We start from the raw sequence: 222,672 nt of genomic DNA on the forward strand, positions 1-222,672 counted from the left end.
AGTACAGCCTGGCGACGTCGAAGTTCTGCAGTGCGGACAACAGCAGCAACTTCAACGGCGTGAAGTTCAGCATCGACCTCGACGACAGCACGTTCCAGCCCTGCCGGTGACCTATCCGGCCGTGCCGGCCTCGCCGGACGTGGCGGTGAGCAGCCGGCGCAGCTGGGCGAGGAGGCCGGCGCCGTCGGGTGAGCCGAACCACTCGGTGTGGCCCACCAGGTACTGGTAGGCGAGTTCGCTGTTCTCCGGGGACCGGACGATGCCGTGGAAGTAGCCCAGCTCGGAGAGCGCGAACTCGGCGTGGACCAGCGGCAGCAGTTCCGGCAGCGCCGCCGCCTCCGCCTCGCTCAGCGGGCGGACGGCGGTGTAGCCGCGCAGCAGGGCCTCCAGGTGGTCGAACCGGACCGGGAAGGACGGCTCCAGCCACTGCACGGTATTGCGCTCGATCGCGGTGGCCAGGTCGTGGATCGCGGTGGTGCGGTCGCTCAGGCCGAAGTCCAGCACGGTGGAGACGACTGCCCTGGGGCCGGAGGTGTCCCACAGTAGGTTGGAGGCATGCCAGTCGTTGTGGGTCCACAACGGCGGCAGCCGGTCCAGCAGCGGGGCCAGCCGGCGGTGGAACGGCAGGTGGACCCGGGTGACGTCCTCGCGCCAGGGCCGGTCGGCCAGCGCCTCGGCGAGCGCGGGACGCCGGGCCACATAGCGGTCCAGCGCCGCCATCGGGTCCGCCGCGGCGAAGACGGTGAAGGAGGAGACCAGGGGCTGCGGACGGCGCGGCGGTGCGGCGTAGTCCTCGGCGGCCAGGTGCAGCCGGGCCAGGGCGGCGCCGGCCGCCCTGGCGTGCTCGGCGGAGGTGAAGGGCGACCAGGACAGGGCGTCCTGGTAGAGGTCGGTGCCCGCGCCCACGGTATGGACCTCGTAGACCCAGGCGCCCAGCTGGACCGCCGAGTTGCCGTCGGCGGCGTTCAGCACGTCCACCACGGGGATGCCGCGCCGCTTCAGGTGCCGCAGGAAGCCGTGCTCCTCGGCCAGGCCCTCCACGGTGCGGACCCGGATGTGGTGGCGCTTCACGAACAGCGACTGTTGCCCGTGCTGAACCAATGCGGCTGCCGACAGCGGTCGCGGACTGCGCCAGCGGACTTCAACAGCCACGTCGCCGGCGCCGTAGCGGGCCAGCACCTCGGTGATCTCGGCCTCGGTCAGCGGGGGCCAGTCCGGATCCACCGGTTCCTTGCCCATGCCGTGGGCCAGCAGCCGGCTCACCGCGCCACCGCCGTCTGCTCCAGCGCGTCCAGGACGCGCCGCTCGGTCGCGGCGAACTCCGGGTCGGTCAGCAGATCCCGGTTCCTCGGCCGGGGCAGCGGAACCTCGATCCGTTCGACCACCCGGGCCGGGCGCGGCGAGAGCACATGCACCGTGTCGGCGAGCAGCACCGCCTCGCGGATGTCATGGGTGACCAGCACCACGGTCCAGCCGTACTGCTGCCACATCGTGGCCAGCCACAGCTGCATCTCGGTGCGGGTGAGCGAGTCCAGCGCGCCGAACGGCTCGTCCAGCAGCAGCACGGGCCGTTCCAGCACGACCGTGCGCAGCAGGGCCGCGCGCTGCCGCATGCCGCCGGACAGCTGGAACGGGTAGGAGGACTGGAAGCCGTCCAGACCGAAGGCCTCGAAGAGTCGCCCCGCACGGCTGCGCGCCTCGCGCCGGCGCACCCCCTGTGCCTCCAGGCCCAGGGCGGTGTTGTCCAGCACGGTCCGCCAGGGGAAGAGCAGGTCCTTCTGCGGCATATAGGCGACCTGGCCCGAGCGCAGGTCGGCCGGGCGGCCGTCGATCAGCACCTCGCCCGCGTCGGGTGCGTCCAGACCGGACACCAGGTTGAACAGGGTGCTCTTGCCGCTGCCGCTCGGACCGATCACGGCGGCGAACTCGCCCGGCCGCACCGACAGGTCCAGGCCGCGCAGGACGTCCAGCGCGCCGAAGGACCTGCTGACCCCGCGTACGTCGAGACGGAACTCGCCGCTCATGACCTGACCTCCCGTTTCATGGCCTGCTCCCACGGCAGCACCAGGCGCTGCAGCAGGTAGGTGGCTCCGAACAGTGCGACGCTCAGCAGCGCCGTCACCGCGACCGCCGCGAACACCAGGTCCGTGCGGAACGCGCTCTTCTGCTCCTGCATATAGATTCCCAGACCGCTCTCCGCACCCGCGTACTCCGCGAAGACCGCGCCGACCACGGCGTAGGTGATGCTCACCCGCAGCCCGGCGAAGAAGTACGGCATCGCGCTGGGCACCCGGACCAGCCGGAAGGAGCGCAGCCGTCCGGCGCCGAGCGAGCGCAGCAGCCGCATCGCCTCCCGGTCGGTGGAGGCGAAACCCGCCGCCAGGTTGGCGGCCAGCGGGAAGAAGGTGGTCAGGGTGACCACCAGCATCTTCGGCAGCAGGCCGAAGCCGAACCAGATGATGAGCAGCGGCGCCACCGCGACGATCGGAATCGTCTGCGAGGCGACCAGCAGCGGGTACAGGCCCCGCCGCGCGACCGGTGAGAAGTCCAGCAGTACCGCCACCAGCCAGGCCGCGACGAAGGAGCAGGCGAAACCGAGCAGGGTCTCCTGCAGGGTGGGCAGGGTGTTGGCCCAGAGGTCGGCCCGGTTGCCCCAGCCCTGGTTGAGCACCCGGCCGGGGCTGGGCAGGGTGGTCGGGTCCACGTGCGCGAGGGTGGTGTACAGCTGCCAGCCGACGAGGACGGCCAGCGCCACCGCCGCCGGCGGCCACAGCGCGGTCAGCGCGCGGCGCGCCTGTCGTGGTTGCTCCTGCCGCGCGGTCATGACGAGGTCGCCGGGAGGTAGGCCGTGGTGAAGAACTGGGACACGTCCGGCTCGGCGGTCAGCTTCTTGCCGTTGGCGTCGATCAGCAGCCCGTTCTTGAACTGGAAGTCCGTGTAGTTCTGCCAGACGGCACTGGTCTGGGTGCCGATGCTGCCGTCCGCCGCCCGGTAGTACTGCTGGGCCAGCAGCTTCTCGCTCTGCTCGACCAGCGCGGGGTTGGTCAGCACGCTCTTGTTGGCCTTGACCAGGAGCCCGGCGGCCTCCACCGGGTGCTCGGCCGCATAGGTGTAGCCCCGGGCCAGGACGGCGAGGAACTTCCTGGCCGCGGCCGGGTTCTTCCGCAGGTAGGTGTCGGAGGACGCGACCAGGGCCGAGTAGGTCGCCGGAGCGCCGTAGTCGGACAGCAGGAAGTCCTTCAGCGGCTTGCCGACGAGCTTGGCCTGCAGGCCCTCCCAGGTCGGTTCCGGCATCGCGAAGTCGGCCCGGCCCGCGTAGAGCGCCACATAGGCGTCGGTCTCCAGGGTCACCGTCCGGAACTCGCCGGTGCCGCCCGCGTTGCGGATCACCAGTTGCAGCAGCGGCTTCTCGTAGGGGGCGCCGAAGCCCGCGTAGGTCTTGCCGTCCAGGTCCTTGGGCGTCCTGATGTCGGCGCGGTTGGCGCGCACCGAGATGGTGACATCGGTCTTCTGGGTGATGGCGAAGACGGAGACGATGTCCTGGCCCGCGGCACGGGCGGTGCTGACCCCGTCCTGGTAGGAGATGCCGAAGTCCGCCTTGTGGTTGGCGATCAGCGTCTCCGGCGCGGTCGAACCGAACGGCAGGATCTTCAGGTCGATTCCGGCGTCGGCGAACCAGCCCTGCTGCTGGGCGACGTAGATGCCGGTGTGGTTGGTGTTGGGGGTCCAGTCCAGCGCGAGGCTGATCGGGGTGGCCCCGGCGGCGGCCTTACCGCTGCCCGAACCGCTGCCGGAACTGCCGCGGCGGTGCCGGTGCTGCCGCGCGAGGCGCAGCCCGCGGCGGCGAGCAGGGTGGTGGCGGCTATCGGGGGAACGGCGAGCAGGAAGTTGCGACGTCTCATGGTTCAGGGGTCCTGGTTCACTCTGCACGTGCGTGCGGCGGCGGGGGTCGGCTGGGGTCGTTCACCCGCGCCGACAGAGCGCACTGCTCACCCGCATCAGGTCGACCTGCATCCGCCGGGTCAGGTCCTTGGCCTGGCAGATCACCCGTTCCACCCCCACAGCGAGAACCGCTCGCCGCGCCGGATCGCCGACAGCGCCTGCAGCGCGGGCGCCGCGGTGTTCGCCGGCACGCCGTCCAGCGGCCACCAGCGCACCTCGGCGCAGCGGTGCGGCTCGGCGTTGACCGGCTGCCCGGACCACGCCCGCAGCCCGAAGTAGACGTCGATCCAGGCGTACGAGGTGCCCGGCGTGCGGCAGTGCATGGTGTGCAGCAGCTCCAGGTCGGCGCTGTCGGCGCCGATCGCCAGTTCCTCGCCCAGCTCGCGGACCAGGGCGGCCACGACCGACTCCCCGGCGTCCACATGCCCGGCGGGGAGGTGCCAACTGCCGTCGTACCAGCCGGTCCCGGCCCTGAGTTCGAGCAGCACAGCGTCGCCCGACCCGGTGTCGTCGGACCCCGCATGCTCACTGAGCAGCAGTCCGTAGACGCCGATCATCTCGTGGTGCCGTGACACGCCGTTGACCACCACGGCGCTGCTGCCCGGCTGGTCACTGGGCATGCTGCACCCGCGGTTCGACGCCGAGCAGGCCGTTGCTGAAGGACTGCTCCCAGCCCTCGGCGCGGGCGATCGCCCCGTGCTCCGCGAGCCAGTGGGCGTACGGGCCCATCCGGGTGTCGTCGATCACGCCCCAGCGCCCGTGCCCGTCGGTCCAGGTCGGCGCGATCAGGGCCAGCGAGCGGGCGATCAGCGGGCGGGGGAAGTAGGGAATCACGCCTTCCAGCAGCGCCAGGGCGCGTTCCTGGTCGGCCGCCGCCGCGGCGAACCCACGGGCGGTGGCCTGCAGGAACGCCTGGACCAGGGCGGGGTCGCGGTCGACGGTCTCCTCCCGGGTGCCGAGCAGATAGCTGTGGTAGCGGGGTGCGCCGATCTCGTCCACCGGCCAGGTCAGCCGCTGCTCCTGCGGCAGCTCGCCGCGCAGCGCGTCCCAGGCCCAGTAGTTGCCGAAGGTGGCGTCCGCAGCGCCGGCGGCGACGTCGTCCACGGTCAGTTCGCGGGTGCCCGCGTCCACCGTCACCACCGCGTCGGGGTCGCCGCCGTCGGCGGCCACCAGATGCCGCACCATGGCCCGGCCGCGCGGCGTGGGGTTGTACGCGAGCCGCCGTCCGGCCAGGTCGCGCGGGCGGGTGATGCCGGTCCGCAGCACGGTCTGGACCGCTTCCAGCGCCCGGTGGTTGACGGCGGCGACGGCCACCAGCGGCTGGCCCTGGGCGCGGCGTGCGAGCAGCCGGTTGGGCGGGAAGACCCCCAGCTCGACCTCACCCCGGGCCAGGTATTCCAGAGTGTCCCCACGTCCCGGGTCCTGGACCACGAGCTCCACGTCGAGACCGGCCTCGCGGTACCAGCCGCGCTCACGGGCCAGGTAGAAACCGGCCGAATTCGGCCAGGGGTGGAAGTAGTCGAGCATGACTCGGACATGCGACATGGCAGTACTCCGCAGGCGACACACAGGCAGCAGACCTGGTGGGACGGAAAGAAGGGGGACGAGCGGGAGGGGATCGATCAGGTCAGCAACAGGAGCGGGTCGCACCGAACGGGGTCGGGGGACGCATCTGCTCGAAAACTGCTACTGCCATCGGTGACTCCTACGCGGGTCCGGACCATGCCGGATCGAGTGTTGCGGTCGGCGTTCCCATGGGGACCGATCCGAGGATCCGGTCCCAAACGCCCTCTCAGCCCAATCGGGTAGGGGCTCCCGCGTAGATGTCCGAAACCATAGCCTCCGTATCCGGTGACCGCGCAAATCCCGTCCGGAGAATGAGACGTTTATCTGCTGATATATGAGACGACCAGTGAGACACCGCAGCTCGGACGGCTAGCATCCAAGCCATGAACGACTTGCTCCCCGGGCCGCTGGTCGACCACGCATGGCTCGATGTCCACCTCGGCGATCCCCGGCTGGTGGTCCTCGACGCCACCGCGCTGCTTCCCTCACCGCGCCATGACGGCGACTACCGGGTCGGCAGCGGCCGGGCGGACTGGATCCAGTGCCACATCCCCGGGTCCCGGCATGCGGACCTCACCGCGGACCTGTCGGACCACGCCGCGCCGTTCCACTTCGCGGCCCCCGCGCCGCAGGAGCTGGCAGCCGCGCTCCAGGGCCTGGGGGTCGGCGACGGCAGCTCGGTGGTGGTCTACGACCGCGGCGGCGGCATCTGGGCCTCCCGGCTGTGGTGGATGCTGAAGGCTCTGTCCGTCCCGGCCGCGGTGCTGGACGGCGGCTGGGACGCCTGGCAGGCGGCCGGGCTCCGCACCGAGTCGGGCGAGGCGGGCGAGGTGCGGGCGGTGGAGGCGCTCCTCCGCCCAGAGCCCCCCGAGCGATGGGCCGAGCTGTGGGCCGACGTCGACACCGTCGACGCCATCAGCCGGGGCGACCGCCCCGGCACCCTGGTGTGCGCGCTGCCGACCTCGGCCTTCGACGGCTCCGCCCCCACCCGCTACAGCCGCCGCGGCCACATCCCCGGCAGCCGCAGCCTGCCGGGCCGCGGCCTGCTCGACGACACGGGCAGGTTCCTCCCGCCTGCGGCCCTGGCCGCCCAGGTCGGCGCGGTGCTCAGCACCGAGGACTCACCCGTGGTCCTCTACTGCGGCGGCGGCATCTCCGCCACCGCCGTCGCGCTGGCCCTCACCCTGCTCGGCCGCGAGGACATCGTCGTCTACGACGGCTCGCTGGAGGAATGGTCGGCCGACCCCAGCCGCCCCCTGGAGTAGACCCACCGGATGTGATGGGTCGTCAGGACGGCCACTCCGGTTCGGAGACGGTCGCGTTGAGCGCGTCGAGCAGCACCTGGGCGGGTTGGGACGCGGGCGGCTTGCCGTACACCGCGGCCACCACCTGTCGGCGCATGCCGGCGACCTGGTCCAGCCTGACGCCCGGGTGCCGGTTGGCGAGGAGGGTGAGCCCGGGCAGCAGGCTCACGCCGAGACCGACCGCGACCAGTGCCTGGACGGCCACATAGTCGTCGGTCTCGAACTCGACGATCGGCGCGAACCCGGCCTGCCCGCAGGCCGCGACCAGATGCTCGCGGCAGCGTTCGCAGCCGGCTATCCAGCGGGTCTCGGCGTAGGTGGCCAACTCGGCCCGGGGGCCGTCCCAGGCCCGGTCCGCGGGGCTGACCACATACATCGGTTCGTCGAGCAGCGGGGTCATGGTGACGTCGCGGCGGTCGCGCTGGGGCGGATCGCCGTGCTCGAAGATCAGCGCCACGTCGACGTCGTTGTTGCGCAGGGCGCTGAGCGCGTCCGGCGGTTCGGCCTCGACCAGGGTGAGCTCGATCCCGGGGTACTGGGCGGAGACCCGGGCGGCCGCGAGCGGCACCAGGGTCGCCAGCGCCGAGGGAAAGGCGGCCAGCCGGACCCGGCCGGTGCGCAGCCCGGCCAGCTCGTCCAGTTCCGCGTGCACCGACTCGACCTGGGCCAGGATCGACTCGGCCCGGTCCACCAGCAGCCGACCCGCCTCGGTGAGCCGGATGCCGCGTCCCATCCGCTGCAGCAGCGGCACGCCGACCTCGGCCTCGAGCTTGGCGAGCTGATGGCTCACCGACGGCTGGGCGTAGCGCAGCGCCTCAGCGGCCGCCGTGACCGAACCTTCACGGGCGACGGCCACCAGCACACGCAGCCGACTCAAGTCGATCATTTTCGAATCATAGCCCGCGTCGATGACAGGCTCGAAAACACGCATTGGACCGCTAACGGGGTTATTGGGAGGGTGGGTGCGAAAGTTGGTTCGAGAGGGTTCGACCGCTTAAGGAGACGTTGCATGCCCACAGCTGCGAAACCGCCGTCACGCTCCATGTCGGTGAGCGACAGCGCGGCACGGACTCTGGCGAATGCCACCAAGACCGTTCCGCAGATGTCCTCCATCACGCCTCGCTGGCTGGTGCACCTGATGTCCTGGGTCCCGGTCGAGGCCGGTATCTACCGGGTGAACCAGGTCGTTCATCCCGAGTCGGTGCGCATCCAGTGCGACAACTATGACGAGGCGCCGCTGCCCGACACCTTTGTCGACTACGAGCAGGAGCCCCGGGAGTACCGGCTCAAGGCCGTGCAGACGGTCCTGGACCTGCACACCAGGATCGCCGACCTGTACTCCAGCCCTCACAACCAGACCGCGCAGCAACTGCGGCTGACCATCGAGGCGGTGAAGGAGCATCAGGAGGGCGAGCTGATCAACAGCCCGGAGTACGGGATGCTGAGCAGCGTGGCGGACACCCAGCGGATCTCCACGCTGGCCGGGCCGCCGACGCCGGACGACCTGGACGCCCTGATCACCAAGGTCTGGAAGCAGCCGGCCTTCTTCCTCACCCACCCGGAGGGATCGCCGCGTTCGGCCGAGAGTGCACCCGGCGCGGCGTGCCGCCGGCGACGGTGAGCATGTTCGGCTCGCAGTTCCTGACCTGGCGCGGTCTTCCGATCATCCCCTCGGACAAGGTCCCGCTGGAGAACGGCAGGACCAAGTTCCTGCTGCTGCGCACCGGCGAGTCGCGCCAGGGCGTGGTCGGACTGTTCCAGCCCGGGCTCTCGGGCGAGCAGGGGATGGGGTTGTCGGTGCGCTTCATGCAGATCGACCGCAGTGCCATCGCCTCCTACCTGATCTCCCTGTACTGCTCGCTGGCGGTGCTCACCGAGGACGCGCTCGCCGTGCTCGACGACGTCGAGGTGGACAAATTCCATGACTACTCCCCCACCTACCGGTAACAACACCGCGCCGGAGTGGCTGCCGGACGAGGCGACGCTGAGCCGGATGGCCGGGGAGTTCTTCCGAGCCCTCCCCGGGCAGCCGACGGCCGCCGAGACCGGCCCGGTCCTCGACGGTCCGGTACTCGACGGCCCGGTACTCGACGGCCCGGTCCCGGCACCGGCACCGGCTTTCGACGGCCGGCCGGAAGGGTCGGCCTGGCCGACACCGACCGGCCTGCCGGCCGCGGACCCGCCCGCTCCGGCGCCGACCGCCGGGATGAGCCCGCCGTCCGGGCCGCCGCCGACCAGCGCGGCGGCCGGCTATGCGGCCAGCGCGCCCACCATCGCCGGCCACGCCCCGGAGCTGCCGGCCCTGCCGGTGACCCCGGCGGCCCCGGCCGTCCCCTCGCTGCCCGCGCCCTCGTCCGCGCCGGTGTCCGCGCCGGCCCAGCCCTCGGGCTCGGGCTCGGGCTCGGGGCTGTACTACTTCCTCAACGAGGCCCCGGCTACCCCGCGAAGGCCCCGGAGCTCCCCGGTTTCGGGCACCTGGGGCTGCCGCCCCACTTCCAGGCCGAGCCACCGTCGGCCACCACCGCGCCGTTCTACTTCGCCCAGGAACCTGGAAGGCCCACCGCACCCGACCCCCTGGCCGGGCTGCCGCTCGACCCGCACCCCGGGTTCGACGTGCAGGCCGTCCGCCGGGACTTCCCGATCCTGTCCGAGTTGGTCAACGGCCGTCCGCTGATCTGGCTGGACAACGCGGCGACCACGCAGAAGCCGCGCGCGGTGATCGACCGGCTGGTCGAGTTCTACTCCCGGGAGAACTCCAACATCCACCGGGCGGCGCACGAGTTGGCGGCCAGGGCGACGGATGCCTACGAGGGCGCCAGGAAGACCGTCGCCCGGTTCATCGGGGCGGGCTCCGCCGAGGAGATCGTGTTCGTCCGGGGCACCACCGAGGCCATCAACCTGGTGGCCAAGGCGTGGGGACCCAAGAACATCCACGCGGGCGACGAGATCATCCTCTCCCACCTGGAGCACCACGCCAACATCGTGCCCTGGCAGATGCTGGCGAAGCAGACCGGTGCGGTGATCAAGGTGATCCCGGTCGACGACGACGGACAGTTGCTGCTGGACGAGTACAGCGACCTGCTGTCCGACCGCACCAAGCTGGTCGCGGTCACCCAGATGTCCAACGCGCTCGGCACCGTCGTGCCGATCGAGCAGGTCATCGAGCTCGGGCACCGGGCCGGGGCACGCGTGCTGGTCGACGCGGCGCAGTCGGTCCCGCACCTGCCGATCGACGTCACGGCGCTGGACGCGGACTTCCTGGTGTTCTCCGGGCACAAGCTGTTCGGACCGACCGGGATCGGGGTGCTCTACGCCAAGCGGGAGGTCCTGGAGGACATGCCTCCGTGGGAGGGTGGCGGCAATATGATCACCGACGTCACCTTCGAGCGGTCCAGCTACCAGCCGCCGCCGGGGCGCTTCGAGGCCGGCACCGGCAACATCGCCGACGCGGTGGGGCTCGGCGCGGCCATCGAGTACGTCGAACGCATCGGCCTGCCGAACATCGCCGCCTATGAGCACGGCCTGCTCGAACACGCCACCCAGGGCCTGCGCGGCGTGCCCGGACTCCGGCTGGTCGGCACGGCCGCGAACAAGGCCAGCATCGCCTCGTTCGTCCTGGACGGCTACGAGCCGGCCGAGGTCGGCACCGCGCTCAACGAGGAAGGCATCGCTGTGCGTTCGGGCCACCACTGCGCGCAGCCGATCCTGCGCCGCTACGGCCTGGAGGCCACCGTCCGCCCGTCGTTCGCCTTCTACAACACCCATGACGAGGTGGACACCCTGATCACGGCGGTCCACCGACTCGCCGACCGCCGCGGCAGCCGCCGCTAGCCTGATCCTGCACGGTCGCTCGGGCCGGGAATCGCCAAAGGTGCTGGTCGCAACCACTCGTTGAGGGCTGCGACCAGCACCTTTGCTGCGTAACGGGCTACTTCGCGGTGTGGGCCACCGGGCAGCCGCCGGTCATCGTGCCGAGGAAGGCATTCGGGTCGTAGAAGTGCTCGACCTCCAGCAGTCGCAGGTCGTCGCTGACCTTGGCGATGCTGACGCCGAACATCTCGATCGTCTCCCCGGTGGGCTGGAAGCCCTTGTACTCACCGGAGAAGGTGCCCCAGTGCCGCCAGCGGAAGGTCACGGTGGGCGGCGGGGACAGGACGTCCAGCACCTCCCAGAAGAAACCTTCGGGGAAGGCGGTGTGGAACACATGGTGCGAGGACTCGAAGCTCTCCGACCCGGCCGGGTAGAAGATGCTGTCCCCGATCAGGATGTTGTAACTGCCGATGTCGACGATGTCCTGGGCGTTGGCCCACTCGCCCCCGTTGATCCGGGTGCGGAACTTTTCCGTGACCATGGAGACCCAGGTGGCCGGGTCCCTCTTGTGCGACACCTCCATCTCGAAGACCTGGACGATGCTCTCGGCGATGGCCTCGAGCGTCCCGGCCTCGAAGTGGTGCGTCCGCTGCGTCGGCATCACGGTGGCGGACAGGTGGTAGTCGGGCGTCTCGTCGCGCCAGTCCTCGGGTGCGGCAGCGGCCACAACGGCGTCGCGGCCCTGGAGCCAGAGCGGGGTCTCAGCTTGTACCTCGGACATGATGGGTAGGGCCTCTCCAAGGGGTCATGAACGCGGCAAGCATACAGATGATACCAATGTTGCCAAGTCGCCCAAGAGAGTTGATAGTTGAACGACCGAAAGATCCCTTATGCCTTCCGGCGATGCGCTGCGTCGTGGGGTCCGCCGACGAACACCAATCCTTGGGCGCCGACGGGGTAGGGGCTGCCGTATGACGCGGCGGCCCCTGGCGGGCCTTGGCTTGGAAGGTCGGGAGGGCACATGGGCGAGGAAGCCATGACCGGTGCAGGAACACCCGGTCTGTTGCGGGAGTCGGCCCCGTCGGCGGCCCCGGGCGCGGACCTGGACGCGGACCTGGACGCGGACCTGGAGCGCTTCGCGCGCCTGACCGCACGCATCGTCGGCGTCCCGGTGGCCCTGATAGCGCTGCTGGAGGGAGAGGATCTGGTCTTCCCCGCCGTGGTCGAACCCGCCGCCGGGTTCAGCGCCGCCGGCCGGCATGCCGCCGCAGCCCAGGCGCTGAGCCGACGAGTGGTGGCCTCGGCCGCCCCGCTCCTCGTGGACGACTCCCGCACGAGTGGCCTTGCCCGGCACGGCACCGGTGACGCGGTGGTCGCCTACGCCGGTCTGCCGCTGACCGACGCCCGGGGCGGCGTCCTGGGGGTGCTGTGCGCGATCGACACCACCGCACGGCACTGGACCCCCGGGCAGCAGGAGGACCTGACCGATCTGGCGGCGGCGTGCTCGGCCGAGCTGCGGCTGCGGATCGCCTCCCAGCGCGCCGCCGGCGCCCAGTACCGCGCCCAGTCGCTGACCCACCAGGCGCGCCAGGACCTGACCAGCGCGGAACTGCTGCTGCGCGCCGCGGAGGAGCTCACCGGCAGCGCGAGTGTGGACGAGGTCCGGACCCGAGTGGGCCATCTGATCAGCAGTCACCTCAAGCCCTCCTACATCGGCCTGCTGCTCCTGGCCTCGGTGATTCACGAGCCCTTGGCGTGTGGTGACTGAGCGTCACCTGGATGCAGAGACGGTGCCCCTACCTGCAATGATGCGAGTTATCTAGAAACGTATCGTCGCGAGGTGGGGCACCGAATCCGTGGGGAAGAATACTGGACGTCTGACCGATCTGGCCATGTCGGCTGACAGGAGGCGGCAGGTCGGGCATGCGGGTGGGGTGCATCTGCAGGTGCTGGCCGAGCGGGCGGGGCTGGCAGGGGCGCTGACGCAGGCGATGCGGCGCCCGGGTTTCCGGCCGGGGCACGAGCGGGGGCGGGTGCTGGTGGACCTGGCCTGCGCGATCGTGCTGGGGGCGGTGGCGATCGGCGACATCGCGGTGCTGGAGCATCAGCGCGAGGTGATGGCGGGCGGCCCGGCGGTGGCGTCGCCGCCCACGGTGTGGCGGGTCCTGGACGAGGTTGGCGAGCTGCAGGTGCGCCGGGTCGCCCGGGCCCGGGCGACGGTGCGCCGGCAGGTGTGGTCCTGGCTGGAGAACCGGCCGCAGGGGTTCCCGTGGATCGTGGTGGACGGTGCGGCGCTGACCGGTTGGACGGTGATCGACTCCGATGCCACGCCGGTGGCCTGCGCCTCGGAGAAGGAGGGCGCGGCCGGGACGTACAAGAAGGGCGTCTACGGCCTGTGCCCCATGATCGCTTTCTGTGACAACACCGGGGAGATGCTCGCGCAGGAGCTGCGTCCCGGCGACGCGGGCTGCAACAGCGCCGAGGACAACATCGCCTGCTTCGCCGCCGCGGTCGAGCAGCTGCCCGCCGCCTACCGCCGCAAGATCTTGTTCCGGATCGACGGGGCCGGGTTCTCCCACGGGCTCCTGACGTGGATCGCGAAGGCCGGTGGCCGTCGCCACCCCTCCTTCACCTGGCAGTACTCGACCGGCTGGGCGTTCACCGACCGTGAGATGACGGCCGTGACGGCGCTGGACGAACTGGAGAAGCAGGAGCGCAAGCAGGGCCGTTCGGTGTGGCAGGCCGCCCTCGACGCCGACGGTGCCGCGCGTGAGGACGCGCAGGTCGCCGACATCACCGGACTGCTCGGCGACCTCTCGCTCTGGCCGCCCGGGCACCGGGTGATCGTGCGCCGCGAACCGCTGCACCCGCGCTACGTCAAGGACGCCTCACCCTACGAGCTCGAACACGGCATGCGGCTGCAGACGTTCGCGACCAACACTCCCGACCGTCAGGCCTCATGGCTCGATGCCCGCCACAGGACTCACGCCCGGGTCGAGGCGAAGATCCGCGACAGCAAGGACGCGGGCCTGAACCGGTTCCCCTCGCGCCACATGAAGGTCAACCAGGCGTGGCTGCTGGCCACCGCGCTGGCCTGCGACCTCCGCAACTGGCTCCAACTCCTCGGCTGTGAGGGCGAGATGGCCAAAGCCACCCCAAAGACCCTGCGCTTCCGCTTCCTGCACGTGCCCGCCGTGATCGTGCGCGGCCAGCGCAAACGCACCCTCAAGATCCCCAGAACCTGGCCCTGGGCGAACGCGGTCGTCCAGGCCTTCCGCCGCCTCATGGCCCTGCCCTACCCAACCTGACCTGGGCAAACCGCCCAGCAGAGCATCGAGAGGAGGCCGACCCGCAGTCCCCGGGCCCGTGGAACCCGGCGCCACCGACGCGACAGTCGACGCGCAGCCCTACCCGGCGAAGCCCGCCAGGCAGAGCAAAAGCGACAACCCGGGCACACGATCAACGGGCCGCTGCGGTGAAAGATTCAGGCTGGAGGGCGATGAGCTGTACCGCCTCCCCGACCCGGACACCGTGGACCCCGCGGAGTCGGTCGACCGCCTGGCCCGGGGCGCCGGCTTCGCCGCCGCGCAGGCACTGCGCGAGCGCCGCATGGTCACCGTCCCCGACCGGGTCCACCTCGAACAGCACTACGAGCCTGCGGCGGTGGCGGCGTTCGACGCCGTCGGGATCGGGTCCGCGGTCTGCCTGCCGCTGATCGCGGCGCGCGGCCCGGTCGGGGTCCTGGTCCTGGGCTGGGAGACCGCCCACGTGGTGGGCCTGGACGAGGCGGCCGTCCTGACCACCATCGCCGGCTACACCGCCCAGGCGGTGGAACGCGCGGTCTTCCTCGACGCCCGCGTCCACGTCGCGCACCAGCTGCAGCAGGCCATGCTCACCGATCTGCCCACCCTGCCCGGCATGGACATCGCCGCCCTCTACCGCCCCGCCTCGGTCGACGACATGGTCGGCGGCGACTGGTACGACGCCTTCCCGCTGCCCCATCCGCACGCCGACCGCGACCCCGGGGTGGCCATCACCGTCGGCGACATCACCGGACACGACATCCACGCCGCCACCCTGATGGGACAGGTGCGCAGCATGCTGCGCCAGTCCGTCCTGATCAAGAACGGCGAGGGCCCCGCCTCGGCGCTGGCCGCCCTGGAGTACGCCTGCCGGGTGCTGCCGCTGCCCGCCTCCGGCACTCTGGTCCACGCCCACATCCACCACGAGAACGACCAGTGGACCATGACCTGGACCAATGCCGGACACCCCCCGCCGCTGCTGCTGCACCCCGACGGCCGGGTCACCCGGCTGACCGACCACGGCCCGCTGCTGCACCACGCCCTGCCCGCGACCGAACGCCATGACCACGAGGTCGTGCTGGAGCCCGGGGCGACCCTGCTGCTCTACACCGACGGGCTGATCGAACGCGTCGGCCACGACCTGGACGGCGCCATCGACCACACCGCCGCCCTGCTCGCGGCCGGCGCGTCCATGCCGCTGCCGGCCCTGCTGGAGCACCTGGCCGACGAGGTCGCCGACGAGCGGGCCGGTGACGACACCGTGCTGCTCGCCCTGCGGATCCCCACCGCGGAATGACCGACCAGGGCCCAACCGCGGTGGACGCCCCAGACCCGGGTAGGTGGACGTCCTGGGGTGGGCCGGTGGTCCACCCGACGGGAAGGCACCATGTGAGCAGCCCTGCCACGCCGCGCGTCCCGAGCACCGCGCCCCCCGGGGCCGACGCCGCCCGCTGGCCCCTGGACACCAGCACCGTGCTCGTGTTCCGCGGAGTGCTCGACCGCCGGGTCGAGGCCTGCCTGAGCGCCGTCACCCGGCGGGCCCGCCACGCACGACGGCCGCTGGTGGTGGACCTGTCCGCGGTCACCCGGATCAGCGTCGACATCCTGGCCCTGTTGCTGGACGCCCACGCCGATCCCGGTCTGAGCTTCGTTCCGCCGCTGCCGCCCTCGTTCCTGGCCCTGACGGAGATGACCGGGACCAGCGACGTCTTCGCCCTGCTGCCCGCCGACGCCGCAGCCGCCGCCCCGGCGCCACCGCCGCGGTGAGTGCCGCCCGGGAGGGCTGACCCTCGGCGTTCAGTCTTCGGCCGCGGCCGCGGGCGGCGGATTCTGCGGGGGCGGCAGCTGGTCGAACTCGACCCGGACCTCCTCGAAGGCCTTGTAGGACTCGGTGGTGGCGTAGGAGGTGTAGGCCCGCTTGTCCGCGCCGGTCAGGGTGATGTCGTCGGTGAAGGGCGCCAGCAGATTGCGGGGCCACAGGCGGCGGGCGCGGACCGTGGCGCTCTGCGCGCACAGGACGAAGGTCAGCGCGCCCAGGTAGAGCCAGGTGAGCAGGCCGAGCACGATGGCGAACATGCCGTAGGTGGGGGTCGAGCCGCGCAGGGTGTGGCTGACGCTGTAGGTGCTGGCCGCCAGCAGCAGCTGCCAGACCACCGCCCCGGCCAGGGCCTCCGGCCACAGCTGTGCCACCTTCAGGGCACGAGCCGTCAGCACCCGGTAGGTCAGCAGCAGCAGAGCCGCGTTCACGGCCACCGAGAGCGCCACGGCGCCGATCCGGGCCGCCCAGCTGATGTCGACGCCGAAGACGTGCGAGGTCGCGGACAGCGCCGCCAGGGCGCTGGTGAGCACCACCCCGACCGCGAGCAGGCCCAGCAGGATCAGGCTGCGCAGCCGCCCCTTGAGCGGATTGGGACGGCGGAAGTGGGGCACCGCCCAGATCCGGTTCAGCGCGTTCTGCGCCGCCTGGGCGATGCCCAGCGCGCCGTAGAGGCTGCCGACGATGCCCACCACCAGGGCGAAGGTGTTGCCGTGGAAGGAGTGGATGTTGGCGCCTATCTGGTCCCCGATGACCGGGAACTGGCCCAGCGCCGAGTCCAGCACCTCCTGCTGCAGGTGGGGGTTGCCGTGCAGGGCGAAGCCGAGCCCGGTGGTCAGCAGCAGGAGCAGCGGGAACAGGGACACGAACCCGTAGTACGTCAGCAGGGCCGCCTGGTAGGTGCCCTGGTCCTCGACGAACTTGTAGACGACCGCCAGCGGCAGGCCGAGCCAGTGGTGCCGCCGCTGGTAGCCGTCGAGGCGGCTGATGATCGTACTCAAGGGCCCGGTCCTGTCCGTTGGGATCGCGTGCCGTGCGGCAGTGCTGCGCGGCAGTGCCGTGCAGCACTGCCGTGCAGCAGGACGCGTACCCCGGGAGCGGGACCCTAGGCGGCGACCCGCGGACGGCGCGGGCCCTGGCCGCGGGAGCCGCCCTGGGCACCCTGCGCGCCGCGGGCGCCCGCGCCGGCCGGGCGGTTGCGCTGGTTGCTGCGGCCGTAGCCGCTGCCGCTGCGGCGGGGGCGCTCGACCACCGGGTTGCTGATCACGACGGGCACCCCGGTCGGCACGCAGGCACCGGTGATGCGGGCGAGCTCGGCGTCCGTGGAGTGGACCTGGGTGGTCTGCGGGGTGATGCCGGCGGTGTGCATCAGCCGGGTCATCTCGCGGCGCTGGTTCGGCAGCACCAGGGTGACCACGGTGCCCGACTCCCCGGCGCGGGCGGTGCGTCCGCCGCGGTGCAGGTAGTCCTTGTGGTCGGTCGGCGGGTCGATGTTGACGACCAGGTCAAGACCGTCGACATGGATGCCGCGGGCCGCGACGTTGGTCGCGATCAGCGCGGTGACCTGGCCGTTGCGGAACTGCTCCAGGGTGCGGGTGCGCTGCGGCTGGGACTTGCCGCCGTGCAGGGCCGCGGCCTTGACCCCCTTGGCCAGCAGCTCCAGCACCAGCCGGTCGGCGCCGTGCCGGGTGTCGGTGAACATGATGACCCCGCCGTCGCGGGAGGCGATGTGGGCGATGGCCGCGTTCTTGTCGTGGCCCTGCACATGGAGCAGGTGGTGCTCCATGGTGCTGATGGTCGCGGCGGAGGGGTCGACCGAGTGGGTGACCGGGTCCTTGAGGAACCGGCGGACCAGGCGGTCGACGTTGCGGTCCAGGGTGGCGGAGAAGAGCATGGTCTGCCCGCCGGGGGCGACCTGGTCCAGGAGTTCGGTGACCTGGGGCAGGAAGCCCATGTCGGCCATCTGGTCGGCCTCGTCCAGGACGGTGACGGTGACCTGGTCGAGCCGGCAGTCGCCGCGCTCGATCAGGTCCTTGAGCCGGCCCGGGGTGGCCACGACCAGCTCGGCTCCGCGCTGCAGCGCCTGGGCCTGACGGCTGATCGACATCCCGCCGACCACGGTGGCAAGACGGAGCCGGACCGCGTGGGCGTAGGGGGTCAGCGCGTCGGTGACCTGCTGGGCCAGCTCGCGGGTGGGCACCAGGACCAGGGCCAGCGGCTGGCGCGGCTCGGCCTTGCGTCCGGCGGTGCGGGCCAGGACGGCGAGGCCGAAGGCGATGGTCTTGCCCGAGCCGGTCCGGCCGCGGCCGAGGACGTCCCGCCCGGCCAGGGAGTTCGGCAGGGTCGCCGCCTGGATCGGGAACGGCGCGGTCACACCCTGCAGGGCGAGGGTCTGCAGAAGGGCGTTCGGCATGTCCAGCTCGCTGAACGCCTCCACTGCGGGAAGCGCCGGGGTGGTGCTGACCGGGAGCGCGAACTCACCCTGCGGAGAGGATCCCTGACGCCCCCTCGGCGACGAGGAGCGCGAGCCGCCACCGCTCCGCTGCCCGTAGGAGGAGCCGGAGCCGCTGCGCTGCCCGTAGGAGGAGCCGGAGCCCTCGGCACGCGAAGCCGAGCGGGCACGGGGGTTGGAACTGCGGTCGGACGAATGGCTGGAACGGATCATGGGATGACCTTCCTCGAATGTGGCGCGCGTCGAGGACGGCTCCGAGCCGCGCCGACGAGGGCGCGGGGAGATCGCACGAACGAGCCAGAAAAGTATGAATGCGGGGCGTGGACGGTAGAACCGTGCGGCACGTCACCTACGGTCGGCGCACACCCACAAGGGGCGGCAGAAACCTCGAACCGTACTTCGGTCGCCGGTGGCGGAGCCAGAGAGGCCCAGGCAAAGGGCCGGAATGGTGCATCAGATGGTGCCACCCGCCCGCACCACGGTTGGTCCGTGGTGCGGGCAGGAGCTTCGCAGCCTCAGCGGCCGCGGAGATGGAACTCAGAGCGGACGAATGTTCTCGGCCTGCGGGCCCTTCTGGCCCTGCGTGACGTCGAACTCGACCTTCTGGCCCTCGAGCAGCTCGCGGAAGCCCTGGGCGTTGATGTTCGAGTAGTGGGCGAACACGTCAGCGCCGCCACCGTCCTGCTCGATGAAGCCAAAGCCCTTTTCCGCGTTGAACCACTTCACAGTGCCAGTAGCCATATATGTAACTCCTTGATGGGGGCCTGATACCGGGATCCGTACGTCACGGATCCCGCGCCGCCGTGATGATGACCAGCCCGGACGATGTCCGGGAAAACAAAAATGCGCCCGTTGGCTACAACCAGCAGGCGCACACATAAGTTCATGGGAACCACAACTGCAACAGACACCACTGTAGCAGGAGAAGGCACGCCGCGGTCATCGCTGAACACCGGCCACCAGTTCCGGTGACAGTCTGTGCTCTGTCGGAGGCAGCCCGTACGGTGGGAGGCGTAGCCCCGGACCCCGGCCGCGCCTGCCCGGCACACTGCACGCGCATGGCGAATCCCAGGAGCCCGCATGGCTGCCACCGCCCCGTCCGCCGATCTTCCCTGCAGGACCGTCAGCCTGCGCGGAGAGCTCGATCTCCGCGTCGGCGCCGCGCTCAGGAGCAGACTCGCCGGCACGCCGGGCGAACGCCACCTGTACCGCGTGATCGTCGACCTCACCCAGGTCACCTTTATGGACAGCTCTCCCCTGCACGTGCTGGAACACGCCCAGGACCGCTGCGCGGACCACGGCGGCTGGCTGCGGCTGGTCTACACCCACCGCACCATCGCCCTGCTGCTGCGCGCCGCCGACGCCGCCGGCCGATTCCCCCGCTATGCGACCATCGCCGACGCCCGCTCCGGGCGGACGGCGCCTCGGACCGCCCTCAACCCGCAGTCTTTGGCCGCAGCCCTCAGTCGGAGAACACCCGGCTCTCCGCGTCCGTGACGATCTCCTCGGGCGTCGGGGGCGAGGTCAGCAGGGTCACGATGGTCTCCGCGGACGGGTCGCCCGAGGCCCGGGTCCGCGCCACCGCCTCGTCCGCGTCGTAGCGGCTGCTGCGGAGCCGCACATCGTCGGGGCCCAGCAGGGCCCAGTAGGCGGTTCCGGGCACGCCCCGGTGGAAGGGCAGCCCGACGCTCCCGGGGCCCACGCTGCGTCGACCCGCGACGGTGCGGTCGAACTGGAGGTGGGTGTGTCCGGTGACCAGAGTGCGCGCCCGGACGCCGGCGGTCAGCGCGGCGAAGCGTTCGTCCGACGTGCCGGGGGTCACCAACTCATGGTCGCTGCGCGGGGATCCGTGGCAGAACAGCACCGGTCCCAGTGAGCCGACCTGCACCACCACCGAGAAGGGGAGCGCCTGCAGAAAGGCCATCGCCTCGGCGGAGTGCCGGGCCGGGATCCAGGCCTCGCGCGGGCGTCCGGCGTCCCGGATCCCGGCGCCGATCTCCGCGGCGTACCGGTCCGCGTTGCCGCGCACGCACAGCGCGCGGGCGCCGAGCGCGGCGATCAGTTCATAGGTCTGCTGCGGTTCGGGGCCCCAGGTCAGATCACCGCAGATGACGACCAGGTCGGCCGACCCCACGTCCGGCTCGGCCAGCACGGCCGCCAGCGCCGGGACGTTGCCGTGCACATCGGACAGCACGGCCACCACGCCGACCGGCCCGTACCACCGGGTCGGCCCTTCGCCGTCCCTGGGCCCATGGAGCACCGGTTCCACCATCCGGCCATTCTGCCCCGGGCCAGAGCCGGTTGGGGAGAGGAACACCGGCAGCACCCTTGACACCCCAGTTGGTCCCTACCAATATCCAGTATCCATTGGTCCGTACCAAGATGGAACGACGTAGTCGACGCAGACAACTCCGATCCCGGAAGGCCCAGTCGATGACCTCCAGCAGGCCCGCGCAGACCGACCCTGAGCTTCGACGTCTCGCCCTCTCGGTCCTGCAACCAGGATTCGTCGGCACGGAGGCGCCGGACTGGCTGCTGAGGGCCATCGGGGACGGCCTGTCGTCCGTCGTGCTGTTCTCCCGCAACATCGCCTCTCCGGAGCAGGTGGCCCGTCTCTCCTTGCAACTGCGCTCCGAGAACCCGGAGTTGATTATTGCGATCGACGAGGAGGCAGGCGACGTCACCCGCCTGGAGGCCTGGACCGGCTCCACCCGTCCCGGCAACTTCGCCCTCGGCGCGATCGACGACGTCGAACTCACCGAGTCGGTCGCCCGCGACATCGGCCGCGAACTGCACGCCGCCGGGGTCAGCCTCGACTACGCGCCCAGCGCCGACGTCAACTCCAACCCGCGTAACCCCGTCATCGGCCTCCGCTCCTTCGGCGCCACCACCGAGTTGGTCGCCCGCCACACCGCCGCGTGGATCCGCGGCCTGCAGGCAGCGGGCGTGGCCGCCTGCGCCAAGCACTTCCCGGGCCACGGCGACACCGCGGTCGACTCCCACCACGGCCTGCCCAGCTACGACGCCAGCGCCGAGGAGATCGCCGCCGTCTCCCTCCCGCCGTTCCGCGCGGCACTGGACGCGGGAGTTCGGGTGGTGATGACCGGGCACCTCCTGGTGCCCGCCCACGACCGGGAGCACCCGGCGACGCTGAGCCCCACCCTCATCAACGACCTCCTGCGCAAGGAACTCGGCTTCGACGGCCTGGTGGTGACCGATGGGATCGAGATGGGCGCGGTCGCCGACCGCTACGGCGTCGACGGCGCCACCGTCGGCGCGGTCGTCGCGGGTGCCGACGCCGTCTGCGTCGGCGGCGAGCGCGCCGACGAGGCGACGGTCGACCTGCTGTCGGGCGCCCTGCTCGCCGCCCTCGGCTCGGGCGAGCTGACGGAGGGTCGGCTGCGTGAAGCCGCCGACCGGGTACGGGACTTCGCCGTGTGGTCCGCCGGACTCGGGCGGAGCGTGCCGATCAGTGCGATCCGCGGCGACATCGGCTTCGCGGCCGCCCGCCGCGCGATCCGGCTGAGCGGGCCCGCCGAGGAGCTGCTGCCCATCGCCTCCGCCCCGCACGTCGTCGAGCTGGTGCCCAGGACCAACCTCGCCATCGGCAACGAGACCCCGTGGGGCGTGGCCGCGCCGCTGCGTGAGCGGCTGCCCGGAACGACCTCCGTCCGGGTGCATCCCGAGCAACTCGGTCTATTGGCAGGCGTCCTGGACCAGCTGGCGCTGAAGCCGGCCACCGGCCGTCCGCTGGTCGTGGTCGTCCGCGACGCCTCCCGGCACGACTGGATGAGCGCGGCCCTGACCGAGCTGGTCCGGGCCCGCCCCGACGCGATCGTCGTGGAGATGGGCCTCCCGGGGCACGTGGCGCCGGGGGCCCTGCACATCGTCACCCACGGCGCCACGACCGCCTCCGGCGTGGCAGCCGCCGAAGCGCTGATCGGCAACCGCCGCCGGGCAGGCTGAGCGGGCCCTGGATACTGGCGGCTCCACACAAGGGGGCGCCATGAGTCATGCGGTCGGGGCAACGCTGATCGGCCTGTGGATGATCGTGCTGGTCATGGCCGTGCTCGGGGTCAGGCGCGCTTGGCGGCTGCCGTCCAAGCCGCCCCGGCCGGCGGGACCGCCGGGCGGTCAACTGCTTCAGCATGCCCGGGCGAATCGTCGCGCCATCCTGCCGCTGGCGGTCAGCTACTGGTCGATGACCTCGGTGGTCCTCTGTGACACCTACCGGACCCGGACCAGCGGCTGGCTCCGGGCGCTCTGCGACGTGGGGTACGTCCTCTCCGGCGGCCTGCTGCTGGTGTCGCTCGTCCTCACCGGTACTGTCGTCCGCCTCAACCGTCCTGGCTTCCTCGTTCCCCCCGCACTGCGGGACCAGGACGGCCTCCCCTGGGAGGGCTTCGGCTACTGGTTCCAGCCCTGGCGTTGGTTCGACCGAGGCTGAGCTGCCGCGCGCTCAGTCGTCCTGTTCCCCGGACCGGGGCCAGTGCTGCAGCAGGGTGTGCAGGGCGTCGAGGCCCCGGACCCAGGAACGCTGCGGCGGACGCCGGTCCGCGAACCCGCCCGCGGCCTCCAGGGCCACGAATCCGTGGAAGGTGCTGCGCAGCAACCGGACCGCGTCGGTCAGGTCGGGCTCGGCCAGCCCGTAGCCACGCAGCATGCCGTAGGTCAACTCGACCGCGCGCCGCGGTCCCGGCGCCTTCGCGGCCAGTTCGGGGTCGATCCGGATCGGGGTCTGCGTGGCGGTGTAGCGGCCTGGATGCTGGTGGGCGTACTCCCGCCAGGCGTTCGCGAACGCGACCAGCGCGTCCTTGCCGGCCCGTCCTGCGGTCGCCTCCGCGATGCGGATGGTCTTCTCGTCCGCCGCCAGCAGGGCGATCCGTCCGCGCAGATCCTCCAGGTTGCGGACGTGCGTGTAGAGGCTCGCGTCCTTCACGCCGAGCCGCCGCGCCACCTGGGACATGGTCACCTGGTCGAGCCCGACCTGGTCCGCGAGTTCGGCGGCGGCGATGGTCACCCGCTCCGCCGTCAGCCCTGCCCGAGCCATGCGTCCCCCTCATTTTCCTAGAGATCCTCGATATAAACGAGGAATCCTAGGAATGGCAAACCGGGGTCGTGCGGAGTTCCGAGTGAAACCCTGAGGAAACCCGAGCGGAACATACTGGGGTCGAGGCGGAAGCAGGGGGCGGCTGGTGCGGGTGCTCATCGTGGAGGACGACGAGGAGATGGCGCGGATGGCCGTGGACGTGGCGTTCGACGGGTTGAGCGGGCTCGAACGCGCGCTGTGCAACGACTACGACGTGATCGTCCTCGACCGGGACCTGCCCGGGATGCACGGTGACACCGTCTGCGCCGACGACTACCTCCCCAAGCCGTTCGACTTCTCCGCGCTGGTCGCCAGGATCGGCGCGCCGGCCCGCCGGGCCCACCCGGCCGCGCCACGGGTGGTCCGCCACGGCGACCTCGTGGTCGACACCGCGCGGCGGAGGGCCAGCCGCGGGGACCGGCGGCTGGAGCTGGTGCCCAAGGAGTTCGGCGTGCTGGAGCTGCTGCTCGCCTCCGGCGGCCGGGCCGTCTCGGCCGAGGAACTGCTCGAACGGGTCTGGGACGAGGCCGCGGACCCGTTCACCCATGCTGTGAAGATCACGATCAGCCGGCTGCGGTCCAAGCTCGGGGATCCACCGGTCATCGAGACCGGCCTAGGGCTCGGCCTGTCCATCGTGCAGGCCATCGCCACCGCCCATGACGCCGACCTCACCGCCACCGCGGAACCGGGCGGCGGACTGACCGTCACGGTCGGATTCCCTCCCCCGGTCACTGGGAGGTGAGTTGGCAGGTGGTCAGCAGGCAGACCGCTGCGGCGGGTTAGGCTGAGCGCTGTCGATCACGACACCGCCGCGAGAGGAAGGTCGGCCCATCCGTGTCAGAGAACTGGATGACCGAAGCAGCCAAGGGTGTCGGGGAGCCGACCAATCTGCACCCCGAGATACCCCATCCCGCCCGCGTGTACGACTTCCTGCTCGGCGGTAAGGATCATTTCCCGTCCGACCGCGAAGCCGGTGAGGCGATCCTGGCCATGGGCGAAGGCGGCCGCACCGCGGTGCGCGCCAACCGGGCCTTTCTGCAACGTGCCGTGTCCACCCTCGCCGAGCTGGGCATCGACCAGTTCCTCGACATCGGCACCGGCATCCCCACGGCGGGCAACACCCACCAGACCGCACAGAAGTCCAACCCCGAGGCCCGGGTCGTCTATGTCGACAACGACCCGATCGTGCTGACGCACGCACGCGCGCTCATGTCCGGGGCCGGGCACGGGGTCACCCGGGTCCTGCAGGCCGACCTGCGCGAGCCCGAGAAGATCCTGGCCGCGCCGGAGGTGACCGAGACCCTCGACCTCACCCGCCCGGTCGCGCTGCTGCTGGTCGCGGTCCTGCACTTCCTCAAGGACAGCGAACAGCCGGGTGAGATCGTGGCCAAGCTCATCGACGCCCTGCCGTCCGGCAGTTATGTCGTGGTCAGCCATGTCACCGGCGAGGCGCTGACGGACCAGGAGGTGGCCGGCGTCGGCGTGGCCTACAGCAAGGTCCCGGCCGGGATGAACCTGCGCACCCGCGAGGAGGTGTCCCAGTTCTTGACCGGGGTGGAGCTGCTGGAACCCGGCCTCGTCCTCTGCCCGTTCTGGCGCCCCGAGGGCGAGCCCGCACCGGACGGCGACCGGGTCAGCATCCTGGCCGCCGTCGGCAGGAAGCCCTGAACGGAAGTCCTGACCGTCCCGCCCGCCGTCCCCCCGATGCCCGGCCCCCCGTATCGTCCCGGCCAAGCCGAGCGACCTGCTGTCACTGGGCGTCGATCGGGGCGGCGGGGGCCTTCGTGGCCCGGTCGGCGTGGAGCAGTTCCTCCAGGTGGCGGCCTTCGATCGCTCACTCGCGCGCACACTCGCCGGATTCGAATGGCGCCGCCGGGGCCGCAACGATCAGAAGCCGGTACCGCTTGAGCTCCTCCTCCTGGACGGGGTCACTGCTGAGGCGCGGCAGATGGTGGTTGAGGAGGTGATCCGGGAGGTCGCCCCGAGTGCGGATTCGGTCGACATCGATCTGATCTCGGACCTCCCCTGGCCATTGGACGCCCAGGCCGCCCTCGCCGCGATCACCGACGCGACGGGGGCCCGGGAGGGAGAGACCGCCGTCGTCCTGGATCTCACGGACGAACGGCAGCGCGAATGGTTCATCACCCTGGTGCCGCACACCATCTCCTCAGAGGTCTGGGGCCCGTCCGGGTCGGGACTCTCCTTCTGCGCGAGTGACACCGGATCGGTGATCGGGTGGCACCTTCCCGCTGATCGGTGGGAGCGTGTCCGCGCCCGGCTACGGAGCCGGGGCGTTGATCCCGACTCGGCCGCACACTGACCTCGGTGCTTCGCCAGGGCAGCCGGGCTTGTTGACGGAGTGTGCGACGAAAAGAAGAGGCGCCCAAGGAGCCCCTGCACCCACGCCACACCAAGGACGCCTCGCCCTACGAACTCGCCAAGGGCATGCGCTACCAGGCCTTCGCCACCAACACCCGGCGCGGGCAGGCCCAGTTCCTGGACGCCCAGCACCGCAACAAGATTGCCCACCAGGCCGCACTCATCGAGTCCGCACACGGGAGCGACCCGGCGGACGTCCCGAGCAGGGCCCCCGCGCGCGCCACCGGCCGCCGCATCCTGCTGATAGCGTCCGGAGGCGCCGCCGACCTGCGCCGAGCCGACCCGGCTCTCCTGCACCCCGCCGCGCCGCCGCGCCGCCGGAACCGTCGCCGGACTGGACATCACCGCCGATGCCACTGGCCTGACGCTGTTCGCGACGGTGCGGCGCGCTGACGAGCCGGGGTGCTCCCCGCAGCCGGCTTCGTTTTCGTCGCCGACGCAGCCTCGATCGTCAGTCGAGGCCTTCGATGATGCGGAAGTCGCGCTCGACGCCGTCGGCAAGGACGGCCAGCGCCTCCTGGTAGGCCGCACTCGCGCGTGCGGCGACCGCCTGTTCGAAGCTGTCGAACTCGATCAGGATGGTGCGCTCGGCGATTCCGGCGTCGTGTACGGCGACCCGGCTGCCGCGGCTGAGCACCCGCCCGCCCCCGGCCCTGACGGCTGGACCGGCCAGCTTGTCGTAGGCAGCCAGCTTCTCGGGGTCCGCGATGCTGCGGTAGACGCTGACCCAGTAGCCCTTGGCCACGGTAACCTCCTGTGTTCGGAATGGATGCTCAGAAGCATGCTCGGATCCACGGCCGGCGCGCTGTGGCTCATCGAGCAGACGGAGACGGCGTCGAAGTCGGACGGCTTCGATCCTCAGCTTCCGGTTCGACTCGACCGGCCCGGGCCCGGCACACCGGCTGGGGCTGTGATCGGTGCGGTCTCGGGTGAGCGTCGGCGGGCGAGGGCGAGGCCGGCCATCGTCGTGATCGCCATCGCGCCGACGCCGACCAGCGCCGCGGTCGTGTAGGCGCCGTCGTTCGGGAAGAGGCGGCCCGTGGCGGTGCCGGCGGCCAGGACCAGACCGCCGATGGCGCTGCCCAGGGAGTACCCGACGCTGCGGACGACGTAGTTGAAGCTCATGGCGCTCGAGGTCTCGCTCGTGGGGGTGACGGCCAGGATGACGCCGGGCATGGCGGCCGAGAAGCTGCCGACGCCGAAGCCCAGCACGCCCATGGCCGTGAGCAGTTCGGCCAGGTCGGACCGGGCGGTGGCGAACAGGACGAACCCGCCGCCGACGATGGCGGCGCTGCCGGCCAGGAGCAGGGGGCCCTCGATCCGCGTCCGGACCCGCGGCGTGAGCTTGCCGGCGACGAACCCCAGCACGGAGAACGGGATGAGGACCAGCCCCGCCACGAAGGTGGTCAGTCCGAAGCCGTAGCCGGCGCTGTGCGGCGTCTGCGCGTAGCGGGTGATCAGCGTGAGCAGGAGGTACATGCCGATCCCGCCGACGAACATGGCGATGTTCGCCCCGGCGACCGCCGGGTGCCGTACCGCCCGGACGTCGACCAGGGGCGTCTTGGTTCGCAGTTCGGAAACGGTCCAGACGCAGAGCAGGAGTACGGCGGCGACGGCAAGGGTCACCGCTACGGCGAGGTGTCGGCTCCACAGGCTGCTCTCCCCGGCCAGGAACAGGACGAGGCCCAGTCCACCCGCCAGGACGAGCGCACTGGCCACGTTCACGTGAGCGGAGCGGCCTTCGGGAGCTGCGGGCATGGAGCGCCACGCGGTCACGAAGGCGAGGGCGGTGACGAGCAGGCCGAGGCCGTAGGCGGCCCGCAGTCCGCCGAACTCGGCGAGCAGCGCGGCCAGCGGGTAGCCGACGCCGGCTCCGATGATGGAGACCACTGAGATCAGGGCGATCGTGGCCGCGCTGCGCTCCTCGGGAAGATGGTCGCGGGCCACGCCCATCATCAGCGCCGTGAGAGCGAGTCCGACGCCTTGGGCCGCTCTGCCCACGAGCAGCCAGGCGAACGGCAGCGGCAGCACGGTGAGCGCGCTGCCGGCGACGACGACCGCCAGCGTGGCGAGAATCGTGGTCCGCCGGTGCGGACCGGCTCCGAGCCTGCCGAGGACGGGTGTGGCGACGGCGCCGCTGAGCAGGGCGATGGTCAGGGTCCACTGCGCGCTGTCGAGGGAGACGTGGAACGTGGTCGCCACGCTGGTGATGAGCGGGGTCCCCAGGCTGGCGACCGCCGCCACGACCAGGGCGATGAACATCAGGGCGGGGACCAGCAGAGGTGCCTCGGAACGTATCAGGGCCGTGCTCGTGGGCTGGTCATGGGCCTGGGCCGCGGTCACCGGTCCGAGTCCTCTCGGGCGTGGCTTTCGAGCTCCGCCAGATGCAGCAGCGCCGGAAGGGCTGCTGCCAAGGCCTGGACCTCGTCACCGGTGAGTTCGTCGATCAACCGCGCGTACGCGTCGACGCCCGCCTGGCGTCGCGTCCGGACGTAGGACGCGCCGGCCTCGGTCAGGCACACCAGCGTGACCCGCTTGTCGGCCGGATCGCCCCTCCGCTCGACCAGCCCGGCTTCCTCCATCACCCGGACCAGGACAGTGATCGCGGGCTGGGTGACGCCCTCGGCCACCGCCAGATCGGTGATCCGTCGCGGACCGGTCTTGTCCAGGGTCGCCAAGGTGGCGGCGGACGTCAGGCTCATGTCGCGGGGAAGACGTCTCACCGCCCTGGTGGCCAGACCGTAGAGAGCGGACCCGATGGCATCGGAAGCGCCGTGCGCGGCGTCTCGGTGACTCATGCCAGAAGCATAACAGATTTATATGAATCCCTTATGCATCTCTCGGTCAGGGTTCGGCGACACTTGACTTACAACGCGTTCGCGTTAGAGCTCGCGCATATAGGCGCTGTGGGGGCCTCGGCGAGAAGGCGGGCATGGGTGCCAGTGATCATGGAGTTGCGACACTCTGTGACCATGGGGGAGACCTGTGCCCGTCCTTCCAACATCGCTGACCGACCCGTTGTGGGACCAATTCGCGGCGCTGCTGCCCGAGCGGCGGAGGGTCGATCCGGCCCATCCACTGGGAAGTTCCGTGGGGCTATCGGCCGATCTTGGCCAGCTCGACGAGATCCTCGTCGGAGAGCGAGAGTCCTGCGCCCGCGATGTTCTCGCGCAGGTGCGCCACCGACGAGGTGCCGGGGATCAGCAGGATGTTCGGCGACCGCTGCAGCAGCCAGGCCAGGGCGACCGACATCGGTGTCGCGTCCAGTCGGTCGGCCACGGCCGTGAGCGCCGAGGACTGCAGCGGGCTGAAGCCACCGAGGGGGAAGAAGGGCACGTAGGCGATGCCCTGCTCGGCGAGCTCGTCGATCAGCTGGTCGTCGTGGCGGTGGGCGAGGTTGTACATGTTCTGCACGCACGCGATCGGCGCGATCGCCTGCGCCTCGGCTACCTGTTCCACCGTCGCGTTGCTCACGCCGAGGTGCCGGATCAGACCCTGCTGCTGGAGTTCGACGAGCGCCTCGAACGCCTCGGCGAGCGAACCGGCCACGGGGCCCTGGGCGTCGCCGAATCGCAGGTTGACCACATCCAGCGCGTTGAGGCCGAGGTTCTCCAGGTTCTCCTGGACGGCCCGGCGCAGCTCTTCGGGCCGTCGGGCCGGGGGCCAGCCTCCCTCTTCGTCCCTGGTCGCACCGACCTTGGTCACGATGTGCAGCGCGTCACGGTACGGGTGCAGCGCTTCGCGGATCAGCTGGTTGGTGACGTGCGGCCCGTAGGCGTCGGCGGTGTCGATGTGGGTGATGCCGAGGTCAACGGCCTCGCGCAGGACGGCGAGTGCGCCGTCGCGGTCGGCCGGCGGCCCCATGACCCAGGGGCCGGCGAGCTGCATGGCGCCGTAGCCGAACCGGGTGACGGTCAGGTCGCCCAGGGGCCAGGTGCCGCCGGGAAGGGAGACGGAGGGGGTGCTCATGGTGTGCCTTTCGTGTTGAGACAGGGGGTGGTTCCTAACGGCGTCTTGCCCCATCATTGACATGTAGCTTCCTGCTGGGAAGTAGGTACTTCGGAGTGCGTAAGGCACCCGCAGGTGACAGGAGCGGCCCATGGCAACGATGACGGCGGTCCAGCAGAGGGCACAGGCCAAGGTGGAGTACGACGCCTTCCTGGCGGTCTGCCCCAGCCGCAAGCTGCTCGACCGGCTCTCCGACAAGTGGGTCACGCTGATCCTGGCCGCGCTCGGCAGCGGCGGCGGCTCGCATCAGCCAGGCGCCGACTGCTCCGGCGAGCCCCGGTCGATGCGCTACTCGGAGCTGTTGCGCCTGCTGGTCGGCGTCAGCCCGAAGATGCTCACCCAGACGCTGCGCTCCCTGGAGCGCGACGGTTTGATCACCCGCACCGCGACGCCGACCGTGCCGGTCACGGTCGCCTACGAGCTGACGGATCTCGGCCTGTCGCTGCACGAAATGATGCGCGGCCTCAAGACCTGGGCCGAAGAGAACATGGACGATGTGCTCGCCAACCGCGAGACCCACGACACCCGTGTCGCCTGAACCACAGGGGCAAGACGTCGCCGTCGTCATTTTAGGTTTGCCTGATCCGGGTTGCCGGTCGCCAGGAGCAGTCTCCGCGTAGCAGGCCGCACCGACAGGCGGGGTTCATGGGCGGCGCCTCGGGCGGTCGTCCCAGCGATGGGTGGTCCAGGCCCGGCGGATCAGGCTGCGGACGGTGATGATCGCGTCTGCGAGGTCAAAGAATGCGTCGATCACGATGGCCCGACGTTCGTAGCAGCGGGCGAGCCGGTGGAAGGCGTTCTGCCAGGCGTGCGTGCGCTCGACGTGCCAGCGCTGACTTGCCTGGATGGGTGCTTTTACACCCTTGCGGGCGATCTGGCCGTGCAGGCCGCGTTCGGCGAGGGAGGTGCGCGTCGTGGCTGAGTCGTAGCCGGCGTCCAGATGCACCGTGATGTCATCGGGCAGCGGGCCCAGGTCGTCCAAGAGGTCGAGTGTCGGGGCGAGCAGTGGGGAGTCGTGGCAGTTGGCTCCGGCCAGGACGCGTCCCAGCGGGATTCCGTAACCATCCGTCATACCGGATCGTTTCAGGCCCTGTTTGCCTCGATCGACCGGGGAGCGCCCGGCTGCCTGGCCGCCGCCGGGTGCCTTGGTGATCGATCCGTCGATAGCGATCTGGTCCAGCACGAGGCCCACGATCCGGTCGTAGGCTTCCAGGACGATGTGCTTGAGGCGGGCGAAGACACCGAGTCGGATCCACTCGTTGCGGCGATTGCGGATTGTGGTGGCCGAGCAGGTCGTGTCGGCTATGGCTTCGTAGGAGCAACCGAACCGCAGGAGTTGGAGCAGCTTGTCGAACACGATCCGGTCGCTGATCCGAGGGCGGTGGCAGCCCAGCGGGTGGTCCGGATCGTAAAGCGGCCGCTTCGGCAGGAGCGCAGAGAATTGGTCCCAGAGTGGGTCTGTCAGCCATGATGGCAGTGCAGGCACAGGTCTCCCCGATGGTCACAGAGCGTCGCAACTCCATGATCGCGAAATCCTGTGCCTGTTCTGCCACCGGGGCGCTCTACTCCGCCTATCTGCGCGAGCTCTAAATATGAACGGCGTCTGTGGCCAGCTGCGCGACGTGGAACCGGTCGACCACCAGCGTCGCGCGCGGCCCGCACCACCGGCCGTCCGCGGTCGGCGACCGCTTCCCCGACCGAGGTACGCAGCCGCGACGTCAACCGCGACCGCGGTGGGATCGACGGCAGCGCCTCAGTGAACGTCCTGCGCCGGCACTGCTACCCGTCCTCCCCGGACACGGTGGGGAGGTCATCGAGCAGCGCGGCGGTGGCGACGTCGGTCAATCGGTAGCCGTCGGCGGTCTCGGTGATGCGGCCCGAGGTGGTTCGGGAGTTCCACCAGTCTTCGAGGAAGGCGGGGGCGTATCCGCCGGTGCGGAAGCCGTACTGCTCGGACTCGAGGCCGAAGGAGATCATGAGCTCGTAGTCCGGCCGTGCGTAGGAACGCTGATGCTGCGAGGGCGTCCTGACATACCGTTCGAAGGCATTGACCTGGTTGTAGCTGGTGAACAGCCAGAACAGGTAGTCGTACATCAGCACCGAACGCGCGCGTCGGCATGCAGGGCGAAGTAGCCCTTGTCGCGCACGACGGCCTCCGCGAGCGCCCGCATGCGGCGGTCCGCGTCCGGCAGGACGTCCGCGACCTCGCTGAAGGCCCGCAGCAGGACCGGGGAGAAGCTGCCGTCGCGCACCGTGGCCAGGGCGGCGAGCCGGTCCTGCTCCGAGGTGTCGTAGACGGACTCGTCGACCAGGCCCGTGACGAACGCCTCGAAGTTCTCCGCGACCAAGGTGATCGCGAAGTCACGCTCCTGGTCGACGTGCACCACGGTCGGTTCACCGCGTCTGCCGCACGCGCGGTAGTCGAGGGCGAGCAGGTCGTGGCCGGCTGAGGGGGTGTCGGCGAAGTAGACGCCAATGTCGGGGTACTCCCACCTGTCGATCCAGAACAGGCTGCCGAACTCGCCGCCGAGCGATTGCGGCCGGGTACGCCCGACGCCCCGGATGCCGTTGATCTCGATGTAGTCCTCGGCCCAGGGGGTCGCCTCCGTCATAGGGAAGCAGACCCGGGACGGAACGCCGCCGTTGTGCGCGGTCATCAGCGCGATGTAGGAGTCGGGCAGACGGTATCCGCCGAGTTCCTCCTCCAACGACGCGATCAGCTCCGGCGAGGGCGGCGCCTCCTCAACGAACTGCTCCGACGCGTAGGCGGAGTCGTCCCAGAACCCGGCCATGTCGAAGCCCTCGAAGTACCCCACTGCGCCCTCCCCCACCTACTCGTCCGGCGATTGTAGGTTCCGCCGGCCGCCGCGGTCGGCTGCGGGATGGGTGCGTGAGCGGAGGCGCTCGCCCTGCGGTCCGAACATGATCAGGTATTCGACCGGTCCACCGGGGCCGGCGTTCGCGACTCCGTGGGCGGTGCGGGTGTCGAACTCGGCGACGTCCCCGGCGGTCAGGACGAGATCCTGCTCGCCGAGTGCCAGCCACAGCCGCCCGTACAGGACGCACAGCCATTCGTACCCGTCGTGGGAGACCTGCCGCGGCCGCGCCGGCGGTTCGTCGACGGCGGGCAGGACGTGCTTGTGGGCGTGCAGGCCCCCGACGTACCGGGTCAGCGGCAGCACCGCCTTGTCGTCACCGGAACGCCGCGGCGCGGAGGGACGCGGACCGGCCGCCGCGGCGAAAGCGGCGTCCGTGCCGGTGCCGGTGCCGACATCGGTGCCGGTGCCGGTCAGCTCGGCCAGCGGGGCGTCGTAGGCCTGCGCCAGCCGCAGCAGCACCTCCAGGGTCGGCTTGCGTCGACCGGTCTCGATCCGCGACAGCGTGCTCAGCGAGATGCCGGTGGTGCGGCTGACGCCGGTGAGCGTGATGCCCCGCTGCTCGCGCGCGGCCCGCAGCCGGGGGCCCATCGCCGCCATTGTGTCGGCCACGGCGTCGTCCGTCATCGTCACCGCCATCCTCGCCCCGCTCCCTGCGGCCGTGCCGCCTCCATCATCCTGTCCTGCAAGTTTGCCAGAATGGCAAGAAGGATCGCGTCGGGCGGCCGCCGCGTCGCATGATCGGTGGGTAACCGCGGCCACCCGTGAACCCAGGAGAAGCCCATGCGCCAGCCCGATCCGTCCGTGTCCGCCGCCGACCTGCGCCACCGCACCGTCGAGGCACCCGCCGGACGCCTGCACCTGGTCGAGCAGGGCACCGGACCACTGGTCCTGCTCGTCCACGGCTTCCCCGAGTCCTGGTACTCCTGGCGCCACCAACTCCCGGCCCTCGCGGCGGCGGGGTACCGGGCCGTCGCCCTCGACGTGCGCGGCTACGGCCGCTCCTCCAAGCCGGCCGCGACGGACGCCTACCGGATGCTCGACCTGGTGCAGGACAACGTCGCACTCGTGCGCGCCCTGGGCGAGGAGACAGCGGTGATCGTCGGACACGACTGGGGCTCCCCCATCGCAGCGACCTCCGCCCTGCTCCACCCGGAGGTCTTCCGCGCCGTCGCACTGCTCAGCGTCCCCTACACGCCGCCCGGCGGCCCCCGCCCCACCGACGTTCTCAGTCGGATCGGCGGCCCCGAGCAGGAGTTCTACGTCTCCTACTTCCAGCAGCCCGGCCGCGCCGAGGCCGAGATCGAGCCCGACGTCCGGGGCTGGCTCGCGGGCATCTACGCGGCCCTGTCCGCCGACACCATGCCGGCCCCGGGCGCGCCCGACCCGCACTTCGTGAGCCGGGACGACGGGAGGCTGCGCGACCGCTTCCCCAGCGGCAGGCTGCCCGGCTGGCTGACCGAGGAGGACCTCGACGTCTACGCCGGGGAGTTCGAGCGCACCGGCCTGACCGGCGCCCTCAACCGCTACCGCAGCATGGACCGCGACTGGGAGGACCTCGCCCCGTACAACGGCGCCCCGATCAAGCAGCCGTCCCTGTTCATCGGCGGCGCCCTGGACGCCTCCACCACCTGGCTGGCCGACGCGATCGACGCCTACCCGGCCACCCTCCCCGGCCTGGTCTCCTCCCATCTCCTGGACGGCTGCGGCCACTGGGTCCAGCAGGAGCGCCCCGAGGAGGTCAACCGTCTCCTGACCGCCTGGCTCGCCTCCCTGCAGGGCTGACCACGGGGCATGAGCCTCACCTGGCGGTGCACGCCACTTCTACCAGGCCATCGGGACGTGACGGCCGGTCACTCACGGGGCAGCGAACGCGGGGCAGCGAAGGTCTCCACCCAGCGCAGATGGCCCTCCACCACGGCGAGCGTGCGCTCCTGCCCGTCCGGCGCGCGCAGGTGCAGCGCCGCGCCGATGCGCACGGGGGCCTGCCTGGGGTCGGGATCGGGGGCGTCCTCGACGGAGAGCCACCACAACGGCCCGGACTCGCCGAGCAGGGCGATCGCGGCGTCGAAGGCGGCCAGCCGATCGGCGGGGACGTGCATCCGGGTGGCCGAGTGGAACACCACCCGCGGCTCGCCCGCCGGCAGGCTGTCGGCGAGGCGGGGCAGGACGTCGATCGCGTCCCCGGGCAGGATCCGGGGCGGGTCGGCGGCGGTCAGCTCGAGCGCGGCCGCCAGCAGGGCCCGCTGGTCGTGGTTCTCCGGCCAGATGAGGGCCTGCAGCCAACGCCGCGCCTCGGGGTCGAGCACGTCGATCGGGTTGAGATCCACCCCCAGCACGCTCGCCAGGCCGGGCAGCACGTCCAGATCGGGCAGCCGACCGGTGCCGTGGTGCTCGGCGACGAGCTGGACCGGTGAGGCCGGATCGCCGAAGCGCCGACCTCCCACGGTGTAGCCGTAGCGGTCGAAGCGCAGGTTCAGCCCCGCACTGGCCCCCACCTCGATCAGATGCACCGGGCCGGCGACCTGCTGCGCGATCGTGCTCAGCCCGATGCGCAGGCCCAGGGCGCGCTGCACCTGGTTGGTCTGCACGAGCCGGGTGCCGATCACCGCGGCCAGTTCGCTCTCGTACTGCGCGCAGAAGGCGAGCAGCGCAGGACCGGCCTCGTCGGAGGGCCGCGCCTCGTCGGAGGGCCGCGCCTCCTCGGAGGGCCGCGCCTCCTCGGCCGCTGCCACGTCGCGGCCGGGCCCGGCGACGGAGGGGAAGAACGCCGCCAGCGGATGCTCCACCCCCGACAGCAGCAGGTAGTGGACCGCGCCGAAGAACAGGAACGTCGGGTACTGCCCGGGACGGCCCAGCGCGGCTAGTGCGGTGACCGGGTGACTTCGCCGGGTCGGTGGGCTATGCGACGGCGAGGAGGGGGCGTCCGCCCCAGCGGATGCCCTTCTCGCTGCGGATGCGGGCGCGTTCGCGGCGTTGGGCGGCCAGGACGTCGGGATGGCGGGCGTGGGTGTTGCGCCAGCGCAGGTAGGCGTGCAGGGCCCGGGTCTGGACGGTGTGGTTCGGGTGGTGGGAGTTGGCCAGGGTGAACTGACGCAGGGGCCCGAAGTGGGCCTCGATCGGGTCGGCCCAGGAGGCGTTGGTCGGGGTGAAGCACAGTTCGACCTGGTACTTCTTCGCCCAGGTGCGGATCTTGGTGCCCTTGTGGGCGGACAGATTGTCCATGATCACGTGTATCGGTGCGCCGTCGGGTCGCGCGGCCCGGATTGACTTGAGCGCGGCCAGGGAGTTCACGCCGCTCTTGTGGCGGCGGTTGACGCCCCACAGGGTGTCGGTGCCCACCGAGTAGCAGCCGTGGAAGTAGGTCACGCCGTGGGTGCGGTGGTAGGTGGCCGGCAGCCGGTTCGGGCGGCCGGACGGTGCCCAGCCGGACCCGGCGGTGGGGCGGATGCCGAGCGGTCCGAACTCGTCGAACGCGAAGACGCGCCCGGGTGCGTGCTCCAGCAGGTACTCGATGCGGTCGAGCTTGGTGTCGTAGTGGGGATCGGTGGACTCCTTCCAGGTGCTGGTGCGCTGGAAGGTGACGCCGCGTCGGGCGAGCAGGCATCGCAGGGCCTCGCGTCGCAGGCCGATGGCCCGTCCCGGGACGGTGGGCAGGTAGTCGGCGAGTTTGCGCAAGGACCAGTGGGTGAAGGGCTGGCCCAGGCGGGTGGGTCGGGTGGTGGCCGTCTTGACGACGAAGTCCTCGTCGTCAGGGCTGAGCTGGCGGGGACGGCCTCCCGCCCACTGAGGGTCCAGTGCGGCCAGGCCGATCTCGTTGAACCGGTGGATGACGTCGCGCACGGTGTCCTCGTCGGCCGCCACCAGCTGGGCGATGACCGGGACCCGGTTGCCTCCGGCCGAGGCCAGCAGCATCATCGCGCGCCGGTAGCGCACCGTGTTCATGGTGCCGCGCCGCACGATCTGCTGCAGCTTCTGGCCCTCCTGGTCGGATAACCGACGGACCCTGACTGGCTCTGCCACCACGCCTCCGCGAAGCCGGAAAAGTTGAAGCCCAACAGTCCACCGTCCCACACCCCACCAACCCGGCGAAGTCACCCGGTCACCGCACTAGGTCCAGCAGCCGGTCCTCGGCGGCCACGGTCCGGCTCAGCGCGCGATACAGCGGGGAGGAGGTGAACTCACGGGGGTCCGTGAAGGCCTGCCGCAGGCCCTCCCGCTGCGCCTCCCGGTCCACTCCGGTGATCTTGTCTGACATGCCCCGACCGTAACGGCACCGCGCCCGGCCCGGTGCCGCTCCGGGCGACTGAGAGACGGATCACAAGGCTCCGCCACACCTGGTCAGCCCCGACTGGGGCCGGCAGCAGGGAACGCACCATCCCTCCCGTCCGACTACTGCGCCTTGACCGCGGAGGCGAACGACTCCGGGGTGCCGGAGAACTTCACCCCTTCCTGGTTGATCGGGCTGAGCGTCCCGTTCTTGACCGTGAAGCGCCCGGTCGGTCCACCGATGACGCGGTAGTAGCCGGGCTTGTACTCGGTCAGGAACAGCACGCTGTGCTCGCCGACCTGGAACAGCGGGTCGTCGTCGATCTGGTGCAGCACCTTGTCCACCAGGCCGCCGGTCTGGTGCACGTCCACGGTCGAACCGGGTCCCGCGACGCGGTGGCCCTGATCCCGGATCACCTTGTCGACCGCGAAGGTGAAGTCGGTGAAGGGCACTCCCTTCGCGTCCTGCGTCTGCTGGAGCACACCGGCGAAGTGCCCCTCGACCACGAGGTCCGCGTGGCCTTTCAGGTCGGCCAGGGAGTGGTACTCCACCGCCCAGCTCGCGTCCATGTTCACCACCTTCGGGGCCGGGGCACTCGTATGCGCCGGCGAGGGTGCGGAGCAGCCGGTGAGGGCTGCTGCTGGCCGATGTCCCGTGCCAGCCCCCGCCTTCTTGCTGGAGGCAGAGCCGCGGCCGACGGCGAGGGACGTCAGCAGCCCCAGCACGCCGACCATGACGATCAGCCTCCGCCCTGCGGACTGTAATCGCCGCGTCCCTCCTGTGACGTAGCTCGGGCGCAGTGGGTTCCCGGCCGGCCACGAGCCACCTGCCAGGATGTCAGATCCGTCAATCTGCTTCCTCGGAATGCAAATTGACGCATCGTCTGGCCTGGGTTCGCAGGTGAAGCCAGACTCCGTTTGTCAGTCGGTTCTTGTCCGCCGCCAATGAAGTTGGCCCGACTGGGAAGAGCTGACCTGTGCGGGCTTGATTGAGTCATTGCCCGTGGATCAGCGGTTTTCAGCGTCGCATGGGTCCGAGCCGGGTAAGACCGGCGACGGCTGATAGGTCGGCCTCGTGGGACGGCGCGCAGTTCGGTGCGGTGACCAGGGGGAGGACGGACACGTCGGGGTGCTCGTCCAGGTAGAGGTCGTCTTCGCCGCCGTCGCCTGGGATCGCGTTCGGCTGGCCCTCTATCTGTAGCGGCTGCCGTCGATTCCTTTGGCGATGGCGATCAGCCGTCAGGTGTTGAAGCCGTCCCAGTAGGTGTCAGCGCTTTCACTGAAGCGATCGGGGTGCCGGCGGCGAAGCCGGGTATGTCGCTCGTTGAGCAGGTCTATGGCCAGGCGCAGGCTCGTTCCGAACTCGACGCGGATGGCCTGAAGCGCGTGGATCTTGCGGCTTTCCATGATCAGGTCGTCGATACCTGTCCATCGCCGGTCATCGGCCTCCTCAGTGGTCTTGAGTCTCGCCAACTCGTCCCGCAGGCGTTGGACTTCCTCAACTATCTCGGGGTCGGTGGCAACGTTGAGGGCGGTGAACCCGTGCCGAGAAGGCTCTTCCCGAACGATGCCGAGTTTTATGCACAGCCAGAGCCTCAAGTCGTCGAGTTCCCGTCGCAGTGCGTCGCGTTCTGCGCGAGCCTCTGTGAGCTCTCGGTGCACAGTCTTGAGATTGTCCTCTGGCATGGCGACAGTCTGTCAGGGGACAGCTGGGTATGGTCCGGGCGCGGGTCGTTGTCTTGGGTCGCCGAACGGCTGCAGGCTGAGGCACCCGGGTCGACCACGGTCACCGGCTGCCCCGCCCACGCCAACGCCCTGACGGCTTCCAGGCCGGACGGCCTCTCATCCCTCCGCCTGCCGCATGAGTACCTCATGCACCGCGCCGACCAGCTGTGCGTTGTCCGCGCCGAGGGTCCGGGCAGCCTCGATGTACTGCTGGGCGAGCCGTTCCAGCGGGTCGTCCCTGCGCGGGCCGGCCTCCGGCGCGGAGACCCGTGTGCCGGCGCCACGCCGGGTCCGCACCAGGTGGGCGGCCTCCAGCTCGCGGTACGCGCGGGCGACGGTACCGGCCGCCAGGCCGAGATCGGCGGCGAGTTGACGGACCGGCGGGAGTCGTTGGGCGTCAGGAAGCCGCCCGGTCTCAATGAGCCATGCGAGCTGGGCCCGGATCTGCTCGAAGGGCGGCACCGGGCTCGCCGTGTCGACCCGGATGCCGACAGGGTTCACCGGCGACGCCCGTCGACGGAGCACAGCACGACCAGGCAGTAGAGCCCGGTACCCGCGGCGCCGACCAGCGTCGGCGGCAACACCCAGGAGGCCGTCCGCAGGACCGCGCCCGTGCACGAGAGGTTGTGGATCGCGCCCTCCACCACGAGGCCGGTCCCGGTCAGCGAGCCGGTCATCAGGAGTCCCCAGGCAGCCACGACGGCTTTCATACCGGCCCGGCGGCGCTCGTCGTCCAGGACCCGGGCGCCGGGTTCGTCCGGGGCCGCGCGGCGCGCCGTCCGATGGAGGGCGAGACCGCACAACGCCGTCGCGACACCGAGCGCGGCGAGCAGCGGAAGGCTGTAGTAGGAGCCGGGCCATGGTCCGCGGGTCTCCGTCAGCGCACCGCAGACCCGCACGAACGAGCGACCGGCCCGGCCAGCGTCGTCCGCGCTGCCGGTCGCGGTTGTGGCCGCCAGCAGTGCCACCAGGACGACGGTGAACCCGGCGACCACGGCGGTGAAGCGAACCGGCAGATAGTCGCGGATCCGACGGGGCGTCAGTCCGGCCGTACGAACGGTTCCCTGCTGCCTCCGGGTCAGGGCGTCGGCGCCCAACGCCCGAGCACCGCGCCGACCCCGAGTGACGTCGGCGCGAGCAGCAGACCGCTGCCGAGCGATCCGCTCCGTGCCGCCCACCCGGCGACGACGACGCCCAACCCGAGCCCGATCCAGCGAGCCGGCCCTTCCGGCCGGGCCTGGGGGCGGGTGCCAAGCTCGGTGACCAGTCCGCGCCCCGGGACCAGAGCGAGCAGCACTCCCCCTATGAGCAGCAGGAGAACTGGCAGAGCGACAGGCAGAGCAGACACGTGCACCCCCAAGCATTTGTATCAAGTAGTCGACACAAGATACCGCAGTGGCCCCGGCCAGCCGCCGTGAGGAGGGGCCCACTGTCCCGGGTGTCCGCTGGTGGCGGTAGGGTCAGCCGGCGTTGATCATGAGGGGGATGGCATGAGTGAGCTGATCGCGGACTTGCTGTGGGAGATCATCAGAGAGTTCCTCTGGGAACTGATCCTGAAGCCGGTCCTGATGTTCCTGCTGGTGCGACCCTTCCGCTGGGCCATCGTCCGCCCCGTGCGCCGACTCCTCGCCCGGCGCAGGTACCGGCGGGAGCTTGCGGCCGGGGCCGCGAAGGTTCAGTACTGACGCCAGGTCAGGTGGCGCTGAACGGCCCGGCAAGTGCTGCGCGGAAAATCGGTTGCGGTGCGTCGGTCCACGGTGTCTGATCCGGGCTATGACCATTGCACTGGGCACGCCGGGAGTCGACGAGCTCGGCGAAGCAGTCGGAGCGGTGCGGGAGTGGCAGCACGAGGCGGCGCCGATGCAGCTGCATTCGGGCGACCTGGGCTGGAACTACCGATTCGGTACAGCGGAAACGGCCGCGGCGATCCGGACCTGGAGCCGCGACGGACGGATCCTCGCCGTCGGCATGCTGGACAGCCCCACAGTGCTGCGGATGACGGTCGCGCCGGACGCCTTCAGGGACGAGGAGCTGGCGCGGCGGCTGCTGGAGGACGTGATCCTCCCGGAGCGCGGCGTGCTTCCGGCGGGCCCTGTGGGCATCGAAGCACCCGTGGGCCTGCTGCTCCACGATCTGCTGACCGAGGAGGGCTGGGGGGTCGACGAACCGTGGACGCCCCTGATTCGCGACCTCACGGAGCCGGTGCAGGTCCCCGGCGTCCGCATCGAGGTCATCGGACCGGAGCACGCCCACCTGTTCGTCGAAGTCGTTCGATCGGCGTTCAACAACAAGCGCTTCACGCTTGAGCGCTGGCATGCGATGGCGACGGGGTCGCCGTACGCCGATGCCCGGTGCCTGGGCGCGTACGACGACCAGGGCAACCTGGCGGCGGTGGTGACGGTCTGGTCGGCCGGACCGGGCAAGCCGGGGCTGATCGAGCCGATGGGCGCGCACCAGGACCATCGCGGTCGCGGCTTCGGCACGGCGGTGACCATCGCTGCGGCGGCCGCGCTGCGGGAGATGGGCTCGTCGAGCGCACGCGTCTGCACGCTGAGCTCCAACGTCGGCGGCGTCGCCACCTACAAGGCGGCCGGGTACCGGGCGATGCCGGAGATCAGGGACCGGATCCGGCCGGGCCAGGACGTGCTGTAGCAGTCGGCCGACGATCGGCGTGGTCCTGGGTCGCCACCGGCCAGGGACGCTCGCCGACCTCGCAGTGGTAGCACCGCGCGATGACACCGTCCTGGTTGTACCACTCGTGCGCACCACAGTCGCCGGCGCCTTTCGCGGCGATCCCACGGTCGACCAGGAACCACGGCAGGCGCCGCCGCAGCCGGGTCCGCCACCGATACCCACCCCTGCGCGTCATGCCGCAAGGCTACTGAGCCCGGCAACGCGGTTACCCGGCCGACATTGCGTGAGAAGCCGCTAGCCGCTGCGGGCCGGGGTGGAGGTGGCTGCGTCGAAAAGGGCCTGGGCTGCCGCTCTGGCGTGGTCCGTGCAGCGGGCGTCGTTGAGGACCATCGCCCTGCTCGACGCGCCGTCGGAGAGGATCGCGAGCTGTTCGCCCAGGACGTCGGCATCGGTGGCGCCGGCCTCACTCGCCAACTCGGCCAGCCGCTGGGCGAAGCGGACTTTCCGCTGCCGTGCGTACGCGTGGACGGGGCTGCGCGGGTCGGGGAACTCGGCGGCGGCGTCGATGAAGGGGCAGCCGCGGATCGGCCCGGGGGCGGGGGCGGTGGCGGGGTCGGCGGCGGTCGCGGGGGCCGGGGTCGCGAAAAGGGCGAGCAGCCGGTCCCGTGGTGGGAGGTCCTGGCGGTCGAGAACGCCTTCGAGAGTCAGTCCGGCTTCTTCGAGGTGCCCCAGGTAACCCACGACCAGGTCGTCCTTGGTGGGGAAGTGCGCGTAGAGGGTGCGCTTGGACACGGGCGCCGCTGCTGCGACCTGCTCCATGCCGGTGGAGTTGATTCCCTGCGTCTCGAACAGCGTCGTCGCCGCAGTGAGGATGCGCTCGCGCGCGCCCCGGCCTCGGCGGCGGATGGTCGGCTCCTGGCTCATTGCTTAAGTATACGCGAGTGTTCACTTAAGCCCTCGCAGCGTGCTACCTTTCCATAGGTAAACGTTACCGTATACATAAGGGCCCCCTGTCCTACCGGGCGACCCGCGTGAATGGAGAAGCCATGCCTGACAGCCACCCGCCCGCCCACACCCTCGTGGATCTGCCACCGGGGCAGAAGCAGCAAGCAGCTGCGGACGAGGCGGTGCAGGTCCGCCGCCCCGACTCCCCTCCCGGGCTGGCTGGTCGGGGGCGTCGGGATCGGCCTCGCGCTGCCCACCATGTGCTCGTCCAGCCTGACACCACACGGAACACCACACACTGAAGACCGAACACCACACACAGGACACCACGATGAAGACTCTCGGCTTCCTCTCCTTCGGCCACTACCAAGCGGTACCCGGCTCGCACACACCCACCGCCCGCGAAGCGCTGACGCAGACGATCGAGCTCGCGATCGCCGCGGAACAGATCGGCATCGGCATGGCAGCCGTACGCGTGCACCATTTCGCCCGTCAAGGGTCCACGCCCTTTCCCCTGTTGGCCGCGATCGCCGCACGAACCCAGCGGATCGAGATCGGCACCGCCGTCATCGACATGCGCTACGAGAACCCCGTCGCCATGGCCGAGCAGGCCGCCGCCGCGGACCTCATCAGCGGGGGCCGGCTCCAACTGGGCCTCAGCCGGGGGTCCCAGGAGCCCGCGCTGCGCGGCTACGAGGCATTCGGGCACATCCCCACCGACGGGACGAGCGACGCCGACCTGGCACGCCGTCACACCGACCGGTTCCGGTTCGCCATCGCCGGCGGTCCCGTCGCCCCGTCCGACCCGGCCAACGGACCCTCCATCGGGCTGCCGGTCGAGCCCCGTTCACCCGGCCTCACCGAGCGGATCTGGTGGGGCTCCGCGACCCGGGCCAGCGCCGCCTGGACCGCCGAGCAGGGGATGAACCTGATGAGCAGCACGCTGCTGTCCGAGGACACCGGAACGCCCTTCGACCAACTCCAGCGCGAGCAGATCGACCTCTACCGCGAGACCTGGCGCTCCGTCGGCCACACCCGCGCGCCACGCGTCTCGGTCAGCCGCAGTGTCCTGCCGATCACCAGCGACGAGGACCGCCGCTACTTCGGCGACGGCAGCGGAGTCAACAGCCGCGACCAGGTCGGCATCCTGGACGGGGCGGTCTCCCGGTTCGGCCGCAGCTACATCGGAGAGCCGGACGCCATCGCCAAGGACCTCGCCGCCGACGCGGCAGTGGCCGCCGCGGACACCCTGCTGCTGACGATCCCGAACCAACTCGGTGTCGACTACAACGCGCGCCTCCTGCAGACCGTCGTCGATCACATCGCCCCGCACCTCCGATAGCGCCGGAGCAGGCGGCTCCGGAAACTCCCCGAAAACTCTTCGGTCCCCGCTGTCACATCTCCCCGGGCCCGCGGGTCAAGGCTGCAGAACGAAGCGAACGGCCCAGCCAAGGGCCGGGGGAACGTCCCCCGGCCCGGACCGAACAGGGAGATCCTCATGACGACGTCACCGATTCTGGTCACCGGCGGCACCGGCACCCTCGGCCGCCACGTGCTGCCGCTGCTGCGCGCGGCGGGCCAGGACGTCCGGGTCCTCAGCCGGCACAGCCACCAGCCCGCCGCCGGCGTCGAGTATGTGAGCTGCGACCTGCTCACCGGCGACGCCAAGGAACTGGACGCCGCCCTCGCCGGAGTCAGCACCGTCCTGCACCTGGCCTGCGGCCCCAAGGGCGACGACCGGGCCACCGCCCGCCTGGTCGAGGCCGCCGCCCGGGCCGGGGTCACGCATCTGGTCTACATCTCCGTCATCGGCGCCGACACCGTCCCGGTCGCCTGGGTCGCCGCCAAGCACGCCGCCGAACAGGCCGTCGTCAACTCCGGCATCCCCTACACCGTGCTGCGCGCCGCCCAGTTCCACGACCTCACCCTCACCATGGTGGAGAAGATGGCCAAGCTGCCCGTCGTCCCCAACCCGGGCGGCCTGCGCATGCAACCCGTCGACGCCCGGGAGGTCGCCACCCGCCTCGTGGAACTCACCCTCGCCGACCCCACCGGCTTCGTCGCCGAACTCGCCGGACCCACCGTCTACGCCATGGACCAGCTCACCCGCGGCTACCTCAAGGCCGCGGGCAAGCACCGCCCGCTGCTGCCCGTCCGCATCCCCGGCAAGGCCGGCCGCTCCTACCGGGCCGGGCAGAACCTCAATCTCGCCGACGCCGACCTGGGCACCCGCACCTGGGAGGACTTCCTCGCCGAGCGGGTCAGCTGACGGCAGCGCCCAGACGCACAAGGGAGGCCAGGCGGCCGGTGATGATCTCCTCGGCCTCGCCGGTGATCCGCGCCACCAGGTCGGCGCAGCTGGGGATGTCGTCGATCAGCCCCTGTGTCTGCCCGGCCCACCACACACCGCCCTCCATATCGCCCCGGCCCAGTACCTCGCTCCGGCCGCGCTTGCCGGAGACCAGGTCGGCGATGTCGGCGAAGGTGCTGTCCTGGCGCTGCTCGATGGCGCGGACCTCCTCGGAGACCCCGTTCCTGGCCACCCGCGCCGTGTTCTGGAACTTGCGGAAGAGCACGCTGGTGGAGCGCTCGTCGTTGGCGACGATCTGGCGCTTCACGTTCTCGTGCACCGGGGCCTCGCGGGTCGCCACGAACCGGGTGCCCATGTTCACCGCGTCGGCGCCCAGGGCGAGTGCGGCGACCAGGCCGCGGGCGTCGGCGATGCCGCCGCTGGCGATGACCGGGATGGTCAACCGCGCCGCCGCCGCGGGGATCAGGACCAGCCCGCCGATGTCGTCCTCGCCGGGGTGGCCCGCGCACTCGAAGCCGTCGATGCTGACCGCGTCGACGCCCAGCTTCTCGGCCTTGACCGCGTGCCGGACCGCCACGCACTTGTGGATCACCTTGACACCGGCCGCGCGCAGCGCGGGCAGATGCTCCTCCGGGCTGCGTCCGGCCGTCTCCACGATCTTCACCCCGCCCGCGATGATCGCGTCCCGGTACTCGCCGTAGGGGACGGGGTTGATGCTCGGCAGGATGGTCAGGTTGACGCCGAAGGGCCGGTCGGTCAGGTTCCGGCAGCGGGTGATCTCCTGCTCCAGGGCCTCCGGGGTCGGCTGGGTCAGGGCCGTCAGGAAGCCCAGTGCGCCGGCGTTGGCGACGGCGGCGATCAGGTCGGCGGTGCCCACGGCCGTCATCCCGCCGCAGATGATCGGGTGCTCGATGCCGAAGGCCTCGGTGAATCGGGTGGTCAGTGCCATGGGTCTGCCCCTTGATGAGCGACTTGTTGAGTGACGGGTGGTCAGGCGGTACGGAGCGCGGGACGGTGTCAGCGCGGCCGCGCAGCGGCGGGCGGTCCGGCGGTGAAGGCGTCGATCAGCACGGTCGCGCTCTCACTCGTCACCGCGCGCGCGATCGTGTCCGACTCGTCCCTGAGGCTGTCCGGGCGGGACACCTCCCAGGAGGACCGGATCAGCCGCTTGGTCTGGGCCAGGGCGAAGGTCGGGCCCGCCGCCAACCGCACCGCCAGGTCCTGGGCGCTCTGCTGCGCCGTCCCGTCGTCGACGACCTGGGCGACCAGGCCCCATTCGTGTGCCTCCGCGGCGGACAACACCCGTGGGGTCAGCGCGAGTTCGAGCGCCCGCTGCTGGCCGACCGCGCGGGGCAGCAGATAGGAGACCCCGCAGTCCGGGGTCAGCCCGACGCCTGCGTAGGCCATCAGGAATCTGGTCGACCGGTCGGCGACGACCAGGTCCGAGCTGAGCAGCACGGCCAGTCCCGCACCGGCCACCGCGCCGTGGACCGCGGCGACCACCGGCTTCTCCAGCTCCGTCAGGCTCTGCAGCGCCTCACCCAACTCGGTTGCCAGGGCGTGTATATGGCCGCCCCGGTCCTGCGCCCCGGCGATGGAGGCGACGTCCCCGCCGCCGCAGAAGCGCTTGCCCTGAGCGGTGATCAGGACCGCGCCGACCGGGTCGTCCGCGGCCCGACGGACGGCGGCGGCGAGGGCCCGGGCCGCCGGGAGATCGAACGCATTGGAGGCCTGCGGCCGGGCCAGGGTGATCCGAGCGATCGGTCCTTCGACCGCGTAGGTGACGCCGGCTTCCTCGGTCATGGGGTCCTCTCGGTGGCTGCGGAAGTGGGGGGCTTTTTGGATCAGACGTTGCGGCGGTACTCGCCGCCGACTTCGAAGAACGCCTCGGTGATCTGCTGCAGCGAGCAGACCCTGGCGGCGTCCATCAGCACGGCGAAGACATTGCGACCGCTGGTGGCCGCGTCCTTGAGGTCTGCCAGCGCCTGTTGAGCCTGGTCGTGGTGCTGGGTGGTGAAGGCCTCGACCCGGCTGAGCTGGGACTGCTTCTCGTGTTCGGTGGCGCGGGCGAGTTCCACGGCCGCGGGCTGCGCGGTGTCGGCGTGCGGGTTGAGGAAGGTGTTGACGCCGATGATGGGCAGCGTGCCGTCGTGCTTGCGCTGTTCGTAGAGCATCGACTCGTCCTGGATCCGGCCGCGCTGGTAGCCGGTCTCCATCGCGCCCAGCACGCCGCCGCGTTCGCTGATCCGCTCGAACTCGAGCAGCACGGCCTCTTCGAGCAGGTCGGTGAGTTCGTCGACGACGAAGGAGCCCTGCAGCGGGTTCTCGTTCATCGCCAGGCCCCACTCCCGGTTGATGATCAGCTGGATGGCCAGCGCGCGGCGCACCGACTCCTCGCCGGGGGTGGTGACGGCCTCGTCGTAGGCGTTGGTGTGCAGCGAGTTGCAGTTGTCGTAGATCGCGGTCAGCGCCTGCAGGCTGGTCCGGATGTCGTTGAAGTCCATCTCCTGCGCGTGCAGCGAACGGCCCGAGGTCTGCACGTGGTACTTCAGCTTCTGGCTGCGCTCCCCCGCGCCGTAGCGCTCGCGCATGGCGATCGCCCAGATCCGGCGGGCGACCCGGCCCAGCACGGTGTATTCGGGGTCCATGCCGTTGGAGAAGAAGAAGGACAGATTGGGGGCGAAGTCGTCGATGTCCATCCCGCGCGCCAGGTAGGCCTCGACATACGTGAGGCCGTTGGCGAGGGTGAAGGCGAGCTGGCTGATCGGGTTCGCCCCGGCCTCGGCGATGTGGTAGCCGGAGATGGAGACCGAGTAGAAGTTGCGGACCTGCTGCTCGATGAACCACTCCTGGATGTCGGCCATCATCCGCAGGCTGAACTCGGTGGAGAACAGGCAGGTGTTCTGGCCCTGGTCCTCCTTGAGGATGTCGGCCTGCACGGTGCCGCGCACCGAGGCCAGCGCCCGGGCCCGGACCGCCAGGGCCTCGTCCTCGGACGGTTCGCGGTCGTGCTCGGCGCGGAAGGCGTCCAGTTGCTGGTCGATCGCGGTGTTGAGGAAGAACGCCAGAATGGTCGGCGCAGGCCCGTTGATGGTCATCGACACCGAGGTGGTCGGCGAGACCAGGTCGAAACCGTCGTAGAGCGCCTTCATGTCCTCCAAGGTCGCCACCGACACCCCCGAGGTGCCGACCTTGCCGTAGATGTCCGGGCGCAGGTGCGGGTCGCGCCCGTACAGCGTCACCGAGTCGAAGGCCGTGGACAGCCGGGTGGCCTCGCTGTCCTTGGAGAGGTAGTGGAAGCGCTTGTTGGTGCGCTGCGGGTCGCCCTCGCCGGCGAACATCCGGGCCGGGTCCTCGCCCTCGCGCTTGAACGGGAAGACCCCGGCGGTGAAAGGGAAGTTCCCGGGCAGGTTCTCCGCGCGCAGGAACCGCAGCAGCGCGCCGTGGTCGTTGTGGCGCGGCAGGGCGACGCGCGGGATCCGGCTGCCGGACAGCGACTGCCGGGCGAGTTCGGTGCGCAGCTCCCGATCGCGCACCGGCACGACCATCACGTCGCCGCGGTAGGTGTCGGCGATGCCGGGCCAGTCGGCCAGTTGCTTGCGGGCCTCCGGGCTCAGCCGCCCCTGGGCGTCGGTGAGCAGCTCGCCGACCGCGTAGCCGTCCGCACCGGCGGCCGTCAGCTCCTCCTGAACAGCCGTCAGCCGCTGGACCCGGACCGCCTGTTCAGCCTGGGTGACGGTCTCGGCGTGGTAGCGGCGGACCGTGTCGGCGATGTCGGCGAGGTAGCGCACCCGCGCCGGGGGAATGATCTGCGCCGCGCCGGTGGAGTGGCGTACCGTGACGGCCGCCAAAGCCCCCTGACTGACCGTCAGCCCCTTGGCGGCCAGCAGCTCGCGCAGATGCTGGTAGAGCGCGGTGACGCCGTCGTCGTTGAAGGTGGCGGCGCTGGTGCCGAAGACCGGCATGTCCTCGGGACGGGAGCTGAAGGCCTCCCGGTTGCGGATCAGCTGCCGCGCGACATCGCGCAACGCGTCCGCGGCGCCCCGGCGTTCGAACTTGTTGATGGCCACCACGTCGGCGAAGTCGAGCATGTCGATCTTCTCCAGCTGCGAGGCCGCGCCGAACTCGGGCGTCATCACATACAGCGAGACGTCCGCGTAGGGCACGATCGCCGCGTCGCCCTGGCCGATGCCCGGGGTCTCGATGATCACCAGGTCGTAGCCGGCCGCCTTGCAGGCCTCGATGGACTCCTCCAGGCCCTCCGGGAGTTCGCTGCTGCCCCGGGTCGCCATGGAGCGGAAGTAGACGCCCTCCCCGTCCAGGGAGTTCATCCGGATCCGGTCCCCCAGCAGCGCCCCGCCGCCGCGCCGCCGGGTGGGGTCCACCGCCAGGACCGCGATCCGCAGCGCGCCGCGCTGGTCGGTGCGCAGCCGGCGCACCAGTTCGTCGGTCAGCGAGGACTTGCCGGAACCCCCGGTCCCGGTGATGCCCAGCACCGGCACCGTGCGCTCGGAGGCCGCCTTCTGTATCGTGCGCAGGTCGGCGGCCGGCACCGAGCCGGCCTCCAGGCCGCTGATCAGCCGGGCCAGCGCGCCCCGGCCCCCGGCCAGGACCGCGGGGACCCGGGCCGGGTCCAGCTCCCAGGGGGCGGTGTCACAGGCCTGGATCACCGAACTGATCATCCCGGCCAGGCCCAGCCGCTGGCCGTCCTCCGGGGAGAAGATCCGCACCCCGGCCCGGGCCAGCCGCTCGCGCTCCTCGGCGACGATGACCCCGCCGCCGCCGCCGAAGACCTTGACATGGCCGGCGCCGCGCTCGCGCAGCAGCTCCACCAGGTACTCGAAGTACTCGATGTGGCCGCCCTGGTAGGAGCTGACCGCCACGCCCTGGACGTCCTCCTCCAGGGCGGCGTCCACCACCTCCTGCACCGAGCGGTTGTGGCCCAGGTGGATCACCTCGGCGCCCTGGGACTGCAGGATCCGGCGCATGATGTTGATCGCTGCGTCATGGCCGTCGAAGAGGCTGGACGCGGTGACGAATCTGACCGGGTGCTCGGGCCGGTAGGGCCGCACCGCGGGGATATCAGCTGACACTGTGTCTCCAAGTCGATGATCTCCTGCGGCAGCCGCAGGTAGTAGGACGTCCGACTATATGGTCGCAGGCCTTCTGGCCAGCCCTGCGGGCGGGTATCGGATCTTGCTGGGTCAGATCCTGCGGAAGAGCGCGGCCAGGGCTTGGCCGCCGCCGATGCACATGGTGACGATGCCCAGTTCCAGATCCCGGCGGACCATGTCCTTGGCCACCCGCAGCGTCAGAATGGCCCCGGTGGCGCCCACCGGGTGCCCCAGCGCGATCGCCCCGCCGTAGGGGTTGGTCGTGGCCGGGTCCAGCCCGGCGTCCCGGATGACCGCCACCGCCTGCGCGGCGAAGGCCTCGTTGAGCTCCACGATGCCGATGTCACTCGGCGAGGTGCCGGTCTGCTTGAAGAGCTTGTCCAGCGCCAGCACCGGTGCGTAGCCCATCAGCCCCGGCTCCATCGCCGCGGTGGCGACCGCCTCCAGGGCGACCAGTCCGGACAGGCCGCGGGCGGCCGCCGCCCGCTCGGTGGCCAGTACCAGGGCGGCGGCGCCGTCGTTGATGCCGGAGGAGTTGCCCGCGGTGACCGACCCGCCGGCCTCGAAGGCCGGGGGCAGCTTGGCCAGGGCCTCCATGGTGGTGCCGGGCTTGGGGTGCTCGTCCTCGGTGACGGTGACCGAGCGTCGGCCGCCGGTCTCCACCGGGGTGATCTCCTCCGCGAACACCGCACGGGCCCGGTCCGAGGCGGCACGGCGCTGGCTCTCGACCGCGAACTCGTCCTGCTCGGTCCGGCTGACCCGGTAGCGGCGGGCCACCGCCTCGGCGGTGCGCCCCATGTGCTCCTTGCTGAACGGGTCGGTCAGGATGCCGACGGTGCCGTCCACCAGGGTCCGGTCCCCGAGCCGGTAGCCGCTGCGGGCCCCGAAGTCCAGGAACGGCATCCGCGACATGCTCTCGTCCCCGCCGGCCACCGTCACCTCGGCGCCGCCCCAGTTCATCTGCATCGCCGCCGACCACACCGCTTGCAGTCCGCTGCCGCAGAGCCGGTTCACGGTGTAGGCCGGGGTGCTCTCGGGCAGCCCGGCGGCCAGCGCCACCCGGCGGGCGTTGTAGGCGTCGGGGCCGACCTGGCCGATGCAGCCCATGACGACCTCCTCGACCTCGGCCGCGTCAACACCGCTGCGCCGCAGCGCCTCCCGGACCGCGACCGCACCCAGCTGATGGGCCGGCACATCCTTGAACGCCTTGCCGAAACTGCCGATCGGCGTCCTGGCGCCGTCGACGACGACGATCTTCTGAGTACGCATCACAGACTCCCGACGAAGGTGGCCCAGGCCTGGACGGCGACCCCGCCGGACTGGCGGGCGCAGGCGAGCTCGACGTCGAGCAGCGGCTCACCGTCGGCCTCGTACTGGCGCACGACCTCGCCGGTGCAGGTGAGGGTGTCGCCGGGCCAGACCTGCTCCTTGAAGCGCACCCGGTAGCGGCGCACATTGCCGGCGCCGAGCCACTGCGCGGCATAGGTGGCGAGCAGCCCGGCCTGGAACATCCCCACCGAGAACGGCGTGGGGAACCCCGCGGCCCGGGCGAACTCCTCGTCGTGGTGGATCGGGTTCATGTCGCCGGACGCGCCCTGGTAGCGGACGAAGTCCGTCCGGGTCACCGGGCCGTAGACAGAAGGCTCGTGGACCAAAGGTCCGCTCGGCGGTGCGGCAAGGTCAGCGGTCCCGCTCATGGTTCCTGCACCCCTCGTGTTCTGTCGGCTGGTCACTGCGGCTCCTGCGCGGGCGGCTTCCCGGTCTCCACCACGGTCATCCGGTCCTCCGCCACCAGTCGTCCGCTCTCGTCGTGGAACTCGGTGACCAGGACCGCGAAGGACATCGCCCCGCCGCGCCGGCCCTCCTTCTGGTAGACCTCGGCGATCCTGGTCCGGCCGGTGAGCCGGGTGCCGGCCTGCGGCGGCGGGCCGTGGAAGACGTACTCCTGCTCGGCGTGCAGGCCCCGCTTCCAGTTGAAGTCGAGCGCGTCCCACACCTGGGCGTCGCCCTCGGCCCAGAAGAACCGGGTGGTCAGAAAGGTGGGCGGGATGACCGGCGCCTCGCCCTCCCAGGGGTGCGGGCGGCGGGCCCCGGTGGCCCGGGCGAATTCGCGGATCTTTCCCCGCTCCACGTCGTGGGTGAAGGGCGCCCCGGTGGTTCCGGCAGCATCAGGATTCACAACGGGTCTCCTCCATAGGTGGGTCCGACACAGCTAGGTCCGGCACAGGCAGGTCCGACACCGGCAGGTCCGACGCCCGCAGGTCCGACGCCCACAGCGGGACGCGGGGCTGGACGAACTGTCCGACCGCCTCGACCAGCACCGTCCCCGGGTCCGCCACCGTGGCGATCGTCCCGACCAGGGTGGTGCGACGGCCCTCCACCTGCGTGACACGGGCGCGCAGCACCAGCGGGGTCCGCAGCGGGACCGGGCGCCGGTAGGACATGGTCAGCTGCGCGGTCAGGCCGTACCGGGCCGCCGCGACCGCGGCCCGGCCCAGCATCTCGTCCATCAGCACCGCGCTGATGCCGCCATGGACGAAGCCGGGCGGCCCCTCGTAGGCGCGGCCCAGTTCCACCACCGACGCCATCCCCTCTTCGGTGCGGTAGGCGAGGACGGGCGGTGCGAGCGGGTTGCCCTCGCCCGCGGCGGGGCTGTGGATCCGGGGTCCGTAGACGGTCCGGTCCAGCGAGGCGAGCTGGTTCGGGGGCCTGCGATGCCCCTGGAGCCGAGCCAGCAGCTCACGCGCCGATTCGACGGCGGCGGCCAGCGCGGGGGCGGGCGCCTCCGTGCACACGATCTCGTCGATCGCCTGGCGCAGCGCCTCGCCCAGCTTCACCGCGAGCGCACGCCGCTCGGCCTGGGCCTCAGCCACGGAGTCGGCCTCGGCCTGAGCATCCGTCACGGTCACAGCCCGGCCAGCTCGGCGACGGCCTCGCGGTGCCGGCGGGCGCCGCCGGCCAGCTGCTGGGCGGACCAGGCCCGCCGGTAGTACAGATGGGCGTCGTGCTCCCAGGTGAACCCGGTGCCGCCGAAGAGGTGGATGGTCGCCTCGGTGACGGTGCGGTACGCCTCCCCCGAGCGGAGCGCGGCCACGTTCGCGGCCAACGCGGCCTCCGGGTCGTGCTGGGCGGTGGCGACAGCGGCGTAGCGGGCTGTCGCTCTGGCCGTCTCCAGATGGCCGAGGATGTCCACGCAGATGTGGGCCACCGCCTGGAAGGAGCCGATCGGACGGCCGAACTGCTGGCGGTCCTTGGCGTGCTCGACCCCGGCCCGCAGGCACCAGTCGATGCCCCCGGCGGCCTCGGCGGCCGTCGCCAGCAGCAGGGTGTGCCGCACCGCGCGCAGCACCGGTTCGGCCCCGCCCTCGGCTCCGACCAGGACCGCCGGGGTGCCCGCGAAGCTGACCGCGGCGAGCTTCCGGGTCAGGTCGAGACCGGGGACGGCGTGCGCAGACAGGCCCGCGGCGCCGGCCTGCACCAGGAAGAGCGAGGGCCCCTGCTCGGTCCTGGCCGGCACCAGCAGGAGGTCCGCGACATGGCCGGCCGGCACGAACGCACGGGCGCCGTCCAGCTGCCACTCGCCGTCGGCCCGACCCGCCCGCACCGCCGTAGGTCCGGTGTCCCAGTTCCCGCGGGCGTCGGAGCCGGCGAAGGTCCCGATGCACTCCCCCGAGGCGATCCGCGGCAGCCACTGCTTCTGGGCGGCCGGGTCCTCGGACGCGGTCAGGGCCGCGGTGGCAAGGCTGGTGGCCAGGAAGGGGCCCGGGTAGAGGAAGCGGCCCAGCTCCTCGTGGACGATCGCGGCCTCCGCCGGGCCGAGCCCCAGACCGCCGTGCTCCTCGGGGACGACCAGGGCGGCGAGGCCCAGGTCGCGGGCGAGCTGCTGCCACAGCTCGCGGTCGAAGCCGGGGTCGGTGTTGCCGGGGTCGGTGTCGCCGTTGCCGTTGCCGTTGCCGTTGCCGCCCAGCTGGGCGCGCAGGGCCTGCGAGCTGAGCTTGTCCTCGAGGATGTCGCGCAGCGTCTGCTGCAGGTCGCGCTGGTCGTCGCTCAGCGCGAGGTCGTCGTTGATGGCCATGGTTCGTTGCTCCTCAGGTCGCGCGGGGCAGGCCGAGGACCCGCTGCGCGATGGTGTTCTTGAGGACCTCGTCGGTGCCGCCGCCCAGCCGGTATCCCGGCGCGCCCAGTACCACCGAGGTCCAGGCGTAGGTGCCCCAGGCGCCGGTGTCCGCGACCAGGGCCGGGCCGAGGACGTCGGCGACGAACTCCCCCAGGCGCTTCATGTTGTCCGACAGTGCGATCTTGTTCAGGGCGATCTCGGGCCCGGGGGCCTGACCGGCCTTGGCCCGTGCCGCCATCACCGCCTGGGTGTAGCGGGCGGCCCGCAGCTGCGAGATCAGTTCGGCGAACTCCTGGCGCACCACCGGGTCCTGGTCCAGTTCCACGGACCGCACCAGGGCGATCAGCCGCTCGGTGGAGAGGATCCCGGCGCCGCCGAAGGCGCTGTGCCCCATCGCGTTGCGCTCATGGCCGAGCGTGGTCAGCCCGACCTTCCAGCCGTTGCCCTCGGCGTCCAGCCGGCGCGAGTCATGGACCACCACGTCGTCCAGGAAGACCTCGTTGAAGGCCGCGCCGCCGGTCATCTGCCGCAGCGGACGGACCTCGACGCCGGGGGCGTGCATGTCGACCAGGAACGCGGTCAGGTTCTTGTGCCGCGGCTCGTCCGCCGTACGGCAGATGATCTCGCCGACGTCAGCGAGATGCGCGCCGGAGGTCCACACCTTCTGGCCGGTGATCCGCCAGCTGTCCCCGTCCCGCACCGCCCGGGTGCTCAGCGAGGCCAGGTCGGAGCCCGCGCCGGGCTCGCTGAACAGCTGGCAGGCGATCTGCTCGCCGCTGTAAAGCCGCGGCAGCCAGTGCTGCCGCTGCTCCTCGTCGCCGTGGCGCAGGATGGTGGGAGCGATCATGCCCAGACTGATCGTCAGCGAGGAGTCCCCCGGCACCTGGTAACGCCGGGTCAGCTGCTCGAACGCGCGCTGATAGGCACTCGGGAGGCCCGCGCCGCCGTACTCGGTGGGCCCGGAGATCCAGCCGTAGCCGCTCTGCCACAGGTCGCTGCGCCACTGCCGGATCGCAGGGAGCGCGTCGGCCTCCTCGACCGGGTCCGGCTCCTGGAAGACCCGCACCTCGTCGCTGCCCTCGCCCCAGGCGAAGCGGCCGCGGCCGGTGTCGGCGGCCTTGGGGTAGCGCTCGGCGAGCCACTGGTCGGCCTCGGCGAGGAAGGCGTCGAGCGTGGGGCGCGCCGTCACTGCGTCTCCCTGGCCCGGCGCCCGGCCGGCGATCCGTCCGTACCCAGGCTGGGCAGGGCGATGACGGCGGTGCCCGGCATGACCACCTCGCCGCGCTGGTTCACCGCCTCGGTCCTGATGTCGACCACGTGCTCGCCGTCGGCGTCCACGCGCTTGCCGGTGACCGTGCCGCGCAGCTCGACCACGTCGGAGAGGTAGACGAAGCGGCGGTACTCGGCGGTGGCCTCCTTGATCCAGGCGTGGTCGCCGGCCCAGTGGGTCAGCTGGTGGATCTGCCAGCACTGGCGCTGGAAGCCCACGTCGTACTGGAAGGCCACGCTCATCGCGCGGGCGGCCTGCAGGTTGTAGTGCACCGAGTAGATCGGTTCCTGGGCGCCGGTGACCGGGTCGCGGAAGGACCAGGCCGGGTGGTCCTGGTAGTCGTGCAGGGCGGCCGCGTGCGCCTTGAGGCGCGGGATCGGGGTGCCGCCGCCGGCCACGAACGCTATCTCGTCGGTCAGCCCGATCGGGCCCTTGGTGACCACGTCGAGCAGGGCGCCCTCCTTGACGTCCTCCCAGTACCTGGGCTCGGCCCCGCGCGGGGTCTCGGCCAGGATCCCGGCCTCGATCTCCTTCAGTTCCGGCTCGGTCCAGGGGTGCGGCAGCACCAGTTCGGCCTTGGCAGCCCCGCTCTTCTTGCGGGCGGCGGCGTTGCCGCGCTCGAAGTTGATCACCTTCCAGGCGATGCTGGCGATCCGCTCACCGTGCTGGTTGGTGTAGGTGTTCAGGAACCGGTCGGTCACCGTCCGCCCGGCGAAACTGCTCGGGGAGGGGCCGTCGAAACCCTCGTAGACACAGCCCGAGTCCACGGTGTCACCCCAGTAGATCGGGCGTTCGAAGGTCAGGTGCGACTGCGAGTGGAACGAGCCGAGGCCGGGCCAGCCGAACTGGATGCCGGAGAAGCAGCCGATGACGAACGAGGGCGGCGCGACCGGGGCCCGGTAGGGCGAGCGGCGTGCGTGCTCCTGGTCGGTCCACAGCGGGTTGATGTCGCCGATGCCGCCGGCGAACTTGGTCACCGCGATGCGTGACGCGAGTTCGTTGTTCACCGAATGGTCGATGCGCAGCTGCGCACCTGCTTTCGCCTGCATCGCGGCGACCATGTCGTCGTCGATCACCGACTGCGGCATCACCGCTTCACGTTCCTGGGTCGTCATGCCAGATACCCTAGACACAAATGGTCGTGCTGTCGAGTATTGATGTCTAGACTATTTTTGGGCTTCGCGAGAGGATGGCGCACATGGCTTTCGAATGGGGAAACACCGTTGAGCGGCGCACCTCGGGCGTTCCGTTCCTGCTCTACACGCCCCGGCGCACCCGCGTCGCCCAGCTGCTGGAGGACGCTGAGCGCTGGGGGGCCCGCACCCACCTGGTCCAGGGCGACCGGCGGCTGACTTTCGCCGAGATGTTCACCGAGGTCGACCGGGTGGCGGGGCTCCTGCACGCACGGGGCCTGCGCCCGGGCGACCGACTGCTGCTGCTGTCGCCCAACTCGATCGAGTGGGTGGTGACCATGTGGGCGGGCTTCCGGCTCGGCGCCGTGGTCGCCCTGGGCAACAGCTGGTGGAGCGCCCCCGACGTGGAGTTCGCGGTCGGCGTGATCCAGCCCACCCTGGTGGTCGCGGACGAGGTCCGGCTGCGGCTGGTGCCCGCCGACGCGGACGGCCTCGACGTGGCCACGCTGGCTCCGGGCGGGGCAGACCCGGCGGGCAGTGCGGACGTGCCGCCCCCGGCACCGGACGGGGACGAGGACGACCCCGCGGCGATCATCTTCACCGCCGGCACCACCGGACACCCCAAGGCCGTGGTACTGGCCCACCGCTCCATCCTGGCGAACCTGCACAACCTGCTGGTCGTCTCCCGGCGGCTGCCGCACCAGATCGACCCGGCCCGCTCCCCCGCCGTCAGCCTGCAGAGCGGCCCGCTGTTCCACATCGGCGGGATCCAGTCGCTGATGCTCACCCTGCTGGGCGGCAACACCGTGGTCTTCCTCAAGGGGCGCTACGACCCCGGCGAGGTGCTGGACCTGATCGAGCGCGAGGGCATCACCGTCTGGGGCGCCGTGCCCACCATGGCCGCCCGGGTGCTGGAGCACCCCTCGGTGGGGCAGCGCGACCTGTCCAGCGTCCGGTCCATCTCCATGGGCGGCACGCCGGTTCAGCCCCGGCTGCTGGAACGGCTGCGGCAGTACTTCCCCAACGCCAAGAAGGGCCTGTCCACCGTCTACGGGATGACCGAGACCGGCGGCACCGTCGCCTCCGCCTCCGGCAGCGTGATGGCGGAGCACCCCGCCACCGCCGGTCGCCCGCTGCCCGTGGTCGAGCTGCGCATCGACGCACCGGACCCGGACGGGCAGGGCGAGATCGTGGTGCGCACCCCCGGCCAGCTGCTCGGCTACTGGGGTGCCGACCAGCCCGACCTGCTCGACGAGGAGGGCTTTGTGCACACCGGCGACCTGGGCCGGGTGGAGGACGGGCTGCTCTATGTCACCGGCCGGATCAAGGATCTGATCATCCGCGGCGGCGAGAACATCTCCCCCGCCCGGATCGAGGGGGCGCTGCTCACGCACCCGGCCGTGGTCAACGCCGCCGTGATCGGCCGCCCCGACCAGGACCTCGGCGAGCGCGTGGCCGCCCTGGTCCAGCTGGCGCCGGACGCCTCCGTCACCGCCGAGGAACTGGCCGCGCACATCGCACCGGCCCTGGCCAAGTTCGAAGTACCGGCCGAATGGTGCCTGGGCCACGAGCCGCTGCCGATGTCCGACGCCGGCAAGACCGACAAGCGCGCCATCGCCGCCGCCTGGCCCACCGCCTGAGAGCCCACCGCCCGAGACCCCACCGTCTGAGATCCCACCGTCTGAGACCCCCGCCACCCCCTCCCACGGAGCCGCCCACCATGAACGACACCCCCACCCCCGTCAGCCACGAGCAGCGCGGCCGGATCTTCCTGGTCACCCTGAACCGGCCCCCCGCCAACGCACTCGGCGTCCCGCTGCTGGACGCCCTGCACACCGCGCTGGACGCGTTCGAGGGCAGCGACGAAGCCCGGGTGCTGGTGCTGCGCTCGACCCTGCCCGGCTTCTTCGCCGCCGGGGCTGACATCAAGCACATGCGCGACCTGGACACCGCGGGCTTCGAGGCCTACGGAACCGCCCTGCGCGGCGGGATCGAGCGGCTGGCGTCCCAGCCGCGGCCGTCGATCGCGGCCGTCGAGGGCCTCGCCCTGGGCGGCGGGCTGGAACTCGCCCTCGCCGCCACCCTGCGGGTCGGCTCCCGCACGGCCCGGTTCGGGCTGCCGGAGCCCAAGCTCGGCCTGATCGCGGCAGCCGGCGGCACCCAGCGGCTGCCGCGCCTGGTCGGCCGCGGCCGGGCCCTGGACATCATGCTGACCGCCCGCGAGGTCGACGCCGACGAAGCCCTGTCGATCGGCCTGATCGACCGGCTCACCGAGCCGGGCCAGGCGGAATCGGAAGCCCTGGGCCTCGCCGAGGTCATCGCCGGCCGGTCGCCCGCCGCGCTGTCGGCGATCCTGCGCTGCGTCGGGGAGTCCGAGGACCTGCCGCTCAGCGTGGGCCTGGCCCGCGAGGCGGTCCGGGAGACGGAACTGTTCGACAAGCACGACGGCCAGGAGGGAATCAGGGCCTTCATCGAGAAGCGAACCCCGAATTTCGCATAGCACGACAGCTAGACAGTCGAGCACTAGAGCTTCCCGAAGCTAGTGAACGGTGATTGACTAATCGCCATCCACCACCCAACTCCCGCGAGACGGAGACACACCCGTGTTCACCTACAACAGCAGTGACGGCACCGTACTCCACGTCCATGAGTGGCTCCCGGAGGGCGAGCCGCGGGGCATCGTCCAGATCGCCCACGGCATGGGCGACCACGCCGCCCGCTACTCCCACCTCGCCGAGACCCCCGCCGCCGGTTTCGCGGTCTACGCGGACGACCACCGCGGCCATGGCACCAGCATCACCGGCACCCCCGGCGACCTCGGCGCCAACGGCTGGAACCTCCTGGTGGAGGACCTGGTCGCACTGTCGGAGCTGCTCAAGGCCCGGCACCCGGGGCTGCCGCTGGTCCTGGTCGGGCACAGCCTGGGCTCCTTCGCCTCCCAGCAGTACATCCTCGACCACGGTGACCTGCTGGCGGGCGTGGCGATCGCCGGCACCACCGCCATCGACGCGCTGCTGCCGTACATGAGCGCCGAACCCGACGCCAACGGCGATGTGATGGCGCAGTTCAACGCGCCGTTCGAGCCCGCACGCACCCCCTTCGACTGGCTCACCCGCGACAACGCCCAGGTCGACGCCTACCTCGCCGACCCCTGGACCGGTTTCAGCCTGGCTCCGCGCTCGCTCGGCGAGCTGTTCGAGGCCAGCGCGCGCTGGGCGGACCCCAAGTCGGTCCCGTCGACCCTGCCGATCTATGTGTTCGTCGGTGACAAGGACCCGCTGAACGCCGATCTCGCGCTCACCGACCTGCTGGTCCAGCGCTACCGGGACGCCGGGGTGGCCGACGTGACCTACAAGCCCTACCCCGGCGGCCGGCACGAGATCCTCAACGAGACCAACCGCGCCGAGGTCGAGGCGGACCTGCTCGCCTGGATCGACCGCGTCACGGCCTGACGGTCCGAAGGCCACCAACGGCTGCTGCCGCAGGGACTCAAGTCCCTGCGGCAGCAGCCGTTCTGACGTTGCGTTCGTTGAGGTGTTACGCGCCGCCCTCGACGATCGAGCGGGCCTGGGCCCGGAGCAGGAACTTCTGGATCTTCCCGGTGGTGGTCATCGGGAGCTCGTCCACGATCTGCAGCATCTCCGGCAGCTTCTGCATCGCAATGCGGCGCTCGTCGCGCAGATAGGCGGTGAGTTCCGCCAGGGTCGGCGGCTCGCCGTGCGGGACGACGAAGGCGCAGGCCTTCTCGCCGAGCCGGGCGTCGGGGACGGCCACCACCGCCACCGCGGCCACCCTGGGGTGGGTGAACAGGTGGTTCTCCACCTCGGCAGCGGAGATATTGGTCCCGCCGCGGATGATCAGATCCTTGATCCGCCCGGTGACCCGCAGATAGCCGTCGGCGTCGACCCGGCCCAGGTCGCCGGAGGCGGAGACGCCGTGCTCGTCGATCGAGGCCGCGGTGCGCTCCGGGTCGTTCCAGTAGCCGAGCATCAGGCCGGGGCCGCCGTGGCAGATCTCGCCCTCCTCGCCCGCGGCGACGGGGACGCCCTCCGGGTCGCGGATCTCCAGCACCACGCCGGGGAAGGCCCGGCCGTCCGAGGAGAGGATCTCGGCCGGGGAGTCGTCCACCGAGCAGGCGGTCACCAGCAGCCCCTCCGAGCGGCCGTAGACCGGCAGCAACGTGCAGCCGGGGACGTGCTCGGACCAGTTGCGGAGCATCGCCTCGGGGATCGGCGCCCCCGCGCAGATCCAGCGGCGCATGGTGCCGATCAGGCCGGCCGAGGCCGGGGAGTCCAGGATCACGTCATGGGCCATCTGCACGAACGGGGTGGCCGTCATGCTCGCGGTGCACTGGTACTCGGCGATCCGGTCCAGCGCGCTCTTGGGCTCCCAGACGTCCATCAGGTGGATGGCGCTGCCCAGCAGCAGCGGCGCGGTCACCCCCATGGCCAGGCCGGTGGCGTGGGTGACCGGGGACGGCATGAACATCACGTCCTCGGCGCCCAGGCCGAGCACCCCCTCGCCGAGGGCGTGCACGGTGAAGGTGAGGGTGTTGAAGGTGTGCAGGCAGCCCTTGGGGCGGGACTCGGTGCCCGAGGTGTAGATGATGCAGTGCGGCGCGTCGGCGGACGGCGTGGCGCCCAGTTCCTCGGCCGTCGGGACCGGTCCGGCGACCAGGTCCTCGAACCGCAGCGCCCCCTCCCGCGCCTCGGCCCGCACGGTGACGACCTGGCCCAGGCCGGGACAGCCGGGGCGGATCTCGTCGAGCATGGCGGCGTAGTCGAAGCCGCGGAACACCCCGGGGACGATGGAGACCTTGGCCCCGGAGTGGTCCAGCACGTGGCGGACCTCGTCGTGCCGGTAGATCGGCATGGTGGGGACCAGCACCGCCCCGATCCTGGCGATCGCCACATAGGCGACCACGAACTCGTTCCAGTTGGGCAGCTGCACCTGGACCCGGTCCCCCGGGCCGACCCCGAGGCCGCGCAGCGCCCCGGCGAAGCGGTAGGCGTCCGCCTGGAGCTGCGACGCCGTCAGCGAGCCGTAGCCGTCGGTGAGGAGGACGGCGTCAGGACGTTCGGCCGCCCAGCGGTCGATGGACCCGCTCAGGACATCGTCGCGCCAGTAGCCCTGGGCGCGGAAGGCGGAGATCGTCTCCGCGCTGTACCGGTCCTGGGGGCGCAGGGGTTGATCGAGGACGCTCACGTGGATACCTCACAAGGCAGACCCCAGACCTATGGATGGGGTGGGATACCTCTGTTATACGGCGGAAACACGCAAGAAGTCTAGTGCTCGAATATAGTTTAATAGATCATTGTTAGTTAGAGCTCTGGGCATGACAGTGGCCCATTCCCCGCGCGGGGAGTGGGGCCACAGCAGTGCCTGAACGGGCGCGAACGGGCGCCTCAGCCGAAGTCGCCAAGGCCCTCGCGGACCGAGCGCAGGTCGAGGACCAGCTGGTCCGCGGCCTCGTCGTCGATCCCGCCGAGACCGAAACCGACCTCGGCCAGGGCCGCGCTGGCCTGCCTGACCTTGTCCTGCCCCTGGTCGGTCAGCGTGGCCAGGATGGTGCGGCGGTCCGAGGGGTGCGGCGAGCGGGCGACCATGCCGAGCTTCTCCAGCTGGTCGATCACCATGGTCACCGTGGTGGGGTGCACCAGCAGCGCCTTGCTCAGCTGCCCCAGCGGCCGGGAGGCGTCGCGCGACATCTGCAGGGTCACCATGACCAGGTAGGCGGTCCTGGTCAGCTTCTGCAGCTTGAGCACCCGGTCGATCTCGGCGGTGACCACGACCGAGGTGCGCAGGACCGACGCCATGGCGGCGAACTGCGCGGCGGCCGGCTCACCGTGGCCCGACCACTGCTGTCGCATCCACTCGACGGAGTCCGTCTGGGTCTTGGGAGACAAGGCGTTCTCCTGCTTTCCTTGGATCGGGGCCGAACAGACTGCCGAACAGACTGCCGAACGAACAACTGTATCCGCAGCTGTCCTCACCCGGCGAGCAGGTGCCGACGCACCTCGGCGACGTGGTCGATGCCCGCCTCGGGTGAGGAGGCTGCCGGAATCAGTGTGAGGTGCTCGGCGTCGGCAGTGAAGGGGGCGAGCCACTCCGCCACCTGCGCCGGGGTGCCCGACGGGGCGACATGCTGGAACTTCTCGTACGGCAGCCGGTACAGCGACTCCAGCTCGCGGGCGAGCAGGCTCCTGGCACGGGCCTCGTCCTGGTCAAGACCGCACCAGACGTTGAGCCCGTACCAGCCTGGGACCGGGCGCCCACGGGCCTCGGCCGCCTCGGCGATCCGCTGCCGGGTCTCGGCGAAGCGCCGGGCGGAGCAGAAGATGCCGAGCCAACCGTCCCCGTGCTCGGCGGTTCGGCGCACCGCTGCCTCCCCCCGGCCGCCGACCACCAGCGGCACCGGCGGGACCGGTGCGGGCAGCACGGCGGCTGCCTCCAGCTGGAAGAACTCCCCGTCGTGGTCCACCGGCGCACCGTCCGCCAGCCGCCGCATCAGCGCCAGCGACTCGTCCAGCCGGCGGCCCCGGGTGGCCGGGTCCACCCCGCTGTTGCTGATCTCGCTGCGGTCCTCCCCGCCCACGCCCACGCCGAGGACCAGCCGGCCCGGGGCGATCTGGCTGATCGAGGCCAGCTGCCGGGCCGCGAGCAGCGGGTGCCGCAGGCCCAGCAGATAGACGCCGACCACGACCCGCAGCGCGTCATGGCTGGACAGCACCGAGGTCGCCGCGACCAGGCCGTCGAAGCCGGTGCCGCCGTGGAAGCTGACATGGTCGCCGACCCCGACGTGGTCAAGACCCGCCTCGCCGACCCGGTCCAGGATCCGGCGGCGCAGCACCGGGTCCGAGACCATCAGGCTGTCGTGCACCGAGACGCCGACCGTGGTCACAGCGTCGCCACCGGTCCGAACATCCGCGACGCGATGATCCGCTTCTGGATCGCCGCGGTGCCGTCCGCGACCAGGTAGCTCGCCACGTCGCGATAGCGCTGCTGCAGCGGCAGTTCGGTGGAGTAGCCGAGGTTGCCGTGGGTCACCCAGGACGTCTCGATGGCCTCCTTGGCGACCTGCGGCGGCCACCACTTGCACATCGCGGCGAGGTCGGTGTGGGCCTCCCCCGCGTCCCGCGCCCACAGGGCGCGGTAGCAGAGCCAGCGCGCCGCCTCCATCTTGGTGGCGTGCTCCGCCAGCGGGAAGGAGACGCCCTGGAACGCCGCGATGGGACGGCCGAAGGCTTCCCGCTGCTGGGCCCAGAGCACCGCCTCGTCCACGCTCGCCTGCGCCGCCCCGAGGCACAGCAGGCCCAGGGCGGGCCGGCTGAAGTCGAAGTGGTGCATGGCTCCGGCGAAGCCGCGCCCCTCCTCGCCCACCAGGTGGTCGGCCGGGACGAAGACGTCCTCGAAGGAGAGCGTGCCCCAGCCCAGCGGCAGCGCCCCCATGCCCGGCATCGCCCCGCGGGTCACGCCGGGGGCGTCCAGGTCCACCAGGAAGCAGCTGATGCCGCGGTGGCCCTCGCTGCCCGGATGCCGGGCGTAGACCAGCCCGATCGCGGCGGTCACCGCATGGGTGATCGCGATCTTCTCCCCGGACAGCTTCCAGCCGCCCGGCACCGGCCGGGCCACCGACCGGAGCTGGGACGCGTCCGACCCGGCGGAGGGCTCGGTGACCGCGATGGCGGCCACGATCTCGCCCGCGATCAGCCGCGGGACATAGCGCTCGACCACCGACTCCTGCCCCTGGAAGGCCAGTTGGGCGGCGACCAGGCCCACCTGGACCGGTGCGGCGGCGACGTTGAGGTCGCCGTAGGCCAGGGCCTCGGTGGCGATGCCGAGGCTGATCGGGTCGGGATCGCCGGTGCCGCCGTAGGCCTCCGGCAGCCCGATCCCCAGCACGCCCAGCTCGGCCAGCTGCTTGTGCGCGTCCCAGGGGAACTCCGCGACGGCGGCCCGCTGGACGTACTTGGGTGCCAGCTCCGTGTGGGCGAACCGACGGAGCTCCTTGCGGAAGTCCTCCTGCTCGCGCGTGAACGCGAAGGAGATCATGCGTGGACCTTCTCCAGGGCCGCCACCAGCTCCTTCAGCTCCTCGCCGAGGTGGGTCGGGGTGAACGCCCCCTCGGTGTCGAAGATCTCGCCCAGCCGGTCGCGCACCGACTCGGCGGTGAGCCCGCTCTCGGTGATGCCCCGGGTCTCGGTGATCTGGACCGCCGCGACATGCCCGCCGCCGACCGACAGGATCTGCCCGTTGAGGTCGCAGTCCCGGCTGGCCAGGAACGCCACCACCGGGGCGATCGACTCCGGCGAGAGCAGGTCGCCCTTGGCTCCGAGCAGTTCCTCGGTCATCCGGGTGAAGGCGGCCGGCGCGATCACATTGGCCCGGATCCCGACCTTGCGGCCCTCCACGGCCAGCACCCGGGTCAGACCGACCAGTCCGGCCTTGGCCGCGCCGTAGTTGGCCTGGCCGAAGTTGCCGAAGAGGCCGGAGCCGCTGCTGGTGTTCACGATCCGGCCGTAGCCCTGCTCCTTCATGTGCTGCCAGGCGGGGATCAGCACATGGAAGGCGCCGCGCAGGTGCACGTCGATGACCGGGTCGACCAAGGCCGCAGTGAGTTTGCCGAAGCTCTTGTCGCGCAGGATGCCGGCGTTGTTGACCACGATGTCGATCCGGCCGAAGGCCTCGACGGTCTGCGCGACCATGGCCGCGCCGCCCTCGGGGGTGGCGACGGAGTCGTGGTTGGCCACGGCCTGCCCCCCGGCAGCCGTGATCTCAGCCACGACCGCGCCCGCCGGGTCGTCGGCCCCGGCGGCCCCGTCCAGGCCGCCGCCGACGTCATTGACGACCACCCGCGCGCCGCGCCGGGCGAGTTCGAGCGCGTGCGCCCGGCCGATGCCGCGGCCGGCGCCGGTGACCAGGGCGACGTCGCCCGCGAAGTTCAGTTCAGTCATGTCGGTCACACCATCGTGAAGCCGCCGCTGACCGACAGGACCTGGCCTGTGATCCACGACGAGAGCGGGGAGAGCAGGAAGAGGGCGGCGTTGGCGATGTCCTGGGGCTCGCCGATCCGGCCGAGCGGGTAGGCCTTGGCCAGCTTCTCGGCCCCGCCCGCCTGCTCGATGAACCCGGCGCCGCCGGGGGTGTTGGTGGTGCCGGGGGCGATCGCGTTGACGTTGACGCCCTTGCGGCCGACCTCGCGGGCGAGGCTCTTGGTGAAGCCCAACAGCCCGGCCTTGGCCGCGGCGTAGACGCTCATGTAGCGCTCGCCGATCCGCGCGCCGTCGGAGCTGATGACCACGATGCTGCCGTGCTGCTCGACGATGTCGGCCAGGGCGGCCCGGGTGAACGCCATGGTGCCGTTGAGGGTGACCCCGACGACCAGGTCGATGTCCTGGTCGGTGTGGTCGGCGAACGGCTTGACCGCCCACGCGGCCGCGTTGTTCACCAGGTGCGAGATCGGGCCGAGGGCGGCGCGGATCGCGGCCAGGCCGGTCTCGATGGACTGCGGGTCGGCGATGTCGACGGCCACGCCGACCGCGCGTCCGCCGGCCGCCTCGATCTCCTTGGCCACCCGCTCGGCCGAGGGCGCGGACAGGTCGGCGATGCCGACGGCCGCCCCCGCCTGGGCCAGGGTCTTGGCGATGGCCTCCCCGATCCCGCTGCCGCCGCCGCTGACGACGGCCACCTGTCCGGAAAGGTCGATGGAAATACTCACGGTCTCAGCTCCTGTGGAGGGTCAGATCCTGGGGACGGGTCAGATCTGGTGCTTGGTGAAGTCGGGGGTGCGCTTCTCGGCGAAGGCGTTGGCGCCCTCCTTGGCCTCGTCGGTCAGCGCGAAGACGTCAAGACCGGCCTGGGCCAGCTGGGACAGCCCGCCCTGGTGGTCGGTGTCGGCGTTGAACGAGTGCTTGAGGAAGCGGATCGCGGTCGGGCTGTACTGCGCGATCTCCTCCACCCAGGCCTTGGCCGCGGGCAGCAGTTCCTCGGCCGGGACGACCTTGTTGACCAGGCCCAGCGCTCGGCCTCCTCCGCGGTGTACTGGCGCAGCAGGAACCAGATCTCGCGGGCCCGCTTCTCGCCGACCACCCGGGACAGGTAGGCCGAGCCGAAGCCGCCGTCGAAGGAGCCGACCCGCGGTCCGGCCTGCCCGAACTTGGCGTGCTCGGCCGCGATCGACAGGTCGCAGATGACGTGCAGCACATGGCCGCCGCCGATGGCGAGGCCGTTCACCGCGGCGATCACCGGCTTGGGCACGTCGCGGATCAGCCGGTGCAGGTAGGTGGCCTCGAACAGGCCGTTCTCGGAGGGGCCGTAGTCGCCGGTCTCGGTGCGCTGCTTGACGTCGCCGCCCACGCAGAAGGCCCGGCTGCCGGCGCCGGTGAGGATGATGCCGCGCACGTCCTTGTCGGCCCAGGCGCGCTTGAAGGCGTGGATGAGCTCCTCGATCGTCTTCGCCCGAAAGGCGTTGAGGCGCTCGGCCCGGTCGATGGTGATGACGGCCGAGGGTCCGTCGACCTCGTAGGCGATGTCTTCGTAGGTCATGGTTACAGCCCTTTCGCAGTCACGTTCACAGTCGTTCGAGTCAGAGTCGTTCGAGGAGCGTCGCGGTGCCGAGGCCGCCGCCGCAGCACATGGTGGTGAGTGCGTACCGGTGGCCGGTGCGCCGCAGTTCGTGCACCGCCTTGGCCACCAGTACGCCGCCGGTCGCGCCCAGCGGGTGGCCGAGCGCGATCGCTCCTCCGTTCGGATTGATCCGGTCCGGATCGGCTCCGGTCTCGTCCTGGAAGGACAGGACGATCGAGGCGAAGGCTTCGTTGATCTCGATCAGGTCGAGATCGGCCATGGTCAGCCGATTGCGTTCGAGCAGTTTCGGGGCGGCCGCGTGCGGGCCGAGCAGCATCATCACCGGGTCGACGCCCACGGTCAGGGTGTCGACCACCCGGGCCAGCGGGGTCAGGCCCAGCTCCAGGGCCCGGCGCTCGGTCATCACCAGCACGGCGCTGGCCCCGTCGGAGATCTGCGAGGCGGTGCCGGCCGTGTGGATGCCGCCGGGGACGGCCGGCTTGAGCGTCGCCAGCTTGTCCAGGGTGGTCACGCGCAGGCCCTCGTCCCGGGTCAGGGTGACGGTCTGGCCGTCCTCCGTCTCCACCGACAGGTCCACGACCTGGCTGTCGAAACGCCCCTCGGCCCAGGCCCGGGCCGCGCGCTGCTGCGAGGTGACCCCGAGCTCGTCGGCGCGTTCGCGGGTGATGCCGTACTTCTCGGCGATCCGCTCGGCGGCCTGGAACTGGTTCAGGAACTCGTAGTGGGTCTGGTAGGCCTTGGGAACCGGCCGGCCCAGGTTGAAGTCCTTGCGGAAGTTGGAGCCGATCGGGATCCGTGACATCGACTCGACGCCGCAGGCCAGGGCCACATCGGTGATCCCGGAGCCGACCAGCGCGACGGCCAGCGTGAGCGCCTGCTGCGAGGAGCCGCACTGGGCGTCCACGGTGCTGGCCGCGACCTCCTGCGGCAGCCCTTCCGCCAGCCAGGCCGTGCGCGTCGCGTTGAAGGACTGCTCACCGACCTGGGCCACCACCCCTCCGATGACCTGGCCGACCAGCGCCGGGTCGATGCCCGCCTGCTCGACGGCCGCGCGCTGGACCTTTCCCAGCAGGCGGAGCGGATGTACGTTCGCGAGACCGCGGTCCCGGCGGCCCAGAGCGGTACGCACGGCCGAGACAACGACGATAGATTCGTCCATAGCCAGATAATAGGACACTAGACCATCTGCTTGTCAACGACCTGGCCGAGCCAGCGGTCGAGCACCTCGACGGTGTGCTCGCCGGTCAGGGGGGCGCCGCCGCGCGGGCCGCTGTCGGCGGCGGAGAAGCGGTAGGGGGTGCGGACCACCCGCCTGGCGCCGCCGACCCCGTCGTCCACCTCGACCGCGATCTGCCGGGCCACGGCGGTCGGCGAGTCCAGGACGGTGCCGGAGTCGCGGACGTCGGCCCAGGCCACCCCGCGGTCTCCAGGTCGCGCTTCAGCGCCTCCCGGTCGGTGTGGCCTACCATCCACTGCCCGATCAGCCGGGCCCGGGCGGCCAGCCGCTGCGGCAGCTCCGCGTCCGGTTCCGGATCCGCCAGACCGAAGTGGGCGGCCAGCTGCCGCCAGGCGTGGCGGCGGTCCGAGGAGATCAGCAGCGGACCGCCCGGGGCGTCCCAGACCTCGCCGCGGGCCGACATGACCGGCTGGTCGTCCAGGCTGTAGTGGGTGTAGTCGTCGGTGGCGAGCATGGCTTCGAGCATGCTGAGGTCGATGTGCTGGCCCAGACCCGTCTGCTCGCGCAGCCGCAGCGCCGCCAGCACCGCGATGGAGCCGTGCAGGCCGCCCAGGGAGTCGGCGAGGGCGAAGGCGATGTCCGACGGCGGGTTCCCGCTGAGCGCGGCCTGACGGCCGATCAGACCGGCCTCGGCGTGGATCACCGGCGCGTAGGCCTGGCGCTGGGCCTCCGGGCCCCACTGCCCGAAGCCGGAGATGGAGAGCATCACCAGCGAAGGGTTGACGGCGGACAGCTCGTCCCAGCCGACGCCGAGCCGGGTCAGCACCCCGGGGCGGAAGTTCTCCACCACCACGTCGCAGACCTGCGCCAACCGGGTCAGGGTCTGCGCGCCCTCGGCGGTACGCAGGTCCAGGGCGACCGACTGCTTGCCGGCGTTGAGCTGGGTGTAGAGGCCGGAGCGGCCGTGGACGACCTGGCCGAAGGCCTGGGTGATGTCGGCGCCGGGCAGCTCGATCTTGACGACTTCCGCGCCCAGATCGCTCAGAATACGTCCGGCCAGGGGCCCGGACAGGGCCCGGGACAGGTCCAGCACCTTGACGCCGGCCAGCGGGAAGGGGCGCTGCTGCGCCCCGGAAGGGCTCGTGGTCATGGGGTCTTCTCCCTGGATCAGTAGAGGCGCGGTTCAGTAGGAGCGCGGCAGGGAGAGCACGTGCTCGGCGAGGTAGTTGAGCACCATCTCCTGCGGGATGGGCGCGATCCGCAGCAGCCGGGCCTCACGCCAGTAGCGCTCGACGTGGTACTCGGTGGCGTAGCCGAAGCCGCCGTGGGTCTGCACCGCCGCGTCGGCGGCCTGGAAGCCCGCGTCCGCGGCGAGGAACTTGGCCGTGTTGGCCTGCTCGCCGCAGGGCAGCCCCTGGTCGATCCGCCAGGAGGCCTGACGGATCGCCAGTTCGGCTGCTCCCAGCCGGGCATGGGCCTCGGCGAGCGGGAAGGAGATGCCCTGGTTCATCCCGATCGGACGGCCGAACACGATGCGCTCCTTGGCGTAGGCCACCGCCCGGCGCAGCGCGGCCCGGCCGGTGCCCAGCGCCTCGGAGGCGACCAGGACGCGTTCGGCGTTGAGCCCGTCGAGCAGATAGCTGAAGCCCCTGCCCTCCTCCCCCACCCGGTCGCTCTCGTGCACGAACAGCTTCGTCATAGCTGACCTCGCAGGAGGCGACCGCATTGCGGCCGAGCTTGGGGATAGCCCGGATGCCGACTGCCGGGTCCTTGAGGTCGGCCACGAACAGGCTCATCCCGTCGGTGCGCCGGGCGCACTCCTCCAGCGGGGTGGTGCGGACCAGCAGCAGCACCCGCTCCGACTCCAGCGCCTTGGACGTCCAGACCTTGCGCCCGGTGATCCGGTAGCCGTCGCCGTCGCGGACGGCCCGGGTGCGGATGGCCGTGGTGTCGATGCCGGCGTCGGGCTCGGTCACCCCGAAGGCGACATGCAGGTCGCCGCTGGCGACACGGGGCAGATAGCGCTGCTTCAGCTCCTCCGAACCGTGCTTGACCACCGGGTGCATCCCGAAGATGGACAGGTGGATGGCGCTGGCGCCGTTCATGCAGGCCCCGGACGCGGCGACCTCCTCCAGGATGATGGAGGCCTCGGTGATGCCCTGGCCGCCGCCGCCGAGTTCGGTGGGGATGGCGATGCCGATCCAGCCGCCCTTGGCCAGGGCGTCGTAGAACTCCCAGGGGAAGACATGCCGTGCTTCCAGGTCGGCCCAGTAGTCGTCGGGGAACCGGGCGCAGATGTCGCGGACGGCCTCGCGAATCAGCCGGTGGTCCTCGTTCTCGGTGAAATCCACGTGTGTTCTCCCGGGCGGTGAGGGGCGCGGCCGGTCCGGCGCGCAGAAAAAGCTCTAGGCACCTATACTCTATCGCTAGAGTATAGGTGCCCGGAGGATGACTGTTCGGCCGTCCTGGGTTACAGCGGGAAGCCCGAGGTGCAGGGGACCGGCTGCGGGTGCGCCGGGTCGAGGCTGTTCTCGACCAGGGCGAGCGCGGTGCTGTCGTAGGGCAGGCCGAGGTGGCCGACCCCGTCGTCGGGGCACAGGGACTGGAGGGTGATGTTGGTGACGTTGGCGGCGGCCGGCAGGAAGGCCAGCGTGTACGGGGTGACCGCCTCGTCGTGGGTGCTGGCGATGTCGGTGTAGGTGATGCCGGGCACGGTGGCGGACGGGGAGTTGAGCGCGGTGAACCAGCTCTGGCTGGTGAGTTGGCCGATGGCCGGGGCCACCACGCCGATCAGCGGCAGCGCTCCGGGGATCTCCCCCGCGAGCGTGACCAGGCCGCTGAGCGACGGCGGCCCCATGTTCACCGGAGCGAGCGCGACGTAGTCGTCGACCTTGGACGCGCCGCCGTCCTTGATGTAGAGGCGGGAGAGGTTCCCGCCCTCGGAGTGCGCCACCAGGTCCACCTTGGCCGCGCCGGTGGACGCCAGGACCTTGGACACGAAGGAGGCCAACTGCTTCTCGGAGGTGTTGAGGTCGTCGATCCCGCCCAGATTCCCGGTGTACCAGGTCTGGCCGTAGGTGAGCGAGTAGACGCAGTAGCCCTGGTTCGCCAGCGAGGGGGCGATCGCCTGCCAGGCGATGTTCTGGTTGGCGACGAAGCCGTGCACCAGCACGACCGGGTCCGGGTGCGCCGCGCTCGGCCGGCAGTTCCACTGGTTGGCGCCGGGCGGGGCGACGTTGAAGGTGACGCCGGAGGCGACCGCGCCCAGCGTGCTCCAGTTGACGGGGTAGTTGGGGGTGGACGCCGAGGCGATCCCGGGCGAGACGGCGAAAGCAGCAGCCAGGGCCATGGTGGTGACGACGGCCGAGCGGCGCAGGGTGGTGCGCATGGATGCCCTCCTTGGAGGCCTTGCACAGGGGACTGGTGGGGGTTCGGGGGCACGGTGCGGGCTGCGAAGCCGCACCGCACCGTGCCCCCGTCCGTCCGGCCGGAAGTCCCATTTCCGGCTGGACGAAGGCTGGTTGTCACTCCGGGTTGTTACTCCGCCGGGATCGACTCCGCCGCGGATTCCGGTGTCGGCTCCGGGGTCGCGGTGCGGCGGGGGCGCCTCGCGACCAGGACCGCCGCGAGCGCGAGCAGCAGCGCCAGCACGGCCAGGCCGATCGGCGCCACCACCCCCAGCAGGTTCAGCGCGGAGGCGTCACCGGCGGCGGTGTGGGCGTTGTCGGCCACCGAGCCGTCGGTGGAGTGGATGTCGAGCGAGAGCACCGGGACCAACGGCACCGCGCCGCTCGGGCCGGCCACGTCCGCGCGTACCGTCTGCTTCTGGGTGAGGTCCAGCAGATAGCCGGTGGCGGTGTCGACGACGGTGGTGATGTCCGTGGTGGCGTCGTAGCTCAGCGGCGCCAGTGCGGGCAGTCCCGGCAGCGCCGGGGCCAGCGCCTGCTGAGCCGCGGCCGGCTGGGTGGCGGCCAACGCGCCCACGGTCGCCTTGGGCAGTGCCTTGGGCAGACCGGCCAACGTCCCCGGATCCTTGACCGGACCGGCGGCGTGGATGGTGTAGACGTAGGAGTCGCGGCCGTTGAGCTTCTCGGTCCTGGTGTACTTCGCGGTGGTCGTGGTCTGGGTGCTGGTGTCCCAGAACGGGTAGTCGACGGCCTTGGGCTGCAGCGGGAAGCCCACGACCAGACCGGTGTGGGCGTCGGCCTTGACGCCGGCCGGCGGCGTGGCCGCGGTCAGGTCGACCCGGTTCACGGCCCAGTTGTAGGCGGAGCCGAACAACGCCTTGCCGTCGGCGCCGGCCACGGTGGTCCTGTCGCTCATCACGGCGGTGGAGCCGTGGGTCGAGGTGACCTTCACCAACTGGGTGCCGGTGACCGGCACATTGGTCAGGAAGATGTGCGCCTGGTCGCCGCTGGCCAGGGCGGCCGAGTTGAGCAGGTCCGCGGTGCCGCTGTAGTGCTCGGTGAGGTTCAGGTCGGAGGGAACCTGACGCAGTGCCGGCAGTACCGCGAAACGGGTGACCGGGGAGGCCACCGCCAGCAGCACGGCGCCGGAGGTCAGAAGGATGACGGATCTTCGCATGGGAGGGTCCTGCTCTCGGTTCGAGGGGTGAGCAGAGGTGCTCGGGGCGTGCGCCATCGCCACACCGGGTCACGGCGTGCTGACGAGGGAGCGGGGTGCGGGCAGTGCCCGGCTGATGGCCGGTCAGTTTTGACGGTGAGTCAGATGGTCAGTCGGTGTCGAGGAAACGCGCTGCTTCGTTGCCGCAGGTCTCCAGCGCGTCCAGCCACGGAGCGTGGCCGCCGGGGACCTGGATCACGGTCGCCTGCTCGGGCAGCGCGTCCAGCGAGGGACGGGCAGTCGCCGGGGTCAGGAAGAGGTCCTGGTCGCCCCACAGCAGCAGTGTCGGCCGGCTGAGCGTGGCCAGTTCGGCGTGGCTCACCGGCACGGCGGCCCGTACCCCCCAGGGGGTGATGAAGGCGCGGAAGAAGCTGGCGACGCTGCGGGCGAAGCCGGGTCGCCGCGCGGCCAGGTAGCCGATCCGGCCGATCTCGTCCGGGTAGGCCTCCAGCGCTCCGGCGCCGATCAACGCCTCGTTGTTCTTGACGTAGACAGCCTCTGGCAGCGGCACCCGCAGCATGGCCCGACCCAGGCCGGGGACGGCCGCCACCCGCATCACCGGCGCGGGCCTGACCTCGGCCAGACCGGCGCCGGGGGCGCCGAGCAGGACCAGGCGGCGAACCCGCTCGGGTGCGTCCAGGGTGAAGTAGAGGCTGAACTGGCCGCCCATGGAATGCCCGACCAGGTCGACCGTCTCCAGCTCCAGCGCGTCCAGCAGGCCGGTCAGCACCGCGGTCGCATGGTTGCGCACCACGGCGTCGCGGCGCAGCTTCAGCGGACCGGACAGTCCGTGGCCGGGCCAGTCGACGGCGATCACGCGCCGGTTGCCGGTCAGGTACGGCAGCAGCGGCGCGGCCAGCGCGGTGACCGAGGCGATGCCGTGCAGCAGCAGCACCGGGGGCCGGCTGGTGTCGGTGCCGAACTCCAGCAGCCGCACCTGCACGGCGGGATCCTTGAGGACGACCTGCCGTTCGGTGTGCTTGAGTTCGTAGCGGTCGAACAGGGCCTGTTCGCCGGCCCGCAGTTGCGCGTCCAGGTCGGCGGAGGCACGGGGAGTGGTGCTCATGGGGATCCTCCTCGGGGTGGGTGGGGTTACGCCTGGGCGGCGAGTTTGGCGGCGAGCTGCCGCAGTTGGAACTTCTGGATCTTGCCGGTGGCGGTCAGCGGCAGTTCGTCGACCACGGCGAAGCCCTCGGGCAGTTTGTGGGTGGCGATCTGCTTGTCGTGGCGCAGGAAGTCCACCAGTTCGGCCAGCGTCGGCACACCCTCGGCGGAGGCGACCACGAACAGGAACATCCGCTCGCCCAGGCGTTCGTCGGGAATGGCGACGGCCGAGGCGGCCCGCACCTTGGGGTGGGTGATCAGCAGGTCCTCGATCTCGCGGGCGCTGATGTTGGTGCCGCCGCGGATGATGATGTCCTTGGTGCGGCCGCTGATGCGGACATAGCCGCCCTCGCTCATCCGGGCCAGGTCGGAGGTGTGGTACCAGCCGTCGTCGTCGATGGCGGCGGCCGTGCGCTGCGGATTTTCCCAGTAGCCGCGCATCAGCCCCGGGCCGCGGTAGAGCAGTTCGCCCTCCTCGCCGAGCGGGGCCTCGGTTCCGCCGAAGGCGGCGATCCTGACCTCGATGCCGTCGATGGCTGCTCTGCCGTCGGAGCTGACGGTGGTGCTCAGCGGATCCTCAAGACGGCAGGTGGTGCCGGCCATCACCTCGGAGCAGCCCCACAGCGGCAGCAGTCGGCAGGCGGGCAGGCGGCTGGCGGCCTCGGTCACCATGGCCGGGGGTATCGGTGCACCGGCGCACAGCCACGCCCGCATGGACGACACATCGTGCTGCTCGGGGTCGAAGGCGTCCAGCAGCATGCGCACGAAGGGGGTGGCGGTGGCGGTGACCGTGCACCCGTACTCCTTGATCCGGCGCAGCCCCTCCCCCGGCTCCCACACGTCGAGCAGGTGCACCGACGCGCCCGCGATCAGCGGCACGCCGACCCCGATCACCAGCCCGGTGCTGTGGGTGACCGGCGAGGGCATGAACATCACGTCGTCTGGCGTCAGCTTCAGCACGTCGCCGGCCAGGCCACGGGCGGAGTAGCCGATGGTGTACCAGGTGTGGCAACAGCCCTTGGGCCGGGACTCGGTCCCGGAGGTGTAGACGATCACATGCGGGGCGTCCGGCGCGGCCGGGCTGCCCAGTTCGGAGGGGTCCGGCATTTGGTCGCTCCCCGGACGGGCCAGCTCCGCATAGGCCAGCACGCCTTCGGCTGTTTTGTCCGCGCGAACCACGACCACCTGGCGCAGCGCGGGGCACACCTCGCGCAGTTCGGCGTACATCGCCTGGTGGTCGAACCCGCGGAACACCCCGCTGGTGATCGCCAGCACCGCGCCGCTGTTGTCGAGGACGAACTGCACTTCGTTGCGCCGGTAGATCGGCATGATCGGGACCAGCACCGCGCCGATCCGGGCCAGGGCCAAGTAGGCCACGGCGAACTCGGCCCAGTTGGGCAGTTGCACCGCGACCCGGTCCCCGGGGCGGACGCCGAGTCGGCGCAGGCCCGCGGCCAGCCGGTAGGCCTCGCCGCGGAACTCGGCGTAGGTCAGGCTGCGCACCCCGTCGGTCACGTACAGCCGCTCCGGTGTGGTCTGCGCGGCCTCGTCGAGGTAGGCGGTGAGCGGCTTGTCCTGCCAGTGGCCCGCAGCGAGATAGTCGGCTGCGCGCGCCCGGTCGGGATCGCCCACAGCGGGGGTGTCGTGCATGGTGTAGGTCGGCATTCGAGTCTCCTTGGAGACATGTCCGCTGGCGATGGCCGTGACGGGATGGCGGTCGCTCGTCGGCGCACGGAATTCCGGTGGCGTGACGACCGCGTGAACATTTAGTCCAGCGCCAGATACTAGAGCACTAGATTAACCTCCTGTCCATCCCTCCGGCACACGTACGTACTCGCGCACGCCTCCCGACTCGCCCGCGCGGGCGCCGCCCTGGGCCACCAGCAGATCCAGGTGCAGCACCGTTTCGCATACGGCCAACATCTGGTTGAACGGGTCCAGTTCGGCCAGTCGGCGGCCCCGCGAGGTCCAGCCGAGCCGCGAGGCGACCTCGAACGCGGTGCGTGGGGTCGGGCGCAACTGTGCGGCGATCTCGCCCAGCCGTTGGGCGTGGTGGGCCAGCAGCGCGTCGACCCTGGCGTGCACCCGGTCGCCGGCCGGGCCGTGCGCGGGGAGCAGCGTCATGTCCGGCATTCTGCGCACCAGCACCAGCGAGTCCAGATAGTCGCGCAACGCCATGACCGGCGGATCGGCCTCGAAGGCGATCGAGGGAGTGATGTGCGGCAGCACATGGTCGCCGGCGAAGAGCAGGCCCGCGGCACGGTCGGCGAAGACCACATGCCCACGGGTGTGGCCCGGCGTGGGGACCGCCTCCAGTTCACGCCCGCCGACCGTGAACACCTGGCCGCCCGCGATCCACGCGTCCGGGGCCTCGTAGCCGCTGTCGGCCGCCTCCGCGGCCAGCCCCACCCCGCGCAGCGCGCCCAGGACGGGTTGGGCGCCGTGCTCGGCGAGCACGGCGAACTGCGCCGCGAGACCGGGATGGGTGGGCCTGGTGACCAGGTCGATGGTGCGCTGCTCGCCCTCGCCGAGGTGGATCCGGGTCCCGAACTGGCGCCGCAGCGCCACGGCGGCGGTGTAGTGGTCGCGGTGCACATGGGTGACCAGCACCCGGCCTATGTCGGCCAGCCCCGCCCCGATCTGCCGCAGGGCGGCCGCCAGCGCGGTACGCGCCTCGGTCAGCGCCCACCCCGCGTCGATCAGCGTGAGCCGGGTTCCGTCGAGCAGGGCGTAGACATTGACCGCCTTCAGCCCGTCGTCGGGCAGCGGCAGCGGGATCCTCCAGACGCCGGGGGCCACGGATTCGACGCCGTGCAGCGTCCACCCGGGCCCGGCGGAGGGGGCGGGCCCGGCGGAGGGGGCGGAGGGGGCGACGGGGTGGACGGTCACCTGGTGTCCTTTCGACGGGTCACTCCACTGAAACACAATTACTCTAGTACTCTAGTATCGAACCGTGGAGCACATCCTGGGCTGCGCTGCTACGCTCACCCGGGCCCGACTCCTACGCGAAGGACACCGACACGCATGAGTGCCGAGAACGACCCCGTCGACTGGTCCCGGCAGCAGTGGATCGCCCATGACCAGCCCGAACCGGACAAGTTCACCGCCATGGTCGCCCTGCTGCGCACCCATCAGGCCATGTGCGCGGCACTGGACTCGACCCTGCGCGCCCACGGCCTCACCCGTACCGGGTACCTGCTGATGACCACGCTCATGCTGTCCCGCGAGGGCACCCGGCCGCTGGGCCAGCTCAGTCGGCATCTGATGATCCATCCGACCACGGTGACCCTCGCCCTGGACCAGTTGGAGAAGCGCGGCCTGCTGCGCCGCCAGCCGCACCCCACCGATCGGCGCACCATCCTGGCCACGCTGACCCCGGCCGGGCAGGAACTGCTCGACCAGGCCACCGCGTCGCTGGCCGGCTCCGGCTACGGCCTGGCCGGCGTCAGCGACGCGCTGTCGCTGCAGGTGACCGACGTGCTGCGGGATGTCCGCGGGCACCTCGGCGACATCGGCAGCATCGGCTAGGACTTCTCACCCGTCACGACCAGGAGCCGGCCATGACCGAACTCGTCCACTGCGCGGTGACCGACCAGGTCGCCACGATCACGCTCGACTCCCCACACAACCGCAACGCCCTGTCCCGGCAGCTGATGCAGGAGCTGGCCCAGCACCTGGACGCCGCCGGCAAGGACCCGGCCGTGCGGGCGGTGGTGCTCACCCACACCGGCAAGGTGTTCTGCGCCGGCGCCGACCTGTCCGAGGCCGGCAGCGGATCCATGGCGCAGGACACCGCCCGGGTCACGGATCTGCTGCGAGCCGTGGTCGAGCTGCCCAAACCAGTACTGGCACGCGTCAACGGACATGTCCGGGCCGGCGGCATGGGCATCGTCGGCGCCTGCGACATCGCCATCGCCTCGGACGCCGCGACCTTCGCATTCACCGAGGCACGGGTCGGGGTGGCCCCGGCCATCATCTCGCTGACCACACTGGACCGGATGCAGTCGCGGGCGGCCTCCCGCTACTACCTGACCGGCGAGACCTTCGACAGCGCCGCCGCCGCGGCCTGCGGCCTGATCACCCTGGCTGCTTCGGCCGATGAACTGGACGCGGCGGTGGCCGCCGTCCTGGACCAGGTCCGGCAGACCTCACCGCAGGGCTCCGCGGAGACCAAGCTGCTGCTCACCGCGGCCACCCGACGCCAACTGGCCGCCCACGGAGCCGAGATGACGGCACTGTCGGCGCGGCTGTTCGCCACGGCCGAGGCCCAGGAGGGCATCCACGCGTTCCTCGAACGCAGGGTGCCCTCCTGGCGGGAGTGAGTATTCACTCACCCCCGGCCGGGCAGGCCGGCCCCACCGCCCGCGGTCAGGACTGCGCGCCGGCCACCAGCGCGGCCGGGGCCGACACGGTGCGCGATCTCAGGTATTCGCCCAGGCCCTTGGCCTGGGCGTCCGGACGGGCGGTGCCTGCCACACCGGGTGCGAGCAGGCCGACGACCACGAAGTTCAACGCCCGCAGATTGGGCAGCTCATAGCGCCGCACCTGCAGCTCCCGGGCCTCCGGAAGCAGTTGGCGCAGCCGGTCGACGGTGAGTTCCTGGCGCAGCCAGGCGTACTCCTGCTCGGTGCGGGTCCACAGGCCGACGTTGGCATTGCCGCCCTTGTCCCCCGAGCGCGCCCCGCACAGCCGACCCAGCGGCACCAAGACCGTCGGGACCGGGCCGGCCTGGCCTGCCGGGCCGGGCCACGACGGCGCGGGCGCCGTCCGGTGGGTCGCGGTCGCATCGACGCCCGGGGTGTGCGGGACGGTGACGCTGGAGCCGTCCCACAGGTGGACCCGCTGGGTGACCGTCTCGGCCGGGACCAGGGTGGGCCAGTAGACCCCGAACGCGCTGGCGGGCGTCGGCGGGGTGGTGGTGTGGAAGCCGGCGTAGCCGCCCAGGGCGAGTTCCCAGGTGACGCCGGAGAAGGCGCGGCCCACCGTGCGCTCGTCCTGGTCCTTGACGGTGATCCGCAGATGCGCGGTGGCCTGTTCGTTGGTCTCGGCGTCGGGCCGGTCGAAGCGCAGCAGCCGCACGTCCACCTCGTCGAACTGCTCGGCGCCGCCGAGCTGGCCGAAGAGCAGCGCCTGGGCGTGGGCGGCCTTCTCCTCGATGTCCAGGCCGGTCAGCACCATGGTCATGGTGTTGCGGTAGCCGCCGAGCATATTGAGCGCGACCTTCAGGGTGGTCGGCGGCGGGCTGCCCTTCGTCCCGCTGAGCGACACCCGCGCGGGGCCGACCTGCTCCAGTCGCACGGTGTCGAAGTGCGTGGTGACGTCCGGATTGAGGTAGGCGGGTTCGCCGATCTCGTACAGCAGCTGGGCGGTGACCGTGCCGGTGGAGACCAGGCCCCCGGTTCCGTCCTGCTTGGTGATCACCGAGCTGCCGTCGGCGGCGACCTCGGCGAGCGGGAAGCCGGGGTAGCGGCGGTCGGTGATCTCCTCCAGGAAGGAGTAGTTGCCTCCGGTCGCCTGCGGGCCGCACTCGATGACGTGCCCTGCCGCCACCGCACCGGCCAGCTGGTCCCAGTCGTCCCGGCGCCAGCCGTGCCACCAGGCGGCCGGGCCGACCACCAGGCTGGCGTCGGTGACCCGCGGGCAGACCACGATGTCGGCGCCCGCGGCCAGCGCGTCGGCGATGCCCCAGCCGCCCAGGTAGGCGTTCGCGGTGACCACCGGCAGGCCGGCTTTCGCCAGCGGCAGCCCGGTGTCCAGGTTCTCCAACTGGTTTCCCGCCGCCTGGAGTTCGGGTACGCGGTCAAGCAGGTCGTCACCGCTGACATGGGCGATGCGGGCGCTCAGCCCGAGCGTGCGGGCCAGCTCCTCCAGTTCGGCGGCGAGCCCGGCCGGGTTCAGCCCTCCGGCGTTGGCGACCACTTTGACTCCGCGCTCCAGGCAGGTGCCCAGCACATCCTCCATCTGCCGGAGGAAGGTGGTCGCATAACCCGCCCTCGGGTCCTTGCGGCGTGCCTTCCACAGGATCAGCATCGTCAGCTCAGCGAGGTAGTCGCCCGTGAGCACGTCGAGCGGACCCTGGAGCATCTCGCGTGCCGCCGCGAGGCGGTCGCCGTAGAAGCCCGAGCAGTTTCCGATCCTTACCGGCCGCCTCAGCGGCGCGTTCTCTGACACGTGCTGCCCTCTCCCGCCATTAACTCTAGGACTCGATATTAATCCACTAGATGACTGCTCTCCAACTTAGTGACCATGGAATCACTAGCGACACGAAAGGCGCAGGTCATCGCCATACATCTTGGCATCTCAGCGAATGATAGTGAATGAGTATTAACTAACGTGTTGACGGTGACGACCGCCTCCGCCATGCTGGCGCCTGCCGCCACCCCGAAGCACCATCCGTGTGCGGTCCCCGCAGGAGAGTCGCGTAGGAGGATCCGTGTATCCCGGGACGTACGCCGCGAAGACCCCGACAAGCCAGCAGTGATCATGTCCGATACCGGGGAGAGCCTCAGCTACGCGCAGTTGGAGGAACGCTCGGTCCGCTTGGCCCGGCTGCTGCACCAGCGCGGGCTGCGCCCGGGCGACTCGGTCACCCTGCTGTCCGAGAACAGTCCGCGCTACCACGAGGCGCACTGGGCCGCGCTGCGCAGCGGCCTCTACCTGACCGCGATCAACCACCATCTCTCCGCCGACGAGATCCTCTACATCGTGGGCGACTGCGGAGCCAGGGTCCTGATCGCCTCCGCCGCCCATGCCGCGGTGGCGCGGGAGATCGCCGAGCGGGCCCCCGGCCTGGAGGTCCGGCTCGCCTTCGGCGGCGCGATCGAGGGGTTCGAGGACTACGAGCAGGCGCTGGCCGCCTCGTCCCCCGTGCCGTTCGAGGACCAGCCCTGCGGCGCGGACATGCAGTACTCCTCGGGCACCACCGGGCTCCCCAAGGGCGTCCGCGCGCCGCTGCCGCCGCGCCAGGTGAACGAGCCGGGCGACACCCTGGTCGCGGTCTTCGGAAAGCTCTACGGCTTCACCGACGAGACCGTCTACCTCTCCCCCGCCCCGCTCTACCACGCCGCTCCGCTGCGGTTCGGGGCGATCGTGCACGCCACCGGCGGCACCGTGGTGGTGATGCCGCGCTTCGACGCCCGCACCGTGCTCGAACTGATCGAGCGGTACCGGGTCACCCACAGCCAGTGGGTGCCGACCATGTTCGTGCGCATGCTCAAGCTCCCCCAGGCGGACCGCGAGCGCTTCGACCTGTCCAGCCTCGGGGTGGCGATCCACGCCGCCGCCCCGTGCCCGGTGGAGGTGAAACAGGCGATGCTCGACTGGTGGGGGCCGATCCTCCACGAGTACTACGCCGCCACCGAGGCGGCCGGGATCACCCTGGTCGGACCGGGCGAGTGGGCGGACCGGCCGGGCACGGTGGGACGGGCGGGCCTGGGCGTGCTGCACATCTGCGACGACGACACCGAGGACGGCCGCGAACTGCCCACCGGCGAGGTCGGGTTGGTCTACTTCGAGCGCGAGTCGATGCCCTTCGCCTACCACAACGACCCGGACCGGACCCGCGCCGCGCAGCATCCCCGCCACCCCAACTGGGCCACCACCGGCGACGTGGGCCGGTTGGACGCCGACGGCTACCTCTACCTGACCGACCGCAGAGCCTTCATGATCATCTCCGGTGGGGTGAACATCTACCCCAGGAGGTCGAGAACGTGCTCACCCTGCACCCGAAGGTGCTGGACGTCGCGGTGATCGGCGTCCCCGACCCGGAGATGGGCGAGCAGGTCAGAGCCGTGGTCCAGGCCGCCCCCGGCGCCGAACCGGGTCCGGAGCTGGAACAGGAGCTGCTGGACTTCGTCCGGGCCAGGATCGCCCACTTCAAGGCCCCCAAGCGGGTCGACTTCGTCGAGGAGCTGCCGCGGACGCCCACCGGCAAACTGCTCAAGCGCATCGTCCGCGGCTGGTACACCGACAGCACTGGCAGCACCAACAGCACCGAAAGCGGGGAGCGGTCATGAGGATCGACGGGGATCTCGGCGGCGGGATGGACGGCACCGATGTCGCCGACTTCGCCGGCATCGCGGGCCAGGTCGCGGCCGCAGAAGGCCTGGGCTACGACGGGGTGTGGACCTCCGAGCTGGGACGCGACCCGTTCCTGCCGCTGCTGCTGGCCGCCGAGCACTCGGAGCGGCTGCAGATCGGGACCGGGATCGCGGTGGCCTTCGCCCGCAATCCGATGACGGTCGCCACCATGGCCAACGACCTGCACGCCTTCAGCGGCGGGCGGTTCATGCTCGGTCTCGGCTCGCAGATCAAACCGCACATCGAGCGACGGTTCAGCATGCCCTGGTCCGCGCCGGCCGCCAGGATGCGGGAGTTCGTGCTGGCGCTGCGCGCGATCTGGGCCTGCTGGAACGACGGGGAACCGCTGGACTTCCGCGGCGAGTTCTACCAGCACACGCTGATGACGCCGATGTTCCAGCCCGCGCCCAACCCCTTCGGCGCCCCGCCGGTCCTGATCGCGGCGGTCGGCCGGCAGATGACCGAGGTAGCGGCCGAGGTGGCGGACGGCATGCTGGTGCACCCGCTGACCACCGGGCGCTATCTGCGCGAGGTGACCGTCCCCCGGGTCGGCTCCGTGCTGCAGCGGAACGGGCGCGGTCGGGAGCAGTTCACCCTCTCGCTGCCGGGACTGGTCGCCACCGGGCGCACGGACGGAGAGATCGCCGCCGCGGTCGCCGCGGTCCGCAAGCGACTGGCCTTCTACGCCGCGACCCCGGCCTACCGGGCGGTGCTGGACCTGCACGGCTGGGGCGAGCTGCACACCGAGCTGCACCGGCTGTCCCGGCTCGGCGAGTGGGAGGTGATGGCAGGCCTGGTCGACGACGAGATGCTGCACGAGTTCGCCGTGGTGGGAACCCCCGAGGACTGCGCCAAGGAGGTCCGCCGCCGCTTCGCCGACATCATCGACCGCTTCACTCTCTACGCCCCCTACGCACTGGACGACGAGTCACGCAGGACGGTGGTGGCCCTGCTCCAGCAGGACTGACCCCGTCCTCTCTTTGCCGAACTGGGCACTGCGGGAGGCGATCAGCGCAGCCCCAGACGTGTGCGGCCGTCGAGGAGCTCTCGGACGATCTCCAGATGTCCGGAGTGCGCCGCCGTTTCCTCGATCATGTGCAGAACCACCCAGCGCACAGTGGTCACCTGGTCATCGAGCTCCGGGTCGCCGTGCTTGCCCTTCGGCCGGTCGGACAGCGACACGCCCGCAAGGACGTCGTCGGAGCGCCGACACTGCTCCTCGTAGTAGGCGCGCACCTCCGCCGACGGCCGATCGCAGACGTAGGGAGCCTCCGGGTCGTACGGAGGCAGGCCCTCGTCCCAGGGCAGATCCACCTCATGGCCGCTGACGACCCTCTGGAACCAGTGCCGTTCGGCGCCGCCCAGGTGTTCGACCATGCCGGCGATCGTCCAGCCGGACGGCACAACGGCAGTCTGCCAGTGCTCCTCGGCGAGACCGTCCACGATCGACAGGACCGAGTCCCGCTGATACGTGAGGAAGGAGAGCAACTGGTCGCGTTCTTGGTCCCGCTCTTCAGTCATGCGCCGATGATGGCACCGCCCTCTGACACACGCCCTCTCGGAGTTCCCAAGACAATGATCCTCAACGTGCGTGGCGATGTGCGGAAGGTGGCGGTCGCGGTCGCGGCGTTGAGTGATCACGGCGGAGATTCCGCGCGCCGTCCCACGCTCAGGCAATCGGTTTTGGGGGCGGCTCATCTGCGGGGAGCGGGGGGGCATCCCGACCTGCTGCGGCCCTCGCCAGAGTGCCATGATCAGTCGCTGGCGGGCGCTGCCCGGTTCGATGGTTCGTCAATTCGAGGAGCTGCCGTGAAGCTCATGTACTGCGCGCACTGCCAGGACATCGTCCGCCTCTTTCCGGAGAAGCGATCATGCAGGTGCGGCAAGTCCTGGGGGCACTACCTGGAGGACAAGTCCACGACCGTTCAGACCTGGCCAAGCCTTTCGATAGGCATAGCCAACCCCGACTTCGTACAGGCCGAGCGGGCGTTCGCCTCCGCGCCGAAGACCTTCTCACCGGAAATCACCATGCGCTGCTGGATCAACCCCGTCTCCGAACCGGACGTGACCTTCGTCCAGGGCGTGCCGGCCGAAGAATCTCCGACCGCGGCGGAGCAAGCCGATCCGCCCCAGTGAGCCACAGTCGCCCCACCCGACGAGTCCCGCTGCCAAGCCCACGACGTCGTGGGGCGGGTCTTCGCTCACGGCCTGGTCAGCCGCCGGCAGCCGGCGTCGCGCAGCCTGCCGGCCAAGCCTCTACCCTGACCAGTTGGTTGCCGCGAGGGCATCGCGTGCGATGGCAGTGACGGAGCGTCCGTCGGTGGATACCCGGGTAACCCATGGAGGCGCAACGGCCTGCAGGTGCCGGGCCATGGCAGTGCTTCGGGTGATGTGGGCGTCGAGTTGGCTGCCGACCTCCCGGCCGTGGAGGCGTTGCTGGGCGGTTGCGTCGTCGGCGGTCAGGAGGACCCCGGTGATGCGGGGTGTGCCGCCCATGGCGCGGGCGATCAGGTCGGGCTCCAGAACGGAGACGGTGTTGGTATAGATCAGCCGGCCTGCAGTTGCGCGGAGATCTCCCAGCCGACGGTGGTCTTGCCGACACCGGAGCGGCCTCCGATGAGCAGTGTCTCGTATACGGCGGCCGGCACAGGTGGTCTCCTTGCGTTCGGTGGGCCGGATCCGCCTCCCGGCCGCACGAGGCGGCGACAGGCGGATCCGACCCGCTTCCATGCGTCCAACCGCCCTACCGGAAGGTCTCGCCGCGGTCGGCCCGGTCGAGCAGCGACTGCGGTGCGCTGAACCGCTCGCCGTAGCGCTCGGCGAGTTCGCCGGCCCTCGCGGCGAAGCCCTTCAGGCCGCCCGGGTACTGGTTGACGTACTGGATGACGCCGCCGGTCCAGGTCGGGAAGCCGATGCCGAGGATGGAGCCGACGTTGGCGTCGGCCACCGAGGTGAGCACCCCCTCCTCGAAGCACTTCACCGCCTCGATCGCCTCGATGAACAGCATCCGCTCCTTCAAATCCGCCAGCGGCAGCTGCGCGCTGCCGGCCTTGAAGGTGTCGCGCAGGCCGGGCCACAGCCCCACCCGCTTGCCGTCCTCGTCATAGTCGTAGAACCCCGCCCCGGTGGACCTTCCCCTGCGGTCGAACTGATCGATCATCAGGTCGATCACCGCGTCGGCTCCGTTCGCGGTCCAGACACCCCCGGCCGACTCGATCGCCGCCCGCCGTTCCTCACGGATCCGCCGCGGCAGTGTGAGCGTCAGTTCGTCCATCAGCTGCAGCGGGGACGCCGGGTAGCCGGCCTGGGCGCCGGCCTGTTCGACGGTGGACGGTTCCACCCCCTCGCCGATCATCGCCACCGCCTCGTTGAGGAAGGTGCTGATGACCCGGCTGGTGAAGAAGCCGCGGCTGTCGTTGACGACGATCGGGGTCTTCCTGATCTGCAGGGTGTAGTCGAACGCCTTGGCCAGGGTGGCGTCCGAGGTCTCCGCGCCCCTGATGATCTCCACCAGCGGCATCCGGTCGACCGGCGAGAAGAAGTGGATGCCGATGAAGTCCTCGGGGTGGGACACGCCCTCGGCCAGGCCGGTGATCGGCAGAGTGGAGGTGTTGGAGCCCAGCACCGCGTCCGGGGCCAGCACGTCCTGGATCTCGGCGAACACCGCGTGCTTGAGGTCCTGGCTCTCGAAGACCGCCTCGACCACGAAGTCCACCCCGGCGAAGTCCGCCGGGTCCGCGGTCGGGGTGATCCGGGCCAGCAACGCCTCGGACTTCTGCTCGGTGGTGGCGCCGCGCGCCAGCGCCTTCTGCTCCAGCTTGGCCGCGTAGCCCTTGCCGCGCTCGGCGGCCTCCCGGGTGACGTCCTTGAGGACGACCTCGATCCCGGCCTTGGCCGAGACATAGGCGATGGCGGCGCCCATCATCCCCGCCCCCAGCACCCCGACCTTGCTGGCGGCGTACGCCGGGAAGCCCTGGGGCCGGCTGCCGCCCGAGTTGATGTGCTGGAGGTCGAAGAAGAGCGCCTGGATCATGTTCTTGGAGATCTGCCCGGTCGCCAGGCTCACCAGATAGCGGGTCTCGATCGCCAGCGCCGTGTCGAAGTCGACCTGGGCCCCCTCCACCGCCGCCGCCAGGATCGCGCGCGGCGCGGGCGCCGGTGCGCCCCTGAGCTGGCGCCGCAGCTGAGCGGGCAGCGCGGGCAGGACGGCGGCGAACTTCGGATCGGCGGGCGTACCGCCGGGGATCCGATGGCCGGGCACGTCCCAGGGCTGCACCGGGACGCCGGGATTCGCCCTGATCCACTCCTTGGCCCGGGGCAGCAGCTCCTCGACCGTGTCCACCACCTCGTGCACCAGGCCGAGCTCCAGTGCCTTGCGCGGGGTGTTGCGCTGGCCCTGCAGCAGCACCTTGAGCAGCGCCTCCTGGACGCCCAGCAGCCGCACCGTGCGGGTGACGCCCCCGCCGCCCGGCAGCAGTCCCAGCGTGACCTCGGGCAGGCCGATCTGGCTGCCCCGGGCGTCGGCGGCGATGCGGTGGGTGCAGGCGAGCGCGATCTCCAGGCCGCCGCCCAGCGCGGCGCCGTTGATGGCCGCGACCACCGGTCGGCCGAGCCGCTCCAGCCGGCGCAGCTGCGCCTTGACGGTGGTGATGTAGGCGGTGAGCTCCGCGGCCTGTTCCGGCTGGGCCGCGATCAGGTCGTTCAGGTCGCCGCCGGCGAAGAAGGTCTTCTTGGCCGAGGTGATCACCACGCCGGTGATGCTGTCCCGTTCCGCCTCCAGCCGGTCGACGACCAGGCCCATCGACTCGGTGTGGTCGTGGTTCATGGTGTTCGCCGACTGCGCGGGGTCGTCGAGGGTCAGCACGACGATGCCGTCCTCGTCCTGCTGCCAGCGAATGGTCTTGGTGTCAGTCGTCATCGCCGTTCCCGCTCCTCAGACTCGCTCGATGATGGTGGCCAGGCCCATGCCGCCGCCGATGCACAGGGTCACCAGGGCCCGTCGGGCGCCTCGGCGCTCCAACTCGTCGACGACGGTGCCGACCAGCATCGCGCCGGTGGCGCCGAGCGGGTGGCCCATGGCGATGGCGCCGCCGTTGACGTTGACCTTCTCCTCGGGGATGCCCAGGTCCCTGATCCATTTCAGGACCACCGCGGCGAACGCCTCATTGAGCTCGAACAGGTCGATGTCGTCGATGGTCAGTCCGGCCAGGGCGAGCACCTTGCGGGTGGCCGGGGTGGGGCCGGTGAGCATGATGGTCGGATCGGCGCCGCTGACCGCGGTGGCGACCACACGGGCCCGCGGGGCCAGGCCGAGATCCCGGCCGGCCTGTTCGCTGCCCACCAGCACCAGGGCCGCGCCGTCGACCACTCCGGAGGAGTTGGCGGCCGTGTGCACATGGTCGATCCGCTCCACCGCGTGGTACTTCTGCAGCGCCACCGCGTCGAAGCCGCCCAGGTCGCCGATCGCGGCGAAGGAGGGGGTGAGCTTGCCCAGCGACTCCACCGTGGACTGCGCCCGTCGGTGCTCGTCGTGGTCGAGCACGGTCACCCCGTTGAGGTCGGTGACCGGGACCACCGACTTGGCGAAGTAGCCCCCGGACCAGGCCGCCTCCGCCCTGAGCTGGGAGGAGACGGCGTAGCGGTCCACGTCCTCGCGGCTGAAGCCCTCGATGGTGGCGATCAGGTCGGCGCCAACGCCCTGCGGCACGAAGTAGGCGTCGTAGTTGGTGGCCGGGTCCAGGAACATCGCCCCGCCGTCCGAGCCCATCGGCACCCGGGACATCGACTCGACCCCGCCGGCCACGATCAGCTGGTCCCAACCGGACCTGATCCGCTGCGCGGCCTGGTTGACCGCCTCGAGGCCCGAGGCGCAGAACCGGTTGACCTGCACCCCGGCCACCGTGTCCGGCAGGCCGGCCGCGATGGCGGCGGCCCTGGGGATGACGCCGCCCTGCTCGCCGATCGGGGAGACCACGCCGAGCACGATGTCGTCGATGGCGGCCGGGTCCAGGCCGGGGTGGCGTCGCCGCAGCTCCCCGATCAGGCCGACCACCAGGTCCAGGGGCTTGGTCCCGTGCAGCGACCCGCCCTTGCCCTTGCCCCGGGGCGTGCGGATCGCCTCGTAGATGAACGCCTCACCAGTCACACCAGTGATCCTTCCTGTAGTGAATGAGATATCACTAGTCAATGCCCATGGACTGCGGCATCAGTGTATGTGCTGGGACTGCGGCTCGGGGTTCCCAAGTTAGTGAATCTCAATTAACATTTGCCGAGCTGGGTCCGGAGCTGGCCCCGAGCTGGACCCAAGGCCCGACCCGCGCAGTTCGAGAGGAAGAGTGGACCGTTGCCCGTGCTGAGATCGGCCGTGGACCGCACCGGCGAGGCCTACCGCGCCAACCACGAGGCGCAGTCCGCCGCGGTGCGGGAGTTGGAGCAGCAGCTCGACCTGGTGCGCGCCGGCGGCGGCGCCAGGTACGCCGAGCGGCACCACCAGCGCGGCAAGCTGCTGGTGCGCGAGCGGCTGGAACTGCTGCTGGACCGCGACGCCCCGTTCCTGGAACTGTCCGCGCTCGCGGCGTGGGGCACCGACTTCACCGTCGGCGCGAGCATCCTCACCGGCATCGGAGTGGTGTCCGGGGTCGAGTGCGTGATCATCGCCCATGACCCGACGGTACGCGGCGGCGCGATGAACCCCTACACCCTGCGCAAGAACCTGCGCGCCCTGGAGATCGCCAGGATCAACCGGCTGCCGGTGATCTGCCTGGTCGAGTCCGGCGGCGCCGACCTGCCCACCCAGTCGGACCTGTTCGTCCAGGCCGGGCAGATCTTCCACGACCTCACCCAGCTCTCGCAGCTGGGCATCGCCACCATCTCGCTGGTCTTCGGCAACGCCACCGCCGGCGGGGCGTACGTCCCCGGGATGTGCGACTACGCGGTGCTGGTCGACGGCCAGGCCAAGGTGTTCCTCGGCGGTCCCCCGCTGGTCAAGATGGCCACCGGCGAGGACGCCGACGACGAGGCGCTCGGCGGGGCCGACATGCACACCCGGGTGTCGGGCCTCGGCGACTACTTCGCCGCCGACGAGGGCGACTGCATCCGGATCGGCCGCCAGATCGTCGCCGAGCTCAACTGGCACAAGCTCGGCCCAGGCCCCAGCAAGCCCGCCGACCCGCCGTTGTACGACCCGGAGGAGCTGCTCGGGATCGCCCCGGCCGACTTCCGGGTGCCGGTGGATCCGCGCGAGATCCTGGCCCGGGTGGTCGACGGCTCCCGGTTCGGCGAGTACAAGGCGCTGTACGGCACCAGCCTGGTCACCGGCTGGGCCTCGATCCACGGCTTCCCGGTCGGCGTGCTGGCCAACGCCCGCGGCGTGCTGTTCAGCGAGGAGGCCAAGAAGGCCAGCGAGTTCATCATGCTCGCCAACCAGAGCAGCACTCCCCTGGTCTTCCTGCAGAACACCACCGGCTACATGGTCGGCACCAGCTACGAGCAGGGCGGGATCATCAAGGACGGCGCGAAGATGATCAACGCGGTCACCAACAGCACCGTCCCGCACATCACCGTCAACATCGGCGCCTCCTTCGGCGCGGGCAACTACGGGATGTCCGGGCGGGCCTTCGGGCCGCGGCTGATGTTCGCCTGGGCGAACGCCAAGCTCGCGGTGATGGGCGCCCAGCAGCTGGCCGGGGTGCTCTCCATCGTGGGCAAGCAGGCGGCTGCGTCCGCCGGGCGGGAGTTCGACCAGGACGCCGACGACCGGCGCAGGCTGTCGGTCGAGGAGCAGATCGAACGCGAGTCCCACGCCTTCTTCATCACTTCGCGGCTGTACGACGACGGTGTCATCGACCCGCGCGACACCAGGGCGGTCCTCGGCATGGCGCTGTCCGCGGCGCACTCCCAACTGGTCGAAGGACGCCGCGGCTACGGCGTCTTCCGGATGTAGGGGGAAGAAAACCGATGACCATTCGCAAGCTGCTGGTCGCCAACCGCGGCGAGATCGCCACCCGGGTGATGCGCACCGCGCGCGAACTCGACATCGCCACCGTGGCCGTGTTCTCCGACCCGGACGCCGACGCCCCGTTCGTGGCCGCCGCTGACGAGGCCGTACGGCTGCCAGGGTCCGCCCCCGCCGACACCTATCTGCGCGGCGACCTGGTGATCGCGGCCGCGCACCGCACCGGAGCCGACGCGGTCCACCCCGGCTACGGCTTCCTGTCCGAGAACGCCGGCTTCGCCCGGGCCTGCGCCGACGCCGGGCTGGTCTTCGTCGGGCCGCCGCCCAAGGCGATCGACGCCATGGGCTCGAAGATCGCCGCCAAGGAGCTGATGGCCGCCGCCGGCGTCCCGGTGCTGCCCGGCCTGACTCTCCCTCAGGACCACGAGCTGGAACAGGAGCTGGACGGCGCGGCGCTCATCCGTCGGGCGGCCACCGAGATCGGCTTCCCGGTCCTGGTCAAGGCCGCCTTCGGCGGCGGCGGCCGGGGCATGCGGATCGTGCGCGAGGAGGCGCAGCTGCTGGACGCGGTCGCCTCCGCCCGCCGCGAGGCGGCCTCGGCCTTCGGCGACGCCACCGTGTTCCTGGAACGCTATGTGGACTCCCCCCGGCATATCGAGGTGCAGATCTTCGGCGACACCCATGGCAATCTGGTCCACCTCTTCGAACGTGAGTGCTCGATCCAGCGCCGCTTCCAGAAGATCATCGAAGAGGCGCCCTCCCCCGGCGTCGACCCGGACCTGCGCGAGCGGCTGGGCCAAGCGGCGGTCGCGGCCGGGCGGGCGATCGGCTACGAGGGCGCCGGCACGGTCGAGTTCGTCCTCGGCGCGGACGGCCGCTTCTCCTTCCTGGAGGTCAACACCCGGCTGCAGGTAGAACACCCGGTGACCGAGCTGATCACCGGCCTCGACCTGGTCCGGCTGCAACTGCTGGTCGCCGAGGGCAAACCGCTGCCGGACCAGGCGCTGAACGCGCGCATCGAGGGCCATGCGATCGAGGCACGGCTGTACGCGGAGGACGTCGACGCGGGCTTCCTGCCCGCCACCGGCCGGGTGCACCGGTTCTCCGTCCCGGAGCTGCCCGGCGTGCGGGTGGACAGCGGCATCGCCACCGGCGGGGAGGTCGGCGTCCACTACGACCCGATGCTCGCCAAGGTGATCGCCCACGCGCCCACCCGTGACGAGGCCTGCCGGCTGCTGGCCCGGGCACTCGCGGAGACCGAACTGCACGGTGTGGTGTCCAACCGCGCCCTGCTGGTCGGGATCCTGCGCGAGTCCGAGTTCCGGGCCGGGCGCATCGACACCGGCTATCTGGACCGGCACTCCCCCCGGCAACTCGCTGCCTCGTCCACCGCCTTCGACGCGGTCCGCGTCCACGCCCTCGCCGCCGCTCTGGCCGGGCAGGCCGAGCGACGCGCTGACGCGACCGTGCTGGGGACGCTGCCCTCGGGCTGGCGCAATGTGGCCAACGGCCCGCAGTTCGCCGCCTTCGAAGCCGACGGCACACCCGTGACCGTGCGCTATCGGCTGCTGCGCGGCGGGGCTGTGGAGGCCGAGGTGGACGGGGCCACGGTGGCGGACGTGGTGCTGCGGGGCGCGTCCGCGCAGCGGGTCGACCTGGAGGTGGCGGGGGTCCGACGGCTGGTCAGGATCCACCGGGTCGGGGCACTCTGTTTCGCCGACAGTGCGCTGGGCTCCAGCACCCTGGCCGAGACACCCCGCTTCCCCGAACCGGGCTCGCGCTCGGCCCCGGGATCGCTGCTGGCCCAGATGCCGGGAACGGTGGTGCGGGTCGCCGCCGAGGCCGGCGCCGAGGTCGGCGCGGGACAGGTGATCGTGGTCCTGGAGGCGATGAAGATGGAGCACAGCGTGTGCGCGCCGCATGACGGCATCCTGGCCGAACTCGGCGTCGTGGTGGGGCAACAGGTCGACGTCGGCGCGGTCCTCGCGGTCATTGAAACCACCGTTGTCGGTGTCAGCGGGGAGCAGCCGTGAGCGTCGATCTGGGCGAGTTGCTGACCGACCTCGCCGCGGAGACACAGGTGCTGGACGACCTGGTCGCCGACCTCCCCCCGGCGGCCTGGCGCCGCCCCACCCCGGCCGCCGGCTGGTCGATCCACGACCAGGTCAGCCATCTGGCCGCGTTCGACCAGGCCGCGACCTCGGCGATGACCGACCCGGAGCGCTTCCGCGCCGACGCGGCCGCGCTGATGGCGCTGGGGCCCGACTTCCCCGACCAGGTGGCCCTGCGCCACCGCTCGCTGCCGCCGCCCCGACTGCTCCAGTGGTTCCGCCAGGCCAGGGCCGAATTCCTGGATCAGGCAAGCCAGTTGGACGCCAGGGCACGCACCCCGTGGTTCGGCCCCGAGATGAGTGTGGGCAGCCAGGTCACCGCACGGCTGATGGAGACCTGGGCGCACGGCCAGGACGTCGCCGACACCCTGGGCGTCGTCCGCGAGCCCACCGCCCGGCTGCGCCACATCGCGCACCTGGGGGTGCGTACCCTCGGCTTCTCCTACCGGCTGCGCGGCAGCGAACCGCCCCCGGCGCAGGTACGGGTCGAACTCGCCGCGCCCGACGGCAGCACCTGGGCCTGGGGGCCGGACGACGCCGAGCAGCGGGTGGCCGGTCCGGCCCTGGACTTCTGCCTGGTGGTCACCCAGCGGCGGCACCCGGCCGACACGCTGCTCCGCACCACCGGGGACGTCGCCGCCGAGTGGATGTCCATCGCCCAGGTGTTCGCCGGGGCGCCCAGCACCGGCCCCGCCCCCAGACGCTGAAGCTGAAGAAGCTGAATCAGGAGAGCACGATGGACTTTTCCCCCAACGAGGACCACGCCGCACTGAGATCCGCCCTCGCCGCGATCACCGCCCCCTTCGGCGGCGCCTACTACACCCGCAAGGCCGAGGCCAGGGAGTTCACCACCGAGCTGTGGCAGGCCCTGGGCAAGCACGGCTACCTCGGCATCAACATCCCCGAGTCCCACGGCGGTGGCGGCGCGGGGCTGGTCGAACTGGCCATCGTCTGCGAGGAGACCGCCGCCCAGGGCTGCCCGCTGCTGCTGCTCCTGGTCTCCAGCGCGATCTGCGGCGAGGTCATCGCCACCTACGGCACCGACGCACAGCGCGACACCTGGCTGCCCGGGCTGGCCAGCGGGGAGGGCAAGGTGGTCTTCGCGATCACCGAGCCCGACGCCGGGTCCAACACCCACCGGCTGTCCACCACCGCCACCCGCGCCGGCGAGGACTGGGTCCTGCGCGGCCAGAAGTACTACATCTCGGGCGTGGACGAAGCCGACGCGATCCTGGTGGTGGCCAGGACCGGCACCAATGCGCAAACCGGCGACGCCGAACTGTCGCTGTTCCTCGTCGACACCGACGCCCCCGGACTGGTCGCGCAGCCGCTGCCGGTGTCGGTCAACCTCCCCGAGCGCCAGTTCACCCTGTTCTTCGACGATGTCCGCGTCGGGGCGGACCGGCTGGTGGGCACCGAGGGCGACGGGTTCCGCCAGGTCTTCCACGGACTGAACCCCGAACGGGTGACCGGCGCCGCGCTGTGCGTCGGCATCGGCCGCTACGCCCTGGCCAAGGCCAGCGGTTACGCCAACGACCGGGTGGTCTGGGACCGTCCGATCGGCGCCCACCAGGGCGTCTCCCACCCCCTGGCCAAGGCGAAGATCGAGGTCGAGCTAGCCGCCCTGATGACCGCCAAGGCCGCCTGGCTGCACGACCAGGGCCTGCCCGCCGGCGAGGCGGCCAATATGGCCAAGTACGCGGCGGCCGAAGCCGCGCTGGCCGCGGTCGACGCCGCGATCCAGTGCCACGGCGGCAACGGGGTGGCCACCGAGCACGGTCTGATCCCGCTGTGGGGGCTGGCCCGGCTGCTGCGGATCGCTCCGGTGAACCGGGAAATGATCCTCAACTACGTGGCCCAGCACTCGCTCGGGCTGCCCAGGTCCTACTGAACCGGCCCCACTCAACCGGTGCCACCGAACCGCAAGGAGCAGACCGTGCCCCCGTCCCCGCAGCCCCAGGCCAACCTGATCCAGCGCGTCAACGTGGGCGACAGCCTGACCAGGGCCGCCGCCCGCTACCCGAACCGCACCGCCCTGGTCGAGGGAGCACGTCGGCTGACGTACACGGAGTTCAACGCCTGGGTGAACCGGACCGCCAACGCGCTGAGCCGCCGCGGCTACCAACGCGGCGACGCGCTCGCCCTGGCCTGCGGCAACAGCGCCGAATTCCTGGTCACCTACTACGCCTGCGCCAAACTCGGCGTGGTCTGCGTGCCGATCAACCTCGGCTGGCGCGCCAACGAGGTCGCCTACGTCCTCGGCCACTCCCGGGCCCGTGGGATCGTCGCGGACAGCACGCTGCTGCCCGGCCTGGCCGCGACCCTCGCCCAACTGCCGACCCTGACCGATGTGTTCGCCGTGACCGAGGACGGCGGGACTCCACAGGACTCGGAATTGATCACCTTCGCTGACCTGACGGTCACTCAGGACGACTCCGAGCCACAGTACTTCGTCGACGACCGCGACCCGATCAGCTACCTCTACACCAGCGGCACGACCTCCGCGCCCAAGGGTGTCGTCGGCAACCACACCGCCATCTACCTGGAATCCCTGGCCATGGCCCTGGAGGCCCGGTTCACCGAGCAGGACCGGTTCGTCGCGATGCTGCCGATGTTCCACACCGCCCAGCTCAACTGCCACTGCACCGCCGCCGTGATGGTCGGCGCCGCGCTGTACATCGAGCGCGGCTTCGACGCCGCCCGGCTGCTGCAACTGATCGAGACCGAACGCATCACCCAGATCTTCGGCCTGCCGATGATGTACCGGCAACTGCTCGACCACCCCGACATCGCCCGCCGGGACCTCTCCAGCCTGCGTCGCGCCCTGTACGCGATGGCGCCGATGCCCGAGGCGCAGCTGCGGCGCTGTCTGGAGGTGTTCGGCTGCGACTTCTACCTCCTGTTCGGGCAGACCGAGATGAGCCCGACCGCGACCCTGTTCCGCCCCGAGCACCAGCTCACGCACCCGGGCGCGGTCGGCACCCCGGTCGCCAACGTCCAGGTCGCGATCATGGACGGCAGCGGGGCGCTGCTCGCGCCGGGGAACTCCGGCGAGATCGTCTACCGTGGGCCGCACACCATGACCGGCTACCTGGACGACCCGAAGGCCACCGACGCCGCTTTCGCCCACGGCTGGTTCCACTCCGGCGACATCGGCCACTTCGACCAGGACGGCGTGCTGTGGTTCAGCGACCGGCGCAAGGACGTGATCAAGACCGGCGGTGAGAACGTCGCCTCCCTGGAAGTCGAGAAGGCCCTCTACGCGGCCGACGACGACGTCGCCGAGGTCGCGGTGGTCGGCCTGCCGCACGAGCGCTGGGGCGAGGCCGTCACCGCCGTGGTCGTCCCCCGCGCCGGAGCCGGGCTCGACGGTCGGGCCCTGATCGCCAAGGTCAAGACGCTCATCGACCCCTACAAGGCGCCCAAAGCCGTCATCGTGACGGACGCACTGCCGAAGACCTCGACCGGCAAGATCCAGAAGAATGTGGTGAGGGAACAGTACGCCCGGCACTACCAGGTGCACTGACCATGCCCAGGGCACGGCAGGATAGAACCATGGAGACCGACGACGTGACAGTCGACGCAGCCGCGTCCACCCGCACCAGGGATCCCGCGCGCAAGGAACGCATCCTTGCCGCGGCAGCCGACCTGGTCGCCCGCAACGGCTTCCACTCGGTGTCGATGGCGGACATCGGCGCGGCGGCCGGCATCACCGGGTCCGGGATCTACCGGCACTTCGGCAGCAAGTCCGCGGTCCTGGTCGCCCTGTTCGACCGGGTGATCGACGGCCTGCTCCGCGAGGAGCAGCAGGTCGTGCAGCAGGTGCCCGATCTGGGCCAGGCGCTGACCCGGCTGATCGCCGGCCAGGTCGAGTTCGTCGTCGCCGACCGTGAGCTGGCCCAGGTCTACCACCACGAGATCCACAACCTGCCCGAGGAGGACCGCCGCAGGCTGCGCCGCAAGCAGCGCCTCTACCTGGAGGAGTGGGTGCACCTGATGGCGGAGCTGCGCGCCGGGCTGACCGACACCGAGGCCCGGACCCTGGTCCACGCCGCGATCGCCGCGATCCAGTCCACCCTGTTCCACAGCGCGGGCCTCCCCGAGGACCGGCTCCGCGAACTGCTCAGCGACTCGGCGAGGGCGGTGCTGGGCATCGCATCGCCCGACCTGGCGGAACCGGCGGAGTAGCGACCGGCGTCTCCTTAACGATCAAGCTAAGGAGTACCAGCGGTGCGGATCTACATCAGTGCGGACATGGAAGGCATCACCGGGCTGGTGGACGCCGAGGACGTCCAGCCCGGCGGGCGGGACTACGAGCGTGGACGGCTGATGATGGCGGAGGACGTCAACGCGGCCGTCCGGGGCGCCCTCGCGGCCGGCGCCACCGACATCACCGTCAACGACGCGCACGGCCCCATGCGCAATATCCGGCCCGAGGCCCTGCACCCGGCGGCCCGTCTCATCCGCGGCAGGCCCAAACAGATGGGCATGCTCGAAGACCTCACCCCGAGCACGACGCCGTGGTCTGCGTCGGCTACCACTCCCGGGCCGGTGTGCTCGGCGTGCTGAGCCACAGTTTCATGGGCCATGAGATCGAAGACATCTGGCTGGACGGCCGACCCGTGGGCGAGATCGGCCTGGCCCAGGCCACCGCCGCGGCCCTCGGCGTTCCGGTGGCGGTCCTCACCGGTGACGACCGCGCCTGCGCCGAGATGGACGCCTGGGACGCCGCCGTCAGCACCGTGGCCGTGAAGTACGCGCGGGACCGCTTCACGGCGGAGCTGCGTCCGGTGGCCGAGGCCCGCGCGGCCATCGAGGAAGCAGTCGCCGCCGGCCTCTCCGCACCGCTGCCGACCCCGTCGGCGCCCATGGGCCCGTCCACCCTCGCCGTCCGCTGGCAGTCGGCCTCGGTGGCCGCCACCCTGCTGGGAATCCCAGGGGTCACCTCGACGGACAGCCGAACCGTCCAGGCCCAGGGAGAACTGCCCGACCTGTACCGGCTCTTCGGCGTGTGGATGCGCGTGGCGGCGTCCCTGACCAACCAGCCGCCGTACTGCTGACGCCCCCGGACGCCCCGGCGGGCGCCCGCCGGGCCCGACCGGCTCAGCCCCACCCCCACACCCAGCCGTGCCGTCCTGCCTGCCTGCCTGCCTGCCTGCGCTCAGCCGAGCCCCGCACTGGGGGGCTGCGGCAGGGTCAGCGTGGCCCGGAGTCCGCTGGTGGGGGCCTGGTCGAGGTGGAGGGTGCCGCCGTGGAGTTGGGTCTGTTGTTCGACCAGGGCGAGCCCGAGGCCTGACCCGTCGCTGCGGGGGTGCGGGCCCCGGGCGAAGCGCGCCTTCATGGCCTCTCTGAGGTCCTCGGGGATGCCGGGCCCGTCGTCGGTGACGCTCACCTGGACGGCGGCGGTGTCCGCCTGCAGCTCGACCTGGACCCGCCCATGGGCCTTCCCGTGCAGCGCGGCATTGTCGAGGAGGTTGTCCAGGGCCAGCCGCAGCCCGGTGGGCCAGCCTTCGACCAGGGGGGAGGCGCTCGCGGGTGGAGTGATGCTGGTGCTGACGGCGCGGTGTACGAATAACGATCGTGGTATTGCCCGGACATGAAGCAGGCCGTGCGGTGGAGTGGTGTTGTGACGCATCACCCGGGCCGCACGGCCTTGTCCAAGCGTATCTTCACCGGCCTCCAGCCGCGGCGACTCGGCAAACTCGTCGCCGAACTCGCCGGCGTCTGGACTGCTGCCGAGGAATCCCGGCTGCGTGAACGCCGAGGCCACGAGCGGTTGCGTGCGGCCGGGGCCGGCCCCGACCACGATCTGGTGTTCGTGGACCGGATCATCGTGACCCTGGTGGCGCTGCGCTTCCAGCTCCCGCACGCGGCCCTGGCCGAGCTGTACCGAGTGGACCGCTCCACGGTCACCCGCGCGATCCGTGAGATCAGACCGCTGCTGGCCGCACGCGGATTCGCCGTCAAGGACCATCCCGAGCTGCGGCTTCGCACCCTGGCCGACGTCTTCGCCTACGCGGCGGCCGAGGGCGTCGAGCTGCGATTCGACGGGACCGAGGTCCAGGTCCGCCGCCCGCGCGCCAACAAGCCCGGCCGACGTGCGTTCGTCTCGGGCAAAAAGAAGATGAACACCAAGAAGGCCACCGTCGTCACCGACGGCCAGGGCCGGACTCTGTGGGCCGGGGCGTTCCGCCCCGGGCGGATGCACGACCAGACGGCGGTGCGCACCGAGGGAATCGCCGACCTGTTCAGGCAGTTCCCACAGGTCAAAGCCAAGGTCGACGCCGGATACCGGGGCCTGGCGAAGGAGTTTCCCGACCAGGTCCAGGCTCCGCCGCTCAAACCGAAGAAGGACGCGACACCCCAGGAACTCGCGGCCTGGAACGCGGAACGCCACCAGCAGTCGTCGGAGCGCATCTGCGTGGAGCACGCCAACGCCGAGCACAAGCAATGGCGCACCCTGCAACGCTTCCTCGGCCGCCGCGAAGACTTCGACGAGACCTACACAGCCGTAGCCGGCCTGGTCTCCGACCGCGCTGCCGAGAGGTGATCACCCATCAGACAACCCGCCAGGCCGACACGCCCTGACCTCAATCGCACACAGCGCCGTGAGCGTGTAGGTGGTCTCGGGGTGACGGCGCTGGGCCCGCCGCACGGCCTCGTCCAGGAGTTCCGCCATGTCCACCGAGGCACGGGCGGGCAGCGCCTGTGCGTCCCCGCGGGCCAGCGTCTGCAGGCCCTCCAGCAGCGTGGTGATGCGGTGGTGCTCGACGGCCATCGCCGCCAGCGCGTCGGCCCGGGTCGCGGCCGGCAGGTCGGGATTGCGCTGCAGGGTCTCCAGGGTCATCCCGAGGCTGGTCAGCGGCGTGCGCAACTCATGGCCGGCGTCAGCCGTGAAGCGGCGGGTGGCGAGCATCCCGGACTGGAGCTGGTCGAGCATCCGGTTCAGCGCGGCGGACAGGTCGGCGACCTCGCGTGGACGGTGGACCGTGGGCAGTTGCTGGCCGGTGTCGGCGGGGCGGATGTGCTGGGCGCCGGTACGCAGCCGTTGCAGGGGCTGCAGGATGATCCGGCTGAGCAGCCACACCCCGATCCCGGCCAGCAGCGTGGCGAGTAGCGTGACCAGGGTGACCAGGCGGGTGTTGTCGGCCAGTCGCTCCTCGATGGGTTCGAGGTTCTCCAGGACCTGGAGCCGGTCGCCGCCGGTGGTGCTGACCGGTTCGACCAGCGACCGCCAGGACTGACCGCCGACCCGTACCGTGCTGTAGCCGTCACCGGTCGGAACCGGGACGGGGGTGGCGGGTTGTTCGCCGCGTTGGGCCACGACCTTGCCGTTGGCGATGAGGCGGACCAGGGACTGGCTGCCGGCCAGCAGGCCGCCGTAGTCGTCCTCGCCGCGTCCGCCGGCGCCATTGCCCTGGCTCAGCAGCTTGTCCGCGTCCTGGCGGACCTTCTCGGTGCGGGAGGCGAGCTGGCGGTCGACGTCGGTGCGGTCGCTGTGGTCGATCCGCACCACGATGATCAGACCGGCCAGGGCCACCAGGACCATCACCAGCAGCGCCACACTGGCGGTGATCTGGGAGCGCAGGCTGCGCGGCAGGATGCTGATCATGTGCGCAGGACGAAGCCGACGCCGCGCACGGTCTGCAGGATCCGGGTGTCGCCGTCCGCCTCCAGTTTCTTGCGCAGATAGCCGATGAAGACGTCGACCACATTGGTGTCGACCTCCCAGGTGTAGCCCCAGACCTGCTCCAGCAGCTGGGTGCGGCCCAGCACCTGGCCGGGACGGTGGGCCAGGGCCAGCAGCAGGTCGAACTCACGGGTGGTCAGATTCAGGTCGCGTCCGGAGCGGGTGGCCAGTCGGCGGGCGGGTTCGATGGCCAGGTCGCCCAGGACCAGGGGTCGTTGTTCGCTGCTCTCGTGCAGGCGGACCAGGGCGTGCAGGCGGGCGGCGAGCTCGGCCACCGAGAAGGGCTTGACGACGTAGTCGTCCGCGCCGGCCGCCAGGCCCGCGACCCGGTCCTCGACCTCGTCCCGCGCGGAGAGCATGCACACCGGGATGGTGCGGCCCTGGGCGCGCAGCCGGCGCACCACCTCGACGCCGCCGATTCCGGGCATCATCACATCGAGGACCACCACGGCCGGCAGGTGCGCGGCGATCTCCTTGAGCGCCTGTTCACCGCTGTCGGCGTCGCGGACCTCGAAGCCTTCAAGGCCCAGCGCGAGCCGCAACGCCTGGCGCACGCCCCGGTCGTCGTCCACGACCAGCACCTGCGGGGTGCGACGGGAAACGGTGACCACCCACCAATCTGTGCGGCCCGGGCCTGGTGGCCGGGAAGTCCATCATCGCGGCCCCCCTGGTCAGGTCCTGGGATCCCGGACCGGGGCCGCGTTCGTGTCCGGCTTGCAACCGGCAGTGTTCAGCCTGGACTGCCTTTCACAAGGCAGCCTAAGAATCCGGGACGGAGCCGAGCGCCGCTGCGGGGCTCAGCCGGGACCGGGGCCGAGCGCTGGCCGCGGCCAGCACCGTCCAGCGGACTGGGCAGGACACCAGGCCGGTCAGGGCGCCGAGGCAGGCCATCAGGCCGAAGCTGACGCCGTAGTCGAGGCGCTGCAGCGAGGACGGCGGCAGGTGGCCCGCGGCGACGGCCAGGCCCACCGGGATCTCGGTGGCCAGCGTCGCCAGCACATGCCCCAGCACGAACCCGAGCCCGGACAGCGAGAACAGGCCGCCGTGAACGGCGTGCGCCTGAGCATCAGCGTCCCCTTTCCTCGTGCGGTCCCCTCGTCCCGCTCCACCCTGCCCGGCGAAATCACAAGGCAGCTTAAGGAGCCGCGACAGAGCCGGGAGCGCTTCTTAAAGCGGTCACAAGAAGGCCGACCAGGCTGGTGACCGCAGCGTCCGCCAGGCGCTGCCGCCTGCCGTGCCCCGCACTTCTGTCCCCGCTTGGAGGAACTGACCGATGACGACCTACAAGGTGGCCCCGCCGGTAGGCCACCGACGGCCGCCCACCCGCTGGCGCGGGACCTTCCGGTTCACTCTGGCCGACGTGCTCGGCCCGGCCGCCATCGCCTCCGTGGTGGCGGTGGTCTGTCTGTGGCTGCTGGACCAGGGCCTGTTGAGCCTGACCACGGTGGACACCGCGATCGGCTCGCTGGGTCTGCTGTCCGGTCTGGTGGCCTCTGATCTGATGCTGCTTCAGATGGTGCTGATGGCCCGGATCCCCTGGGTCGAACGCGCCTGGGGACACGACCTGCTCACCCGCAGGCACCGCTGGATCGGCTTCGCCTCGTTCTGGCTGATGCTCGCCCACGTCGCCCTGTTCGCCCTGCAGCGGGTCCAGCGCGACCCCGCCGCGGCCTGGCAGCAGCTGTGGACCGTGTTCGTCACCGACTCCTGGATGCTGTTCGCCAGCGTCGGCACCATCCTGCTGATCATGGTGGTGGCCACCTCCGTCCGGGCCGCACGGCGACGCCTGCGCTACGAGTCGTGGCACCTGATCCACCTGTACGCCTACTTCGGCATTGCTTTCTCGTTCCCGCACACGCTGGCCGACGGCTCGGACTTCCACCAGCCCGCGGCCCGTGCCTACTGGTGGACCCTGTACCTGTTCGCCGCCGGCACCACCGTGCTGTACCGGCTGGCCCTGCCCGCATGGCGCTCCCTGTACCACCGGATCCGCATCACCGGCGTGGACACCGAAGCCGACGGAGTCGTCTCGGTGCACATGCGGGGCCACCGGCTGGACCGGCTGCGCACCCAGTCCGGACAGTTCTTCATCTGGCGGTTCCTGGACGGCCCCGGCTGGTCCCGCGGCAACCCCTACACCCTGTCCGCGGCCCCCACCCCCGACCGGCTGCGGGTGACCATCAAGGCCACCGGCGACGGCAGCACCCGCGCCGCCGGCCTCAGGCCCGGCACCAGGGTCCTGATCGAGGGCCCGTACGGGACGCTGACGGCCAAGCGGCGCCGCAACGAGCGGATGCTGCTGATCGCGGCCGGCATCGGCATCACCCCGATGCGGGCCCTGCTGGAGGACGCCCCCTTCGGCCCCGGGGAGACCACCCTGATCTACCGGTACACCCAGGCAGAGCATGCCGTCTTCGTCGACGAACTCAACGAGATCGCGGCACGCCGAGGCGTCGAACTGCTCTTCCTGCCCGGACCGCGACGCGCGGGCGACTCCTGGCTGCCGGCCGATCCCCACCACGGCACCGACGACGCGCAGACCCTCAAGCTCCTGGTGCCCGACATCGCCGACTGCGACGTCTACGCCTGCGGACCGCCCGCCTGGCTGAGGTCCGTACGCAAGTCCGTGCACCGCGCGGGCACGCACCGGGACCACCTGCACACCGAGGAGTTCGCCTGGTAGCGCCGCCCCCCACACCCTCACTACCGCCATCGCTGAAGGAGAAACCATGCGACGCATCACCCTGTGGATCACCGCGACTCTGGCCGTCACCGCCCTGTTGTTCACCTACCAGGCCGACCTCGCCGGTGTGGGCGGGAAATCGGGCGAGTCCAAGAACGACAGCGGCTCCAACGCCCCCCAGGTCCCGGGCCAGCCCACCAGTAGCGCCGCGCCAGGGAGCGCCGCACCAGGCAGTTCCGCACCGGCCAAGGCGGGCGACAACTCACCCGGTGACAACACCCACTCGGACAAGCCCGGCGAGAACAAGTAACCAAGCCCGCGGCGCATGTCGGCGGTGACCTTCGGTGACCGCCGGCATGCGCCGACTCCTACTTTCGATCATGAGCCAGAACGAGGCGAAGCCCACCCGTCAATGACGGTGCGTCAGCAGGTCGTGAGCCCATGCCCGTTCCACCCACGGGCAGGGCCTCCGGCCAACGGGCCCGAATCCGGGGTGCGCTCGCCCCGCCGGGCGTGGGCGTGGGCATGGCTGCGGTCATCGTCGTGGCTCCAGGAGGCTCGCGGAGGGAGGGGATCCGGAGCACACTCTGACCGTCGTTCTTGTGATGGCCCTAAGAAACCCGAACTGCCCCGCCCGGCCATGGCACCCGCTACCGCTACCGCACCCGGACGGTGCGCTGCGAGGGGGCGGTCACGGCCCGACGGGGTGTTCGCCGTGGGGGTCTACTTGTTCTCACCCGGCTTGCCGGTCTGGCTGTTGGTCGCCCCCGCCTTGCCGCCGTCGTCGGCCTTGGCGGTGCTGGAGCTGCCCGGGTTCGGCGAGGAGGAGGAACTGACCGCGGGTGCGGTGCTGGGGGCGCTACTGCCTTCGGACACGGTGACGATGCCGAAGGCCAGAGCGACCGCCGCGGCGGCGGAGACGATCCACAGAACGATACGACGCATGATTACTCCTTGGTGGGGCCGGAACACTCACCAAGCCTGCCGAGCCAGTTTGTGACTGCTCTAAGGACACGAGCAACCCGGCATCGGCTCAGGGGCCTCAACCACACGCAGCGCCTCCTGGCCGCCGTAGGTGTGGAAGACGCCCGCCCGGCTCACCGCGCCGACGCCTTCCAGCCGGTGTCGCGCAGCCAGGACCTCAGTGTGGTCAGGTCCGGGTGGCGCTCGCGCAGGGCAGCGAGGTCGGCGCGGTACCCCTCGCGGTTGAACCAGTCGAACATGGCGGCCATGTCCTCGCTCATCGCGCGAAGCTGCGCCATCGGCAGTTCCTGGAATCTCGCGGGCATGCCGGCTGCTTCCGCGAACGCCTCGGCCATCTGCGCCCCGGTGAGCGCGTCACCCGCGATCTCGACCTTCCGGCCGAGCCAGTGCTGCGGGTCGTCGAAGGCATCAGCGGCAAAGACGGCGATGTCCCGGGTCGCGATCATCTGCAGCACGGTCTCCGGCGCCAGCCCAAGGGACAGGACCAGCTCGCCTTCCACCAGAGTCGGCCCGAATGACGCGAAGTTGTCGATGAACATCGCCGGCCGCAGGACGGTGGCGGGCAGGCCGAGGGCTTCGATGTGCCGCTCGATTGCGGCCTTGCTCTCGAAGTGCGGCACGCCGCTGCCGCGTTCGGCCCCACCGACCGAGCTGTAGACCACGTGGGCGACCTCCTCCCACCCGGCGACGTCGGCCACCGACCGCCCCTGGCGCTCCTCACCTGTGACGCCTTCCGGCGTGGTGAAGGTCTGCACGCTGAAGACCCCGTACGCCCCGCGCATCGCGGCGTGCAGCGACGCCGTGTCGTCCAGGTCGCCGCGAACCAGCACCGCACCATGATCCGCCAGCCTCCGCGCCGCGGGCGCCTGCGGATCGCGTACCAGCGCATGGACCTCCCAGCCACGTCCCAGCAGCTCCCTTGCCACGGCTCCGCCCTGACGCCCCGTCGCGCCGATCACCAGGATCCATCCCGGTCGAACACTCATGTCCAGCCCCCAAGCACAGGAAAGTAGTTGGCTGGCCAAACATAATCATTGGCCAGCCAACTGTCTACCCACCTCGTGCATCACCATCAGCGGCAAGGCTGCCGTAGTATGTGGCCGGACAAGCAACTGGAGACCGTAAAGGGGCGCCCGTGGAGCAGTACGGCGAGATCAGCCACCTGGCCGTCCGACTCGCCCGCGCGCATCGGGTGGCAGCGGCGCGCCTCCTGCAGCGCGTCGGCCTGTTCCCCGGCCAGGAACTCCTGCTGATGCGGCTGTGGGACCACGACCACCAGTCCCAGCGCGACCTGGCCGCCGCGCTGAAACTCGACGCCTCCACCGTCACCCGGACTCTGCAGCGCCTGGAGCAACAAGGGCTGATCACCCGCTCGCCCTCGCCGACGGACGGCCGCTCGATGATCGTGTCCTTGACACCGCAAGGCACCGAACTGCGCCCACAGGTCGAACAGCTCTGGGCCGAGCTGGAAGCGCTCACCACCGCCGGCCTGTCCGACCGCCAACGCGGCGACGCCGTCCGTCTACTCCGCCGCCTCGAAAAGAACCTGACTCCCGACCCTTCCGAGTAGCGGAACAGAACCGGCCCGAACGCGGCCGGACAGCAGGCACGACACCCGGGTTTCTCCGCGACGTGATCCCCGCCACATCCGCCCGCGCGGCAAACAGAACCAGTGTTCTGTATGGTGGGGGCAACAAGCAGAAGCAACATTCTTTTTGCAGGAGGTGCGGTGCCTCGACTCACCGATGCACGCAAGGAACTCCGGCGCGCCCAGATCACCGAGGCCGCCGTACGCTGCTTCAGCCGCAACGGCCTGGAGCGGACCTCGATCGCCGACATCACGGCCGAGTCCGGCCTGTCAGCCGGCTCGATCTACACCCACTACCGCAACAAGGCCGACCTGGTTCAGGCCTCCGCCCACACGGTGCTCGCCAAACGCGGGGAAGCCCTCGGCGAGTACGCCGGAAGCAACACCCCGCCCGACCCCGACGAACTGCTCGCCCGCCTGATCGCCGACATCGACCCGGTCGAAGCCCGGGTCGGCGTGCAGACCTGGGGCGAGGCGACCAACAACCCGGCCATCCACGGCATCGTCGTCGACACGATCGACCAGATGCGCGCGATGGTGCACGACAGCGTCACCGCCTGGCTGGTCAAGGTCCAACACCTGGAGCCGGCCGAGGCCCAGGAGCGCGCCACCCCGATCGCCCACCGCGTGCAGAGCCTCTACCTGGCCCAACTGCTGTATACCGCCCTGCAGTCACCGGCTGAGGAGACCGCGCCATGACCGCCCTGCGCGACTAGGGCAAGACCGGCGCGATCGGTCTGGGCTGCGTCACTCTCGACGGTCTGCGCCGCGCCCTGCCGGCGGGCATCGCCTGCCTGCCCAAGGCGAGGTCGGCCTGCCCCCGCTACTGCACCGAGCCTCCAACGTGCTGCTCATCCCCGGCACTGCCAATCCCGCTCACCTCGAAGCCAACACCGCCTCCGGCGGGATCACTCTCGACGCCGCCACCCCGGCCACCCTCGACGCCATTGAGTCCGCTCCGCCGCAGTCCCCATCGGCTGACCGGCGCCCCCCTTGTAAGGACAGATCATGAAAGCCATCGTCTACCGCGACAACGGCGGCCCCGACGTTCTTCGGCTCGTCGACCGCGACCTGCCCGTGCCCGGCCCCGGCGAGGTCCGGGTCCGGGTCGCCGTGTCCGGGATCAACCCGACCGACTGGCAGGCCCGCTCCGGCCCCGCCCACACCAAGCAGTCCTCCGAGATCACCCCGCACCTGGACGGCGCCGGCGTGATCGAAGCCGTCGGTGAGGGAGTCGACCGGAGCCGGGTCGGCCAGCGGGTCTGGCTGTTCATGGCTGCCGCCGGGCGGCCCACCGGCACCGCCGCCGAGTTCACCGTCGTACCGGCCGAGCGAGCCGTGCCGCTGCCCGACGAGGCCGGCTTCGACGTCGGCGCCGCACTCGGCGTCCCCGCGCTGACCGCGCACCGCGCGCTCACCGTCGCCGAGGACGGCCCGCGCCGCCTGCGGCCGGGGGCGCTGGACGGCACAGTCGTGCTCGCCGCCGGCGGGGCCGGTGCGGTCGGGCACGCCGTGATCCAGCTCGCCCGCTGGGCCGGCGCGACCGTGATCAGCACGGTCAGCGGACCGGAGAAGGCCCGACTGGCCACCGCCGCCGGCGCCCACCACGTGATCAACTATCGACAAGAGGATCCGGCCGCCGAGATCCGCAGGATCGCCCCGGACGGCGTCGACATCGTCGCCGAAGTGGCGCTCGGCGCGAACATCGCACTGGACCTGGCCGTGCTGCGGGCGCGCGGCACGATCGCGACCTACGCCAACGACGGCGGCAAGCCGGTCGAACTGGACGTGCGGCACAACCTGGTGCTCAACACGCGCCTCCAGTTCCTGGTGCTCTACACGGCCGGTCCGCAGGCGCGCGCCGCGGCCGCCGAGGACGTCGCCGCCGCGGTCCGCGACGGCGCCCTGCCGGTCGGCGAGGAACACGGCCTGCCACTGACCCGTTTTCCGCTCCACCGCACCGCCGACGCGCACCGCGCGGTGGAGAGCGGCACAGTCGGCAAGGTCCTGGTGGACATCACGTCCTGACGCCCGCCTGGAACGTCCCGTAGCGGCGGGCCCGCGGGTCGCCGACTTGATCAGGCACGCATCGCCCGCCCCGGGGCCGTGATGGCCGCGAAATAGATATCTGTCTCAGCAGAATTCATCGGACCCGCCCGCCCTGCAATTCCGCCGTACACGGGCACCATGGCCACCGGAATGCATTTCCAGCACCAGGGGAATCATTTTCCACAGTTGTGCGAAAGCGTTGACACCGCACGGAACCTTGGGAATCCTCAACTCCAGGCGGAGTGGCCCAATTGGCAAAACGCTCATCGGGGGGAACATGAACATCTACGGCTGGGACACGGTCAGCGCACTCTCCGTGGAGACGGCGAACAGCGCTCTGGCACAGAACTCGAACAAATTGATCTCGGATTTCAAGGTCAGCGGCGAAACGCTGTCGACTCCGTACGATCTTCAGGGTGAATTCGGACCCTGGCGCATTGTTCCCGGGGGCTCCGGCAACCTGCTGCGGCTCGCCGTGCCGATCGCGGCCGGCACCGTCCGCCCGGGCGCCGCGGCCGGCATCGACCTCGCCGGGTGCACCGCTCTGGTGGACGTCTCGCTGGAGCTGCTGCCCGCACCGGACGGGCACAGCCAGGACCTGGTGTTCGCCCTGCACCAGGCCGGGCAGCTCGGCGACCAGGGCCGTCCCGGCGTGATCACGCCGGTCGGCCTTCAGGGGCCCGGCGCCACGTCCGCCGCCCTCGGCGCGGTCGGCACCGGCCTGGTGCTCAACGGCGTGGCCGAGTCGCTCGCGGCGAACGCCCACGCGGTCTCCTTCGTCTTCGCCTCACTGAACCCGATGGCGCCCGGAGCAGGCAGTTGGCTCGCTCCGGTGCACTCGGCCTTCCTCTACCAGGAGACCGTCGGCGGGGCCGGCCATCTCGCCATCCTCAGCACCACCACGGATCGCGACGTCAGCGGGCTGCAGCACACCGTGGATCCGGAACTGCTCGCGGGGGGCGGCGAACTCGCCTTCGCGATGTCCACGGACCTGTTCCTGACCCACCTGGTCGCCCCCGGACTCCCCCAGGTCTTCGGCGGCGGCGCCAACCCCGGCTGCTTCGGCTACGACCCGGCGAAGCACGTGATCACCGCCGCGCACGGCTTCGGGACCTCCTCCGTCAAGGAAGGCGCCATCTGGTACACCCCGCAGGTCACGTCCTTGAGCCTGGGCGTGGTCGGCGGTGCACTGGCCCTCTCGGTGAACGGGAACTGCGACCTCAAGGCCGGTATCTCGATGGACTGGTGGATCACCAGCCAGTACTCGATGCGGTACGCCCCGGCCGGGCAGAGCATCTCCTTCAGTCCGGACCAGGGCTCCCGCTCCGGTCACACCGCCCACATCCCGTGGTGGTTCTGGGCGGGCGGACCGCTGGTCGAGTCCATCACCCAGATCGTGGTCACGATGATCTCCGACAGCCTGGCCGGCGTCCTCAGCGGACGCCTCGGCTCCACCGGCCTGGGCACGATGGCCGCCACCTCGGTCCACTGGCAGGGCGTCCAGGCGTTCAACGCCACCTCGGCCCGGCTGGACGGCGCCCTGATGGTCAACGGCAACCCGGCCTGACCCGCCGCACGCCAGAGGACCCACAAACCCGCACCTCCGCACGTCCGCACGTCCGCACGTCCGCACGTCCGCACGTCCGCACCAGGCCCTGAGCACAGCCCTGTCGCCCAACCATGCCCAAATCAAAGGAGTGGAACTGATGGCCGTTCAGCACTATCTGCCGCAGATCGACGAGGACAAGGTCCTGCACATCGAGGTGGAACCGCTCAAGGCCAGCGCCGAGCGGGTCAGCCCCGCCCACCAGCTGCTGAGCAGCGCCACCCGGGTCGCCGCCACCGCGGCGTCCTCGGTGCCCTACAACACCAACGGCTGGGACACCGTCTACGTCATCCCGCTGCCGGACGTGAACAACGCCATCGCGGTCAAGAAGACCTCCCCCACCAAGTGGTCGGGGAACATCCCGGCCTCGCTGTTCAGCCCGGCCATCGCCGCCACCGGCACCTTCGGCACCTGGTCCCTGGCCACCGGCGGCTCCGGGTCGATCGTGCGCATGCACATCCCCTTCACCGCCGCCCTCACCGCCGGGACCACCAACATCCAGGTCAACGGCGGGATCGCCTACGTCGAGGTCAAGCTCATCTACATCCCGCAGGCGCCGAGCGCCGGCACCACGCCCAACAACCTCAAGGTGCGCACCACCGGCGGGAGCCCGGACGACCCGGTGGTCACCGTCTCCTCGGTGACCTACACCGCGCCGAGCCCGGTGGACCCGAGCCTGGTGAACGTCCTGGAGCAGTTGCTCGGGCAGTGGTTCAACGCCAACCTGCAGCAGTTCCAGCATGTGTTCGCGACCGTCGACCTGGGCGTGAACGAGGCCGCCGGAGACTTCGCCTGGCTCAGCCCCACCGAGACCAACTACGCCTACATCGACAACACCGACATCACCAAGGCCCTTCTCGGCGTGCTGAGCATGACCGAGAGCAGGTCCGACGAGGGCGCGGTCCAGGAGATAGCGGCCGGAGCGATTCCGCCCGGGGCAAGGGCCAGCTTCAACATGTCGCTGGAACGCTTCATGAGCAAAATGGTGCTCCCCAGCATCCCCGCGGAATTCCCGAAGGCGCCCAAGGGGACATTCGTCCTGGGGAACAACGACACCCAGATCGCGGCGACATCGAGCTTCAACCTGGACCCGGTGAAAATAGCCGGAGTCAACTACACCCCCAACGTCACGTCTTACACGATGACGTTGACCGGGTCCACCCTCCAGACCTACATATACGTACACACTCCGATCTCACCGGGAATCGACTCGTACGCCGAGATCACGTACTACACCGGCATGCAGTTGGCCACCAAGTCGGACGGCACCCAGTCGCTGACCTGGGTTCAGCTGCAGAGCCCGCTGGAACACACCTGGTACACGGTGGAGCCCTGGGTGCAGATCACCGAGGCGGTGGCGGACGTGGTGCTGGCCGTCATCGGCGCGGTGGTCGGCGGGGTGGTTCCGGTGATCGAGCGCACGGTGGTCCGGGTGCTGGTCGCGCTGCTGGTCGGCGGCGTGGTCTCGGCCGTGGCGGCGGTGCTGGAACAGGTCCCGCAGTGGATCGCCGGCTCGGTGCCCGACGCCGTGCCCAGCCTGAACGCCCTGGTGACCGGGGCCACCGGGGCGATGAAGTGGAGCGACTCCACCAGCTTCAAACTCACCGAGGCCGTGCTCAACGGCGGCCTGCAGCTGGGAGGCAACCCGTTCGGCAGCTGAACCGGGCAGCTGAACCGGGCAGCTGGTGCGCTCCGCTGGGCCCGGTCCAGCGGAGCGCACCGCTGCGCGCCGATCGACCACCCGTCAACACAGCGGCTCAGCGGGTCAAGCCACTGGCTGCGGCCGGCCCGGTGTCGAGGTCGCGGGCGAGCTGACGCAGGCGGGGGCCGTACTCGGGGTGGGCCAGCGCGGAGGCGAACTGCGCGACGAGGTAGTCGGCCGGGTTGCCGGTGTCGTACCAGCGGCCCTGGATGACCTGCCCGTACACGGCCCGGGTGGCCGCGTAGGCGTTGATGGCGTCGGACAGGTAGACCTCGCCGACGCGGTGGTCGTACCAGCGCTTGGTCTGCTCGCGCAGTTCGTCGATGATGCCCGGGGTGACCACATAGCCGCCGATGGCCGCGAACGCGGAGGGGGCGTCGTCCGGCTTGGGCTTCTCGACCAGGCCGGTGATCCGCAGCAGGCCGTCGTCCAGGTCCTCCTTGACCACCGGCACGCCGTAGCGCTGGGAGTCGCCGGGCTCCATCGGCAGCAGCGCCAGGACCGGGCAGCGGGTCGCCTCGTACGCGCGGATGAGCTGCTGGGCGCGCGGCACCTCGGCCACGAACACGTCGTCGGGCCACAGCACGAGCATCGGCTCGTCGCCGAAGTTCCGGCTGGCGTTCAGGACCGGGGTGCCGTTGCCGTAGGGGCCGTGCTGGTCGAGATAGGTGATGTGACCGCGCCGGGACAGCTCGGCGACCTCCTCCACCGCGTCCGCGTACGCGATCTTCCCGTCCGTGCGCAGTTGCTCGACCAGGGCCGGGTTGGGCCGGAAGTGCTCCTGGATCAGTCCCTTGCCGCCCGAGACGACGATGGTGATGTCGGTGATGCCGGACGCCACCAGCTCGCGCACGGTGTGCTCGATGACCGGCTTGTCGCCGACCGGCAGCATTTCCTTGGGGGTCGCCTTGGTGAGCGGCAGCAGGCGCGAGCCGAGCCCGGCAGCGGGGATCACTGCTCTGCGGATCGTGGTGGCCATGAGATCTCTCCCGGTCGGACGGCACGCCACGCCTACTGGCACAGCACTCCCCGACGCTACCAATTCACCGGGCGGAATTTGTGCTGCTTTGGGTACCCGGGCGCAGTCGACTTTGGGTACCCGGGCGCAGTAGACCTCCGCTCCGGGCCCCTCCGGCGACAGGCCCTCAGTCCCGCGGCTGGGTGGCGAGGAACGCCTCCACCTCGGCCCGGACCTCCGGTGTGTCGAGGCCGCGCACCACCATCGTGGTGCGACGACGCAGCACGTCGTCCGCGGTGTAGGCCCACTCGTGCGCCGCCGCATAGGCCACCTGGGCCCACACATCGGGTCCGTCGGCGTGGATCGGAAGGCCCAACTCAGGGTTTTGATCGATGAGTTGGGCGATCTCAAAGGACAGCGTGCCATAGTGCGTGGCCAGATTGCGGGCCACCAGGGGATCCATCCGGGTGCCCGGCTCGCGGTCCACCAGCAGCCGGTGCGCCACCGCGTCGGGGCTGGCCACGCCGGGCAGCGGGACGGTCCGCGGAATCGCCGAGATGTCCTCGGCCAGGCCGGTTCCCGACACCTTCGCCAGCTTCTCCAGCACCACCCGGCCGATGTGACGGTAGGTCGTCCACTTGCCTCCGGCCACGGACAGCATCCCGCCGCGGCCCTCGGTCACCACCGTCTCCCGCTTCGCGGTGGCGGTGCCGTCGGGACCGCCCGGCAGGACCCGCAGGCCGGCGAAGGAGTAGGTGACCAGATCCCGGTCCAGGTGCTCGTCCTGGACCGCGTGGCCCGCCTCGCCCATGATCTGGTCGATGTCGGCCGCGGTGGCCCGCACGTCCGCCGGGTCGCCGGTGTACTCCTCGTCGGTGGTCCCCAGCAGGACGTGGTCCTCCCACGGGATCGCGAAGGAGACCCGGTACTTGTCGATCGGGATGGTCAGCGCCGCGTGCCACGGCGCCTTCCGCTTCACCACCACATGGGCGCCCTTGGACAGCCGGATGCTCGGCGCCGCGCCCGGGTCCTCCATCGCCCGCAGGTGGTCCACCCACGGGCCGGTCGCGTTGAGCACCAGCCGGGCGTTCACCCCGAACTCGCTGCCGTCAAGCTTGTCCCGCAGCTCCGCGCCGGACACCCGGCCGCTGTTCGCCCCGCTGCCGCCGGTGAAACGCAGCCCGGTCACCTCGGCGTGGTTCAGCACCACCGCTCCGGACTCCGCCGCGGCCCGGACCGTCATCACCGCGACCCGCGAGTCGTTCATCTGGTGGTCGCCGTACACCGCCACCGAGCGCAGCCCCTCGGTCTTCAGGGCCGGCACCTGACGCGCCGCGTGCGCGGCGGTGGAGACCCGGCCGGTGCCGTCCCGGAAGGCCGACAGCGCCGAGTAGAGGAACACGCCCGCGCCGAGCTTGGCGGCGCCGTGCGGGCCGCCCTTGTAGACGGGGACGAAGAAGGTGAGCGGGTTGACCAGGTGCGGGGCCACGTCGGTGGCGAGGCTGCGCCGTTCCTTGTGGTTCTCCGCGACCAGTTTCACCGCGCCGGTCTGCAGATACCGCAGCCCGCCGTGGACCAGCTTGGACGAGGCGCTGGAGGTGGCGCCGGCAAAGTCGCCCGCGTCCACCATGGCGACCCTGAGCCCGGACTGGGCGGCGGTCCAGGCGACGGCCGTGCCGAGGATGCCGCCGCCGATGACCAGCAGGTCGTAGGTGGCGCTGCTGAGCAGGTGCCGCGCCTGCGCGCGGCTGGCGGAGTGGTTGGCGCCCAGCGTCGGAATGCTGTTCATACGTTGTCTTCCTCGATCCATCCCATGGTGCGCTCAACAGCCTTGAGCCAGTTCTTGTACTCGCGGTCCCGGGTGGGCTGGTCCATCCGCGGGGTCCACTCGGCCGCGCGGTGCCAGTTGGCCCGCAGCGTGTCCAGGTCGGGCCAGAAGCCGACGGCGAGGCCGGCCGCGTAGGCCGCGCCCAGGGCGGTGGTCTCGGCCACGAAGGGGCGCTCGACCGGGGCGTCCAGCACGTCCGCGATGTTCTGCATCAGCAGGTTGTTGCTGGTCATGCCGCCGTCGACCTTGAGCGCGGTGAGGGTCACCCCGGAGTCCTTGGCCATCGCGTCGACCACCTCGCGGGTCTGCCAGGCCGTGGCCTCCAGCACCGCCCGGGCCAGATGACCCTTGGTCACATACCGGGTGAGCCCGGTGATCACGCCGCGCGCGTCCGAGCGCCAGTACGGGGCGAACAGCCCGGAGAAGGCCGGCACGATGTACGCGCCGCCGTTGTCCTCGACCGTGTTGGCGAGGGTCTCGATCTCGGCCGCGGTGGAGATGATGCCGAGCTGGTCGCGGAACCACTGCACCAGCGAACCGGTGACCGCGATGGAGCCCTCCAGGGCGTAGACCGGCTTCTCGTTCCCGATCCGGTAGCCGACCGTGGTGAGCAGCCCGTGGTAGGAGTTGACGGCCTTCTCACCGGTGTTGAGCAGCAGGAAGGTACCGGTGCCGTAGGTGCTCTTGGCCTCGCCCTCGCGGAAGCAGGTCTGCCCGAACAGCGCGGCCTGCTGGTCCCCGAGCGCGGACGCCACCGGCACGCCCTCCAGCAGCCCGACCGCGTGCCCGTAGACCTCGGCGGAGGAGCGGATCTCCGGCAGCACCGACGCCGGGACGTCCATGGACTCCAGGATCTTGGGGTCCCACTCCAGGGTGGCCAGGTTCATCAGCATGGTGCGCGAGGCATTGGTGACGTCGGTGACGTGGACCCCGCCGTCGACGCCGCCGGTCAGGTTCCAGATCACCCAGGAGTCCATGGTGCCGAAGAGGATCTCCCCGGCGTCCGCGCGCTCGCGCAGTCCTTCGACGTTGTCCAGCAGCCAGCGGATCTTGGGTCCGGCGAAGTAGCTCGCCAGCGGCAGCCCGGTCTCGCGGCGGAAGCGGTCCTGGCCGACGTTGCGGCCCAGTTCCTTGCACAGCGCCTCGGTGCGGGTGTCCTGCCAGACGATGGCGTTGTGCACCGGCGCGCCGGTGTTCCGGTCCCACAGCAGGGTGGTCTCGCGCTGGTTGGTGATGCCGATCGCGCGGATGTCCGCCCTGGTCAGGTTCGCCTTCTCGAGCGCCCCGGCGATGACCGACTGGACCCTGGTCCAGATCTCCGCGGCGTCGTGCTCGACCCAGCCGGGCTGGGGGAAGATCTGGCTGTGCTCCTGCTGGTCGACGGCGACGATCCGGCCGTCGGCGCCGAAGATGATGCAGCGGCTGGAGGTGGTGCCCTGGTCGATCGCGGCGATGTACTGGCCGTCATTGGACAGTGAGATCACGGCTGGTCCTCTGCTGGGGAAGGAGGCGGATGGAGAGAAGGGGGAGAGCGGGTCCCGGGTCAGAACGCGGCCTTGTAGAGCAGGCCCGAGAGAACGGCTCCGATGAGCGGCCCGGCCACCGGTATCCAGGCGTAGCCCCAGTCGGAGCTGCCCTTCTTGGGTATCGGCAGCAGCGAGTGGACGATCCGCGGGCCGAGGTCGCGGACCGGGTTGATCGCGTAGCCGGTGGGCCCGCCGAGCGAGAAGCCGATGCCGACCACGGTGAGCGAGGTGATCAGGATGCCCAGACCGGACAGTCCGAGCTGGGTGTTGAGGCCCTGGGTGAGGATCAGCAGGCAGAGCACCATGGTGGCGATGATCTCGGTGACCAGGTTCTGCACCGGGTGCCGGATCTCCGGGATGGTGGCGAAGATCCCGAGCGTGGGCTCGTCGTTCTCCTGGAACTGGCCCAGGTAGACCAGGTAGACCAGCGCCGCGCCGATCATCGCGCCGAGGAGCTGCCCGGCGAGATAGACCGGGACGTGGCTCCACTGGCCGGTCTTGACGGCTATCGCCACCGTGACCGCCGGGTTGAGGTGCGCGCCCGACAGCGTCGAGGACACATACGCCCCGACCATGACGGCGAAGCCCCAGCCGAAGGCGATGGCGATCCAGCCGGCCCCGTGGGCCTTGGATCTCTTGAGCGTCACGGCAGCGCAGACGCCACCGCCCAGCAGGATGAGCAGGGCGGTACCGAGCAGCTCGCCTACGAAGATGTGGCCGTTGGACACAACGACTCCTTCTATTGCCGTGAACGTCGTTCGACAATGTCGACCGGTATGCGGCAGTTTTCTCCCCTGGACGCTTCGAAGTCAAGACCGCACAGGGAAAAAACACCCAAGACGACTCAGACCGGTCTCAGAACCGGGCGGCGCCCAGGTCCCGGGAGATGGCCCGGGCCGCCTCGCGCACCGAGACGACGAGGTCGGACCGGACCGCGCCGCCCTCGCACACCCGCTCGACCGCGCCGCTGACGCAGACCGCGCCCACCGGGTTGCGGCGGCGGTCCTGGATCAACGCACCGATGGACGCCACCCCCTCCCAGGTCTCCTCGACCGAGGCGCTCCAGCCGCGCTCGCGGGTCAGCGCGCTCTCCTCGTCGATCGAGACCAGGTCGGTGAGCGTCCGCGAGGTGTAGCGCTCGGGCGGGAAGTCGTCGAGCTCCCCCCGTGCCACCGGGTCGTGCGCCAGCAGCACCTTCCCCAGCGCCGTGCTGTGCAGCGGCTGCATGCTGCCGACCTCCAGGACCTGGCGGCTGTCGTCCGGCCGGAACACATGATGGACGATCAGCACCCCGTGCTGGTGCAGCACTCCGAGGTACACGGTCTCGCCGCTCGCCCGAGCGAGATCGTCCGCCCAGACCAGGGCGCGGGCGCGCAGTTCGTGGACGTCCAGATAGCTCTGCCCCAGCCGCAGCAGCTCCGCGCCGAGCTGGTACTTGCCGCTCTCGGCATTCTGCTCGACGAAGCCCTCCTGCTGCAGCGTCCGCAGGATTCCATGCGCGGTGCCCTTGGCAAGCCCGAGGGCAGCGGCCACCTCGGACAGGCCGAGCCGGCGTTCGCCGCCCGCGAGCAACCGCAGGATGGCCGCCGCACGCTCAAGCGACTGGATAGGGCCGGGCATCGCACACCTCCAGGGGGTCGGTCGACAATGCAGAATACCTGCCGGTGATGTCGACCGCCTCGTACTCTCCCAAGAGTGTGCCAGTCCGGCCGCCGACACTCCACCCGGTACCGGCCGGGGATCTGACAAATCTGCCGGAATATGACATGGGGGACATGGGCAGCCCTGAATCCGTTCGGGACAATTGAGGCCTGCGAAGGGATTTCCTTTTCATCGCACCCCACCCCCGCGAGAGGAGCGCCTTCGTGCGCGCCGACGTCGTCCGGATGCTGCGGCGTCCGCTGTGGTCCGTCCTCGACAGCCTCAGCACCTACGGGCTCAGCACGGTCGTGGTGGCGCCGCCGGGTTGGTGGGACCACCCCTGCTCGCCCTGGCGGCTGGAGCGCGCGCTTGCCCTCCGTCCGGTGCTGGACCGGGCGGAGCTGATCCCGCACTGGCACCCCGAGCGCTAGCGCTCCGTCCGCCCGGTCACGTCCTCGACCGTCGTCGACGGCCAGTACATCCGCGCGAGTTCGGCCGCCAGACTCGCCAGCCACTCCCGGGCCGAGGCGGGTGAGAGGATCTCCACCCGGGGCCCCAGACCGGCCAGTTGGGCCGCGATGATCTCGGGTGAGGGGCCGGCCACCTCGATCTCCACCTGGTCACCGGCGAGCGGGTCGCCGATCCGCAGCCGGCCGCCGAACAGTTCCTCCAGGATCGGCAGCGACCGCACATCGGCCCTGGCCTGCACGGTCGCGGTGAGCATCCGTTCCTCGACCTGCGTGGCCAGGGTGCGCCAGACCGCGGCGAGGTCGAAGCCGTCCGGACGGGCCACCGGTTCGCCGGTCGGCTCGACCGAGGTGATCCGGCTGAGCCGGAAGGTCCGCAGCCCGTCGTCGGTACCGGCGACCAGGTACCAGACGCCGGCCTTGGCCACCAGGCCGAGCGGATGGACGGTGCGCACATCGGCCGGTTTGCGGGGACCGGCGTAGCCGAGCACGATCTGGGTGCCGTCCACCACCGCCTGCTGGACCGCGTCGAGGTGCGGCGGCGGCGCGGCCGTGCTGTTCCGGCGCCAGTCCGGTGCCGTCGACGACCAGGGCCCTGGACGCGGCCTCGGCGCCGGACCGCAGGGTGGCGGGCAGCGCACGCACCAGTTTGCGCAGGGCCATCCGCAGTTCGGGCGTGGCCGCCGCCGACGGCCCCGCGACCAGGAACAGCGCCCGGATCTCGCCGGCGTTCAGACCGGTGAGATCCGTCCTGGCCCCGCCCACCAGGGACCATCCGCCGCCCCGGCCGCGCTGCGAGTAGACCGGGATGCCGGCCGCCGAGAGCGCCATCAGGTCGCGTCGGGCCGTGCGTTCGGAGGTCTCCAGTTCCTCGGCCACCTCCAGCGCGGTCACCCGCCCGCGCCGTTGCAGCAGCAGCAGGGTGGCCACCAGACGATCGGCTCTCATATCTGGATATTCTCCTTCCAAACAGGCCACAGGGTGGCCGGTTTGACCGGCAGGCTGGAACCATGACTGAAACCGCCACCACCCCTGAGACAGCCGCTGCCGACCCGCGGGTCAACTTCGCGAAAGCCGTGTCCCTGGCCGGGGAGACCCTGGCCGGCGTACGCCCCGAACACTTCGACCTGACCACGCCCTGTCCCGAGTACTCGGTGCGGCTGCTGTCCAACCACCTGGTCGCCGTGCTGCGCCGGGTGGCCGCGATCGGCCGGGGCGCCGATCCGTTCAGCCTCCCGGGCATCGCCGAGGACGTCGCCGACGGCGACTGGGCGAAGGCCTGGACCGAGACCGCCCACGATGTCGAGGCCGTGTGGTCCGACTCCTCGCTCCTCGGCCGCCCGCTCCAGCTGCCGATGGGGACCCTGCCGGGCGCGGTCGCCATGGTGATCTACTCGACCGAGTTCACCGTCCACACCTGGGACCTGGCCACCGCGACCGGGCAGAAGCCGGCCTGGGACCAGGGCGTGCTGGCGGTCTCGACCGGTTCCATGCGGCACGCCGTCCCGGCCGGAATCCGCGGCGGCCCGGCGCCGTTCGGCCCGGTGGTCGAGGTTCCGGCGGACGCGCCGGCCATCGACCAGCTGGTGGGCTGGTACGGCCGCCGGCCATAGCCGGTTGACGAGCCGGTTGACGACGACTGTCCGCGGAAGCCCAGCAGGCTTCCGCGGACAGTCGTCGTTGTGGTCGGGCAGGTTCACCCGGTGTCGCCGGGGTTCAGCTGCAGGGCCACCTGGTAGACCGCCGGGTGGGCGGTGACGTGCAGCCCCGGGTCCTGGAACATCCGTTGGACCGACGCGCGCCAATCGGGGTCGGCCTGAGCGTCGGCCAGCTCACGCTCGCTGTCCCACTCGGCGACGTTGACGAAGCGCAGTGCGTCGTCCGCCCCCAGCGACCGGTGCAGCCGGGCCCGGACGAAGCCCGGCTGACCGGCCATCAGCTGGGCGTTCTCGGTCCAGCGCAGCAGAAAGCGCTCCGACTCCGCCTGCGGAACGTTGAACGCGTTGATGAGTGTGACGGGTCCACTCATGGGTGGTCCTCCTTCGTGGTTCTGTGGTTTCCCATGACCGTGACGGGTCGGGCGCATGCGCCCGACCCGTCACCGGTAGTACCCGGTCAGGTGGCCTTCTGGCCGCGCACGGCGGACTTGGCCATCCCGGTCAGCAGGGCCCGCCCGAGGTCGCGCATCTCCGGCGGCGCCTGGGTGTTGGCCCACCACAGGAACTTCATCATGGTGCCCGCGGAGGGCAGGAAGTAGCGGTGGTCCTCCTCGTCCTTCCAGCCGAAGGGCGTGTTGACCACATCGCAGTCGCGGATGTGCATGAAGACGATGTCGGCGGCCTTGTCGCCGTCGATCTCGCCCGCCTCGTAGCGGTCGCAGGTCTCGGCGGTGGCGTCGAGGAGCTTCTTGAAGCCGTCGCTGTCCGGCCACCACAGGCCCGGGTAGGCGGCGTTCTCCAGGTCCTTGAAGTGCTGGTCGTCGCCGTCCAGGGAGTAGTTCTGCCGGGCCCGGAGCAGCCGCATGGTGGCGGGGGTGGTGAAGCAGCCCCAGACGCGGAACACCGCGTTCCACAGCCGGAAGTGGTTGAACGAGATGTAGGAGGCGTTCACCAGCAGGTCGTTGTAGTGCAGCAGGCCCTGCTCCAGGCGCTCCACGTACTCGTAGCGCTCCACCGAGAAGTCGTCCTCCTTGAGGGACTCCAGGATCCGGCTGGTGAGCGCGTCCACGACCTCGAAGGTGTTGGACAGGCCGCGCGAGTACAGCGGGTCGATGAACCCGGCCGCGTGGGACATCAGGCACCAGCGGCGGCCGACCGTCTGCTTGGACGAGTACTGCATCCGGTCGGTGGACACCCACTCGCGGACCCGCTTGGCGTCGGCGAACTGCCGCTTCACCGCAGGGTACTTGTCGAGGTACTTGTTGAACTCCTCCTCCGGGGTCAGATCCGTCGGCTTGGGGTAGACCCGCTCGTCGAAGGTCAGTCCGACGCTGCACAGCGGGTTCTTGGAGTCCTTGTAGTTGTTGAACGGGATGATCCAGAACCAGCCGCGCTCGATCAGGTGGTGCAGCGTCCCGCCGTTGAACTCGGCCGGCGGGCGCATCTCCTCGGGGTAGTTGTTGACCTCGTCGTACGGCTTGACCCCGACGTAGTGGGTGAACAGCGAGCGCGAGTGGTGCTTGTGCCGGGTCGGCTCCTCGCGCAGGTCGAGCTTCTGGGCCAGCGGCGAGCGGAAGCCGCTGGCGTCGATCAGGAACTTGGCGCGGAACACCTCGCCGTTCTGGCCGGTCACGGTGACGCCGTCGTCGTCGAGGTCCAGGCTGGTCGCGCGCCAGTTCTGCCGCAGCGTGGTGCCGTAGGTCGCGGCCACGTTGAAGTAGTAGGAGTCGGTGTCCTGCCGGTAGAGGTGGCTCGCCTCGGTCAGCATCTTGGGGATGATGAACATGGTGGCCTCGGCCGGGTCGGGCTCCTTGCCCTCCTCGTGCCGGACGAAGCCGAAGCTCTGCTTCTTGCCGTGGAACGGCCCGATGTGCTCGGTGACCGCCTTGATGTCCAGCAGGTGCTTGAGCTCGGGCACGTCGTAGCGGACCGCGAGCAGGTGCATCCACTCGACCATCTGCGGGTTCATCGACTCGCCGACCGCGAACCGCGGGTGCTGTCCGGCGTCGACGAGGACCACCTTCGCCCCCTGCCGGGCCAGGATCGCCGCCGTCACCGAGCCCGCGAGGCCGGCGCCCAGGATCAGAACGTCGCACTCGGACTCGCTGGCGGCCGCGGGGGCCCCATCTGTTTCCATAGCCTTGGCGTTCAAGAGCGCACTCCTCTGCTCAGGGTTCTCGGATGCTCGGGGTTCTCAGAGCGGACGGACGGTGTCCTGGTTCACTGCGGTCGGCTCGCCGAACCAGCGGGTGAGGGCCTCGACCAGCCCCTCCGCGGCTGCCGAGGCCCAGGCCACATAGCCGTCGGGACGCACCAGGACGTCGGCGCGGGGCAGCTCGGAGCCGGGGCGTCGCGCGGTGACCACGTCGACCCGGTCGGCCCACCGCGCGGCGATCTGCCGCAGCTCGGGGTCGTCGTCGAAGTCGAGCAGCAGCCCGCGGCTCCGGTGCAGCAGCGCGTAGACGTCGGTCTCCTCGCCGTCGACCACCAGGGCCAGACCGGGTATCCGCCGGCCGAGCAGGGGGTAGCTGCCCTCGCCCACGTCGTAGCGGGTGTCCAGGCCGGTGACCATGCCGACGAGGTGGCGCTGGACGTCCTCGTAGCCGACCAGCTCGGTGAAGACGTCGCGCAGCGACTGCATCTCGTCGCCGCCGAGGTAGAGCGAGCGCTGGACCAGGGTGTTGGCCACCACCCGGGCTCCGACCGGGTGCCGCTCGCTGTGGTAGGTGTCGAGCAGTCCGGCCGGGGCGCGGCCCTGGATCTCGGCGGCGAGCTTCCAGCCGAGGTTGACGACGTCGCCGACCCCCGCGCTGATGCCCTGGGCGCCGATCGGCAGGTGGACGTGCGCCGCGTCGCCGGCCAGGAAGACCCGTCCCTTGCGGTACTCCGCGGCCTGGCGGCTGGCGTCGGTGAAGAAGCTGGTCCACAGCGGGGTCGCGGCGTGGATGTCCTCGCCGGTGACCCGTTGGAAGGCGTCGGCCACCTCGGTGAAGGTCGGCGCCTCGGAGGTGGCGCGGACCGGCGCGTTGCGCTCGTAGACGACGACCCTGGTGGCGTTCGGGCCGAGCGGGAGCACCACGACCATGCCGGCCGCGCTGATCTCGCCGGTGGGGCGCAGCCGCAGCGGGACGTCGGCCACGTCGGTCATCTTCATCTCGATGGTCGCGTCGGTGCCGGGGAAGGCGATGCCGGACAGGTTGCGGACGGCGCTCCGGCCGCCGTCGCAGCCCACCACGTAGGCGGCGCGCAGGGTCCGCGGACCCGGGGTGGCGACCTCCAGCTCGACGCCGTCGGCGTCGGCGTCCAGGCCGACCACCTCGTGTCCCCGGTACACCTTGGCGCCGAGGCCGCCGGCCCAGTCGGCCAGGATCGACTCGGTGAACGACTGGGGCACCCCGCGGACGCCGAAGTGGCCGCCCTCCAGGATCCGGTAGTCGAGGGGCAGCCCGCCGAAGTGGCCGATCGGGATGACCCCGAGCTCGCCGAAGGCCGGCAGCAGCCCGCGCTGGTCGAATTCCTCGATGGTGCGGGCGGAGAATCCCAGGGCGCGCGACTGCTGCATCGGCTCGGAAAGCCGGTCGAGCACGATCGTTGAAACTCCGGCGAGGCGCAGCTCTCCGGCGAGCATGAGGCCCGAAGGTCCCGCTCCGACGACAATGACGTCGGCATCGAAGTTTTCCATGTGTCCTCTTCCGGCTGGGGTTTTCTCGCTGGGGTTTTCTCCAGTATCCCGAGGGGTTTCGGCGGGGTAAATGGCCGCCACTACAGGTCTCTGACAAGTTCGTCATATCTGTTGCAGGAAAATGCTGCAGCGAAATGCGCGGCGGTGCCGGGAATCACCTCTCCCGGCACCGCCGCGCACCTGCCGCCTGCTGTTCAGTCGAGGCCGAGCACCCGGTCGACCTCGATCTCGATCACGACCATCCCGGGCAGCGCCGGCGGCGACGACCAGTAGCGCTTGGCGTAGCGCCGGACGCCTTCGGCCACCCGCTGGGGGTCGTCAGTGACCGTGGCCCGGCCCTCCAGGGTGATCCAGGTGCCGCCGGCCACCTGGCAGACCGAGGCGCGGGCCCCGGGGTTGGCCGCCAGGTTGCGGGCCTTGCGGCGCGAGCCGATGGTCATCACCCGGGCCAGTCCTGCCTCGCCGTCCCAGGTGAAGCGCACCGGCACGACATGGGGCGAGCCGTCGGGACGGAGGGTGGACAGGGTGCAGAGGTGGTTGTCGGCGAGGAAGGCCTCGGCCGAGGGCGGGAGCGACAGTGCCATGGGACTCTCCGCCTTTCAGGCGCCCTGGACGGTCTCGGCCGCCACGGCGTTCTCCGGGTTGTCCGAGGGCCGCATCATCGGCAGCAGCAGCAGCGAGATGACGACTCCGGCGAGGGCGAAGCAGGCGCCGATCAGGAAGGCCTCGTGGAAGACGGTCACCCGGGCCGAGATGATCCGGGCCGGGTCGCTGCCCGCCCAGCGGGACAGTGCGGGGACCCGGCTGAACACGATGGTCGCGACGATGGCCACGCCCAGCGCTCCACCGGCTTCCTGGCTGGTGTTGATGAGGCCGGCGGCCAGTCCCGACTCCTCCTTCTTGACTCCGGAGAACGCGGCGACCTGCAGCGGCACGAAGGTCATGCCCAGGCCGAGGCCGGCGATCAGGAAGGCGGGCAGGATGTGCAGGACGTAGCTGCCGTTGGCGGGCGCCTGCCAGAGCAGGAACAGTCCGGTGGCTGCCAGCAGCAGGCCGAACACCAGCACCGGCTTGGCGGCCACCTTGGTGACCAGGGTCGAGGCCACGCCCGCGCCGACGGAGACGATGATGGCCAGCGGGACGTAGGCCAGGCCGGTCCGGATCGGGGAGTAGTTCAGGACCTGCTGCATGAACAGGCTGGCGAAGAAGAACAGCGTCACCAGGGTGCCGAACAGCAGGACGGCGGTCAGGTTCGCGGCCCGCAGCACGCGGCGCTTGAAGATGCCGAGCGGGATCAGCGGGGACTGGGCCCGGCGCTCGATCTGGAAGAACGCGGTGAGCAGGACGACCACGGCGGCGAGGCTGCCCAGAGTCCGGGCGGAGGTCCAGCCGGCGGTGGAGGTCTGGCCCAGGGTGTAGATGAACAGGACCAGGCCGGTGGTGAGGGTGAACGCGCCGGCGGTGTCGAAGGTCTTGCGGCGCTCGTCGGAGCGGCTCTCGGGCACGATCATCGGTGCGAAGACCGCGGCCGCCACTCCGATCGGCACATTGATGAAGAAGATCCAGCGCCAGCCGGGTCCCTCCGTGAACAGGCCGCCCAGGATCACTCCGGCGACGGAGGCGATACCGCTGACCGCGCCCCAGGCGCCGAGCGCCTTGGTGCGGGCCGGGCCCTCGGCGAAGGTGACGGTCAGCAGGCTGAGCGCGGCGGGGGCGATGATCGCGGCGCCGAGGCCCTGCAGGCCACGGGCGACGATCAGCATCACGGCGCCCTGGGAGAAGCCGGCCATCAGGGAGGCCAGGGCGAACACCACCAGGCCGGACTGCAGCATCCGGCGGCGTCCGAAGGTGTCAGCGAGCCTGCCGCCGAGCAGCAGGAATCCGCCGAGCACCGTTCCGTACGTGGTCACGATGTACTGCAGGTAGCTCTCGGAGATATTGAGCGTCTTCTCGATGGACGGCAGGGCGACGTTCACGATCGACACATCGAGGAAGGTCATGAACCCGGCGATGCAGAGAAACACCAGGATGAGGCCGGACCGGTCGGACGCTCCGGCCTGCGGTGCGTCCGCGGCCCGCGTGGCGGGATAAGTGGATGATTCTGGAATAGCCATGGAACAACTCCTGATCAATGGTTTGGGCCGGGATTTTCGGGACTGTTCTCTGATGCATGGCGATAGCTGATTCTTCGTTCCGGAAGTGACTCTGCCGAGGCTAGCAGCGCATGTATAGTAGGTACCTAGAGGAAAGTGACTACCCCCGAGGAGTGGACATGGCCGCCATCGCGTCCCGAACGAAGACCGCGCAGGTCGGCGCGGAGCAGGCCTGCCCGATCGGACCTGTGGTCGACATCGTCTTCAGCCGCTGGACCACCCCCATCCTCTGGACCCTGAACGAGTTCGGACGGCAGCGCTTCGTGCAGCTGGAGCGCCAGATCGCCACCATCACCCCCAAGGTGCTGACCCAGCGGCTGCGGCAGATGGAGCGGGACGGCCTGGTCGTGCGCACCTACTACCCGGAGGTGCCGCCCCGGGTGGAGTACGAGATCAGCGAGCTGGGCCGGAGCCTGGCCCCGCTGTTCTCCGCCCTGGTGCAGTGGTCCGGCACCAACCTGGAGAAGGTGGAGAGCGCCCGGCTGGCGTACGACGCCGTCGACCAGCTGCCGGTGGCCCGCCGGCTCTGATCTCCACATCGGCATCAGCGCGCCCGTGCCGTCCCCGGCCGCTCCTCCAGCGCGTGCATCGCGCCGCGGTAGAAGATCAGCGGATCCTCGTCCTCGCTCGGCACCCCCAGGTCGACCACCTCGCCGAGCACGATGATGTGGTCGCCGCCGTCGTACTCCTTGAGCAGCCGGCAGGCCAGGAAGGCCAGCGCGTCGCTGAGGATCGGCAGCCCGTCGGCGGACCGGTGGTGGGTCACGTCCTCGAACACCGCGGACTCGCGCGCGGCGAACGCCTGGGCCAGCGGCTCCTGTTGGGCGGCCAGGAAGTTGACGACGAATCCGCGTTCCCCGCTGATGACCGGCCGCAGCCGGGAGCCCCGGTGCAGGCAGAACAGCACCAGCGGCGGATCCAGCGAGACCGAGGTGAAGGAGTTGACGGTGGCTCCGACCGAGTGGTCGGGGCCGCCGGTGGTGATCACGGTGACGCCGGTGGCGAAATGCGCGCAGGTCCGGCGCAGCGCCGCGGCCTCCACCGGCTGGGTCGGTCGCGGCGCCTGCTGTGTGGGAATCACGGGAGGCCTCTCACTCGGGTACGCGGGCCCTGCGGTCCGCGACGGTTTCGTGCGGAAGGACGGGGACGGGTGTCCCCCGCCGTGACAGCAGCGGGCCGGCCAGGGCCGTGGTGACCAGCGCCATGATCACCATCATGGTGAACATCTGTCCGTCCAGGACGCCGAGGCTGACCGCCGCGTTCAGGATGACCAGCTCGGTCAGCCCTCGGGTGTTCATCAGCAGTCCGAGGTCCTTGGACTCCCGCCAGGAGAACCCGGCCAGCCGCGCCGGGACGATCGCGCCGAGGAGTTTTCCCGGCGCAGGCGATGGTGATGATCAGGGCCAACTGCCAGTAGTCGGCGCCGGTCAGCGTGCCCAGGTCGACCCCGAGTCCGGTGACGATGAAGAACACCGGCAGCAGCACCAGGGTCAGATGGTTCATCGGCCGACGCAGGTGCTCGGTCAGGACCCGGGTCGGCTCCCGGGGCATCATCAGGCCGAAGAGGAAGGCGCCGAACATCGGGTGGATGCCGATCCAGGTGGTCACCCACGCGGACAGGAACACCCCGGCGCACAGCAGCACCAGCAGCGAGGACCAGCGTTCCGCGCTCGCCCAGCGCCAGACCAGCCGCGCCAGCAGCGGCCGGACCACCAGGAGCAGCAGGGCGACGAACCCCACGCTGCGCAGGGCGATCCACAGCAGGTTGTCGTAGTGGCCGCCGGAACTGACCAGGGCCGACACAAAGGCCAGCATGCACCAGGCCAGCACGTCGTCGATCGCCGCGCCGGCCAGCGCCACACTGCCCACCCGGGTCCCCAGCAGCTTGTTGTCGCTGAGGATCCGGGCCAGCACCGGGAACGCGGTGACCGACATCGCGGTACCCATGAAGGTGGCGAAGGCGACGAAGGAGATGTGCTGCCCGGCCACCGTCGCGTGCCGCGGGTAGAGCAGGGTCGCGCCGCCCACGCCGAGGCCGAAGGCCAGGGCGATCGAGGTCAGCGACACCCCGGTGGCCAGCCGGACATGAGGGCGGATCAGTTTCTTCTCGAACTCCCAGCCCACCAGGAACATGAACAGCACCAGGCCGATCTGGGAGACCGCGGACAGCAGCGGGCGCACATCGGCGGGGAAGAGCCGGTGCGGCAGGTCGCCGGGGAGCTGCCCCAGCACACTGGGGCCCAGCACGATGCCCGCGACGATCTCGCCGATGACCACGGGCTGGCGCAGCGAACGGGCCACCCGTCCGAGTACGATGCCGCTGAGCAGCACGATCGCGATGCCGGCCAGCATCACCGCGATCAGCATGTCCTGGGGCGCCGCCATGCTTCTCATGGGCGTTCCCCCGCGGTGGTCGCCAGAACGGGCGGGCTGCCCGTCATCCAGACCATGCGGAACGACAGGCGGCGCAGCCGCCAGCCGTCGGGGGTGCGCACGGCCTCGCCGGTGGCCAGGCTGCCGGTCGCGAACAGCGGTTCCACCGAGGCCCCGGGGAGGTGCACATGGGTGGACACGAGGTTGGCCCGCAGCACGGCCCGGTCGTCGCCGGAGAACTCCACGACGGCCGGGGAGTTGAGGTGCTGGGTCGCTGCGAACGCCGCCAGGGCCTCGCGGTGGTACGCGGCGAGGCCCTCGGCTCCCTCGTGGCGGCTCATCGGGAACTCGACGCCGGCGTCCGCGGTGAAAAGGCTCCGCGTCCATTCTTCGTCGAGTTCTTCGTCGTCGAGACTGAGGAGGTACCGGTCGAGCAGTGCACCGACAAGGGGTGCCTGCGGGTCTGGGTGCATTTCTCGAGCATGACCCTGTTTCAGGCGCCGTTCCACAGCCTTGTCGTGGAATTGACAGTGCGGGACGGGATCTGACGCTCTGCTCGAAGACATGACGAATCTGCGGCAATCCTTGAGCGCTGGGCACTTTACCTCCGGCGGTGGTCTTGTGATGCTGGTCGAGTACGGGCCGAATCAATGTCCGAATGCACCACCCGCCTAGCAGGAAGTGCAGAAGCCATGCCCAGCATCTCCGTCGAAGACCGCTACCTGACCGTTCTCAACCTGTTCTCCACCGACGCCCCGGAAAAGCAGGAGAGCCTGCTCGGCGCGATGCGGGAGATCGTCGACTCCGCCGAGTACCCGGGCTGGATCTCCAGCACCGTCCACAGCGGGCAGGACGAGCCCGGCACCGCCAACTTCATCCAGTGGCGCAGCGGCGAGGACCTGGAGGCCCGCTACGCCGGCGAGGAGTTCAAGCACCGCACGCTCCCGCTGTTCGGGGCGATCACCACCTCGATCCGGCTGCTGCAGAACGAGGTGGTCTTCACCCAGCGCCGCCCGGAGCTTGGCGGCGTCACCGAGATCTCGCCCACCCGCGACGACTACACCGTGATCGAGGTGTTCACAGTGGCCGAGGACGACCAGAACGCCCTGGTGGACGCCCTGGGTCCGGCCCGGGAGTGGCTGCTGGAGACCCCCGGCCACCGCTCCCTCACCGTGCTGCGCGGCATCGCCGCACGCGGGCTCGAGGGGTCGTTCGTGGTCGCCTACTCCCAGTGGGACGACAAGGAGTCCTACGACGCCTTCCGCGCCGTGCCGGAGGCCGAGCAGTCCCCCACCCGGCAGAAGGCCGAGGCCCAGATCGACCTGCTGACCGTCGCCCGGGACTCCAACACCTACCGCGTGGTGCACACCCGTTCGGCCTGATCCGACGGTCCCGACCCCGGCGCACGCGCCGCGCTCGGCACGGCGGCCCCGGTCCGCAGCGCGCGGGCCGGGGCCGCCGCGGAATTCCGCCGGAATTCCGCCGCAGCACCTGAGACGCCGTGGGACGGGGTGATTGTCCAGCATGCGTGTGCTTGTCGTCGATCCCGATTCCCGGACCTCCGGCGTCCTGGTCGGCCGGCTTTCCAGAAACGGCCACGAGGTGGTCCGGGTGGATTCCGGACGCGCCGCCCTCCGGGTCTGGCGGCAGGCCGATCTGGTCCTGCTCGACCTGGAACTCCCCGATCTCGACGGAATAGAGGTGTGCCGCAGCATCCGGGCCGAGGGAAACACCGCGGTCATCACTTTCACCACGGAGGACCGGGAAATGGACCGGGTGCTCAGCCTGCAGGCGGGCGCCGACGACTGCATGCTGAAGTCGTACGGATACCGTGAACTCTCGGCCCGGATGAATGCGGTCATGCGCCGCGCCACCGCACGGACCACGGCCCACGCGGTCTTTCGCGGCTCGCTGCGGATCGACCCCCGCAGCCGGCAGGTCCGGCTGGAGCACCGGGTCGTCGCGGTGACCAGGAAGGAGTTCGACCTGCTCCTGCTGCTCGCCTCGCACCCGGAGACCACCGTCACCCGCAGGGAGCTGATGTCGACGGTGTGGGCCGACGACTGGACGAGTTCCAGCCGTACCGTCGACACCCATGTGAACTCCCTGCGCAACAAACTCGGCGCCGGCGACTGGATCGTGACGGTGCGCAGTGTCGGATACCGGATCGGCTCCTGCACCGTCGGCTGAGCACACCGTCCACCCGTCAGGTCAGGGGGCGCCGACGCCCTGGGCGAAGCTGAAGAACCGGTGCGGGTCGTAGCCGGCCTTGAGGCTCAGCAGCCGCGGGTAGTTCTCGGCGTAGTAGGACCGCTTCCAGTCACGCAGTTCCGGGTCCATCCAGTTCTGGTAGCTCTCGCCGCTGGAGTACGGGTCGATGACGGCGAAGCCGCCGTCCACCCAGGCCTTGGCGCCGGCCCGGCCCGCGGCGTCGGCGGCCGCCGGATCGGCGATGGTGTCCCGGTAGTTCACGCAGTACAGGGCGTCGCGGTGGACATAGGCCGTGTCGGTGCGGCCCGGGTCATTGGCCGCTCCCCCGAACATATGGATTTCGAGCTGGCGGAAGTGACCGGTCGTCCGGTCCGCGTCGAAGGCCGCGGCCACCTCGCCCCAGGCGGTCGCCGGCAGCGGCCCGTCGCACAGCCGGGAGCGTTCCAGACCGTAGGCGGGCCGGGCCAGGGTGCCGCCCTCGCTGGTGTCGGAGCGGTGGCACTGCTCCGGGGAGAGGCTTCCGCACCCGAACACGGTCATCATCAGATCCCGGTAGGACAGGGCCGCGCTCTGCTGACTCAGCGGTGCGCCGGTGCAGGAGAGCAGTCGGCTGACCTCGGCGGCGAGTTCGGACGCCGAGCCGGTCGAGGTCAAGGTGGTCATCACGGTGGGCGCCGCGCCGGGCGCCGCGTCATTGAGCACCGCGTAGGTGCCGCCGCCGAGGGTGCGCGGCGCGTCGACCAGCCAGTGGGTGAAGCCGTCGAACACCTGGGCGGCGTTGTCGAAGGAGAAGAAGAGGTTGGTGGTGGGCATCGCGCCGATGGCGTGCGGGGTCACCGTGTACGAGGTCACCACACCGAAGTTGCCCCCGCCCCCGCCGCGGAGCGCCCAGAACAGGTCGCGGTCCTGGTCCGCGGAGGCGGTGACGACCGTTCCGTCGGCCAGCACCACCTCGGCCGAGACCAGGGCGTCGCAGGCCATGCCGAGCGGGCGGGTGAGGAAGCCGAAGCCGCCGCCCTGCAGGAATCCGCCGCTCGCCACCGTGGGACAGCCGCCCTCGCTGACCACAAGTCCGTACCCGGCAAGGGTGTTGAGGATGTCGACGTTCTGGGCGCCGGGGCCGATCCGCACCGTGCTCGCGCCGACCGCGACGGCGTTGAGCCCGGAGACGTCGATGACCAGGCCGGTGCTGGTGGAGTACCCGCCGTAGCTGTGGCCGCCGCTGCGCACCGCGGCCGGCAGACCGTGGTCCTGGGCGAATCTGACGGCCAGTGAGACATCGGCGGACCCGGCGCAGTAGGCGACGGCCTGCGGGTTCACTGCGTCGAACTGCATCAGTTCGAGTTGCTTGGCGGTGCTGTAGGCGGCGTCGGACGGCAGCACCAGGCGGCCCTGGAGCTGCTGCCCCAGCCGGCCCCAGGGGACGGTGCGGCCGACCGTTCCGGCGAAGACCGGGGAGACCGGCAGGCCGACGACCCCCAGCGCGGCTGTCCCCGCACCCAGGAGTGTTCTGCGACTGATCATGGGATGTCCGTTCATCGGATCGGATCAGCGAAGGAGACGCCTGCAGGCGGCGGAAGAAGCGTGGCACGCGGTCGCGCGGGGCGTCAATATATTCCGACCGCCCGGTTTGGTTTCAGCTCACACCAGCTCGTCGGCAACCGGATCCTGCGGCTCCAGTACGGCGAACAACCGGGTCGCCCGGTCATCGGCCATGTCCAACGAGACCAGCACGGCCGGCACGGCTACACTCGGCAGCACATGGTGCAGCAGCACCGAAATGCGATGCTCCAAATCCTCACGCTGGCAAGTTATTTGGGACAATTCCTGGATCCCGGAGAAGGCCCCGGCCAGGAGTTCCGCGGTCTCCGCAGGCTTGACGTGCGGCAGCAGCTCGCCCTGCGCCCGCGCCTCGTCGAGCAGCGTGGCCAGCCGTTCGATCCAGGCCCGGAACGGCGTGCCCCGGTCCAGCCCCTCGACCGCCTGGTCCATCGCCAGGGCAACGCTGGCGCGGGCGATCGGCTCGTGCCGGAGCCGGTGGGCGAGCAGCATGCCCTGATCGACGACATCCTGAAGTTTCGTCAACTGCGGTAGCGCCGGTACGTATTCAAGCTGTAGGCCCATGACGCCCAGCGCCAATTCCTCCTTGGAGGAGAAGTGGAAGTACAGTGCTCCCTTTGTCACCCCGGCCCGCGCGAGAATCTCACTGATAGTCGCGGAGGCATAACCGCGCTCATCAAAGACGGTCGCGGCTGCCTCCAGGATCATTCGCCTGGTCTGGATGGCACGGGCCTGTTGAGCCATGGCGACGGCACCTCTCATTGCATTGAATGATCTACGCAGGACAAAAGTTGGGCTGGATAAAAAACCGCGCGGCCAGTATCTTACTGCACAAAGCGCGCCTCGTAGCCCGTATGAACCTGATGGGGGATCGTCCATGGTTCAGATCCAGATACCGCGCGACCAAGTGCCCGCCTCCCTCCCGCTCCACTCCGCACTCCACTCCACGCCCGAGCACCGATCGACCGCCGTCCCCACCGAACTGGTCCACCGGCCCGATCCGCAGGACGTCTTCCTGACCGGCTGGACCAGGGTGACCGACACCCGGTTCGCGGTGACGGCCAACTGGCCGCTGGCCCACCGCTTCTTCACCCCGGTGTCCGGCAGCCACCAGGATCCACTGCTGATCGCCGAGACCCTCCGGCAGGCGGCGATCCTGCTGGCCCACACGGAGTTCGCGGTTCCGCTCGACGACCACTTCGTGATGTGGGATCTGTCCTACACCACCTCGCCCCAGGGCGTCGCCCTCGACCTCGCGTCCGGAGACATCGCCGTCGACGTCCGTTGTACCGACATCCGACGGCGCGGCCCCGGACTCAGCGGCATGCGGGTCGAGCTCGTCTTCCGCAGCGGCAGCACCGTGCTGGCGACCGGCGCGGGAAGTCTCGGCTGTACCTCGCCCCGGGCCTACCGGCGGATCCGGGGCGAACACCTGGAGGAGATCGGCCGCCCGGTGCCGCTGCTCAACGGCGTACCGCCACTGGCCGCCGGCCGCACCAGCCACGACGACGTGGTGCTGGCGCCGACCCCGCACGCCAACCTGTGGCAGGTGCGGCTCGACACCCACCACCCCACGCTCTACGGCCGACCTGGCGACCATGTGCCCGGCATGCTGCTGCTGGAGGCGGCCCGCCAGGCCGCCACCGCCACCGACCCGGAGCACAGCTTCCTCCCGCTGTCGGTGGAGATCGCCTTCCACCGCTACGCCGAACTCCACAGCCCGTGCTGGATAGAGTCCGCGCCGGTGGAGTCCGAAGGACCCACCACCTCGGTGCGGGTCTGGGGCCAGCAGGACGGCGAGCCCGTCTTCTCCTGCACCATCGGATCACTGCTGCCCAGGGCCAGTTGAGATGACCGCACGGGTTCTGGTGACCGGGGCGACCGGCTTCGTCGGCAGCCGGGCGGCGGCCGCGGCCCTGGCCGACCCGGCCCTCGCGGTACGCCTGATGACCCGCCGGACGGCGCCCGACGCCGTGGCGCCGGGCGCCGGCTCCCGGGCCGAGACGGTGTACGGGGACCTCGCCGTCCCCGCGTCGCTGCGCGGCAGTTGCGACGGCGTCGACGTCCTGGTCCACTGCGCCTCGCAGATCGGCGGCGCCGAGGCGGACGCCGTGGCCGTCAACGACCACGGCACCCGCGCCCTGGTGGCGGAGGCCGTCCGCAGCGGCGTCCAGCGGATCGTCCTGCTGAGCACGGCCGCCGTCTACGGCGGCGGCCCCTTCACCCGACTGGCGCCCGGACAGCGGACGGTGGCCGCCACCTCGGTCACCAGTCGGACCCGGGCCGCGGCCGAGCAGCACGTCCTGGCGGCCGGCGGGGTGGTACTGCGTCCGCACCTCGTCTACGGCGTCGGGGACCGCTGGGTGGTGCCGGGGCTCGTCGCCCTGCTCGGGACTCCGGCCAGTGGTCCGAGCCGCGGGTGGACCTCCCGGCACTCGCTGATCGAGGTAGGTGTGCTGGGGCGGGCCCTGCTGGCCGCCGGGCTGGCGCCGGCCCGGCTCTCCGGGGTCCGCCATGTCAACCACCCGGTGCCGGTGAGCTGTTCGGAGCTGCTGTCGGCGATCGCCGACGGGCTCGGCCACGGCAGCGCGCCGGGAGGCGGCGCGGGAGGCCGCGCGCCGGGCGGCGCCGAAGCCGACCCGACCCGGACCTGGTCGGCCGACGACCCGCGGATCCGGCACCACCTGGGGATGCTGGCGGTGGACCACTGGTTCGCCGACGACCGGCTCTGGGACGATCTCGGCTGCGCCCCCGGCGCCGGGTTCGCCGTCGACTTCCCCCGGCAACTCCCTTGGTACCGGCAGTTCCTGGCCCGGTCCGAGCAAAGGCCTGAGCAACGCGCCGAGGCCGCCGCTCAGCCCGGCTCCAGCACCCTGCCGAGCATCGGCTCGATACCGCCCGGGCGCAGCTGACCCAGTGCTCCCGGCACAACCATGGCGGGCAGCAGCACCTGCCAGACGGAGGTGAGCGAGTCGCACGCGGTCGGGTTCCGGCCCAGCGCCAGCGCCGAGATCCCGGTGGTCGCGGCCATGATCGTGCAGGTCATCGCCGGGATCGTGGCCTGCCGACCGAGCATCCCCTCCTGATCGGCCCGCTCCAGCAGCCGCTGGACCCCGTCCCGCCACTGCAGCAGGAAGTCCCGTCCGCCGCCGACACCCTCCCGGTTCAACAGGAGGCCGGCCCGGGCCACGACCTGACGGTCCAACAGCCGGACCAGCGCGTGCGAGACGTCGACGAGGGCCTGCAGCGCGCTGGTCCGCTGCCGGCAGACGCTGAGCGCGGCGCGGCGCAGGACCATGGCCGCCGCGGCCGTGACCGCCTCGGCCAGGGCCTCCTTGTTGGTGAAGTGGAAGTGCAGGGCGCCCTGGCTCACGCCGGCCCCCGCGCTGATGCTGGAGAGCTTCGCTCTGACATACCCATGGGCGTCGAACACCTCGGCCGCGGAACTGATCAACGCCTGGTGGGTGCGTGAGGCCCGCGCCTGTTGCGTCACTGGGTGGCTCCCGTCATCGCTCTCCCTCTAAAAACCGACTGGACGGTAGTTTAGTGGGCCGATCAGTGACGGGAACCCCGGCGACGCCGGTTCATATGTCCGAACCGAGGATGTCCCATACGGGAGAGATGTGCGTAATAAGCGATTATTCATATCCCCGGTGTCCTGTTTGGCAGCATTGCGTCGTTTATACTTCCTTAACCAGCTGTTTACCAGCCGAGCTTTGACAAACCGGGCGGGCGGTTTGTATTCTTTCCCTGTGACCTGAAGCGCATCTCGAAGTCGGGCTAGCTAGGGGAGACAATGATTCAGAGCTCAAGCGATCTAGTGGGTTCCCGGATATCGTCGCCAGGATCGCCGCAGGGTGTCTCTCCGATCTGGCGGGTCCTTGTCGTCGAGAACAACGCCACTGACATGGAAGCCCTCGCCAAGGGCCTGCGCAGACACGGACACGATGTCGACGCGGTCGAGACCGGCAGCGAGGCACTCCAGGTGTACGAGAGTGCGGACTTCGTCCTGCTGGACCTCGAACTCCCGGATCTGGACGGCTTAGAGGTCTCTGCCGCGGCATCCGTTCGGCCTGTGACGTCCCGATGATCGCCGTCACCGGCTGGGGATCGGAACTGGACCGGGTCCTCGGCCTCCAGGCCGGGGCCGACGACTATGTGGTCAAGCCCTACGGCTTTCGCGAGCTGATGGCCCGGATGGAAGCGGTCATGCGCCGGGTCCGGATGCAGCCGCACACCGCGCAGGTCGTCTCGCACGGCCCGCTGCTGGTCGACGCCAGCACCCGGCAGGTCAGCCTGGACGGCACCGGGGTCAATGTGACGCGCGCAAGGAGTTCGACCTGCTCTACCTCCTGGCCTCGCACCCGGACACGGTCATCCCCAGAAAACGGCTCATGCAGCAGGTCTGGGGGGATTCCTGGTCCCGGCGCACCGTCGACACCCATGTCAGCAGCCTTCGCGGGAAACTCGGCGGAAGCGACTGGATCATCACGGTGCGCGGCGTCGGATTCCGTCTGGGAAACGGCTGAACAGGCAGCGGTGACGCAGGTGGCAGCGATCGCGAGGGGTGGATTCCGAAAGGAGTCCATCCCTTTTCGTCATTTCCCGGGCAGCCCGCGAAAGCCGCCCAGCAACTCTCCCACCTGGGCCTCTGACCTGGTTCTGACGATAACGTGGCGGTCGCCCGACAAATCAGCGACCGGCTCACAGAACCTGACCGAAGCCTGTCCCGTCCGGTCTTGAACCGGGTCGGAGTTCCGAACAACCATGGAGTCACGATCCCGCGCCGAATTCCCTGGTAATTCCCTCGGAGGAAAATCCAGCCGCGGGCACACGGAACCAGGAGACCAGGAGAGGAGCCATTGTGCGCAAGGTGCTCATCGCCAACCGCGGAGAAATCGCAGTCCGCGTCGCCCGGGCCTGTCGGGACGCGGGTATTGCCAGCGTCGCCGTGTACGCCGAGCCGGACCGGGACGCGCTGCATGTCCGCGCGGCCGACGAGGCCTTCGCCCTCGGTGGCGACACCCCGGCCGGCAGCTACCTCGACATCACCAAGGTGCTCAAGGCCGCCGCCGACTCCGGCGCGGACGCGATCCACCCCGGCTACGGCTTTCTGTCCGAGAACGCCGAATTCGCCCAGGCCGTCCTGGACGCCGGCCTGACCTGGATCGACCCCCCGCCCCAGGCCATCCGCGACCTCGGCGACAAAGTCGCCGCCCGCCACATCGCCCAACGCGCCGGCGCCCCCCTGGTCGCCGGCACCCCCGACCCCGTCACCGGCCCCGACGAAGTCCTCGCCTTCGCCCAGCAGCACGGCCTCCCGGTCGCCATCAAAGCAGCCTTCGGCGGCGGCGGCCGCGGCCTGAAAGTCGCCCGCACCCTGGACGAGATCCCCGAACTCTACGACTCCGCCGTCCGCGAGGCCGTCGCCGCCTTCGGCCGCGGCGAATGCTTCGTCGAGCGCTACCTCGACCAGCCCCGCCACGTCGAGACCCAGTGCCTGGCCGACACCCACGGCAACGTCGTCGTCGTCAGCACCGCGACTGCTCCCTGCAACGCCGCCACCAGAAACTGGTCGAAGAGGCCCCCGCCCCGTTCCTGACCCAGGACCAGAACCACCAGCTCTACACCGCCTCCAAGGCCATCCTCAAGGAAGCCGGCTACGTCGGCGCAGGCACCTGCGAGTTCCTGGTCGCCAACGACGGCACCATCAGCTTCCTGGAGGTCAACACCCGCCTGCAGGTCGAACACCCGGTCACCGAAGAAGTCACCGGCATCGACCTGGTCCGCGAACAGTTCCGCATCGCCGACGGCGAAGAACTCGGCTACACCGACCCCCCCGCCCGCGGCCACTCCTTCGAGTTCCGCATCAACGGCGAGGACCCCGGACGCGGCTTCCTGCCCGCCCCGGCACCGTCACCCGCTTCGCACCCCCCACCGGCCCCGGCGTCCGCCTCGACAGCGGCGTGGAAACCGGATCCGTCATCGGCCCGGCCTGGGACTCCCTGCTGGCCAAGCTCATCGTCACCGGCGCCACCCGCACCCAGGCCCTGCAACGCGCCGCCCGCGCCCTGGCCGAATTCCAGGTCGAAGGCATGGCCACCGCCATCCCTTCCACCGCGCCGTCGTCGCCGACCCCGCCTTCACCAGCGAACCCTTCACCATCTACACCCGCTGGATCGAGACCGACTTCACCAACACCATCCCCGCCTTCACCCCCACCGGCACGGACACCGACGAACCCGACACCCGCGAGACCGTCGTGGTCGAGGTCGGCGGCAAACGCATCGAGGTGTCACTGCCGCAGGCGCCCCGTACCGCGGCGGTCGCACAGAGCCGGCCGCCGCGCAGTGCCGCCAAGAAGACCGCGGTCTCCGGCGACACCCTGGCCTCCCCGATGCAGGGCACCATCGTCAAGGTCGCCGTCGAGGAGGGCCAGGCCGTGGAGTCCGGCCAACTCGTGCTCGTCCTCGAGGCCATGAAGATGGAGCAGCCCCTCAACGCCCACAAGGCGGGTGCCGTGTTCGGCATCGTCGCCACGGTCGGGGCCACCGTCGCCTCCGGCGCCGCACTCTGCGAGATCAGGGGCTGACCGCCGGAGCACCGGCCCGCCCCGCACCCGAACCCACGCCTCAATTCCGGACACCACTCCGAACACCAGGGAGAGAACGCATGCACAGCACTCTGATCGTGGCCCGGATGGACCTCGCCTCCGGCACCGACGTCGCCGCCCTGTTCGGGGAGTTCGACTCCACCGAGATGCCGCATCTGATGGGCACCCGGCGGCGTCAGCTGTTCTCCTACCAGGGCCTCTACTTCCACCTGCAGGACTTCGACACGGACAACGGCGGCGAACTGATCGAGGCCGCCAAGAACGACCCGCGCTTCCAGCGGATCAGCAGCGACCTCAAGCCGTTCATCGATGCCTACGACCCCGAGACCTGGCGCTCGCCGGCCGACGCGATGGCCACCCGTTTCTACGACTGGGAGGCGTCCGCATGACCGGCCGTCGTGTGGTGATCACCGGCATCGAGGTGCTGGCCCCGGGCGGGGTGGGCGTCAAAGCCTTCTGGGACCTGCTCAGTTCGGGCCGCACCGCGACCCGGCGGATCAGCTTCTTCGACCCCTCGCCGTTCCGCTCCCGGGTGGCGGCGGAGGTCGACTTCGACCCCGAGGAGCACGGGCTGACGCCCCAGGAGGTCCGGCGGATGGACCGGGCGGCGCAGTTCGCCGTGGTCGCGGCCCGGGGCGCGGTGTCCGACAGCGGCATCGACCTGGAGGCGTTCGACCCCTACCGGATCGGCGTCACCATCGGCAGCGCCGTGGGCGCCACCATGGGGCTCGACCAGGAGTACCGGATCGTCAGCAACGGCGGCCGGCTGCACCTGGTCGACCACGCGTACGCGGTCCCCCACCTGTACAACTACCTGGTCCCCAGCTCCTTCGCGACCGAGGTCGCCTGGGCCGTGGGCGCCGAGGGGCCCAGTACCGTGGTGTCCACCGGCTGCACCTCCGGGATCGACTCGGTGGGCTACGCCGTGGAACTGATCCGTGAGGGCTCGGCCGACGTCGTGATCGCCGGTTCCTCGGACGCGCCGATCTCCCCGATCACCATGGCCTGCTTCGACGCCATCAAGGCCACGACCCCCCGCGACGACGACCCCGAACACGCCTCGCGTCCGTTCGACGCGACCCGCAACGGGTTCGTGCTCGGCGAGGGTGCGGCCGTGTTCGTGCTGGAGGAACTGGAGAGCGCCAAGCGGCGCGGCGCCCACATCTACGCGGAGATCGCCGGCTACGCCACCCGCAGCAACGCCTACCACATGACCGGACTGCGCAAGGACGGCCTGGAGATGGCCGAGGCGATCCGGGTCGCGCTGGACGAGGCGCGGATGAACGGCGAGGCCATCGACTACATCAACGCCCACGGCTCCGGCACCAAGCAGAACGACCGGCACGAGACCCAGGCGTTCAAGGTGAGCCTGGGCGACCACGCCTACCGGATCCCGGTGAGCTCCATCAAGTCCATGGTCGGCCACTCGCTCGGGGCCATCGGCGCCATCGAGATCGCCGCCTCCGCGCTGGCGATGGAGCACCAGGTGGTGCCGCCGACGGCGAACCTGCACACCCCGGACCCCGACTGCGACCTCGACTACGTGCCACTGGTGGCCCGGGACCACCGCACCGACGCGGTGCTCACCGTCGGCAGCGGATTCGGCGGATTCCAGAGCGCCATGGTGCTGGCCCGTCCCGAGAGGAGCGCGGCATGACCACCTCAGCGATATCCACCTCAGCAAGGACCACCTCGGTGGTGGTGACCGGCCTGGGCGTCGCCTCGCCCAACGGCCTCGGCAAGCAGGACTTCTGGAGGCCACCAAGAGCGGCCGGAGCGGCATCGGCCGGGTCACCCGGTTCGACCCGGCCCAGTACCCGGCCCGGCTGGCCGGGGAGATCACCGGGTTCGAGGCCAAGGACCATCTGCCGAACCGGCTGCTCCCGCAGACCGACCGGATGACCAGGCTCGCCCTGGTCGCCGCCGACTGGGCCCTCGCCGACGCCGACGTGCGCCCGGCCGAGCTGCCCGCGTTCGACATGGGCGTGGTCACCGCGAGCTCCTCCGGCGGCTTCGAGTTCGGCCAGGCCGAGCTAGAGAACCTGTGGAGCCGGGGCAGCCAGTATGTGAGCGCCTATCAGTCCTTTCGCCTGGTTCTACGCGGTGAACAGCGGTCAGATCTCGATCCGGAACAGCCTGCGCGGGCCCAGCGGCGTGGTCGTCAGCGACCAGGCCGGCGGACTCGACGCGGTGGCCCAGGCCCGGCGGCAGATCCGCAAGGGCACCAAGCTGATGGTCACCGGCGCCGTGGACGCCTCGATCTGCCCTGGGGCTGGGTGGCGCAGCTGTCCGCCGACCGACTCAGCACCAGCGAGCAGCCGTCACGGGCCTATCTGCCCTTCGACAGCGAGGCCCGCGGCCACGTCCCCGGAGAGGGCGGCGCCCTGCTGGTGATGGAGTCGGCCGAGGCGGCGCACGAGCGCGGCGCGCGGATCTACGGCGAGATCGCCGGCTACGGGGCGACCATCGATCCCCGGCCCGGCAGCGGACGCGGGTCCGGGCTGCGGAAGGCGATGGAGATCGCCCTGGCCGACGCCGGCATGCAACCGGGCGAGGTGGACGTGGTGTTTCGCCGACGCGGCGGCCGTGCCCGAGCTCGACCGGATCGAGGCGCAGGCGATCACCGAGGTCTTCGGCGCCCGCGGGGTGCCGGTCACCGCGCCCAAGACCATGACCGGACGCCTCTACTCGGGCGCGGCGCCGCTGGACCTGGCCGCCGCCTTCCTGGCCATGGACGAGGGACTGATCCCGCCGACCGTGAACATCGAGCCGGCCGCCGAGTACCAGCTGGACCTGGTCGTCTCCGAGTCGCGCCCGGCCGACCTGGGCAGCGCCCTGGTGCTGGCCCGGGGCCAGGGCGGATTCAACTCGGCCGTGGTCGTCCGCAAGGTCGCCCGGTAGCCGCCCACCAGCCGCACGACGCCCGCACGAACCCCGCACCACCCCCCGCACGGCCCGGCAGCGGCCGGGACACCGTTCGTACCCATGGAGAGGAAGGGTCCCTCGTGGCCACTCAGCAGTTCACCCTGGACGATCTCAAGCGCATCCTGCTCGAAGGCTCGGGCGCCGAGGAGGGCATCGACCTGGACGGCGACATCCTCGACACCGGCTTCGAGGAGCTCGGCTACGAAGTCGCTCGCCCTGCTGGAGACGGGAAGCCGGATCGAGCGCGAGTTCCACATCGCGCTGGACGACTCCGCGCTGAGCGAGACCGGCACCCCGCGGACCCTGATCGAGGTGGTCAACGCCGGCCTCGACGGGGCCACCAGCGCCGCGGCCTGACCCGGCACGGGCGCCGGGCGGCAACCACCGCCCGGCGCCCGGCCGCCCCGCCCTCCCAACCCACTTGGAGAAGAGAGTGAACATGCCCCAGCAACAGCAGAAGCAGCAGCAGCGGGTCGCCGTCGTCACCGGCGCCACCAGCGGGATCGGCCTGGCCGTCGCCCGGCTGCTGGCCGGACAGGGCCACCAGGTCTTCATCGGCGCCCGCAACGCCGAGAACGTGGCCACCACCGTCAAGGAGTTGCAGCAGGAGGGCCTGACCGTCGACGGCGGTGTCGTCGACGTGCGCTCGGTCGAGGCCGTCCACGACTTCGTCCAGGCCGCGGTGGACCGCTTCGGCCCGGTCGACGTCCTGGTCAACAACGCCGGCCGGAGCGGCGGCGGGGTCACCGCCGACATCACCGACGAGCTGTGGGAGGACGTGGTCGACACCAACCTCAACAGCGTCTTCCGGATGACCCGCGAGGTGCTCAACACCGGTGGTATGCGCGGCCGGAGCTGGGGGCGCATCGTCAACATCGCCTCCACGGCCGGCAAGCAGGGCGTGGTCCTGGGCGCCCCTACTCCGCCTCCAAGCACGGCGTGGTCGGGTTCACCAAGGCCCTCGGCAATGAGCTGGCCCCGACCGGGATCACCGTCAACGCGGTCTGCCCCGGCTATGTGGAGACCCCGATGGCGCAGCGGGTGCGGCAGGGCTACGCCTCGGCCTTCGCCACCACCGAGGAGGCGATCCTGGAGAAGTTCCAGGCGAAGATCCCGCTCGGCCGCTACTCCACCGCCGAGGAGGTCGCCGGCATGGTCGGCTACCTGACCTCGGACGTGGCCGCGTCCGTCACCTCGCAGGCCGTGAACGTCTGCGGCGGCCTCGGCAACTTCTGACCACCCGGAACCCGGACGTGCGCACCCCGACCTGAGGAGTACCGCCATGCCATCGTTTGACCTGCGCGAGGTCGAGCACGAGATCACCGTCAGCGCACCGGCGACAGCCCTCTACCGCCTGATCGCCGAGGTGGAGAACTGGCCGCGGATCTTTCCGCCGACCATCTATGTGGACTACGTCGAGAAGGGCGAGCACGAGGAGCGGATAAGGATCTGGGCCACCGCCAACGGCGAGGCCAAGAACTGGACCTCGCGCCGGACCCTCGACGCCGAGCAGCTGCGGATCAACTTCCGGCAGGAGGTGTCCACTCCCCCGGTCGCCTCGATGAGCGGAACCTGGCAGATCGAGGCGGTGTCCCCGATGGAGTCCCGGGTGCGCCTGCTGCACCAGTACCGGGCCGTGGACGACTCCGCGGAGGGCCTGGACTGGATCGAGCAGGCCGTCGACCGCAACTCCCGCGCCGAGCTCGGGGCCCTCAAGGCCAATGTCGAGCTCAATCCACGCCGCCGAGGAGATGACCTTCTCCTTCGAGGACACCGTGCAGATCGACGGCTCGGCCAAGGACGCCTACGCCTTCGTCAATGACGCGCAGCTCTGGTCCGAGCGGCTGCCGCACGTGGCCACCGTCCGGTTGGCGGAGGACACCCCGGGGCTGCAGACGCTGGAGATGGACACCCGCGCCAAGGACGGCTCCACCCACACCACCAAGTCGTACCGGGTGACCTTCCCGCACCACCGGATCGCCTACAAGCAGGTCACCCTGCCGGCCCTGATGACCCTGCACACCGGCTACTGGACCTTCGCCGAGAACGACCGCGGCGTGGCCGCCTCCTCGCAGCACACCATCGTGCTCAACCGGGAGAACATCGCCGCCGTGCTCGGTCCTGACGCCACCGTCGCCGACGCCAGGGAGTATGTGCACACCGCGCTCAGCACCAACAGCCGGGCCACCCTGGAGCACGCCAAGGCCTACGCCGAGAACCCGGGATGACCAGGACCAGCGCCTCGGCCGGGGCCAGCGCCGGGGCCGGGGCCGGGACGGACACCCAGGTCCTGGTGGTGGGCGCCGGTCCGGTCGGGCTGCTGCTCGCCGCGGAGCTGCGGCTCGGCGGGGCCGAGGTGATCGTGCTGGAGCAGCGGCTCACCGCCACCACCGAGTCCAGGGCCTCCACCCTGCACGCCCGCACCATGGAGATCCTGGACAGCCGCGGTCTGCTGGCGGCTCTCGGCACCCCGCCCAACGAGCCGCGCGGGCACTTCGGCGGGATCCCGCTCGACCTCACCGGGCCCAGCCGGTACCCGGGCCAGTGGAAGGTCCCGCAGACCAGGACCGAGGAACTGCTGCAGGAGCACGCCCTGGCCCTGGGCGCGGAGCTGCGCCGCGGCTGCGAGCTGCTGGAACTCGCCGACCTGGGCGACCAGGTCACCGCCACCGTCCGCACCCCCGAAGGGGTCAGCACGCTTCGGTCGCGGTACCTCGTCGGCTGCGACGGCGAGGACAGCACCGTGCGCAGGCTGACCGGGGTGCCCTTCCGCGGCCATTCGGCCGGCCGGGAGATGCTGCGCGCCGACGTGGCCGGCATCGACATCCCGAACCGCCGTTTCGAGCGGCTGGAGCCGGGGCTGGCCATCGCCGCGCGGAACGGCGAGGGGGTCACCCGGGTGATGGCGCACGAGTTCGGGCGTCCGCTCCTGCCCCGGACCGGCGCACCTGAGTTCGACGAGATGGTCGAGGTGTGGAAGCGGGTCACCGGGGAGGACATCAGCGGCGGCACCCGCTCTGGGTCAACTCCTTCGGCGACGCGAACCGGCAGCTCACCCAGTACCGGCACGGCCGGGTGCTGTTCGCCGGCGACGCCGCCCACCAGCAGATGCCCATCGGCGGCCAGGCCCTCAACCTGGGCCTGCAGGACGCGGTCAACCTCGGCTGGAAGCTGGCGCTGCAGGTCGGCAGCAGACCGCCGGAGGGCCTGCTGGACAGCTACCACGACGAGCGGCACGCGGTCGGCGGCCAGGTCCTGGCCAACATCCGGGCGCAGGCGCTGCTGCTGCTCGGCGGCACGGAGGTGGAACCGGTGCGCGCCTGCTCGCTGAGCTCATCGCCGCCGAACCGACCCGGGCCCGCCTCGCCGGAATGATCAGCGGCCTGGACCTCGGGTACCCGGTCGGCGAGGGCTCGGATCCGCTGCTGGGGGCCCGCCTGCCCGAGCTCGAGCTGACCACCCCGCAGGGGGTGTTCACCAGCACCGCACTGCTGCGCACCGGCCGCGGACTGCTGCTGGACCTCGCCCCGAGGGGAACAGGTCGCTGCGCTGGACCGCCGGGCTGTGGGCCGACCGCGTCGACGTGGTGACCGGACGCACCGACCCGGCCGGCCGGCCGCACCTCACCACCGCCGTCCTGGTGCGGCCGGACGGACACGTCGTCTGGACCGGAGCCGATCCGCTCGGCGCGCGGACCGCGCTGCGGCGCTGGTTCGGCCCGCCGAGGCCGGCCTCTAGCGCCGACCCGGGCCCATCGACCACACCCGGCCCGTCTGGGCCGGCCGACACCTGACGGAGGACGGTATGGAGGAGGGGAGAGCTGTGGACACGGATGTTGTCATCATCGGCGCAGGCCCGACCGGGATGATGCTCGCCGGTGAACTGCGCCTCGGCGGCGCACGCGTCACGGTGGTCGAGCGTCTCGCGGAGCCCACCGGCCAGTCCCGCGGCCTGGGCTTCACCGCCCGCGCCATGGAGGTCTTCGACCAGCGCGGGCTACTGCCCCGGTTCGGTCCGCTGCAGACCAGCCCGCTGGGCCACTTCGGCGGCGTGCAGTTCGACTACACCGTGCTGGAGGACGGGCACTTCGGCGCCCGCGGCATCCCGCAGTCGCAGACCGAGGCGGTGCTGGAGCAGTGGGCCCTCTCCCTGGGTGCCGAGCTGCGCCGGGGCTGGGAGCTGCTGGAGCTGACCGACGACGGCGAGGGGGTGGAGGTCACCGCGGCCACCCCCACCGGCGTCCAACGGCTGCGGGCCGGCTACCTGGTCGGCTGCGACGGCGGCCAGAGCACGGTGCGACGGGCGGGCGGCTTCGAGTTCCCCGGCACCCCGGCCACCCGGGGCATGTACCTGGCCGATGTGGTCGGCTGCGACCTGCGGCCCCGGTTCCTCGGCGAGCGCCTGCCCGGCGGCATGGTGATGGCCGCTCCGCTGGGCGAGGGCGTGGACCGCATCATCGTCTGCGAGCACGGCACCCCGGCCGACGACCGGCTGCAGACCACGACCTTCACCGAGGTGGCCGACGCCTGGCAGCGCATCACCGGGGAGTCGATCCACGGCGGCAGCGCGGACTGGGTCAGCTCCTTCACCGACGCCACCCGCCAGGCTTCCGAGTACCGGCGCGGCCGGGTGCTGCTGGCCGGGGACGCCGCGCACATCCACCTGCCGGCCGGGGGCCAGGGGCTGAGCACCGGCGTCCAGGACGCGGCCAACCTGGGCTGGAAGCTCGCGGCGGTGGTGCGGGGCCAGGCAGGCCAGGGACTGCTGGACAGTTACCACAGCGAGCGGCACGCGGTCGGGGCCCGGCTGCTGATGAACACCCGGGCACAGGGCCTGGTGTTCCTGGGCGGCCCCGAGGCCGACCCGCTGCGTGAGCTGTTCACCGAGCTGATGGTCGACGACGGGGTCAAACGGCACCTGGCCGGGGTCGTCAGCGGCCTCGACATCCGCTACGACCTCGGCCAGGGAAACCACCCTCTGTTGGGCCGACGCCTGCCGCCCCGGAAGCTGCGTGACGGTATGTCAGGTTGGTCCGGGACGACGACGCAACTGCTGCGGCCCGCCCAGGGCGTGCTGCTCGACCTCGCCGACGACGCCGGGGTCCGCGCGGTGGCGGAGGGCTGGAAGGACCGCGTGCTGGTCACCACCGCCGTGCCGACGGCCGAGGACGCCTTCGCCGGCGCCACCGCCGTCCTGGTCCGCCCGGACGGGTACGTCGCCTGGGTCGGCGACGCGTCCGTCGATCCCGCCGACGGGCTGGCGGCCGCGCTGCGCCGCTGGTTCGGCACCCCGGTGCCGCGATGACGACACTGACCAGGACCGTGTCGCCGGGGGTGCGGGAGATCTCCCTGCACGCCGCCGGGACCACCCTGTCCGCCCTGCTCGCCGTACCGGAGCAGACCCCGCCGCGGGCGACCGTGGTCGCCCTGCACGGTTCGGGGATGAGCGCGGGGTACTTCGACGGACAGGCGCACCCCGATCAGTCGCTGCTGACCCTCGGCGCCGCCCTGGGCTTCACCGTGCTCGCCGTGGACCGCCCCGGCTACGGCCGCTCCGCCGCCGGGCTGCCGTACGGGCAGAACCTCGGCGACCAGGCGTGCACCCTGCGCTCCGCCCTCAAGGACTTCGGCTCCCGCTACGAGACCGGGGCCGGGCTGTTTCTGCTGGCCCACTCCTTCGGCGGCAAACTGGCGCTGACCAGCGCCGCCGCCACCGACGACCCCTCGGAACTGCTGGGCCTGGACATCTCGGGCTGCGGCCACCGCTACGCGGTGGGCCCGGAGGAGATCCAGGACCCGCACGGGGACGGAAGCCTGCGGCGGAACTGGGGGGCGCTGCGGCTCTACCCGCCGAACACCTTCCAGTCCAGCGCCTCGGTGATCTCCCCGCTGCCCGCCCGCGAACGGCGCGAGGCCGAGCGCTGGCAGCAGTCCTTCGGCGATCTGGCCTCCTGCATCCGGGTCCCGGTGCGGTTCACCTTCGCCGAACACGAGCACTGGTGGCACCACGACGAGGACACCCTGGCTGACCTCCGCACCCAAATGCCCTCCGCACCAAGGTTGCTGGTGGAACGTCAGCAGGGTGCCGGGCACAACATCAGCCTGGGCTGGGCCGCCCGGCCCTACCATCTGCGGGCGCTGGGCTTCCTGGAGGACTGCCTGCTGCAGGCCGGCGCATGAAGGACGCCAGGCAGCGGCGTCCGAGCAGGACCACCGCCCCGCTGTCGCTGGGGGAGGAGGAGCTGGATCTCTGGTTCCTCGGCCCCCCGGGGTTCCTGGGTCCCCCGGATTCGGAGGCCGGGCAGCGCGCCCTGGTGGACGCCGAGCTCGGTGCGGACGAACTGCAGCGGGCCGCCGGGTTCCTGCGGGAGCGCGACCGGCTGCAGTACCTCACCGCGCACATCGCGCTCAGGCGGCTGCTCTCCGCCTACACCGGAATCGCTCCGGCGCAGCTGCGGCTGGGCCGCGACACCTGCCCGGGATGCGGGGGCCCGCACGGCCGTCCAGTCCTGCTGAACGGCCCGGGCGGCCCGCACTTCTCGCTCTCGCACAGCCGGGGCCTGGTGCTGATCGCGGTCGCGCCGCTGCCGGTGGGCATCGACGTCCAGGGACGGCCCTCCGCGGAGACCGCCGACCTGTGCATGCCCTCCCTGCATCCCGCGGAGCGCCGGGAGTTGGCGGAGACGACAGCCGAGGAGCGCAGTCTTGCCTTCGGCCGGATCTGGACCAGGAAGGAGGCCTATCTGAAGGGAATCGGCACCGGCCTCACCCACGGCGCGAACACCGACTATCTGGGCGAGCACGAGGCGTCCGAACGGCCGGGCGGGTGGACCGTGCGCAATCTGCCCGTCTGCCCCAGCCATGTGGCGGCGGCGGCCGTGCCGACCGACCGGGACCACGCGGCCCACATCCACGGCCTGCCCCTCGACCTGCTGTCCGTCGCCGACGCGACGGAGCAGCTGGCGGCGGCGAAGCCAGTGGTGCGCACGGTGCTCAGGGCGACGGGGAAGCAGCCGATCGACTGATCGGGATCACAATCGACAGAAAGCTGGACACATCATGCTGACCACGGAGGCCGCAGAGGCCGCGGAGGCAACACGGGCGGTGGAGGCAACACGGGCGGCGGAGGCCACCCGGCTCGACGAACTGGCCGTGCTGAGGGAACTGGTGCTGGCCGGACCGGACCCCAAGGCGACCGAGAACCAGCACGCCAAGGGCAAACTCACCGCACGCGAGCGCATTGAGATCCTGCTGGACCGGGGCAGCTTCACCGAGATCGAGTCGCTGCGGCGGCACCGTGCCACCGGCTTCGGCCTGGAGGCCAAGCGCCCCCACACCGACGGCGTGATCACCGGCTGGGGCACGGTCGAGGGGCGGACGGTCTTCGTCTACGCCCATGACTTCCGGATCTTCGGCGGAGCGCTCGGGGAGGCGCACGCCCAGAAGATCCACAAGATCATGGACCTGGCCCTCAGCGCCGGTGCTCCGCTGGTCTCGCTCAACGACGGCGCCGGCGCCCGGATCCAGGAGGGTGTCTCCGCGCTCGCGGGCTACGGGGGCATCTTCCAGCGCAACACCCGGGCGTCGGGAGTGATCCCGCAGATCTCGGTGATGCTGGGCCCGTGCGCGGGCGGGGCGGCGTACTCCCCCGCGCTGACGGACTTCGTCTTCGCGGTCCGCGACATCTCGCAGATGTTCATCACCGGACCGGACGTCGTCCAGGCCGTGACCGGTGAGAAGGTCACCCAGAACGAACTGGGCGGCGCGGACGTCCACGCCGGTGTCTCCGGGGTGGCCCACTTCGCCTACGACGACGAGGAGTCGTGCCTGGCCGAGGTGCGCTATCTGCTCTCCCTGCTGCCGGCCAACAACCGGGAGCTGCCGCCGTCGGTGGTCAGCGCGGACCGGCCCGACCGGCGCGGGGACCTGCTGCTCGACCTGGTCCCGGACGACGGCAACCGCTCCTACGACATGCGCAAGGTGATCGAGGAGATCGTCGACGACGGTGATCTGATGGAGGTGCACGCGGCCTGGGCCACCAACATCATCTGCGCGCTGGCCCGGCTGGACGGCCATGTGGTGGGCATCGTCGCCAACCAGCCGGCCGCCATGGCCGGGGTGCTGGACATCAAGGCCAGCGAGAAGGCCGCACGGTTCGTCCAGTTCTGCGACTCCTTCAACATCCCCCTGGTGACGCTGGTCGATGTGCCGGGCTTTCTGCCGGGGGTCGACCAGGAGCACGAGGGCATCATCCGGCGCGGCGCCAAGCTGCTGTACGCGTACTGCAACGCCACCGTGCCGCGCATCTCCGTGGTGCTGAGGAAGGCCTACGGCGGGGCGTACATCGTGATGGACTCCCGCTCGATCGGAGCGGACATCGCCCTGGCGTGGCCCAGCAACGAGATCGCGGTGATGGGCGCCGAGGGTGCGGCCAACGTGGTCTTCCGCCGCGAGATAGCGGCCGCCGAGGATCCGGCGGCGATGCGGCAGCAGAAGATCGAGGAGTACCGGACCGAGCTGGTCCACCCCTACTACGCCGCCGAGCGGGGGCTGGTCGACGATGTCATCGACCCTCGCGAGACCCGCACGGTGTTGATCAAGGCGATCACCATGCTCGCCAGCAAGTCAAGCGAGATACAGAGTCGCAAGCACGGCAACCCCCCTCAGTGAGAGATGAGTTGACAATGAGTCAGAACCTGATGGAACAACGGTCGGACGCCATGGTGCTGCGGCGGGGCACCCTGGACCCGGAGGAGTTGGCCGCGCTCGCCGCCGTGCTCCACCAGCGCGCCACGGCGCAGCCCCCGGAGTCGTCGGCCAGCACCCGTCACGGACGCCGGGTCGCGACCTGGCGCGGACCGGAGCAAACCGCCGGATACCACGGCCCGCGAACCTGGCGGACCGGACCGATCTGAGCGGGCCGCTCTGAGCGGAAGGATCTGGGCTCTGAGTGGGAGGAGCCGTCGAGGAGGGCTCAGGCCGCCTGGCGGGACGGGCCGGCGGTGACCGCTGCGGACGCGCGCTCGCCGGCCCGGCGGGGAATCCGGCGCTGCGACCAGCCGGAACTGGCAGCCTGGGGGGCGACAGCCTCCAGCGCGGGCTCCGGCTCCGGCAGGAACGTCGGCAGATCGGTGGGCTGCGGCCGGGCGGCGCTGTCACGCTGGACCACCACCAGCGGTGCGGTACGCCGCTCGCCCCCCAGCGACCATGCGACGGTGCTTGTGTGAGCCGTGACCTTGGTGTTCATGGCTGCCTCCATGCCTTGTGCGGCGCCCCCTGACGGGACTTGTGAGGGCAACTCTGGAACAGGCGCATGTGGAGGCCATGAGAATGGGCTGAACCCTGTCTGGAATGTGCACCACCGGCCCGGGACCCGCTCCGCGCATGGAGGAGCCCCGGGCCGGTGGTGCCACGGCTTCACCGTCGGTCAGTCACCGGGGCAGTCGCAGCCGCCCTCGTTCCAGGACCCGCCCTGGTGGGTGCCCGTCTGGCCGCCCCAGCCGGAGCCGGTCCAGCCGGAGCCGGTCCAGCCGGAGCCGGTCCAGCCGCCGTGCCCCTGGCCCCCGCCCTGGTGGGACCCGCCACCCGCGCCGCCACCGCTCTCACCACTGCCGCCGTTGCCGCAGCTGTTGCCGAAGGCCGGGTTGAGCAGCCCGATCACGTTCACCGAGTTGCCGCAGGCGTTCACCGGCACATCCACCGGGACCTGGACCAGGTTCCCGGACAGCAACGCCGGGCGAGCCGTAGGCCGCCCCCGCCGCACTGGCATCGGCGGAAGCCACCCCGGCCCCGCCCAGCAGGACGGCACCCAGAGCGCCGGTGAGCAGAGCGGCCTTGTGGAACAGACGCATGGAAATCTCCTTCATGATCAGCGGACACGCGCGGAACCACTGCCCGCCACCACCCTCGAACCGATGGCGGTCGCACCGGTGGCCCCGACCGCACGCTCTCGCAGCCACCACTCGCCCTTCGGGCCCGCCCGCCGCCATGGATTGCTCAAACCAACATATGTGATGAACTATCACCCCTTCAGGTGCCCGCAATCGGCCACACGAACGACCCAGCCGCCACGTGGCACCGCCGCCGCCCGTCGCACCGTCAGGTCCCGGTCGAGGCCGACACATGAGGGTCCGTCACCGGTTGGCGGAGTACGACGGGCGGCCGGACCACAGAGTGCTTACGGTTCGAACATGAGTGGTAGCACATTGTGACGTGCGCCCACCGAGAGGCCGGGTGTGGTCGTGTGCCGCGTCCGGCTGTGTGCGGCCGCTGCCCCGGCGGCGGCACCCCGTCGAACTGATGAGGTTCACCCATGTCCGAGCAGTCCTCACGTCGCACCTTTCTGCAGCATGTCTCCCTGGGCACCGCCGCAGTCGGCGCCACCGTCCTGGTCCCGGCCACGGTCGCCCACGCCGCAGCCGCCCGCAGCGCCGCGCCCCGCGCCGCGGCCGTCGGGGCCGTGCAGCACGAGGGGCCGCTGATGGCCTATGTCAAGAACGCCCACACCGGGGAGATCGCGGTGCTGGTCGGCGAGCGCGAGGTCCTGCACCACGACCGGGAGCTGGCCGCCAGGCTCTCCCGCATCGCCGTCTCCAAGCCCTGACCTGACCTGACCTGACCTCCTGGGCCGTCCCGCACCTTCCCGTCCCCCGCACCGTCCCGTCCCGACCTGAGAGAAGACAGCGTGTCCTCGCACAAGGAAGCACCCGCGATCTCGAACGACCCGGTGGCCGACAACACCGACGTCTACGCCTTCGTCAGCCCCGACAAGCCCGACACCGTCACCCTGATCGCGAACTTCAGCCCCTTCGAGGACCCGGCGGGAGGACCGAACTTCGACGAGTTCGGCGACGACGTCCTCTATGAGATCCACATCGACAACAACGGCGACGCCGTACCGGACATCACCTACCAGTTCCGGTTCCGCACCGAGAACACCATCCCGGACACGTTCCTGTACAACGTGGGCACCATCGAGTCGATCCACAGCAAGAACTGGAACCGCCGCCAGTTCGCCACCGTCACCCGAGTGATGCACGGCGGACATGCCGGCGGCGGCAAGGACGGCGGCGCCAGGAACATCGGCACGGTCCTGGGCACAGACCTGCCGTGCCCGCCGTGCAACGTGGGGCCGCTGTCGACCCCGCACTACGCGAAGCTGGCCGAGCAGGCCATCCACACCCTGCCCGGTGGGTGCCGGGTGTTCACCGGCCAGCGCGCCGAAGGCTTCTACGTCGACATCGGCGCGATCTTCGACCTGGGCGACCTGCGCCCGTTCCAGAACCTGCACATCGGCTCCAGCATGCCGGCCGCCCCCGGGGTGAACGGGCCCAAGGCGAAGAACATCCAGTCCATCGCCCTGCAGATCCCCAAGTGCGACCTGACCGCCGACGGACACACCCCCACCGACCCGGCCGAGGCGCACGCCGTCATCGGGGTCTACGCGACCGCCAGCCGCCAGCGCTCACGGATGTACGAGAGCGACGGCACGATCGTCAGCACCGGCCCCTTCGTGCAGGTCTCCCGGCTGGGCAACCCGCTGTTCAACGAGGTCCTGATCCCGATCCCGAAGAAGGACCTCTTCAACGCGCAGGCCCCGGTGAACGACAGTCAGTTCGCCGCCCATGTCTCCAAGCCGGAACTGGCCCAGTTGCTGCCGGTGCTGTACCCGGGCGTTTTCCCGAACCTGGCCGCCCTCAACGCCTCCGGCAAGGCCCGCGCCGACCTGCTGGCGATCCTGCTCACCGGGATTCCGGCCGGCGTCATCCCCGGCTTCCAGAACAGCACCGGCACCGTGCAGGCCGATATGCTGCGCCTGAACATGGCCATCCCGCCGACCATGCGCAACCCCAGCAACCTGGGACTGATCGGCATGGACGCGGCCGGCTTCCCCAACGGCCGCCGCGTGTTCGACGACGTGACCACCATCGAACTGCGCGCCCTGGCCGGAGCCACCTACGCACTGGTCGACAAGACCTACACGCCGGACAAGGCGGCCGGCGCCATCACCCAGGGCCTGACCTCCAGCAACACCGACGTCAGCGCCAGCAACACCGTGCACTACCTGCGCTGCTTCCCGTACCTGGGCACCCCGCACGGCGGCTACTTCAACCCCAACGACAACACCCCCGCGCCCGACCTGCACGAGACCCCTTCGGTGGCCCGGACACCGGTCTGGGCGGCAGCCAGCACAGCCAGGACACCACCAAGATCATCGGTGGCGCCGCCCTGGTCACCGCCGCAGCGGTGGTCGGCGCCGCCGCGCTCAAGCGCAAGACGGCACGCCCCACCGTCACGGTCGGCGCACCCACCGGCCCGGCCGGCCCGGACGGGGACACCACGACGAACGCGGTGCTGTGAGTACCTCGACGGCCGCGACTCCGGCGCACCAGCACAGCCACGAGCACGGCCACGGCCACGAGCACGGCAGCCACGAGCACCACGCTCCCGCCCTCCCCCACTCGCACTCCCATGTGGCCGACCACGGTCACGCGAGCGGGGAGGTGTACGGCCCCAGTCACCAGGGCAGCGTCATGGTCGACATCGGCGGAGACGTCGGCGCCCTGGTCATCCACACGCCGGACAGCCTCCACGGCGCTGAACTCGAACTCAGCCCCGTCGACAACGGCGCCACCAGAACGCATGTGGCGGTGCGGGAGCGACGCGGACCCGGACCGGTCAAGTACGCCGCCATCTTCCCTTCTCTGACGGCCGGCACCTACACGCTCTGGCGACCGGACGGTGACGGCGGCCCCGCCGCCCGCGTCACCGTCACCGGAGGAGAGGTCACCCAGCTCAGCTGGCCCTCCTAGGCCCTCCCCTAGGCCCTCCCTGCGGAACCTCGCCACGTGATTCGGCCCCGCCCGGGCAACACACCGGGCGGGGCCGACCTGCTCGCACCACGGACAACGGAAGGCCCGCCCCCATGCTCTCCCGCCTGAACAACGGCAACCAGCTGCTACCTTCCAGGCCCCGGGAACGGGCACGGATGCTGACGCGAGCGCTGGTGCGTCCGTGGAGGTGGAGGCGGCTGCGGACGCCTCCACGGACGGCCCGTGCGACTGCGCGTCCCGGCGGCAGGCGCAGCTGGGCGCTCGGCCTGGCCCTGCTGGCAGCGGTCGGCTCCGGAACGTGGCTGATCTACGACGGCTCGCAGACTCAGCAGCCGCCACAGCCCTCGGCCAACGACGCCTTCGCCCGCCCCGCGGCGGCCATCGCCTCGAACGCTCCCGTCAATGCCACTCCGCCCCACCCACGAGGCGTGAAAGCGCTGGCCGCCTCGGCGCCGGTGCGGATCAAGATCCCGGCCATCCAGGTCAACGCCCCCATCACCCCGCTGGGCCTGGACAGCAGCGGAAGGCCGCAGGCACCCGACGGCTCCAACCAGAACCTGGCCGGCTGGCTCCGCGGTGGGACCACCCCTGGAGCCGCGGGGAACGCGATCATGGACGGCCATGTCGACACCGAGCAAGGCCCGGCCGTGTTCTACAACCTCGGTTCCCTCCACAAGGGAAACACCGTCGAGATCGACCGAAAGGATCACACCGCCGCGCTGTTCACCGTTGATGCCATTGAGGTCTACGAGAAGAACGCCTTCCCCTCCACCCAGGTCTACGGCCCCACCAAGAACCCCCAACTGCGCCTGATCACCTGCGGCGGCGGCTATAGCGAGGACACCGGCTACCTGGGCAATGTCGTGCTCTACGCCCATCTGACCGGATCCAGGCAGATCGGCAAGAAGCCGAAGGCCCGCCGGCGATGAACCACCAGCCAAGCGTCTGGTCCAAAGCGGTCGGATAGCACTCTGCGGCGCTCAGTGGCAATACAGATCAACCGCACCGCAGTAGGCACCGCAGCCCCGGGTGCCGTATACCCTCTGCTGGGACGGACGCGCCACGCTCGTCCGCACCGCACCGCACCGCACCGCTCCCGCCCGACCCCGAGCGTTTCCTCCCGCCCCCTCACCGGACCGGAGCCACTGACATGATGGCCGCCCTCGCCGCACCCCGCCCCTACGACATCCTCCTGGTCGAGGACGACCTGGCCGACGCCATGCTGATCGAGGAGGCCCTGCTGCAGCGCGGGGCCGCGCGCAGCATCAACCAGGTCGACGACGGGGTCGCCGCCCTGGAGCGACTCCGCGACCCGGCCATCGCGCTGCCGGACCTGATCGTGCTCGACCTCAACATGCCGCGTATGAACGGCCGCGAGCTGCTCAATGTGCTGAAGAACGACGAGGCCCTGAAGGTCATCCGATCGTGGTGCTGTCCACCTCCAACGCCCCCGACGACGTCTCCGGCGCCTACCGCAACCACAGCAACGCCTACATCACCAAGCCGGTGAACCTGGACGACTTCATCCACGCCGTGCAGTCCATCGACGCGTTCTTCCTCGACACCGCCACCCCGCCCTCCACCGCCCAGTTCTGAGCCCGCGAGCCGCAGCCCGCGAGCCGCAGCCCTGAGCCGCAGCCCTGAGCCCGGCGCCCTGAAGCCCGCACCCCGGCACGGGAGACTGCTCTGTCAGGCCCGGGGTACGCAACGGGTATGAAGAATATCGAACTGCTGGCCGAGGACAGACCCACCGGCCAGACCTGGGGCCTGTGCCTGACCGCGGCCGACCAACTGGTGTCATGGCATCTGGACCACGACGAGCAGTCAGCCGGGGTGCTGGGAGCCCAGCGTCCGCACGTGGTGGTGCTGCTGGCCTCGGCGATCCACAGCAGGGCCGGCTTTGCCCGGCTGAGCGACGGCCAGATCGCGGACGTCGCCCTGGGGGACGGCTACGGGGCCGGGGTGATGGGCACCGTGTGCGAGTACCCGCTGTCGGCCCTGGAGAGCGCACCCGCCGCCGGTCCCGGTCAGGGTGAGCGCCGACAGCTGCTGGACAGCTTCGGCACCCACGCCTTCGCCGCCGTCCAGCACGCGGCCCGCACGGTCGTGGCGCACCACATCATCGACAGCGGCCGACCTGACCCCACCCTGGGCGAGCGCGGCGAGGTCATGACCCGCGAACACCGCCAGGGCCAGTAGGCCTGCCTACCCCTCGAAGCCGTTCGCGCGCAGGATCGCGTCGACGCGGGTGCGGTGCGCGGTCTCCCAGGCGTCGAGGGATTCCTCTGCCTCCTGGGCCAGCTTGGCCCGCGCCGCCTGGAGCGTCCGCTCCCGGTCGGCCTGGGGCACGACCACGACGCCCTCTTCGTCGGCCACGACGATGTCACCGGTGTTCACTGTCACGCCGCCGCAGCGGATCTGGAGGTTGAGCGGCTCGACGGCTGCCTTCGCGCCCGGAATCGGGATCACGCCCCGGGCGAAGACCGGGAACCCTGCCGCCCGGACCTCGCCGAGATCACGGATCAGGCCGTCGAGCACAAAGGCCACGATGCCGCGGCGCTGCGCGACCGCGCAGACATTGCCCCCGGCGAGGGCGTAGTCCAGGTCGCCCGATTCGACCACGATGATCGAGCCCGGCTCCGCGCGGTGGATGGCCGCGTGGAGCATCAGGTTGTCGCCGGGCGGGCACCGCACGGTGAAGGCCGGGCCGGCCACTCGGGGCATCGAGGTCCAGAGGGGACGGATGCCGATGTCCATGACCTGCCCGCGCCCCAACAGGTCGGCGAGCGTGGTCGTGGGGATGGCCTGGAATCCGGTGTCATTGATCATCCTCCGAACGTATCAGGGCCCCCGGACCGGCCGGCCACCGACAGGTCAGGCGAAGTCGGTGGCCACGGTGGTGGCGTAGCGGCCCATCACCTCGGCCACGACCTGCGGCATCAGCTGGTGGCCGGTCGCCATCGCGTCACCCAGGTCGCGGAAGTACTGCACATACAGGTCGGGGGTGAAGGTGTTGATCATCACGACTGGCTGGTCGCCGGGGTTGGCGAAGGTGTGGGGGACGCCGGGGGGAACCATGACCAGGGTGCCTGCGGGCGCGTCGTGCACGGTCTGCCCCACGGTGAAGCTGGCCGTGCCGGAGACGATGTAGAAGCCCTCGTCGTGCTCGGCGTGGCGGTGCTGGGGCGGCCCCTCGCTGTGCGGGGCCAGGGTGATCTCACCGATCCCCAGGCGGTGCGCGGTTGTTCCGCCGTCCTCGAGGATGCGCATCCGGGCCGGGCCCAGCTCGATCACCTCGCCACCGTCCGGGGCAACGATCGAGACATCGTTCATGGCAAGCTCCCTTGTGATGGTCGACCCTCATAAGACTAGTCAGCCCCATCTCCTTGTGCAAGCACCCTCTCATTATCAGGGTCCACTTGCTATCCTGGGGCCATGCAGAACGGCGAACCGAAGACACCGCGCAGCACCACCGGCCGCGCGAACCAGAAGCTGCGCACCCGCAACGCGATCCTCCAGGCCGCGGCGGAGCTGATGCGCACCGGCCGCGAGGTGACCATGCTCGAGGTCGCGCTGGCCGCCCTGGTGTCCGAGGCGACCGCCTACCGGTACTTCCCCGATCTGGCCAGCCTGCTGCAGGAGGCCATGGCCGGGCAGATGCCCACCCCGGCCGACGCGCTCAGCTCGGTCGCGGACTCCGACGACCCGGTGCGGCGCGTCGCCGTCGCCACCGAGCACCTGCTGCGCACCGTGCTGACCTATCAGGGAGCCACCCGCGCCATGATCGCGGCCACCATCACCCGGCCCGCGACCGCCGCGGCCCGGCCCGGCCTGCGCTTCGGTCTGATCGACCATGCGCTCGCCCCCCTGGACGCCACCCTGGGCGCCGGCGACCCGGCCGCACTGGCACAGCTCAAGAACGACCTCGCCGTCGTCGTCAGCGCCGAAGCCCTCTTCTGCCTGACCGACCTGTGCCGCCTGGACCCCGAGGCCGCCATCACCAGCGTCGTCCACACCGCAACCGCCGTCACCCGGGCCGCACTCGACGAATACGGCCACGTCCTCCCGGGACGCTGACAGCTCCGGCCCGCCGGCCGCGGGAACGCAAGCCACAGGAACGCCGGCTGCGGAGAAGTCGGCCGCAGGAAAGCCGGCCGCGATCCGGGCGGCGCTCGCGGTGGCCCGGTCGGTGCTGGTCAAGATGCCGAGGACCGCGATCAGGGCGCCGCATCCGGCCAGGATCCACCAGGCGAGATGGCTGGCCGCGGTGAACCCCTGGTGCAGCGGGCCGCGGGCGTTGGCGGTGACGATCGAGCCGAGCAGGGCCACCCCGAGGCAGTTGCCGATCTGACGCGCGGTGGTGGTGATCGCGGCGGACACCCCGGCCTGCGCGGGCGGCATCCCGGACACCGCCATGCTGGTGATCGGGGCGTTGAGCAAGCCGCAGCCGGCGCCGAACAGCAGGTAGGCAACCAGCAGGACCGGCCGACCGGTGGTCGGGGTGAGGCCGGTCAGCATCAACGCGGCAGCCGTGACCAGCCCGCCCGCGGCGACCAGGGGCAGCCGCGGGCCATGAGCAGCCGTCAGCCGACCGGAGACCGGCGAGGCGATCGCGGTCCCGACAGCCATCGGCATGATCAGCAGGCCGGCCCGCAGCGCACTGCAGCCGCGCACATCCTGCAGATACAGGGTGTTCAGGAAGAGGAACCCGGCCAGCGCCAGGAATGCGGTGACCGCGGTCACGAACGCCCCGGTGAAGGGGATCGAGCGGAAGAAGGCAGGATCCAGCAGCGGCTGGTCGCGTCGTCGTTCGTAGCGGGGCAGTGCCACCGCCGCGGTGGCGCCGAGCAGGAACAGACCGATGATCAGCGCGCTGCCGTAGCCACGGCGGGAGCCCTCGATCACCGCGAAGACAAGCGGGACCAGGACCGCGAGGACCAGCAGCTGCCCCAGCGGATCCCATCGGCGCGCGACCACCGCCCTGGACTCGGGCACGAGCACGGCGCTCAGCGCCAGCGCCGCCAGGCCGACCGGGATATTGATCCAGAACACCGCACGCCAACCGGCCGACCCGACCAGCAGCCCCCGAGCACCGGGCCCAGGGTCAGCGACAGGCCGACCGTGGCACCCCACACCCCGATCGCCCGGACCCGCTCCCGGGCGTCGGGGAAGGTACTGGTGATGATCGACAGGGCGACCGGGTTCAGCATGCTGGCGCCCAGGCCCTGCGCGACCCGGAAGGCGATCAGCCAGGACAGCGTCGGAGCCAGCGAGCAGGCCAGCGAACCGAGGGTGAACAGCGCCAGCCCGGCCTGGAAGACCCGGCGCCGACCGATTCCGGTCCGCGGTGGATCCGGCGAGCATCATCAAGCCGGCGATCGCCAAGGTGTAGCCGTCGACGATCCACTGCAGCCCGCTGACCGAGGCGTTGAGATCACGCTGGACGGCAGGCAGGGCGACGTTCACCGCGGTGGTGTCGACCACGGTGATGAGCAGGCTCAGGCAGCACACCGCGAGCACAAGCTGTCTGCGCCGATGGGCGCGGTCCGGCGCGGTCACGCGGTCCTCCTGAGCGGGCTGGACAGTCTCGGCGGTCTGCACGGTCTCGGCGGTCTGCACGGTCTCGGCGGTCTGGACGGTCTGGACGGGCGGTCGCATGGTCGTGGCGTGGTGTCACTCACCGTCGGGCTTGACCTCGTTGTCGACGAAGTCCCCGATGGCCCCGAAGACCGACCCCGGCTGCTCGATGTGCGGAAAGTGGCCGGCCTCCGCAATGGGCTGGAAGGTGGCGCGGGGGAAGGAGTCGGCCAGGGCGCGCTCGTACGCGAGCGGAACGATTCCGTCCTGCTCACCGGCGAGTACCAGCACCGGGACGGTGACCCGGTGCAGCCGCCGCGCAGCTTCGGGTCGTGGCCGGCACCCGTGTAGACGGCCTGGGTGCGCTGGTTGGCGGCCATCCCGGCCTTCTGCTCCTCGCTCAACGTGGCAGGATTCAGGCGCAGTTCCGGCTTGTGGAAGGCCAGCTCGCCGGTCCTGACCGGGCCGAGCTTCGCGGGGTCGGCGATCTCCAGCGGGGGCTCGGGCGTGATGCCGGTCGCGGCGAGCAGCACCAACGCGCTGATCCGCCCCCGGTTGTCGCGCAGCCCCATCTCGGTGGCTATCCAGCCGCCGATCGAGCTGCCGACGACCATGACCGCGTGCAGGTCGAGCTCGTCGATCAGGTCCAGGTAGGCCACGGCCAGGTCGGCGACGGAGTCGGTGGACTCCGGCCGGGGCGTGCCGTCGAAGCCGGGGTGCGTCGGCACGACCACGTAGGCGTGCTGGGACATGGCCGCGGCGAAACCGGCGACCGAGCGGGGTCCGGCGCCGCCGTGGAGCACCAGCGCGCCGGTACCGCCGCCGGCGGCGGCATCGCCGTACTCCTGGACCGTGACGGCCAGTCCATTGCGGAGCTGGACGGTGCGGGTGGCACTGATGGCGGGTGAGGTAGTCATCGTGAGGTCTTCCTTGGGGTCAGGACAAACGCGTATGTGGTCGCCGACCCTCTTCGCGAGGGCTGACTCTCATAAGAGTAGGGCGCTCGCACCTCTTGTGCAAGTGGACTCTCATCACGACAGCAGTCTCGCTTCAGCCGTTGACGTGCCGGTAGTGCGTGGTCAGCCGCCCCTCGTCGTCCAGGACGTGGAAGGCGAGCGCGGGCGGTTGGTCGAGGTGGACGTGGTCCTCGGCGTGGGCCCGGTGCTCCCAGGGGAGCCGGAGCGTGGAGACCACCCCCGGCGCCACCAGCAGCGGGCGTCCGGCGAAGGTGGTCGCCGCCGCGGTGTGGGCGTGCCCGCACAGAAAGGCCGTGACATTGGGGTGGTCGTCCGTGAGCGCCGCGAGCCGCTCGGCTCCGAACTGGCGGATGCCGTCGACAAAGGGGATGTGCAGCAGGGCCGGCGGGTGGTGGAACCCGACCAGCACCGGCACCTGGTCCGGGGTCCGGACCAGGACGTCCCGCAGCCACGCCAGCGTCTCGTCCTCGAGGAAGCCCTCGTCCTTGCCCGGCACCGAGGAGTCGCACAGCGCGATGACGACGCCGTTGGCGCGGCGCACCTGGTTGACCGGTGCCGCCGAGGCGGGCTGCCCGAGCAGGTGCTGCCGGAAGGCGGCCCGCCCGTCGTGGTTGCCGGGGCAGACCAGGACCGGGTGCCGGGAGGTCAGCAGTCGGCGGGCCAGTTCGTACTCCGCGGGCAGGGCATGGTCGGCGATGTCGCCGGTGACCAGCACGGCGTCCAGGTCGTGGGGCAGGTCCTCGAGGTAGTCCATGACGGCACGGGTGCGCGCGATGCTGCGCCGGCCCCCGTCGATGTGGATGTCGCTGAGGTGGGCGATCACGATCACCGCTGGAGTCCTTTCGTCGCTGCGTGCGGAACACGGCTTTCGACACATGGCCTTCGACCTCGAACCTAGAGGGTCACTGGACCAGGATTAAGATCCAGTTCCATGTCGAATCATTGGTCCAGTTCTCAGCTCGACCTGCACCTCGGCCTGCACCTCGACCCCGACGGGGCAGGTGGGCGGCGGTCCGGCCTGGAGTCCGCGCTGCGGTCGGCCATCCGCCAGGGACGCCTGTCGGCCGGAACGCCGCTGCCGTCCACCCGCGGCCTGGCCCAGGAGTTGGGGCTCTCGCGGGGCACCGTCAGCGCCGCCTACGGCCAACTGGTCGAGGAGGGCCACCTCACCACGCGGCCGGGATCGGGCACCACCGTGGCCGCCGTACCGCAACTCACCCCAGCCCCCGCCCGGGCCACGGCCGCGCCCACGATGCCCCGACACGACCTGCGCCCCGGGCTCCCCGACGTCAGCGCCTTCCCCACCCGAGCCTGGCTGGCCGCCACCCGCCGCGTCCTCGCCCACGCCCGCCCCGAGGTCTTCGGCGCCGGCGACCCGCAGGGCCGGATCGAACTGCGCCGGGCCCTCGCCGACTACCTGGGCCGCACCCGCGGCGTGATCACCGACCCGGACCGCATCGTGATCACCTCCGGCTACTACCAGGGCCTGGGCCTGCTCTGCGGCGCGCTGGCCGCGAGCGGCACCGGAACCGCGGCCGTGGAGGACCCGGGCCACAACGTCTTCCGCGCAGTCGTCCAACGCGCCGGGTTCAGCACCCTGGCCCTGCCCGTCGACGGCCACGGCGCCCAGGTGGAGGCGCTGACCCCGGGCACCGGAGCGGTGTTCCTCACCCCCTCGCACCAGTACCCCACCGGTGTCCCGCTGCATCCGAGCCGGCGCCGGACCCTGTGCGCCTGGGCGCGCTCCACCGGAGGCCTGATCGTCGAGGACGACTACGACGGCGAGTACCGCTACGACCGCAAGCCCGTCGGTGCCCTCCAGGGCGTCGCCCCCGACCGGACCGTCTACTGCGGAACCGCGTCCAAGACCCTCGGCCCCGCCCTCCGCCTGGCCTGGCTGGTGCTGCCGCCCGACCTGGTGGCACCGGTGGTACGGGCCAAACAGGAGGCCGACCTGTACACCGAGACCCTGGGCCAGTTGGTCCTCGCCGAGCTGATCACCACTCATGCCTACGACCGCCACATCCGCGCCGCGCGGCTGCGCTACCGCCGCCGCCGCGAACTCCTGCTCGACCGGGTGGCCGCCGTCCCCGGTCTGACCGCCCACGGCGTCCCGGCCGGGCTGCACACCCTCCTCACCCTCCCCGCCGAGGCCCCACCGAGCATCAACTCCTTTACAGGTGTACCCAACACGGCCTCGCCCTGCGCGGTCTCACCGAACTCCACCACGACCCCGCCCAGCGCCGCCAGGGCCTGCTGGTCGGCTTCGCCGCCCCGTCCGAACACGCCTACCCAGCCGCCCTCGACGCCCTGTCCGCAGTTCTGACTGCTTCAGGGCAAAATGCCTGATCAGGCCGCATCCACGAGTGTTAAGGTCGGCTGCATGCCCGATCTGATCGCACCCACCGAACGACTGCACGCCAGCTGGCTCGCGGCGCGGGACGAGTGGCCTCCCGGCGCACACCAGGACGGGACGGGGCTGCGCCTCGCGGCTGATGGCAACCTGGACAGCCCCGAAGAATTCTCGGCGTGGGTCGAACAACTGCGCGCGCAGTCGGACCGTTCGGTCCCGCTCGGAGAGGGACGCGTCCACGCCACCCACTGGTGGATCGTCGAGGGCGACAGCTATCTGGGCGCCATCGACCTACGGCACTGCCTCAACGCCTTTCTGCTCGACGTGGGCGGCCACATCGGCTACAGCGTGCGGCCCTCCGCGAGGAGACGCGGCCTGGCCACCTGGGCCCTGGGCGCCGTTCTGCCACCGGCCCGCTCACTCGGCCTGGACCGCGTCCTGGTCACCTGCGACGACGACAACGCCGCTTCAGCACGCACCATTGAGCGCAACGGCGGTGTGATCGAGGATCTGCGCAGCACGGACGCGGGCCTCAAACGCCGCTACTGGATCGACTTGTAGCCGTCGGCGCCCGTGGCCGGTTCGGCGTCCGCAGCGGTGTCGGCCGGAGCGGTGTCGGCCGCCGGGTGGGCGGACCACTGCAGCAGGAAGCGCAGGGCCTCCCGGGACGGTGAGTCCGGTTGGGTGGTGTAGGCGACCAGATGCTGGTCGGGCTGGGTGTCGACGGTCAACTGCTGGACGTCCAGCGTCAGTTCTCCCACCACCGGGTGGACATAGGTCTTGCTGAGCTGCCTCGGCCCGCGGACCTGGTGGCTCCCCCACCAGGTCCTGAAGTCCGGATCCCGGACGCTGAGTTCGCCCACCAACGCGCTCAGGGCGCGGTCGTCGGGGCTGCGGCCGGCCTCCATCCGCAGGACCGCGACGCACTCGCGGGCGGCCCGCGGCCAGTCCGCGTAGAGGGCCCGGTAGGCCTGGTCGAGGAAGGTCAGCCGGATCAGGTTTCCGCTGGCCCGCGGGCAGCGCGCCGAAGTCGGCGAGCAGGGCTGTCGCTCCGGAGTTCCAGGCCAGGACGTCCTGGCGGCGGTTGAGGACCATGGCCGGGATGTCGGGCATGCCGTCCAGCAGTTGACGCAGTTGCGGGTCGACCTGCTGCCGGGCCGGCTGCCGGGCCGGGCCGGTCTGGGTGACGTCGGCGACGGCGAACAGGTAGGCGCGCTCGTCCCGGGCGAGTCGCAGCGCGTCCGCGAGGGCGTCGAGCACCGCACGCGACACCCGGCGGGTCCGGCCCTGCTCCAGCCGGACCACGTAGTCGGTGCTCACATGGGCGAGCTGGGCCAGTTCCTCCCGGCGCAGGCCGGGCACGCGGCGCAGACGTCCGTCGTCGGGCAGGCCCATCAGCCGCGGGTCGAGGGCGGCGCGACCGGCGCGCAGGAATTCGCCCAGTTCATTGCCACCGGAGTGGTCAGCACGGTGCTCCATGCCCCCAGTGTCCGCCGGGCCGGGCCCGCGTGCCTGGTACTGGTCTGCCTAGGCAGAACCCGCCCTGGCACCTCGCACCCCGCGGCGCGACGGTGGGTGACGTGGGCCGACGGCTTCCCGAGCCCACCGTTTCCCTACGACTGGAGAGCGCCACCATGCGGACAGACGTCACCTTTCTCAGCGCCGGCCTGAAGATCGCCGGCCAGCTCCACACACCCGACCACACACCCGACGGCCACCGCGGCGACAGCAGCCGCCCCGCCATCGTCGTCTCCCACCCCATGAGCGGGGTGAAGGAGCAGACCGCGGGCCTGTACGCCGAACGCCTGGCCCGGGCCGGCTTCACCGCCCTGACCTTCGACGCCGCCTACCAGGGCGAGAGCGAAGGCGAGCCGCACCTGCTCGAGGACCCGTTCCACCGGGTCGAGGACGTCAAGGCCGCCGTGACCTTCCTGACCCTGCGGGACGAGGTGGACGCCGAGCGGATCGGCGTGCTCGGCATCTGCGCCTCCGGCGGCTACGTCACGCCCGCCGCGGCGACCGACCACCGGATCAAGGCCGTCGCCACGGTCAGCGCCGTGGACACCGGCAGCATGATCCGCGAGGGCTTCGGCCGCCGGCAGAGCCCGGAGATCCTCCGGGCCATGCTCGACGCCTCCGCCGCCGCGCGCACCGAGGAGGCGCAGGGCGGCCCCGCGCGCCTGCAGCAGATCCACCCGGACCTCGCCCCCGAGCCCGGGGAGCAGGCGAAGAGCCTCGCGCAGCACACCTACGACGGCTGGGAGTACTACCGCACGCCGCGCGGCCGGCATCCGCGATCGGAGAACCACTTCGTGCTCCGCAGCGTCGACCTGCTCGCGCAGTACGCGGCCTTCGACCTGGTCCACCTCATCTCGCCGCGTCCGCTGCTGATGATCGCCGGCACCGAGGCGGTCACCGACTACTTCAGCCGCGAGGCGATCGAGCGGGCGGCCGAGCCCAAGGAGCTCGTCTGGATCGACGGCGCCACCCACGTCGACCTCTACGACAAGGAGGAGTACCTGCCGACCGTGCTCGCGAAACTGACCGAATTCTTCGGCGCCCACCTCGGCAAGTGACACAGGGTCAGGCTGAGCGTCGGCCCGGTGCCCGTGACGGACCCGGGCCGACGCAGCTCCGCGTCCGCGGCCTGATCGCAGCACCACGGATGTGGTCGGACCCGACAGCGCCCCGGTGTGCGACCTCCCCAGGTCCTTCCACCGGCACGGCGACCCCTTCTCTACCCCCGGCGGCGGGGTCGAAACCGCTGCGGTTCAGGGTGTCAGCACGATCCGCTGACCGGGGGCGGTGGGGGTGTTCCAGGCCTGCTCGACCTGCGCCAGCGGCATCGGCAGCGGGTCCACGGCCAGCGCGCCGGCCGCGATCTCGTCGACGAGGGACGGCAGTTCGGCCAGGATGCCGGCCGCCGTCACCGAACCCTGGCCGCTGCCGAGGATGTTCAGGTTCCCGGCGCGCAGCAGATACGAGGGAAGGTTGATGTCGGCGCCCGCGGTGGAGCCGATCTGCACCCAGGCCAGGGCCTTGGAGCGGTCGGTGCGGGCGGTCAGCAGGGCCGGCATGGCCAGTTGGGTGGGGTGGCCCCAGAGGTAGTCGATGACGACGTCGACGTCCGCCGCGGCCCGGCCGAGCCGGTCGGCGACCTCCTGGTCATCGCCGGTCAGCGGGACGACCTCGTCCGCCCCGAGGCCCTTGAGCAGGTCCAGGCGGACCGAGTCGCGTCCGGCGCCGACCACCCGGGCCGCGCCGAGGAGCTTGGCGATCTGGACCGCGAGCTGACCGGCGTTGCCGGTGGCGCCCAGCACCAGGACGGAGCCGCCGGCCTGGAAGCCGACCCGGCGGCGCAGCGCCACCCAGGAGGACATCGCGGGGTTCATCGCGGCGGCCACCGCCACCGGGTCGGTCCCGGCGGGGAGGGTGATGGCGCGGCGGCGGTCGACCACGGCCTGCTCGGCCATGGTGCCCAGGCCGTGGTCGGGGGCGACGAAGTAGAGCAGTTCGCCGTCCGGGGTCCGGCCGACCCCGTCGACGCCGGGAATCATGGGCAGGACGCCGTCGGAGGTGTAGTGGCTGCCGTCGGCGCCCGAGCGCACCCGCGGATGCAGGCCTACGGCGAGCACGTCCACCAGGATCTCGTGCTCCCCGGCGGCCACCGGCGTGGCGAAGGCGTCGAAGCGGGGCGGGACGTCGAATGAGTGGACGACTGCGGCGTGCATGAGGACTCCTGTCCGGCCCCTGGCGCGGTGCGCGCCGGAGCACTGGGTGGGACTGGGTGGGACTGCCGCCACCATTTGGTTCGCGGCACGTACTATCCCCTGCTCTCGAAAGTAGTTCGTTCCACGTACTAGGTCAAGTAGGCTGGGGACATGAGCAGAGACCACAACCCGGACGGCCGCCCACTGACCACGGTGGACGCCCTGGTCCAGCTGTCCTTCCAGGTGCAGGGCATCCTGGCCGCGGCCGGCGCCGAACACGGGCTGTCGATCATCCAGATCCGGCTGCTGGGGATCCTGCGCGACCGGCAGGCCGGCATGCTCGAACTCGGCCGACACCTCAGCCTGGACAAGTCGTCGATGACCGGCCTGGTCAGCCGCGCCGAGAAGCGCGGACTGGTCAGCCGCGCCCCCTCCCCCACCGACGGCCGTGCCGTCCTGGTCTCGCTGACCCCCTTCGGCGCCGAGCTCACCGACCTGTGCACCACCGAGGTCAGCCGCCGCGTGGGCGCGCTGACAGCAGGGCTCACCGCCCCCCAGCGCGCCCAACTCACCAGCCTCGCAAGCGACCTGGTACACCCCTGGCCCCAGTCGTCATAACCGCTGAGCCCGGGACGCGCCGCGGCCGCGGCTACCGGTCGCTCAGGCGCTCACGCAGACCCGCGGCCAGGCCCGCGACGGTGACCAGGTCCACGAATCCGCCCCCGCTGCGCGCCAGCCAACGGTGTTTGACCGGGTCCAGCCGCAGCCGCAGCTGGACCCGGGTCCGGTCCTGACCCATCGGGACCAGGATGATGGCCCAGCTCACAGCCGTCGCACCGCGCAGCGAGCGGTGGACCAGCGTGTGCGGCGGCTGCAGCAGCGCGACCTCGAAGGTCTCGTGGCGCCCGCCCCAGTCCGGGATCACGTCCCCGACCGCCAACCGCTGCAGGGCAGGTTCGATCCGGCGCAGCGCGCGCCGACGCGGCGGCACCAACCGCTCGGCCGAGCGCGGCAGGTACCAGCCGGAGCGGTGCTTGCCGAGCTGCACGATCCAGGGCCGTACCAGCTCGGGCGGGGCGGGCAGGGTGAAGGCCCGGTCCATGACCACATCCGGATCGGGGACCAGGTGGTCGCCCGGCAGCGGACCGCCCACTTCGGCCGCGGTCGGGGCGATGGAGCGGAACAGCCGCACGGTTGCCTCCCGGCGAGTGGGGGTCACGGCCCTGGGCCGCGGTCGGCGCTGTCGGTGTCGCGGGAACCGGCACCGTCGCGGGCACCGGCGCCGTCCGCCACACGCGGGTGACCAGCCCAGACTCCCAGGCGACGGTCAGCCACCAGGGTACGGCGCGGCGCCCCGGGCACACGATGTTTGGACAGCGGGACCGCGGCAAGGAGACCGGTAGCGGTCACCTGCTCAGCAGAACGGCGGACCGCTCCGGCTGCCCCGGACCACCCCCCCGGTCCGGGCGCGGTCGTGTCAGCGGTGGCGAACGGCGCCTCGACGGCACCGACCAGTCCCGTGCGGACCATTGGCAACGCCAGTTGTGAGAGCCGGGGCCGGGGCCGCCGGGCCCAAAACCCTTCGACCCGATCGCCGAACGTTCGTAGGATCGACGCAGCGGGGTGGCGCAGGGGTAGCGCGAGGGCCTCATAAGCCTTAGGCCACGGGTTCGAATCCCGTTCCCGCTACGGAGGATTGGCCGAGAGGTAAGGCATCTGCTTGCTAAGCAGTCGTCGGGGTCACGCCCGCGCAGGTTCGATCCCTGCATCCTCCGCGTTGGAAGAGGACTGCTAAAATCCTGTCACAAGCCTTTCGGTCACGGATCTCCATCCGACCGAGAGGCTTTTTTGTGTTCTCGACCGTTGATCGTCGTCCTGCAGCTGGAGTCCCATGCCTGACGTTTCCGTGCACCTCGCGAATGATGCCGACCTTCCCGTCCTGGAACGCCTCTGGCTGATGTTCCGCCATGACCTGTCCGAGTTCGACGACCAACTGCCCAACCCGGACGGGACGTTCCGCAGCGAACGGCTGCACGCGTCCTTCGTCGAGGCCGATCGGGCGCCGTACCTGCTGCGGAGCGGCACCCACCCCGTCGGTCTCGCCCTGGTCCGCGGGCTGACCGGCCCCACGCGCGTGCTCAACAGCTTCTTCGTGGTGCGCGGAGCACGGAGAACCGGCATCGGACTGCGCGCCGTCCAGGAGGTCGTCGCCAGGCACCCGGGGCCGTGGGAGGTCGCCTTCCAGGACGCCAACGGGACCGCCGTGCACTTCTGGCGTCGCGTCGTGACCGAGATCGCCGGCGACGCCTGGACCGAGGAGCGCCGACCGGTGCCGCCCCGGCCCGACCTGCCGCCCGATGTGTGGATCTCGTTCACTGTGCGGAGCCAGGGTCCGTCTCGGCCGCCCACCGCCGACTCCAGGCGTTCAGCGGGCTGATCGCCTCGACCAGGTCCTTGCCGAGGGGGGTGAGGTGGTACCCGTCGTCACGCAGGGCGAGCAGGCGGGCCTCGGTCAGTTCGCCGAGCCTGGCACTGAGCACGCTGGAGGACATGCGCTCGCAGCGGCGCTGCAACTCCCGGAAGCCGGCCGGGGTCTGGTCCAGCTCCCAGAGGATGCGCAGCGTCCAGCGGCGCCCGAGCAGATCCAGCGCGGCCATCACCGGGCGGCCCGAGTCGGACCCTCGTACGGGCACGCCGGGCCGCGGCGTTCTGGCGTCCATCCCCACTCCCTCTCCTTGCGCTTCGCTTATCGAAGCAGCATAGTGCTTTGAAAACAGAAGCAATGGAGTGGCCATGCCGCGCATCGCACCGCTCGAACCGCCGTACTCCGCGCAGATCGACCACGCGCTCCGCCGATGGATGCCGCCCGGCGTGGCGCACGAGCCGCTCGCGCTGTTCCGGGTGCTGCAGCGCAACCCGGAGCTGGCCTCCCGCATGTTCGCGCTGGGCGCCGGGCTGCTGGGCCACGGCCTCCTCCCCGACCTGGACCGCGAGATCGTCATCGCCCGGGTGACCGCACGCGCCGGCTGCGGCTACGAATGGGGCGTGCACGCCTCGGCCTTCTCCCAGCAGGTCGGACTCAGCCCTGAGCAACTCCGCGCGACCGCCGACCCGGCCACTACCCCGAGCCCGCGCCCGCGCCCGCGCCCGACCACGACCCCGCAGCAGGGGCCGACTGGCTGCCCCGGCATGTGGCGCTGCTCGGCGCGGTCGACGAGCTGCACGACACCGCCCACCTCTCGGACCAGGCCTGGAGCGCCCTGAGCGACCACTACGAGGAGGCCCAACTGCTGGAGTTCCTGGTGCTGGCCGGCTGGTACCGGACCATCAGCTACCTGGCCAACGGGCTCCTCCTGGACCAGGAACCCTGGGCCGCCTCCTTTCCCGACCGACGTGCCGCCGACCGCTGATGAGCGAGCACGGTCTGCCGGTCACCATCGTCCGCGCGTGCCTGCGTGCAGGCCGGGGCGGCAGCCCTACCGCGGTGATGGACGACCCGCCGTTGACCGACGACGAGCGCCGCCGGGTGCCGGTGCTGACCGGAACCTCCCACGCCGTCTTCGTCTCGGCGCCCGCGGCACCCGCGGCGCCCGGCGACGGCGCTCCCGCGGTCTCGCTGCGCTTCTTCACCGCCGAGGGGGAACTGCCCGGCTGCGGCCATGGGACGGTCGCCGCCCTGGCCTTCCTGGCCCGGCGCGCCGGCGGTGCGGAGTACCGGGCCACCCTCCACACCGCAGGGCGGGTCTTCGCCGGCTGGTCCGTCCCGGAGCAGACCTACGTCAACGCCGCCTTCGAAGCCGGTCCCGTCGACCTGCGCGAGCCCACCAGCACCGAGTGCGATCTCGTGCTGCCCGCCCTCGGCGTCGCCACGGACCCGCTCGCGCCGGGCGCCCGTATCGCCTCGGCGGGACGCCCACGATTGCTGGTCCCCATCAGCTCGCGCTCTGCCCTGGCCGCCCTCCGCCCGGACTTCGAACAGTTGCGCGCCGCTTGTGACCGGCTCGGCCTCCTGGGCTGCTACGTCTACACCGTGCCCACGGCCGCGGGCCGCGTCGCTGCTCGAATGTTCGCCCCGTCCATCGGCGTCGCGGAGGACATCGCCAACGCCAACAGCACCGGCTGCCTCGCCGCACACCTGGCCGACCAGGGCATTTCCAGCATCGCCGTCGACATGGGCGACTCCCTCGGCAGCCCCTCCACGATCACCGCCACCGCGCAGCACGGTCCGTCAGGCCCGCTGGTGCGCCTGGGCGGTGCCGCGGAGGTCGCCGAGGTCACCCGCATCGTCCACCTGCCCCAGGCCGGGCCGACGGCGACCGATGCGCTCAATCCGCACCACCGTCGCAGCGGTGAGGACTACCGTCTCTCCGAGGGGGCGGGCCGGCTGAGGTAGCGAGCGAGAGGCGTGCACCATGACGCGATCGATGTACGACGCCGTGGTTCCGTCCGGCATCCCGGCCGGGGCGACCCTGGTCGCCGGGTACGTGAACGGGCGCTATGCGAACACCGTGGCGATGAGAGCCAGGTTCCCGCACGCCGTGGTCGTCGGCATCGCGGTGACGGCCGGCTTCAACGGCGGCACGGTACTGGACGTCGAGCAGGGCGACGCCTCCCCGGCCGAGGCCCCCGGCTGGGTGACGATGCGCCGCGCCGCAGGGGTGGACCCGACGGTGTACTGCAACACCAGCACCTGGCCGGCCGTGAAGGCGGCGTTCGCGGCGGCGAAGGTCGCCCCGCCGCACTACTGGGTGGCGCACTTCGGCGTGGCCCCGGTCATCCCTGCCGGCGCGATCGCCCTGCAGTACCGGACCACCTCCGAGTACGACGAGTCAGTGGTGGCGGCGTACTGGCCGGGGGTCGATCCGAAGCCGACGCCGACGCCGACCAAACCCAAGGTGTCGCTGGCGCATGTGATCGCCGCGGCCGAGGCCGATCCCAAGGCGGCGCAGGGGCATACGACGCACCCGGCCGATGTGAAACCGGTCGAGCAGGCACTGAAGGCGGAGGGGTACCTGGCTGCGGCGTACGCCTCGGACGGCTCCTTCGGATCACTGACCGTCGAGGCGTACGCCACGTGGCAGAAGGCATACTCCAAGGCCCACGGGCTGGGCTGGACCGGCTCGGCGGTCAACGGGATCCCGGGCAAGACCTCCCTGGTCGCCCTGGGCGCCAAGCACGGCTTCACCGTCGTCGCCTAGCCGGCCACCCACCCCCACCTGCCACCTGCCCGCCCGCTAAGCGGACTCCCCCGCCAGGCTGGTCCCGGTGAGCAGCCGGGTGACTGCCTCGATGCCGCCCTGCTGGAAGGCCCTCCGCTGGCGCTGCGCCGCCGTGCCCTTGACCAGCAGCCGCTCCATCCCTGCCCGCACCCGGTCCAGGTCGCCGGACTCCTTGAGGGCGGGGGCGATGTGCTCCAGCAGCGCCGCGACCACGTCCCGGGCCGGTTCCGGCCGTCCCGTGCGCGGATCGATCAGGCGCTCCTCGACGCCGTAGCGCGCCGCCTGCCAGACCGCGGCCCCGATCAGCTCGGTGGGGTCGTCGACGAGCTGATCGTCAACGAGCTGGCCGTCGACGAACGGCTCGTCCGCGTCGTACTCGTGCAGGGCCTGGACCACCAGGCCGCGGACGATGCCGGCCAGGGTGACCGCGTCCTCGATATCCAACTGCACGTCCAGGGCGCGGATCTCGATGGTGGGGTAGCGCGCGGAGAGCCTGGCCTGCCAGTACAGCTGGCCCCGGTCGCGGATCGCGCCGGCGTCCAGCAGCGCCTGGGTGCGACGCTCGTAGTCCGCCGCGTCGGCGAAGGCGGGCGGCGGGCCGCTCACCGGCCAGCGGTCGAAGAGCAGCGTGCGCCAACTGGCGAAGCCGGTGTCGCCGCCGTCCCAGAACGGGGAGTTGGCGCCCAGTGCCACCAGCACCGGCAGCCACCGGCGGATCCGGTTGAGCGCGGCCACCCCGTGCTCGGGGTCGGGAACGGCGACATGCACATGCATGCCGTTGATCAGCATCTCGTCCACCACCTGCGGGGCGTCCCCGGACATGGCCTGGTAGCGCGCCTTGTCGGTGACCGGGACCGGCCTCGCGCTGCGCAGCGGCGCCGCTCCGCAGACCGCCATCCGGCACCCGGTGCCGTCGGCCGCGCGGCGCACCGCGTCCCGCAGCCGTGTCAGGTGGGCACCGACCTCGTCCAGGGTCTCGCTGACCGGCGTCCCCACCTCGACCTGTGCCTGCAGCAGTTCGGGCTCGACCTCCTCGTCGCCGCCCAGCGAGCCCATCAGGTCGGCGGCCGAGCGCACCTGCACGCTCCTGGCCACCGGCAGCCCGCTGTCCGGGTCCAGCAGCAGGTATTCCTCTTCAACCCCGATTGTCACCATACGTATCGCGTACCCCGCTCAACCTGGTGAATGCGGGGTACGCACACACGCATGACCTTGAAACACCCCGCCGAAACGAACGGCGGCCAGCGCAGCCGCTTTGACCACCTGGCCGAACAGGCGTCCAACTTCACCAGTTCGGCCGCCTTCTTCCGCTGCTGCCTGATCCTGGTGCTGGGGGTGCTGGCGGTCCACGCCACCGGCCTGTCCACGGACACCAAACTGCTGGCCGGGGATGCGATGACCGCGGTCACCCTGCTGCTGCTCGCCCTGCTCAAGAACTCCGAACGGCGCTCGGAGCGGGCCGTTCAGCGGAAGCTGGACGCGATCGCCGCGTCCCTGCTCGAACTCCACGGAAGCCGGCAGGGATCGGCCAGCGAGGGGCTGGAAGCCGCCATCCGCATGGAGGAGGAGCTCTGACCAGCGGCGCCCGCCCGGCTCGGCCCCGACCACGTGCCCGCACTCAGCCGCGTGGCGGCAGCGTGGGACGGCGCGGGGCGGGCGGCCGCCATTCGATCATCATGATGGTGGCGTCGTCGGTCAGATTGCTGTCCTTGCTGGCCAGCAGGGCATGGACCAGACGTCGGAGCACCTCGGGCGCGGGCGCGCCGGCCGCGGTGGCCCGGATGACGTACTCGGCGAAGCGGTCGAGGCCGAACAGTTCGCCCTGCGCGCCCTTGGCCTCGATGACCCCGTCGGTGTAGAGCAGGACCCGGTCGCCCGGCTCCAGGGTGGTGGAGTGCGTGGCCCGGGGCTGCTTGAACAGGGTGCTCAGACCCATCGGCAGTTCCGAGGGACGGGTCAGGGCATCCGGGACCACGGTCTGGTGCCGGATCAGCAGGGGCGGCGGATGCCCGCAGTTGGACCACTCCAGCAGACCGGTGTCCAGCGCCAGGCGCAGCATGATGCCGGTGGCGTAGCGGTCCGGCAGCCACCGCGCCAGGGTCTCGTCGATGGTGGCGACCAGGTGGGGCAGGTCAGCGCCGTTGCGCCGGGCGTTGCGGCAGGCGGCCAGGGCCAGGGCGGAGGTCACCCCGGAGGCGAGGTCGTGGCCCATGGCGTCGACGACCGCCGCGTGCAGGACACCGTTGTTCAGGGAGTGGTCGAACGCGTCGCCGCCGAGGTCGTAGGCCGGTTCCAGCACCGCCGTCGACACCACCCGTTCGGTGGCCAGGGTCCGCGGGGGCAGAAACGCGCGCAGCATCTCCGCGGGCAGTGACATCGGCTCGGTACGGGTGCGGTCTCGCCCCCGCCGACCGGAAAGAGCAGGTTCTGTTGGACGTCGGCGAGATAGACGGTCGCCTCGCCGATCCCGAGCAGCTGGGTGTAGCGCTGCGCCATCGCGGTCACCTCGCCGGGGTCCAGGGTCCTGCCCGTGGTCAGAAACTCGTCCAGGAGGAGTTCCCCGGCGCTCAACGCGGTCGGATCTTGAGCCATGCCCCCACATCACCCCACCCGGCGGCGAATGTCGCGTCGGCGCGTAGCGGGGGACCCGTCCAGGTGCGGGCTTCGGCGTTCTGACCTAGCGTGGAGCATGAGCGGGAAGGTGTTGGTTCAAGTCCAGCCAGCTCCACTCATGGGGCTGTAGCTCAAGGCAGAGCGGCCCGCTCACCGGCTTCGGCCCCGTCCCTGCTGTCCGGGGACGGGGCCTTTCGCGTCGGCGCAGGCGTGACCCCTGGCCGCGTCCCGGCGTTGAACCCGGCATGGATTCACAGTTCGACGCCGCCTTCGAGACCCTCACCGCCGAGGTCATGGACACCCTGCCCGCAGACCGGTGGGCGGTGGCACGCATCGTGACCTGTCTGATCCAGGGCGATCCCTACCGCTGGCCGGCCACGGACCAGGGCGGCCTACGGGAGGCCCGTTTCGGCTGCTGCCGCATGCAGTACACCGTCTCCGGCAGCGCCGTCGAGATCCAGGGCATCGACTGGAGTGACGACCACCACGGGTGACCCAGGTGTAGGCGGTCCCGGCTGTGGATAGGCGAACAGTGTGCGTGTCCTCCCCCCGGATACGCACCGGTGCCCCGGGTCGCGTGGATGCGGGGCACCGCCCGTCCGGGGTCGAGGAGACGCCATGGACCCCAAGCCCGGGCTCTCCTTGCGCGCCGCAGTCCTGGGCGCCCCGGACGCAGGGGCGCCGGCCGCGGCGCAGACGCCAGCTGGGTAGCCCGGCACTCACCCCCCGGGTCAGGCCTGCTCCCCCGGGTCAGGCCTGCTCCCCCGGGCCGGGGCGCGCGGCGGAGCGGGCGTCGCGTCGCCCTTGGCGCAGCGCGATGTGGCGTCGGGTCAGCTCCGCCAGGGTCTCGCGCGGGGTACGTGGTTCGGGGCGCGGCGGGGTGTCGGCGGGGGTCCGGTCCGGGGCTGACGGCGGATGCTCGACCGGTGCGGGGTTCGCCGACACAGGGGCGGCGGCCGGCGCAGGCAGCTGGCCTGCGGCGCTGAGCGCGGTGGGCAGGTCCGGGTGCAGCCGCAGGACGGTGTCCAGGCCGGTCAGGGTCAGGCAGATCAGCAGCCCCGGTTGCGGCCGGGCCAGGTGCAGCGCCCCGCTGTGGGCCGCGGCCAGCAGGTGGGTGCGCAGCAGCACGTTGAGGCCGGTGGAGTCGGCGAACCCCAGCGCGGCGCAGTCCATGACCAGCACGGTCCGGCCCGTGCCGAGGATCTCGGTGGCGGCGTGCTCCAGCACCGCGGCGCAGTCCTGGTCCAGCTCGCCCACCGGGCGCAGCACCGCGGCAGCCCCCGGCAGGTGTTCGATCTCTACGTTCAGCACGCTTCCTGCCAACCGGTCTGGGACGAACGGAGGGCACCGGGCCGCTCCGGATCGAGGGGGCGCACGCAACCCTGGGCCCTGAGGACATGTTCCCGCAGGGCCCGGCCGTAAGCCTGGGTAGGCCTGGTGCCGTCCGCCAGGGCCCCGGAACAGGGCTCCGACCGGGCTCCGACCGGGCTCAGTGCAGCTGGAAGGCCTCGGCGAGCAGGTCCATCTGGCCGACGAGCAGCGTCCTCGCCCGGTGCCCCATGCCCGCGAACTGGCCGGAGACCTCCAGGTTGACGGTGCCGTGCAGCTGGGACCAGGCCAGCACCGTGCCGGCCAGCGCGGTGCCCGCTCGGGCGTGGTCCGGGGCCAGTCCGGTGCACTCCCGCAGCCACGCGGCGGCGGATTCGTCCTGGCGCACCCAGGCGTCCATCTCCTCCACCACCGGCTGCACCGCGGCTCCGGCCCGCCCCGCGGCGAAGAGCTTCACGAACGGGCTCAGCGCGGCGCGGGCGCGCAGCAGGGTGTCGGGCGGCGCCGCGTAGCCGGGCACCGGGGTGCCCTGGATCAGCAGGTAGCGATGCGGTTCGCCGGTGGCCCAGTCGAGGTACGCGCCGGCGAGCAGCTGCAGCCCGGCCCGCGGGCTGCCGTCGGCCAGCTCGGCGCCGACCCGCCCCATCGCCGCGCCGGCGTCGTCGTAGGCGTCCCGGATCAGGCTGTTGAGCAGGTCGTCGCGGTTGGTGAAGTACCGGTAGAGGGCCGGCCCGGAGAGTCCCACCGTTTTCGCGATGCGGGTGAGGGCGACCGACTGGGCTCCGCCCTCGGCCAGCTGCTGCAGCGCGACGTCCTTGATCTGTGCGCGGGTCTGCTCCCGGTAGCGGGCCCTGGGGTTCGGTGTCGCGTCCGGCATGGCGTCCTCTCGTGCGGCTGGGTCTCCGAAATCTTACAACACCTAGTGTTTGCGATACACACTCACAAGAGTTACGGTGTCTAACAGACGGCGCGCCACCGAAGGGCACGCCGCACCTGGTCCAACCGGGCCAGCCGACTGAGACGAGTCCGCCATGTCCACGAATTCGACCGACCTGCACGTCGTCCTCGGCGCCGGACCCGCCGGCACCGCGCTGGCCACCGAGCTCGCCCGCCGGGGGCACCCCGTGCGCCTGGTCGACCGCTCCGGCACCGGCGCCCCCATCACCGGCGTGGAGCGCCGTGCGGGCGACGCGAGCACCCTCGACGGAACCCTCGAAGCCATCGCCGGCGCCGCTGTCGTCTACCACTGCGTGAACGTGGCCTACCACCTGCAGACTGCGGCGATGCCCGGCATCCAGCGGGCCGTGCTGGGCGCGGTGGAGGCGGTCGGGGCGCGGCTGGTGGTGCTGGACACCCTCTACCCCTACGGCGAGACGCACGGCGAGGTGATGACCGAGGACACCCCGTGGCGGGCCGCCACCGCCAAGGGCCGGATGCGCGCCGAGCTCGACGAGAACTACCTGGCGGCCCACCGCGAGGGCCGCGCCTCGGTGGTGCTGGGGCGCTCGGCCGACTTCACCGGCCCCGGGGTGCTCAACTCGACCATGGGCGGGGCGGTCTTCCCCGGTGCGCTGACCGGGACCGAGGTGATGGCCCTGGGCGACATCGACCTGCCGCACAGCTTCACCAACATCCTCGACGTCGCGGCCGGGCTGGCCACCCTCGGCGAGCACCCCGAGGCGGACGGCCGGGTCTGGCACCTGCCGACCGCCCCCGCCGTCACCACCCGGCAGGTGCTGCAGATGATCGAGGACCGGGTGGGGCAGCCCCTGAAGACCGTCGTCCTGGACACACCGCGCCCCTTCGGGCCGTTCGACCAGCAATTCGTGGACGCCTACGCCGAGCTGTTCTACCAGCACACCGAGCCGCAGGTGATGGACTCCTCCGCCTTCGAGCAGGCCTTCGACGCGACGCCCACCGCCCTGGGCGACACCCTCGACGCGACCGTCGCGTGGTACCGCGCCCTGCTCGCCCAGCCGCAGCCCTGAACGGGCCGCGCCCACCTCGCCCGGCCCCGGCCCCGGGGACTCGTTTGGCGGCACCCAGCGGCTCTACGGGTGCGCCCGCGCCCATTGCTTGTTCCGATGGCTTCGAGCACGTCGCCGCAGTCACCGGACTGCGGTCACCGGACGAAGGAGAAGGCCGATGAGGCCGATAGCCCTGTCGCCGCAGGCCCGCCAGGACGCGTTGCACGCCATGGAGTCGGGCGGGGAGCTGGACGTCCTGGTGGTGGGGGGCGGTGTGGTCGGGGCGGGCTGCGCCCTGGACGCGGTGACCCGCGGGCTGAGCGTCGGCCTGGTGGAGGCCAGGGACTGGGCCAGCGGGACGTCCAGCCGCTCCAGCAAGCTGATCCACGGCGGGCTGCGCTACCTGGAGATGCTGGACTTCCGGCTGGTCCAGGAGGCGTTGAAGGAGCGGGGCCTGCTGATCCAGCGGCTGGCCCCGCACCTGGTGCACCCGGTGAAGTTCCTCTACCCGCTGAAGCACCGGGTGTGGGAGCGGCCCTATGTCGGCGCGGGGGTGCTGCTCTACGACACCATGGGCGTCACCTCGGGCAATGCCCGCGGCCTGCCGCACCACCGGCACCTGAGCCGGCGCCATGCCCTGCGCGAGGTGCCGGCCTTCAAGTCGGACGCCCTGGTCGGGGCGATCCAGTACTGGGACGCGCAGGTGGACGACGCCCGGCACACCATGATGATCACCCGCACCGCCGCCGCCTACGGCGCGCAGGTCGCCAACCGGACCCGGGTCGAGGGCTTCCTGCGGCAGGGCGAGCGGGTGACCGGGGCGCTGGTGGCCGATCTGGAGACCGGCCGCAGGTTCGAGGTCCACGCCAAGCAGGTGATCAACGCGACCGGGGTCTGGACCGACGACACCCAGGCGCTGGCCGACACCCGCGGCCAGTTCCACGTCCGGGCGTCCAAGGGGGTGCACATCATGGTGCCCAGGGACCGGGTGAACTCCCAGTCCGGGCTGATCCTGCGGACCGAGTCCAGCGTGCTGTTCGTGATCCCCTGGGGACGGCACTGGCTGATCGGCACCACCGACACCGACTGGGACCTGGACAAGCAGCACCCCGCGGTCAGCTCCCGCGACATCGACTTCCTGCTCGAACACGTCAACCGGGTGCTGGCGACCCCGCTCACCCGGGACGACGTCGAAGGCGTGTACGCCGGGCTCCGGCCGCTGCTGTCCGGGGACGCCGCCGAGACCAGCAAGCTCTCCCGCGAGCACCTGGTCGGCCACCCGGTCCCCGGGCTCGTGGTGGTGGCCGGCGGCAAGTACACCACCTACCGGGTGATGGCCAAGGACGCGGTGGACGAGGCGGTGCGCACCCTGGACGGCGTGGTCCCGGCCCCCTCGGTCACCGAGGACGTGCCGCTGGTCGGCGCGGACGGCTACCGCGCGCTGTGGAACCGGCGTCAGCAGCTGGCGCAGAGCTCCGGGCTGCATGTGGTCCGGATCGAACACCTGCTCAAGCGCTACGGGTCGCTGATCGACGAGGTGCTCGAGATCATCCGGGCCGCCCCCGAGCTGAGCGCGCCGCTGGCCGGGGCGGACGACTACCTGGAGGCCGAGGTGGTCTACGCGGCCACCCACGAGGGCGCCCGCCACCTGGACGACGTGCTCACCCGGCGCACCCGGGCCTCGATCGAGTCCTGGGACCGCGGCCTGGCCGCCGCCGAGCGGTCGGCGGCGCTGATGGCCGGGCCGCTGGGCTGGAACGAGGAGCAGGTCCGCAACGAGGTCGAGCACTACCGCAAGCGGGTGGAGGCCGAGCGCGACGCCCAGCAGCAGCCGGACGACCAGACCGCGGACGCCGCGAGGCTCGGCGCACCCGACATCCTCCCGCTGCACTGAGCCCTGCGCACCCGGCTGCCGCGCACCGGCTGCTCCGCACCGACCGCCTCCCGTACTCCCCCGTACTGAGAAGGGTCCACCCCCATGTCCTCGGCGCTCCCGCTAGCCCCCGCACCGCCGCCCAGCGCGTCCCGCCGACTGCTCGGCGAGATGGTGGCGGAGTTCGTCGGCACGATGATCCTGATCCTGTTCGGTGTGGGCGTGGTCGCCCAGGTCAGCGGGGCCGCGCTCGGCGGCCACGACAGCATCGCCTGGGCCTGGGGCCTGGGCGTGACCCTGGGCGTCTATGTCGCCGCCCGGATGTCCGGCGCCCACCTCAACCCGGCGGTGACGCTCGCCCTGGCCGCCTTCCGCGGCTTCTCCTGGGCGAAGGTCGCCCCCTACGCGCTGGCGCAGACGGCGGGCGCGTTCGTCGCCGCGCTGCTGGTGCGCTGGAACTACACCGAGGTCCTGGCCAAGGCGGACCCGGGCCACACCCTGAAGACCCAGGGCGTCTTCTCCACCCTGCCGGGCAACGGCACCTTCCCGGTCAGCGAGTGGGGGGCGCTGCGCGACCAGATCATCGGCACGGCCATCCTGCTGCTGGTCATCATGGCCCTGACCGATGTGCTGAACACGGCCCCCAAGGCCAATATGGGCGGCCTGATCACCGGCCTGCTGGTGGTGGCGATCGGCATGTCCTTCGGTACCGACGCCGGCTACGCCATCAACCCGGCCCGCGACTTCGGCCCCCGGCTGGCGAGCTTCATCACCGGCTACCACGGTGCCTGGCGCGACCAGTACGGGGAACTGTACTTCTGGGTCCCCATCGTGGGGCCGCTGATCGGCGGTCTGATCGGGGCCGGCGCCTACCAGTTCCTGATCGCCCGCTTCCTGCCCGCCCAGGATCCCCCGTCCGGGCGGGTCCTGACCGACGACGAGTGACTCCCCCGACCCACCGACACCCCGCAACGACCACCACCCGTGGAAGGCAGCCGACATGGCGGACTACGTCGCCGCGATCGACCAGGGCACCACCAGCACCCGGTTCATGATCTTCGATCATGACGGGAACGAAGTCGCCATCCAGCAGATGGAACACGAGCAGATCCTGCCGAAGTCGGGCTGGGTCGAGCACAACCCGGTCGAGATCTGGGAGCGCACCCGCTCGGTCATCGCCACCGGGCTCAACCGGTCCCGCCTGGGCGCCGGCGACCTGGCCGCGCTCGGCATCACCAACCAGCGCGAGACCACCGTGGTGTGGAACCGGAAGACCGGCCGACCGTACTACAACGCCATCGTCTGGCAGGACACCCGCACCGACCGCATCGCCAGCGCGCTGGAGCGGGAGGGCAAGGGCGACGTCATCCGCGCCAAGGCCGGACTGCCGCCCGCCACCTACTTCGCCGCGGGCAAGATCCAGTGGATCCTGGAGAACGTGGACGGCGTCCGCAAGGACGCCGAGCGCGGCGACGCGATCTTCGGCACGGTCGACACCTGGGTGCTGTGGAACCTCACCGGCGGCGTCCGCGGCGGCGTCCACGTCACCGACGTCACCAATGCCTCCCGCACCATGCTGATGGACCTGCGGACGCTGGACTGGGACGACGAGCTGCTGTCCTTCTTCAACATCCCGCGCGCGATGCTGCCCACCATCAAGCCGTCCAACGCGCCCGAGGGGTACGGGGAGTCGCCGGACGCCAGCCCGCTGGCGGGCATCCCGATCAGCGGGATCCTCGGCGACCAGCACGCCGCCACCGTCGGACAGGTCTGCTTCGCGCCGGGCGAGGCCAAGAACACCTACGGCACCGGCAACTTCATGCTGCTCAACACCGGCAGCGAACCGGTGCGCTCCCAGCACGGCCTGCTCACCACGGTCGCCTACCAGTTCGACGGCCAGGACCCGGTCTACGCCCTGGAGGGGTCGATCGCGGTGACCGGCTCGGCCGTGCAGTGGCTGCGCGACCAGCTGCACATCATCAGCAACGCCGGCGAGAGCGAGACCCTGGCCCGCAAGGTCGAGGACTCGGCCGGGGTGTACTTCGTGCCGGCCTTCTCCGGTCTCTTCGCGCCCTACTGGCGCTCGGACGCGCGCGGCGCGATCGTCGGGCTCGCCCGTTTCCACAACGACGCGCACATCGCCCGGGCCACCCTGGAGGCCATCTGCTACCAGAGCCGGGACGTGGTCGAGGCCATGGTCAAGGACTCCGGGGTGGAGCTGGCGGTGCTCAAGGTCGACGGCGGGGTGACCGCCAACGGCCTGTGCATGCAGACCCAGGCCGATGTGCTGGGGGTACCGGTGATCCGGCCCAAGGTCGCCGAGACCACCGCGCTCGGCGCCGCCTACGCGGCGGGGCTGGCCGTGGGGTTCTGGCGGGACACCGAGGAGCTGAAGGCCAACTGGAACCAGGCCCAGCGCTGGGAGCCGCAGTGGGACCAGGCCACCCGCGACTCCGGCTACAAGGGCTGGCAGAAGGCCATCGAGCGCACCCTGAACTGGGCCGACGTGGAGTAGGCCGACGCGGGCCGGGCCGCCGCGACCCGGCCGTCGCGGGCCGGGCCCGGCCCCGACGCGGGCCGGGCTCAGCCGCCGAGGAACTCCAGCAGCACCGGGGCGAGCGCCTCCGGTGCGACCTGGTGGGTCTGGCCCGGCAGCAGCCGGTGCCGGCCGTCGGGCGCAGCCTGCGCCGCAGCGCGCCCGGCCTCGCCCATCTCCCCCGATCCGTCCCCGCCGGTGGCGACCAGGACCGGCACCCGCACCTGGGCCAGCCGGTCCACCGGCACCAGACAGTCGCCCAGGATCTCGAAGTCATAGGCCAGCGTGGGCGCCACCGCCTCCATCCCGCCCCACCAGGGCGCCCGGCGCATGCCGTCGACGGCCTGCTGCGGCATGCCGGTGCCGACCAGGAAGTGTGCGACCGCGTCCCCGTTCCGGCCGGCCGCCAGCAGCTCCCGCAGTTCCACGGCGTGCTTGAGCCGGTCGGGCACGCCCGCCTCATCCAGCGTGAACGGCAGCTCGTAGGCCGCCACCCGGGTCACCGGCAGGCCGGCGGCCGCCGCCTCCAGCGCCAGGGCCCCGCCGGAGGACATGCCGAACAGGGCGGCGCTGCCGCCCAGCGCCGCGATCAGGGCGGCGAGGTCCTCGACCTCGCGGGCGACCGTGTAGGGCCGGGTGTCCCCGCTGGCGCCGCGTCCGCGGCGGTCGTAGGTGACCGCGGTGAAGCGCTCGGCCAGGAGGGCGGCGAGCGGCGCGTCGGCGGCCCCGGTGCAGGTGGCGCCGGAGACGATGACCACGACAGGACCCGCGCCGACCTGCTGATAGGCGATCACGGTGCCGTCACTGGAGACCACGGAGTGCTCAGGATTCGTCGCGTTCATGGTGTTCATGCTCAGGGAGACTCCCCCGGGCCGCAGAACTCATCGGTGCGGCGCAGCGGATCCGGGACCAATGGCCCCTGTCACAGCCCCACCAGGCCCTGCGCTTCCCCCGGCCCGCGAACCAGGATGGCACTGACCCGCGACGCCACCGCCCCTCCCCGTCACCTGCCCACAAGGAGCCCCGAGCCATGGACGCACCCGTATCCGCACCCGCACCCGTACTGGACCCGGACCTGCTGAACGCCATGGACGGCTACTGGCGGGCGGCGAACTACCTGTCGGTGGGCCAGCTCTACCTCTACGACAACCCGCTGCTGAAGCGGGAGCTGAAGCTGACCGACATCAAGCCGCTGATCGTCGGCCACTGGGGCACCACCCCGGGGCAGAACTTCATCTACGTCCATCTGAACCGGGTGATCAAGAAGTACGACCTGGACATGTTCTATGTGGCCGGCCCCGGCCACGGCGGTCCGGCCCTGGTCGGCCACACCTACCTGGAGGGCTCCTACAGCGAGGTCTACCCCGACGTCAGCCAGGACGAGGCCGGGATGAAGAAGCTGTTCACCCAGTTCTCCTTCCCCGGCGGCATCTCCAGCCACGTGGCCCCCAGCACGCCAGGATCCATCCACGAGGGCGGAGAGCTGGGCTACTCGCTCAGCCATGCCTTCGGCGCCGTGTTCGACAACCCCGAGCTGGTCGTGGCCTGCGTGGTCGGCGACGGCGAGGCCGAGACCGGGCCGCTGGCCACCGCCTGGCACTCCACCAAGTTCCTCAACGCCGCCGCCGACGGCGCGGTGCTGCCGATCCTGCACCTCAACGGGTACAAGATCAGCAACCCCACCATCCTGGCCCGGATCAGCGAGGAGGAGCTGGAGCAGTTCTTCCGCGGCTGCGGCTGGGAGCCCCTGTTCGTCTCCGGAGACGAGCCGGAGGCCATGCACCAGCTGATGGCCGCCGCCCTGGACCGCGCCGTCGAGAGCATCCACGGCATCCAGGAGCACGCCCGCAGCACCGGTGACAGCACCCGGCCCCGCTGGCCCATGATCGTGCTGCGCTCCCCCAAGGGCTGGACCGGCCCCGTCGAGGTCGACGGCCTGCCGAACGAGGGCACCTTCCGCTCGCACCAGGTCCCGCTGCTGGTCGACGCCGACCACCCGGGCCACCTGGGCCAGCTGGAGCAGTGGATGCGCAGCTACCGCCCCGAGGAGCTGTTCGACGCCGACGGCGCACTCGTGCCCGAACTCGCCGAGCTGGCCCCCAAGGGCGACCGCCGGATGGGCGCCAATCTGCACACCAACGGCGGCCAGCTGCTCAAGGACCTGCGGATGCCGGACTTCCGCTCCCACGCCGTGGACGTCCCCGCCCCCGGCGCGGTGCAGGCCCAGGACACCCTGGTGCTGGGCGGCTTCCTGCGCGATGTGACCGCGCTCAACGAGGACCACCGCAACTTCCGGCTGTTCGGCCCGGACGAAACCGTGTCCAACTTCCTCAGCCCGGTCTTCGAGGTGACCAGCCGGCAGTGGCAGGGCGAGACGGTCGAGGGGGACGAGTTCCTGGCCCCGCAGGGCCGGGTGCTGGACTCGATGCTCAGCGAGCACCAGTGCCAGGGCTGGCTGGAGGGGTATCTGCTGACCGGCCGGCACGGCCTGTTCAACTGCTACGAGGCCTTCATCCACATCGTCGACTCCATGTTCAACCAGCATGCCAAGTGGCTCAAGATCACCAAGAAGCTGCCCTGGCGCCGCGACATCGCCTCGCTGAACTACCTGCTCACCTCGCACGTCTGGCAGCAGGACCACAACGGCTTCACCCACCAGGATCCCGGCTTCCTGGACCATGTGGTCAACAAGAAGGCCGACGTGGTCCGGGTCTACCTGCCGCCGGACGCCAACTGCCTGCTCTCGGTGATGGACCACTGCCTCCGCAGCCGCAACTACGTCAATGTGGTGGTGGCCGGCAAGCGCGCCATGCCGCAGTGGCTGCCGATGGAGGCCGCCGCGGTGCACTGCGCCGAGGGCGCCGGGATCTGGCAGTGGGCCAGCAACGACGAGGGAACCGAGCCCGACGTGGTGCTCGCCTGCGCCGGCGACACCCCCACCCTGGAGGTGCTGGCCGCGGTCTCGATCCTGCGCGAGCACCTGCCGCAGCTCAAGGTCCGGGTGGTCAATGTGGTGGACCTGATGAAACTGCAGCCGGAGACCGAGCACCCGCACGGGCTCAGCGACGCCGACTACGACTCGCTGTTCACCCGGGACAAGCACATCGTCTTCGCCTTCCACGGCTACCCCTGGCTGATCCACCGGCTCACCTACGCCCGCACCAACCGCAATCTGCATGTGCGCGGCTACAACGAGGAGGGCACCATCACCACCGCCTTCGACATGCGCGTGCAGAACCGGCTGGACCGGTTCCACCTGGTCATGGACGTGATCGACCGGGTCCCGCAGATCGGCGCCAGCGGCGACCACCTCAAGCAGCAGATGCAGGACAAGCTGGTCGAGCACACCCGCTACATCGGCATCCACGGCCAGGACCTCCCCGAGATCCGCGACTGGGTCTGGACCACCGGAACGACCGGCTGATGGACCCGCAGCAGCTCCCGGCGCCCGCGACAAAACAGGCAGTGGGTCGAAAAGGGCCGGTCGGCCCTGTGCCCGCGGGGACGCCGGGGGCCATGCTGGCAGGGCACCGGGCCGTACGCCCCGCCCGGCGCCCGGCAACGCACCCTCTGCGAGGAACCCCATGATCCAGGTCTTTCTGCTGGACGACCACGAGGTGGTCCGACGCGGGGTACGCGACCTGCTGGAGGCCGAGGACGGCATCACCGTCGTCGGCGAGGCGGGTACCTGCGCCCAGGCCCTGGTCCGGATCCCGGCCCTGCGCCCCCAGGTCGCCGTGCTCGACATGCGGCTGCCGGACGGCGACGGCGTCACCGTCTGCCGGGAGCTGCGCTCGCGGATGCCGGAACTCGCCTGCCTGATCCTGACCTCGTTCGACGACGACGACGCCCTGCTCGACTCGATCATGGCCGGCGCGGCCGGCTATGTGCTGAAGCAGATCAAGGGCTCCGACCTGGTCGCCGCGGTCCGCACGGTCGCCTCGGGACAGTCGATGCTGGACCCGGCCACCACCGGACGGCTGATGGACAGCCTGCGCCGGCAGCAGGACCCGGCCCCGGAGACCGACCCGCTGCTGGCCCAGCTCACCGAACGCGAACTGGGCATCCTGAACCTGATCGGCGACGGCATGACCAACCGGCAGATCGGCCAGAGCCTCTTCCTCGCCGAGAAGACCGTCAAGAACCACATCTCCCGCATCCTCGCCAAGCTCGGCGTCGAACGCCGGATCCAGGCCGCCATGCTGATCGGCAAAGAACCAGGGGCAGGGGTCATGAGCGCGGGGGCGCGGCTCATGAGCGCCACCCTGTCGCCGCGGCATCTCGACACGGCGCGGCTGGAGCAGATCCTCACCGCCGCCGGGGCCGCGCCGTCCATCCACAACTCCCAGCCGTGGCGCTACCGGCTCCGTCCCGGCACGCTCACCCTGGAGGTCAGGGCCGTCCCCGAACGTGCCCTGCGGGCGATCGACCCGACCGGGCGGGCCCTGCACCTGTCGGTGGGAGCAGCCGTGTTCAATCTGCGCGCGGCCGCCCGGCACTTCGGCTGGCAGGCCATGGTGCGGCTGCTGCCGGACCTGTCCGAGCCGCAGTTACTGGCCCAGATCAGGTTCGCCGACACCCGGCGGTCCGGATCCGGTGCGGGACCTGACCTCTTCGACGCGATCTGGCGCCGGCACAGCAGCCGACAGCCCTACGGGCCCCGTCCGGTCGCCACCGCGACCGTCTCCGAACTGTTTGAGGCCGCCCAGGTGGAGGGCGCCAGGCTGGTGCGGCCCGATCCGGCCGAGACCCGGCGGATGCTGGCGCTGACCGCCGAGGCCGAACGACGTACCGGCGCCGATCCGCTGCGCCGGGAGGAGAGCCGCCGCTGGATCGGCCGGCACCAGGGCGACCACTTCGGCGTCCCGCTCGCCGCGGCCGGCCCCCGGGACAGCTCCGGACAGCTCCCGATGCGGGACTTCAACGCCGGGGCGGCGCTGCCGAGCGCCCGCTTCGAGGCGCATCCGCTGGTCCTGGCCCTGGCCACCGCCCATGACCGCCGGGTGGACTGGCTGCGCGCCGGGCAGGCCATGCAGCACATGCTGCTGCTGGCCACCGCGCACCAGGTCCGCAGCTCGCTGCTGCACCAGGCGATGGAGTGGCCCGACCTGCGCCGCTCGCTGAGCGGTCCGCACGGCCGGCTCGGCCATGTGCAGATGCTGATCCGCCTCGGCCACGGCCCCGAGGGAGCCGCCAGCCCCCGGCAGCTCCCCTCCGCCCTACTGGAAGCCCCGGTTCCCGCCTCTGCCTGAGCGGTCAGCTGCGCTTGATGGGGATCTGCCAGACCAGCAGGGTGCCGCCCTGGGGGCCGGGGCCGATGGAGAAGGTGCCGCCGCACTGGTCGGCGCGTTCGGCGAGGTTGGCCAGGCCGCTGCGGCGGACGCCGTCGCCGAGGCCGACGCCGTCGTCGACCACGGTCAGGGTCAGGTCGGCGCGGGAGGCAGCGACGGTCACCTCGACCGCCCGGGCCCGGGCGTGCCGGACCACATTGCTCAGGGCCTCGCCCAGCACCGCCAGCAGCGCCTCCATCGACTGGGCCGGCACCTCAGTGTCCAGCAGGCCCTCCATCCGCAGCGCCGGGGTGAAGCCGAGGGTGGCGACCGAGCGCTCCACCGCGTCCACGATCCGGGCCCGCAGGCCGTGGCCGCTGGGTCCGCCGTCCCGGGAGCGCAGCCCGAAGATGGTCGAGCGGATGATCTTCACGGTGGCGTCCAGGTCGTCCACGGCGCGGTGCACCCGCTCCAGGGCCTCCGGATGGTCGATGAAGCGCTCGGCGCTCTGCAGCGTCATCCCGGTCGCGAACAGCCGCTGGATCGCCAGGTCGTGCAGGTCGCGGGCGATCCGGTCGCGGTCCTCCAGCAGGGTGATCTGCTCGGTGTCGCTGCGCCGCGCGGACAGTTCCAACGCCAGCGCGGCCTGTCCGGCGAAGCCCAGCAGCGGTCCGGCGTCCTCGGCGGTGAACTCCGCGGCCCCCTCCTCGCGCGCCAGCATCAGCACGCCGCGCACCCCGCCCTCGACCGTTCCCATCCGCACCGCGACCGCGGGGCCGAGCCCCTGCCAGCGCGGCGGTCCCGCGGTGATCCGCGGGTCCTTGTTGACGTCGGCGCTGATGATCGGCTCCCCGGAGCGCAGCCCGGCCCCGACGAAGGAGCCCTCGGCGGGCAGCACCAGTCCGCGGTGGCCCTCGGCGCCCTCGCCGACCGCCAGCTCCACCACCAGCTCCCGCGCACCGAAGGGCAGCGCGATCACCGCCAGGTCCGCCCCGGCGATCTCCCGGGCCCGTTCCACCACCTGCAGCAGCACCTCGCCCTGGGGGCTGCCGGAGAGCAGGCTGCTGGTCACCTCGGCGCTGGCCGTCAGCCAGCGCTCGCGCTGCCGGGCCCGGCTGTGCAGCCGGGCGTTGTCGATCGCGACTCCGGCCGCCACCGCCAGGGTGGCCAGCACCGACTCGTCCTCCGTCCCGAACTCGCCGCCGCCCTGCTTCTCGGTGAGGTAGATGTTCCCGTAGGCCTCGCCGCGCACCCGGATCGGCACGCCCAGGAAGGAGTGCATCGGCGGGTGGTTCGCCGGGAAGCCGTAGGAGGCCGGGTGCTCGGACAGCTCCGGCAGCCGCAGCGGCTCCGGGTGGCGGATCAGCTCGCCCAGCAGCCCGTGCCCCTGCGGCATCGGCCCGATCGCAGCCACCTGCGCCTCGTCGAAGCCCACCGTGATGAACTGGGACAGCCGCTGCCCCTCGCCGATCACGCCCAGGGCCCCGTACCTGGCGTCGACCAGCGCCACCGCGGACTCCACGATGTGCCGCAGCACCTGGTCCAGCTCCAGCTCGCGGCCGACCGCCAGCACGGCCTCCAGCAGGCCGTGCACCCGGTCCCGGGCGTCTCGGGCCAGCTCCAAGCGGGTCCGGAGCTCCTCCACCGAACGGTCCGGATCACGCGCGCTCTGTTCGACCTCTGTTGCGCCGGTCATCCAAACCTCCCTAGGGACTGCTGCCCGACCGTCGCCACTGGCTCCGGAAACGGGTGCAGTGACCCCCTACCCTGCCCTGGTCGGCCCACCCAGGACCGGCGGGGGCCCGGGTCCGGACCGGGGGCGGGCCCGGTCAGCGTCGCAGCAGGTCAGCGCTGGAGCAAGTTGCCCGGGTCCTGGTAGACCGCATCCAGGGCCAGGTAGGCGCCGCCGCGGGCCGCCGCGGTGAAGCCGAGGTTGGAGAGCATGATCTCGCAGCCGCCCGCGTTCGGCGCCATCACCGTGGCGTGCACCGTGCGCCTGACCTTGTCGATCAGGTACTGCCCGAAGAAGGCGAAGTGCCCGCCCAGCACCAGCAGTTGCGGGTTGAGCACGTCCAGCAGCAGGGCGATCCCCGGGCCGAGGGCGGTGGCGATGGAGTCCAGCGCGTCCAGGGTGCGGGTGTCCCCGGCCCGGGCCCTGCGCAGCAGTTCGGCCAGCCGCTGTTCCACGTCCACGGACGGGTCGCAGACCGGGTCGTCCGGGTCGGCGGCGGCGCGCAGCAGGGCGGCCAGGCCGACCTGGGTCTCCCAGCAGCCGCGGCGGCCGCAGGCGCAGAGATAACCGCCGGGGTCAAGCGGCAGGTGGCCGACCTCGCCCGCGTGTCCGGCCGTGCCGCGCAGCAGCTGGCCGCCGGCGATGATGCCCGCGCCGACCCCGATCTCACCGGTGAGGTAGAGCAGGTCGTGCACGTCGGGGGCCGAGCCGGTCAGGTACTCCGCGATCGCACCGAGCTTGGCGTCGTTCTCCAGGTGCACCGGCAGGGTGTCCGGGCCGAGCCGGCGGACCAGCCCGGCCAGGGCGTCCACCTCGCGCCAGCCGATGTTGGAGGCGTAGCTGACCTGCCCGCGCTGCATGTCGATGACGCCGGGGGTGGCCAGGGTGACGCCGATGGTGCGGACGCCGTCGGCGCGCAGGGTGTCGACGGTGCGGCGGACGATCCCGGCGATCTCGTCCAAGACCGCCTCGGCCCCCGCGGCCCGTACGTCGAAGGCGACCCGGCGTTCGGCGGTGACCGTGCCGCGCAGGTCGAGCGCCAGCACGCTCAGGTAGTCGACGTTGATCTCCGCGCCGATCCCGCAGACGGTGCTGCCGTCGATCTCCACGGCCAGTCCCGGACGGCCGACCGCGCCCTCCCGCTCGGCCTCGCCCTCCCGGGCCAGGCCGCTCTCGACCAGTTCGTTGACCAGGCTGGAGATGGTGGCCTTGGGCAGCCCGGTGTCGGTGGCGATCCTGGCGCGCGACCGCGGGCCCTCGTCCCGCAGCAGCCGCAGCACCAGACCGAGGTTGCCGCGCCGGATCGAGGAGCGGTCGCTGACCCGGAGCGGGCCGGACATGGCCAACTCCCTGGCGCCGGTGCCGCGCAGATCAGCTTTCACGGTTCGATCCTCCCTGCTGCGTCCGTATCTGTTCAACCTGTTGACATCCACGAGGTTAGTTCGAACAATAGCCGAACTAATAGCCCTTGGGGAGTCCGGGGACGGGCCCGGTCGCAGACATCCTGCGGCCGGGGTGACGGAAAGAGGCACACGGTGACGATGCGACCTGGCATGCGTTCAGTCAGACGCTCGGTGCGGACAGTTGCTCTGGCCACGATGGTGGTCGCCGCCGCGGCGGGCTGCTCGTCGAGCGGTTCGAGCAGCCCGGCCAAGGCGGGCAGCACCGGTTCGGGACCGGTGAAGCTGGCGTTCTGGGGCTGGGCCCCGGGCTACGACAAGTCGGTGGCGCTGTGGAACAAGGCCCACCCCGACATCCAGGTGTCCTTCGACACCACCGCGTCCGGTTCCAAGGGCGGCTACACCAAGATGCTGACGGCGGTTCAGGCCGGCAACGCCCCCTGTCTGGCCGAGGTCGGCTACGAGACGCTGCCCAGCTTCGCCGCGGCCGGCGCGCTGCAGGACGTCAGCTCGTACGCCGGGGCGGCCAAGAGCCAGTTCGCCGACTGGACCTGGAACCAGGTCACCATCGGCGGCAAGACCTACGGCATCCCGGTCGACACCGCCCCGATGGCGCTGCTCTACCGCAAGGACCTGTTCACCAAGTACGGCATCACCAAGCCCCCGGCCACCTGGGACGAGTACGCCGCGGACGCCGCCCTGGTGCACAAGGCCGACCCCAGCGTCTACCTCGGCGACTTCGGCAACGACTCCTACAACTACGCGGGCCTGGCCTGGCAGGCGGGCGCCAAGTGGTTCGGCACCGCCGACAGCACCTGGCAGGTGTCCGTCGACAGCGCCGCGAACCAGAAGGTGGCGACCTTCTGGCAGGGCCTGCTCGACAAGAAGCTGCTGAAGACCGACCCGAGTTACGACCCCTCGCTCTACGCCGACATGGCCAAGGGGAAGATCCTCTCCGACGTCAACGCGGTCTGGGACACCCCGATCCTCGCCAGCAGCGTCAAGGCCACCTCCGGCAAGTGGGCGGTCGCGCCGATGCCGGTCTGGGACGCGGCGAACCCGGTCTACGGCAATGACGGCGGCTCCTCCACCGCCGTGCTCAAGGGCTGTGCCCATCCCAAGGAGGCCACCGCGTTCGCCCAGTGGATGAGCACCGACCCGGCCAGCCTCAGCAACCTGATCAAGGTGGCCGGCATCTACCCGGCCGCCACCGCGGGCCTGTCCAACCCGGCGCTCAGCGCTCCCGACCCCTTCTACGGCGGCCAGACCGTCTTCGACGTGTTCAAGGCCGAGACCCCGCGCATCGACACCAGCTGGCAGTGGGGCCCGACCATGACCCAGGCCAGCACCGACCTCGGCGACGGCCTCGGCCAGGCCGAGACCGGCGGCGCCAAGCTCGGCGCGGTGCTGACGACCGTGCAGACCAAGACCGTGGCCCAGATGAAGCAGCAGGGGCTCACGGTCTCCGGAGGTGCGCAGGGATGACCACCGCCCCGCTCGGGCGGCCGGGAACCGCGGGCCGGGCGGCGGCCCGGCCCGCACCCCCGCCGCAGCGCCCACCACGGCACCTGCGCCGGCGCGGCCGTACCGTCGCCCTGTTCCTCGGCCCGTTCCTGCTGCTCTTCGCCACCATGTACCTGGCGCCCATCGGCTACACGATCTACCAGAGCTTCTTCCGGATGCACCGGGACGGGCTCGGTCTGACCGCGCCCACCCGGGTCTTCGCCGGGCTGTCCAACTACAGCACCGCGCTGGGCGATCCGGCCTTCCGCGGCTCGCTGCTGCGGGTGCTGCTGATCGGCCTGGTGCAGGTGCCGCTGATGCTGCTGCTGGCGCTGGGCCTCGCCCTGCTGCTCGACGCGCGGAGCACCCTGTTCAAGCGCTTCTTCCGGCTCGCCTTCTTCCTGCCGTACGCCCTGCCCGGGGTGGTCGGCGCCATCATGTGGTCCTACCTGGTCGCCCCCGGGCTCAGCCCGATCACCGCCGCGGCGCACCACCTCGGCCTGAGCCTGGACCTGACCTCGGACGCCATGCTGGCCCCCACCATCGGCAACATGCTGACCTGGGGCTGGACCGGCTACAACATGCTGATCATCTACTCCGCGCTGCAGGCCATCCCGGCCGAGCTGAGCGAGGCGGCCACCATGGACGGCTGCTCCGCCTGGGGCGTCGCCTGGCGGATCAAGGTGCCGCTGGTCCGGCCGGCCCTCGTGCTGACCACGGTGTTCTCCATCATCGGCACCGCCCAGCTCTACAACGAGCCGACCATTCTGCACAATGTCGCGCCCAACCTCAGCAGCGCCTACACCCCGATCCTGGCCGCCTACGGCCAGGTCGACGCCAACAACTTCAACGCCGCAGCCGCCGAGTCGGTGCTGCTCGCGGCGCTCGCCTTCGCCCTCTCCTTCGGCTTCCTGCGCATCGTCCAACGGCGGGGAGCCGCGCTGTGACCACCGCACCCACCGTCCGCACGCCCCGCTCCCCCGCCGCCGAGCGCCCGGTCGGCCCGCCGGTCGGACGGCCCCGGCCGCACGCCCCGCGCGGGGCCCGCTGGATCACGCTGGCCGTGATGATCCCCGCCGCGGTCTACTTCCTGACCCCGGTCTGGTGGCTGCTGGTCGCCTCCACCAAGACCAGCTCCGGACTGTTCACCGGCAACGGCTTCTGGTTCGGGCACGTCGTGCTGCTGGACAACCTGCGCGAGGTGTTCACCCGGCAGGGCGGGATCTACACCACCTGGCTGCTCAACAGCGCCCTCTACGCGGTCGGCGGGGCGGCCGTCAGCACCCTGGTCGCCGCGCTGGCCGGCTACGCCCTGGCCAAGTACTCCTTCCGCGGGCGGGAGTTGACCTTCAATGTGGTGCTGGCCGCGGTGCTGGTGCCGCAGCCGCTGCTGGCGATCCCGCTCTATCTGATGTTCTCTCAGGCGCACCTGGTCAACACCTACTGGGCGGTGCTGCTGCCCAATATGGTCAGCCCGTTCGGCGTCTATCTGAGCCGGATCTACGCCGCCGCCTCGGTCCCGGACGAACTGATCGAGGCCGGACGGATCGACGGGGCCGGAGAGATCCGGATCTTCGCGGCGATCGCGCTGCGGGTGATGTCCCCGGCGCTGGTCACCGTCTTCCTGTTCCAGTTCGTCGCGATCTGGACCAACTACCTGCTGCCGGTGCTGATGCTGGCCAACGACCGGCTCCAGCCGGTCACCGTGGGCATCGTCGGCTGGCAGTCGCAACGCGGCATCGGCCCGTCCGCGGTGCCGTTCAACATCGTGATCACCGCGGCCATGGTCTCCGCGATCCCGCTGGTCGTGCTCTTCCTCTCGCTCCAGCGCTTCTGGCGCTCGGGCCTGACCGCGGGCAGCGCGCGATGACCGGCCGACCCCGCCCCCAGCCACCCAGGAGTACATCTGTGCAGGCCAGGTACCATCTGCGGTTCCAGATCCACCCCACCCCCAACGCCGCGGCGGACGCCGCCGAGCTCGCCAAGTTCTGCGCGGACGCCGACGTCCAGGAAGTGGTGCTGCTGCTGCACGCCGAGGAGTTGTACTCCGGGCACCCGGAAGGCGCGGAGCAGGACCGCTGGTTCGACTGCGCCCGGACGGCCACCGAGGTGCTCCGCAACGCGGGTCTCGAGGTCAGCCTCAACCCCTGGGTGACCGCGGGACACGCGGACCGGGGCCGGACCGACCGGCTCGGCTTCACCCCGATGGTCGGGCCGACCGGGGTGACCGCCCGCTCCCAGGCCTCGTTCGCCTGCCCGCGCTGGCGCGACTGGATCGTCGGCTACTACGGCCGCTTCGCCGAACTCCTGCCCCGGGTCCTGTGGTTGGAGGACGACTTCCGCTACCACAACCACGCCCCGCTGGGCTGGGGCGGCTTCGAGCAGCCGATGCTGGACCGGTTGCACTCCCTCCTGCAGCAGTCCGGCTCCGACGAGCCGGTCACCCGCGAGGCGGTGGTCGCCGCCGTCACCGCGCCCGGGCCGCCGCACCCCTGGCGGGCGCTGCTGCAACAGGTCTGGCGCACCGCGCAGTTGGAGATCGCCGAGCTGATCGCCGCCGAGGTGGCCCGCCGTTCCGGCGGACGCAGTCGGCTCGGGCTGATGAGCTCCCAACTCGGCGTGGCCTCGGCCGAGGGACGGGACTGGCCCGCCCTCTTCGAGGCCCTCGCGGTGGAAGGACGCACGGTCCACCGTCCGCACTTCGCCCGCTACACCGACGGCCCCGGGCGGGAGTTGAGCTTCTCGGTGTGGATGCTGGAGCAGCAGCGGGCGCTGCGCGGCCCCTGGGTCGAGAGCGAGCCCGAGATCGAGAACTGGCCGCACACCGCCTGGTCCAAGTCCGACACCCAGACCTGGTCGGAGCTGGTCACCGCACAACTGGCCGGCTCGGACGCGCTGCTGCTCAATCTGCACCCGATGCAGGCCGGCCGGGCCGAGCGCTTCCCCGGGGTGCACGACCTGCTGATCCGCTCCCGTCCGGCGCTGGACTGGGTCGCCGAACGGCAGCCGCGGGACGCCCCGTCCGAGGGCGTCGGCCTGCCGTTCGCCACCGACAGCGCCGCGCATGTGCGCACCGGACGCGGCGGGGATCTGGACGAGCTGGCCGTCGATCCCGGCCCGGCCGCGGACTTCCTGCTGCGCTACGGCGTCCCGGTCACCGCCACCGGCGCCGGGACCGCCCCGGTGCGTGCGGTATTCGGGCAGACCGCCTGGTCCTTCGGCACGGACGAGCTGCGCGGCATGCTGGCCGACGGCCTGCTGCTGGACGGTGCGGCAGCCGCCGTGCTGGCCGAACGCGGCCTGGGCGAGCTGATCGGGGTCCGGGTGACCGGGATCGTCGACCGGGACGAACAGGTCGACCCGGGGCCCTACGCCGTGGAGCAGGTGCTGTCAGGCGGGGCGGTGCTGAGTATCAACAACCAGCCCGCCGTTGCTCGGCTCGAGCCCCTGCCCGGAGCGGTCGTCTGGAGCCGGATCCTCACCTCGGGCCTGGAGTACTGGGGCGTCGGCCGGTGCGGATTCACCAACGCCCTCGGCGGCCGGGTCGCCGTCCTGGCGGCGACGGCGCCGGACGCGCTGCCCTACGACGACGACGGCCAGCAGTTGCTGCATGCCGCGATCCGCTTCCTGGAGGGACCACACCCACGACTGCCGCTGGTCAGCGGCGGTCCGCATCTCATCCCGCAACTGACCCGCACCCCGCGCGGGAGCCGGCTCGCCGTCGTCAACGGCAGCGCCGACCCTGCCCGGGTCCGCATCGACCTGCCCGGGCCGCCGCGTTCCGCGCTGGCCACCCTGCTCGCCCCCCTCACGTCACCGCGCCCGGTCCCGGCCTTCGGGACAGCCGGGCGGGTGGAGGTCCGCCATGAACTGCCGCACCACGGCTGGCTGGTCCTCGAGTACTGACACACCGTCCGGCACTCCTCCAACCCCCACATTCGGAGGCTCACCGTGTCACCTCTCACCCGTCGTACCTTTCTGGGCTCAGCGGCCGCCCTGGGCGCGGCCCTCGGCATCGAGGCCCTGCCGGGCTCCACTCCCAGGGCCGCCGCCGCGACCGGGACCATCACGGACGTGAAGCACGTGGTGGTGCTGATGCAGGAGAACCGCAGCTTCGACCACTACTTCGGCGCGCTCAAGGGCGTGCGCGGCTTCGGCGACCGGGCCGCCGTGCAACTGTCGGGCGGCTACTCGGTGTTCAACCAGCCCAATGGCTCCGGGCGGCAGTACCCCTGGCAGTTGAGCAGCACCGCACCCGCCTCCGGGCAGACCCCCGAGACCCTGGCCCAGTGCGACGGATCACTGGACCACTCCTGGTCCACCCAGCACACCGCCTGGAACAACGGGAAGCTGGACGCCTGGATCGCCGCCAAGGGCTCCACCCGCACCATGGGCTATCTGACCCGCTCGGACATCCCGTTCCACTACGCGCTGGCGGACGCGTACACCGTCTGCGACGCTTACCACTGCTCGATCCTGTCGGCCACCGGTCCCAACCGCACCTATCTGTGGGGTGGTTCGATCGACCCGGCCGGCAAGGCGGGCGGTCCGGCCTACGACGGCGGCGACGAGTCCGGGCTGAGCTGGCAGACCTATGCCGAATCACTGCAGAACGCCGGGGTGAGCTGGAAGGTCTACCAGAACGCGAGCGACAACTTCGGCGACAACGGCCTGGCCTACTTCACCCAGTTCGCCAACGCCGCCACCAGCAGCCCGCTGTACCAGCGCGGCATGGCCTCGGTCCCGGCCGTGACCGGCTCCACCCCGGACGACATCGCCGCCGCGATCAAGGCCGACGCCCTGGCCGGCACCCTGCCCCAGGTCTCCTGGATCGTCGCCAACCAGGCCTTCTCCGAACACCCCGACGCCCCGCCCAACGACGGCGCACACTTCGTCAACCAGGTCATCCAGGCCCTGGCCGCCAGCAGCACCGTCCTGGACTCCACCGTGCTGTTCCTCAACTACGACGAGAACGACGGCTTCTTCGACCACGTCCCGCCGCCCGTCGCCCCCGCGGGCACCACGGACGAGTCCTACAGCGGCCAGCCGATCGGCCTGGGCTTCCGGGTCCCGATGGTCGTGGTCTCACCCTGGACCCGCGGCGGCTGGGTCAACTCCCAGGTCTTCGACCACACCTCGGTCATCCGCTTCCTGGAGACCTGGACCACCGCCCTGGGCACCCCCGCCACCTGTTCGGCCATCAGCGCCTGGCGCCGCAAGGTCTGCGGCGACCTCACCAGCGCCTTCGACTTCGCCAACCCGGTGCACGGACTGCCCGCACTACCCGCCACCAGCACCGTCATCGGCCAGGCCAGCTGCGATCCACTGCCCAACCCCGGCCCGACCAGCAACGTCCTGCCGGTGCAGGAGCCCGGCAGCAAGCCGGCCCGGGCCCTGCCCTACCAGCCGAACGGCTTCGTGGACCACCTGGAGTTCGACAGCGCCGGCAAAACGCTGCTCTGGATCAAGATGGCGAACCAGGGCGCCCAGGCCACCAGCGCCGCCCACTTCGCCGTCTACGCCAACGCCGACCGCACCGGCGGCCCCTGGCAGTACACCGTCGACCCCGGCGGCACCGCCACCGACTACTTCAACGTCGGCAGCGGCTACGGCAACGGAAAATACGACCTCACCCTGATCGGCCCCAACCGCTTCCTGCGCCGCTTCACCGGCAACACCACGGCGGCAGGCAAGTCGGTCGAGGCCAGCACCAGCTACGCCACCGCCCCCGACACCGGGCAGACGGCGCTGTACTTCCACCTGGCCAACAGCTCAGCCAGCAGTGTGACCTTCACCGTCACCTCGACCGACTACCGCGCCGACGGCCCCTGGACCTACCGGGTCGCCGCCGGGAGCACCGCGGCGCCCTACTTCAACGCCGTGGCCGCCCAGAACGGCTGGTACGACTTCACGGTCACCGTCAGCAGCGACGCCTCCTGGAGCCGCCGCTGCACCGGCCACATCGAGACCGGCAACCCCAGCACCACCGGCTGACCAGCACCGACGCCCTCTCCTTAACAAGAAGAAGGAGTACCCCTGTGTCACCTGTCCGCAGCAGAATCGCCGCCGCACTCACCGCCCTGGCCTTGGCCCTAACCGGCGGCGGCGCCATGGCGACGGCCACCGCCTCGGCGGCCCCGGCCTCCCCCGGCTACACCGTCTCCGTCGGCTCCACCGGCAGCTGGGCGTACCCGGACGACACCCCGGCCAGCGCCTACACCGACAAGGACGGCACCTTCTACTTCCAGCAGTCCGACTCCCTGTACGGGGCGACCGACTCCCGCCAGTGGGACTTCTACACCGGCACCACCTTCGACAACGCCACCCGTTCCAGCGCGATCAGCAATGCGGTGAACCCGGCCAACGCCAACGACAAGAACAACGACACCACCGCTCGCTGCAACAACAGCCCGACCGGCGTCCAGGCGACGTCCGCGGGCTCGGGTTCGGGCTACTCCCAGCGGAACTTCTGCGACCTGGTCGGGGTCTGGGTCGACCCGGACACCGGGGACTGGTACGGCCTGGTGCACAACGAGTTCACCCCGTCCCCGTTCGGCGACGGGCTGCACTACGACTCGATCGACTACGCGGTCTCCACCAACCAGGGCAAGGTGTGGACCATCGAGGGCCACGCGATCACCTCGCCCTACAGCACCACCCGCAACGACAGCGCTGCTTTCCCGAACCAGACCTACGACTACGGCGACGGCGACCCCCGGCTGTACGTGGACACGGCCTCGGGCTACTTCTACGTCTACTACGGCTCGCGGATCGTCCCCAAGGGCGGCGTCGGCGGCAGCACCGGCGGTCTGGCGCATGTCGCCCGCGCTCCGATCTCCGCGAAGATGGCGGGCAGCTCCTGGTCCAAGTGGTACAACGGCTCCTGGTCGCAGCCGGGTGTGGGCGGCCTGGAGAGCAATATGGTGCCGTCCACCACGGCCGCCCCCAGCGGCTACACCCCGGTCGCGAGCGACTACAGCCCGGCCCATACCGGCACCGTGGACCAGCAGGTGGCGGCCGGTCAACTGCCGCCCAAGTCCGACCTGTTCATCATAAACATCACCTATGACGCCTACCTGGGCCTCTACATCGGCGAGCCCGAGGTGGTGACCGGGACGGCGCCGCAGCGGTTCTACGCCACCGACAACCTCGCCACCCAGCAGTGGCACCTGATCGGCGACTCCGGCAGCTACACCTCCGGCTCCTGGTACCGCTGGTTCGTCGACAACGTCAACCGGACCAGCTCCACCGTGGTCGGCAAGACCTTCCGCTCGTACTGCGCCATCGCCTGCGCCAGTTCCGACGGCGAGTACGCCAATGTCACGGTGGACTCGACCGCGCCCGCCGGGCCGGCCTTCGACCCGGCCAGCACCTACCGGATCGCCGACGGGGACGGCCGGGTGCTGGCCCAGACCTCCGGCAGCACGGCGACCACCTCGCTGGCGGCCGGCACCGGATCGACCCTGGAGGCCTGGTCCTTCGCCGGCAACGGCGACGGCTCCTACCGGATCGTCAACGCCGCCACCGGCGGGCTGCTGGGCGTCGACTCCACCACCACCGCTGGCCGGGCCTGGGGGGCCAAGCCGACCGTCACCGCGGCCGGATCGGGCGGCCCCAGCGCCGGGCAGCAGTGGTTCGTCATCCCCAATGCGTCGTCCGGCGGCGCCGCCGGGACGTACCGGCTGGTCAACCGCTACAGCGGGCTGGTGATCGGGCTGTCGTCAGCCTCCGGCCGACCGGCCGAGACCACGCCCGCCCGCTACTGGAGCAACAGCACCGGCAACGCCGTAGGCGGGTCCCGTACCGCCGCCGAGCAGACGCTGAGCATGACCGAGGTCGGCACTGCCCCGAGCACCCTCAACGGCACCCACACCCTGGTCACCGGCGGAAAGGCACTGGACGACCCGAACCACAGCACCACCGCCGGCACCCAGCTGATCACCTGGACCGGCAACGGCGGCGCCAACCAGAGCTGGCAGTTCACCCAGCAGTCCGACGGCTCCTACCAGCTGGTCAACAGCCAGTCGGGGCTCTGCGCCGACGTCAGCGGCGGTTCCACCGCGGCCGGCGCCCAGGTGATCCAGTGGACCTGCACCGGGGGCAGCAACCAGCACTGGACCGTCAGCAAGCAGGCCGCTGGAACCTACACGGTGGCCTCGGTGAAGAGCGGACTGCTGCTCACCACGGCCTCCACCGCGGACGGCTCCCTGGTGACCCAGCAGCCGAACACCGGGTCCGCCGGACAGCAGTGGACCATCGGCTGACCAGCAGCAGCTGAGGGCTCGGCGCGGTTCAGGCAGCCTGGGCGGTGACCCGGTGGCTGCTGACCGCGTCGAGCAGGGCCCGGTGGTCGCGTTCGTTCTGGTCGGCATAGGCCTCGGCGAACGCGACCAGGGCGTGGTCGAAGACCTCGCCGCGGCCCAGGTAGGCGGCGATCGCGATCCGGTCGCCGGATCTGGCGTGGGCCCGGGCCAGGGTGGCGCCGCACAGCTGACCGAACATCCGCATCCCCTCGGGGAGCATGGTCGAGGGTTCGACGATGCCCTTCCAGTCGCGCAGCTGCCGGATGTAGAAGTCGCGCTGTTGGCCGTCGATGCCCCTGGTCCGCTGCCAGCCCAGGAAGATGTCGCTGGAGGCCTGCATCAGCCGCTGTCCGGCGACCACCCGCTGCCCCTGCTCGGGGTACGCGCTCTCGCCGACGTGCGCGGCCAGGACCGAGTGGTCGGCCTCCTTGACCTGGAGCAGCAGCGGATCCTGCTCGTCCTTGCCCAGCAGCAGCAGGATCCAGCAGCGGGTGCCGACGCTGCCCACACCGACCACCTTGCGGGCCATGTCGGCCAGGTGGAACTGCTCCAGCAGCACCCGGCGGTCGCCCTGCAGGCTGGTGCCGTAGCTCGCGACCAGGCTGCGGATCTCGGCCTCCAGCCTGCCCCGCTCCAGGCCCGGGAGCAGGTCGGCGATCGGGACGACCAGCGGCGGGGCGGGGGCGATCCGGCGCTGCCCGTCGACCACATGGGTCAGTTTCGCGAAGGCCTGCAGATTGTCCCGGCCGCGGGCCCGGTCCAGCTCCCTGGTCACCATCCGGCCGCGGCGGGCGTCCAGCCGGCGGGTGACCAGGGCGCTGAGGCTGTCGGCGTCGACCCGCGAGTACCAGACCTCCAGGTTGCCCATGTCGGCGAAGCGGCGCATCTGCTCGCGGTAGGAGCGCACACAGCCGCGGACCACCCCGGCCCGCTCCTTGCGGCTGTAGCCGTTCTCCCGCCCCGCGATGACCAGGCTCGCGGCCAGGCGTTTGACGTCCCACTCCCAGGGGCCCGGCAGGGTCTCGTCGAAGTCGTTGATGTCGAACATCAGCCGCCGCTCCGGGGAGGCCAGCAGCCGGAAGTTCAGCAGGTGCGCGTCGCCGCAGAGCTGGGCCCTGAGCCCGGTGCTGGGGGTGCCGGCCAGGTCGGCGGCCATGATGCCGGCCGCGCCCCGGTAGAAGCGGAACGGCGACTCGGTCATCCGCCCGTAGCGGATCGGCACCAGCTCGGGGAGCCTGGCCGCCGACTGCCGCTCCAGCAGCTCCACCGGATCCTCCCGGTCGGCCGCCGGTGCGAACTCGGCGTGCCCGCCGCGGGGAGCGGTCCTGCGCGCGGCCCTGCCCCGGGCAGCATGCTCCGCCGGGGTGACATACGCCCGGCCGGCCGGGCTCACGGAGTCGAACATGGAAACAAGGCCTCCTACCTCGCCACAGGCGCTGGCACCCCACGCTACGACCGGGCCGCGAGAACGGCCTGTCGGACCGGGGCCGACCGGCCGGCTCCACTGCGGCCTGCCCCTACAATCGGCTGATCCCGAGGAAGGGGAGGCTCCGGATGCGCGCGCTCATCGTCCGGCACGATCATGTGACCGAGCCCGGGGAGGTCGGCGTCCGGCTGGCCGAGCGCGGCTACCGGCTCTCAACCGTGACCGTGGTGCCCGAACCCCGCCGCGAGGCCCCGAACAGCCCGTTCGACTTCCCTGCCGCCCAGGACTGGGATCTGATCGTGTCCCTCGGCGCCCCGTGGTCCGTCTACGACACCACCGCGGTCGGCAACTGGATCGACGGCGAGCTCGCACTGCTGCGCAAGGCGCACGATCTCGGCATACCCGTGTTGGGTGTCTGCTTCGGCGCCCAGGCGCTGGCCGCGGCCCTGGGCGGCTCGGTGGAAACCGCCCCGCGTCCGGAGATCGGCTGGATCGAGGTCGAGACCGACGATCCCGCCGTGGTGCCGCCGGGACCGTGGTTCGTCTGGCACTTCGACCGCTGCGTGCTGCCGCCCGGCGCGGTGGAGCTGGCCCGCAGCGCCGTCGCCCCGCAGGCCTTCCTGGCCGGGACCGCGCTGGGGGTGCAGTTCCATCCGGAGATCACCACGGCGACCGTGGCGGGCTGGCTCGCCCACGGCGGCGCCGAGCAGGTGGCCCGGCACGGGGTCGACCCGGAGGAACTGCTGGCGCGGAGCCGGGCCGGGCAGCCCGCCGTCCGCGGCAACACCCGGCGCCTGCTGGACGGCTTCCTGGACCGGTTTCCGCCAGCCTGACCCGTACCGTTGCTGGTGGGGGCACCGGTCATACAACTGGGAGCCGACGCCGGGCACGCGCTAGAGTGCGGCTTCTCCCCCTCCGCAGCCACACCCCGAGGAAGTGACGCAGTGTCCGATACGGCGTTCGTCGTGATTCTCCAGCCCGGTCAGTACACCGCTCCGGGGGTGGACGCGCAGCGGCTGCCCGAGCTGGAGTGCTGGGACACCGCCGCCGTCCACGGCTGGCTGGACGCCTTCGACGCCGAGGACGGCAACGCGGTGGTGCGGGTGGTGTCGGCGGGCGAGGCCGATCTGATCCCGGCCGAGGCGCCCCGGCTGGAGGTTCCGGTGACGCCGGAGGAGTCGGAGCTGATCGCCCGGAGCGCGGCCACCCCGGCCGCCGCCGAGGCGCAGGCCGAGCTGGTGTCCTTCCGCCGCGCCCTGGCCGAGCGTCCGGCGATGTTCCGGCGCGCCCAGGCCGCCGGTCTGAGCCCGGCCCGGATCGAGCACCTCGCCGGGATCCCGGCGGCCGGTCTGCCCGCCGAAGCAGAGCACGCACAGGGCTGACCGTAGCGGCGGCAGCTACCGGGGCTGGTGGAAGCGTTCATGTCACATACATCCGACCTTCCGCGGATGCACCTCGTTCGGCCCACCGGGCCGTCCTAGGGTGGCCCGAGGACGAGCGAGGAATCCGGACGATGATTCCCACGCCGCCTTCACTGTGACGGAGTTGATGTGCGCCGCATCCAGTCATCGACGCTCGCGATCGCCCTCGGGGCCGCGGCGCTGGTCCTGGCCCTGCCGGGTCAGGCCAGCGCCTCCATCCTCACCTCGCTGCCGCAGAACGCCGACGGTCTTGAGCAGACCTTCTCCCCCGCCTACGACTACGACGGGGACGGCTGCTACGCGACCGCCGCCATCGGCGCCGACGGCACGCTCAACCCGGGCCTGAAGCCGGGCGGGGACGTGAACGGGCACTGCCACGACCTTCCCGAACTGGCGAACTCCAACACCTACTCCCGCGAGAAGTGCAACAACGACTGGTGCGCGGTGGTGTACGCCAGCTACTTCGAGAAGGACCAGGCCACCCTGGGCCCCGCGGCCATCGGGCACCGCCACGACTGGGAGCACGTGGTGGTCTGGATCAACAACAACCAGGTCAAGTACGTCTCCACCTCGCAGCACAGCGGCTGGAAGTGGTACCCCGCCTCGCAGGTCCGCTTCGACGGCACCCATCCCAAGGTGGTCTACGCCAAGGACGGCGCCTCGACCCACTTCTTCCGGCTCGCCAACAGCAACGACGACCCGCCGGAGAACGTCACCGGCGGCTGGTTCTACCCGCGGCTGGTCGGCTGGGACGGCTACCCGACCGGCCTCCGCGACAAGCTGATGACCGCCGATTTCGGTGCGGCCACCATCAAGATCACCGACAGTACCTTCGACGACGCCCTCAAGAACTCCGAGCCCGCCGGGATCCCGTTCGACCCCAACGCCTGACCCCAACGCCTGACCAGCGGCGCCGGGGTCGAAGCCCGGGAAGGTCAACTGGCCTTGAAGGTGAACCAGTTGATATTGACGAAGTCGGCCGGCTGACCGCTGCTGAAGGTCAGGTAGACGGTGTGGACGCCGGTGACCTTGGCGATGCTGGTGGGGACGGTGCGCCAGGTCTGCCAGCCACCGGTACCGGCCAGGGCGAAGCTGCCGACCGGTGCCGCGGTCGGGCTGTCCAGGCGCACCTGGACCAGGCCGCTGACCCCGGCGGCCGCGCCGGAGGCGACCCGGGCCTGGAACTGGGTGGCTCCGCCGGCGCCGAAGTCGACGTTGGCGTAGCCGAGCCAGTCCCCGTTGGCGAGCCAGCCCACGTCCTGGCCGCCGCCGGTGTCGCCGGTGGTCTCGGTCTGGGAGCCGGACTGCGCGCTGAAGGACTCGGCCTGGATCGTGGCGAACGCACTGGTCGCGCCGCCGACCGGCGGCGGTGAGCTGGGCGGCGGGGTGCCGGTGCCGCCCTGGGCGGCGGCGCCGACGGTGATGGTGAACAGGCTCGGCACCGAGGACTGCACCCGGCCCTCGAAGTCGACCCCGGCCGGGTGCACGTCGTCGTAGGGGAAGGCGTAGCCCAGGTGGTCGCTCGCCGTCTGGTGCAGGATCCGGGCGTAGTGGTTGGTCCGGGGCTGGGCGTAGAAGGCGGCCGGGTTCTCCCCGTCCGGCTGGTTGGCGTTCGCCAGGATCGTGGTGCGGTTGAAGCCCGCGGCGAGGCGGGCGCTGAGGTTGCCCATCTCGTCGTTGCCGGTGGTGAACGGCGCGCTGCTGCAGTTGAACACGGCGGCGGTGGACGGCTTGCTGAAGCTGCCGACCCCGGGGAAGCTGAGGATCCCGTTGCTCACCCGCCCGCTGACGGTGCCCCAGCTCGCCTGGGTGTCGACCACCAGATCGGTGCTCTGGTACTTCTGCCACACCTGGTCGATATAGCTGTCCAGGTAGCCGGAGAAGAGCGAAGGGGTGGAGGTGATCGCGGTGTTGGGGCTGAGCACCCGCAGGGTGGCGCCGGAGGCGTCCTGGACGATCAGCTTGGCCCAGTCCCCGCCGTCGGTGGCCGCCTGGGCCCGCAGCGCGGCGGCGACGGTGTCCAGGCCGCCGGCCGAGAGCCCCTGCACCACCTGCGTCCCCTGCCCGCTGGTCTGCAGGTTGAAGGAGATCGGCACCGAGGCGAAGTCCACGTAGCTGATGTTCGCGTACAGCTGGGTGGTGTCGTAGGTGAACTCGCAGAAGCTGTACGAGGTGCCGATGTTGGGGTCGCTGGGGTTGGCCACGGACGGCATCGCGATGCCGGGACCGGGGTTGACCAGGAAGGTCAGCTTGCGTCCCACCGAGAAGTAGACCCGTCCGCTGGCCAGGTACGGCAGCGAGATGGTCCGGGCCGCGGCGCCGCGGGCGGGCAGCGTGATGGCGCAGTCCGCGCCGAGCGCGGCGCCGGGCGCCCCGGGGGACGGCGGGTGGTAGAGCGTGCTGCCGTCCGCCTGCAGAAAGGCCCACTGGTTGCCCTGGTTGAGGTCGAGCCCCAGCACATAGGCGTAGACGGTGTCGGAACTGCTGTTGTTCACCAGGCTGACGCTGAGCCGGCTGGGGGTGCCGGCCGAGGCGATCCGCTGCAGCGAGGTGAGCAGGACCGGTGCGGCGACGGCGGCGAGGGAGGCGCGGATCAGGGTGCGACGAGCGATCACGTCATGCTCCTGGGGCGGTGGTGGGGGTTGGTTCGCCACTGTGGCCGCTGGACCGGAACTGGTCAATACCTGGAACATGAGCGCGCTCTCAAGTCTTCCTTAAGTACAACTTCTGAACAGTGGACGGCACTTGTCGGGGCGACATCTCGCGCATGTCCCCCCAGGCAGGGACGTACGGAACCGCTTCCGGCCGGTTGTGGTTTCAGAGGTTAACCACAAGATTCCCTTGACATGGCCGACGCAATACTGCTCCTCTATTGCCACGCCGCCTGTCTACACCACTGACAGCAGTGGCGTTCCAGGTCGCGGTGAAGGAGCAGCCGCATGCCCAGACGCTCGAAATTCATCTCCGCACTGTCCGCGCTGGGGGTGGTCGCCGCAGCCGGCGCCGCCACGCTGAGCAGCTCGTCCCCGGCCTTCGCCTCCTCGCCGAACCCCTGGCCGGCCCATGTGTTCGCGCCCTTCGCGGACACCTGGTCGAACAATCTGACCCTCACCGACGTCGCCGCGAGCTATGGCACCAAGTTCTTCACCATCGCCTTCGCGGACGGGGCCGGCTGCCACTGGACCATCGGCGAACAGGCCACGCTGCAGACCCAGATCGACGCCCTGCGGGCCCAGGGCGGCGACGTCTCGCTGTCCTTCGGCGGCTACGGCTCCGACACCGCGCTGACCGAGCTCGGCGACTCCTGTTCCACGCCCCAGGCCGCCGCGGCCCAGTTCGAGTCCGCGATCACCACCTTCAACCTGTCCCACATCGACCTGGACGTCGAGTCCAACTCGCTGACCAGCGCCGCCGGGATCGACCGGCGGGACAAGGCGCTTGCCCTGGTCCGCAGTTGGGCGAGCGCCAACGGCCGCGCGCTCTCCGTCTCGCTGACCATTCCGGCCAGCCCGGGCGGCGTCGGCCAGGCCGGGGTCAATCTGCTCGACAACGCCCACGCCAACGGCTTCACACCGGACATCGTCAATCTGATGACGATGGACTACGCCACCGCCGGCACCGAGATGGGCAATGCCTCCAACCAGGCCCTGGACGCCTCGGCCGGACAGGTCGCCACTGCCTTCGGCCTCTCCACCGCCGCGGCCAACGCCAAGCTCGGCAACACCCCGATGATCGGTCAGAACGACAGCGCGGGCGAGGTGTTCACCCTGGCCGACGCGGCCAATGTGGAGGCGTACGACGCCGCCAAGGGCATCGCCATGCTCTCCTACTGGTCCCAGAACCGCGACAACGGCGGCTGCGCCGGCTCCACCACGGCCTCCGGCACCTGCAGCGGCGTCAGCCAGAACACCGGCGACTTCGCCCGCGGCTTCCAGAAGTTCACCGGCGCAACCGGCACCGGCGGCGGAGGTACTGGGAGCGGCACCGGCCACACCGGTCAGATCACCGGCTACGTCGGCCTGTGCCTGGACGACCGCGCCTCCAACAGCACCAACTTCAACCCGGTGCAGGTCTACACCTGCAACCACACCGCCGCGCAGAACTGGACCGTGGCCAACGACGGAAGCGTCCAGGCCCTCGGCAAGTGCCTGGACATCAACGGCGGAGGCACCGCCAACGGCACCACCGTCGACCTCTACGACTGCAACCACACCGGTGCGCAGCAGTGGCAGGCACGGTCCGACGGATCGCTGTTCAACCCCCAGTCCGGCAAGTGCCTGGACGACACCGGCTGGTCCACCACCCCGGGCACCCAGGCCGAGATCTGGGCCTGCGCCGGCAGCGCCAACCAGCAGTGGATCCTGCCTTAGAGTGACCGGCAATGGGTGGGGTCAGCGTGCCAGCAGGTCTCGAATCGCTCCCGTGATCTCGTCCGGGGCCTCCTCGGCCATGAAGTGCCCCGCGTTCGTCAGCCGGTGGTCGAGATCCGGTGCCCAAGCCCTCCAAACCTGGGCGGCGTCGTAGCCGAGCTGGGCTCCCCAGTCCTGCTGGACGACCGTGACGGGCATCGCGAACTGCGATCCGGCATCGAGGTCCGCCCGGTCGTGGGAGACGTCGACACCCGCGGAGGCGCGGTAGTCGGCGACGATCGAGTTCACTGCGGCCGCGCTCGCCTGCAGGTACTCGGCGCGCACCGGCTCCGGAATCGCGTCCGGGTCCTTGGCCCAGGCGTCGAAGAACGAGCCGAAGAACGCATCCGCACTGTTGGCGATCATTGTCTCCGGCAGGCCCGCCGGCTGCGCCATCAGGAACAGGTGGTAACCCACCGCCGCCGACACACCCTGCAGCACGTTCCACATGTCCAGCGTCGGCACAACGTCGAGGATGCCCAGATGCGTGATGGTCTCCGGGTGGTCCAGCCCGGCCCGGAACGCGACCAGGGCACCACGGTCGTGGCCGACCAGGGCGAACTGTTCATGGCCGAGCCCGGCCATCATCGACACGGTGTCGGCGGCCATCGTCCGCTTCGCATAGACATCCTCGTCCGCGGCCGCCGGCTTGTCGCTCGCCCCGTAGCCGCGCAGGTCAGGGCAGACCACCGTGTGCTCGGTGGCCAACTGCTCGGCGACGTGGCGCCACATGAGGTGGGTCTGGGGAAAGCCGTGCAGGAGGACGACCGGGCTGCCGCTGCCACCGATCACGGCGGACAGCTTCACACCGCCCGCACCGGGCAGAATGGTGTGCTCGAAACCAGGAATCGCGGGTGCCATAACGGTCCTTCTCTTCGTGTCGACTGGCTGACCACTCCAAGGTGTACGACGCCGATGAGCAGCCGATCAGTACGACACCGCAGATCCGGGCGCGTGCACGGAGGATGGGGGCATGCGGATTGATGTGCTCGGTACCGTGCAGGCGCGGCGTGACGACGGCAGCCCGATCGACCTGGGCGGACCGCGGCATCGCGAGGTACTCGCGCGCCTGGTCGCTGCGGAGGGGCGGACGGTCACCACCGACACCCTCGTCGAGGACCTGTGGTCGCAGCCGACGGCCGGCTCGCTGGGTGCGCTGCGCACCTTCGTCGCCGCGCTGCGTCGCGCCGTCGAACCCGATCGGCCGCCCCGGACACCGCCACGCGTGCTCATCACCCAAGGGCCCGGCTACGCACTGCTCCTGCCCCGCGGGGCCACCGATGTCGACCGGTTCCAGGACAGCCTGGCCGAAGCCCGCCGCCGTCCCGAAGGCGTCGTCGACCTCGGTGAAGCACTCGCCTCGTGGCGCGGGCCGGCCTACGCCGACCTGCCCGAGGCTGCATGGGCCCAGCGGGAGCGAGCCCGGCTCCAGGAGCTGCGACTGCAGGGCGTGGAACTACGGGCGAGCATCCTCCTCGATTCCGGCGAGGGGGCCGACCTCGTCGCCGACCTCGGCGCGCATATCGCCGAACACCCCTGGCGCGAGCCGGCCTGGGGCCTGCTCGCGCGCGCCCTCTACCGCGACGGACGCCAGGCCGACGCCCTGGCCGCGCTCCGCCGCGCCCGCACGATGCTCTTGGAACAACTCGGGCTCGACCCCGGTCCTGATCTGCAACGCCTGGAGACGGACATCCTCACCAGGGCCGCGACCCTCGAGCCGACCCGTGAACCGGCACCCCGTCCCTGGTCGGGGAGCGGTGCCCGGCTGGGCCCGCGCACGACGGTGGACCTGGCCCGTACCCTTGCGCTCGTCGGCGGCGATGCCCTGGTCGCCTCCCGGCGCGACCGCCTCGCGGCTGTCCAGGCGGCCGAACAAACGGGGGACGTTGCTTTGACCGCCCGGGTCATCGGCGCCTACGACGTGCCCGCGATCTGGAGCCGAGCTGATGATGCCGGTCAGTCCCGCGCCGTGGTGGCGGCTGCCGAGCGCGCCCTCACCGCCCTCGGGCCAGGCGGCCCTGCCGATCTGAGGGCCCGGCTGCTGGCCACCGTCGCCGTCGAGAGCCGCGGTGGCGACACCTGCGACACCGCGCTGAAAGCACGCGCACGAGGCCGAGGCCCTGGCCCGTGGCCTCAACGACCCCCCGCTGCTGGCCTTCGCGCTCAACGGGGTGTTCCTGCAGTCCTTCGCGCGCCCTGGCCTGGCACCACAACGCGACACGATCGGAGCCGAACTCGTCTCGCTGTCCGCCCGGCACGGGTTGCCGACCTTTGCCATTCTGGGCCGACTCGTGCGCCTGCAATCCGCATCCGCTGTCGGCGATCTCGAGACCGCGTCCGTGCACGCAGCCGCCGCAGACGAGCTTGCCGCCGCCCACGAGTCCCCGCTGGTCACGGTCCTGACCGCATGGTTCGGAGCGCGGGTCACCGCCGTCCGCAGCATCGAACCCGGCGGGCCGAGCCCCGCGGCGGCCGCGGCGGCCTACCGAGCTGCCGACGACGCCCTCGCGACCGCCGGAATGCCGGGGCTGCACCACGGCCTGCTCCCCCTGGCCCTGCTCGGCCTGCGCCTGCTGCACAACCGCCCCGCCCCCACCGACTCCCAGCTCGACTGGGGGCCGTACCTGCCCTGGGCCACGCCACTGGTACTCCTCGCCCAGGGCCGGGCGGAAGACGCCCGCGTGGCCCTCGCCGCCACACCCGAACCACCCCGCGACCACCTCCAGGAGGCCCTGTGGTGCCTCACCGCCCACGCCGCCGCGCGCCTCGACGCCCCCGGGGTCGCCGCGCTCGCTGCCGTCGCCCTGCGCGACGCCCGTGCCGAGCACGCCGGCGCCGCCAGTGGCATGCTCACCCTCGGCCCGGTGCAGCGCTACCTCACGGACGCCGAGGCATGCGCCGCCACGGACCCTCGTACAACGGTTCGGTGAAGCCCTTCCGCCACCACTCACCCCCGTGACAAGATCGCCCGCGAACCAGGCGAGCAGGGCGAGGGTGCGGGGGATCAGGTGGGCGGTTATGTCCTGCTTCGGGTGCGGGCGCACCGACTGCTGCTCGCGGCCGCCCTGCTCACGGTGCTGCTCACCACCTCGGTGCTGGCGGCGCTGGCCGGGTTCACCTCCTCCGTCGGCGATGCCGGCATCCGCCGGGCCCTGGTCACCACCGACGCCGCCGGCACCCCGCTGCTGCTCCAGAGCTCGGTCGGCTACCAGGGCCGGGCCGAGGAGACCGGAGCCGTACGGGCTCTCGCCGCCAAGGCGTTCCCCGGGCTCCCGGTCGCCGTCAGCTCCTACGCCCAGTCGGATCCCTACGGCATGGGCGGGGCGAAGAGCGACAGCGGGGACGTGGTCAACCTCGGCAGCCTGGACCGCTCCCGACTGACCCTGGTCAGCGGGAGCTGGCCCGGGGCCGGGCAGCCCGGCGGGGCGGTGCCGGTCGCCGTCCCGACCAGCGCGGCCACCCGGTTCGGGACGCACGGCGCCGCCGTACGTCCCGGCGCCGAGTTCACCGTCAAGGACCGGCTCGGCGGCGGTTCGCTGCGGATCCGGGTCACCGGCCTCTACCGCCCCCGCGACACCGCCGACCGGTACTGGCAGCTCGATCCGTTGGGCGGCAGGGGGGTGTCGCCCAACAGCAGCGGCTCGACCTACGGCCCGCTGCTGGTCGACGACGGCTCCTTCGCCGACGGCGCGCTGGCCCAGAACCTGGGCGTCTGGGAGGTCATTGCCGACTTCTCCGGCCTCCACGGCGGCGACCTGGACCGGCTGGCCGCCGCCAACGCCGGCGCCGTCGCCGCACTGAGCGCCCCGGCCGCCGCCTCCGTCGGTCCCTCCGCGAGCAGCCTGGCCGGCACCACCGTGCTGCCCGACCTGCTGCGGCAGCTCACCACCGGCCTGGTGGTGGCCCGTTCCACGCTGCTGGTGGGCGTGCTGCAGTTGGCCGTCCTGGCGCTGATGACCCTGCTGCTCGCGGCCCGGCTGCTCACCGACGAGCGCGAGGCCGAGAACGCCCTGCTGCGGGCGCGCGGCGCGGCGCGGACCCGGCTCACCGGGCTGGCAGCCGCCGAGGCGGCGCTGCTGGTCCTGCCCGCGCTGGTGCTGGCCCCGCTGCTGGCCTCCCCGCTGATCCAGCTGATCGGCCGGTACGGTCCGCTGGCCGCCTCCGGGGTCCGGCTGGACGGCCAACTGCCCTCCTCCGCCTGGTGGGTGACGGTGGCGGCAGCGCTCGGCAGTGCGCTGGTGGTGCTCAGTCCGACCCTGGCCAGGGCCCGCGGCTGGTCCGAGCAGAAGCAGCGGCGCAGTCGCCCCGGCGCGGTGCCCGGGGTGCTCCGCGGCGGGGTGGACCTGGCCCTGGTGGCGCTGGCCGGGGCGGCCTACTGGCAGCTCAGGGGCGGCGGCAGCAGCGGTGCGCTGAGCACCGACCGCGGCGGCGCCCTGGGGGTCGACCCGGTGCTGGTGGCCGCCCCGGTACTGATGCTGAGCGCCGGTACGGTGCTGGCGCTGCGGCTGCTGCCGCTGATCGCCCGGGCCGGCGAGCGGATGTCGGCCCGGCTGCGGGGCCTTCCGGCCGCACTGGTGGGCTGGCAGGTCGCCCGCCGCCCGCAGCAGGGGGCGGGACCGGTCCTGGTGCTGACCCTGGCCGCCGCCATCGGCACCCTGGCGCTCGGTCAGAGCAGCACCTGGCAGCAGTCCCAGGCCGACCAGACCGCCTTCAACACCGGCGGCGCGCTCAGGATCCCGGCGAGCGCCGCCCCGGGCTTCGGGCAGGGCGGCAGCTACGCGGCCGTCCCCGGGGTCGACTCCGCCGTGCCGGTGGGCCGGGAGTCGGTGAGCGAGAGCGGCAGCCGGCTCGGGGAGCTGATCGCCCTGGACACCCGCGCCGAGGCCGGACTGCTGCCGCTGCGCACCGCCCCGGGCGGCCGCTCCGCCGCCCAGCTGCTGCGCTCGCTCGCCGGGCCGACCGCCACCGGCGGGCTCACCCTGCCGGGCCGGCCCCGCACCCTCAGCCTGGACGTCACCGCGGCGGGGTCGGCCGACCCGGTCGACCAGGAGGGCATCCCCGACCAGCCCGGCGGACCCCCGCGAACCACCGCGGTCGACTCGCTGCAAGTGCAACTGACGGACCGTTACGGCCTGCGGTACACCCTGCTGGCGCCGGATCTGCCGGTCGACGGCCATCCGCACACCCTGCCGGTCGACCTGGCGGCGGCCGCAGGCACCGGCACCCCGTCCTATCCGCTGACGCTCACCGGCCTCACCCTGCAGGCCCCGATGGGCTCCGACAGCACGACTACGCAGCAGGTGACCGTGCACGCGGTGCGCGGTGACGCCGCCGTCGCCGACCCCACCGGGGTGACCTGGTCGGCGAGCTACGACAGCGGCCAGGTCACCGTCGGCTACAGCGGCGGGCCCACCGGGCGCAGCGCCAAGGACCAGTTGCTGCTGGGTCTCACCACGCAGGCCGACACCGAGGCCGACGGCCAGTCCGACAGCCCGGCGGCGCCCACCGGCACGGTCACCCTGCGTCCCAAGGCCGCGGTCGGCGCCGCAAAGGTCATCTCCGGCATCGCCGACCAGCGGTTCCTGGACTCCAGCGGCGCCAAGGTCGGCCAGACCGTGCCGATCCCCTCCGGGCAGGGCACCGTCCAGGTGCGGATCACCGCGGTCGTCGGCGCGGTCCCGGGCACCGGCGCCGCGGCCGAGCAGGGCCTCAGCGGCTCGGCGCTGGTGCACGGCAACGGCTTCGGCAGCGCGCAGGCCGACAACTACGGGGGCGCGCTGCTGGTGGACCTGGCCGCCTACGAACGCAGTGCGGACGCCGCCCAGGCCCAGCAGCTGATCCCGGGCGAGTGGTGGCTGAACACCGCCGACTCCCCCGGCAGCGACCAGCGGGTCGCCGCCGCGGTCCGGGCCCTGCCCGGGGTGCAGACGGTCTATGTGCGGAGCGAGATCACCACCGCGCTGCGCCACGACCCGCTGGGCACCGGACCCGAGGCGGCCCTGCTCGCCGCCGTGGCGCTGGCCGTGGTACTGGCCGCGGTCGGCTTCACCGTCGACGCCACCGGCACCGTGCGGCGCCGGGCCGGGGAGTTCGCGGTACTGCGCGCGATGGGTGCCCCGCGCGGGCTGGTCGCCCGCAGCGTCGCCGCCGAACTGGTGATCCCGGTGTTCACCGGCATCGGGGTCGGGGTGCTGCTCGGGGCGCTGCTCACCCGGCTGATCGTGCCGCTGCTGATCCTCACCCCGCAGGGCCTGCGCCCGGTGCCGGCCGTCCGGGTGCACATCCCCGGCGGCCCGCTGTGCCTGCTGCTGCTCGCCATCGCGGCGGTGCCGCTGCTGGTCGCGGCCCTGTCCGGGCTGCGCGGCGGCGACCCGGCCCGACGTCTGCGCCAACCGGAGGAGTCCTGATGCGGTCCCTCGCCCGCAGCCCGCGGGTCGATCAGCAGGAGGCCGGCCCCCGGAGGCGGCCCCCGGCCGTCGCTCCCTGGGTCAGGACCCGGCTGCGGCACTCCCGGGGCGCGGCCCTGGCGCTGACCCTGCTGCTGCTGGTCAGCACCTTCCTGGCCACCGCGCTGCCGCTGGCCCTGGACCGGGGTGACGACCGCGCCCTGCGCCAGGTGCTGGAGCGCACCCCGGCGACCAGCCGCGCCGTGGAGGCCCGGTTGGATCTGGTCGGCCAGCCGTTCCAGCCCCTCAGCGACTCCTCGGGGCTGTCCCCGCAGGCCATGATCGACGATCAGGCCGCCGCCCAACAGCTGATCGGACCGCCGCTGGGCATCGACTCGGCGGCCCGCAGCTACGGCGTGCACACCATGGGCGGCCAGGACGTGGTCACCGACCCGGGGCTGCCGCGCATCGACGGCCCGCCGCCGACCGCCGCCCTGGCCTGGCAGCCCGACCAGGCCCGCCATCTGCGGCTCACCGCGGGCCGGCTGCCCACGGCGGCCAAGGCCGCCAATGCCACCACCGGCCGCGGCGGCGCCCTGGAGATCGCGGTGAGCACCGAGACCGCCGCCACCATGAAGCTGCACCTGGGCCAGGTGCTGCACCTGCAGGCCGGCACCGTCGGTCCGGTGCTGCTCACCGTGGTCGGCCTCTACCGGCCCACCGACCCGGCCGACGCCTACTGGAGCGGGGAGCCGGGGCTGATCCGTCCCGCCGCCAACGGGGTGAGCGGCGGTCAGTTCTGGCACTTCGAGGGGCTGGTGGCGCAGAACGGCGCCGTCTCCGTCCCGGCCATGGCCGCGGTGGACGCCTTCAACGGCGGGATCGAGGGCTACTGGTGGTATCCGCTGGCCCCGGGCTCGCTGCCGGCCCACCGGATCCCGGCGGCGCGGACCGAACTGGCCGGGCTGCTGACCGGGCCGACCGGCAACGCCCTGCAGCAGCAGCGGAGCATGGTCCTCAGCAGCCCGCTGAGCACGCTGCTGGACCGCTTCAGCACCGAGGACGCGGCACTGGACCCGGTGCTGACCGTCGGCGTCGCCGGGACCGTGGGCGTGGGCGTCGCGGTGCTGCTGATGGCCGCCGGACTGGCCGCCGAGCGCCGCCGGGCCGAACTCGCCCTGCTGCGGGCCCGCGGCGGCAGCATGGGCGCGCTGTCCCGGCGGCTGCTCGGCGAGACCCTGGTGTGCAGCACCACCGGGGCCGCGCTCGGCGCCGCCCTCGCCTTTCTGCTGCTGCCCACCCCAACGCTGGCAGTCGGCCGCGCTGGCCGCGACCGCGGTGTGGGTGCTCGGCACCGCCGCCGTGCCGCTGCGCGGCGTGCTCGGACACCGCAGGCTCCGCCCCGGCGGACGCGGCGCCGACCTGCTGACCGCACGTCCCAGCCGCCGCCGTACCGTGGCCGAGCTGTCGGTGCTGGTGGTCGCGGGCGCGGCGGTCACCGCGGTACGCCGGCAGGGGCTCAGCTCAGGCGGCGGGGTCGACCCGCTGCTCAGCGGCGCGCCGCTGCTGCTGGGCCTGGCCGGGGCGCTGCTGCTGGTCCGGGCCTACCCCTGGCCGCTGCGGGCGCTGGCCCGGCCCTCCGCGCGGCGCGGCGGCCCGGTCGGCTTCCTCGGCCTGGCCAGGGCCGGGCGGGGATCGGCCGGGGCGGCCCTGCTGCCGCTGCTGGCCCTGCTGCTGGCGCTCAGCGTCGCCGCCTTCGGCGCGGAGATCCTCGGCGGGGTCTCGGCCGGACGGGAGCAGGCGGCGCTGCTGCAGACCGGGGCCGACGCCCAGGTCGCCGGGTCGTTCGCGCCGCTGCCGACCGCCCTGGTCGACGCGGTACGCCGCAGCCCCGGGGTCGGCTCGGTCCTCGCGCTGCGGCACAGCGCCAATGAACCGCTGAACGACCAGGGCCCTGGCGCGAACTTCGACCTCTACGGGATCGACCCGGCCCCCTATCTGCGGCTCTCCCAGCAGGACGGCGCCGGCGGCTTCGACCCGGCGCTGCTCGACTACCGCGGCGGCGGCCCGATCCCGGTCCTGGCCTCGCCCGACCTCGCCGCGCAGGCAGGGTCGGCGCCGATCCCGATGGACGACGCGTTCGGGAAGTACACCGTGCGGATCGTGGGCACCGTGCCCGGCACCCCGGCCCAGGAGGCCGGCGGGTTCATGCTGGTCGCCGATGCTGCGCTGGACACCCTGCCGAGGCCGCACGACCCGATGGCGCGCAACCCCGGCACCCTGCTGCTCGGCGGACGGGTAGACGGCGACGCCCTGCGAGCCGCGGTCCAGCGGACCGCGCTCGGCCAACCGGTCACCGTGCTGGTCAGGACCGAGCAACTGGCCGCGCTGGCGGACTCGCCCCAGCAGTCGGCCGTTGAGTCGGTGTATCTCGCCACCATCGCCGCGGCCGGACTGCTCAGCGTGCTCGCCGTGCTGCTGGCCCTGCTCCAGGCGGCGCCGGGACGCTCGGCGCTGCTGGCGCGGCTGCGCACGATGGGCCTGACGCCGGGTCAGGGCTACCGGCTGATCCTGGTGGAGGCGCTGCCCCCGGTGCTCACCGCGGTGGTCGCCGGTACCCTGCTGGGTTTGGCGGCGATCCCGCTGTTCGGCCCCTCGGTGGACCTGGCCACCCTGATCGGCCCGGTGGACCCGGGGCTGCGGATCACCACCGGGCTGCAGGCACGGGCGCTGCCCCTGCTCGCCCCGGCGGCGGCGCTGCTGCTGATCGCGGTGGGGGTGGTCGCCGCCGAGGCCGCGGTGGTCGGACGGCGGCAGATCGGAACCGAACTGAGGGCGGGTGACCAGCGATGATCCCACCCAAAGCAGCCACAGCGGTCAGCGACGACGGGGAGGCGGACAGGTGAGCACGAAGACGCGCGAGCAGACCGGCGGAGGGTCCGAGGGAGGCGGGGACGGCGTCCCCAGCCTGGAGGAGCTGCGCGGCCGGGCCGCCGCCGCCCGGGACCAGCCCGCCTACGGGCATGACGCGGTGATCGCCTGCGACCGGCTGGTCCGGATCTTCTCCTCCGACGGGGTGGAGGTGCAGGCCCTGCAGGGGCTGGACCTGACGGTCCGCCAGGGCGAGCTGATGGCTCTGGTCGGCGCGTCCGGCAGCGGCAAGTCCACGCTGCTGCAGATCCTGGCCGGCCTGGACGTCCCCACCGCCGGCAAGGCCACCGTGGCCGGGCGGGACCTGATGGCGATGGGCGGCAAGGAGCGTCTCGCCTACCGCCGCGAGGTGGTCGGCTTCGTCTGGCAGCAGACCGCCCGCAATCTGATGCCCTTTCTGACGGGCCGCCAGAATGTGGCGCTGCCGATGCAGTTGAGCGGGGGGCGGGGCCGTTCGCTGAAGCGCGGACGGGCCGAGCGGGCCGGCGAGCTGCTGGACCTGCTCGGTGTCGCCCACTGCGGGGACAAGCGGCCGCAGGCGATGTCCGGCGGTGAGCAGCAGCGCGTGGCCATCGCCGTGGCACTGGCCAACCAGCCGTCGGTGGTGCTGGCCGACGAGCCGACCGGGGAGCTGGACTCGGAGACCGGGGCCCAGATCTTCGAGGCCTTCCGCACCGTCAACCGGGAGTTGGGCGCGACGGTGCTGATCGTCACCCATGACCTGATGGTCGCGGGCGAGGTGCGCCGCACCGTCGCCGTCCGCGACGGCCGCACGAGCTCCGAGGTGCTGCGCCGGCTCGCCACCGACGAGCACGGCGAGGAGTCGCTGGAGGAGCGCGAGTACGCCATGCTCGACCGCACCGGCCGGATCCAGCTGCCGCGCCAGTTCCTGGAGGCCCTCGGCATGGAGCACCGGGTCGGCGTCTCGCTGGAGCCCGACCACGTCGGCGTCTGGCCGGAGGAGCAGCAGCCCGGCTCCCCCCAGTGACGGCAGGTCAGTTCCTCAACGGTTGCCCAGGTTCCTGCGGACCTGCTGGGTGATCGGGTGGTCGTTGCCGAGCACCCGGACGCAGTCGGCCAGGGTCTGCCGGTACAGCGGGATGCCCCGGCTGTCCCCCGCCGCCTTGTAGGCGCTGGCCAGGTTGTTGCGGGCGGTCAGCGTGTGCAGGTGGTCCGCGCCGAGCACCCGCGCCTGCCCGGCCAGGGCCTGCTCGTACTGCGGGATCGCCCGCTCCATGTCCCCTGCCTCCATCCAGGCCCCGGCCAGGTTGTTGCGCGTGGTGAGGGTGTGGATGTGGTCGTCGCCCACCGTCCGCTCCAGGCCGGCCAGGGTCAGTTGGTAGAGCGGGATCGCCCGCGCCAGGTTGCCCGCCGACTGGTAGGCGCTGGCGAGGTTGTTGAGCACGTTCAGGGTGTCGGGGTGGTCCTGGCCCAGCAGCCGCGTCCGGGTGGCCCGGGTCTGCTCGTGCAGGGCGATCGCCCGGGCCGTGTCGCCGGCGGACTCACAGGCCATGGCCAGGTCGTTGCGCGCCTGCAGGGTGTCGCGGTGCTCCGACCCCAGCGTGGCTTCCAGCTCGGCCAGCAGGCGCTCGTACTCCGGTATCGCCCGCCCCAGTTGGCCGGCCGCATAGGCGCCGCTGGACTTCTCGCCGGCGAGGAGCACCGCCACGTTCCGGGGGTCGGAGCTGGATTCCCCGGCCTGGCTGCTGACGCCCGGGTTGGCCATCAACCAGCGCGCTTGTGCCAGGTTCTGACGAGTGTTCACTGTGCCCGGGTGGTCCTCGCCCCGGATCCTGATCTCCTCCGCGAGGGACTCCTCCAGCAGCGGGATCGCCTGGACCAGGTCACCCCCGTTCAGATAGCCGCAGGCCAGGTTGTTGCGGGTGAACAGGGTGTACGGGTGTTCGTGGCCGTAGTGCGTCTCGGAGAGGGAGTAGTTGTCCAGGTACATCCCGATGCCGCGTTCCACGTCGCCCGCCGCCACCAGCGCCTCGGCCAGGCCGTTGCGGGCGTTCAGGGCTTCGGGGTGGTAGTCCCCGTGCTCCTTCATGGCCTCGATGAGTCGGCGGGCCACCTGCCCCACCGGCGAATCCGGGAGGTAGACCCGGGCTTCCGGGGGCGCGGGGGCAGCGGCGGGCGGCGGCGCCTCCTGGTCGCGAGGCGTCCGCCAAAAGCGCTTCTTCACTGCCGCCACTCCCCCGGTAGAACAGCCGTCGCCCGGGATCATTGCCAACCCCCTCCCGGCCCAACCGCACCGACGGTAGGAAGTTCCGACTAAAACCCTAGTCGACCGGGGCCGGGACGGCCGGCTCCAGCGGGGCGTCCTCGGTGAACTCCATCTCCGGCGGCGGGGTGCGGAAGCCCTTGGTCAGGACGCCCAGGTAGACGATGCCGATCGCCAGCCAGCTCAGGCCCAGGGTGACCGCCTTGCTGTCGAGCTTGGTCAGCAGCCAGAGGTCGGCGACCGCGCCCAGCACCGGGACCACCACATACGCCACCACATGGTGCTGCCGGCCGCTCCTCCGCTCGCGCAGGTAGTAGGCGATGACGGACACATTGACCAGGGTGAAGCCGGTGAACGCCCCGAAGTTGATGAAGGAGGTGGAGGTCGCCACATTCATCCGCAGCGCGATCAGCCCGATGGCCGCCGTCAGCAGGATGTTCAGCGCCGGGGTGCGGTACTTCGGGTGGATGGCGCCGAAGAACTTCCGGGGCAGCACATTGTCCCGGCCCATCGCGAACAGCAGCCGGGAGGCGCTGGCCTGGGCGGCGAGCCCGGAGGCGAACTGGGTGACCACCAGTCCGGCCAGGAACACCGAGCCGAAGAAGTCCCCGCCGATCACCTTGGCGATGTCGAAGGCGGCCGAGGAGGAGTCTGTGAACGTCCCTCCGGGGTGCACCAGTTGGGTGGTGTAGGCGACCACCACGAAGATGCCGCCGCCGATCAGCGCGACCAGCAGGATGGCCCGCGGGATGTTCCGGCGCGGGTCGACGGTCTCCTCGGTGAGCGTGGTGACCGCGTCGAAGCCCAGGAAGGAGTACGCGGCTATCGCGGCGCCCGCGGAGATCCCGGAGAAGGTGGTGGCGCTGTTGGCGAACGGGTGTGCGCTCAGCAGCGCGCCGCCGCCGTCGATGTGCACCACGTGCTGCAGCGACAGCGCCACGAAGATGACGATGACCAGCACCTGAAAGGCCATCAGCAGGTAGTTGGCCTTCTCGGCGACCTTGACGCCGAGAATGTTCAGCACGGTCGTGCTGGCGATGAAGCTGATGATCCACACCCAGAACGGCACCCCGGGGAACTTGGCCTGCAGATAGGCCCCGCCGATCAGCCAGATGACCATGGGCAGGAAGAAGTAGTCCAGCAGCAGCGCCCAGCCGACCAGGAAGCCCACCCGGGAGTCGATGGTGCGCCGCACATAGGTGTAGGCGGAGCCGGCGACCGGGAAGGCGGCGGCCATCCGGCCGTAGCTGAACGCGGTGAACAGCATGGCGACCAGGGCCAGCAGATACGCGGAGGGGGTCGAGCCGCCGGTGGTCTCGGCGATGATCCCGAAGGTGCCGAGCACGATCAGCGGGGCCATGTAGGCGAGGCCGAACAGCACCACCGATCTCAGCGTCAGCGATCTGGTGAGGGCAGGGGCAGGGGTGTCCAGAGACATGGCAGGTCCTGACAGAGGAGGGGGATGGCAGGAGTACGAACAGGAACAGCAGCCTGCGGGGTCAGTCGTTGACCCGCGGGTTCCAGCGGGCCGGGTCGATCCGGCCCTGGTAGAGCGGTAGTTCCAGCGGCCGGTCGCCGGCCTGGAACTGGTCCCAGACCCGGTTGAGGCCGGCCGTGCCGTAGCGCCGGACCCGGTGGACGTGGCCCAGGTCGAGGACGTCGGTCAGCACGGTGGGGGCGGCGTCGACCGCCTCGACCCGGACGGTGCCCTCCGGGTCGACGATCAGGCTCCGTCCGCTGCCGACCGGGCCCGCGCAGTTGACGCTGACCATGAACACCTGGTTGGTGATGGCGTTGGCGCGGGCCAGCACGACCTCCTGGGCCCGGTCGCTGGTGGTGGTCTTCACCACGTTGAGGATCACCTCGGCGCCGAGCCAGGCCAGATGCCGGCTCACCTCGGGGAACCAGGCGTCGTAGCAGATGGAGAGGCCGGCCCGGCCGGTGCCGGGCAGGTCGAAGACGACGAACCGGTCGCCCGGGTCGTAGGGCTCGTAGGGGCGCCAGGGGAAGACCTTGCGGTAGGAGGCGGCGAGCCGGCCCTCCGGGGAGAAGGCCAGCGCGGTGTTGAACAGCTGTCCGTCCGCGCCCTGTTCGCACACGCTGCCGGGCACCAGCCAGATGCCCAGGTCTCCGGCGAGTTCGGCGAGCAGCCGGGTCCTGGCGCCGGTCAGCGGTTCGGCCGAGTCCCGCAACCGCTGGTTCCTGGTCTTCGGGGTGTCGTCGGCGCCGTGCAGATGCAGCTCCGGGTAGACCGCGATCCTGGTCTCGGGGAAGGCACGCAGCAGTTCCTCGACCTCGGCGGCGAAGTCCGGCACCGGGGCGTCGATCGCACGGGGGGCCGCCTGCACCGCGGCGATGGGCAGCGGATCCGGCATGGATGCGCCTTCCTGTGGGGGTGGATGAAAAAATAGGTCAGATTGAGCTGATTTACAAGAGTGCTCATATTGATCTATTTTCTTCGCCCCCAGTAGACTCCTGACATGGTCACCCCCACCCCCGCGCTGGGCCTGGACTCCCCCGCCGTGGCGGGCATCCGCCGGCTCAAAGCCATCGACACGGTCCGGGCCAGGATCGGCATGGCCGTCGACCTGGGCCTGCTCGCGCCCGGGGAACGGCTCCCCCGGTGGACCAGATCGCTCGGGCCATGGACGTCAGCGAGATCACCGTCCGCCGGGCGATGGTGTCGCTGGGCAAGGACGGCCTGCTGGAGCGGCGCCGGGGCCGCAACGGCGGCACGTTGGTCAGCGAACGTCCGCCGCACGGCGCCGTGCTGGAAGCCGGCGCGTACTCCGACGCGAGCGCGGAGGTGCACGACCTGATCGACCGCCGACTGCTGCTGGAGTGCGGCGTCGCCCACCTCGCCGCGCGCTCGGCCACCGAGGAGCAGCTGGACCGGCTGGAACAGCTGGTCGAGGAGATGGACGCGGCCGCCGACTGGGCCGCCTTCCACGCAGCCGACTCCGCCTTCCACCTGACCGTGGCCGAGGCGACCGGGCTCCCCGCCGCGGTCCGGCACTACGGCGAGGTGCTGCGCGAGCTGTACCGCTACTACCTGCCGTATCCGCTGGAGTACCTCAGATCCTCCAACGACGGCCACCGGGAGCTGCTGGACGCCCTGGCGGCCGGTGACGTGGAGGTCGCCGGCGACGCCGCCCGCCGCCATGTCGAGGTCCTGCACCACACCATGTTCATGGGCCTGCCGTCACTGCGGGACCCGACCGGGTAGCGGGCAGGGCGTCCCGTCGGGGAGGTCGTAGCGGGCGCCGATCCGGAACACACCGGGACGGTCCACCTGCAGCAGGGTCCAGTCGCCGCTGCGTTCCAGGCAGCCGTCGCCCCCGCCGATCAGCCCGAGCCAGGGCGACCACACCACCCGCAGCAGCACCGGCCCGGCCGTGGCCACCCGGACGGTCAGCTCGCTCTGGCCCGCGCCCAGCACCGTGGCGGGCGCGGAGGCCAGCGGCTCCGGGTCGGTGACCCGGTAGATGCTCCAGTGCGGGTCGTGCCAGACCGGGCGCAGCCAGGACTGGCCGGCGCTGACCAGCCGGGCCTCGGCGGCCGAGGCCGGGTCCAGCGCGGTGTGCGGCAGCACCACGTAGCGCACCGCCCAGTTCCGGAGCCAGCCGTGGTAGCCGGCCGCGGTCAGCGTGCCGTCGTAGAACAGCGGGTTGCGGGCGACGTCCAGCTGCCGGTTCCAGCCCCGCGCGAGTTCGACGTAGGGGGCCAGGCTCGCCGACTCGACATGGGTGCTCGCCGCCACCACCTCGACCCGGCCCCGGTCGGCGCCCAGCCGGGACAGTTCGGCCTCCAGCGGTTGCGCGAACCGGGTCCAGCCGAAGGCGGGCCCGGAGCTGGAGAGGTCCTGCACCGGCTTCACGGTCTGCCAGGACAGCGCGATCGCGAAGGCGAGCCACAGCACCCGGGCCCGCCGTCCGCGTACCGCCCGGGCCGCGGCCAGCAGCACGGTCGCCGCGCACAGCAGCGCCAGCCGCTCCACATTGCTGCCGATCGGCGAGGGGACGAGCAGCACCAGCAGGGTGCCCAGCAGGTACACCCAGGCCCCCACCCGCACCGCCCGCCAGCCCCTGGGCGCGAACAGCGCGATCGGCAGCACGGTGAGCAGCACCAGCAGCGCCTCGCTCAGCGGGTACGGCTGCACTCCGTAGAACGGGAACAGCAGGGTGCCGGCGCCGACCACCAGCGGCGGCCCCGCGGCCAGCGCGTACGCGGCCGGACGCCGGCCGGTCAGCCACAGCGCCGGGGCCAGGACCAGCAGGAACAGCCCGTCCACCGGGCTGGCCATGGTCGCCAGCACCCCGAGCAGCGCCGCGGCGCCCAGCCGCAGCCGGGGCGTGCCCCGGCACTCGAACACAGCGAGAGCCGCCGCGAGTGCGAAGAGCGCGCCGATGCCGAAGGTGGTCCGCCCGGACGCGGTGTCGCAGGACAGCGCCGCGGCCCCGCACAGCGCCGGCAGCAGCGGTCGCGGGACGCCCGTCCGCACCAGCAGCCGGGCCAGCACGGCGGCGGCCAGCGTCCCGGCGAGCACCGCCGCGGTCCGCACGCCCAGCCAGGCCATCAGATAGGGCGCCAGCACGCTGTACGAGAACGGGTGCATGCCGCCGTACCAGGCCAGGTCGTAGGCCGACCCCGGGTGCGCGGTGACGAACTGGGTCCACGCGTACTGCGCCGCCAGATCGCCGCCGTCGGTCGCCAGGAAGTACGCCCAGATCCCCTGCAGGAGCGCGGCGAGCAGGGCTGCCGCCAGCACCGGATGCCAGGCCCGGGAGCGGAGCGGGCGGGGAGCCCCCGCTGCTGCGGGACGTCGGCGGTGCGGGGAGCCGTGGTCAGGGCGGTCAATGTCGTTCGTTCCAGTCTCGGCGGACCGAACGGCCCGAAATACCGGGCCCGGCCCCCGGCCGGCCCCAATACCACCGCCCGCCGGTCGCGACCAGCGGCTACTGCAGGGAGGTCAGCTTGGCGTACGGGCTGGCGATCCGCCTCTCCTCGGAGCCGAAGTCGACCAGGACCGCGACCCCGTCCTCGACCGCGGTGATCCGGCCCATGCCGTAGACGTCGTGAGTGACCCG

General features: G+C 71.2%; 203 protein-coding genes, 2 tRNA genes and 24 pseudogenes (2 of these 229 running past the window's edge). 114 read left to right on the plus strand and 115 right to left on the minus strand.

The window, feature by feature from the left end:
- On the plus strand, positions 1-110 hold the end of the coding sequence (locus ACXKR8_RS06940; protein WP_458272009.1) for an endo alpha-1,4 polygalactosaminidase. Its footprint begins 757 nt before the window's first position; 110 of the gene's 867 nt are visible here — the last part of the coding sequence; its start codon lies beyond the left edge, outside the window; it ends in the stop codon at positions 108-110.
- Between the two features lies 1 nt (position 111).
- Here the strand turns inward: ACXKR8_RS06940 and ACXKR8_RS06945 are convergent, their stop codons facing one another.
- The 6 genes from ACXKR8_RS06945 to ACXKR8_RS06970 all read right to left on the minus strand — a co-directional run bounded on the left by ACXKR8_RS06945 (position 112) and on the right by ACXKR8_RS06970 (position 5,487).
- Positions 112-1,263, minus strand: a complete 1,152-nt coding sequence (locus ACXKR8_RS06945) for a phosphotransferase enzyme family protein (RefSeq protein WP_458272010.1) — start codon at positions 1,261-1,263, stop codon at positions 112-114.
- Positions 1,260-2,024: an ABC transporter ATP-binding protein gene (locus tag ACXKR8_RS06950; RefSeq protein ID WP_458272011.1), complete on the minus strand. Its 765-nt coding sequence runs from the start codon at positions 2,022-2,024 to the stop codon at positions 1,260-1,262. The genes ACXKR8_RS06945 and ACXKR8_RS06950 overlap by 4 nt, the downstream gene beginning before the upstream one ends.
- Positions 2,021-2,824 carry an ABC transporter permease gene (locus ACXKR8_RS06955; protein WP_458272012.1) on the minus strand — a complete coding sequence of 268 codons (804 nt, stop codon included), beginning with the start codon at positions 2,822-2,824 and terminating at the stop codon, positions 2,021-2,023. Before ACXKR8_RS06955 ends, ACXKR8_RS06950 begins: the two co-directional genes overlap by 4 nt.
- Positions 2,821-3,930: an ABC transporter substrate-binding protein gene (locus ACXKR8_RS06960; RefSeq protein WP_462100375.1), complete on the minus strand. Its 1,110-nt coding sequence runs from the start codon at positions 3,928-3,930 to the stop codon at positions 2,821-2,823. Before ACXKR8_RS06960 ends, ACXKR8_RS06955 begins: the two co-directional genes overlap by 4 nt.
- Before the next feature lie 113 nt (positions 3,931-4,043).
- Positions 4,044-4,562, minus strand: a complete 519-nt coding sequence (locus tag ACXKR8_RS06965) for an NUDIX hydrolase (RefSeq protein WP_458272014.1) — start codon at positions 4,560-4,562, stop codon at positions 4,044-4,046.
- Positions 4,552-5,487, minus strand: a complete 936-nt coding sequence (locus ACXKR8_RS06970) for an ABC transporter substrate-binding protein (protein ID WP_458272015.1) — start codon at positions 5,485-5,487, stop codon at positions 4,552-4,554. The genes ACXKR8_RS06965 and ACXKR8_RS06970 overlap by 11 nt, the downstream gene beginning before the upstream one ends.
- A 404-nt stretch (positions 5,488-5,891) precedes the next feature.
- Here ACXKR8_RS06970 and ACXKR8_RS06975 point away from each other — a divergent pair, with 404 nt between their 5' ends.
- Positions 5,892-6,773, plus strand: coding sequence for a sulfurtransferase (locus ACXKR8_RS06975; protein ID WP_458272016.1), 882 nt, complete (start codon positions 5,892-5,894; stop codon positions 6,771-6,773).
- A 22-nt stretch (positions 6,774-6,795) separates the two neighbouring features.
- On the opposite strand, the gene ACXKR8_RS06980 is transcribed toward ACXKR8_RS06975, so the two are convergent.
- Positions 6,796-7,698, minus strand: coding sequence for a LysR family transcriptional regulator (locus ACXKR8_RS06980; protein ID WP_458272017.1), 903 nt, complete (start codon positions 7,696-7,698; stop codon positions 6,796-6,798).
- Positions 7,699-7,950: 252 nt separating this feature from the next.
- Here ACXKR8_RS06980 and ACXKR8_RS06985 point away from each other — a divergent pair.
- The 3 genes and pseudogenes from ACXKR8_RS06985 to ACXKR8_RS06995 all read left to right on the plus strand — a co-directional run bounded on the left by ACXKR8_RS06985 (position 7,951) and on the right by ACXKR8_RS06995 (position 10,643).
- Positions 7,951-8,759 (plus strand): annotated as a pseudogene (locus ACXKR8_RS06985) (family 2A encapsulin nanocompartment shell protein).
- Positions 8,734-9,486: a hypothetical protein gene (locus ACXKR8_RS06990; protein ID WP_462100777.1), complete on the plus strand. Its 753-nt coding sequence runs from the start codon at positions 8,734-8,736 to the stop codon at positions 9,484-9,486. Before ACXKR8_RS06985 ends, ACXKR8_RS06990 begins: the two are co-directional and overlap by 26 nt.
- Entirely contained in the window at positions 9,387-10,643 is a 1,257-nt protein-coding gene (locus tag ACXKR8_RS06995; RefSeq protein WP_462100664.1) for a family 2A encapsulin nanocompartment cargo protein cysteine desulfurase, read from the plus strand. The genes ACXKR8_RS06990 and ACXKR8_RS06995 overlap by 100 nt, the downstream gene beginning before the upstream one ends.
- A gap of 97 nt (positions 10,644-10,740) precedes the next feature.
- Here ACXKR8_RS06995 and ACXKR8_RS07000 read toward each other — a convergent pair whose 3' ends face one another.
- A complete protein-coding gene (locus tag ACXKR8_RS07000; RefSeq protein ID WP_458272020.1) occupies positions 10,741-11,403 on the minus strand; it encodes an ester cyclase in 663 nt (220 codons plus the stop codon).
- Positions 11,404-11,643: 240 nt separating this feature from the next.
- On the opposite strand from ACXKR8_RS07000, the gene ACXKR8_RS07005 reads away from it, so the two are divergent.
- The 4 genes from ACXKR8_RS07005 to ACXKR8_RS07020 all read left to right on the plus strand — a co-directional run bounded on the left by ACXKR8_RS07005 (position 11,644) and on the right by ACXKR8_RS07020 (position 15,691).
- Positions 11,644-12,390: a GAF domain-containing protein gene (locus ACXKR8_RS07005; protein WP_458272021.1), complete on the plus strand. Its 747-nt coding sequence runs from the start codon at positions 11,644-11,646 to the stop codon at positions 12,388-12,390.
- 124 nt (positions 12,391-12,514) lie between these two features.
- Entirely contained in the window at positions 12,515-13,930 is a 1,416-nt protein-coding gene (locus tag ACXKR8_RS07010; protein ID WP_458267506.1) for an IS1380 family transposase, read from the plus strand.
- Between the two features lie 223 nt (positions 13,931-14,153).
- A complete protein-coding gene (locus ACXKR8_RS07015) occupies positions 14,154-15,221 on the plus strand; it encodes a PP2C family protein-serine/threonine phosphatase (RefSeq protein ID WP_458272022.1) in 1,068 nt (355 codons plus the stop codon).
- 92 nt (positions 15,222-15,313) lie between these two features.
- The gene (locus ACXKR8_RS07020) at positions 15,314-15,691 is read left to right on the plus strand and encodes an STAS domain-containing protein (protein ID WP_458272023.1); all 378 of its coding nucleotides are present in this window, start codon (positions 15,314-15,316) and stop codon (positions 15,689-15,691) included.
- A 30-nt stretch (positions 15,692-15,721) separates the two neighbouring features.
- Here the strand turns inward: ACXKR8_RS07020 and ACXKR8_RS07025 are convergent, their stop codons facing one another.
- From ACXKR8_RS07025 to ACXKR8_RS07035, 3 genes are all read right to left on the minus strand, one after another.
- Positions 15,722-16,741 carry a YihY/virulence factor BrkB family protein gene (locus ACXKR8_RS07025; protein WP_458272024.1) on the minus strand — a complete coding sequence of 340 codons (1,020 nt, stop codon included), beginning with the start codon at positions 16,739-16,741 and terminating at the stop codon, positions 15,722-15,724.
- Positions 16,742-16,845: 104 nt separating this feature from the next.
- Positions 16,846-18,405, minus strand: coding sequence for a DEAD/DEAH box helicase (locus ACXKR8_RS07030; RefSeq protein WP_458272025.1), 1,560 nt, complete (start codon positions 18,403-18,405; stop codon positions 16,846-16,848).
- A gap of 324 nt (positions 18,406-18,729) precedes the next feature.
- Positions 18,730-18,933: a cold-shock protein gene (locus tag ACXKR8_RS07035; protein ID WP_034090357.1), complete on the minus strand. Its 204-nt coding sequence runs from the start codon at positions 18,931-18,933 to the stop codon at positions 18,730-18,732.
- A 339-nt stretch (positions 18,934-19,272) separates the two neighbouring features.
- On the opposite strand from ACXKR8_RS07035, the gene ACXKR8_RS07040 reads away from it, so the two are divergent.
- On the plus strand, positions 19,273-19,689 hold the full coding sequence (locus ACXKR8_RS07040; protein ID WP_458272026.1) for an STAS domain-containing protein: 417 nt from the start codon (positions 19,273-19,275) through the stop codon (positions 19,687-19,689).
- Here the strand turns inward: ACXKR8_RS07040 and ACXKR8_RS07045 are convergent.
- On the minus strand, positions 19,655-20,464 hold the full coding sequence (locus ACXKR8_RS07045) for a metallophosphoesterase family protein (RefSeq protein WP_458272027.1): 810 nt from the start codon (positions 20,462-20,464) through the stop codon (positions 19,655-19,657). The two genes, ACXKR8_RS07040 and ACXKR8_RS07045, sit on opposite strands and share 35 nt — an antisense overlap.
- Positions 20,465-20,625: 161 nt before the next feature.
- Here ACXKR8_RS07045 and ACXKR8_RS07050 point away from each other — a divergent pair, with 161 nt between their 5' ends.
- The gene (locus ACXKR8_RS07050; RefSeq protein ID WP_458272028.1) at positions 20,626-22,158 is read left to right on the plus strand and encodes a glycoside hydrolase family 3 protein; all 1,533 of its coding nucleotides are present in this window, start codon (positions 20,626-20,628) and stop codon (positions 22,156-22,158) included.
- A gap of 40 nt (positions 22,159-22,198) precedes the next feature.
- Positions 22,199-22,639, plus strand: a complete 441-nt coding sequence (locus ACXKR8_RS07055; RefSeq protein ID WP_458272029.1) for a hypothetical protein — start codon at positions 22,199-22,201, stop codon at positions 22,637-22,639.
- A 12-nt stretch (positions 22,640-22,651) separates the two neighbouring features.
- Here the strand turns inward: ACXKR8_RS07055 and ACXKR8_RS07060 are convergent, their stop codons facing one another.
- Positions 22,652-23,242: a TetR/AcrR family transcriptional regulator gene (locus ACXKR8_RS07060; protein ID WP_458272030.1), complete on the minus strand. Its 591-nt coding sequence runs from the start codon at positions 23,240-23,242 to the stop codon at positions 22,652-22,654.
- Positions 23,243-23,387: 145 nt separating this feature from the next.
- Here ACXKR8_RS07060 and ACXKR8_RS07065 point away from each other — a divergent pair, with 145 nt between their 5' ends.
- The 4 genes from ACXKR8_RS07065 to ACXKR8_RS07080 all read left to right on the plus strand — a co-directional run bounded on the left by ACXKR8_RS07065 (position 23,388) and on the right by ACXKR8_RS07080 (position 26,053).
- Complete coding sequence (locus tag ACXKR8_RS07065; protein WP_458272031.1) at positions 23,388-24,023, plus strand: response regulator transcription factor; 636 nt, start codon at positions 23,388-23,390, stop codon at positions 24,021-24,023.
- Positions 24,024-24,115: 92 nt separating this feature from the next.
- Positions 24,116-24,949 (plus strand): SAM-dependent methyltransferase, encoded by an 834-nt coding sequence (locus ACXKR8_RS07070; RefSeq protein WP_458272032.1) that lies wholly within the window; start codon positions 24,116-24,118, stop codon positions 24,947-24,949.
- Positions 24,950-25,079: 130 nt separating this feature from the next.
- Positions 25,080-25,601 (plus strand): hypothetical protein, encoded by a 522-nt coding sequence (locus ACXKR8_RS07075; RefSeq protein ID WP_458272033.1) that lies wholly within the window; start codon positions 25,080-25,082, stop codon positions 25,599-25,601.
- A 41-nt stretch (positions 25,602-25,642) separates the two neighbouring features.
- Positions 25,643-26,053 carry a hypothetical protein gene (locus ACXKR8_RS07080; RefSeq protein ID WP_458272034.1) on the plus strand — a complete coding sequence of 137 codons (411 nt, stop codon included), beginning with the start codon at positions 25,643-25,645 and terminating at the stop codon, positions 26,051-26,053.
- A 58-nt stretch (positions 26,054-26,111) separates the two neighbouring features.
- On the opposite strand, the gene ACXKR8_RS07085 is transcribed toward ACXKR8_RS07080, so the two are convergent.
- The 3 genes from ACXKR8_RS07085 to ACXKR8_RS07095 form a co-directional block, all read right to left on the minus strand.
- On the minus strand, positions 26,112-26,405 hold the full coding sequence (locus ACXKR8_RS07085) for a DUF1330 domain-containing protein (protein ID WP_458267085.1): 294 nt from the start codon (positions 26,403-26,405) through the stop codon (positions 26,112-26,114).
- 113 nt (positions 26,406-26,518) lie between these two features.
- The gene (locus ACXKR8_RS07090) at positions 26,519-27,922 is read right to left on the minus strand and encodes an MFS transporter (RefSeq protein ID WP_458274917.1); all 1,404 of its coding nucleotides are present in this window, start codon (positions 27,920-27,922) and stop codon (positions 26,519-26,521) included.
- Positions 27,923-27,999: 77 nt separating this feature from the next.
- Positions 28,000-28,458 (minus strand): MarR family winged helix-turn-helix transcriptional regulator, encoded by a 459-nt coding sequence (locus tag ACXKR8_RS07095; protein WP_458272035.1) that lies wholly within the window; start codon positions 28,456-28,458, stop codon positions 28,000-28,002.
- 187 nt (positions 28,459-28,645) lie between these two features.
- On the opposite strand from ACXKR8_RS07095, the pseudogene ACXKR8_RS07100 reads away from it, so the two are divergent.
- A pseudogene (locus ACXKR8_RS07100) lies at positions 28,646-28,744 on the plus strand (IS5/IS1182 family transposase); the annotation flags it as partial.
- 12 nt (positions 28,745-28,756) lie between these two features.
- Here the strand turns inward: ACXKR8_RS07100 and ACXKR8_RS07105 are convergent.
- Complete coding sequence (locus tag ACXKR8_RS07105; RefSeq protein WP_458272036.1) at positions 28,757-29,629, minus strand: aldo/keto reductase family oxidoreductase; 873 nt, start codon at positions 29,627-29,629, stop codon at positions 28,757-28,759.
- Between the two features lie 130 nt (positions 29,630-29,759).
- On the opposite strand from ACXKR8_RS07105, the gene ACXKR8_RS07110 reads away from it, so the two are divergent.
- Positions 29,760-30,206, plus strand: coding sequence for a winged helix-turn-helix transcriptional regulator (locus ACXKR8_RS07110; RefSeq protein ID WP_458272037.1), 447 nt, complete (start codon positions 29,760-29,762; stop codon positions 30,204-30,206).
- Between the two features lie 105 nt (positions 30,207-30,311).
- Here the strand turns inward: ACXKR8_RS07110 and ACXKR8_RS07115 are convergent, their stop codons facing one another.
- From ACXKR8_RS07115 to ACXKR8_RS07130, 4 genes are all read right to left on the minus strand, one after another.
- A complete protein-coding gene (locus ACXKR8_RS07115; RefSeq protein ID WP_458272038.1) occupies positions 30,312-31,154 on the minus strand; it encodes an IS5 family transposase in 843 nt (280 codons plus the stop codon).
- A 293-nt stretch (positions 31,155-31,447) separates the two neighbouring features.
- Positions 31,448-31,768, minus strand: coding sequence for a hypothetical protein (locus tag ACXKR8_RS07120; protein ID WP_462100376.1), 321 nt, complete (start codon positions 31,766-31,768; stop codon positions 31,448-31,450).
- Positions 31,762-32,484 carry an SMI1/KNR4 family protein gene (locus tag ACXKR8_RS07125; protein WP_462100377.1) on the minus strand — a complete coding sequence of 241 codons (723 nt, stop codon included), beginning with the start codon at positions 32,482-32,484 and terminating at the stop codon, positions 31,762-31,764. The genes ACXKR8_RS07120 and ACXKR8_RS07125 overlap by 7 nt, the downstream gene beginning before the upstream one ends.
- A gap of 15 nt (positions 32,485-32,499) precedes the next feature.
- On the minus strand, positions 32,500-33,171 hold the full coding sequence (locus ACXKR8_RS07130; protein WP_458272040.1) for a helix-turn-helix domain-containing protein: 672 nt from the start codon (positions 33,169-33,171) through the stop codon (positions 32,500-32,502).
- A gap of 156 nt (positions 33,172-33,327) precedes the next feature.
- Here ACXKR8_RS07130 and ACXKR8_RS07135 point away from each other — a divergent pair, with 156 nt between their 5' ends.
- Positions 33,328-34,329: an alpha/beta fold hydrolase gene (locus ACXKR8_RS07135; RefSeq protein ID WP_458272041.1), complete on the plus strand. Its 1,002-nt coding sequence runs from the start codon at positions 33,328-33,330 to the stop codon at positions 34,327-34,329.
- A gap of 68 nt (positions 34,330-34,397) precedes the next feature.
- Here ACXKR8_RS07135 and ACXKR8_RS07140 read toward each other — a convergent pair whose 3' ends face one another.
- From ACXKR8_RS07140 to ACXKR8_RS07170, 7 genes are all read right to left on the minus strand, one after another.
- Complete coding sequence (locus ACXKR8_RS07140; RefSeq protein WP_458272042.1) at positions 34,398-35,333, minus strand: DUF2332 domain-containing protein; 936 nt, start codon at positions 35,331-35,333, stop codon at positions 34,398-34,400.
- Positions 35,334-35,445: 112 nt separating this feature from the next.
- Complete coding sequence (locus ACXKR8_RS07145) at positions 35,446-36,567, minus strand: IS630 family transposase (RefSeq protein ID WP_458269181.1); 1,122 nt, start codon at positions 36,565-36,567, stop codon at positions 35,446-35,448.
- A 79-nt stretch (positions 36,568-36,646) separates the two neighbouring features.
- The gene (locus ACXKR8_RS07150) at positions 36,647-36,802 is read right to left on the minus strand and encodes a hypothetical protein (protein WP_458272043.1); all 156 of its coding nucleotides are present in this window, start codon (positions 36,800-36,802) and stop codon (positions 36,647-36,649) included.
- Between the two features lie 134 nt (positions 36,803-36,936).
- Positions 36,937-37,383: a hypothetical protein gene (locus ACXKR8_RS07155; protein WP_458272044.1), complete on the minus strand. Its 447-nt coding sequence runs from the start codon at positions 37,381-37,383 to the stop codon at positions 36,937-36,939.
- A 669-nt stretch (positions 37,384-38,052) separates the two neighbouring features.
- On the minus strand, positions 38,053-38,499 hold the full coding sequence (locus ACXKR8_RS07160; protein ID WP_458272045.1) for a hypothetical protein: 447 nt from the start codon (positions 38,497-38,499) through the stop codon (positions 38,053-38,055).
- A gap of 156 nt (positions 38,500-38,655) precedes the next feature.
- Complete coding sequence (locus ACXKR8_RS07165; protein WP_458272046.1) at positions 38,656-39,039, minus strand: GntR family transcriptional regulator; 384 nt, start codon at positions 39,037-39,039, stop codon at positions 38,656-38,658.
- Positions 39,036-39,635: a hypothetical protein gene (locus ACXKR8_RS07170; protein ID WP_462100378.1), complete on the minus strand. Its 600-nt coding sequence runs from the start codon at positions 39,633-39,635 to the stop codon at positions 39,036-39,038. The genes ACXKR8_RS07165 and ACXKR8_RS07170 overlap by 4 nt, the downstream gene beginning before the upstream one ends.
- Before the next feature lie 393 nt (positions 39,636-40,028).
- Between ACXKR8_RS07170 and ACXKR8_RS07175 the strand changes: the two genes are divergently transcribed.
- Together ACXKR8_RS07175 and ACXKR8_RS07180 are read left to right on the plus strand one after the other, a co-directional pair.
- Complete coding sequence (locus ACXKR8_RS07175; RefSeq protein ID WP_458272048.1) at positions 40,029-40,223, plus strand: hypothetical protein; 195 nt, start codon at positions 40,029-40,031, stop codon at positions 40,221-40,223.
- Positions 40,224-40,311: 88 nt separating this feature from the next.
- Positions 40,312-41,190: a GNAT family N-acetyltransferase gene (locus ACXKR8_RS07180; RefSeq protein WP_458272049.1), complete on the plus strand. Its 879-nt coding sequence runs from the start codon at positions 40,312-40,314 to the stop codon at positions 41,188-41,190.
- 276 nt (positions 41,191-41,466) lie between these two features.
- Here ACXKR8_RS07180 and ACXKR8_RS07185 read toward each other — a convergent pair whose 3' ends face one another.
- On the minus strand, positions 41,467-42,096 hold the full coding sequence (locus ACXKR8_RS07185) for a TetR/AcrR family transcriptional regulator (protein WP_458272050.1): 630 nt from the start codon (positions 42,094-42,096) through the stop codon (positions 41,467-41,469).
- Between the two features lie 352 nt (positions 42,097-42,448).
- Here ACXKR8_RS07185 and ACXKR8_RS07190 point away from each other — a divergent pair, with 352 nt between their 5' ends.
- Together ACXKR8_RS07190 and ACXKR8_RS07195 are read left to right on the plus strand one after the other, a co-directional pair.
- Entirely contained in the window at positions 42,449-43,459 is a 1,011-nt protein-coding gene (locus ACXKR8_RS07190; RefSeq protein ID WP_458272051.1) for an LLM class flavin-dependent oxidoreductase, read from the plus strand.
- A 156-nt stretch (positions 43,460-43,615) separates the two neighbouring features.
- The gene (locus ACXKR8_RS07195; RefSeq protein WP_458272052.1) at positions 43,616-44,386 is read left to right on the plus strand and encodes an SDR family oxidoreductase; all 771 of its coding nucleotides are present in this window, start codon (positions 43,616-43,618) and stop codon (positions 44,384-44,386) included.
- On the opposite strand, the gene ACXKR8_RS07200 is transcribed toward ACXKR8_RS07195, so the two are convergent.
- The 10 genes from ACXKR8_RS07200 to ACXKR8_RS07245 all read right to left on the minus strand — a co-directional run bounded on the left by ACXKR8_RS07200 (position 44,379) and on the right by ACXKR8_RS07245 (position 56,044).
- Positions 44,379-45,377: an NAD(P)H-dependent flavin oxidoreductase gene (locus ACXKR8_RS07200; protein ID WP_458272053.1), complete on the minus strand. Its 999-nt coding sequence runs from the start codon at positions 45,375-45,377 to the stop codon at positions 44,379-44,381. The two genes, ACXKR8_RS07195 and ACXKR8_RS07200, sit on opposite strands and share 8 nt — an antisense overlap.
- Positions 45,378-45,445: 68 nt before the next feature.
- Positions 45,446-46,231 (minus strand): enoyl-CoA hydratase/isomerase family protein, encoded by a 786-nt coding sequence (locus ACXKR8_RS07205; protein ID WP_458272054.1) that lies wholly within the window; start codon positions 46,229-46,231, stop codon positions 45,446-45,448.
- A 41-nt stretch (positions 46,232-46,272) separates the two neighbouring features.
- On the minus strand, positions 46,273-49,521 hold the full coding sequence (gene icmF, locus ACXKR8_RS07210; protein ID WP_458272055.1) for a fused isobutyryl-CoA mutase/GTPase IcmF: 3,249 nt from the start codon (positions 49,519-49,521) through the stop codon (positions 46,273-46,275).
- Between the two features lie 111 nt (positions 49,522-49,632).
- Positions 49,633-50,811, minus strand: coding sequence for a thiolase family protein (locus ACXKR8_RS07215; protein ID WP_458272056.1), 1,179 nt, complete (start codon positions 50,809-50,811; stop codon positions 49,633-49,635).
- Complete coding sequence (locus ACXKR8_RS07220) at positions 50,811-51,239, minus strand: MaoC/PaaZ C-terminal domain-containing protein (protein WP_458272057.1); 429 nt, start codon at positions 51,237-51,239, stop codon at positions 50,811-50,813. The genes ACXKR8_RS07215 and ACXKR8_RS07220 overlap by 1 nt, the downstream gene beginning before the upstream one ends.
- 32 nt (positions 51,240-51,271) lie before the next feature.
- On the minus strand, positions 51,272-51,721 hold the full coding sequence (locus tag ACXKR8_RS07225) for an FAS1-like dehydratase domain-containing protein (RefSeq protein WP_458272058.1): 450 nt from the start codon (positions 51,719-51,721) through the stop codon (positions 51,272-51,274).
- Positions 51,711-52,445, minus strand: a complete 735-nt coding sequence (locus tag ACXKR8_RS07230; protein ID WP_458272059.1) for a PaaI family thioesterase — start codon at positions 52,443-52,445, stop codon at positions 51,711-51,713. Before ACXKR8_RS07230 ends, ACXKR8_RS07225 begins: the two co-directional genes overlap by 11 nt.
- Before the next feature lie 2 nt (positions 52,446-52,447).
- Positions 52,448-53,617: an acyl-CoA dehydrogenase family protein gene (locus tag ACXKR8_RS07235; RefSeq protein WP_458272060.1), complete on the minus strand. Its 1,170-nt coding sequence runs from the start codon at positions 53,615-53,617 to the stop codon at positions 52,448-52,450.
- Positions 53,618-53,630: 13 nt separating this feature from the next.
- Positions 53,631-54,848: an acyl-CoA dehydrogenase family protein gene (locus ACXKR8_RS07240; RefSeq protein ID WP_458272061.1), complete on the minus strand. Its 1,218-nt coding sequence runs from the start codon at positions 54,846-54,848 to the stop codon at positions 53,631-53,633.
- Positions 54,845-56,044 carry an FAS1-like dehydratase domain-containing protein gene (locus tag ACXKR8_RS07245; protein WP_458272062.1) on the minus strand — a complete coding sequence of 400 codons (1,200 nt, stop codon included), beginning with the start codon at positions 56,042-56,044 and terminating at the stop codon, positions 54,845-54,847. Before ACXKR8_RS07245 ends, ACXKR8_RS07240 begins: the two co-directional genes overlap by 4 nt.
- 83 nt (positions 56,045-56,127) lie before the next feature.
- Here ACXKR8_RS07245 and ACXKR8_RS07250 point away from each other — a divergent pair, with 83 nt between their 5' ends.
- The 3 genes from ACXKR8_RS07250 to ACXKR8_RS07260 all read left to right on the plus strand — a co-directional run bounded on the left by ACXKR8_RS07250 (position 56,128) and on the right by ACXKR8_RS07260 (position 59,514).
- Positions 56,128-57,702, plus strand: coding sequence for a class I adenylate-forming enzyme family protein (locus ACXKR8_RS07250; protein ID WP_458272063.1), 1,575 nt, complete (start codon positions 56,128-56,130; stop codon positions 57,700-57,702).
- Positions 57,703-57,782: 80 nt separating this feature from the next.
- Positions 57,783-58,562 (plus strand): enoyl-CoA hydratase/isomerase family protein, encoded by a 780-nt coding sequence (locus ACXKR8_RS07255; RefSeq protein ID WP_458272064.1) that lies wholly within the window; start codon positions 57,783-57,785, stop codon positions 58,560-58,562.
- Between the two features lie 103 nt (positions 58,563-58,665).
- On the plus strand, positions 58,666-59,514 hold the full coding sequence (locus tag ACXKR8_RS07260; protein ID WP_462100379.1) for an alpha/beta fold hydrolase: 849 nt from the start codon (positions 58,666-58,668) through the stop codon (positions 59,512-59,514).
- 85 nt (positions 59,515-59,599) lie between these two features.
- Here ACXKR8_RS07260 and ACXKR8_RS07265 read toward each other — a convergent pair whose 3' ends face one another.
- From ACXKR8_RS07265 to ACXKR8_RS07345, 17 genes and pseudogenes are all read right to left on the minus strand, one after another.
- Positions 59,600-61,267, minus strand: coding sequence for an AMP-binding protein (locus ACXKR8_RS07265; protein ID WP_458272066.1), 1,668 nt, complete (start codon positions 61,265-61,267; stop codon positions 59,600-59,602).
- Between the two features lie 200 nt (positions 61,268-61,467).
- Positions 61,468-61,968, minus strand: coding sequence for a MarR family winged helix-turn-helix transcriptional regulator (locus ACXKR8_RS07270; RefSeq protein WP_458272067.1), 501 nt, complete (start codon positions 61,966-61,968; stop codon positions 61,468-61,470).
- A gap of 83 nt (positions 61,969-62,051) precedes the next feature.
- On the minus strand, positions 62,052-62,963 hold the full coding sequence (locus ACXKR8_RS07275; RefSeq protein ID WP_458272068.1) for an LLM class flavin-dependent oxidoreductase: 912 nt from the start codon (positions 62,961-62,963) through the stop codon (positions 62,052-62,054).
- On the minus strand, positions 62,960-64,114 hold the full coding sequence (locus ACXKR8_RS07280; RefSeq protein WP_458272069.1) for an acyl-CoA dehydrogenase family protein: 1,155 nt from the start codon (positions 64,112-64,114) through the stop codon (positions 62,960-62,962). The genes ACXKR8_RS07275 and ACXKR8_RS07280 overlap by 4 nt, the downstream gene beginning before the upstream one ends.
- Complete coding sequence (locus tag ACXKR8_RS07285; protein ID WP_458272070.1) at positions 64,111-65,016, minus strand: SDR family NAD(P)-dependent oxidoreductase; 906 nt, start codon at positions 65,014-65,016, stop codon at positions 64,111-64,113. The genes ACXKR8_RS07280 and ACXKR8_RS07285 overlap by 4 nt, the downstream gene beginning before the upstream one ends.
- Before the next feature lie 5 nt (positions 65,017-65,021).
- Complete coding sequence (locus tag ACXKR8_RS07290) at positions 65,022-65,780, minus strand: SDR family NAD(P)-dependent oxidoreductase (RefSeq protein WP_458272071.1); 759 nt, start codon at positions 65,778-65,780, stop codon at positions 65,022-65,024.
- A gap of 39 nt (positions 65,781-65,819) precedes the next feature.
- Positions 65,820-66,607: pseudogene (locus ACXKR8_RS07295) on the minus strand (enoyl-CoA hydratase-related protein).
- Between the two features lie 40 nt (positions 66,608-66,647).
- Positions 66,648-67,808, minus strand: coding sequence for an acetyl-CoA C-acyltransferase (locus tag ACXKR8_RS07300; RefSeq protein WP_458272073.1), 1,161 nt, complete (start codon positions 67,806-67,808; stop codon positions 66,648-66,650).
- Positions 67,809-67,825: 17 nt separating this feature from the next.
- The gene (locus tag ACXKR8_RS07305; RefSeq protein WP_462100380.1) at positions 67,826-68,122 is read right to left on the minus strand and encodes a CoA transferase; all 297 of its coding nucleotides are present in this window, start codon (positions 68,120-68,122) and stop codon (positions 67,826-67,828) included.
- A pseudogene (locus tag ACXKR8_RS07310) lies at positions 68,098-68,976 on the minus strand (CaiB/BaiF CoA transferase family protein); the annotation flags it as partial. The gene ACXKR8_RS07305 and the pseudogene ACXKR8_RS07310, both read right to left, overlap by 25 nt.
- A 33-nt stretch (positions 68,977-69,009) precedes the next feature.
- Positions 69,010-69,525 carry an acyl-CoA dehydrogenase family protein gene (locus tag ACXKR8_RS07315; RefSeq protein WP_462100381.1) on the minus strand — a complete coding sequence of 172 codons (516 nt, stop codon included), beginning with the start codon at positions 69,523-69,525 and terminating at the stop codon, positions 69,010-69,012.
- 52 nt (positions 69,526-69,577) lie between these two features.
- Positions 69,578-70,177, minus strand: a pseudogene (locus ACXKR8_RS07320) (acyl-CoA dehydrogenase family protein); the annotation flags it as partial.
- Positions 70,178-70,296: 119 nt separating this feature from the next.
- Complete coding sequence (locus ACXKR8_RS07325) at positions 70,297-71,214, minus strand: esterase/lipase family protein (RefSeq protein WP_458272076.1); 918 nt, start codon at positions 71,212-71,214, stop codon at positions 70,297-70,299.
- Positions 71,215-71,363: 149 nt separating this feature from the next.
- Positions 71,364-72,410, minus strand: a complete 1,047-nt coding sequence (locus tag ACXKR8_RS07330) for a porin PorA family protein (RefSeq protein WP_458272077.1) — start codon at positions 72,408-72,410, stop codon at positions 71,364-71,366.
- Between the two features lie 148 nt (positions 72,411-72,558).
- Entirely contained in the window at positions 72,559-73,515 is a 957-nt protein-coding gene (locus ACXKR8_RS07335; RefSeq protein ID WP_458272078.1) for an alpha/beta fold hydrolase, read from the minus strand.
- Positions 73,516-73,541: 26 nt separating this feature from the next.
- On the minus strand, positions 73,542-75,218 hold the full coding sequence (locus tag ACXKR8_RS07340; RefSeq protein ID WP_458272079.1) for an AMP-binding protein: 1,677 nt from the start codon (positions 75,216-75,218) through the stop codon (positions 73,542-73,544).
- A gap of 132 nt (positions 75,219-75,350) precedes the next feature.
- The gene (locus ACXKR8_RS07345) at positions 75,351-76,442 is read right to left on the minus strand and encodes an MBL fold metallo-hydrolase (protein WP_458272080.1); all 1,092 of its coding nucleotides are present in this window, start codon (positions 76,440-76,442) and stop codon (positions 75,351-75,353) included.
- 135 nt (positions 76,443-76,577) lie between these two features.
- Here ACXKR8_RS07345 and ACXKR8_RS07350 point away from each other — a divergent pair, with 135 nt between their 5' ends.
- Positions 76,578-77,081, plus strand: coding sequence for a MarR family winged helix-turn-helix transcriptional regulator (locus tag ACXKR8_RS07350; protein WP_458272081.1), 504 nt, complete (start codon positions 76,578-76,580; stop codon positions 77,079-77,081).
- Between the two features lie 32 nt (positions 77,082-77,113).
- Entirely contained in the window at positions 77,114-77,875 is a 762-nt protein-coding gene (locus ACXKR8_RS07355; protein WP_458272082.1) for an enoyl-CoA hydratase family protein, read from the plus strand.
- A 46-nt stretch (positions 77,876-77,921) separates the two neighbouring features.
- On the opposite strand, the gene ACXKR8_RS07360 is transcribed toward ACXKR8_RS07355, so the two are convergent.
- The gene (locus ACXKR8_RS07360; protein WP_458272083.1) at positions 77,922-79,724 is read right to left on the minus strand and encodes an acyclic terpene utilization AtuA family protein; all 1,803 of its coding nucleotides are present in this window, start codon (positions 79,722-79,724) and stop codon (positions 77,922-77,924) included.
- Positions 79,725-80,036: 312 nt separating this feature from the next.
- Between ACXKR8_RS07360 and ACXKR8_RS07365 the strand changes: the two genes are divergently transcribed.
- From ACXKR8_RS07365 to ACXKR8_RS07375, 3 genes are read left to right on the plus strand one after another with little or no spacing between them, the layout of a single operon-like run.
- On the plus strand, positions 80,037-81,302 hold the full coding sequence (locus tag ACXKR8_RS07365) for an AMP-binding protein (protein WP_462100382.1): 1,266 nt from the start codon (positions 80,037-80,039) through the stop codon (positions 81,300-81,302).
- Positions 81,263-81,568: an AMP-binding enzyme gene (locus ACXKR8_RS07370; protein ID WP_462100383.1), complete on the plus strand. Its 306-nt coding sequence runs from the start codon at positions 81,263-81,265 to the stop codon at positions 81,566-81,568. The genes ACXKR8_RS07365 and ACXKR8_RS07370 overlap by 40 nt, the downstream gene beginning before the upstream one ends.
- The gene (locus tag ACXKR8_RS07375) at positions 81,565-82,599 is read left to right on the plus strand and encodes an LLM class F420-dependent oxidoreductase (RefSeq protein WP_458272085.1); all 1,035 of its coding nucleotides are present in this window, start codon (positions 81,565-81,567) and stop codon (positions 82,597-82,599) included. Before ACXKR8_RS07370 ends, ACXKR8_RS07375 begins: the two co-directional genes overlap by 4 nt.
- A gap of 41 nt (positions 82,600-82,640) precedes the next feature.
- Here the strand turns inward: ACXKR8_RS07375 and ACXKR8_RS07380 are convergent, their stop codons facing one another.
- Positions 82,641-83,153, minus strand: a complete 513-nt coding sequence (locus ACXKR8_RS07380) for a DinB family protein (protein ID WP_458272086.1) — start codon at positions 83,151-83,153, stop codon at positions 82,641-82,643.
- A gap of 54 nt (positions 83,154-83,207) precedes the next feature.
- On the opposite strand from ACXKR8_RS07380, the gene ACXKR8_RS07385 reads away from it, so the two are divergent.
- Complete coding sequence (locus tag ACXKR8_RS07385; protein ID WP_458272087.1) at positions 83,208-83,768, plus strand: hypothetical protein; 561 nt, start codon at positions 83,208-83,210, stop codon at positions 83,766-83,768.
- 120 nt (positions 83,769-83,888) lie between these two features.
- Here the strand turns inward: ACXKR8_RS07385 and ACXKR8_RS07390 are convergent.
- The 3 genes and pseudogenes from ACXKR8_RS07390 to ACXKR8_RS07400 form a co-directional block, all read right to left on the minus strand.
- Positions 83,889-84,256 (minus strand): annotated as a pseudogene (locus tag ACXKR8_RS07390) (hypothetical protein).
- Between the two features lie 119 nt (positions 84,257-84,375).
- Positions 84,376-86,550, minus strand: a complete 2,175-nt coding sequence (locus ACXKR8_RS07395; protein ID WP_458272088.1) for a 3-hydroxyacyl-CoA dehydrogenase NAD-binding domain-containing protein — start codon at positions 86,548-86,550, stop codon at positions 84,376-84,378.
- 15 nt (positions 86,551-86,565) lie between these two features.
- Positions 86,566-87,777 (minus strand): acetyl-CoA C-acetyltransferase, encoded by a 1,212-nt coding sequence (locus ACXKR8_RS07400; RefSeq protein WP_458272089.1) that lies wholly within the window; start codon positions 87,775-87,777, stop codon positions 86,566-86,568.
- 198 nt (positions 87,778-87,975) lie between these two features.
- Between ACXKR8_RS07400 and ACXKR8_RS07405 the strand changes: the two genes are divergently transcribed.
- The 7 genes and pseudogenes from ACXKR8_RS07405 (at position 87,976) to ACXKR8_RS07435 (ending at position 96,757) form a co-directional block, all read left to right on the plus strand.
- A complete protein-coding gene (locus ACXKR8_RS07405; protein WP_458272090.1) occupies positions 87,976-89,574 on the plus strand; it encodes an acyl-CoA carboxylase subunit beta in 1,599 nt (532 codons plus the stop codon).
- A gap of 14 nt (positions 89,575-89,588) precedes the next feature.
- Positions 89,589-91,619, plus strand: coding sequence for an acetyl/propionyl/methylcrotonyl-CoA carboxylase subunit alpha (locus tag ACXKR8_RS07410; protein ID WP_458272091.1), 2,031 nt, complete (start codon positions 89,589-89,591; stop codon positions 91,617-91,619).
- Positions 91,616-92,404: a TIGR03084 family metal-binding protein gene (locus ACXKR8_RS07415; RefSeq protein ID WP_458272092.1), complete on the plus strand. Its 789-nt coding sequence runs from the start codon at positions 91,616-91,618 to the stop codon at positions 92,402-92,404. Before ACXKR8_RS07410 ends, ACXKR8_RS07415 begins: the two co-directional genes overlap by 4 nt.
- Before the next feature lie 29 nt (positions 92,405-92,433).
- A complete protein-coding gene (locus ACXKR8_RS07420; RefSeq protein WP_458272093.1) occupies positions 92,434-93,588 on the plus strand; it encodes an acyl-CoA dehydrogenase family protein in 1,155 nt (384 codons plus the stop codon).
- A gap of 45 nt (positions 93,589-93,633) precedes the next feature.
- Entirely contained in the window at positions 93,634-95,223 is a 1,590-nt protein-coding gene (locus ACXKR8_RS07425; protein WP_458272094.1) for a long-chain-fatty-acid--CoA ligase, read from the plus strand.
- Positions 95,224-95,252: 29 nt separating this feature from the next.
- Entirely contained in the window at positions 95,253-95,885 is a 633-nt protein-coding gene (locus tag ACXKR8_RS07430; protein WP_458272095.1) for a TetR/AcrR family transcriptional regulator, read from the plus strand.
- Positions 95,886-95,927: 42 nt separating this feature from the next.
- Positions 95,928-96,757: pseudogene (locus ACXKR8_RS07435) on the plus strand (M55 family metallopeptidase).
- A gap of 101 nt (positions 96,758-96,858) precedes the next feature.
- Here the strand turns inward: ACXKR8_RS07435 and ACXKR8_RS07440 are convergent.
- Positions 96,859-97,332 (minus strand): sensor histidine kinase, encoded by a 474-nt coding sequence (locus ACXKR8_RS07440; protein ID WP_458272097.1) that lies wholly within the window; start codon positions 97,330-97,332, stop codon positions 96,859-96,861.
- Here ACXKR8_RS07440 and ACXKR8_RS07445 point away from each other — a divergent pair.
- Positions 97,294-98,247, plus strand: a complete 954-nt coding sequence (locus tag ACXKR8_RS07445) for a transposase family protein (RefSeq protein ID WP_458266773.1) — start codon at positions 97,294-97,296, stop codon at positions 98,245-98,247. The two genes, ACXKR8_RS07440 and ACXKR8_RS07445, sit on opposite strands and share 39 nt — an antisense overlap.
- Here ACXKR8_RS07445 and ACXKR8_RS07450 read toward each other — a convergent pair whose 3' ends face one another.
- From ACXKR8_RS07450 to ACXKR8_RS07460, 3 genes and pseudogenes are all read right to left on the minus strand, one after another.
- Positions 98,248-99,309 carry a histidine kinase dimerization/phospho-acceptor domain-containing protein gene (locus ACXKR8_RS07450; protein ID WP_458272098.1) on the minus strand — a complete coding sequence of 354 codons (1,062 nt, stop codon included), beginning with the start codon at positions 99,307-99,309 and terminating at the stop codon, positions 98,248-98,250.
- Positions 99,306-99,998 (minus strand): response regulator transcription factor, encoded by a 693-nt coding sequence (locus tag ACXKR8_RS07455; protein WP_458272099.1) that lies wholly within the window; start codon positions 99,996-99,998, stop codon positions 99,306-99,308. The genes ACXKR8_RS07450 and ACXKR8_RS07455 overlap by 4 nt, the downstream gene beginning before the upstream one ends.
- A gap of 217 nt (positions 99,999-100,215) precedes the next feature.
- Positions 100,216-100,401: pseudogene (locus tag ACXKR8_RS07460) on the minus strand (rhomboid-like protein); the annotation flags it as partial.
- 259 nt (positions 100,402-100,660) lie between these two features.
- On the opposite strand from ACXKR8_RS07460, the gene ACXKR8_RS07465 reads away from it, so the two are divergent.
- Together ACXKR8_RS07465 and ACXKR8_RS07470 are read left to right on the plus strand one after the other, a co-directional pair.
- Positions 100,661-102,070 carry a ferredoxin reductase family protein gene (locus ACXKR8_RS07465; RefSeq protein ID WP_458272100.1) on the plus strand — a complete coding sequence of 470 codons (1,410 nt, stop codon included), beginning with the start codon at positions 100,661-100,663 and terminating at the stop codon, positions 102,068-102,070.
- Positions 102,071-102,116: 46 nt separating this feature from the next.
- Positions 102,117-102,380 (plus strand): hypothetical protein, encoded by a 264-nt coding sequence (locus ACXKR8_RS07470; protein WP_458272101.1) that lies wholly within the window; start codon positions 102,117-102,119, stop codon positions 102,378-102,380.
- A 413-nt stretch (positions 102,381-102,793) separates the two neighbouring features.
- Here ACXKR8_RS07470 and ACXKR8_RS07475 read toward each other — a convergent pair whose 3' ends face one another.
- Positions 102,794-103,015, minus strand: coding sequence for a hypothetical protein (locus ACXKR8_RS07475; protein ID WP_458272102.1), 222 nt, complete (start codon positions 103,013-103,015; stop codon positions 102,794-102,796).
- Between the two features lie 152 nt (positions 103,016-103,167).
- Entirely contained in the window at positions 103,168-104,040 is an 873-nt protein-coding gene (locus ACXKR8_RS07480; protein WP_458272103.1) for an NmrA/HSCARG family protein, read from the minus strand.
- Between the two features lie 149 nt (positions 104,041-104,189).
- On the opposite strand from ACXKR8_RS07480, the gene ACXKR8_RS07485 reads away from it, so the two are divergent.
- The 6 genes and pseudogenes from ACXKR8_RS07485 to ACXKR8_RS07510 all read left to right on the plus strand — a co-directional run bounded on the left by ACXKR8_RS07485 (position 104,190) and on the right by ACXKR8_RS07510 (position 109,957).
- Positions 104,190-104,624: a MarR family winged helix-turn-helix transcriptional regulator gene (locus tag ACXKR8_RS07485; RefSeq protein WP_458272104.1), complete on the plus strand. Its 435-nt coding sequence runs from the start codon at positions 104,190-104,192 to the stop codon at positions 104,622-104,624.
- A 159-nt stretch (positions 104,625-104,783) separates the two neighbouring features.
- Entirely contained in the window at positions 104,784-105,341 is a 558-nt protein-coding gene (locus ACXKR8_RS07490; RefSeq protein WP_458272105.1) for a TetR/AcrR family transcriptional regulator, read from the plus strand.
- A gap of 17 nt (positions 105,342-105,358) precedes the next feature.
- Positions 105,359-105,654: pseudogene (locus ACXKR8_RS07495) on the plus strand (hypothetical protein); the annotation flags it as partial.
- Positions 105,651-106,670, plus strand: coding sequence for an NADPH:quinone reductase (locus tag ACXKR8_RS07500; protein WP_458272106.1), 1,020 nt, complete (start codon positions 105,651-105,653; stop codon positions 106,668-106,670). The pseudogene ACXKR8_RS07495 and the gene ACXKR8_RS07500, both read left to right, overlap by 4 nt.
- A 298-nt stretch (positions 106,671-106,968) precedes the next feature.
- Positions 106,969-108,258 carry a TULIP family P47-like protein gene (locus ACXKR8_RS07505; protein ID WP_458272107.1) on the plus strand — a complete coding sequence of 430 codons (1,290 nt, stop codon included), beginning with the start codon at positions 106,969-106,971 and terminating at the stop codon, positions 108,256-108,258.
- 139 nt (positions 108,259-108,397) lie between these two features.
- Positions 108,398-109,957 (plus strand): TULIP family P47-like protein, encoded by a 1,560-nt coding sequence (locus ACXKR8_RS07510; protein ID WP_458272108.1) that lies wholly within the window; start codon positions 108,398-108,400, stop codon positions 109,955-109,957.
- 97 nt (positions 109,958-110,054) lie between these two features.
- Here the strand turns inward: ACXKR8_RS07510 and ACXKR8_RS07515 are convergent, their stop codons facing one another.
- The 5 genes from ACXKR8_RS07515 to ACXKR8_RS07535 all read right to left on the minus strand — a co-directional run bounded on the left by ACXKR8_RS07515 (position 110,055) and on the right by ACXKR8_RS07535 (position 115,931).
- A complete protein-coding gene (locus ACXKR8_RS07515; protein WP_458272109.1) occupies positions 110,055-110,978 on the minus strand; it encodes a UTP--glucose-1-phosphate uridylyltransferase in 924 nt (307 codons plus the stop codon).
- 166 nt (positions 110,979-111,144) lie between these two features.
- Entirely contained in the window at positions 111,145-112,746 is a 1,602-nt protein-coding gene (locus ACXKR8_RS07520) for a glycerol-3-phosphate dehydrogenase/oxidase (protein WP_458272110.1), read from the minus strand.
- On the minus strand, positions 112,743-114,269 hold the full coding sequence (gene glpK / locus ACXKR8_RS07525) for a glycerol kinase GlpK (protein WP_458272111.1): 1,527 nt from the start codon (positions 114,267-114,269) through the stop codon (positions 112,743-112,745). The genes ACXKR8_RS07520 and glpK (ACXKR8_RS07525) overlap by 4 nt, the downstream gene beginning before the upstream one ends.
- 59 nt (positions 114,270-114,328) lie before the next feature.
- Entirely contained in the window at positions 114,329-115,039 is a 711-nt protein-coding gene (locus ACXKR8_RS07530) for an MIP/aquaporin family protein (RefSeq protein ID WP_458272112.1), read from the minus strand.
- 127 nt (positions 115,040-115,166) lie between these two features.
- Complete coding sequence (locus ACXKR8_RS07535) at positions 115,167-115,931, minus strand: IclR family transcriptional regulator (RefSeq protein ID WP_458272113.1); 765 nt, start codon at positions 115,929-115,931, stop codon at positions 115,167-115,169.
- Positions 115,932-116,176: 245 nt separating this feature from the next.
- Between ACXKR8_RS07535 and ACXKR8_RS07540 the strand changes: the two genes are divergently transcribed.
- Positions 116,177-116,383 (plus strand): hypothetical protein, encoded by a 207-nt coding sequence (locus ACXKR8_RS07540; RefSeq protein ID WP_458272114.1) that lies wholly within the window; start codon positions 116,177-116,179, stop codon positions 116,381-116,383.
- On the opposite strand, the gene ACXKR8_RS07545 is transcribed toward ACXKR8_RS07540, so the two are convergent.
- Positions 116,380-116,928, minus strand: a complete 549-nt coding sequence (locus ACXKR8_RS07545; protein ID WP_462100384.1) for a WYL domain-containing protein — start codon at positions 116,926-116,928, stop codon at positions 116,380-116,382. The two genes, ACXKR8_RS07540 and ACXKR8_RS07545, sit on opposite strands and share 4 nt — an antisense overlap.
- Before the next feature lie 331 nt (positions 116,929-117,259).
- Positions 117,260-117,367: pseudogene (locus ACXKR8_RS07550) on the minus strand (WYL domain-containing protein); the annotation flags it as partial.
- Between the two features lie 62 nt (positions 117,368-117,429).
- Here ACXKR8_RS07550 and ACXKR8_RS07555 point away from each other — a divergent pair.
- Positions 117,430-118,032 carry a TIGR03086 family metal-binding protein gene (locus ACXKR8_RS07555; protein ID WP_458272116.1) on the plus strand — a complete coding sequence of 201 codons (603 nt, stop codon included), beginning with the start codon at positions 117,430-117,432 and terminating at the stop codon, positions 118,030-118,032.
- Positions 118,033-118,115: 83 nt separating this feature from the next.
- Here ACXKR8_RS07555 and ACXKR8_RS07560 read toward each other — a convergent pair whose 3' ends face one another.
- From ACXKR8_RS07560 to ACXKR8_RS07580, 5 genes are all read right to left on the minus strand, one after another.
- Positions 118,116-118,448, minus strand: a complete 333-nt coding sequence (locus tag ACXKR8_RS07560) for an antibiotic biosynthesis monooxygenase family protein (protein WP_458272117.1) — start codon at positions 118,446-118,448, stop codon at positions 118,116-118,118.
- Between the two features lie 86 nt (positions 118,449-118,534).
- Positions 118,535-120,229, minus strand: coding sequence for an NAD(P)/FAD-dependent oxidoreductase (locus ACXKR8_RS07565; RefSeq protein ID WP_458272118.1), 1,695 nt, complete (start codon positions 120,227-120,229; stop codon positions 118,535-118,537).
- Between the two features lie 42 nt (positions 120,230-120,271).
- Positions 120,272-121,759, minus strand: a complete 1,488-nt coding sequence (locus ACXKR8_RS07570; RefSeq protein WP_462100385.1) for an FAD-dependent monooxygenase — start codon at positions 121,757-121,759, stop codon at positions 120,272-120,274.
- Between the two features lie 194 nt (positions 121,760-121,953).
- Positions 121,954-122,343 (minus strand): pyridoxamine 5'-phosphate oxidase family protein, encoded by a 390-nt coding sequence (locus ACXKR8_RS07575; RefSeq protein ID WP_458272120.1) that lies wholly within the window; start codon positions 122,341-122,343, stop codon positions 121,954-121,956.
- 15 nt (positions 122,344-122,358) lie between these two features.
- Positions 122,359-123,873, minus strand: coding sequence for an MFS transporter (locus ACXKR8_RS07580; RefSeq protein ID WP_458272121.1), 1,515 nt, complete (start codon positions 123,871-123,873; stop codon positions 122,359-122,361).
- Positions 123,874-124,031: 158 nt separating this feature from the next.
- On the opposite strand from ACXKR8_RS07580, the gene ACXKR8_RS07585 reads away from it, so the two are divergent.
- Entirely contained in the window at positions 124,032-124,442 is a 411-nt protein-coding gene (locus ACXKR8_RS07585) for a winged helix-turn-helix transcriptional regulator (protein ID WP_458272122.1), read from the plus strand.
- Between the two features lie 14 nt (positions 124,443-124,456).
- On the opposite strand, the gene ACXKR8_RS07590 is transcribed toward ACXKR8_RS07585, so the two are convergent.
- From ACXKR8_RS07590 to ACXKR8_RS07600, 3 genes are read right to left on the minus strand one after another with little or no spacing between them, the layout of a single operon-like run.
- Positions 124,457-124,993: a flavin reductase family protein gene (locus ACXKR8_RS07590; RefSeq protein WP_458272123.1), complete on the minus strand. Its 537-nt coding sequence runs from the start codon at positions 124,991-124,993 to the stop codon at positions 124,457-124,459.
- The gene (locus tag ACXKR8_RS07595; RefSeq protein ID WP_462100386.1) at positions 124,990-126,297 is read right to left on the minus strand and encodes a cation:proton antiporter; all 1,308 of its coding nucleotides are present in this window, start codon (positions 126,295-126,297) and stop codon (positions 124,990-124,992) included. Before ACXKR8_RS07595 ends, ACXKR8_RS07590 begins: the two co-directional genes overlap by 4 nt.
- Before the next feature lie 5 nt (positions 126,298-126,302).
- Complete coding sequence (locus tag ACXKR8_RS07600; RefSeq protein ID WP_458272125.1) at positions 126,303-126,851, minus strand: nuclear transport factor 2 family protein; 549 nt, start codon at positions 126,849-126,851, stop codon at positions 126,303-126,305.
- Between the two features lie 126 nt (positions 126,852-126,977).
- On the opposite strand from ACXKR8_RS07600, the gene ACXKR8_RS07605 reads away from it, so the two are divergent.
- Both ACXKR8_RS07605 and ACXKR8_RS07610 read left to right on the plus strand, forming a co-directional pair.
- Positions 126,978-127,667 (plus strand): antibiotic biosynthesis monooxygenase, encoded by a 690-nt coding sequence (locus tag ACXKR8_RS07605; protein ID WP_458272126.1) that lies wholly within the window; start codon positions 126,978-126,980, stop codon positions 127,665-127,667.
- Between the two features lie 142 nt (positions 127,668-127,809).
- Positions 127,810-128,475: a response regulator transcription factor gene (locus tag ACXKR8_RS07610; protein WP_458272127.1), complete on the plus strand. Its 666-nt coding sequence runs from the start codon at positions 127,810-127,812 to the stop codon at positions 128,473-128,475.
- Between the two features lie 21 nt (positions 128,476-128,496).
- Here ACXKR8_RS07610 and ACXKR8_RS07615 read toward each other — a convergent pair whose 3' ends face one another.
- A complete protein-coding gene (locus tag ACXKR8_RS07615) occupies positions 128,497-130,020 on the minus strand; it encodes an FAD-dependent oxidoreductase (RefSeq protein ID WP_458272128.1) in 1,524 nt (507 codons plus the stop codon).
- Between the two features lie 117 nt (positions 130,021-130,137).
- Positions 130,138-130,800, minus strand: coding sequence for a ScbR family autoregulator-binding transcription factor (locus ACXKR8_RS07620; protein ID WP_458272129.1), 663 nt, complete (start codon positions 130,798-130,800; stop codon positions 130,138-130,140).
- A 133-nt stretch (positions 130,801-130,933) separates the two neighbouring features.
- Between ACXKR8_RS07620 and ACXKR8_RS07625 the strand changes: the two genes are divergently transcribed.
- Both ACXKR8_RS07625 and ACXKR8_RS07630 read left to right on the plus strand, forming a co-directional pair.
- Complete coding sequence (locus ACXKR8_RS07625) at positions 130,934-131,905, plus strand: ScbA/BarX family gamma-butyrolactone biosynthesis protein (RefSeq protein ID WP_458272130.1); 972 nt, start codon at positions 130,934-130,936, stop codon at positions 131,903-131,905.
- A 1-nt stretch (position 131,906) separates the two neighbouring features.
- Complete coding sequence (locus ACXKR8_RS07630) at positions 131,907-132,968, plus strand: NAD-dependent epimerase/dehydratase family protein (protein ID WP_458272131.1); 1,062 nt, start codon at positions 131,907-131,909, stop codon at positions 132,966-132,968.
- On the opposite strand, the gene ACXKR8_RS07635 is transcribed toward ACXKR8_RS07630, so the two are convergent.
- Positions 132,911-133,549: a ScbR family autoregulator-binding transcription factor gene (locus ACXKR8_RS07635; protein WP_458272132.1), complete on the minus strand. Its 639-nt coding sequence runs from the start codon at positions 133,547-133,549 to the stop codon at positions 132,911-132,913. The genes ACXKR8_RS07630 and ACXKR8_RS07635 overlap by 58 nt on opposite strands.
- A 414-nt stretch (positions 133,550-133,963) precedes the next feature.
- Between ACXKR8_RS07635 and ACXKR8_RS07640 the strand changes: the two are divergent.
- From ACXKR8_RS07640 to ACXKR8_RS07720, 17 genes and pseudogenes are all read left to right on the plus strand, one after another.
- Positions 133,964-134,585, plus strand: a pseudogene (locus tag ACXKR8_RS07640) (response regulator transcription factor).
- Positions 134,586-134,920: 335 nt separating this feature from the next.
- Positions 134,921-136,648, plus strand: a pseudogene (locus ACXKR8_RS07645) (acetyl/propionyl/methylcrotonyl-CoA carboxylase subunit alpha).
- 80 nt (positions 136,649-136,728) lie between these two features.
- Entirely contained in the window at positions 136,729-137,058 is a 330-nt protein-coding gene (locus ACXKR8_RS07650) for a TcmI family type II polyketide cyclase (RefSeq protein WP_458272135.1), read from the plus strand.
- Positions 137,055-138,326, plus strand: a complete 1,272-nt coding sequence (locus tag ACXKR8_RS07655; RefSeq protein WP_458272136.1) for a beta-ketoacyl-[acyl-carrier-protein] synthase family protein — start codon at positions 137,055-137,057, stop codon at positions 138,324-138,326. Before ACXKR8_RS07650 ends, ACXKR8_RS07655 begins: the two co-directional genes overlap by 4 nt.
- A pseudogene (locus tag ACXKR8_RS07660) lies at positions 138,323-139,570 on the plus strand (ketosynthase chain-length factor). The gene ACXKR8_RS07655 and the pseudogene ACXKR8_RS07660 overlap by 4 nt, the downstream one beginning before the upstream one ends.
- Positions 139,571-139,674: 104 nt before the next feature.
- A pseudogene (locus ACXKR8_RS07665) lies at positions 139,675-139,951 on the plus strand (acyl carrier protein).
- Positions 139,952-140,033: 82 nt separating this feature from the next.
- A pseudogene (gene fabG / locus ACXKR8_RS07670) lies at positions 140,034-140,830 on the plus strand (3-oxoacyl-ACP reductase FabG).
- Positions 140,831-140,876: 46 nt separating this feature from the next.
- Positions 140,877-141,822, plus strand: a pseudogene (locus ACXKR8_RS07675) (aromatase/cyclase).
- Positions 141,819-142,349 (plus strand): annotated as a pseudogene (locus ACXKR8_RS07680) (FAD-dependent monooxygenase); the annotation flags it as partial. The pseudogenes ACXKR8_RS07675 and ACXKR8_RS07680, both read left to right, overlap by 4 nt.
- A gap of 218 nt (positions 142,350-142,567) precedes the next feature.
- Positions 142,568-142,969, plus strand: coding sequence for an FAD-dependent monooxygenase (locus ACXKR8_RS07685; RefSeq protein ID WP_462100665.1), 402 nt, complete (start codon positions 142,568-142,570; stop codon positions 142,967-142,969).
- Positions 142,966-143,184, plus strand: a complete 219-nt coding sequence (locus ACXKR8_RS07690; protein ID WP_462100387.1) for an aromatic-ring hydroxylase C-terminal domain-containing protein — start codon at positions 142,966-142,968, stop codon at positions 143,182-143,184. Before ACXKR8_RS07685 ends, ACXKR8_RS07690 begins: the two co-directional genes overlap by 4 nt.
- Complete coding sequence (locus tag ACXKR8_RS07695) at positions 143,181-143,387, plus strand: aromatic-ring hydroxylase C-terminal domain-containing protein (RefSeq protein WP_462100388.1); 207 nt, start codon at positions 143,181-143,183, stop codon at positions 143,385-143,387. Before ACXKR8_RS07690 ends, ACXKR8_RS07695 begins: the two co-directional genes overlap by 4 nt.
- Positions 143,388-143,416: 29 nt before the next feature.
- The gene (locus ACXKR8_RS07700; RefSeq protein ID WP_458272142.1) at positions 143,417-144,898 is read left to right on the plus strand and encodes an FAD-dependent monooxygenase; all 1,482 of its coding nucleotides are present in this window, start codon (positions 143,417-143,419) and stop codon (positions 144,896-144,898) included.
- The gene (locus ACXKR8_RS07705; RefSeq protein WP_458272143.1) at positions 144,895-145,773 is read left to right on the plus strand and encodes an alpha/beta hydrolase; all 879 of its coding nucleotides are present in this window, start codon (positions 144,895-144,897) and stop codon (positions 145,771-145,773) included. The genes ACXKR8_RS07700 and ACXKR8_RS07705 overlap by 4 nt, the downstream gene beginning before the upstream one ends.
- Entirely contained in the window at positions 145,770-146,618 is an 849-nt protein-coding gene (locus ACXKR8_RS07710; RefSeq protein ID WP_458272144.1) for a 4'-phosphopantetheinyl transferase family protein, read from the plus strand. The genes ACXKR8_RS07705 and ACXKR8_RS07710 overlap by 4 nt, the downstream gene beginning before the upstream one ends.
- A 34-nt stretch (positions 146,619-146,652) precedes the next feature.
- Positions 146,653-148,263 (plus strand): acyl-CoA carboxylase subunit beta, encoded by a 1,611-nt coding sequence (locus ACXKR8_RS07715; protein ID WP_458272145.1) that lies wholly within the window; start codon positions 146,653-146,655, stop codon positions 148,261-148,263.
- 29 nt (positions 148,264-148,292) lie between these two features.
- Complete coding sequence (locus ACXKR8_RS07720; protein WP_458272146.1) at positions 148,293-148,508, plus strand: acyl-CoA carboxylase subunit epsilon; 216 nt, start codon at positions 148,293-148,295, stop codon at positions 148,506-148,508.
- Between the two features lie 59 nt (positions 148,509-148,567).
- Here the strand turns inward: ACXKR8_RS07720 and ACXKR8_RS07725 are convergent, their stop codons facing one another.
- On the minus strand, positions 148,568-148,840 hold the full coding sequence (locus ACXKR8_RS07725) for a hypothetical protein (RefSeq protein ID WP_458272147.1): 273 nt from the start codon (positions 148,838-148,840) through the stop codon (positions 148,568-148,570).
- A 324-nt stretch (positions 148,841-149,164) separates the two neighbouring features.
- Positions 149,165-149,444: pseudogene (locus ACXKR8_RS07730) on the minus strand (chaplin); the annotation flags it as partial.
- A gap of 461 nt (positions 149,445-149,905) precedes the next feature.
- On the opposite strand from ACXKR8_RS07730, the gene ACXKR8_RS07735 reads away from it, so the two are divergent.
- The 6 genes from ACXKR8_RS07735 to ACXKR8_RS07760 all read left to right on the plus strand — a co-directional run bounded on the left by ACXKR8_RS07735 (position 149,906) and on the right by ACXKR8_RS07760 (position 154,625).
- Entirely contained in the window at positions 149,906-150,196 is a 291-nt protein-coding gene (locus ACXKR8_RS07735; RefSeq protein WP_458272149.1) for a hypothetical protein, read from the plus strand.
- 81 nt (positions 150,197-150,277) lie between these two features.
- Positions 150,278-152,194, plus strand: a complete 1,917-nt coding sequence (locus tag ACXKR8_RS07740) for a DUF4331 domain-containing protein (RefSeq protein WP_462100389.1) — start codon at positions 150,278-150,280, stop codon at positions 152,192-152,194.
- Positions 152,127-152,405, plus strand: coding sequence for a hypothetical protein (locus tag ACXKR8_RS07745; RefSeq protein WP_462100390.1), 279 nt, complete (start codon positions 152,127-152,129; stop codon positions 152,403-152,405). Before ACXKR8_RS07740 ends, ACXKR8_RS07745 begins: the two co-directional genes overlap by 68 nt.
- Positions 152,406-152,581: 176 nt before the next feature.
- Complete coding sequence (locus tag ACXKR8_RS07750) at positions 152,582-153,355, plus strand: class F sortase (RefSeq protein ID WP_462100391.1); 774 nt, start codon at positions 152,582-152,584, stop codon at positions 153,353-153,355.
- Between the two features lie 221 nt (positions 153,356-153,576).
- Entirely contained in the window at positions 153,577-153,936 is a 360-nt protein-coding gene (locus ACXKR8_RS07755) for a response regulator (RefSeq protein ID WP_462100392.1), read from the plus strand.
- A gap of 203 nt (positions 153,937-154,139) precedes the next feature.
- Positions 154,140-154,625, plus strand: a complete 486-nt coding sequence (locus ACXKR8_RS07760) for a hypothetical protein (RefSeq protein WP_458272154.1) — start codon at positions 154,140-154,142, stop codon at positions 154,623-154,625.
- A 6-nt stretch (positions 154,626-154,631) separates the two neighbouring features.
- Here ACXKR8_RS07760 and ACXKR8_RS07765 read toward each other — a convergent pair whose 3' ends face one another.
- Positions 154,632-155,255, minus strand: a complete 624-nt coding sequence (locus tag ACXKR8_RS07765; RefSeq protein ID WP_458272155.1) for an RraA family protein — start codon at positions 155,253-155,255, stop codon at positions 154,632-154,634.
- Positions 155,256-155,300: 45 nt separating this feature from the next.
- Positions 155,301-155,759 (minus strand): cupin domain-containing protein, encoded by a 459-nt coding sequence (locus ACXKR8_RS07770; RefSeq protein ID WP_458272156.1) that lies wholly within the window; start codon positions 155,757-155,759, stop codon positions 155,301-155,303.
- 102 nt (positions 155,760-155,861) lie between these two features.
- On the opposite strand from ACXKR8_RS07770, the gene ACXKR8_RS07775 reads away from it, so the two are divergent.
- A complete protein-coding gene (locus tag ACXKR8_RS07775; protein WP_462100666.1) occupies positions 155,862-156,503 on the plus strand; it encodes a TetR/AcrR family transcriptional regulator in 642 nt (213 codons plus the stop codon).
- Positions 156,504-156,548: 45 nt separating this feature from the next.
- Here the strand turns inward: ACXKR8_RS07775 and ACXKR8_RS07780 are convergent.
- From ACXKR8_RS07780 to ACXKR8_RS07795, 4 genes and pseudogenes are all read right to left on the minus strand, one after another.
- Positions 156,549-157,985: pseudogene (locus ACXKR8_RS07780) on the minus strand (MFS transporter); the annotation flags it as partial.
- A 114-nt stretch (positions 157,986-158,099) separates the two neighbouring features.
- On the minus strand, positions 158,100-158,294 hold the full coding sequence (locus ACXKR8_RS07785) for an alpha/beta fold hydrolase (protein ID WP_462100667.1): 195 nt from the start codon (positions 158,292-158,294) through the stop codon (positions 158,100-158,102).
- A 137-nt stretch (positions 158,295-158,431) separates the two neighbouring features.
- Positions 158,432-158,920: pseudogene (locus ACXKR8_RS07790) on the minus strand (alpha/beta fold hydrolase); the annotation flags it as partial.
- 133 nt (positions 158,921-159,053) lie between these two features.
- Entirely contained in the window at positions 159,054-159,809 is a 756-nt protein-coding gene (locus ACXKR8_RS07795) for a metallophosphoesterase (protein WP_458272158.1), read from the minus strand.
- Between the two features lie 102 nt (positions 159,810-159,911).
- Between ACXKR8_RS07795 and pdxR the strand changes: the two genes are divergently transcribed.
- Both pdxR and ACXKR8_RS07805 read left to right on the plus strand, forming a co-directional pair.
- On the plus strand, positions 159,912-161,306 hold the full coding sequence (gene pdxR / locus ACXKR8_RS07800; RefSeq protein ID WP_458272159.1) for a MocR-like pyridoxine biosynthesis transcription factor PdxR: 1,395 nt from the start codon (positions 159,912-159,914) through the stop codon (positions 161,304-161,306).
- Positions 161,307-161,363: 57 nt separating this feature from the next.
- Positions 161,364-161,894 carry a GNAT family N-acetyltransferase gene (locus tag ACXKR8_RS07805; protein ID WP_458272160.1) on the plus strand — a complete coding sequence of 177 codons (531 nt, stop codon included), beginning with the start codon at positions 161,364-161,366 and terminating at the stop codon, positions 161,892-161,894.
- Here the strand turns inward: ACXKR8_RS07805 and ACXKR8_RS07810 are convergent.
- Positions 161,876-162,812, minus strand: a pseudogene (locus tag ACXKR8_RS07810) (helix-turn-helix transcriptional regulator). The gene ACXKR8_RS07805 and the pseudogene ACXKR8_RS07810 overlap by 19 nt on opposite strands.
- Positions 162,813-162,967: 155 nt before the next feature.
- Here ACXKR8_RS07810 and ACXKR8_RS07815 point away from each other — a divergent pair.
- Positions 162,968-163,909, plus strand: coding sequence for an alpha/beta hydrolase (locus ACXKR8_RS07815; protein WP_458272162.1), 942 nt, complete (start codon positions 162,968-162,970; stop codon positions 163,907-163,909).
- Positions 163,910-164,104: 195 nt separating this feature from the next.
- On the opposite strand, the gene ACXKR8_RS07820 is transcribed toward ACXKR8_RS07815, so the two are convergent.
- On the minus strand, positions 164,105-165,064 hold the full coding sequence (locus tag ACXKR8_RS07820; protein ID WP_458272163.1) for a quinone oxidoreductase family protein: 960 nt from the start codon (positions 165,062-165,064) through the stop codon (positions 164,105-164,107).
- 150 nt (positions 165,065-165,214) lie between these two features.
- Here ACXKR8_RS07820 and ACXKR8_RS07825 point away from each other — a divergent pair, with 150 nt between their 5' ends.
- A complete protein-coding gene (locus ACXKR8_RS07825; RefSeq protein WP_458272164.1) occupies positions 165,215-165,661 on the plus strand; it encodes a MarR family winged helix-turn-helix transcriptional regulator in 447 nt (148 codons plus the stop codon).
- Between the two features lie 31 nt (positions 165,662-165,692).
- Here ACXKR8_RS07825 and ACXKR8_RS07830 read toward each other — a convergent pair whose 3' ends face one another.
- On the minus strand, positions 165,693-166,235 hold the full coding sequence (locus tag ACXKR8_RS07830; protein WP_458272165.1) for a hypothetical protein: 543 nt from the start codon (positions 166,233-166,235) through the stop codon (positions 165,693-165,695).
- 425 nt (positions 166,236-166,660) lie between these two features.
- Between ACXKR8_RS07830 and ACXKR8_RS07835 the strand changes: the two genes are divergently transcribed.
- The 3 genes from ACXKR8_RS07835 to ACXKR8_RS07845 all read left to right on the plus strand — a co-directional run bounded on the left by ACXKR8_RS07835 (position 166,661) and on the right by ACXKR8_RS07845 (position 167,480).
- Positions 166,661-166,732, plus strand: a tRNA-Met gene (locus ACXKR8_RS07835).
- Between the two features lies 1 nt (position 166,733).
- Positions 166,734-166,818: transfer RNA gene (locus ACXKR8_RS07840), tRNA-Ser, on the plus strand.
- Between the two features lie 116 nt (positions 166,819-166,934).
- A complete protein-coding gene (locus tag ACXKR8_RS07845) occupies positions 166,935-167,480 on the plus strand; it encodes a GNAT family N-acetyltransferase (RefSeq protein WP_458272166.1) in 546 nt (181 codons plus the stop codon).
- Here ACXKR8_RS07845 and ACXKR8_RS07850 read toward each other — a convergent pair.
- Positions 167,416-167,763 carry a winged helix-turn-helix transcriptional regulator gene (locus ACXKR8_RS07850; protein WP_458272167.1) on the minus strand — a complete coding sequence of 116 codons (348 nt, stop codon included), beginning with the start codon at positions 167,761-167,763 and terminating at the stop codon, positions 167,416-167,418. The genes ACXKR8_RS07845 and ACXKR8_RS07850 overlap by 65 nt on opposite strands.
- A gap of 73 nt (positions 167,764-167,836) precedes the next feature.
- Between ACXKR8_RS07850 and ACXKR8_RS07855 the strand changes: the two genes are divergently transcribed.
- From ACXKR8_RS07855 to ACXKR8_RS07870, 4 genes are read left to right on the plus strand one after another with little or no spacing between them, the layout of a single operon-like run.
- Positions 167,837-168,307, plus strand: coding sequence for a carboxymuconolactone decarboxylase family protein (locus ACXKR8_RS07855; protein WP_462100393.1), 471 nt, complete (start codon positions 167,837-167,839; stop codon positions 168,305-168,307).
- Positions 168,235-168,453, plus strand: coding sequence for a hypothetical protein (locus tag ACXKR8_RS07860; RefSeq protein WP_462100394.1), 219 nt, complete (start codon positions 168,235-168,237; stop codon positions 168,451-168,453). Before ACXKR8_RS07855 ends, ACXKR8_RS07860 begins: the two co-directional genes overlap by 73 nt.
- A complete protein-coding gene (locus tag ACXKR8_RS07865) occupies positions 168,453-169,436 on the plus strand; it encodes a PhzF family phenazine biosynthesis protein (protein ID WP_458272169.1) in 984 nt (327 codons plus the stop codon). Before ACXKR8_RS07860 ends, ACXKR8_RS07865 begins: the two co-directional genes overlap by 1 nt.
- 19 nt (positions 169,437-169,455) lie before the next feature.
- Positions 169,456-170,241, plus strand: coding sequence for a peptidoglycan-binding domain-containing protein (locus tag ACXKR8_RS07870; RefSeq protein ID WP_458272170.1), 786 nt, complete (start codon positions 169,456-169,458; stop codon positions 170,239-170,241).
- A gap of 36 nt (positions 170,242-170,277) precedes the next feature.
- On the opposite strand, the gene ACXKR8_RS07875 is transcribed toward ACXKR8_RS07870, so the two are convergent.
- Positions 170,278-171,417 (minus strand): carboxylate-amine ligase, encoded by a 1,140-nt coding sequence (locus ACXKR8_RS07875; protein WP_458272171.1) that lies wholly within the window; start codon positions 171,415-171,417, stop codon positions 170,278-170,280.
- 51 nt (positions 171,418-171,468) lie between these two features.
- On the opposite strand from ACXKR8_RS07875, the gene ACXKR8_RS07880 reads away from it, so the two are divergent.
- A complete protein-coding gene (locus tag ACXKR8_RS07880) occupies positions 171,469-171,837 on the plus strand; it encodes a low affinity iron permease family protein (RefSeq protein ID WP_458272172.1) in 369 nt (122 codons plus the stop codon).
- A gap of 43 nt (positions 171,838-171,880) precedes the next feature.
- Here the strand turns inward: ACXKR8_RS07880 and ACXKR8_RS07885 are convergent, their stop codons facing one another.
- Positions 171,881-172,639, minus strand: coding sequence for a PP2C family protein-serine/threonine phosphatase (locus tag ACXKR8_RS07885; protein ID WP_458272173.1), 759 nt, complete (start codon positions 172,637-172,639; stop codon positions 171,881-171,883).
- Between the two features lie 481 nt (positions 172,640-173,120).
- Between ACXKR8_RS07885 and ACXKR8_RS07890 the strand changes: the two genes are divergently transcribed.
- Positions 173,121-173,369: a hypothetical protein gene (locus ACXKR8_RS07890; RefSeq protein WP_458272174.1), complete on the plus strand. Its 249-nt coding sequence runs from the start codon at positions 173,121-173,123 to the stop codon at positions 173,367-173,369.
- Positions 173,370-173,625: 256 nt separating this feature from the next.
- Here the strand turns inward: ACXKR8_RS07890 and ACXKR8_RS07895 are convergent, their stop codons facing one another.
- On the minus strand, positions 173,626-174,186 hold the full coding sequence (locus ACXKR8_RS07895; protein WP_458272175.1) for an STAS domain-containing protein: 561 nt from the start codon (positions 174,184-174,186) through the stop codon (positions 173,626-173,628).
- A gap of 178 nt (positions 174,187-174,364) precedes the next feature.
- Positions 174,365-175,081 (minus strand): TetR/AcrR family transcriptional regulator, encoded by a 717-nt coding sequence (locus ACXKR8_RS07900; RefSeq protein ID WP_458272176.1) that lies wholly within the window; start codon positions 175,079-175,081, stop codon positions 174,365-174,367.
- Positions 175,082-175,235: 154 nt separating this feature from the next.
- On the opposite strand from ACXKR8_RS07900, the gene ACXKR8_RS07905 reads away from it, so the two are divergent.
- The 4 genes from ACXKR8_RS07905 to glpK (ACXKR8_RS07920) all read left to right on the plus strand — a co-directional run bounded on the left by ACXKR8_RS07905 (position 175,236) and on the right by glpK (ACXKR8_RS07920) (position 180,559).
- Entirely contained in the window at positions 175,236-176,192 is a 957-nt protein-coding gene (locus tag ACXKR8_RS07905) for an NAD-dependent epimerase/dehydratase family protein (RefSeq protein ID WP_458272177.1), read from the plus strand.
- A gap of 157 nt (positions 176,193-176,349) precedes the next feature.
- On the plus strand, positions 176,350-178,065 hold the full coding sequence (locus ACXKR8_RS07910) for a glycerol-3-phosphate dehydrogenase/oxidase (protein WP_458272178.1): 1,716 nt from the start codon (positions 176,350-176,352) through the stop codon (positions 178,063-178,065).
- A gap of 84 nt (positions 178,066-178,149) precedes the next feature.
- Positions 178,150-178,989: an MIP/aquaporin family protein gene (locus ACXKR8_RS07915; RefSeq protein WP_458272179.1), complete on the plus strand. Its 840-nt coding sequence runs from the start codon at positions 178,150-178,152 to the stop codon at positions 178,987-178,989.
- Positions 178,990-179,044: 55 nt separating this feature from the next.
- Positions 179,045-180,559, plus strand: coding sequence for a glycerol kinase GlpK (gene glpK / locus ACXKR8_RS07920; protein WP_458272180.1), 1,515 nt, complete (start codon positions 179,045-179,047; stop codon positions 180,557-180,559).
- Between the two features lie 68 nt (positions 180,560-180,627).
- On the opposite strand, the gene ACXKR8_RS07925 is transcribed toward glpK (ACXKR8_RS07920), so the two are convergent.
- Entirely contained in the window at positions 180,628-181,422 is a 795-nt protein-coding gene (locus tag ACXKR8_RS07925; protein ID WP_462100395.1) for an alpha/beta fold hydrolase, read from the minus strand.
- Positions 181,423-181,610: 188 nt separating this feature from the next.
- Between ACXKR8_RS07925 and ACXKR8_RS07930 the strand changes: the two genes are divergently transcribed.
- The 3 genes and pseudogenes from ACXKR8_RS07930 to ACXKR8_RS07940 all read left to right on the plus strand — a co-directional run.
- A complete protein-coding gene (locus ACXKR8_RS07930; protein ID WP_458272182.1) occupies positions 181,611-184,004 on the plus strand; it encodes a phosphoketolase family protein in 2,394 nt (797 codons plus the stop codon).
- A gap of 160 nt (positions 184,005-184,164) precedes the next feature.
- Positions 184,165-184,785: pseudogene (locus ACXKR8_RS07935) on the plus strand (response regulator); the annotation flags it as partial.
- Between the two features lie 111 nt (positions 184,786-184,896).
- Positions 184,897-185,832, plus strand: a pseudogene (locus tag ACXKR8_RS07940) (Acg family FMN-binding oxidoreductase); the annotation flags it as partial.
- A gap of 4 nt (positions 185,833-185,836) precedes the next feature.
- Here ACXKR8_RS07940 and ACXKR8_RS07945 read toward each other — a convergent pair.
- Together ACXKR8_RS07945 and ACXKR8_RS07950 are read right to left on the minus strand one after the other, a co-directional pair.
- Positions 185,837-187,546, minus strand: a complete 1,710-nt coding sequence (locus ACXKR8_RS07945) for a sensor histidine kinase (RefSeq protein WP_458272185.1) — start codon at positions 187,544-187,546, stop codon at positions 185,837-185,839.
- A 149-nt stretch (positions 187,547-187,695) separates the two neighbouring features.
- Positions 187,696-188,964 carry an ROK family protein gene (locus tag ACXKR8_RS07950; protein WP_458272186.1) on the minus strand — a complete coding sequence of 423 codons (1,269 nt, stop codon included), beginning with the start codon at positions 188,962-188,964 and terminating at the stop codon, positions 187,696-187,698.
- A gap of 171 nt (positions 188,965-189,135) precedes the next feature.
- Here ACXKR8_RS07950 and ACXKR8_RS07955 point away from each other — a divergent pair, with 171 nt between their 5' ends.
- The 6 genes from ACXKR8_RS07955 to ACXKR8_RS07980 are packed head-to-tail and all read left to right on the plus strand — an operon-like array spanning position 189,136 to position 198,749.
- Positions 189,136-190,467 (plus strand): ABC transporter substrate-binding protein, encoded by a 1,332-nt coding sequence (locus ACXKR8_RS07955; protein ID WP_458272187.1) that lies wholly within the window; start codon positions 189,136-189,138, stop codon positions 190,465-190,467.
- Positions 190,464-191,432 carry a carbohydrate ABC transporter permease gene (locus ACXKR8_RS07960; RefSeq protein WP_458272188.1) on the plus strand — a complete coding sequence of 323 codons (969 nt, stop codon included), beginning with the start codon at positions 190,464-190,466 and terminating at the stop codon, positions 191,430-191,432. Before ACXKR8_RS07955 ends, ACXKR8_RS07960 begins: the two co-directional genes overlap by 4 nt.
- The gene (locus ACXKR8_RS07965) at positions 191,429-192,355 is read left to right on the plus strand and encodes a carbohydrate ABC transporter permease (RefSeq protein WP_458272189.1); all 927 of its coding nucleotides are present in this window, start codon (positions 191,429-191,431) and stop codon (positions 192,353-192,355) included. The genes ACXKR8_RS07960 and ACXKR8_RS07965 overlap by 4 nt, the downstream gene beginning before the upstream one ends.
- A 38-nt stretch (positions 192,356-192,393) precedes the next feature.
- A complete protein-coding gene (locus tag ACXKR8_RS07970; protein WP_458272190.1) occupies positions 192,394-194,391 on the plus strand; it encodes a hypothetical protein in 1,998 nt (665 codons plus the stop codon).
- 45 nt (positions 194,392-194,436) lie between these two features.
- Positions 194,437-196,479 carry a phosphocholine-specific phospholipase C gene (locus ACXKR8_RS07975; protein ID WP_458272191.1) on the plus strand — a complete coding sequence of 681 codons (2,043 nt, stop codon included), beginning with the start codon at positions 194,437-194,439 and terminating at the stop codon, positions 196,477-196,479.
- Between the two features lie 44 nt (positions 196,480-196,523).
- The gene (locus ACXKR8_RS07980) at positions 196,524-198,749 is read left to right on the plus strand and encodes an RICIN domain-containing protein (protein WP_458272192.1); all 2,226 of its coding nucleotides are present in this window, start codon (positions 196,524-196,526) and stop codon (positions 198,747-198,749) included.
- Between the two features lie 28 nt (positions 198,750-198,777).
- Here ACXKR8_RS07980 and ACXKR8_RS07985 read toward each other — a convergent pair whose 3' ends face one another.
- On the minus strand, positions 198,778-200,193 hold the full coding sequence (locus tag ACXKR8_RS07985; RefSeq protein ID WP_458272193.1) for a DUF2252 domain-containing protein: 1,416 nt from the start codon (positions 200,191-200,193) through the stop codon (positions 198,778-198,780).
- A gap of 149 nt (positions 200,194-200,342) precedes the next feature.
- On the opposite strand from ACXKR8_RS07985, the gene ACXKR8_RS07990 reads away from it, so the two are divergent.
- The 3 genes from ACXKR8_RS07990 to ACXKR8_RS08000 all read left to right on the plus strand — a co-directional run bounded on the left by ACXKR8_RS07990 (position 200,343) and on the right by ACXKR8_RS08000 (position 202,526).
- Positions 200,343-201,047, plus strand: coding sequence for a type 1 glutamine amidotransferase (locus ACXKR8_RS07990; RefSeq protein ID WP_458272194.1), 705 nt, complete (start codon positions 200,343-200,345; stop codon positions 201,045-201,047).
- Between the two features lie 111 nt (positions 201,048-201,158).
- Positions 201,159-201,596, plus strand: coding sequence for a DUF6003 family protein (locus ACXKR8_RS07995; RefSeq protein WP_458272195.1), 438 nt, complete (start codon positions 201,159-201,161; stop codon positions 201,594-201,596).
- Between the two features lie 168 nt (positions 201,597-201,764).
- Positions 201,765-202,526, plus strand: coding sequence for an NPP1 family protein (locus ACXKR8_RS08000; RefSeq protein ID WP_458272196.1), 762 nt, complete (start codon positions 201,765-201,767; stop codon positions 202,524-202,526).
- A 44-nt stretch (positions 202,527-202,570) separates the two neighbouring features.
- On the opposite strand, the gene ACXKR8_RS08005 is transcribed toward ACXKR8_RS08000, so the two are convergent.
- Positions 202,571-204,250: a beta-1,3-glucanase family protein gene (locus tag ACXKR8_RS08005; protein WP_458272197.1), complete on the minus strand. Its 1,680-nt coding sequence runs from the start codon at positions 204,248-204,250 to the stop codon at positions 202,571-202,573.
- 324 nt (positions 204,251-204,574) lie between these two features.
- Here ACXKR8_RS08005 and ACXKR8_RS08010 point away from each other — a divergent pair, with 324 nt between their 5' ends.
- Positions 204,575-206,005 (plus strand): ricin-type beta-trefoil lectin domain protein, encoded by a 1,431-nt coding sequence (locus ACXKR8_RS08010; RefSeq protein WP_458272198.1) that lies wholly within the window; start codon positions 204,575-204,577, stop codon positions 206,003-206,005.
- A 21-nt stretch (positions 206,006-206,026) separates the two neighbouring features.
- On the opposite strand, the gene ACXKR8_RS08015 is transcribed toward ACXKR8_RS08010, so the two are convergent.
- Positions 206,027-206,905: an alpha/beta fold hydrolase gene (locus ACXKR8_RS08015; RefSeq protein ID WP_458272199.1), complete on the minus strand. Its 879-nt coding sequence runs from the start codon at positions 206,903-206,905 to the stop codon at positions 206,027-206,029.
- 112 nt (positions 206,906-207,017) lie between these two features.
- Between ACXKR8_RS08015 and ACXKR8_RS08020 the strand changes: the two are divergent.
- Positions 207,018-208,974: pseudogene (locus ACXKR8_RS08020) on the plus strand (BTAD domain-containing putative transcriptional regulator).
- Positions 208,975-209,076: 102 nt separating this feature from the next.
- A complete protein-coding gene (locus ACXKR8_RS08025) occupies positions 209,077-212,451 on the plus strand; it encodes an FtsX-like permease family protein (RefSeq protein ID WP_458272201.1) in 3,375 nt (1,124 codons plus the stop codon).
- 31 nt (positions 212,452-212,482) lie between these two features.
- Here ACXKR8_RS08025 and ACXKR8_RS08030 read toward each other — a convergent pair whose 3' ends face one another.
- From ACXKR8_RS08030 to ACXKR8_RS08040, 3 genes are all read right to left on the minus strand, one after another.
- Positions 212,483-212,770, minus strand: coding sequence for a hypothetical protein (locus tag ACXKR8_RS08030; RefSeq protein ID WP_462100396.1), 288 nt, complete (start codon positions 212,768-212,770; stop codon positions 212,483-212,485).
- Between the two features lie 69 nt (positions 212,771-212,839).
- Entirely contained in the window at positions 212,840-213,064 is a 225-nt protein-coding gene (locus ACXKR8_RS08035; RefSeq protein WP_462100397.1) for a hypothetical protein, read from the minus strand.
- A 255-nt stretch (positions 213,065-213,319) separates the two neighbouring features.
- Positions 213,320-213,730 (minus strand): hypothetical protein, encoded by a 411-nt coding sequence (locus tag ACXKR8_RS08040; protein WP_462100398.1) that lies wholly within the window; start codon positions 213,728-213,730, stop codon positions 213,320-213,322.
- Between the two features lie 44 nt (positions 213,731-213,774).
- Here ACXKR8_RS08040 and ACXKR8_RS08045 point away from each other — a divergent pair, with 44 nt between their 5' ends.
- Together ACXKR8_RS08045 and ACXKR8_RS08050 are read left to right on the plus strand one after the other, a co-directional pair.
- Positions 213,775-215,283, plus strand: a complete 1,509-nt coding sequence (locus ACXKR8_RS08045; RefSeq protein WP_462100399.1) for an FtsX-like permease family protein — start codon at positions 213,775-213,777, stop codon at positions 215,281-215,283.
- A gap of 115 nt (positions 215,284-215,398) precedes the next feature.
- Positions 215,399-216,349 carry an ABC transporter ATP-binding protein gene (locus ACXKR8_RS08050; protein WP_458274919.1) on the plus strand — a complete coding sequence of 317 codons (951 nt, stop codon included), beginning with the start codon at positions 215,399-215,401 and terminating at the stop codon, positions 216,347-216,349.
- A 15-nt stretch (positions 216,350-216,364) separates the two neighbouring features.
- On the opposite strand, the gene ACXKR8_RS08055 is transcribed toward ACXKR8_RS08050, so the two are convergent.
- The 3 genes from ACXKR8_RS08055 to ACXKR8_RS08065 form a co-directional block, all read right to left on the minus strand.
- Positions 216,365-217,546 carry a tetratricopeptide repeat protein gene (locus tag ACXKR8_RS08055; protein WP_458272203.1) on the minus strand — a complete coding sequence of 394 codons (1,182 nt, stop codon included), beginning with the start codon at positions 217,544-217,546 and terminating at the stop codon, positions 216,365-216,367.
- Between the two features lie 97 nt (positions 217,547-217,643).
- Complete coding sequence (locus ACXKR8_RS08060) at positions 217,644-219,023, minus strand: APC family permease (RefSeq protein ID WP_458272204.1); 1,380 nt, start codon at positions 219,021-219,023, stop codon at positions 217,644-217,646.
- A 61-nt stretch (positions 219,024-219,084) separates the two neighbouring features.
- Positions 219,085-219,960, minus strand: coding sequence for a carbon-nitrogen hydrolase family protein (locus ACXKR8_RS08065; RefSeq protein WP_458272205.1), 876 nt, complete (start codon positions 219,958-219,960; stop codon positions 219,085-219,087).
- Positions 219,961-220,208: 248 nt separating this feature from the next.
- On the opposite strand from ACXKR8_RS08065, the gene ACXKR8_RS08070 reads away from it, so the two are divergent.
- On the plus strand, positions 220,209-220,811 hold the full coding sequence (locus ACXKR8_RS08070; RefSeq protein ID WP_462100400.1) for a FadR/GntR family transcriptional regulator: 603 nt from the start codon (positions 220,209-220,211) through the stop codon (positions 220,809-220,811).
- Here ACXKR8_RS08070 and ACXKR8_RS08075 read toward each other — a convergent pair.
- Positions 220,788-222,353, minus strand: coding sequence for an MFS transporter (locus ACXKR8_RS08075; RefSeq protein WP_462100401.1), 1,566 nt, complete (start codon positions 222,351-222,353; stop codon positions 220,788-220,790). The two genes, ACXKR8_RS08070 and ACXKR8_RS08075, sit on opposite strands and share 24 nt — an antisense overlap.
- A gap of 187 nt (positions 222,354-222,540) precedes the next feature.
- Positions 222,541-222,672 carry the 3' portion of a hypothetical protein gene (locus ACXKR8_RS08080; RefSeq protein WP_458272208.1) on the minus strand. Its footprint extends 93 nt past the window's final position, so only the last 132 of its 225 coding nucleotides appear in the window; its start codon lies beyond the right edge, outside the window; it ends in the stop codon at positions 222,541-222,543.

The organism is Streptacidiphilus sp. PAMC 29251 (assembly GCF_054208735.2).

What these genes read in the sequence shown, in the direction of transcription:
- ACXKR8_RS06950 (WP_458272011.1), bottom strand. Translation starts at nt 2,024, where the DNA reads ATGAGCGGCGAGTTCCGTCTCGACGTACGCGGGGTCAGCAGGTCCTTC.
- ACXKR8_RS06955 (WP_458272012.1), bottom strand. Translation starts at nt 2,824, where the DNA reads ATGACCGCGCGGCAGGAGCAACCACGACAGGCGCGCCGCGCGCTGACC.
- ACXKR8_RS06965 (WP_458272014.1), bottom strand. Translation starts at nt 4,562, where the DNA reads ATGCCCAGTGACCAGCCGGGCAGCAGCGCCGTGGTGGTCAACGGCGTG.
- ACXKR8_RS06970 (WP_458272015.1), bottom strand. Translation starts at nt 5,487, where the DNA reads ATGTCGCATGTCCGAGTCATGCTCGACTACTTCCACCCCTGGCCGAAT.
- ACXKR8_RS06975 (WP_458272016.1), top strand. Translation starts at nt 5,892, where the DNA reads ATGAACGACTTGCTCCCCGGGCCGCTGGTCGACCACGCATGGCTCGAT.
- ACXKR8_RS06980 (WP_458272017.1), bottom strand. Translation starts at nt 7,698, where the DNA reads ATGATCGACTTGAGTCGGCTGCGTGTGCTGGTGGCCGTCGCCCGTGAA.
- ACXKR8_RS06990 (WP_462100777.1), top strand. Translation starts at nt 8,734, where the DNA reads ATGACTACTCCCCCACCTACCGGTAACAACACCGCGCCGGAGTGGCTG.
- ACXKR8_RS07000 (WP_458272020.1), bottom strand. Translation starts at nt 11,403, where the DNA reads ATGTCCGAGGTACAAGCTGAGACCCCGCTCTGGCTCCAGGGCCGCGAC.
- ACXKR8_RS07005 (WP_458272021.1), top strand. Translation starts at nt 11,644, where the DNA reads ATGGGCGAGGAAGCCATGACCGGTGCAGGAACACCCGGTCTGTTGCGG.
- ACXKR8_RS07010 (WP_458267506.1), top strand. Translation starts at nt 12,515, where the DNA reads ATGTCGGCTGACAGGAGGCGGCAGGTCGGGCATGCGGGTGGGGTGCAT.
- ACXKR8_RS07030 (WP_458272025.1), bottom strand. Translation starts at nt 18,405, where the DNA reads ATGATCCGTTCCAGCCATTCGTCCGACCGCAGTTCCAACCCCCGTGCC.
- ACXKR8_RS07035 (WP_034090357.1), bottom strand. Translation starts at nt 18,933, where the DNA reads ATGGCTACTGGCACTGTGAAGTGGTTCAACGCGGAAAAGGGCTTTGGC.
- ACXKR8_RS07040 (WP_458272026.1), top strand. Translation starts at nt 19,273, where the DNA reads ATGGCTGCCACCGCCCCGTCCGCCGATCTTCCCTGCAGGACCGTCAGC.
- ACXKR8_RS07045 (WP_458272027.1), bottom strand. Translation starts at nt 20,464, where the DNA reads ATGGTGGAACCGGTGCTCCATGGGCCCAGGGACGGCGAAGGGCCGACC.
- ACXKR8_RS07050 (WP_458272028.1), top strand. Translation starts at nt 20,626, where the DNA reads ATGACCTCCAGCAGGCCCGCGCAGACCGACCCTGAGCTTCGACGTCTC.
- ACXKR8_RS07055 (WP_458272029.1), top strand. Translation starts at nt 22,199, where the DNA reads ATGAGTCATGCGGTCGGGGCAACGCTGATCGGCCTGTGGATGATCGTG.
- ACXKR8_RS07060 (WP_458272030.1), bottom strand. Translation starts at nt 23,242, where the DNA reads ATGGCTCGGGCAGGGCTGACGGCGGAGCGGGTGACCATCGCCGCCGCC.
- ACXKR8_RS07090 (WP_458274917.1), bottom strand. Translation starts at nt 27,922, where the DNA reads ATGTTCATCGCCCTGGTCGTGGCGGCGGTCGCCAGCCTGGGGACCCCG.
- ACXKR8_RS07095 (WP_458272035.1), bottom strand. Translation starts at nt 28,458, where the DNA reads ATGAGTCACCGAGACGCCGCGCACGGCGCTTCCGATGCCATCGGGTCC.
- ACXKR8_RS07105 (WP_458272036.1), bottom strand. Translation starts at nt 29,629, where the DNA reads ATGAGCACCCCCTCCGTCTCCCTTCCCGGCGGCACCTGGCCCCTGGGC.
- ACXKR8_RS07110 (WP_458272037.1), top strand. Translation starts at nt 29,760, where the DNA reads ATGGCAACGATGACGGCGGTCCAGCAGAGGGCACAGGCCAAGGTGGAG.
- ACXKR8_RS07130 (WP_458272040.1), bottom strand. Translation starts at nt 33,171, where the DNA reads ATGACGGACGACGCCGTGGCCGACACAATGGCGGCGATGGGCCCCCGG.
- ACXKR8_RS07135 (WP_458272041.1), top strand. Translation starts at nt 33,328, where the DNA reads ATGCGCCAGCCCGATCCGTCCGTGTCCGCCGCCGACCTGCGCCACCGC.
- ACXKR8_RS07150 (WP_458272043.1), bottom strand. Translation starts at nt 36,802, where the DNA reads ATGTCAGACAAGATCACCGGAGTGGACCGGGAGGCGCAGCGGGAGGGC.
- ACXKR8_RS07155 (WP_458272044.1), bottom strand. Translation starts at nt 37,383, where the DNA reads ATGGACGCGAGCTGGGCGGTGGAGTACCACTCCCTGGCCGACCTGAAA.
- ACXKR8_RS07160 (WP_458272045.1), bottom strand. Translation starts at nt 38,499, where the DNA reads ATGCCAGAGGACAATCTCAAGACTGTGCACCGAGAGCTCACAGAGGCT.
- ACXKR8_RS07175 (WP_458272048.1), top strand. Translation starts at nt 40,029, where the DNA reads ATGAGTGAGCTGATCGCGGACTTGCTGTGGGAGATCATCAGAGAGTTC.
- ACXKR8_RS07180 (WP_458272049.1), top strand. Translation starts at nt 40,312, where the DNA reads ATGACCATTGCACTGGGCACGCCGGGAGTCGACGAGCTCGGCGAAGCA.
- ACXKR8_RS07185 (WP_458272050.1), bottom strand. Translation starts at nt 42,096, where the DNA reads ATGAGCCAGGAGCCGACCATCCGCCGCCGAGGCCGGGGCGCGCGCGAG.
- ACXKR8_RS07190 (WP_458272051.1), top strand. Translation starts at nt 42,449, where the DNA reads ATGAAGACTCTCGGCTTCCTCTCCTTCGGCCACTACCAAGCGGTACCC.
- ACXKR8_RS07195 (WP_458272052.1), top strand. Translation starts at nt 43,616, where the DNA reads ATGACGACGTCACCGATTCTGGTCACCGGCGGCACCGGCACCCTCGGC.
- ACXKR8_RS07200 (WP_458272053.1), bottom strand. Translation starts at nt 45,377, where the DNA reads ATGGCACTGACCACCCGATTCACCGAGGCCTTCGGCATCGAGCACCCG.
- ACXKR8_RS07205 (WP_458272054.1), bottom strand. Translation starts at nt 46,231, where the DNA reads ATGACCGAGGAAGCCGGCGTCACCTACGCGGTCGAAGGACCGATCGCT.
- ACXKR8_RS07215 (WP_458272056.1), bottom strand. Translation starts at nt 50,811, where the DNA reads ATGCGTACTCAGAAGATCGTCGTCGTCGACGGCGCCAGGACGCCGATC.
- ACXKR8_RS07220 (WP_458272057.1), bottom strand. Translation starts at nt 51,239, where the DNA reads ATGAGCGGGACCGCTGACCTTGCCGCACCGCCGAGCGGACCTTTGGTC.
- ACXKR8_RS07235 (WP_458272060.1), bottom strand. Translation starts at nt 53,617, where the DNA reads ATGGCCATCAACGACGACCTCGCGCTGAGCGACGACCAGCGCGACCTG.
- ACXKR8_RS07245 (WP_458272062.1), bottom strand. Translation starts at nt 56,044, where the DNA reads ATGACGACCCAGGAACGTGAAGCGGTGATGCCGCAGTCGGTGATCGAC.
- ACXKR8_RS07250 (WP_458272063.1), top strand. Translation starts at nt 56,128, where the DNA reads ATGGCTTTCGAATGGGGAAACACCGTTGAGCGGCGCACCTCGGGCGTT.
- ACXKR8_RS07255 (WP_458272064.1), top strand. Translation starts at nt 57,783, where the DNA reads ATGAACGACACCCCCACCCCCGTCAGCCACGAGCAGCGCGGCCGGATC.
- ACXKR8_RS07280 (WP_458272069.1), bottom strand. Translation starts at nt 64,114, where the DNA reads ATGATCTCCTTCGCGTTCACGCGCGAGCAGGAGGACTTCCGCAAGGAG.
- ACXKR8_RS07285 (WP_458272070.1), bottom strand. Translation starts at nt 65,016, where the DNA reads ATGACTGAACTGAACTTCGCGGGCGACGTCGCCCTGGTCACCGGCGCC.
- ACXKR8_RS07300 (WP_458272073.1), bottom strand. Translation starts at nt 67,808, where the DNA reads ATGGACGAATCTATCGTCGTTGTCTCGGCCGTGCGTACCGCTCTGGGC.
- ACXKR8_RS07315 (WP_462100381.1), bottom strand. Translation starts at nt 69,525, where the DNA reads ATGACGAAGCTGTTCGTGCACGAGAGCGACCGGGTGGGGGAGGAGGGC.
- ACXKR8_RS07325 (WP_458272076.1), bottom strand. Translation starts at nt 71,214, where the DNA reads ATGCGCACCACCCTGCGCCGCTCGGCCGTCGTCACCACCATGGCCCTG.
- ACXKR8_RS07330 (WP_458272077.1), bottom strand. Translation starts at nt 72,410, where the DNA reads ATGCGAAGATCCGTCATCCTTCTGACCTCCGGCGCCGTGCTGCTGGCG.
- ACXKR8_RS07335 (WP_458272078.1), bottom strand. Translation starts at nt 73,515, where the DNA reads ATGAGCACCACTCCCCGTGCCTCCGCCGACCTGGACGCGCAACTGCGG.
- ACXKR8_RS07340 (WP_458272079.1), bottom strand. Translation starts at nt 75,218, where the DNA reads ATGCCGACCTACACCATGCACGACACCCCCGCTGTGGGCGATCCCGAC.
- ACXKR8_RS07350 (WP_458272081.1), top strand. Translation starts at nt 76,578, where the DNA reads ATGAGTGCCGAGAACGACCCCGTCGACTGGTCCCGGCAGCAGTGGATC.
- ACXKR8_RS07355 (WP_458272082.1), top strand. Translation starts at nt 77,114, where the DNA reads ATGACCGAACTCGTCCACTGCGCGGTGACCGACCAGGTCGCCACGATC.
- ACXKR8_RS07365 (WP_462100382.1), top strand. Translation starts at nt 80,037, where the DNA reads ATGTCCGATACCGGGGAGAGCCTCAGCTACGCGCAGTTGGAGGAACGC.
- ACXKR8_RS07375 (WP_458272085.1), top strand. Translation starts at nt 81,565, where the DNA reads ATGAGGATCGACGGGGATCTCGGCGGCGGGATGGACGGCACCGATGTC.
- ACXKR8_RS07380 (WP_458272086.1), bottom strand. Translation starts at nt 83,153, where the DNA reads ATGACTGAAGAGCGGGACCAAGAACGCGACCAGTTGCTCTCCTTCCTC.
- ACXKR8_RS07385 (WP_458272087.1), top strand. Translation starts at nt 83,208, where the DNA reads ATGATCCTCAACGTGCGTGGCGATGTGCGGAAGGTGGCGGTCGCGGTC.
- ACXKR8_RS07395 (WP_458272088.1), bottom strand. Translation starts at nt 86,550, where the DNA reads ATGACGACTGACACCAAGACCATTCGCTGGCAGCAGGACGAGGACGGC.
- ACXKR8_RS07410 (WP_458272091.1), top strand. Translation starts at nt 89,589, where the DNA reads ATGACCATTCGCAAGCTGCTGGTCGCCAACCGCGGCGAGATCGCCACC.
- ACXKR8_RS07420 (WP_458272093.1), top strand. Translation starts at nt 92,434, where the DNA reads ATGGACTTTTCCCCCAACGAGGACCACGCCGCACTGAGATCCGCCCTC.
- ACXKR8_RS07430 (WP_458272095.1), top strand. Translation starts at nt 95,253, where the DNA reads ATGGAGACCGACGACGTGACAGTCGACGCAGCCGCGTCCACCCGCACC.
- ACXKR8_RS07445 (WP_458266773.1), top strand. Translation starts at nt 97,294, where the DNA reads ATGAAGCAGGCCGTGCGGTGGAGTGGTGTTGTGACGCATCACCCGGGC.
- ACXKR8_RS07440 (WP_458272097.1), bottom strand. Translation starts at nt 97,332, where the DNA reads ATGCGTCACAACACCACTCCACCGCACGGCCTGCTTCATGTCCGGGCA.
- ACXKR8_RS07450 (WP_458272098.1), bottom strand. Translation starts at nt 99,309, where the DNA reads ATGATCAGCATCCTGCCGCGCAGCCTGCGCTCCCAGATCACCGCCAGT.
- ACXKR8_RS07465 (WP_458272100.1), top strand. Translation starts at nt 100,661, where the DNA reads ATGACGACCTACAAGGTGGCCCCGCCGGTAGGCCACCGACGGCCGCCC.
- ACXKR8_RS07470 (WP_458272101.1), top strand. Translation starts at nt 102,117, where the DNA reads ATGCGACGCATCACCCTGTGGATCACCGCGACTCTGGCCGTCACCGCC.
- ACXKR8_RS07475 (WP_458272102.1), bottom strand. Translation starts at nt 103,015, where the DNA reads ATGCGTCGTATCGTTCTGTGGATCGTCTCCGCCGCCGCGGCGGTCGCT.
- ACXKR8_RS07480 (WP_458272103.1), bottom strand. Translation starts at nt 104,040, where the DNA reads ATGAGTGTTCGACCGGGATGGATCCTGGTGATCGGCGCGACGGGGCGT.
- ACXKR8_RS07500 (WP_458272106.1), top strand. Translation starts at nt 105,651, where the DNA reads ATGAAAGCCATCGTCTACCGCGACAACGGCGGCCCCGACGTTCTTCGG.
- ACXKR8_RS07505 (WP_458272107.1), top strand. Translation starts at nt 106,969, where the DNA reads ATGAACATCTACGGCTGGGACACGGTCAGCGCACTCTCCGTGGAGACG.
- ACXKR8_RS07510 (WP_458272108.1), top strand. Translation starts at nt 108,398, where the DNA reads ATGGCCGTTCAGCACTATCTGCCGCAGATCGACGAGGACAAGGTCCTG.
- ACXKR8_RS07515 (WP_458272109.1), bottom strand. Translation starts at nt 110,978, where the DNA reads ATGGCCACCACGATCCGCAGAGCAGTGATCCCCGCTGCCGGGCTCGGC.
- ACXKR8_RS07520 (WP_458272110.1), bottom strand. Translation starts at nt 112,746, where the DNA reads ATGAACAGCATTCCGACGCTGGGCGCCAACCACTCCGCCAGCCGCGCG.
- ACXKR8_RS07535 (WP_458272113.1), bottom strand. Translation starts at nt 115,931, where the DNA reads ATGCCCGGCCCTATCCAGTCGCTTGAGCGTGCGGCGGCCATCCTGCGG.
- ACXKR8_RS07555 (WP_458272116.1), top strand. Translation starts at nt 117,430, where the DNA reads ATGACTGAAACCGCCACCACCCCTGAGACAGCCGCTGCCGACCCGCGG.
- ACXKR8_RS07560 (WP_458272117.1), bottom strand. Translation starts at nt 118,448, where the DNA reads ATGAGTGGACCCGTCACACTCATCAACGCGTTCAACGTTCCGCAGGCG.
- ACXKR8_RS07570 (WP_462100385.1), bottom strand. Translation starts at nt 121,759, where the DNA reads ATGGAAAACTTCGATGCCGACGTCATTGTCGTCGGAGCGGGACCTTCG.
- ACXKR8_RS07575 (WP_458272120.1), bottom strand. Translation starts at nt 122,343, where the DNA reads ATGGCACTGTCGCTCCCGCCCTCGGCCGAGGCCTTCCTCGCCGACAAC.
- ACXKR8_RS07580 (WP_458272121.1), bottom strand. Translation starts at nt 123,873, where the DNA reads ATGGCTATTCCAGAATCATCCACTTATCCCGCCACGCGGGCCGCGGAC.
- ACXKR8_RS07585 (WP_458272122.1), top strand. Translation starts at nt 124,032, where the DNA reads ATGGCCGCCATCGCGTCCCGAACGAAGACCGCGCAGGTCGGCGCGGAG.
- ACXKR8_RS07595 (WP_462100386.1), bottom strand. Translation starts at nt 126,297, where the DNA reads ATGGCGGCGCCCCAGGACATGCTGATCGCGGTGATGCTGGCCGGCATC.
- ACXKR8_RS07600 (WP_458272125.1), bottom strand. Translation starts at nt 126,851, where the DNA reads ATGTCTTCGAGCAGAGCGTCAGATCCCGTCCCGCACTGTCAATTCCAC.
- ACXKR8_RS07605 (WP_458272126.1), top strand. Translation starts at nt 126,978, where the DNA reads ATGCCCAGCATCTCCGTCGAAGACCGCTACCTGACCGTTCTCAACCTG.
- ACXKR8_RS07610 (WP_458272127.1), top strand. Translation starts at nt 127,810, where the DNA reads ATGCGTGTGCTTGTCGTCGATCCCGATTCCCGGACCTCCGGCGTCCTG.
- ACXKR8_RS07615 (WP_458272128.1), bottom strand. Translation starts at nt 130,020, where the DNA reads ATGATCAGTCGCAGAACACTCCTGGGTGCGGGGACAGCCGCGCTGGGG.
- ACXKR8_RS07620 (WP_458272129.1), bottom strand. Translation starts at nt 130,800, where the DNA reads ATGGCTCAACAGGCCCGTGCCATCCAGACCAGGCGAATGATCCTGGAG.
- ACXKR8_RS07625 (WP_458272130.1), top strand. Translation starts at nt 130,934, where the DNA reads ATGGTTCAGATCCAGATACCGCGCGACCAAGTGCCCGCCTCCCTCCCG.
- ACXKR8_RS07630 (WP_458272131.1), top strand. Translation starts at nt 131,907, where the DNA reads ATGACCGCACGGGTTCTGGTGACCGGGGCGACCGGCTTCGTCGGCAGC.
- ACXKR8_RS07650 (WP_458272135.1), top strand. Translation starts at nt 136,729, where the DNA reads ATGCACAGCACTCTGATCGTGGCCCGGATGGACCTCGCCTCCGGCACC.
- ACXKR8_RS07655 (WP_458272136.1), top strand. Translation starts at nt 137,055, where the DNA reads ATGACCGGCCGTCGTGTGGTGATCACCGGCATCGAGGTGCTGGCCCCG.
- ACXKR8_RS07690 (WP_462100387.1), top strand. Translation starts at nt 142,966, where the DNA reads ATGATCAGCGGCCTGGACCTCGGGTACCCGGTCGGCGAGGGCTCGGAT.
- ACXKR8_RS07705 (WP_458272143.1), top strand. Translation starts at nt 144,895, where the DNA reads ATGACGACACTGACCAGGACCGTGTCGCCGGGGGTGCGGGAGATCTCC.
- ACXKR8_RS07710 (WP_458272144.1), top strand. Translation starts at nt 145,770, where the DNA reads ATGAAGGACGCCAGGCAGCGGCGTCCGAGCAGGACCACCGCCCCGCTG.
- ACXKR8_RS07715 (WP_458272145.1), top strand. Translation starts at nt 146,653, where the DNA reads ATGCTGACCACGGAGGCCGCAGAGGCCGCGGAGGCAACACGGGCGGTG.
- ACXKR8_RS07720 (WP_458272146.1), top strand. Translation starts at nt 148,293, where the DNA reads ATGGAACAACGGTCGGACGCCATGGTGCTGCGGCGGGGCACCCTGGAC.
- ACXKR8_RS07725 (WP_458272147.1), bottom strand. Translation starts at nt 148,840, where the DNA reads ATGAACACCAAGGTCACGGCTCACACAAGCACCGTCGCATGGTCGCTG.
- ACXKR8_RS07735 (WP_458272149.1), top strand. Translation starts at nt 149,906, where the DNA reads ATGTCCGAGCAGTCCTCACGTCGCACCTTTCTGCAGCATGTCTCCCTG.
- ACXKR8_RS07745 (WP_462100390.1), top strand. Translation starts at nt 152,127, where the DNA reads ATGGTCGACATCGGCGGAGACGTCGGCGCCCTGGTCATCCACACGCCG.
- ACXKR8_RS07750 (WP_462100391.1), top strand. Translation starts at nt 152,582, where the DNA reads ATGCTGACGCGAGCGCTGGTGCGTCCGTGGAGGTGGAGGCGGCTGCGG.
- ACXKR8_RS07755 (WP_462100392.1), top strand. Translation starts at nt 153,577, where the DNA reads ATGATGGCCGCCCTCGCCGCACCCCGCCCCTACGACATCCTCCTGGTC.
- ACXKR8_RS07760 (WP_458272154.1), top strand. Translation starts at nt 154,140, where the DNA reads ATGAAGAATATCGAACTGCTGGCCGAGGACAGACCCACCGGCCAGACC.
- ACXKR8_RS07765 (WP_458272155.1), bottom strand. Translation starts at nt 155,255, where the DNA reads ATGATCAATGACACCGGATTCCAGGCCATCCCCACGACCACGCTCGCC.
- ACXKR8_RS07770 (WP_458272156.1), bottom strand. Translation starts at nt 155,759, where the DNA reads ATGAACGATGTCTCGATCGTTGCCCCGGACGGTGGCGAGGTGATCGAG.
- ACXKR8_RS07775 (WP_462100666.1), top strand. Translation starts at nt 155,862, where the DNA reads ATGCAGAACGGCGAACCGAAGACACCGCGCAGCACCACCGGCCGCGCG.
- pdxR (WP_458272159.1), top strand. Translation starts at nt 159,912, where the DNA reads ATGTCGAATCATTGGTCCAGTTCTCAGCTCGACCTGCACCTCGGCCTG.
- ACXKR8_RS07805 (WP_458272160.1), top strand. Translation starts at nt 161,364, where the DNA reads ATGCCCGATCTGATCGCACCCACCGAACGACTGCACGCCAGCTGGCTC.
- ACXKR8_RS07815 (WP_458272162.1), top strand. Translation starts at nt 162,968, where the DNA reads ATGCGGACAGACGTCACCTTTCTCAGCGCCGGCCTGAAGATCGCCGGC.
- ACXKR8_RS07820 (WP_458272163.1), bottom strand. Translation starts at nt 165,064, where the DNA reads ATGCACGCCGCAGTCGTCCACTCATTCGACGTCCCGCCCCGCTTCGAC.
- ACXKR8_RS07825 (WP_458272164.1), top strand. Translation starts at nt 165,215, where the DNA reads ATGAGCAGAGACCACAACCCGGACGGCCGCCCACTGACCACGGTGGAC.
- ACXKR8_RS07845 (WP_458272166.1), top strand. Translation starts at nt 166,935, where the DNA reads ATGCCTGACGTTTCCGTGCACCTCGCGAATGATGCCGACCTTCCCGTC.
- ACXKR8_RS07850 (WP_458272167.1), bottom strand. Translation starts at nt 167,763, where the DNA reads ATGGACGCCAGAACGCCGCGGCCCGGCGTGCCCGTACGAGGGTCCGAC.
- ACXKR8_RS07855 (WP_462100393.1), top strand. Translation starts at nt 167,837, where the DNA reads ATGCCGCGCATCGCACCGCTCGAACCGCCGTACTCCGCGCAGATCGAC.
- ACXKR8_RS07865 (WP_458272169.1), top strand. Translation starts at nt 168,453, where the DNA reads ATGAGCGAGCACGGTCTGCCGGTCACCATCGTCCGCGCGTGCCTGCGT.
- ACXKR8_RS07870 (WP_458272170.1), top strand. Translation starts at nt 169,456, where the DNA reads ATGACGCGATCGATGTACGACGCCGTGGTTCCGTCCGGCATCCCGGCC.
- ACXKR8_RS07875 (WP_458272171.1), bottom strand. Translation starts at nt 171,417, where the DNA reads ATGGTGACAATCGGGGTTGAAGAGGAATACCTGCTGCTGGACCCGGAC.
- ACXKR8_RS07880 (WP_458272172.1), top strand. Translation starts at nt 171,469, where the DNA reads ATGACCTTGAAACACCCCGCCGAAACGAACGGCGGCCAGCGCAGCCGC.
- ACXKR8_RS07885 (WP_458272173.1), bottom strand. Translation starts at nt 172,639, where the DNA reads ATGTCACTGCCCGCGGAGATGCTGCGCGCGTTTCTGCCCCCGCGGACC.
- ACXKR8_RS07890 (WP_458272174.1), top strand. Translation starts at nt 173,121, where the DNA reads ATGGATTCACAGTTCGACGCCGCCTTCGAGACCCTCACCGCCGAGGTC.
- ACXKR8_RS07900 (WP_458272176.1), bottom strand. Translation starts at nt 175,081, where the DNA reads ATGCCGGACGCGACACCGAACCCCAGGGCCCGCTACCGGGAGCAGACC.
- ACXKR8_RS07905 (WP_458272177.1), top strand. Translation starts at nt 175,236, where the DNA reads ATGTCCACGAATTCGACCGACCTGCACGTCGTCCTCGGCGCCGGACCC.
- ACXKR8_RS07910 (WP_458272178.1), top strand. Translation starts at nt 176,350, where the DNA reads ATGAGGCCGATAGCCCTGTCGCCGCAGGCCCGCCAGGACGCGTTGCAC.
- ACXKR8_RS07915 (WP_458272179.1), top strand. Translation starts at nt 178,150, where the DNA reads ATGTCCTCGGCGCTCCCGCTAGCCCCCGCACCGCCGCCCAGCGCGTCC.
- glpK (WP_458272180.1), top strand. Translation starts at nt 179,045, where the DNA reads ATGGCGGACTACGTCGCCGCGATCGACCAGGGCACCACCAGCACCCGG.
- ACXKR8_RS07925 (WP_462100395.1), bottom strand. Translation starts at nt 181,422, where the DNA reads ATGAACGCGACGAATCCTGAGCACTCCGTGGTCTCCAGTGACGGCACC.
- ACXKR8_RS07930 (WP_458272182.1), top strand. Translation starts at nt 181,611, where the DNA reads ATGGACGCACCCGTATCCGCACCCGCACCCGTACTGGACCCGGACCTG.
- ACXKR8_RS07945 (WP_458272185.1), bottom strand. Translation starts at nt 187,546, where the DNA reads ATGACCGGCGCAACAGAGGTCGAACAGAGCGCGCGTGATCCGGACCGT.
- ACXKR8_RS07955 (WP_458272187.1), top strand. Translation starts at nt 189,136, where the DNA reads ATGCGTTCAGTCAGACGCTCGGTGCGGACAGTTGCTCTGGCCACGATG.
- ACXKR8_RS07960 (WP_458272188.1), top strand. Translation starts at nt 190,464, where the DNA reads ATGACCACCGCCCCGCTCGGGCGGCCGGGAACCGCGGGCCGGGCGGCG.
- ACXKR8_RS07985 (WP_458272193.1), bottom strand. Translation starts at nt 200,193, where the DNA reads ATGTTCGACTCCGTGAGCCCGGCCGGCCGGGCGTATGTCACCCCGGCG.
- ACXKR8_RS07990 (WP_458272194.1), top strand. Translation starts at nt 200,343, where the DNA reads ATGCGCGCGCTCATCGTCCGGCACGATCATGTGACCGAGCCCGGGGAG.
- ACXKR8_RS08010 (WP_458272198.1), top strand. Translation starts at nt 204,575, where the DNA reads ATGCCCAGACGCTCGAAATTCATCTCCGCACTGTCCGCGCTGGGGGTG.
- ACXKR8_RS08015 (WP_458272199.1), bottom strand. Translation starts at nt 206,905, where the DNA reads ATGGCACCCGCGATTCCTGGTTTCGAGCACACCATTCTGCCCGGTGCG.
- ACXKR8_RS08030 (WP_462100396.1), bottom strand. Translation starts at nt 212,770, where the DNA reads ATGGCCTGCGGGGACAGCCCCGAGGAGTCGCTGAGGGGCTGGAACGGC.
- ACXKR8_RS08035 (WP_462100397.1), bottom strand. Translation starts at nt 213,064, where the DNA reads ATGGTGGCGGCGGTCTCGGTGCTCACCGCGATCTCCAGGGCGCCGCCG.
- ACXKR8_RS08060 (WP_458272204.1), bottom strand. Translation starts at nt 219,023, where the DNA reads ATGTCTCTGGACACCCCTGCCCCTGCCCTCACCAGATCGCTGACGCTG.
- ACXKR8_RS08065 (WP_458272205.1), bottom strand. Translation starts at nt 219,960, where the DNA reads ATGCCGGATCCGCTGCCCATCGCCGCGGTGCAGGCGGCCCCCCGTGCG.